The organism is Comamonas sp. JUb58, from assembly GCF_004364775.1.
Lineage (GTDB): Bacteria > Pseudomonadota > Gammaproteobacteria > Burkholderiales > Burkholderiaceae_C > Comamonas.
Genome location: NZ_SOAL01000013.1, coordinates 1 through 183,450 on the forward strand (window position 1 = coordinate 1; position 183,450 = coordinate 183,450).

Below are 183,450 nucleotides of genomic sequence, written 5' to 3' on the forward strand. Positions count from 1 at the left end.
CAGCCCATCAATACCATGCGCTTGGTAGCTATTTGTCCACTGACGCAGGAGTGAAGCATGCAAGCCTGCCTGCTCGGCCAAGGCCCTGTTGCTTACCCCTCCTTCCAGATACTTCTGGACCATCTTGAGCTTAAAGCTCTCATCGTATTTCGCCATGAAAAACACCCCATTGGTTGGACTGGTGTCCAACTTTTGGGGTGCAGTTCACAACCGGCGCTTTTCTTATGGGGAGTGCTGTGAACAGCGGCTTAGAGCTGCGTCACTGCATCCACCACTTCCTTGACGCTCAGCACCTCGGACAGGATCTGCGGCGCCTTGCCCGGTGCATACAGCACATAGACCGGCACGCCGCTGCGGCCCAGCTGGTTCAGCGCCTGGGTGATCGCAGGGTCCTGGCGGGTCCAGTCGGCGCGCAGCAGGTTCACCTGCTTGTTCTCAAAGGCGGCCAGCACCTGGCTGTCGCTCAAGGTGGTGCGCTTGTTGTACTGGCAGGTGACGCACCAGGCTGCGGTGAAATCCACAAACACCGGCTTGCCAGTGGCATTGATCTCGCTGACCTTCTGCGCCGACCAGGGCTGCCACAGCGCGCCGCTGGCCTGTTGGCCGGGCGCGGGGGCGGGCGTGGTCAGGTTGTGGCCCATCGCAGTGGCCAGGTAGAGGCCACCGGCCAGCGACAGCACGGCAAAGCCCCAGCGCGCACGGCCTTGCAAGCCGAGCGCCCAGACCAGGGCCGCCAGCAGCACCAGCAAGGCCAGCAGCGTAGCCGCGCCATCGATGCCGCTTTGCTGGCCCAGCACCCAGACCAGCCAGACCACGGTGGCGAACATCGGGAAGGCCATCGCGCGGCGGAAGGTGTCCATCCAGGCGCCTGGGCGTGGCAGCCAGCGCACCACGGCGGGGATCCAGCTGGCCAGCAGATAGGGTGCGGCCATGCCCAGGCCCAGCGCGGCAAACACCAGCAAGGCCTCGGCAGCCGGCATGCTGACGGCCAGGCCCATTGATGCACCCATGAACGGTGCCGTGCAGGGCGAGGCAATGGCCACGGCCAGCACACCGCTCAGGAAGGCATTGGTAACAGGGCTCTTGGCCTGCTTGCCTGCCAGGCTGCTGGGCACAAAACTGCCAAACTCAAACATGCCCGCCAGGTTGAGGCCAATCACGGTAAACAGCGCTGCCAGCGCGGCAATGACCAGCGGCGACTGCAACTGGAAGCCCCAGCCCAGCTGCTGGCCGGCAGAGCGCAGCGCCAGCAACAGCGCGCCCAGCGCCAGGAAGGACAGCACCACGCCCGCCGTGTAGGCCAGGCCGGCTTGGCGCTGGTCGCGCAACTGGCTGCCGTGGGCGGTAAAGCCCAGCACCTTGAGCGCCAGTATCGGGAACACGCAGGGCATCAGGTTCAGGATCAGGCCGCCGATGAGGGCGCCCAGCAGTGCCAGCCAGAGGCTGCCTGAGGAGACCGGTGCCGCTGCAGCAGCGGACTGTGCATTGTTGGCCAGCGCGGCCGCCAGCTCGGGCGAGACCTGGGCCACGGCTGCGGCCTTCCATTGGCCGCTGATGGGTGCCACGGTGCGCCAGCCAATGGCACCATCGATAGCACTGTGCTTATCGGTGGTCAGCACCAGTGGAATGTCCTCCGGCGTCTGGCCCCGGTTGGCCGACAGCGGCACCACGGCCGTCCAGTCCGCGCCCTCCCATTGTTGGTGGAAGTCCTGGCCGTCCTGCATTGCATGGTGCAAGGTGTCGGGGCTCTCGCTCAGCACCTGCAGGCTTTGGCCCTGCAGCGCAGCGGGCAGGCCGGAGACGCGCAGCTTCAGCGTCTCACCATCGACGCTGGCCTGGCTGCTGCCTTGCAGCGCGACGGGCGCCTGGGCATGGGCCTTGGCAAAGCGGTCGGCCAGCAGCGCAGTGCTGCTCTTGGTGGGGATGGTCAGGCTGAACTGGCCTTCTTCCGGAATACATTCGACGCGGCAGATCAGCCAGTTCGCATGCAGCCGCACCGTCACATCGCGGGCATCGGCCGAGAAATTGCTGGGGATCTGTACCGTGACGGGCAGCAGCACCTGGCCTTCGTAGCCATAGTTCACCAGGCTGCCAATGCGTATCGGGTGGGGCGTGGGCCAGGCGATCTCGCCAGCATCCCAGCCGGGTGGCAACTGCCACTGCAGCTGGGTGGGCAGGCCGGAGTCGCCGGGGTTGGTCCAGTAGGTATGCCACTCGGGCTGGTGGTCCAGCAGCAGGCCCAGTTCAATGCTTTTGCCGGGCTCAATGCCTTGGGGCGCCAAGGCCACCAGCTCGGCCCGCACGCGCGGTGTGGTCACCACATTGCTGGAGGAGGCGCTGGAGGCTGTGTCCATCCCGGGGGCGCTGGCGCCGCTGCCAATATTGAGCTTGATCTGGGCTTGCGCGTGGCCAGCGGTGGCGCACAGCACGAGCAGCATCAGCGTAAAAAAAAGCGCTTCGATCGAGCGGCGCAGGGAAACATGGGGCATATCGCGTGGTACCTGAAAGTCTGGCGGTGAGAGCACAGGATACGGAGAGAGGTTCCCGGATGATAGAACCTGTTGCAAGTCAGCGCACGCGATGGTGGTGCGTTGTGAGTGCCCGATCCATAGCCGGGTCCAGACGCAAAAAGGCCGCTGCGGGGCAGCGGCCTGTGCCGGTGGAGCGGGGAGTGTGTGCGCCGCTCCAGGGTCAAGGTGCCGGCACGTCAAGCGCCAGCGAGCGGAGGCCTTATTCGCCTTCCAGGATCGAACCGTTGGCCAGCGCTTGGCGAGCGGCCTGGGTCACTTCAGCACGGCTCAGTTGGCCCTTGCCTTGTTCGTAGGCGTTCACAGTCGACTGGTTGCCTTGGGCAATCATCGTGTTGGTCTTGCGGGCTTCAGCCAGCTGGGCTTGCACATCGGCGCGGCTCACGGCGCTGGTGGCAGAAGCTTGAGGGGCGATGGAACGATCGCCTTCAAAAGGGTTGGCTTGGGCAACGGTAGCACCCAGGGCCAGGGTTGCGGCGATAGCGAGAATACGTGCGTTCATTTTTCTTTCCTTTGGTATTGCGTTCGGCCTGGTGGTCGACTCGCGTCGTTTTTTGCTGCATCTGCAACCCGATGTGGCTTGCGCTGCAGCTTTTGTTTAACGATGGAATGAAGTTTATATTGGTATCTATCTTCGATAAATAGCCAAAAATCAAACGGATTGTTCCGAAATCTGGGTGAATTAGCTTGGAACTTTTACAAATATGTGACAGCTAACCCTGGTATTAACCCTAGATTAGGGTATTTGCCTGGGGTATAAATTGCCTATGTTTATTTGATATTAAGTAGAAGGAAACTATTAAATAAATAGTGTCATCCGCCTCGCTGCGATCCGCTTGCCATCCGCTGCCTTGGTGGTGCCAGGATCCAGGCACGGTCTCAGCCATTTGGCGTCCGTAGATGGCGCGCCATGCTGCCATGAACGGGATTGGGCAGCCATCTGCAGCAGCTTGCAGTCTTGCCCGAACACCCTCTCCAAGACGCCTGCGAGACAAATGGCCGCTGCTGCTGAACAGCAGCGGTCCCACCCTGTGCAACCATCAGGTCATAGCGGCTGCGAATGGTGGGATTGCTGGCAAATATTAGACAGCCCTCGCAGCCCTGCCCACAATGGGCTGACAACAACCGGACAGACACAGGAGACATTGCATGGACATGACCCAGCGCCGCCATTTCCTCACCACCCTCGCCGCCGCAGCGGGCGCCGCCAGCGTGCCGCAATGGGCGCAGGCGCAAACGGCCTACCCCAACAAGGCGGTGCGCGTGATCGTGCCCTTTGCCGCAGGCGGCACCACCGATGTGGTGGCCCGGCTGGTGATGCAGAAAATGGGCGAGCTGATGAAGGGCACCTTTGTCATCGACAACCGGGGCGGCGCCAACGGCATGATCGGCACCGGCGAAGTGGCCCGCGCACAGGCCGATGGCTACACCCTGCTGTTCAATACCGCCGGTGCCCAGACCCTGAGCCCGGTGATCTACAAGGCGCCCTATGAGGCCGCTGCCAGCTTTGCGCCGGTGGCCAAGGTCTGCTCGGTGGGCTTCATCATCATCGCCCGCAAGGACCTGCCCGCCAATTCGCTGCAGGAGCTGATTGCGCTGGCGCAGAACAAGGACAAGCCGCTGACGGCCTCGTCGGGCAGCGCCATCATCAACCTGATCACCGAGCAGTTCAAGCATGTGATCAAGGCGCCGCAGATCATCAACGCGCAGTACAAGGGCACCAGCCCGCAGATGCAGGCCGTGGTGTCCGGCGAGGTGGATTTCTCCTTCGACTCCTTTGCGGCTGTGGAGATGATCAAGGCCGGCAAGGTCAAGGCGCTGGCCGTGGTGCTGCCCCAGCGTGCCGCGTCCTTCCCCGATGTGCCGACCCTGGTCGAGCTGGGTGTCAAGGACATGGAGTTCAGCTCCTGGGCCGGCTTGCTCGCGCCCAAGGGCACACCCAAGGAAATCGTCGCCGCCCTGTCGCAGAACATCGACAAGGTCATGCAGATGCCCGATGTGCTGGCCAAGCTCAAGCAGTACGACTACATCCCCGTGAAGACCACGCCCGAGAGCTTTGCGCAGGAGATCCAGGCCGAGACCGACCGCTGGAAGCAGGTGGTCAAGTCGACGGGCTTCAAGATCGAATAAGGGCGGCAGCCTGCTGCGCTGCAGGCAGGCGAGGCCTGAAGCAGCGGCCATAAAAAAGCCACCGGCTTCAACCGGTGGCTTTGTCGTTGAGGCCTGCAGCGCTTACTGCTTGCGTGCAGCAATCGCCTTCTCGGCGGCGGTCACCAGGTCGGCGCCCACTTGCTGCTTCCACTTGTCATACACCGGGCGGGTGGCCTTCACAAAGGCCTCGCGCTCGGCAGCGCTCAGCTCGGTCACGGTGACGCCATTGGCGCTCAGTTCCTTGACCAGGGGCTTGTCCGCCTCGATCATGCCTTTGCGCGCAATGGCGATTTCTTCCTGGCCGGCTTCGATGGCGGCCTGGCGCACGATGTCCTGGTCGGCCTTGCTCCAGCTGGCCCAGATGTCCTTGTTCACGACAAAGATCAGCGGGTCATTGATGTAGCCCCAGAGGGTCATGTACTTCTGGCCCACGGTGTTGAGCTTGGCCGCCTGGTAGACGGCTACCGGGTTCTCCTGGCCGTCCACGGCGCCGCTGGCCATCGCAGGCTGGGCATCGGCCCAGCTCATCTGCGTGGGGTTGGCGCCCAGCGCACTGAAGGTGTCCACAAACAGCGGCGAGCCGACCACGCGGATCTTGAGGCCCTTCATGTCGGCAGGGGTCTTGATCGCATGCTTGGAGTTGGAGATTTCGCGGTAGCCGTTCTCACCCCAGGCCAGGGGCACCACGCCGGCTTTTTCCAGGCGGGCAAACAGGCGCTTGCCGGGCTCGCCCTGGGTCAGCGCATCGGCTGCGGCATAGTCGGGCATTAGAAACGGCAGCGCAAACAGGTTCAGCTCTTTGATTTGCGGCGACCAGTTCAGGGTGGAGCCGACCGCCATGTCGATCACGCCCTGGCGCAGTGCCGAGAACTCCCGCGTCTGGTCGCCCTGCACCAGCGACACGCCGGGGTAGAGCTTGATGTTGATGCGGCCCTGCGTGCGCTCGCGCACCTTGTTGGCCCAGATCTCGCCGCCCTTGCCCCAGGGGAAGGCCGTGCCCAGCACCAGCGACATGCGGTACTCGCTTTTGTAGTTGCCCTGGGCCTGCACGGCGGGGGCGGCAAAGCTCAGCGCCGCAGCGGCGGCCAAGGCGGTGGCGAGGAATTGACGGGTTTTCATGGTGTTGTCTCCGGGTGGTTCAAGGGGAAATTGTGCAAATCCAGGGGCTGGGTCGCGGCGTTGGCGCCTGTACCCAGCCCGGGCTCCAATCAGTAGCCCAGCTTGGCGGGCAGCCACAGGGCCAGTTGCGGGAAGGCGATGACCAGCACCATCACGCAGAACATCGCAAACAGCATCCAGCCGACCCAGCGCACGGTCGATTCCATGCGCACGCCGGCAATGCGGCAGCTGACCATCAGGTTCACCGCCAGCGGCGGGGTGAACTGGCCCAGCGCCACCTTCAGGGTCAGGATCACGCCAAACCAGACGGGGTCCCAGTGGTAGTGCTGCATGATGGGCATCAACAGCGGCACAAAGATCAGGAAGATGGAGATGCCGTCGAGGAACATGCCCACGGTGATCAGCATCAGGATCAGCAGCGCCATCACACCCCATTCGCCCAGGCCCGAGTTGACGATGGCCGTGGTGATCGGGTCGATCACGCCCAAGGTCGACAGCGAGAACGCGAAGATGCCGGCCAGCGAGACGACGATCAGGATCACCGCCGACAGTTCGCCAGCCTCGCGCAGGATGGGGAACAGATCGCGCACACCAATCGTGCGGTGCACGACCATGCCGACGAAGAGGCCGTAGAACACCGCGACCACGGCCGCTTCGGTTGGCGTGAACCAGCCCATGCGCATGCCTCCCAGGATCAGCACCGGCGCGGCCAGGCCCCAGGCCGCTTCGCGCAGGCTCTTCCAGAACTCGGGGCGGGGCAGGCTGGCTTCCAGTGCGCCCATCTTGTGCTTGCGCGACATCCAGACCGCCGGGACGATCAGCGCCAGGCCTGCCAGAATGCCGGGGATCATGCCGGCCGCAAACAGCGCCGGGACCGAGGCACCCGGCACCAGCACCGAGTAGATGATGAAGGCCACCGAAGGTGGAATTAGGATATCGGTGGCCGCAGCGGCACCGACCACGCTGGCCGAGAAGCTGCCGGGGTAGCCGGCGCGGCGCATCGCCGCAATCATCACGCCGCCCACCGCCGCCGCATTGGCGGGGCCGGAGCCCGAGATACCGCCCAGGAACATGGCCACGGCAATGGCCACCAGCGGCAGCATGCCCGGGCCGCGCCCGACGATGGCCACGGCAAAGTTGACCAGCCGCAGCGCCACGCCGGAGCGGTCAAAGATCGAGCCCACCAGCACAAACATCGGGATGGCCAGCAGCGGGTACTTGCCCAGGCCGGCGTAGAAGTTCTGCGGAATGGCCAGCAGGCCAAACCATTGCGCATCGGCATTGGCCAGCGCAATGGCCACGGCGCCCGCCAGGCCCAGCGCGGCGCCAATGGGCACGCCCAGCAGCATCAGCGCGATAAAGCCGATAAAGAGCAGGGTGGCAATCATGCGTGCTCCTTATTGGCAGCATCGCTGCCTTCGGAGAACACATGGGCAAAGCTGGCCCGGCCCTGGCGCACATACAGGCCCAGCGCGCGCAGGGTGATCAGCGCAGAGAACACCGGCAGCCAGATGGAGTACCACCACTGCGGCACGCCAATGCCGGGCGAGGTTTCCTCGTAGCGGTAGTCGTCATACACGACGCGGATGCTGAGCACGCAGATCAGCGCAAACAGCAGGGCCACCGTCAAGGCGCCAAAGCGGGCAAAGGCCTTGCGCCGGCGCGCGTCGCCACGCTCGGCAAAGTATTCGATGCGGATATGCAGGTTGCGCGCCACCGCTGCCGAGCCGGCCACCATGGCCAGCAGGATCATCAGGAACACCGAGATCTCCTCGGTCCAGGCAAAGGAGCCATCGGTGAAATAGCGCACGATGACATTGCCAAAGGTGATGAGCGCCAGCAGCGCCATGATCACGACCGTGAGCCAGTCTTCCAGCCACAGCCCTTTGGCTGGGGCGGGCTCGCTGGGGAGGGAGGAGGAAGGGTCAGCGCTGCTGCCGCCCGAAGCATGAGGGGAGGGTGATGCCATAACAACCGGTCGCGAGAGGGCTTGGCAGAGCCAAGGGTGAATGCGGAAAACACAAACCGCCTTGTGGGCGGACCATCGGTATCGGATAGATCGGTATCTGCGGCAGCGCCGCGCCTGGCAGGTGGGCCAGTGGGGCCCGATTATGGCCTCGAACGGAGGGCTTGCAAGCCATCCTTTTCCCGGGGATGGGCTGCCGCAGTCGCGCTTGTTGCGGGCGCTGGCCATCCATCTGGCCCGCCAACTTGCAGCAGACGCCCATTGGCGTGTGGATAATGCGCGGATGGAAACCAAGTGGCTTGAAGATTTTGTGAGTCTGGCGGAAACGCGCAGTTTCAGCCGGTCGGCGCAGTTGCGCCATGTCACCCAGCCGGCATTCTCTCGGCGGATTCAGGCGCTGGAGTCCTGGGCAGGGGCCGATCTGGTGGACCGCAGCTCCTACCCGACGCGGCTGACGCCGGCGGGCAAGACGCTGTACAACCAGGCCATCGAGATCCTGCAGGCGGTGCAAAGCACGCGCGCCATGCTGCGGGTGCACTCGTCCTCGGGCAAGGACATCATCGACTTTGCCGTGCCCCACACCCTGGCCTTCACCTTCTTCCCCACCTGGGTCTCGGGCCTGCGCAATGACTTTGGGCTGTTCAAGAGCCGCTTGATCGCCCTCAATGTGCACGATGCGGTGATGCGCCTGGTCGAAGGCGGCTGTGACCTGCTGATTGCCTACCACCACGAATCCCAGCCCATCCAGCTGGACCCGCAGCGCTATGAAATGGTGAGCCTGGGCCGCGAGGTGATGGCGCCGTATTGCAAGCCGGGGCTCGATGGCCTGCCGCTGTTCCTGCTGCCCGGCGCGGCCGAGGTGCCTTTGCCCTTCCTGGGCTATGCGCCCGGCGCCTACCTGAGCCGGGTGACCGACCTAGCCCTCAAGCAGGCGCCTGAGCCCGCCTATCTGGACCGGGTCTACGAGACCGACATGGCCGAAGGCTTGAAAGCCATGGCGATGGAAGGGCATGGCCTGGCCTTCCTGCCGCAAAGCGCGGCCAAGAAGGAGCTCAAGGCCAAGAAGTTGGTGCGTGCCGACTACCCCAGCTCGGCCCAGTGGGAGGTGGCGATGGATGTGCGCGCCTACCGCGAAAAGCCCCAGTCCAGCGACGCGGTCAAAACCGGCGCGCAGGCGCTCTGGGACTACCTCGTCTCCCGCAACACTGCCAGTAATCCATGACATCAATAAGAATATTGATATGTTGGATTTGCAGGGTAATTTCTAATATGCGGCTTAAATTTTCTGTGCAATGCTTGCGGATTGCTCGTGTTGCAGTTGGTTAGATGTACGCGATTTGTTCGAAAAAGGCTATGAATTGTTATCAGTTCATTGGCATTTTTCCGGATAATTGCAGCGCTCAGTCTGCTGGCATTATCTGGACGGACTGCACAATACGTGGCGTGTCAGTTGTCGCTTTGGCGTCTTCCGAGGCCAATAGTTGTCAACTTTATTGATTTATCTGGAGGTCTGATGATGAAGAAACATTTGCTGGCTTTTGCGGTCGCAGCGGTTGCTGCAGGTAGCGCGTTTGCGCAAGCGGGCGATACGCTGGCCAAGATCAAGTCGTCTGGCAGCATCACCCTGGGTGTGCGCGAGTCTTCGGGCCTGGGCTACACGCTGGGTAACGGCAAGTATGTTGGCTTCCACACCGAGATGGCTGAGCACGTTGTGAGCGACCTGCAAAAGCAACTGGGCCTGGCCAAGCTGGAGATCAAGTACCAGCCCGTGACCTCGCAAAACCGCGTGCCTCTGGTGCAAAACGGTACCGTGGATCTGGAGTGCGGCTCCACCACCAACAACCAGTCGCGCCAAAAGGATGCTTCTTTCGCCTTCACCACCTATGTGGAAGAAGTGCGTATCGCTGTGAAGGCCAACTCCGGCATCACCGGCATCAAGGACCTGAACGGCAAGACCATCGTGACCACGACCGGTACCACGTCGGTGCAGACCCTGCGCAAGAACAAGCGCGCTGATGGCCTGACCTTCAAGGAAGTCATGGGCAAGGACCACGCTGACAGCTTCCTGATGCTGGAGTCCGGCCGTGCCGACGCCTTCATCATGGACGGCTCCATCCTGGCCGCCAACATCTCCAAGTCCAAGGCACCAGCTGACTACAAGGTCGTCGGCGAAGTGCTGTCGGTCGAGCCTATCGCCTGCATGCTGCGCAAGGACGACACCGCCTTCAAGAAGGCTGTGGACGACTCCATCGTGCGCCAGATCAAGGATGGCTCGCTCGAGAAGCTGTACGACAAGTGGTTCATGCAACCTATTCCTCCAAACAACGTGAAGGTGGGCCTGCCGCTGTCGGCTGCAACCAAGGATGCTTGGGCTAACCCGAACGACAAGCCCATGGAAGCCTACGAAGTCAAGTAAGCACACCATTTAGGTACCGCCCTTCCAGCCTGGGGTTTGGGGGGGCGTTTTTGTTGGTACTGGTTTCTGTCAGTTGCGACCAGGCACCAAACATTGCTACAAAGACAAAAAAAGAGGTAGTCCTATGAATTGGGATTGGCAAGTATTTTGTGAAGACACGATTGAGCGCCAGGTCGTGCAGGGCTGTTTCGGTAAAAACGGCGATGTCACGTATCTGGACTGGTTGTTGTCTGCGTGGGGATGGACTATCTCCGTTTCCTTGTGTGCGCTGGTGATCGCGCTGGTGGTGGGCTCCATCATCGGTACCCTGCGTACCCTGCCTGACCGGCCCTGGACGGTGCGTCTGGGCAATGCCTGGGTGGAGTTGTTCCGCAACATCCCCCTGCTGGTACAAATTTTTCTGTGGTACCACGTCGTGCCCGCCATCTTCCCCGCACTCAAGCAAGTGCCTGGGTTCCTGCTGGTGGTGCTGGCGCTGGGCTTTTTCACCTCGGCGCGTATTGCCGAGCAGCTGCGTGCCGGTATCCTGGCGCTGCCCCGTGGCCAGCGTTATGCGGGTATGGCTCTGGGTTTCACGACCTTCCAGTACTACCGCTATGTGCTGCTGCCGATGGCGTACCGCATCATCATTCCGCCGCTCACCAGCGAGTCGATGAACATCTTCAAGAACTCGTCCGTGGCCTTTGCCGTGTCGGTGGCCGAGCTGACCTTGTTCGCGATGCAGGCGCAAGAGGAAACCTCTCGCGGCATCGAGGTCTACCTGGCGGTGACCGCGCTGTACATGATCTCGGCATTCGTGATCAACCGCATCATGGCCTTCATTGAAAAGAAGAGCCGTATCCCGGGCTTCATTGCCGCTGGCGGCTCCGGAGGTCACTGAGATGAATTTGAATCTTGATTTTTCGTTCTACAACTGGGACCTGATCCAGAACTTCATCATCAAGGGTCTGGTGTTCAGCGTGATGCTGACCATAGTCGCTACCCTGGGTGGTATCTTCTTTGGCACCTTGCTGGCACTGATGCGCCTGTCGGGCAAGAAGATCCTGGTGGTGCCTGCCACCATCTACGTCAACGGCATGCGTTCCGTGCCGCTGGTGATGGTGATTCTGTGGTTCTTCCTGCTGGTGCCCTTGCTGATCGGCAAGCCCATTGGGGCGGAGATGTCAGCGGTCATCACCTTCGTGGCGTTCGAGGCAGCGTACTTCTCCGAGATCATGCGCGCCGGTATCCAGTCCATTCCGCGTGGCCAGGTGTATGCCGGTCAGGCCGTGGGCATGACCTATGGCCAGAACATGCGTCTGGTGGTGCTGCCCCAGGCCTTCCGCAACATGCTGCCGGTGCTGCTGACGCAGACCATCATCTTGTTCCAGGACACCTCGCTGGTCTATGCCATTGGCGCCTACGACATGCTCAAGGGCTTTGAAGTGGCCGGCAAGAATTTCGGCCGTCCGGTCGAGGCCTATCTGGCTGCTGCCGTGCTTTACTTCATCATCTGCTTTACGCTGTCGTGGTTCGTCAAGCGTTTGCACAAGAAGATCGCCATCATCCGTTGATGCTGCAATACAAAGGATATCCAAATGATTGAAATGAAGAATGTCTCCAAGTGGTATGGCAGCTTCCAGGTGCTCAACGACTGCTCCACCAGCATCTCCAAGGGTGAGGTGGTGGTGGTCTGCGGTCCTTCGGGTTCGGGCAAGTCGACCTTGATCAAGACGATCAATGCGCTGGAGCCCATCCAGAAGGGTGAGATCTGGGTCAATGGCACGGCCATCCACGATCCCAAGACTGACCTGCCCAAGCTGCGCAGCACCGTGGGCATGGTGTTCCAGCATTTCGAGCTGTTCCCCCACCTGTCGGTGACCGAGAACCTGACCATCGCCCAGATCAAGGTGCTGGGCCGCAGCGCTGACGATGCCAAGGCACGTGGCCTGAAGATGCTCGACCGCGTGGGCCTGATGGCGCACAAGGACAAGTTCCCCGGCCAGCTGTCCGGCGGTCAGCAGCAGCGCGTGGCGATCGCCCGTGCGCTGTCGATGGACCCGAGCGTGATGCTGTTCGACGAACCCACCTCGGCACTCGACCCTGAAATGGTCGGCGAAGTGCTGGACGTGATGATCGGCCTGGCCCACGAAGGCATGACCATGATGTGCGTGACGCACGAAATGGGCTTTGCCAAGAAGGTGGCCAGCCGCGTGATCTTCATGGACGTGGGCGGAAAGATCCTGGAAGACTGCTCCAAGGAAGACTTCTTCGGCAACCCCGACGCGCGCCAGCCCCGTACCAAGGACTTCCTGGGCAAGATCCTGCAACACTGATTGCAGCCTATCTCGCACACGACCATGGCCGCTTATGCGGCCATTTTTTATGGGCGAATTGCTTTGGGGGTGGGGGCTGGCCTGCCGTGGACAGGCGGTTCCCCCGGGGCTGGACGACGCGCGCTGCGGATTAGCGCGGTGTGAGGAAGCTGGGGCCGCAGAACGCGGCCCAGGAAGCATCAGTTGTCGAACTTGTCGCTGGGGAAGCGCAGCATGTCGGTGAGCAGGTAGGACATCGGCACGTTCAGCGCAAAAGTCTTGCCTGGCAGCGGCGATTCAAACCACTTCTTGTACAGGCGCGTGATCTCGAAGTTCTGCGACAGCACGCGCATCTCGGCGTCGAAGACCTTCTTCATGCGCACATCGGTGTCGCGCATCATCAGCGACAGCGGCTCGATCGACATCAGCTTGCCGATCAGCTTGACCTGCTCGGGCTTTTCCGACTGCGCGCGGTGGGCAGCCAGCAGGATATCGTCCATCAGCCAGACATCGGCGGTGCCCGCTTGCACGGCCTTGAAGCAGGCGTCATGGGTGAGGCACTCGCTGTGCTGGATCTTGAGGCCGTTGACCGCCACGCGGCGCTCCAGCACCTGCAGCGAGGTGGTGCCCTTGGTGGTGATCACGCGCTTGCCCGAGAGGTCATCCACATCGTTGATGCCGCTGTCGGACTTGACCAGCATGCGCACGCCGGCAATGTAGTAGGGCAGGCTGAAGGACACATGCTTGCTCTCGCGCCGGTCCTTGGTGTTGGTGGTGTTGCTGCAATCGACATCAATGGCGCCGCTGGCCAGATCGGTAAAGCGGGTCTGGCCGTTGATGGCGCGGTACTGGATATCGAGCTTGGCCAGGCCCATGCTCTGCTGGAGCTTGGCGATCAGCGCCTGGCAGATGTCGATGGCGTAGCCGACCGGTTTCTTGGCTTCTCCCATCTCGTAGGCAAAAGGCAGTCCGTCCGGGCGGTAGCCCACGGTGATGCGCTGCGACTCCTTGATCTTGTCCCAGCTGTCGGGCAAAGGGGTCTGAGCCAGGCTGCTGCTGGCAATGCACAGCAGCACAGCGCCGCGAAAAATATGGTTTAGCCACATGTTGCACAGTCCTTGATTAAGAATTCCTACAAATACCTATGATACGCATAGAGGCTGTGTACTCTATGGGCACCTACCCTTAACATTGAGTTACTTTTACCCAATGCTCGGTCACAGCGATGACGCCCGCATGACCGGTGCGACAATGGAGGGATGAGCACCGCACCCTCCTCCATCAGCATCATCCGACCCGACGATTGGCACATCCATCTGCGCGATGACGCCGCCCTGGCCACCACGGTGGCCCATGCCGCGCGGCAATTTGCCCGTGCCATCGTCATGCCCAACCTCAAGCCCCCGGTCACAACCGCCGAGCTGGCGCTGGCCTACAAGGCGCGCATCGAGGCGGCGATCCCCCAGGGTTTGACGTTTGAGCCGCTGATGACCTTGTACCTGACGGACAAGCTCGCCCCCGAGGAGATCGTGCGCGCCAAGGCCGCCGGTGTCGTGGCCTGCAAGCTCTACCCCGCTGGTGCCACCACCAACAGCGACCATGGGGTGACCGATATCCGCAAGATCTACCCCACTCTGGAGGCGATGCAGCGCGAAGGCATGCTGCTGCTGGTGCACGGTGAGGTGACCGGCAGCGAGGTGGACCTGTTCGACCGCGAGGCGGCCTTTATCGACCAGCACATGGTGCCGCTGCGCCGCGATTTCCCCGAGTTGAAGATCGTGTTCGAGCACATCACCACGCGCGAAGCGGCCCAGTACGTGACCGAGACCGACCGCTTTGTTGGCGCCACCATCACGCCCCAGCATCTGCTGTTCAACCGCAACGCCATCTTTACCGGCGGTATCCGCCCGCATTACTACTGCCTGCCTGTGCTCAAGCGCGAGGAGCACCGCCTGGCCCTGGTGCAGGCCGCCACCAGCGGCAACCCCAAGTTCTTCCTGGGCACCGACAGCGCCCCGCATGCTGCCCAGCTCAAGGAACACGCCACGGGCTGCGCCGGCTGCTACAGCGCCCATGCCGCCATCGAGATGTATGCCGAGGCCTTCGACAAGGTCGGCGCGCTGGACAAGCTCGAAGGCTTTGCCAGCCTGCACGGTGCGGACTTCTACGGCCTGCCGCGCAATACCGACCGCATCACCTTGGTGCGCGAATCCTGGACCCCACCCGAGTCCTATCCCTTCGGCCAGGCCGACTTGAAGCCGCTGCGCTCGGGCGAAGCGCTGCCTTGGAAGCTGGCTGACTGAGCGTTTTGATCATTTGATGCGTGGATAAGCGCCAGGCCATTGCACCCGACGGGCCCCAGCCCGGCTGGTCGTCGCTGGATTGGCAGGCGCCCTGGCTGCAGCCCTACCGGGAGCTTGGCATGCGAATCAGTGCGCTGGACCGGCAAGGCCTGGCGATGCCCCATCTGCTCAACCACCTGGGTGACTGCGGCCGATGCTTTGTGCCGCAGTCCGCCCTGCCAGAGGGCGAGGCCTACGAAAGCTTTATCGCCCGCAGCGGCTGCGTGCCCACCCGCGAGCATCTACACGACGGGCTCAATGGCCTGGTCTGGCAGCGCTTTGCGCGTACCAAGGCAAGGCTCAATGCCTTGCAGGCCCAGGCCATTGCGCAAGCGGGCGGCATCGGGGCCAGCCGGGGCCCCTTGCGCGATGCGCTGACCCTGTTCGACGAAAACGGCGCTGTGCTGCTGGCGCCCGAAGCGCTGTGGCAGGCGCTGCTGCAGCGCCAATGGCAGCGGCTCTTTGTCGAGCTACGGCCGCTGTGGCAGCAGGCGCAGCTCATCGTCATCGGCCATGCGCTGCTGGAAAAGCTCATCAGCCCCAGAAAACCAATCACCGCGCATGTTTTTTGCCCCCCGCAGCCCTGGCGGATCGTGGACAATATCGACGAGGTCATCGCCGATTCTCTGGACGCTGCGCACCTGGCTGGCAAGCCCTTCACCCCCTTGCCGGTGCTGGGCGTTCCGGGATGGTGGCAGGCAAACGAGCAGGCTTCCTTCTACGATGACCCAGACGTATTTCGCTCGGCCCGACGGCCACAAATATCATAAGCACCCGCCGTCGCCATAAAGTGGAGGTAAGGTCTTGAATTAGCAAGACATTGCCCCCAGCTATCGAGCACTGTGTTCCCCTCCTTGGAGAATCAACCCCATGAAACGAATGTTCCTTTTTCTGGCGACCAACATCGCCGTCGTTGTGGTGCTCGGCATTGTCGCCAGCCTGCTCGGTGTCAACCGCTTTTTGACTGCCAATGGCCTGAACCTCGGGGCCCTGCTGGGCTTTGCCTTCATCATGGGTTTCGGCGGCGCCATCATCTCCCTGCTGATGAGCAAGCCCATCGCCAAGATGAGCATGGGCGTCAAGATCATCAACCAGCCCCAAAGCGCTGACGAAGCCTGGATTGTCGAGACCGTGCGTCGCTTCTCCGACCAGGCCGGTATCAAGATGCCCGATGTCGGTATCTACGAGGGCGAGGCCAACGCCTTTGCGACCGGCGCCTTCAAGAACTCGGCCCTGGTGGCCGTTTCCACCGGTTTGCTGCAAGGCATGACCCGTGAAGAGGTCGAGGCCGTCATCGGCCACGAGGTGGCCCACGTGGCCAATGGCGACATGGTCACGATGGCGCTAATCCAGGGCGTGATGAACACCTTTGTGGTCTTTCTCTCGCGCGTCATCGGCTATGCGGTCGATTCCTTCCTGCGCCGCAATGACGAGCAGAACTCGGGCCCCGGCATTGGCTACATGATCACCACCATCGTGCTCGATATCGTCTTTGGCTTCCTGGCCGCCATCATCGTGGCCTGGTTCTCGCGCCAGCGCGAGTTCCGCGCCGACGCCGGTGCCGCCCGCCTGATGGGCCGCAAGCAGCCGATGATCAATGCCTTGCACCGCCTCGGTGGCATGCATCCCGGCACCCTGCCGCAAAGCATGCAGGCCATGGGTATCACCGGCAGCCTGGGCAAGCTGTTCAGCTCGCACCCGCCGATCGAAGAGCGTGTGGCTGCACTGCAAAACAACCAGGTGCAATAAGCCTCGGCTTGCCGCCCTTCTCAAAAAGCACTGCCTCGGCAGTGCTTTTTTTGTGGGCGCTAGGCAAGCGGATCGGCGCGCTGTCGGCCGGGCCGCCCCGGCTTTTACCGGCGATTTACTCGCCGCTCACCGGGCGTTAAGCTGGCGCGCCTTCAATGGAGTTCTTGCAATGACTGGAGATACACCATGTCGCATACTCCCAACTCCAGGGACCCTCTGCAAAACTCCCTGCCGTGGTCTGAACGCGGACTCGGGCGATCCGCTGCGTTGTCTTCCTTGTCAATAGCTACGGCTATTGACTGCAAAAGACGCCTTGCGTCTCATCCCGATCCGCGTCCATCCCGCTTGGCGAGGGTCTTGCAGAGCATCCCTAGGCGTTCGGCCGCTTTGTGTGCCGGCGCCCTGGCGGTCGCTACCCTGGTGACCGGCTGCGTTGTCGCGCCGGCCGATTCCTATGCCTATGGCAACACAGGCGCGGTGGTGGTCTCGCCCCAGGAACCCCCAGCCCTGCAGTACGAGCCAGCCCCCGTGGCAGTAGCTCCGATCTCAACCCAAATCTGGATTGGCGGCTTTTGGGATTGGTACGGTGGCCGCTATGTATGGCGCCAGGGCCATTGGGCATCGCCTCCCCACCGTGGTGACCACTGGGTGCCCCGTGAATGGGTGCGCAGCCCACATGGCTGGCAAGCTCGTGGCGGCCATTGGGAACGTCGTTAAGACGCAGGGGCAGCATCGCCGCCCCTTAGCACTCCCTCAACCCACCGTTTGCCGCCTGGGTCCCGCACAGGGCTCGGGCTGCAGCGCGCTTCAGCGTATCGTGTAGTTCAGCTGAAACATCAGTGCGGACTTGCCCAGTACATTGAGCTGGCCGCCCCAGTGTTGGTTGTAGTTCCAGCCCACAGCGGGGATGGCGGTGACGCCCCAGCCGTTGCGGTTGTTGAGCGGGATCTTGCGGTGGTAGGGGTACTTGTAGCCGTGGATGACGCCACCGGTCAGCTTGAAAAACAGCTCTGGCGTGCTGGACAGCGGCTGGAACTGCCAGCCGTAATAGGCGTACTGGCTGGGCTGGCCAAAGGAATTGCTGAAATAGGCAAAGCCGACCAGCTGGTGGGCATCGAGCTTTTTCTCGGCATTGACCAGCCACACATATTTGTGCCGCTCGTCATCGGGCTCGAAGTCGCGCTCTTTCTTCGCGTTGGAGTAGTGGTAGGTATAGGGCGAATAGCCAAAGCTCCAGCCCGACAGCACCGAGCTGTCGCTGCCATCCGGGTCGTCAACGTTCGCTGTCCAGACGGAACCGGACAGCGCACACAGCAAACCCGCGCTCAGGCCTGCTGCGCCCAGGCGCAATGTAAGGGTGTGGGAAGTCGATCCGGACATGGGCAACCTTCAGCAGCATCAGAACAATCCAAAATTCTAGGATGGGCTGGCAGTGCTGGGGTCGCGGCTGTGGTGCCTCGGCCTCAAAGGTGTAAGCGGCCGTTTTTAAGGCTTTTTTAACAAATGATCCGGTAGATTGCAGGAGCCCGTTGGCGCGTGGCTGCCGACCAGGCGCAGGGTTCGGCCAGCCTCTTTCAGCAGCATCCCATCCCGCCATCTGGCGCCACAGCGCGCCATGGCGAGAGGGCATGCCCGCAAGACTTACAAAGCGCCGCCCGAGCCGCGCGAGCCCGACGAAGGCACCGCCAACCCCAGAATGGCGCAGGCCACCGCCTCACCCACCTTGATACCATCGACACCCGCCGACAGAATGCCGCCCGCATAGCTGGCGCCTTCACCTGCAGGGTACAAGCCCCGCGTGTTGTCGCTCTGAAAATCAGCGCCCCGGCCAATCTTGACGGGCGACGAGGTGCGGGTCTCCACACCGGTCAGGATGGCATCGCGCATGTCATAGCCACGGATCTTCTTGCCAAAGGCGGGCAGGGCCTCGCGCATGGCCTCGATCGCATAGCCAGGCAGGGCCTGGTGCAGGTCGCCCAGCGCAATGCCGGGCTTGTACGAGGGCTCCACGTTGCCAAAGGCGGTCGATGGCGTACCGGCGACAAAATCGCCCACCAGCTGGCCGGGCGCGCTGTAGTTCTGGCCGCCCAGCAGATAGGCTTTGGACTCCAGCTGGCGCTGCAGCACGATGCCCGACAGCGGGTGGAAGGCGCCGGGCGCCTGCGCCTCCACGCCATAGGTCTTGCCGCCAAAGGCCCAGGCAAAGCTCTCGGCGTCCTGCGGGTAGTCTTCGGGGCTGATCGCGCAGACCATGCCGGCATTGGCATTGCGCTCGGCGCGGGAGTACTGGCTCATGCCATTGGTGACCACGCGCTCGGGCTCGCTGGTGGCCGCCACCACGGTGCCGCCCGGGCACATGCAAAAGCTGTAGACGGCGCGGCCGTTCTTGGCATGGTGCACCAGCTTGTAGTCGGCTGCGCCCAGCAGCGGGTGGCCGGCATCCTTGCCCCAGCGTGCGCGGTCGATGACGCTTTGCGGGTGCTCGATGCGAAAGCCCACCGAGAAGGGCTTGGCCTCCATGGCCACGCCCCGCTCGTAGAACATCGCAAAGGTGTCGCGCGAACTGTGGCCCAGCGCCATCACCGCATGCTGGGTGGGCAGGGTGTAGCTCTCGCCACTGCTCTGGTCCAGCACCTGCAGGCCCACCAACTGGCGCGCATCGCCTTCGACCAGCACATCGGCGACCTTTTGCTCGAAGCGGATCTCACCGCCCAGGCGCACGATCTCCTCGCGGATGCCCTCGACCACCTTGACCAGCTTGAAAGTGCCGATGTGCGGGTGGGCGGTGAACAGGATCTCCGGCGGCGCGCCGTAGGTGACGAACTCCTGCATCACCTTGCGGCCCATGTGGCGCGGGTCCTTGATCTGGCTGTAGAGCTTGCCGTCCGAGAAGGTGCCTGCGCCGCCTTCGCCAAACTGCACATTCGATTCCGGCGTCAACCGGCGCTTGCGCCACAGGCCCCAGGTGTCCTTGGTGCGCTGGCGCACCGTCTTACCTCGCTCCAGCACGATGGGCTTGAAGCCCATCTGCGCCAGCACCAGCGCCGCAAAAATGCCGCAGGGCCCAAAGCCCACCACCACCGGGCGATCCTGCATATCGGCAGGCGCCTGGCCCACCGGGTGCCAGGACATATCGGGCGTCGGGTTCACATGCGAGTCGGCCGTGAAATGCTGCAGCAAGGCCGCTTCCTGCGCGGGATCTGCCAAGCGCACATCGACGATGTAGACCGCTAGCAGCTCGGACTTGCGGGCATCAAAGCTGCGCTTGTGCACCTGCAGCTGGGCAATGGCCGCCGGCTGCAGGCCCAGGCGCTGGGCAGCCAGCTGGCTGAGCGCCTCCTGGGGCGCGTATTCGGTGTGGTTTTCGGGGTGGTAAGGCACCGCCGAGAGGGGGAGTTTGAGTTCTGCGATCCGGATCATGGCTTGTACCTATCAAGCAAGGGCATGGATGGTAGCCGATATGGCCGCAGCAGGGCGGCCAGGCGGGGCGCATCCACATGGCGCATTAAGGTAAGCACCTTGATCAACCTGCCGTTGTTCAGCTTTGTAACTCTAAGCGGGAGTATCCAATTCCCGCCCCCTTCTCCACCCGGATCTGCGCCGGGATGCGCTCCTTGAGCGCCTCCACATGGCTGATGATGCCGATCATCTTGCCGCTGGCGTTCAGTGTGTCCAGCGCCGTCAGCGCGATCTCCAGGGTGTCGCCATCCAGGGTGCCAAAGCCTTCGTCCAGGAACAGCGAGTCGATCGAGGTCTTGCTGCTGACCAGGTCGGACAAGGCCAGCGCCAGTGCCAGGCTGACCAAAAAGGCCTCGCCCCCCGACAAGGTGCGCGTGTCGCGGGCGACATCGCCTTGCCAGCTGTCAACGATGTCGAGCTCCAGCTCGCCGCTGCTCTTGCGCTGCAGCAGGTAGCGGCCATGCAGCCGCGCCAGATGGCCGTTGGCCAAGGCCAGCAAATGGTCCAGGGTGAGGCCCTGGGCAAACTTGCGGAACTTGTCGCCCTTGGCCGAGCCGATCAGGCCATCGAGCCGCTGCCAGAGCTCGCTGTCGCGCTCCTGCGCCGCAATCTGCGCCAGCAAGGCCTGCTGGCCGCTGCGGCGCTGGTCGTCATCGGCCAGGCGTGCGCGCTGGGCGCCCATGCGCTCGGCCGTCTGGTTGCGCTCGTCCTCCAGTGCCTTTACCTGCTCATCCAGCGCTTCGGGAGCCTCCTCCGTCAAGGCCTGGGCCTGCAACTGCTGGTGCTGTTGCGCGGCTTCCTCGGCCACCGTGCCAGCGCGCTGCAGCGCCAGCTGCAAGGCATCGCGCTGCTGGCTGAGCCGCTCCAGCTCGCCCGCTGGCAGCAGTGCTTGTGCAAAGGCCTGTGCATCGGCAAAGGGGCTGGCCTGCAAGCCCTGGGTCCAGGCGGCCTGGGCCTGCGTCTCGGCCAACTGCCGCTCGGCCAGTTGCTGGCCCGCTTGCTGGGCCTGGCCGTCCAGGCTGGCCAGCGTTTGGCGGGTCTGTTCCAGCAGCGCTGCGCAATCCGCCAGCGTGGCGGGCAGCGCGATGGTCGCGGCACCGGCCAGCGCGGGCGCGGTGGCATGCGCCAGGCGCTGCTGCCATTGCTGGGCCTCTTGCGCACACTGGCTGGCCTGGAGCTGCTGCAACCCCAGTTGCTGGGCGACGCTTTGCAACTGCGTGCTGTGCTGTTGCCACTGCTGCCATTCCTGCTGGCGGGCCTGCAACCAGGCATCGTCGCCGTTGGCGGGTGGCATCGCCAGGCCCAGCGGGGCCAGGCTGGCTTGCAAAGCGGCCTCGGCCGTGTGGGCCAGCGCTTGCACCTGCTGTACCGTCTGGGCCAGGCGTTGCTGCTGGCTGTGGTTGTCTTGCTGGCTCTGCTGCAGGCGCGCTTGCGCATGCTGCGCCTCTTGCAGGGCTTGCGCGGCTGCATGTGCGGTGTCTTTGGCGCTTTGCAGCGCTTGCTCGGCGGCCTCGGCCGCTGCCAAAGCCTGCTGCAAATGGGCGGTTTGCGCGGCGCTGGCTTGCTGGGCCTCGGCCAGGGCTTGCGGCTGCTGCCAGGCGGCCTCGGCGATGGGCTGGGCCATGCGCGTGCTCAACGCCAGCCATTGCTGTTGCCAAACGTCCAGCCGCTGCTCGGCCGCTGTGAGCTGGGCTTGCAGACTGGTCTGCTGGGTCTGGGCAGCGGCATGCGCGGCACTGAGCTGCTCACCCTGCTGCTGCAGCGCTTCCAGCTCGGCCTGGGCCGCATGCAGCGCGGCTTCGGTGGCGGTCACATCGAGCGCCGCATAGGCTGCTATGGCGGGGTGCTCATGGGCGCCGCAGAGTGGACAGGCCTCTCCAGGCTGCAGGGCCTGGCGGTGGGCTTCCAGGCTTTGGATGCGCTGCTCCTGGGCCAGCAGTTGTTGCTTGTCGCCCACCCGTTCCTTCTGGGCCTTGTACTGGCTGCGCAAGGCCGCCAATGCCTGTTGCTGTTGCAGCAGGGGTGCGGCACCGGTCTGCAGCGCATCGCCCAATTGCTGGGCATCCTGCGCCAGCGGTGGGCGCTGCTGAGCGTGTTGCAGTAGCTGCTGCCAGGCTTGCTGATGTTGTTCGGCTGTTTGCCAGTGGGCGCGCAACTGGCCCAGGCTGCCGCCATGCGGCGCCAGTCGGTTTTGTTGCGCGGTCTGTGCTTTCTGCGCCGCTGCGTCAGCTTGCTGCTGCGCGGCTTGGGCTTGCTGCAGTTGGCTGGCTTGTGCCGCCATCTGCTGCTGCAGCGACTGGCCTTGCTCCCGGGTTTGTTGCAAGCTGGCTTGCTCTTGCGCCAACTGGCGCTGTTGCTGCTGGCGCTGCGCCAGCTGCTCGCGCCAGCCACTGAGCTGGTCGCCCAGCGCGGCATGGGCGGGGTGCTGCTGCAGCCAGTGCTGCAGATCGCTCTGCTGGGTTTGCAACTGCTGCAGAGCCTGCTCGGCCCGCTGCTGGGCCTGCTGCACCAAGGTGCTGGCATGCTGCTGCAGCTGCCATTGCTGGTGCTGGGCATCGGCCAGGCGGCTCTGCAATTGGGCCTGCTGGGCCTGGCCCGCTGCGGTGGCGGCTTGTGCCTGCTGCCAGGCCGCATTAAGCGGGGCAATCGCTTGTGCCGGGCCATGGGCCTGCAGGCGCTGCAGATCGGAGGCGGCCGCCTGCAGCGCTTGCTGGGCGTGCTGCAGGCGCTCTTGCGCCAGCTGCTGCGCCTGCGCGGCTTGGGCGGTTTGCTGCTGCCAGCGCTGCAGGCTTTGCAGCGCGGCATGGCGCGTCTGCAAGCGGGAGAGGCTGTCTTGCAGTTGCTGGGCTTCGGTTTGCAGCTGCGCGCGCTCGGCCTCGGGCAGCAGCTGCATGCCGCCCGCCTGGGCCTTGTCGCGCTCCAGTGCCTGGCGGGCATCGCGGGCGCGCTCAAACACGGTTTGCGATATCTGGCTGTAGATGTCGGTGCCGGTCAGCTCTTCGAGCAGTTCGGCGCGCTCATTGGCATTGGCTTGCAGAAACGCAGCAAACCCGCCCTGGGCCAGCAGCATCGATTTGGTAAAGCGCTGAAAGTCCAGACCGGTGATCTCGGCCATCTGGCGCAGTTTGTCGCTGCTGTGGGTGCTGAGGATTTCTCCATCGGCCACGCGCGCCAGTTCCACCTTGGGCCCTTGCAGCGCACCGCTGGCCTTGTCGCGGGCGCGGCGCTGGCTCCAGAAGGCACGGTAGACAGTGCCCTTGACCTCGAACTCCACCTCGGCCAGGCAGTCGGCCGTGTGGCGCGTCATCAGGTCATTGCTGCCGGCGCTGATGGTGGCCAGCCGGGGCGTCTGGTGGTAGAGCGCCAGGCAAATCGCATCGAGCAAGGTGGATTTGCCCGCACCCGTCGGGCCGGTGATCGCAAACAGGCTGTTGTCGGCAAAGGGCGCGGCGGTGAAATCGATGCGCCACTCGCCTTTGAGCGAGTTCAGGTTTTTGAGCCGCAGGCTGCGTATCTTCATAGTGGCTCCCCGCTGGGGTTGGCCAGCGACTGCAGCACGCTCTGGTAGCGCGCGGTCAGTGCCTGCTGCAGCTCGGCGTCCATGGTCTCCAGCGCTAAGCGGCGCTCAAACACCTGCGCCGGTGTCAATGCATCCAGCGCCTCGTCGGCGGGGCCATTCCACTGTGCCGCTGCTTTTCCGCGTTGTCGTTTGACCCGCAGCAGCTGCAAGGGCAAACCTTCGGCCAGCGCCTGCACGCGCAGGGGCAGGTCGGCCAGGTAGTCGTCTTCCTCGATCGTGATGTCCAGCCATACCTTTTTGTCCGCCTGGGCCTGCGTGCTGGCCTGCTGCAGTGCGGCCGGCAAGGCGGCCAGGTTGCAGCGCAGCGCCACCATGGGCTGGAGCACCGGCACGGGCAGGGCGCTGACCGCCTGCAAGCCCGGCTCTCCCAGCTCAACCAGCAGCAGCTGTTTGGTCTGGCGCGCCTCGTCAAAACCCAGTGCGATGGGTGAGCCGCAGTAGCGGATGTGCTCCAGCCCACCCACTTTTTGCGGCTGGTGGATATGGCCCAGCGCGATGTAATCCACAGGGGGAAAGGCCTGGGTCGGAAAGGCCTCCAGCGCGCCGACATAGATCTCGCGCACCGATTCACTGCTGCTGGCGCCCACGGTGGTGAGGTGGCCGGTGGCGATGATGGGCAGCTGCCGCCCCAGGCTGGCCTGCAGCGCAGCCTGCTGCTGCAGTGCCGCCTCATACACCTGCTGGTAGGTCGCCTGGATGGCCTGCTGCAAGGCCAGCTGCTTGTCTTGCGCGCTTTGCTCGGCCTGGCTTTGCAGCACATCGCGGGGGCGGATAAAGGGCAGCGCGCAGACGATGCAGCCGGGTGTGCCATCGCGGCGCGGCAGGATGCGCACATGCTGCGCGGGCGCGCCGGTGGCGGCAATCACCTGGGTGCCCAGGTGCTGCAGCAGGCCACTGCTTTCTTCCAGCACCGCGACCGAATCATGGTTGCCTCCCAGCACCAGCAGCGCGACACCGGCCTGGTGCAGGCGGGCGATCAGGCGGTTGTAGAGCGCGCGGGCATAGCTGGGGGGCGCGCCGGTGTCAAAAATATCGCCTGCGATCAGCACCGCATCGGCAGCTTGCGCCGCCACCTGTTCCAGCAGCCAGTCGATCAGCGCACTGTGCTCGGCCTGGCGGCTTTGGCCCATGAAATGCTGGCCCAGGTGCCAGTCCGAGGTGTGAATGATGCGCATGTGTGGGAGAGGGGGTGGAGAGATCGCAGAGACCCTGTCGATGGTAGTCGCTGGGCGCTGCAGCGGTCAAAGAAAAAGACCTCGCCTGGGTCTGAACCCGGGCGAGGTCTGGTGGCGGGTGAGGCGGTACTTAGTGCTGGGCGCCCAGCGCCTTGTGCGCTGCAGCGCGGTTGTAGGCAAAGCCAAACACCACGAGGGCCAGCACGATGGCCTGGGCCAGCAGCGTCTCTACCGTGGGGAACATGCCCAGCAGCTCGATGCGTGGCGCGGCCAGCAGCGGCGTGGCACTGACCCAGCCGGCTTCTTGCAGTGACGAGACCCCCTTGCCTACCAGCACCACGGCCAGCACGGCCACGAGGATCGAGGTGGCCGAGAAAAAGCGGCCGATGGGCATGCGGGCGCTGGTGCGCAGCAGCACCCAGGCAATGGCTGCCAGAATCGCCACGGCAGCCAGGCCGCCGCCCAGCAGCGCGCCGTGGTGGCCGTCCGAGGCCAGGGCCGAGAAGAACAGCACGGTCTCGAACACCTCGCGGTAGACGGAGACAAAGGCCAGCGCAAACAGCCCCCACATGGAGCCCTGGCCCATGCTGGCCGAGAGCTTTTCGCTCAAATAGGCTTGCCAGCGGCCAGCGCTGCTCTTGCTGTGCATCCACAAGCCCACGCTCAGCAGCACCAGGGCGGCCAGCACGGAGCCCAGGCCCTCGGTCACCTCGCGGCTGGCGCCGCTGATCTCGACCAGGTAGGTGGCCACGGCCCAGGTCAGGCCGCCTGCCACCAGGGCCGAGCTCCAGCCCGCATGCACATAGCGCAGCGCATCCTGGCGGCCGGCCTTGCGCAGCAGCGCCACCATGCCGATGACGATCAGCAAGGCCTCCAGCCCTTCGCGCAGCAAGATGGTGAGTGCGCCAACAAAGGTGGCGGTGGCGTCGGAGGCGCCGGCGTTCAGCTCGGCCTCGACCTGGCCAAACATGGTCTGCAGCTGCTGTGCGGCGGCCTCGGCCTCTGGCAAGCTGCCGCTGGCCACCGTAGCGCGGTACTGCACCATGGCCGATTCGACCTGGGTCATCAAGGCCTTGTTGCGCGCAGCAATCGTCGGCTCCAGCGGCTCAAAGCCGTCCAGGTAGGCAGACAGGGCCAGCTTCATCGCCTGGTTGCGGTCGCCCGCCTTGAGTGCCAGCAGGCTTTGCGCCAGGCGCTGGCGCGACAGGGCCACGCCAGTGGCCTTGCCTTCGCTGATGACCTCGGGGTTGGCGCGCAGATAGGCAAGCACCGCGCGGGCCTGTTCGATCGGCATGGCCGGGGTCAGGCTTTGCGCGGTGGTGGTGCTGAGGGCGGCCAGGTCGCCAAAGCGTGCGCGCAGGCCCGCATCGCTCTGCCACAGCGCCTTGCCGGTGGCGCGCAGTTCGTCGTTGTACGACAGGCCACCGACAAAATAGGCCAGCGCCCAGCGGTCGTCCTCGGGCAACGCGCCAAAGGACACCATCGAGGTGCCTTCCACGCCTTGCGAGGTCACCTGGTACAAGGCCATCAGGCTGCGGGCATTGGCACGCTGGGCATCGCTGAAGGCAATCGGCTGCGGATCCAGTCCTTGTGCCGCCGGGCCATCGCCACCGCCGCTTGCGCCATGGCAGCTCGCACAGATTTGTTGAAAGAGTTGAGAGCCTTTTGTTATATCGGGAGCCTTGGCCGGTGCCACTGGCATCGGGTAGGCCGCCACCAGCAACTGGGCCGCCTGGTGGGCCAGCTGGGCTACGTCATCGGCCGCTGCCTTGGCTTGCACCGCCGCGCGCAACTGCCCAGCCAGTGCCACAACCCGGGCCTTGTCGGCATGGGCAGGCAGCGCCTGGGCCTGCTGCAAGGCATTGGCGCTGAAGTCCAGCATCTCGGCATATTCGCCTTCGCTGGCGATCTGGCCGTTCTCGACCGCGCCGCCGTAGTCGACGGCGACATAGTCCAGCAGCTGCCAGAGCTGGCGGGCATCGGTGGCTTGGGCTTGGGGGGCAGCGGTAGTGGCTGCAGGCGCCGCAGCGGGCGTTTGGGCAAAGGCAGGGCCGCTGAGCAAACCGGCCAGCAGGGCCAGGGTCCAGCTGAAAGTGGAGCGCATGGGAAGTTATGAATAAGAATTATTCGCGGTATTTTAAGCTTGTTTACATTCTTTACTACTGCAGTCGCCCAGCCCGCTGAGTGGGCGGAAGCGCATGTGTTGCCATGTTTTGCGGACCCGATGGAACTGGGTTGGGAACGCAATTGGTAACCATTTCTACGTCTTAGATCGATACACTGCGGCCACGCGCTTGTGCTCATAGGGAGGGCAAGGCGTAGCACGCTGCATGCCGATGCCGTGCCGCAACGAGGAGAGAAAAAATGGAAAAACTAACAGGAATCGCAGTAGCCGCCGTGGTCGTCTGTGCCGGTTTGATGGGTTGCAGCAAGAAGGAAGAAACCCCCAGCAGCCCACCGGCTGCCGCCGCCCCGGCCCCAGCGCCTGCAGCAGCACCGGCACCGGCCCCCGCGCCAGCGCCAGCGCCCGCCGCTGCCGCACAAAAGGTGCAGCCCGGCAAGTGGCAGGCCACCACCGAGATGAGCGGCCCCATGGGCCAGCAGGCCCTGACCGGTGTGGAGCAGGCCCTCAAGACCATGTCGCCTGAGCAAAAGAAGGCCGCCAACCTGGACAACGCGAAGATCGAAGGCGGCAAGCTGGTGCAAGAGATGTGCATCACTCCAGAAATGGCTGGCAAGACCCTGCAATCGCTGGCCGATTCGCAACTCAAGAGCATGCCAGGCTGCAGCCCCGCCGACGTGAAGACCGATGGCAACAAGGAATCGATGCACTTCAGCTGCGGCGACGGCAAGATGAGCATGGACCTCGAAGCCGTCTACGTCTCGCCCACCGAGAACACCGTCACCAGCAAGATGGACATGGCCGGCCAGGGCATGACCACCACGGTGACCAGCAAGCGCGTGGGCGACTGCTGATAGAGAAGCTCGCACGCCGCTGCTTGGGCGGGGGCGTGTGGCGCTTTGAATGTGAAAACGCAGCCTGGGTGGCTGCGTTTTTTTTTGGGCGCCTAGGTATGGGGGCCATCCATCCAAGCAGGGTTACTGCTCGACCCGTATCACCTTAGCCAAATCGATACCCAAAGTCTGCGCTTTCTCCAGTAGGGCTTGCCGCTGAGTCTCCGGAATGTTCTTGCTGCGAGACAGAATCCACATGTAGTCCAGGCTGCTGCCGATGACCAAGGCGGTGTGGTACTGGTCATCAAGGCTGACCACGTTGTAGCCGCCGTAGAAGGGACCGAAGAACGAGACTTTCAACGCAGCCTTATCGGCCTGTCCGAGGAAGTGTGCCTTGCCTTCCGACTCGCGCCACTTCTGCTTGGCAGCGTCATAGCCACGGTTCAGCACGGTCACGCTGCCATCGCTATTCAGGCTGTAGGTAGCGGTCACCTGGGTCAGGCCTTTTTCAAAACGGTGGTCAATGCGTGCCAGCTCATACCAGGTACCCATGTACTTGCTGGCGTCAAAGTTGCTGACCGGCTGAACACCGTGGGGGACGGAAACGGCGCAACCGGGCAGCGCGACTGCGGAGCCAGTGATGAGCAGCGCCATGGCCGTGGCGCGGATGAGAGCACTTGTGGAGAAAGGCATCGTAGATTTCCTTTTGTGTCTAGGGCAGGGCCAAACGGGAGAAGTGGATGAACAAGCCTGGGGTCAGACTGGCCCACTGTTGGGCCTCCGGCAATGGGCGCGCATTACGTGCCGGTGTCATCCCGGACCCCGCATCAAGCCTTGGTAATCCGCCGCACGCTGGCAAAGTACCAGCGGTCGGGCAGGCAGCGCAGCAGGCGCATCCAGCGGGTAAAGCGGCGGGGGAAGTTCATCTCGAACTGTCCGCGCGCCCAGCCTTGCAACATGTGCTGTGCGGCTTCGGCGGGGCTGATCAGTGCGGGCATGCGGAAGCTGTTCTGGGCAGTCAAGGGGGTCTCGACAAAGCCGGGGTTGATGATGGACACGCCCAGCCCTCTGGGGTGCAGATCCAGGTAGAGGTTTTCTGCCAGGTTGTTGAGTGCGGCCTTGGTGGGGCCATAGGCGAGCGACATCGGCAGCCCCCGGTAGCCGGCGACGCTGCCGACCAGCGCGATATGGCCTCGGCCCGCTTGCAGCAGCATCGGGAGGATGGCGTCCAGCACCTGCAGTACACCGACATAGTTGACGGCCAGGTGTTTCTGCATCTCGGGCAGGTCAAAGGCGGTGGCGCGCAGCGGCCGGTAGTGGCCTGCGCAGTACAGCACCAGGTCGGGCGCAGCACCCAGGGCGGTGTGTACCGCTTGCGCGGCAGCGGCCACGGTGTCGGGCTGGCTCACATCCAGCGCTAGTGCCAGGCAGCCTGGGCGGCCGCTGGCAAAGTCCTGCAGCGCAGCAACATCCCGGGCCGATACGATGACGCGTGCGCCCCGGGCTTGCAGTGCCTCAGCGGTGGCCCGGCCAATGCCGGTGGAGGCGCCGATGATCCACACCGACTGGCCTTGCCAATCGGCCATCGGCGGATTGAGCTGGGCTTGCAGCAGCGACATTACTCCGACCCCTTGGTGAAGGAGATGGTCAGATCGCCCAGGTGGATGCCGAACTTGCTCATCGCTGTGCGGTTGAGCATGGTGCGCCCGTCCATCAGGTACATCCAGTCGTCCATTCGCACATTCCAGACCCGGCCGTTCACCGGCAAGGCCAGCACATAGTTCCAGTGCAGCGCGTTGCCGGCGGCCTGGCCCGTGGCAGGGCCGACGACATCCCCCGCCTGGCCGCTGTAGCGGCCCTCACCCAGGTACTGGATGTGCCAGGTGCGTTCCTGCGTCGTGCCATCGCTGTAGACAAAGTGCTCTTCCAGCACGCCCTCATTGCCGGTCCACTTGCCGGTCATCTGCACGGTAAAGCGCTTGACCACCTTGCCCTGGCGGTCGGTGAACATCCCATGCGCCGTGAGCGGGCCGTTGAAATACTGGCGCAGGTCCAGCGCCGGGCGCTCCTGGGCATAGTCCTCGACCGAGGGGCTGGCGCAGGCGCTGAGCAGCGCCAGCGTGCCGACCAGGGCCAGGCCGATTCCGGCGCGCCGCAGGGTGATGAAGCGGTGGGTGCTTGGCGTGGATGTCATCGTTACCTCCAGGAGGGTTGCAGGCGCTCAGCGCGCCAGAGAGAAGCCAGGGCCAATAGCTTGAGCAGGCAGGGCAGGCCGCCATAGGCCCAGGCCAGCGCCTGCAGACCGGCGGTGTCGGTGCTGCCGCTGTGGTAGCCGGCAACGGCGAGCAGCGGCAGGCAGAGCCCGGCGGCAAGGGCCAGGTTGAGCTTGGTGGCACAGGCCCACCAGCCCAGGTAGCGCCCGTCGCCGGATCCCCCATGGCCCGATTCGTGGATCACACCGGTAAGCAGCGCGCCGGGCACCGCCAGGTCGGCGCCCAGCGCCAGGCCGCTGGCGATGCAGATGGCCGCAAAGGCCCAGGCATCCCCCGCGCCCAGCAAGGATGCGGAGAAAAAGGCGATGACGCTAGCCAGCATGCCGGCGCGCCAGCTGGGCGCCAGGCCCCAGCGGGCCACCGCTTTGACCCACAGCGGCAGGCCAAGTGCCGCAGCGGCGAAGTAGCACAGCAAGAACAGCGGCAGCAGCTCGGGCGCCTGGAGCCGGTCTACGACAAAGAAGGGCAAGAGCGTGGCCGGTATTGCCGCGGCAATGCCGTTGAGCATGAAGACCGACAGCAGCCGGCGAAACGCGGCATCGCGCCAGGGCGCGGCCTGGGGCAGGGCATCACGCTGCGTGGCCAGTACGCCGGCATGCGCAGCGTCAGCGAGCGGATCGCGCAGCCGGTACAAGCCCAGCAAACCCAGGCCCAGCGCGGCCAGCAGCACGGCACTGGTCGCATCCATGCCCAGCAGGCTGGGCAGCACACTGGCAACGAGCACGCCCAGCAAGGTGGCGCCCTCGCGCCAGGCCGTCACCTGCGTGCGCCAGGCAGCCTGGCCACCCCAGCGGGTGCCCCAGGTCTGGTGCAGGATGGCGACCGCGCTGTAGGCCACCGTGCTCAGCAGCAGGCAGGCGGCGAGCCAGCCCAGCATCTGGAACGGGTTGCTGGTGGGCGGGTGCCAGAGCGCAAAAAACCCCAAGGCCATGGCCAGACTGCCCAGCGCCGCCACCAGCCAGGCAGCATGCCGCCCGCGCTGCAGCAGGCGGTCCGCCAGGCGGCCCAGCGCCGGGTCCAGCAGCGCATCAAAGGCCCGGGTGGCGAGCAGCACAGCGCCCAGGCCGGCCAGCGGCGCGCCGGCCACGGCCGCATAGTAGTGGGGCAGGGTCACGTATAGAGGCAGCGATACAAAGGCCAGCGGTGCCGCCAGCGCGCCATAGGCCAGCCCTGTGCGCCAAGAAAGCGCTTGCTGAACCGGGATGGCGTTCATGGCGGACCGTCCTCAGCCCTGGCCCAGCAGCGCGGCGCGCAGCGCCGGTGCGCTGGTTTGCTCCGACAGCCAGATGCCAAAGAACAGGCGCGCATACAGCGCATCGTCAATGGTGGCGGTCTCGCGCCCGTTGTACAGAAAAACGACCTTGCCTGTGCCGTCGTTCAGGCCCAGCAGGCGGTCCTGCGCCACCACATCGGGAAAGGCCTGCTTCATCATGCGCAGCCACTGGCGGCCCTGCTCCTCGGAGAAGGGCGCAACGCGGCGCATCTCGGCGATGGAGCGCTCCGCAATGGCCTCGCCCTCCAGCTTGCGGTCATAGACCAGCTCCAGCGCAAAGGGCTGGCGTGCGTAGTCCAGCGGGTTGAAGCCGGCAGCGGCCCACAGGCGCGCCTCATACACCCGCAGCCCAAAGAACCGCAGCACACCGGTGCCGACCAGGCGCGCGCCCGGCAAGGTGCTGCCCAGCTCGGCAGGGATGGCAGGAGTGGCGGCGAGGAGGTCGTGGGTCATGGCAGTCATGGAAAGAGCAAGAAGGCTGGCGCCCCAGCCCAGGGCTTGGCGTCGGCGGAGGTCAGGCATGGTCGGGCCTGCGCAACGTGAACTGGACCACATCGGTGTTGCCCATGTCGAACGAGGCCTCGCAGTAGGCAAGGTAGAAGCGCCAGATGCGCAAAAAGCGTTCATCAAAGCCCTGCGCGCGGATGGCATCGATCTGCTGCTCAAAGGCCTGGCGCCAGCGCCGCAGCGTTTCGGCATAGTCGCTGCCAAAGTGCAGCTTCTTCTCCACCGTCAAGCCGGCGCGGCGCGCTTCGCGCTCAAAGGCCGGGACGCTGGGCAGCAAGCCGCCGGGGAAGATGTACTGCTGGATGAAATCGGTGGAGCGCAGGTAGCGCGCAAACAGGTCATCGCGCAAGGTGATGGATTGCACGCAGGCATAGCCACCGGGCTTGAGGCACTGGCGCAGCGACTGGAAATAGCTCTGCCAGTACTCCTGGCCCACCGCTTCAAACATCTCGATGGACACGATGGCATCAAAGGGCTGCGACTGGTGCTGGGCCGCCAGATCGCGGTAGTCCTGGTAGCGCAGATCGACCTGGGCTTGCAGCCCCGCTTGCGCAATGCGCTCCAGGCCCCATTGGCGCTGTTCGCGCGACAAGGTCACCCCGGTCACCTGGGCGCCAAACTCGGTGGCGGCGGTCTGGGCCAGAGCGCCCCAGCCGCAGCCAATCTCCAGCAGGCGCTGGCCGGGCTGCAGCCCGGTCTCTTGCAAGGCCCGGCGCATCTTGGCCTGCTGGGCCTGCCGCAGATCGGCCTGTGCCAGCGCAGTGCCGCTGCGCCCCTCGAACCAGGCCGCGCTGTAGTTCATGCTCGGGTCTAGGAACAGGCGGTAGAAATCATTGCCCAGGTCATAGTGGGCATGGATGTTGCGGGCACTTCCCGAGCGGGTGTTGCGGTTGAGCAGGTGGCGCAGGCGGAAGCCCAGCCGGCCCCACCAGTGGCCATACACGAGGCTCTCCATGTGGTCTCGGTTGGCGATGCACAGGCGCAGCAGCGCGGTCAGATCGTGGCTGTCCCACTGGCCGTCGATATAGCCTTCGGCCAGGCCGATATCGCCCGAGCGCTGCACGCGCTCCAGCGCCTCCCAATCCTGGATGGCACAGCGTGCATCGGCCTGCGCTGCGGGCTGTTGGCTGAAGTGCCGCAGTTTCCCATCGGGCAGTTGCAGGTCCAGCTGGCCGCAGGGCAGTTGTTCCAGCAGCTGCAGCACCTGGCGCGCGCTGCGGGGGATGGAGCGTCCAGCTTGGGCGGACGGGCTCGGCAGGGATGCAGTGGTGGAGTTCATCGTGTGACGAAGCGCTTGGGCTCGGTGGGTTTGCGGTGGAAAGGCAGGCGTTTGAACCAGAGGCGCAGCGCCTGCCAGTGGATGCGGAGCACGACGCCCCAGGTCATCAAGGGGATGCCCCAGAATGCGCGCCGCACGCTGGCAGGGGTCAAGGGCTGGAGCGTGCCTGCGACGCCGGTGCGCAGCAGTGGGCCGGCCTCGTCATGCAGATCGACCTGCACGAGGTTGCGGTTGTCGCTGCGCACAAAGCGGAAGCGGTACTCACCCTGGACCGTACAAAACGGCGATACATGGAAGCACTTGGCCGCCACCTGCTCCGTGCCCCAGGCCAGATCGGGCCCGGCCAGCAGGTAGGCATGGCGTTCGCCAAAGGTGTTGTTGACCTCGGCCAACACCGCTGCCAGCGAACCATCGGCGCGGTGCGCATACCAGAAGCTGACCGGCTTGAAGGCATAGCCCAGCACGCGGGGGAAGGTGTGCAGCCAGACCTCGCCGACCGCATCCTTGATGCCTTCTTGCTGCAGCAGCTGGTCAAACCAGGCCAGGCAGTCCGCGCTGCCGTCGCCGTGGTCGCGGTCATAAAAGCTGATCGCGGCGCGCCGGTTGCGGCGCAGCAGCGCATCGGGCTGGTCACGCAAGCTGCGCAAAGGCAGCAGCAGGAAATACCCGGGGTAGCGGAAGGCATGCACCACCGGGCGCAAGCGCTGGTGCCAGATGTGGCCAAAGCCGATCAGCGAGCGGTTGCTCATGCGGCCTCCTCGAGCGCAGGCGCTTGCAGGGCTGGCGCTGTGCCGGCCAGCGACTGGCACAGGCTCTCAGCAGCAGCCAGGCCGGAGCGCAGCCCGTCCTCATGGAAGCCGTAGCCGCACCAGGCGCCGCAGTACCAGGTGCTCAGCTGGCCCTGCAGTTGGGGCAGCTGGCGCTGGGCCAAGATGGCCGCCTGGTCAAACACCGGGTGGCTGTACTGGATGCGGGAATGCACCTGGTCTGCGGCAATCGGCCGCGCCGGGTTGAGCGACACCAGCACCGGCTGCTGCCAGGGCAGGGGCTGGAGCTGGTTGATCAGGTAGTGCAGGCAGACGCCCGCTTGCTCGGTGCTGGATGCGGCGGCGCGCTCGTAGTTCCATGCGGCCCAGGCCGCCTGGCGCTGGGGCAGCACGCTGCTGTCGGTGTGCAGGACCGCCTCGTTGGGCTGGTAGCGGATGCTGCCGAGCACCGCGCGCTCTGCGGCCGTCGCACCATCGCCCAGCAGCTGCAAGGCCTGGTCGCTGTGGCAGGCCAGAACCACCGCGTCAAACCATTCGGCGCCCTGCGCCATCTGCACCATCACGCCCTGCGGATGGCGCTGCAGGCCGAGCACCGGCGTGTTCAGGCGCGCTTCGTGGCGGCCATCCTGCGTTAAGCGGGCCAGCAGGCGGCGCACATACTGGCGTGAGCCGCCGCGCACGCTGTACCACTGCGGCCGGTCGCGCACCTGGATCAGGCCGTGGTTGTGGCAGAAGCGAATCATCGTGGCGATGGGGAAGTGCAGCATCTGGTCTGTGGGGCAAGACCAGATGCAGCCCAGCATCGGCAGCAGGTAGTCGCTGCGGAACGCGGCAGAGAAGCGGTGCTGATCCAAGAATGCAGCGATCGAGGCCGTCATCTCCGCCTCGGCCTGGCGCTCGGCGATCTCGGTGGTCAGCTGGTTGAAGCGGGCGATGTCGCGCAGCATGCCCCAGAAGCGCGGGCGCAGCAGGTTGCGTTTTTGGGCAAACACGCTGCCCAGGGAGCGGCCACTCCATTCCAGCGCAGATGCCCCGTTGGCAGCGGGCACCTGGACGGAGAACGACATCTCGGAGGCCACCGTATCGACCTGCAGGTCTTGGAAGAGCTGGGTCAGCAAGGGGTAGGTGCGGTGGTTGAACACCAGAAAGCCGGTGTCCACGCCATGCGTGATGCCATCCAGACTCAGGTCCACCGTGTTGGCATGGCCGCCGAAATGGCTGCCGCCCTCCAACAGGCAGACCCGGTGCGAAGTCTGCGAGCCGGCCAGGTGGGTAGCAGCGGCCAGCCCAGAAATCCCCGATCCGATGACAGCGATGCGTTGCATGAAAGGACCCCCTGTAGATGCAACAGCCAAACGTTTGAACCTTTAAGATCAATTGTTGAACTGATGAGTTCACACTATAAACCACGAATGTCAAAAATGCACCATTTAGTTTTTTTATGACCTGCGACGTCATAAAATGGCGGCATGAATGCTCGGTCTGCCATCAAGGAACAAATACAGCGTGTGCGTGAAGAGGCCATCGTGACGGCGGTAAACCGCCTGCTCGCGACCAAGGGCTACGACGCCATGACCGTCGACGAGGTGGCGGCGGAGGCGGGCATGGCCAAGGCCAGCCTCTACAAGCTGTTCACGTCGAAGGAAGAATTGGCCGGCGCCGCCATGGTCGGGGTGCTGGACCGCGCCCTGGCCTTTGTCGATGGCTTGCGCAACGCTGCCGATGAGGCGGCCGAAGCCGGCCAGCCCATCGCGGCACTGGCGCAGTTGAAGGCGGTGGTGGGCTGGGCCATGCGCACCCAGCTGGAAGGGCAGATGCCCTCGCTGCCGGCGCAAAACTCCAACCTCAGCGCCTCGCTGCAGTCCAACGATGCCTATATGGACCGGCTGATTGCGCTGAGCAACCGGCTGAGCACCTGGATCACCCAGGCCCAGACCAGCGACCAGCTGCCAGCGGCCTTGCCGGCCGAGCTGGTGCTCTACACCTTGTTTGCACGTGCCTGCGACCCGGTGCTGGGCCTGCTCAAGGAATCGGGCCAGTACACCGATGACCAGATCATCGACTGGGTGACGGGCACCACCTTTAATGGCCTGGTCGGCCCTGCGGCAGCTATCGCTTGACCGAGGCGTTGCGCCGCAGCCAGCGCATCAAGACGCCAATCGCCGGTAATTTCTCGTACAGCTCTTCTGCCGCGTCCCAGTCGTCGCGGTGATGGGCCCTCGTCCTTGGGTATCGATGCGCAGCAACGAGGTGTCGTAGATACACTGGGGCGCTTGCGCGTGCTAGCGCTTGACCGAGGCGTTGCGCCGCAGCCAGCGCATCAAGACGCCAATTGCCGGTAATTTTTCGTACAGCTCTTCTGCCGCATCCCAGTAGTCGCGGTGATGGGCCACGCGACCGACGGCATCGATGTGCAGCAACGAGGCGCCGTAGATGCACTGGGGCGCTTGCGCGTTCCAGCGCTGAAAGCGAAAGCGAAACTCCCACTCCAGCGCCGCGCGATCGCCCTGCACCAGCTGCTGGGTGACGATGAAACGGGGCTCATGCAAGGCTGTGAACATGTGTTCAAAGATGGCGCGGATGTCCGCGATGCCGCGCACCTCGTTGAAGGGATCCTTGAAAAAGGCGTCTGCAGCGTAATAGTCGCCCAGCTGCGCGAGGTTCTCGGGCGCGAGCGACTCATAGAAGCCCACCAGCCGCTGCACCGCGGCGGCGCTGACATCGGAATCGGAAGGCATCGCAAACATCGTGGTGCTCCTGGAGGGGACTAGCCCCGTGATTCTCGCTTGCCGCTGGCCTTGTTCCAATAGCCAAACTCGTCCTCATGGACCTCATAGTCCAGCTCCTGCAGGCGCTCATGCAGGCGGGCCTGGGCATCGGCCACGCCCTGGTTGTAAAGGCTGGGGCCGATTTCCTTCAAAAAGAAGTCCAGCAGCGCGGCGGCCGTCATATTGCCGATGCGCTCGCCCTGGGTCTGCTCAAAGTAGCGTTCGATGGATTGGACGGCACGCTCGTGCACGTCCTTTTTCAGTTCAATGGCCATATGCAGATTTACAGAGGTCCATCCACTGGCTCGGCAAGGAAGCCGCCGCTCTGGTGGGCCCAGAGTTTGGCGTAGATGCCACCTTGCGCCAGCAGTTGCTGGTGCGAGCCTTGCTCGATGATCTGGCCCTTGTCCATGACGATCAAGCGGTCCATCGCAGCGATGGTGGACAGGCGGTGCGCGATGGCGATCACGGTCTTGCCATGCATGAGGCTGTCCAGGCTTTCCTGGATGGCCGCTTCGACCTCGCTGTCCAGCGCGCTGGTGGCTTCGTCGAGCAGCAGGATGGGCGCATCCTTGAGCATCACGCGGGCAATGGCCACGCGCTGGCGCTGGCCGCCCGAGAGCTTGACGCCGCGCTCGCCCACCTGGGCGTCGTAGCCGGTGCGGCCAAAACGGTCGCTCAAGGTGGCGATGAAGTCCGAGGCCTCGGCGCGCTCGGTGGCGCGGCGCATGTCTTCCTCGCTCGCGTCGGGGCGGCCGTAGAGGATGTTGTCGCGCATCGAGCGGTGCAGCAAGGAGGTATCTTGCGTCACCATGCCGATGTTGCTGCGCAGGCTGTCCTGCGTGACCTGGGAGATGTCCTGGCCATCGATACGGATCTGGCCACCGGCCAGGTCATGGAAGCGCAGCAGCAGGTTGACCAGGGTCGACTTGCCGGCGCCCGAGCGGCCAATCAGGCCAATGCGTTCGCCGGGGTTGATGGTCAGGTTGAGCTGGTCGATGACCGGGCGGCCGGCATCCTTGTAGGCAAAGCTGACGTTGTCGAACTCGATACGGCCTTGCTGCACCACCAGGGGCTTGGCACCGCTGGCATCGACGATGCTGCGCGGCTTGGTCAAGGTGTTGATGCCGTCCTGGATGGTGCCGACGTTTTCAAACAGGCCTGTCATCTGCCACATCACCCAGTGCGAATAGCCCATCAGGCGCAGGGCCATGGCGATCACAGCCGCCACCACGCCGGCGCTGGCCTGGCCATTCATCCACAGGTAAAGCGCGGTGCCCGATGCGCCCAGCAACAGCATCGTGATCATCAGGTGGTTGGTGATCTCGAACAGGCTCACCAGGCGCATCTGCGCATGGCCGGTCTGCTTGAAGGCCTCCATCGCGCTGCGGGCGTATTCGGCCTCGCGCTTGGTGTGGGCAAACAGCTTGACGGTGGCGATATTGGTATAGGCGTCGGTCACGCGGCCGGTCATCATCGAGCGCGCATCGGCCTGGGCCTTGCCGATCTTGCCCAGGCGCGGCACAAAGAAGAAGCAGGCGCCGATATAGGCCAGCAGCCACAGCAGGAAAGGGATCATCAGCCGCCACTCAAAGCTGGCCGCCAGGATCAGGATACCGATCATGTAGACGCTCACGCCCACCAGCACATCGACGATCATGAACACTACTTCACGCACGGACAGCGCCGTCTGCATGATCTTGGTGGTAATGCGGCCGGCAAACTCGTCGGCGTAGAAGGACATGCTCTGGCCCAGCATCAGCCGGTGGAAGACCCAGCGCAGGCGCATCGGAAAGTTGATGGCCAGCACCTGGTGCATCACCTGGGTGTGCAGGCCCAGCAGCAGCACGCTGCCCAGCAGCACGCCGACGATGCCCAGCACGGTGCTGCCTTGCTCGGCCCAGAAGTTGTTGGGCGACATGGTTGCCAGCCAGTCAACCACATGGCCCATCACCGCAAACAGCATGGCCTCATAGACGGCGAGCAGCGCCGAGGTGGCCGTGAGCAGGCCAATCCAGCCACGCATACCCTGCGTACAGGCCCACATGAAAGCAAAAAACCCCTTGGGCGGAACCTGGGGCTCGGCATGGGGGTAGGGCGGCACCCGCCGCTCGAAAAACGAAAACATGCACTGATCTCCTGCAATGGGGCGGGGGGCGCTGGGTCGGCGCTTTCTTGGTGCTGCATGGTAAGCAGCTGTTGATATTAACAGTGGTAACAACCCCGATCCGGCAAGTCTAGCGGGCTCGGTCACCCCCTTGGCGGCCGGCCCACATAGCCCTGAATATGTATGTGTCTTTGTGTCGGCGGATCGTCACCTGGGCGTCAATCTTGCAGCCTATGGGCTTGCAAAAAACCATAGGTGTGTTCACCAATGCGCGGCTCGCACACAGTTTCTAAGATAGCGGCTTTTGACACGAGGTGCTACTGATGCCAAACAAATCGACAACAATCCTGCCGGTGTCCCAAGCGGCCCGCTGGAGGCTTCCCGCACTGAGCGCCGTGACCCTGGCGGTCACCCTGAGCCTGGGCGCTTGCGCCAGCGGCCCCCAAAAGACCCAAGCCTCAGCCGCGGCCCCCGCCGTAGCCGCCGCACCTGCAGCAGCCCCAGCGGCTGCGCCCCAGGTGGCGCAGCAAGGCATGCGCAATGTGGTCGTGCTGGCCACTGGCGGCACGATTGCCGGCGCCGGTGCATCGGCGATGAACAGCGCCACCTACAGCGCCGCCAAGGTGCCGGTGGACAAGCTGCTGGCAGGCCTGCCTGAGCTGTCCAAGGTGGCCCAGGTGCGCGGTGAGCAGGTCTTCCAGATTGCATCCGAGAGCTTCACCAATGACATCCTGCTGGTGCTGGCCAAGCGCGTCTCCGCGCTGGTCAAGCAGCCGGATGTGGATGGCGTGGTCATCACCCACGGCACCGACACCCTGGCCGAGACGGCCTACTTCCTGAGCCTGACGGTGCACACCAACAAGCCCATCGTGGTGGTGGGCTCGATGCGCCCAGGCACCGCGCTGTCGGCCGATGGCGCTTTGAACCTGGTCAATGCCGTGAGCGTCGCCGCCTCCAAGGATGCCGAAGGCAAGGGCGTGGTCGTGACGATGAACGACGAGATCCAGACCGCACGTGATGTGAACAAGGATGTGAACATCAAGACCAATGCCTTCCAAAGCCAGTGGGGACCGCTGGGCATGGTGGTGGAAGGCAAGAACTACTGGTTCCGTGCACCGATCAAGCGCCACACGATGCAGTCGGAGTTCAACATCGACACCATCTCCAGCCTGCCTGCGGTGGAAGTGGTCTACAGCTACGGCAATGTGCCGCGCACCGCGATTGATGCCTTCGTCGGCACCGGCGCGAAGGCGATCGTGCATGCCGGCACCGGCAATGGCTCGGTGGCAGACCGCATCGTTCCCGCACTGCAGGAAGCGCGCAGCAAGGGCGTGCAGGTGATCCGCTCGGCACGCGTGCCTTATGGCTTTGTGCTGCGCAATGCAGAGCAGCCGGATGACAAGTACGACTGGGTGGTCGCGCATGACCTGCGTCCGGAGAAAGCCCGCCTGCTGGCAGCTTTGGCACTGACCAAGACCAACGACCCCAAGGAAATCCAGCGCATTTTCTGGGAATATTGATAGCCAGCGTGCCCGGCTGCGGCTGGGCACTGGCTTCAATATGGCATCTACCAAGGACAGCTACGGCTGTCCTTTTTGCTGTCCGCTGTATCGCTCGCCAGCGGCAGCCAGGGCTGCTGCCAATGTCACAATGGCTGCATTCAGAGGAGCAAAAAAGATGGCGCATGCGTGGACCCGAATCAGCTACGAAGGCTTTCCGGCCTGGTGTGCCCAGTGGGCCGATGGCTCGTCGGCTGTGGTGGCGGAGCAGGGCGCGCAGCTGCTGTCCTGGAAGACCGCTGATGGCCGCGAGCACCTCTACCTGAGCCCCGCCAGCCAGCGCGATGGCCAGGCTGCCATTCGCGGCGGCGTGCCGGTCTGCTTTCCGCAGTTCAATGTGCGCGGGCCTTTGCCCAAGCATGGCATTGCGCGCAACCTGCCCTGGCAGATGCTGGAGGCCGATGAGGGCGGTATCGTCATGCAGCTGAGGGACAGCGAGGCCACGCGGGCCTTCTGGCCCCATGCCTTCGATGCCCGGCTGCATATTGCCGTGCAGGCGGGCAGCCTGTCGATTCGCCTCGATGTACAGAACACCGACCAGGTACCTTGGTCGATGACCTGCGCGCTGCACAGCTACCTGCAGGTGGACGATGTGGCGCAAACCCGCTTGTCCGGCCTCCAGGGCCTGGCCTGCTGGGATGCACTGGCCGATACCCGCTTTGTGCAACCGCCCGGCGATGTGGGCTTTGCCGCGACCACCGAGCCGGGCTTTGACCGGGTGTTCTCCACACCGGGTGCAGCGGGCAAGGTGCTGCAGCTTGAGCAGCCCGATCTGCCAGATGGTCGTCGGATGGAGATTGTCCACAGCAGTACGGCCAGCGAGATCGTGGTCTGGAACCCGGGCCTGCAGCTGAGCCACAGCTTGGCCGATATGCCCGATGACGGCTGGCGCCAGATGCTCTGCGTGGAGGCTGCGAGCATCGACGCGCCGGTGCAGCTGGCGCCGGGCCAGCAATGGTCGATCAGCCAGACCTTGACCCTGACCTGAGACTTGGCCAGCTAGCTGGAAACACAAGCCCTGTTGCGGAATTGTGGGCGGCCACGACCGCAGGCCAGGGGAAAACCCGATAATGGCGGCCTTGTCATTGTCGGCATGGCGCTTGCGGCCATGCTTTTTTGTTTATGCCGGGTTCTGGGTCTCCATCTTCTTCCGCGCCAGTCAATGAACTGCGCCGTGATCTCAAGGCACGCCATTTGTCGATGATCGCCATTGGTGGCTCCATCGGCACGGGGCTGTTTGTGGCATCGGGTGCCACCATTGCACAGGCGGGCCCCGGCGGCGCGCTGCTGGCCTATGGCGTCATCGGCCTGATGGTCTACTTTCTGATGACCAGCCTGGGCGAGCTGGCGGCCTTCATGCCGGTGTCGGGCTCGTTCGCCACCTATGGCGCGCGCTATGTGGACGAGGGCTTTGGCTTCGCGCTGGGCTGGAACTACTGGTACAACTGGGCGATCACGATTGCGGTCGACCTGGTGGCCTCGCAGCTGGTGATGGCCTACTGGTTCCCCGATGTGCCGGGCTACTGGTGGAGCGCGCTGTTCCTGCTGCTGATGGTGGCCCTCAATGCCATCTCGGTGCGCGGCTTTGGCGAGGCCGAGTACTGGTTTGCCGCGATCAAGGTGACGACGGTGCTGGTCTTCATTGCGCTGGGTGTGTCGATGATTTTTGGCATCCTGAAGGGCGGGCCCACTGACGGTGTCTGGGGTGCCATCGCCAACTGGCAGGTGGCCGATGCGCCCTTTGCCGGTGGCTTTGCGGCCTTGATCGGTGTGGCGATGATCGTGGGCTTTTCCTTCCAGGGCACCGAGCTGATCGGCATTGCGGCAGCTGAATCCGAGAACCCCGCGAAGAACATTCCGCGCGCGGTGCGCCAGGTGTTCTGGCGCATCCTGCTGTTCTATGTGCTGGCGATTGCGGTGATCGGCTCGCTGGTCAGCTACACCGACCCGCACCTGCTGCGCAATGACATCGGCGATATCAGCGTGAGCCCCTTCACCCTGGTGTTCCAGAAGGCGGGCCTGCTGTCGGCCGCCGTCATCATGAATGCCGTGGTGCTGACCTCGGTGCTGTCGGCCGGTAACTCGGGCATGTATGCCTCCACTCGCATGCTCTACACCCTGGCCTGCCAGGGCATGGCACCGCGCATTTTTGGCCGCCTCTCGCGCCATGGCGTGCCGGTGATGGCCTTGCTGGCGACCACGGTGATGGCCGGGCTGTGCTTTTTCAGCTTTTTGTTCAGCCCGCAGACGGTCTACCTCTGGCTGCTCAACCTCTCGGGCATGACGGGTTTCATTGCCTGGCTGGGCATTGCCATCAGCCACTACCGCTTCCGCAAGGGCTTTGTGGCACAGGGCCATGATGTGTCGCAGCTGCCCTATGTCTCGCCCTGGTTCCCCTTCGGCCCCATCTTTGCGTTTGTGCTCTGCCTGGTCATCACCCTGGGCCAGAACTACGAGGCCTTCCTGAAGGACCACATCGACTGGGGCGGCGTGGTTGCCACCTATATCGGCCTGCCGGTGTTCCTGCTGATCTGGTGGGGCTACCGTTTGGCCAAAGGCAGCCGCACCGTGGCCTACGCCGATATGCGCTTTGACGGCCAGGTGCTGGGCGACAAATAAGTGGGGTGCGGGTTGCGATGGCAGCCTCCTGCAGCAAAAAAGCGAGTCCTGGGACTCGCTTTTTTTATGGCTGACCCGCAAGCGCCTTATTCGCTGCGCGGCACCGGCTGACGGCCGATGGACACATAGCCCAGGCCATGACCGGCGACCAAGGCCGGGTCATAGAGGTTGCGGCCATCAAAAATCATGCGGTCGCGCAGGCTCTGGGCCAGCTGGCCAAAATCGGGCGCGCGGAAGATCTGCCACTCGGTGACGATGGCCAGGCAGTCGGCGCCCTGCAAGGTGGCCTCGGGGTCGGCGGCCAGCACCAGATCGCTGCGCTCGCCATAGATGCGTTGGGCTTCCTGCATCGCGACGGGGTCATAGGCCTGCACGCGGGCGCCTGCGGCCCACAGCGATTCCAGCAGGTTGCGGCTGGGCGCCTCGCGCATGTCATCGGTGTTGGGCTTGAAGGCCAGGCCCCAGAGCGCAATCGTCTTGCCCTGCAGCTGGCCGCCATAGAAGGCGCTGATGCGCTCGAACAGCACGTTGCGCTGGGCTTCATTGCGGGCTTCGACGGCATTGAGCAGCAAGGGGTCGAAGCCGATTTCCTCGGCGGTGCGCACCAGGGCCTTCACATCCTTGGGAAAGCAGCTGCCGCCATAGCCCACACCGGGGTAGATGAAGTGGTAGCCAATGCGCGGATCGCTGCCAATGCCGCGGCGCACCGCTTCCACATTGGCGCCCAGGCGCTCGGCCAGGTTGGCGATCTCGTTCATGAAGCTGATCTTGGTGGCCAGCATGGCGTTGGCGGCGTACTTGGTCAGCTCGGCGCTGCGCACATCCATCACCACGATCTTGTCGTGGTTGCGGTTGAAGGGCGCATACAGCTCGCGCAGCCGCGCCTCTGACGTGGGGTTGCTGGTGCCGATGATGATGCGGTCGGGTCGCTGGCAGTCTGCCACGGCCGCGCCTTCCTTGAGGAATTCCGGGTTGGAGACCACATCGAAGCCATAGCTGGCGCCGCGTGCGGCCAGGCCCTCGGCGATCACCGCGCGCACCTTGTCGGCCGTGCCCACCGGCACGGTGGATTTGTTGATGACGATGCGCGGGCCATTCATGTGCTGGGCAATGGTGCGGGCCACGGCCAGCACGTACTGCAGGTCGGCGCTGCCGTCCTCATCGGGGGGCGTGCCCACGGCCAGGAAGATCACCTCGCTGTAGCTGACGCCCAGCGCTGCATCGGTGGTAAAGCGCAGCCGGCCATTGGCATGGTTGCTGGTGACGAGCTTGTCCAGGCCCGGTTCATGGATGGGGATCTGGCCGGCCTGCAGTGCAGCGACCTTGGCCGCATCCACATCGACACAGAGCACCTGGTGGCCGACATCGGCCAGCACGGCACCTTGAACAAGACCGACATAGCCGGTTCCAAAAACAGTGACTTTCATACGCGGTAGAACGAGCGGTACCAGTCGACAAAGCGCTGGATTCCGTCTGTGACAGTGAAAGAAGGGGCGAACTGCACCCAGGCCTGCAAGGCCCGGGTGTCGGCCGAGGTGCTGTGCATGTCGCCCGGCTGGATGGGCAGCATGCGCTTATGGGCCTGCATGCCCAGCGCGGATTCCAGCGCGGCGATGTAGTCCATCAGCACGGTGGGCTGGCGGTTGCCGATGTTGAAGATGCGGTAGGGCGCGGTGCTGGTGCCCGGGTTGGGCTGCAGAGGGTCATAGCTGGCATCGGGCGTGGCGGGTTTGTCCAGCACACGCAGAATGCCTTCGACGATGTCGTCGATGAAGGTGAAATCGCGCACCAGCTGGCCGTTGCCGTAGACGTCGATGGTTTCGCCCGCCAGGATGGCCTTGGTGAACTTGAACAAGGCCATGTCCGGCCGGCCCCAGGGCCCGTAGACCGTGAAAAAGCGCAGTCCGGTGGTGGGCATCTGGTAGAGGTGCGAGTAGGTGTGCGCCATCAGCTCGTTGGCCTTCTTGGTGGCTGCGTAGTAGCTGATCGGGTGGTCGACGGCATCGCTCTCGGCATAAGGCATCTTGGCATTGCCGCCGTAGACGCTGGAGCTGCTGGCATAGACCAGGTGCGCGACCTGGTGCTTGCGGCAGCCCTGCAACACATGGCCAAAGCCCAGCAGGTTCGAATCCGTGTAGTCGTCGGGCTGGTCGATGGAGTAGCGCACCCCGGCCTGGGCGGCCAGGTGCAGCACGCGCTGGGGTTGCACCTCATCAAACAGTGCGGCCATGCCGGCGCGGTCGGCCAGATCGAGCTGGATGAAGCGGAAGTGGGGATGGCTTTGCAGCTGCGCGAGCCGGGCCTGCTTGAGCGCGACATCGTAGTAGCTGTTGAGGTTGTCGATGCCGACAACGGGCAGGCCACGCTCCAACAGGCGCAAGGCGCAGTGCATGCCGATAAAGCCGGCAGCGCCGGTGACGAGAACAGGTTTCATGGTGAGATGGGTGCGGGCAGCCACACAAACTGGTAGTGCATGGGCGGTGTGCTGGCACGCATATGGGAAAACGGAAGGGTCAGATCTTGGATGGCAGTGCTGGGCGCCGTGGCCAGCACCGCCTCCCACCAGGCGGGCGTGGCCTTGTCCATGCGGGCAATGTACAGCAGGCCGCTGCCGCTTTGCGCGGCCTTGGCGCGGGCCTGAGCGAGGCAGTCGGCCATGCGGCCAAACTCGGCCGTGCAGGCCGTGGCATAGGCCTGGGGATTGCGCGAGCGCAGCATGGCGGCGACCATGTTGTCCGAGCCGACGATGACGCCTTTGCCGTCATAGCCCGCAGCCGCCAGCGCGGCGCTCAGCTGCGCGACGGGGTGGTTGAGTTCGTCGGGATCCTTGCGCAGGTTGGACTGCCAGGGGCGTACCGTCGCCAGGGTCAGGAAAATCAGCGCAAACACCAGCACCGTGGTGGTGTAGCCCCGGCCCACGCCATCGGCCAGCAGGCGCGGGCGCCAGACATACAGCGCCAGCGGCGCCACGGCCGTCAGCGGCAGCACCCAGCGCTGCTTGAAGCTGCTGACATCGCCCACCAGCACCATGCCCACCAGGATCGCAAACACCAGCGCCAGGTAGCGCCACAGCAGCGGCCAGGCCCAGATGCGCCATTCCGGCAGGGCTGCATCTGCGGCAGGGGATGGTGCCGCATCGGCTTTCCACAAACGGCTGCGGTAGCTGGCCAGGCTGACCAGCAGCCACAGCCCCAGGGTGGAGAACACGGCATTGGCCAGCGCGCCCAGGCCCTTGAGGTGGGAGACCTGGGTGGAGATGTCCATCTTGTTGATGGTCTCGGTGGTGGCCTCACGCCAGTGGTGCAGCAGCCAGTAGCCGTGTGGCGCAAAGATCAGCAGGCCAATCAGCGGCGCCAGCCACCAGCCCCGGCCCAGCAGCGCCCGGCGCACCTGGGGCACGCTGAAGGCGGCCACGGCAAACACGCCGATCAGCATCGCAAAGCTGTACTTGGCCAGCATGCCCACGCCGCAGAAGATGCCCAGGCCGACAAAGTTGATCAGCGCTGGCGCGCGCACCTGGCGCAAGGCCATCCACCAGGCGCCAAAGGTCATCGCGGTGACGAGGATGGTGTGGGTCTGGTCGCGCACGCTGTCCCAGCCAAAGGGCAGCATCAGCAGCAGGCCACCGGCGACCCAGAAGGCGCCCTTGGCCGGCAGCAGCGCGCGGCCGGTTTGCCAGGCCAGCACATAGGAGAGCACGATCAGGCTGTGCTTGACCAGCGACAGCGACAGCACCGTGGGCCCCAGCAGCTGGCCCACCAGCCATTGCAACCAGCTATAGGCGGGCGGCTGGGCGCCGTAGCCCAGCAGGAACTGCTGGGACCAGAGGATTTGTTCGGACTCGTCCCATTTCATGCCGTCCGAGATGGCCACCCGCGAGATGACATGCGCACAGGCCAGCAGCAGCACCCAGGCCAGAGGGTGGCGGTAGAGCTGGGACTGCCAATCTTTGGCGGTGGAGGGGGACGCAGAGGTCATGGCAGAAACACGAAATGCTGGTGCATACAGGGCCCGCAGCCCCAAGGCGCGGCACCAGCCTGTCGCATCAGCAGCAGAGGAAAGAGCGGATCAGGTAGTATAGGCGACCGCTGTTTTACCAATGCCAGAAGAGTCGCCCACCCCGGTTGGGCTGCGCCGCATACCGTTTTCGGTCCCGGTTCAGCCATCCCTTGGAGCGGCTTTTTGCAATGTGCCCCTTATGTCCCCTGCTGTTTCCATCGTCGTCCCCATCTACAACGAGTTCGACAATCTGATCGCCCTGGTCGACCGGATTGACGCGGCCATGCGCTCGCAGCCGCTGAGCTATGAGCTGATTGCCGTCGACGATGGCTCCAAGGACGACAGCGCCAAACGCCTGCTGGAGCTGGCTGCCACGCGCCCCTGGCTGCGCCCGGTGATCTTGGCGCGCAACTATGGCCAGTCCAGCGCGCTGCAGGCCGGTTTTGACCGGGTGCAGGGCCGCTATGTGGTGACCCTGGATGCCGACCTGCAAAACGAGCCCGACGACATTCCCCTGCTGCTCAACCGCCTGGAGACCGACCCGAGCGTCGATATGGTTTCCGGCTGGCGCAAGGACCGCCAGGATGCTGCGATCTCGCGCAAGCTGCCGTCCAAGATTGCCAACCGTTTGATCTCCAACGCCACCGGCGTGCAACTGCACGACTATGGCTGCGCGCTCAAGGCCTACCGCCGCCACATCATCGACCGCGTGCACCTCTATGGCGAGCTGCACCGCTTCATCCCGTCGCTGGCGCGCGATGCCGGTGCCCGCATCACCGAAGTGCCGGTGCGCCACCACGCCCGCACGGCGGGTGTCTCCAAGTACGGCATTGACCGCACCTTCCGCGTGATTCTGGATTTGATCCTGATGGTCTTCCTGATGCGCTACCGCCAGCGCCCGCTGCATGCCTTTGGCGGCCTGGGCCTGTGGCTGGCCACACCGGGCTTTCTGATCCTGGCCTATCTGTTCATCGTCAAGCTGATGGGCGAGAGCATTGGCGGCCGACCCTTGCTGATCATTGGCGTGATGCTGGTGCTGATGGGCATGACCTTTGTCGCCGCCGGCCTGATCGGTGAGCTGCTGACCCGCATCTACTATGAGTCGGGCGGTGGCCGCCAGTACTATGCGGACGACTATGTGATTGACGAGACCGGCGAGGCCCCCCGCATGGTGCGCCTGGACACCTATGCCTATGCCGCGCGCGCGCAAGCTGTTCAGTCCGCTGCCGCCCCCAGTCTTTAAGCGCCCCCTGGTGTGAACCGTACACAAAAAGCCTGCATCAAGGCCTTGTGTGGCGCCGCTTTGCTGGGCGCCGTCGCGTATTTTGCCGACCCTGCGGCCCTTTGGGACCGGCTGCGTGCGGCCGATGGGCGCTGGCTGTTGGCGGGGCTGGCAGCCGCCATCGCGTCGAACGTGGTGTCTGCCTGGCGCTGGCGGGCGCTCGCGCAGTGGCTGGGCGCGCCGATGCGCTGGCTCGATGCGCTGCGCTGGTATTTCCAGGCCATTGGCCTGAATGCCTTGCTGCCCGGCGCCGTGGTGGGCGGCGATGTCTACCGCGCCGTGGTGCTGCAGCGCAGCGGCCAGGGCAAGGCCGCTGCCTCGCTGTCGGTGCTGCTGGACCGCTTCAGCGGCCTGTGGATGCTCTGCGCCATTGGCGCCATCGGCGCGGCGCTGTCCGCCAGCGCCTTGGCGCCTGTGTTGCGTATTTCTCCAGGTGCACTGCAGGTTTTGATGCTGCTGGGCACCATCGTCTGGATCGCTTTGCCCTGGCTGCTGCTGTGGTGGTTGGGCCAGCGACAGGCGGCCAGCCTGCCGGGCTGGTTGCAGCCCTTGCTGCAGGCCGCTGCGCGGCCGGACTTCAACCGCCAGATGCTTATACAAGCGGTTTCTTCTGCACTGGTGCAGCTGCTGTCCGCCGCAGCGCTGGCGCTGGGTGGGCTGGCGCTGGGTATCCATCTGGACCTGGCCGCCTGGGCGTTTGCGATGGCCCCCATTTTTCTGATGGCGGCCTTGCCGGTCAGCGTGGGCGGCTGGGGCACGCGTGAAGCGGCCAGTGCCGCGGCCTTGGCGCCCTTTGGTGTGCCAGCGGCCTTGGCGGTGGGCGTGGGGCTGATTTATGGCGTGTATGCGCTGGTGCAGGGGGCGCTGGGTGCCATTGCCTTTGGCCTGCCCAGCCGGCGCGAGCGCGAGGCGGATGCAGCCTCCTGAATCTGGCGCGGCCTGATGGTAGTGCCCAAGAAAAAAGCAAGTCCGCAGACTTGCTTTTTTTGTGTCCAAGGCCTGCGCACAGGCCCTTGGGCAGTTTTTACACGGCGGTGATCGACACTGCCTTGGAGTTCAGGTAAGCCTCCATGGCTTCCGGGCCGCCTTCGCTGCCGTAGCCGGAGTCCTTCACGCCGCCGAAGGGGAACTCGGCCGTTGGCGTGGCCGCCTGGTTGATCCAGACCATGCCCGCTTCGATCTGGTTCGACAGCAGCTGCACGTTCTTGTACGAACGGGTGTAGGCGTAAGCAGCCAGGCCGAAAGGCAGGCGGTTGGCTTCGGTGATCGCGTCTTCGAGCTTTTCGAAGGTGCGGATCGCGGCGATCGGGCCAAAGGGCTCGTCGTTGAACACCGAGGCGTTCATCGGCACATCGGCCAGGATGGTGGGTGCGAAGAAGTTGCCTTCGCTGCCCACGCGTGCGCCACCGGTGGCAACCTTGGCGCCCTTGGCAGCGGCGTCTTCGACGACCTGGGCCATGGCGGTCAGGCGGCGGGCATTGGCCAGCGGGCCCAGGGTGGTGCCGTCCGTCAGGCCATCACCCAGCTTCAGGCTTTCTGCGTGCTTGACGAAGGCGCTGACAAAGGCGTCCTTCACATCGCGGTGCACCAGGAAACGGGTGGGCGAGATGCAGACCTGGCCGGCATTGCGGAACTTGGCAGCAGCCGTGGCCTTGACGGCCAGTTCCACATCGGCGTCTTCCGCGACGATCACCGGGGCGTGGCCGCCCAGCTCCATCGTCACGCGCTTCATGTGGGCGCCAGCCAGCGCGGCCAGCTGCTTGCCCACCACGGTCGAGCCGGTGAAGGTGACCTTGCGGATGATCGGGTGGGGGATCAGGTACTCGGAGATCTCGGAAGGCGAGCCGAACAGCAGACCCAGCACGCCCTTGGGCAGGCCGGCATCGACAAAGCACTGCAGCAGCGCGGCAGGCGATGCGGGGGTTTCTTCTGGGGCCTTCACCAGGAAGGAGCAGCCGGTGCCCAGCGCCGCACCCAGCTTGCGCACCACCTGGTTGACGGGGAAGTTCCAGGGCGTGAACGCGGCGATGGGGCCAACCGGCTCCTTGATCACCAGCTGCTGCACGTTGGGCACGCGGGCGGGCACGATGCGGCCATAGACGCGCAGGCCCTCATCGGCAAACCATTCGATGATGCCGGCACCGGCCAGCACTTCACCCTTGGCTTCAACAAAGGGCTTGCCTTGTTCCTGGGTCAGCAGGCGGCCGATCTGCTCGGCACGCTCACGCAGCAGGCCAGCGGCACGGCGCATGATGTTGGCGCGCTCGATCGCAGGGGTTGCACGCCAGACCAGGAAACCAGCCTGGGCCGCCTCCAATGCACGGTCCATGTCTTTCTTGGTGGCGTGGGCCACCTTGCCGATGGGCTTGCCCGTGGCGGGGTTCACCACATCGATGGTCTTGCCGTCGGAGGCATCGCACCATTCGTTGTTGATCAGCAGTCGGGTATCCGGATATGCAGTGGTCATTGCCGTTTTTCCTTGAGTGTCTTGGAGGTATCCAGTGATCGGGCCGTCGCGGGCAGCCGGTGCACGGCTGCGGGCGAACAGCTGTAAATCCTAACCGCTAGTGCCAATGCGCGTAGTCACGCACGGCAATTTCGACATGCTGGGGCGGGCATGTACCCGATTTCTCCACATTAGAGCCGCAGGCCCGTGGTAAAACATGGGGTTTGCTGCGCGGGCACTGTTGTTGCGCCGCGCCCTGTGCACGCCAGGTTGGCCTGGGCCGCACCACCATGAGACTTTTGGAAGCTTCAGACCATGCCATTGATCCGTACCAGTTCTGCCGTTGTCACCGTTCTTGCCGCACTGCTGGCAGGCTGCGCCACCAACGAGCCGGCTCCCACGCCTGATGCTGGCGCTGCTGCGACCACGGCCCCAGCCGCCAATGCGGCCCCCGCTGCCGCCGGCTGCGCCGGCAATGCCTGCGACACGGCGCCCCAGCTGCTGACCGGTGCATCGCCCCGTTTCCCTTACCCCGCAGGTGCCCAGCCCCAACCGGCCAGCGTGCGCGTGCAGTTCGTCGTCAACACCGATGGTGCCGTCAGCGATGTGAAGACCCTGACCACCACCTCCCGCGACATGGCCACCGAGGTGGAGCGCGCGGTGCGCCTGTGGAAGTACCGCCCCGCGATGAAGAACAACCAGCCGATGAAGGTCATCCTGCAGCAGCAGTTCGACTTCAAGCCCTGATTCAGACCGCGCTTTCGCGCGTTCTACACGACAAAACGCCCGCTGCACCTCAGGTGCCGCGGGCGTTTTTGCGATGCAGAGGGCGACCGGTTCGTCGCCCCGGCGCTTACTTCAGCGCGCAGATGCGCTCGGCCAGCTCGATAAAGCCGGCGCCGCGCTCGCCGCGCGTCACATAACGCGGCAGGTGCTGCAGCTGGGGCACAAAGCGCTCGATATTGGCCACGCCAAAACTGTTTTCGAAGTGCTGGAACATCAGCTGGTCATTGGTGGAGTCGCCGATATAGCACCACTGGCCGATTTCGGCATCTAGATCACGCCCGAACAAGGTCTTGACGATCCAGCGCGCGCCCTCCAGCTTGTTGTGCCCGCCAAACCAGCCATTGATGTGGATGGAGCTGACGGTGGCGTTCATGCCGGCCGCCTGCATCAGCGCCACACAGCGGTCGATATCGGCCTGTGGCATCTGCGTGAACTCGCTGTGGTCCACGGCGATATCGCATTCGCGCCCGGCCGAATCGGTGGCGCGCTGCGCGCCCGGCACCGTCTGCTCGATCTGCGTCAGCACCGCCTGCATCTTGGCAAAGTTGGCGATGCGCGTGGCCTCGTCCTGCTGGTAGAGCTTGTCCAGCCCGCCGCTGGCATTGCGGCGCAGCGCCACGGCGCCGTTTTCGGCCACGATGGCATCCACCGGCCAGGCAGCAGCAAAGGGCTCGCTCCAACCCACTGGGCGGCCGGTGATGGGGATAACGGCCAGACCCTTGGCCTTCAGGGCAGCGATGGCATGCACCACGGTGTCAGGGACGGCGCCCTCTGTTGTCAGGGTGTCGTCGATATCGGTCAGCAGGCCGACGATGGGGGGGGTCGGCTGCCATTGGTTCAGAGCAAGCATAGAGAGGGGAACAGCGAGAGATCAGCGTAAAAAACGTTTGAGGCGCAGGGTGGGTGCCTCTACCAACTGCCAGGACAGCCAGCCGGCCAGCAAGGTCAGCATGGCTACCAGTGCCAGACTGCTGGCAAAACCCCAGTCGGGCCAGAGATGGCGAACCGTCTGCTGGATCGGGAAGGCGTACAGATAAACCCCGTACGATACATCACCCCAGCCGCCTGCCTGGCGAAGCACTGGCCAAGACAGGGTGCCCACTCCCACCAGAACGGCGGGCAGAAACAGCAGCAACGCCGAATAGCTAAAGCCGCAGGCCCACAGCAGCCCGCCGGCCACACAGGCCGCAGCGCAGCAGGCCAGGCGGTAGCGCAGAAACCCGTCGTTGAGCGTAGCGATCAGCGACCCAAAGGCAAAATAGGCAGGAAACTCCAACCAGTGCGTCATGACGCCCCGCAGGTCCATGGTCATCTGGGTGAGAAACCACAGCAGGTAGCCCAGGCAGCAGCAGGCCCATACCCATCGCCAGCGCAACAAGCCCAAAACCCCGGCTGCAGCCAGTACGGCATAGCAGCTCACCTCCATGGGAATGGTCCACAACGATCCGTTGACCGTATGGGGCAAGGCATTGTTCTCAAAAACCCCTGGCAGGCTCCAGCGAATCTGCAGCAGCAGGTTGTGCAGATAGTCCCAGGTCATGGGGTGGTGGAAATAATCGCGCAGAGGCAGCGTCGTCAGGCTCGGGCCCAGCAGGAATATGGCCAGCAGCACGACCACCGCCAAGGCTGGCCAGATGCGCAGCGCGCGCTTGGCACAAAACACCCAGAGGCGTGGCTGCGAAAACCAGCTGATCGTCACCAGGTAGCCGCTGATGACAAAGAAAGCCATGACGGCCACGCCGCCCACCATGGCCACGTTCATCCAGCTAGGCGGCAAGGTGCCTGTGACAGGGTACTGGTGGCTGAACAGCACCGCCAGGGCCGCTGTCAGGCGCAAGGCGTCAAAATTGTTGGCCTGGTGCAGGCGTTGCGGTTCCATGCGGTTCATATTCTCTAAGTTTTACTTGTCTCACAGCAAGCACGCCGCATGTATTGGTGCGTGGCGCGGACCGTGGGCTCAGTGTTCTGGCTGCTGGCGATATAGCAGGCGGCTCATGCCCAGGTAATTCACAGACATCGCGGTCAAGGTCCCTGCTGCAACATAAAGCATCAGCCACAGTGGACCCTGTGGAAAGGTCCAGGCCAGCAAGGAGTACACCGCAAAGTTGATGGCACCACCTCCCAGCATCAGCCCCAAATAGCGCAGATACTCAGCAAGAAGACTGCCAGTGGCGCTGCGTCCCGCAAAGGAGATGTTGCGGTTGATCAGCCAGGTGGTGGTCGCGGCCAGCCAGAAGGATACCGCCCGGGCTGCATACACACCGAGGGCATCACGCAGCAAGGTCAAAGCCAGGACGTCCACGACAAAAGCGACGGCGCCTGCCATCAAAAACCACAGGAGCGAGCGCTGGAGTTTGAACCCCATTACTTGCTCGGTGTATTGGCCACGGATGCCAGATAGGCAAACTGCTTGATTTCGCGCCGTGTCAGCGTAATCGCTTGCAGGATCAGGCCAGTGACAAAGGAGACCCCCCCGCAGACCACCATGGCGGAAGCCAGCCCCAAGGTTGGAAAGCGCCGCACCATGCCGGTATGGCTGTATTCCATCACGATGGGAACGGCCAGTGCAATGGCGACCAGCGCCAGCGCAGCGCCCAGCCAGCCAAAGAACTGCAGAGGCTTCTCGCTGACCACCAGGCGGCCGATGGTCTTGAGGATGCGCCAGCCGTCGCGGTAGGTGGACAGCTTGCTGGCCGAGCCCTCGGGCCGGGCGCCATAAGGCGTATCCACCTCGGTACAAGGCATGCGCAGCTCCAGCGCATGGACATTCAGCTCGGTCTCGATCTCGAAGCCTTGCGAATGTGCAGGGAAGGATTTGACATAGCGCCGCGAAAACACCCGGTAGCCCGAGAGCATGTCACGGAAGCTGCCGCCAAAGATCTGCTGAACCGTGCCCGTCAACAGCTTGTTGCCCCAGCGATGGCCGGGGCGGTAGGTGATACCTGTGTCGCCGGGTGCGGGTTCGGCCTCCACGCGCGCGCCCACCACCATGTCCAGCTGTTGGTCAATCAGCATGTCGATAAGCTTGCGTGCTGATGGTGCGTGGTAGGTCGCGTCGCCATCGGCCATCACATAGATGTCGGCATCCACATCGGCAAACATGCGGCGCACGACATTGCCTTTGCCCTTCAGATGGACGTTGCGCAGATGCGCGCCTACTTCAACAGCGATCTCGGCGGTGCGGTCCGTCGAGAGGTTGTTGAAGATGTAGATCTCCGCCTCAGGCAGGGCTTGGCGAAAGCCTTCCACCACCGGGCGCACGGTCAGCTCTTCGTTGTGGCAGGGGAGGATGACGGCGATGCGTTGGTTGCGGTAGAGATTGGCCGGTTGTTGTGCTGTCATTTTTCAGTATTCTTCTCAATCATTCAGGCAGTTGCCGCATTGTGCCTGCTGTTTCTGCGGTCCTTGAGATGCCGGGCCATGCACCAGGCCACGACGACCGGGAATGCGAGGGACAGTGGCACGGCAGGGTACAGGTAGAGGATGTAGTTGCTGGGGATGGACGTCGCTTCCAGAAAGCCGAGCAGGGCCACGCGGGTGACCAGTGCTGCTGCCAGGCTGGTTGCGAGCATCCAGGCCATATCAGGCATACGCCTTTTGGCCAGCAGCGCTACAGACCATAGGAACCAGAAAGCGAATGCCAGGGGCAGAGCCACTGCCGATGCCTTGCTCATGGCCGTTGCGATTGCCTGTGCCAGCTTGAGCCGTAATTTGTCGCGTGGCGATGTCAGGTCCACCGCGAGTGTTTCAGGATCGGCCGTGGGCGCAATCGGGCCGTTGGTCACGACTTCGAACAGCCTGAGATGCAGGGGCTCGCCAACGCTGTGGTACGTCTTCAGCTTGGCATGGTCCAGCGTAGCAAGCGTCCAGAAGACCTGACCGGATGCCTTGAGGGCATCGAGCGCGTAGCCCTCGTGCCATGGTGGCACCATCGTGGCGCGGGCTGGGAGGCAGTCTCCAGGGTGCTGGCGGCAGCCGGCATCGATTTCCGAGGCGAGTCTGCGGTAGAAAGCCTTTGCATCTTTTGCATTGTCATAGTACCCATTGGTGGCAACGGCACGGCGCAGGGCCCACATGAACCAGCCAGACAAAATCTCCGGGCAGGGCGAGGTCTGGGTTTGCGCGCAGCCTCCCTGGCGCCAGAACTCGCCCCCCTCGCCCTCGAAATAGGGCTTCAGCTCACGCGCGGCATCACTCATGGCATAGGCGCGCTCGCGGGCATCCTTGGGAAACGGGACATAGCGCTGCCAATGGTCATGGCGAATACGCGTGAGTGCGCCATAGCCCGCGAGAAAGTCGCTCGAGCGGAAATCGTTGTTGCGAAAAACCCCATACACGGCGTAATTGGTGGTATTGACCGCCGTGACCATGACCGTGGCCACCGCAATGGGCAGCGCAGCAAACGCCAATGCCGGCTTCCAATGGCGCAGCAGTGCCGAGCGCTGCATCCATAGCCAATAGGCCAGCAGCAGTGAGAGGGCGGGCAGCAACCATACGCCTTCTTCCCGCGTCAGCCAGAACCAGCCCCCAACCAGGCCCATGGCCAGCAGAGGGCGCCATTGCATGCGCAGTTGCTCGGCGGGCAAGGCCTTTGCAGCTGCAGCGACCCAGCAGCGCAGGCCCAAGGTCAGCAGCAACAGGGTTTGCGAGACATAGATACCTTCGCGCATCACCCGACCGCCCGACTGTTCCAACCAGGCGGCGGGCTGAAAGGCCATCACTGTGAACAGCAGCAAGCTCAGCCAGCGCGAGCGGGTCATCTGCCCCATGGTGTGCGCAAAGAAGGCGGCGGACCCCAGGTACAGCGCGTGCTCGCTGAACTTCAAAGGCAGCGCCGTCGCATGGTTGAGCAGCAGGAAGAGCGGGTAGCCGACACCTTTGGCATGGGTCAGCTCGTTGTATTTGCCCAGCCAGTTGCCCATCCCGATTTCTGCAGCAAGACGCACGAACAACAGGTCATCATGCGCAGCCCAGCCCACGGCCAATATCGGAAAAGCCATACGCAGCCAGAGGGACAGGGCGCTGACGACGGCGATCCATCCCCAGTAAGAGAGGGGTGAGTGCCACCCCAATTTTTCAGCAGATGAGGTCGTAGAGGAATGTGGAGGTTCAACAGTTCGCATGGGCTCGGCGCTATTCATAAAATCACGGGGGCATAGCACTGGGCTCAGGAGAGCTTTCGGCCAATGGCAATGAATTTCTTCTCAATCAATTCGTAAACCACATTGGAAACAATGAATATTGTCAAGTATCCCAAAGCAATGGAGATGTTTCCCAAGGATCCGCTGAATTTTTGTGCGAAAAAGATGATGATGGGAAAATGAACGAGGTAGATCGAGTAAGAGATTTTTCCGATGCGCGGCAGGATTTTGTCCTTGGTGGGCGGGGCTCTCAATACCTTAATCATCAAGGCGCCAAGGCCAATGCCCGTCAGGAAAATGGGGGAGGGCAGCTTTCCTTGATAAACACCAATCAAAAGCAGCAGCGCAATGATGGTCGCATTGATGACAGTTTCATTGATGCGAAAGAAAAAATCTTTGTAGAAATAAATGCAGCCGCCAAATATGAAAAAGAACATTTGTGCAGGAAATGCATTATTGATGATGATCCCCACCTGGCCTGGATCTGCCGGGTTTTGCAGCGATGCGAAGCCATCGGCGAACCATGCATTGAAATAGCCTTGTGCCGCAAAAAAACTCCAGCATGTTGATATCACTAGGCTAGCCGCCAGCCACCACAAAGCCCAACGTGCTTTGCCAAGAATGAACAGAGGCGCAATGAAGTACCAGATCAATTCGACCGTTAACGTCCAAGTGACATGCAGGACATCGTAGGCAATCAAGGCTTTGGGGGAGAGCTGCTGGAGATTGACTAGGTTCAGAAAGAACGCCCACCAGTCTTGATCGGCTTTCAGAAAAATACCGGCTGGTATGCCAAGCAATAAATAGGTGAACCAGTAAGCAGGGAAAATTCTGAAAAGGCGATGGATGACATATTTCCTGAGGTTGCTTCTGCAGGCACTCTCGGTGATCAGGAACCCGCTGATGATGAAAAATAGCTCAACGCCCAAAAGGCCACCGTAGTCGCCAATAAATGGAATGCTGAATCCCGTCACCGCTTTGGTGTGATGCGCGACCACCCCAATGACGGCGATGGCACGTAGTGCATCCATGTTGACCAAGTGTGTCTCTTTGTTGTTCTTTATTTCTTGCATTAATAATTCAATTTTAAAAATCCATGGCATGCTGCTACTGAAATCAGGGATTCTCTTGCTGTTGGCAAGGCAGAATCAGACCGATCATCATTATGAGTGATTGACCTTGGTTGATTTCCATACGCTGATCGCTCCCCAGAGCGTCACTGGCAGCATGGCCAGCGAAAGAGGCACCAGCGGGAACAGATAGAGCATGTTGTTGCTGGGGATGGACGTGGCATCCAGGAAACCCAGGAGCAGGACACGGGTGGTCACGGCCATGGCGATTGCCGTCGTGACCCACCATGCGGGGTCGGGGATGCGCTTTTGCCGCACGCTCTTGTACAAAGCGGCGATAGACCAGAGCAGCCATACGCAGAAGGCGAGCGGCAGGCCATAACTGGATAGTTGGTTGACACCGGTTGAAATGCTGCTGGCGAGTTGCATGCGCAGTGCATCGCGTGGCGATTTCAGCGCATGCCCATCCCAGGCTGGGGCTGCATCCTGCAAAGGTGCCAGCGGGCCATTGGTCACCACTTCATACAGTGCGAGGTATTTGGCGCCACCTTCACTGACCGATACATAAGGGGGCATGTCGCCCAAGGTGGCCAAGGTATGGAATACCTTCCAGGAGGCCAGGAGGGTATCAGTCGCGTAACCCTGGTGCCATGGGGGAACCATGGTCGCGCGGGCGGGAAGGCAATCATCCGGACGCAGGCGGCAGCCTTCATTGATCTCCTTGGCCAATCGCCGGTAAAAGTGCTTGGCCTCCCCTGCATTGACATAGTGACCCGCACCCGAAGCAGCATCGCGCACTGCCCACATGAGCCAACCGGATTGGATTTCGTCACAAGGCAAAGCCATGGGCTGACTGCAGGTGATACTCAGCCACATCTGCCCCCCCGGGCCCTCAAAAAATGGCTTCAACTCACGTGCGGCAGCACTCATCTCATAGGCTTTTTCACGTGCATCCTTCGGAAAGGGCACATATTTCCGCCAATGCTCATGCTTGATGCGAGACAGGGCGCCGTAACCCGCCTGGAAGTCACTGGAGCGAAAATCGTTATTGCGAAAAACGCCATAGAACGCAAAATTGATGGTGTTGATAATGCCAATGACCAAAAGCAAGGCGACTATGGGGACTGCCAAAAAAGCCCCGATGGCGCGAAAGTTCTCACGCCATGCACGTTGGCGAAATAACCAGTAAGCGACCAGCACGGTCATCGCTGGTGCAAGCCATACCCCTTCTTCCCGAGTGATCCAGAACCAACCCCCTAACAAACCAAGCAAGACCAGGGATAACCAATGCTCTCGCAGCTGCTTTGCCGGGCTGGATGCCTCATACAGAACAAAACACCGGATCCCCAGGGTCAGTAACATCAGTGACTGAGAGATATACAGCCCTTCGCGTACGACACGACCAGCCGCACCCCCTACCCAGGCGGTCGGAAAGAAGGCCAGCAAGACAAATGTAAGCAGCGTGGCCGCACGAGAGCGGTACAACTGCCCGATGGTGAAGGCAAAAAATCCAGCGGTGGCCAGGTAGAGTGTGTGCTCTGTGAATTTGAGTGGCAGCCCTGTGGCGTGGTTGAGCAGCAGGAATAGAGAGTAACCAACACCTTTGGCGTGGGTGAGGTTGTTGTATTCGCCCAGCCAGTTTCCCATTCCGATTTCTGCTGCCCAGCGCACGAAAAGCAGGTCATCATGGATCGCCGAGCCGGCGGCCACAATCGGGAAGGCCATGCGCAGCCACAAGGACAAGGCTGCGAAGGCGGTAATCAGAATCCAGAAGTAGCGCGAATGGCTTAATCGAGGTGTCATTTTCTTCTGGCGGGTCAATAGGAGGACGGCATCCGCGCCGGCCATCACCTGCCATCGTCGATTTATAGAGGGTTCAGAAAGAGGTCACTGGTTGGCGTCCGTTGCATATGGGGTATCCGGGGTGCGGAGCACAATTCTCGGCATCGCTGCAGATATTTATGGCGCGGTGGTACCCGTCCTCAAGCGCTCGGGAAGGCGCATCGTACAACGTATCGTCGAGAGCGACTTGGAAAAAGCTTGATTCCAGATACTCTTCCGAGCTGCACCGGAGGCGCTTTGTAGCCTCCATGAGACGGGTGAGAAGGCGTGCCGGGTGGCTCCACCGCCCTGGTGGCCGCAAAAGCCAGGGTCTGGTATCTGGGCCTAGCGCAGAGTTCGCGAGGGAAGATTGGGGATGGATGCGATCTCAGGCTGCTGTTATCGTGCCTGCAGCACCCTGAAATGCGCAAATGCACCAGCAGGCTTGCATCCTGCGCAGTACCCGGGCCTTGGACGGACCTGTCCGCGGCCTGCCGTAGTGAGCGAGCCCTGAGCAGCCAGGCTTGGGTACGCGCAATGGCTTGGACACACGGTGGCGAGTTCGCTCCAACCCGGTGGCCTGTCTATCAGGAGGTCTGCAATTCCAGGCCCGCATGCTCGCGCAGCGGATGGAAGTGGATCTTCGGAAAACGCTCCTGCGCCAGGCGCACGTCATAGGGGCTGGTGCACAGATACGCCAGGGTGTTGGCGGCGTCATGGGCCAGGCGCAGCGGGTAGGCGTGTTCAAACTCGCGCAGTTCGGCGGGGGTGTCGGCGGTGATCCAGCGGGCGCCCGTGTACTGGCAGCCTTCCAGGCGCACTTCGCAGTCGTACTCGGTCTTCAGGCGGTGCTGCACCACTTCAAACTGCAGCTGGCCCACGGCGCCCAGCAGCATATTGCCGCCGGCATCGGGCTTGAAGACCTGAATAGCGCCTTCTTCGCCCAGCTGCATCAGGCCTTGCTGCAGCTGCTTGGTGCGCAGCGGGTTCTTCAGCACCACGGTCATGAACATTTCCGGTGCGAAGAACGGCAGACCGGTGAACTGCAGGTTGGGCCCATCGGTGATGGTGTCGCCCAGCTGCACCCCGCCGTGCGTGGTAAAGCCGATGATGTCGCCGGCATAGGCTTCGTCCACCGCCTCGCGGCGCTGGCTCATAAAGGTCACCACGCTGGTGGGGCGCAATTCCTTGGCGGTGCGCTGCACCTTCATCTTCATGCCGGGGGTGTACTTGCCCGAGGCCACACGCACAAAGGCGATGCGGTCGCGGTGGTTGCTGTCCATATTGGCCTGCACCTTGAACACCACGCCCGAGAAGCTGCTGTCTTCCGGATGGATGGTTTTCTCTTCGCGGTTGCGGTTGACCTCGGTATAGGCGATGCGGGGGCCGGGCGGTGGCGACATGTCCACCACCGCGTCGAGCACTTCCATCACACCGAAGTTGTTCACACCGGAGCCGAAGAACACCGGCGTCAGCTTGCCGGCCAGGAAGTCAGCATGGTTCCATTCGGCAGAGGCGCCCTGGGCCAGCTCCATCGAATCGAGCGCATCGTCAAAGGCCTGGCCAAAGCGGCTGCGCAGCTTGTCGCTCTCGCTCAGCGGAATGACTTCAAAATCCTTGGGGCCGCGGTCGCTGCCTGGCGCGAACACGGTCATGCTCTTGGTCAGCAGGTTGATGATGCCGCCAAAGCTCTTGCCCTGACCCACAGGCCAGGTGATGGGGCAGCAGGGCATGCCCAGCTCGCGCTCCACCTCGTCCATGATGTCCAGCGGATCACGCACTTCGCGGTCCATCTTGTTGACGAAGGTGATGATGGGCGTATCGCGCTGGCGGCAGACCTCGATCAGGCGGCGGGTCTGGGATTCCACACCGTTGGCCGCATCAATCACCATCAGCGCCGAGTCCACGGCCGTCAGCACCCGGTAGGTGTCTTCCGAGAAGTCCTTGTGGCCGGGGGTGTCGAGCAGGTTGATGACATGGTCACGGTAGCTCATCTGCATCACCGACGAGGCCACCGAAATACCACGCTGCTTTTCAATCTCCATCCAGTCCGAGGTGGCGTGGCGCGAGGCCTTGCGGCCCTTCACGGCGCCCGCGATCTGGATCGCACCGGAGAACAGCAGCAGCTTTTCGGTCAGGGTGGTCTTACCCGCGTCCGGGTGGGAGATGATCGCAAAGGTGCGGCGGCGTTGGGTTTCGGGAGCGTAGGACACAGTACGGAACAGCAAAGAGCGCAGACCCGGGACTGGGCTGCCAAAAAACAAAGCCAGCAGGTGCTGGCTGGGACTGCTGGCATTTTAACGGAAAGCGTTTTACCCGGGCTTGGGCGGGCAGGGCGCCAGCGCCTTTGCCCAGGCCGCCGCAGCGGCACAGCCGCGTCACCCGGGCTTGCTTCCTGGGCCGCCACCCCTCGTCTCGGCCATCTTGATGCCATCTTGATATCCCCCGCGCATTCTCAGCGCCTGCTTGATGCGCGCAAACCTACATTGGCTCCACTGCAGGCGTTTTGCCTGTGCAACACCACGCCGCGCGGGGCCGCATTGGGCGGCCTGGCTGCGGTGTATGAGGAGAAAACCATGTGGATCCATGGAGTGGAGGTGCTGGCCGCGCTGGTCAGTGCTGCGTTGTTTGTCTATCTGGGTTACGCGCTGCTGCGGCCCGAAAAATTCTGAAAAAACAAGGAAGAGGGCCATGTACATGCTGCAAGACCTGGTATTCGTCGCACTCACGCTGGCCTGTTTTGTCGGCCTGCTGGGCTTTGTTCGCGCCTTGGTGCGCATCTGAGCGGGGGCTGACATGGGTTTAGTCTGGATCGAATATGCCGCCTTTGTGGCGGTGCTGGTGCTGCTCACCATCCCCATGGGATGGTGGCTGGCACGCTGCTTTACCAGCCCGCACGACAGCCGGCTGGAGCGCTGGACCTACGCCGCCATGGGCGTGGATCCGAAAGAGCGCATGGGCTGGCAGCGCTATGGCGCGGTGCTGGTGCTGAGCAATGGCCTGCTGATGCTGCTGGGCTACCTGCTGCTGCGGCTGCAGGGCTTGCTGCCGCTCAACCCGCTGCAAAATGCGGCGCAGACGCCGGATCTGGCGTTCAACACCGCCGCGTCCTTCATCACCAACACCAACTGGCAGGCCTATGCGGGCGAAAGCAGCCTGAGCAATGCCACGCAGATGGTTGTGATCACCGGCCTGATGTTTGCAGGCTCGGCCGCAGGCCTGGCGGCGGCGGCCGGCTTTGTGCGTGGGCTGGCCCGTGCGGGCAGCCAGGACATTGGCAACTACTGGGTGGACTTTGTGCGCATGCTCTGGCGCGTGCTGCTGCCGCTGTCGCTGCTGCTGGCGCTGGTGTATGTCTGGCAGGGCGTGCCCCAAACCCTGGGCACCGAGGTGATGGCCCACAGCATCGATGGCGGCCGCACCCAACAGCTGCTGATGGGGCCGGTCGCCAGTCTGGAGAGCATCAAGCACCTGGGCACGAATGGCGGCGGCTTTTTCAGCATGAATGCGGCCCATCCTTTTGAGAACCCCACGCCGCTGACCAATATGCTGCACATCCTGGCGATGCTGCTGATCCCTGCCGGCATGACCTATGCGCTGGGCGCCATGCTGCTCAAGCGCCGCCAGGGCTGGGTGTTCTTTGGGGCGAGCCTGGTCATCTTCCTGGGCTTTCTGGCCCTGGTCTGGACGGGCGAGCAAAACGGCAGCAGCCTGCTGGCCCGTGCCGGTGCCGACCAGCAATGGAGCGCCATCCAGTCGGGCGGCAATATGGAAGGCAAGGAGCTGCGCTTTGGCATCACCGATACCGCTCTGTTTGTGACGGCCACCACGGCGGCCACCACCGGCTCGGTCAATGCCATGCATGACTCGCTCACGCCGCTGGGCAGCATCACGCCCCTGGCGCTGATGATGCTCAACTGCGTGTTTGGCGGCGATGGCGTGGGCCTCATCAACCTGCTGCAGTACGCCATCCTGACGGTGTTCCTGGCCGGGATGATGATCGGGCGCACGCCTGAGTTCCTGGGCAAGAAGATCGAGGTGCGTGAGATCAAGCTGGTGATGCTCTCCGTGCTGGCCCACCCGGCCTGCATTCTGGGCTGGACGGCGCTGGCCATGCTCTGGCCGGGCGCTGCCGACAGCCTGAACAACCGCGGCCCGCATGGCTTCTCCGAAATCTTGTACGCCTATGCCTCGGCCACCGCCAACAACGGCTCGGCCTTTGCGGGCCTGAATGCCAACACGCCCTTCTTCAACACCACCATCGGCCTGGCGATGCTGATGGGACGCTACCTGACCCTGCTGCCGCTGCTGGCTGTGGCCGGCAGCATGGCCAGCAAGGCCAGCGTGCCCGCCGGTGCCGGCACCTTCCCTACCGCTACGCCGCTGTTCACCGGATTGCTGGTGTTTGTGGTGCTGGTCGTCGGTGGCCTCACCTTTCTGCCAGCGCTGGCACTGGGGCCGGTCGTCGAGCACCTGCAGATGTTGGCGGGGCAGCTCTACCCATGAGCCCCCACCTTTTGAACCGAACGTGCAACTGATGTGAAGCGAACCGGGGCACGGCCAGGCCGTGCCCGCAGGAGAAAAACATGACAAGCCTTGATTCCGATAAACGCCTGCCAGCGCTGCATGCGCAGCAGGCCGCCGCCCCCGCCGCCGCAGGCTGGAGCCGCACCTTGGGCAGCAGTGCCCGCGCCGCCGTGCTGGTGCTGCTGCTCTGCGGCGTGGCCTACCCGCTGGCAACCACGGGCGTCGCCCAGGCGCTGCTGCCCCATGCCGCCAATGGCTCGCTGGTGCTGCGCGATGGCCAGATCGTGGGCTCGGCCCTGATCGGCCAATCCTTTGACAGCGCCCGCTACTTCCATGGCCGGCCCAGCGCCACCACGGCACCTGACCCCAAACAGGACGGGGCCAGCATCGCTGCGCCCTACAACGCCGGCCTGTCCGGCGCCAGCAACCAGGGCGTCAGCAGCCAGGGGCTGGCCGATAGCGTGGCCGAACGTGTGGCGCAGTACCGCAGCACCAATGGCCTGGCGGTCGATGCCGCCGTGCCGGTTGATGCGGTCACCGCATCGGCATCGGGCCTGGATCCGCATATCTCGGTTGCCAATGCCCAGCTGCAATTGGCACGCGTGGCGCGCGAGCGGCAATTGCCGCCCGCCCAGGTGCAGCAGTTGCTGGACCAGGCCACGCAGCAGCGCACTGGCTACCTGCTCGGTGAGCCGCGCGTGAACGTGCTGGCGCTCAATATGGCGCTGGATGCACTGCCAACCCGGAGCCAACCATGAACACCAAAAAACTGACGGCATCCGCCGGCCTGGGCGATCTGGCACTGCTGCAGGCTGCTGCCTGGGATGCACTGCGCAAACTCTCGCCCCGCCTGCAATGGACCAACCCGGTCATGTTTGTGGTCTACCTGGGCGCCTGGCTCACCAGCCTGCTGTGGCTGCAAGCGCTGTTCATGGGCCAGGCCAACAGCGGCTTTACCTTGGCCATTGCCGGTTGGCTGTGGTTCACCGTGCTGTTTGCCAACTTTGCCGAGGCGCTGGCCGAAGGGCGCAGCCGCGCGCAGGCCGCCAGCCTGCGCGGCATGAAGCGCGACACGGTGGCCAAGGTACTGCAGCAAGCGCAGCATGGCGCCGCCTGGACGGCCCAGCCCGCCAGCAGCCTGAGCAAGGGCACATTCCTGCTGGTGGAAGCCGGCGATGTGATCGCGCTCGACGGCACCGTGGTGGAAGGCGTGGCCTCGGTCGATGAGAGCGCCATCACCGGCGAATCGGCCCCCGTGGTGCGCGAGGCCGGTGGCGATTTCTCGTCGGTGACCGGTGGCACGCGCGTGCTGTCCGACTGGCTGGTGGTCGAGGTCACGGTGAACCCGGGCGAGTCGTTTCTGGACCGCATGATCTCCATGGTCGAATCGGCCAAGCGCCAGAAGACCCCCAACGAGCTGGCGCTGGGCATCCTGCTGGTGGGGCTCACCCTCGTGTTTCTGATGGTCATCGTCACGCTCTGGCCGTTCTCGGTCTTTGCGGTGGCGCAATCGGGCAGCGGCAGTGCCGTTGGCATCGCCGTGCTGGTGGCCCTGCTGGTCTGCCTGATCCCGACCACCATCGGCGGGCTGCTGTCGGCCATTGGCGTGGCCGGCATGGGCCGCATGATGCAGGCCAATGTGATCGCCACCTCGGGCCGCGCGGTCGAGGCGGCGGGCGATGTGGATGTGCTGCTGCTGGACAAGACCGGCACCATCACCCTGGGCAACCGCCAGGCCAGCGAATTCTTGCCAGCGCCTGGCGTGAGCGCAGCGCTGCTGGCCGAGGCCGCACTGCTGTCGTCGATGGCCGATGACACCCCCGAAGGCCGCAGCGTGGTGGCCCTGGCCCATGAGCGCCATGGCCTGACCCTCGCTGCGCTCGACCCCGCCCAGGCCCAGCCGGTGCCCTTTACCGCCCAGACCCGCATGAGCGGCCTGGACCTGGCGGGCCCCAGCGGCCAGCGCAGCCTGCGCAAAGGCGCGGCTGATGCGCTGCGCCGCCATGTCGAGTCGCTGGGCGGGCATTTTCCGCAGGCGGTGCAGCTGGCGGTGGAGAGCGTCTCGCGCAAAGGCAGTACGCCGCTGGTCGTTGCCGAAGGCGCCCAGGTGCTGGGCGTCATCGAGCTCAAGGATGTGGTCAAACCCGGCATGCGCGAGCGCTTTGCGCAGCTGCGCCGCATGGGCATCCAGACAGTGATGGTCACCGGCGACAACCCCTTGACTGCTGCCGCCATTGCCGCCGAGGCCGGTGTGGACGACTACCTGGCCGAGGCCCGGCCCGAGGACAAGCTCCAGCTGATCCGCAGCCACCAGGCCGCGGGCCGCCTGGTGGCCATGACGGGCGATGGCACCAATGATGCCCCCGCACTGGCCCAGGCCGATGTGGCCGTCGCGATGAACAGCGGCACGCAGGCCGCCAAGGAAGCCGCCAATATGGTGGACCTGGACAGCAACCCCACCAAGCTCATCGAGGTGGTGGAGACCGGCAAGCAGATGCTGATGACGCGCGGCGCGCTCACCACCTTCAGCATTGCCAACGATGTGGCCAAGTACTTTGCCATCATCCCGGCCGCCTTTGTCGCCACCTACCCGCAGCTGGCATCGCTCAACATCATGGGCTTGCACAGTGCCGATTCCGCCATTCTGAGCGCCGTTATCTTCAATGCGCTGATCATCATCGCGCTGGTGCCGCTGGCCTTGCGCGGTGTGCGCTACCGGGCCGTGGGAGCTGCTGCTTTGCTGCGCCGCAATCTGCTGATCTACGGTCTGGGCGGTTTGCTGGTGCCGTTTGTCGGCATCAAGCTGATCGACATGCTGCTGACAGCCACTGGCTTGGTCTAAGGGCTTGGCCCACAATAGCGCCACCATGCCCAACCCCAGCAACACCCCCAGCGCAGTCGCCACACGGCCCGACCCGGACGCGCTGGTCGCCCAGCTCAAGGCCGACCAGCAGCAGGCCGCGCGTGGCAAGCTGCGCATCTACTTTGGCTCCAATGCCGGGGTAGGCAAGACCTATGCGATGCTGGCGGCTGCGCAGCGCGAGCGCCAGGCTGGCCGCCAGGTGCTGGTGGGCCTGGTGGAGACCCATGACCGGGCCGAGACCGTGCAGCAGCTGCATGGCCTGGAGCTATTGCCCCGCCGCATGCTGGCCCACCAGGGCCGCCAGCGCGAGGCCTTTGACCTGGATGCCGCGCTGGCACGCCACCCGCAGGTGCTGCTGCTGGACGAGCTGGCCCACAGCAATGCACCCGGCTCGCGCCATCCCAAGCGCTGGCAGGATGTGCAGGAGCTGCTCGATGCCGGCATTGATGTCTGGACCACGCTGAATGTCCAACACCTGGAGAGCCTCAACGATGTGGTGGGCGGCATTGTCGGCATCCAGGTGCATGAGACCGTGCCCGACCATATCTTTGACGATGCCAGCGAAGTCATCGTGGTTGACCTGCCGCCCGAGGAACTGCTCAAGCGCCTCAAGGCCGGCAAGATCTACCCGCTGGAGCAGGCTGAGCGGGCCTCGCACCATTTCTTCCGCCTGGGCAACCTGCTGGCCCTGCGCGAGCTGGCCTTGCGCCGCACGGCCGACCGGGTCGATGAGGACATGCGCGACTACCGGCGCGAGCGCGCCATCGGCGATGTCTGGCCCACGCGGGAACGCTTGCTGGTAGCAGTAGGCGGCCAGGCCGGCGACGATGCCTTGGTGCGCCAGGTGGCCCGTCTGGCACGGCGCCTGGAGGCCGACTGGATGGTCGTCTATGTGGATGCGCCGGCGCGCCAGCACCGCTCTGCGCAGTCGCAGCAGGCCGTGCTCAAAACCCTGGCGCTGGCCGCGCGCCTGGGGGCCGATACCGCGACGATCCCCGGTGCGCAGGTGGCAGCTGCGCTGGTCGACTTTGCGCGCGAGCGCAATGCCAGCCACCTGGTGCTGGCCCGTGTGCCGCCAACGGCCATGCGCTGGTGGCACTGGGCCGCATCGCGCCTGCCCGAGCAGATTGCCCGGCTGGACCCGGGCCTGGATGTGCTGCTGCTGTCCGTGCCCCGGCCGCGCAACCGGCCCGAGCCCGCGCCGGTGCGTGAGACGCCCTGGCCCTGGCGCGGCTACCTGGGCGCCAGCCTGGCCTGCGGCGCTGCCGCGCTGCTGGCGCAGGCCCTGCTGCAGGTGTTTGACCCCGCCAATGTGGTGATGCTGTTTTTGCTGGTGGTCGTGTTGTCGGCCCTGCGCTGGGGCCGGGGTCCGGGCGCCTGGGCGGCGCTGTTGTCGGTGCTGCTGTTTGATTTTTGCTTTGTGCCGCCGCGCAACTCCTTTGGCGTGAACGACACGCAGTACATCTTCACCTTCTGCCTGATGCTGGGCGTGGCCCTGGTCTGCGGCCAGCTGATGGCGCGGCTGCGCCATGAGGCCCGGGTGGCCGCCGAGCGCGAGCGCCGCGCCGGCGCGCTGGCACGCCTGGCCCGCGATCTGTCCGGCGCACTGACGCAGGAGCAGGTGGTGCAGACGGCGCTGACCACGATGGCCGGCGTGCTCGATGCCCGCACCGGCCTGCTGCTGCCCGATGCGCAGGAGCAGCTGCATGCCGCACCCGGCAGCGAGGCCAAGATGGACAGCAGCGTGGGCCGCTGGAGCATGGAGCACAGCCAGATGGCCGGCCGGGGCACAGACACCCTGGCGGCATCCGATGCGCTCTATGTGCCGCTGATGGCGCCGGTGCGCGCGCGCGGCGTGCTGGTGCTGCAGCTGCGCACGCCCGATCGCCTCAAGGTGCCCGAAGAGCGCCGCCTGCTGGACGCCTGTGCCAGCCAGATTGCGCTGGCGCTGGAGCGCGTGCATTTTGTCGAAGTGGCCCAGCAGACCCAGGTGGCGATGGAGGGCGAGCGCATGCGCAACACCTTGCTGTCGTCGGTATCGCATGACCTGCGCACGCCCCTCACCAGCATCCTGGGTGCCGCCCAGGCGGGGCTGCCCCATGCGCCGCCCGGCCCCGCGCAGGACATGCTGGCGCAGATCCGTAACCAGGCCCAGGCCTTGCAGCAGCTGATGGACAACCTGCTGGCCATGGCCCGGCTGCAGCAGGATGGCGTGCACCTGCAGAGCGCCTGGATCCCCGTCGATGAGCTGGTCGGCAGCGCCTTGCGCCAGCTGGGCGGGCGCCTGGCCGAGCACCCGGTGCAGCTGCAGTTGCCGGCCGATTTGCCGCTGCTGTGGATAGATGCCGCGATGATGGAGCGGGTGCTGGTCAACCTGCTGGACAACGCCAGCAAGTACACGCCCGTGGGCACCGCCGTGCGGGTGACGGCGCAAGTGGAGCGCGATCAGCTGCTGCTGCGGGTGCAGGACAGCGGGCCGGGCCTGCCGGCGCACCTGGCGCCCGAGCAGCTGTTTGCGCCCTTCAGCCGGGGCCATGCCGAGTCCAGCATCTCCGGCATTGGGCTGGGGCTGGCGCTGGCCCAGCGCATTGTGCAGGCCCACGGCGGCAGCTTGCATGCCGCTGCGGCCGAGCCAGGGCCAGGGGCCGTGTTCAGCCTGGTGCTGCCGGTGCTGCCTCAGCCGGCGCTGGATTGAGTGGCGGTTGCTGCACCGGGCAGGCGGCGCAGCAGGTAGATATCCATGATCCAGCCATGCTGGGCGCGCGCAGCGGCGCGGGTGGCCACAATGCGCCCGGCCGCCTCGGCCAGTGGGCCGTGCTCCAGGCATTGCTGGGCCATGCCCAGGTAGGCGCCCCACCAGATGTAGACACCACGGGCCTGCGCGGCCGGCAGGCTGTTGAAGCTGCACTGGCCATCCAGCATCACCACCAGCGTGTCCACCCCGGCCGGCCAGCCTTGCTCGCGCAGCTGGCGGCCGGTGGTGACGGTAAAGGGCTGGCCAATGTCATTGACGGCAATCGCATGCGCGGCGGTGAGCGCCTGCATCGAGGTGATGCCGGCGATGACCGTGACCTGCAGCGGCGCGGGCTGCATGCGTGCGGCAATGCGCAGGGTGCTGTCGTAGAGCGATGGATCGCCCCAGACCAGCAGTGCCACCTGCAGCACGCCGTTATCCGCACGCGGCACCAGGCCGCTCTCCAGCGCCTGCGCAATCGCGGCCTGCCAGCGCAGGGTGATGGCCGCATGCCATTCATCGACCTGGTTCAGGTAGTCATCGCCTTGGCTGCGGCGCTCGGGCATGTCAAAGCCGGCGATCTGCGGCGCGGGCTGCTGCAGCACGGCATCGCAGAGCGACTGGCGCAGCGCTGCCAGCTCAGCCTTGTCCTCGCCCTTGTGGGGCAGCAGCAGCAGGTCGGCCGCATTCATTGCGGCAATGGCCTGGCGGGTCAGGTGGTCGGGGTTGCCGGTGCCAATGCCGATCAGGCTCAGGGCGACCGGCGGCAAGCTGCTGCTCATGCCTGGCCTTCGCTCTTCGCTGGGTTGGCAGCCAGCGGCCGGTCGGTGGCGGTATCCACCGCCGCCTGTGGCGCCGGAAAGCGCGGCTGGGTGCCCTGGGGCCGGTAGCGGCGGTCGTAGTCGGTGGCGTAGAGGCGGCTTTCGCCAAAGTCCTCGGCGCTGATACTGCGGCCCACCAGGATGATGGCGGTGCGCTCCATGCTGGTGGCGACGGCCTGGGCCAGTTGGCCCACGCTGGTGCGCACAACGGTTTCATCGGGCCAGCTGGCGCGCCAGACGATGGCAGCCGGGCAGTCGGCGCCGTAGTGGGGCAGCAGCTCGCTTTGCACCTTCTCGGCCACATGGATGGACAGGTGGATCGCCAGCACCGCGCCGGTGGCGGCAAAGGCGGCCAGCTGCTCGCCCTCGGGCATGGCGGTGGCGCGGCCCGAGGTGCGCGTCAGCACCACCGATTGGCACAGGCCGGGCAGGGTCAGCTCGGCCCCCAGGGTGGCGGCAGCCGCGGCAAACGAGGGCACGCCTGGCGTCACGCTGTAGGCAATGCCCAGCGCGCGCAGGCGGCGCAGCTGCTCGCCCATGGCCGACCAGACCGACAGATCGCCCGAATGCAGGCGCGCCACATCCTGGCCCTGCGCATCGGCGGCGCGGATCTCCTCGATGATCTCGTCCAGGCTCATCGATGCGGTGTTGACGATGCGCGCGCCGGGCGGGCAGTGGGCCAGCAGCTCGCGCGGGATCAGTGAGCCCGCATAGAGGCAGACGGGACAGCTGGCCATCAGGTCGCGGCCACGCACGGTGATCAGGTCGGCAGCGCCGGGGCCGGCGCCGATGAAATGCACGGTCATGCCGTAACTCCTTGGGTTTGTGGATCAGCCGGGCGCAGGCCCGCTGCCATACAACAATAGGGGGTGGCGCCGCGCTCGCGCAGCGCGGCGGCCAGGGTGGCGCTGCCGTCGCCCGCCACCAGGCGGGCCAGCAGCAAGCGGGGCGCAGGTGCAGCCGCAGACAGGGCCACGGCCTCGGCCACGCTGCCGGTGCCATAGCGCGCCAGCAGGCGCGGCGACTGTGTGACTACGGCTTGGGCGGGCAGGGCCTGCTCGGCCACCGCCACAATCGCCACCGCAAAGGGCAGCTGCGCGGCCCACTGCTGCAGCGCCGGCCGCTGCTCCTTGCCTTGCAGCACGGCTACCGCGCAAAACTCGGCCAGCGCGGGCTGGTCCTGCCGGGCCTGCAGCCACAGTGCCTGCAGATCAGCGGCCCGGGCCTGGGCACGCAAACCCATGCCCAGCACCACGCAGCGGTGCGGCGCTGCCGCTGTCATGCCTGCCAGCTCCACTGCACCAGCGGGCGCGCGGCCTTCCAGCTGCGCATGCGGCCCAGCGCTGCCGCGCTGGACAGCTCCAGCTGCAGCAGCTGGCCGCCCAGCTCGCCATGCAGCTGTACCAAGAGCGCCTGGGTTTCCAGGGTCACGGCATTCACCACCAGGCGGCAGCCGGGCGGCATAGGGGCGCGCAGCGCGGCAAACAGCGCGGTGTCAAAACCACCGCCAACAAAGATGGCCTGGGGTGCGGCCAGGTCTTGCAAGGCCTCCGGCGCCAAGCCGTGCACCACCTGCATGCGGGCCTGCAGGCCAAAGCGCTCGGCATTGCGGCGGATATTGGCCACGCGCGCGGCATGCTGCTCAATGCTGATGGCCAGGCCACCGGCCAGGCACCATTCCACGGCGACCGAGCCGGAGCCGCCGCCAATGTCCCAAAGCCGCTCGCCTGGCCTGGGGGCCAAGGTGGCCAGGGTCAGCGCACGCGCCGGTGCCTTGGTGATCTGGCCATCGTGGGCATACCAGTCGTCCGGCCTGCCGGGCACGGCCGGCAAGGCCGGGCCGCCCTGGGCGATAAAGGCCACGGTCACCGGTGCCTGCGCCGGGTCGATCTGCAGTGCAGCGGCGGCCTCATCGGCGCGCAGCATGCGGCAGCGCTCGCGCGGGCCGCCTACGGCTTCCATCACCCACAAGGGGCTTTGGCCCCAGCCTTCCTGGCTGAGCCAATCGGCCAGCTGCGGCACTGCAGCGCCATCGCGCAGCAGGGTGATCAGCTGGCGGCCAGGCGCCAGGCGGGGCAGCAGCTGCGCGATGGGGCTGGCATGCAAGCCCAGGCAGTCGCAGGCTTCCAGCCGCCAGCCCAGGCGGGCGGCAACCAGCGAAAAAGTTGAGGGCTGGGCATGGCAGCGCCATTCACCAGGCTGCAGGTGCGCGGCCAGGCTGCCGCCCACGCCATGCCAGAAGGGGTCGCCCGAGGCCAGCACCACCACCCGGCGGCCGCGCGCGGCCAGCACCGGGGCCACATCAAAAGGCTGGGGCCAGGGGCGGCCACGCGCATCGATGGCGGCCAGCTGCAGATGGCGGGGGCCGCCAAATACCAGTTCGGCCTGGTCCAATGCCAGCAGGGCCGCAGCGCTGAGGCCTGACAATCCATCCTCGTTCAAACCTATCAACGTCAACCAGGGATCAGTCATGACGCATGTTCTCCTGCTGGGCGGCACCAGCGGCGCCAGCGAGTTGGCCCAGGCCCTGCACCAGGCGGGTGTAAGGGCCTGTTTCTCGTATGCCGGGGTCACCCAGCAACCACTGGCCCAGCCACTGCCCACGCGCAGCGGCGGCTTTGGCGGGGCCCAGGGCCTGGCGGACTTTATCCGCGCCCAGCGCATCAGCCATGTGCTGGATGCCACCCATCCCTTTGCCGCGCAGATGAGCCGCAATGCCTGCGCAGCCTGCGAAGCCACCGGCACGCCCTTGCTGGCGCTGGAGCGCGCGCCTTGGCAGGCGCAGCCCGGCGACCGCTGGACCGATGTGGCCAGCATGGCCGATGCCGCCAGTGCGTTGCCCCAGGCGCCCAGCCGGGTGTTTCTGGCCGTGGGGCGCAAACAGCTCGATGCCTTTGCCGCCTATCCGCAGCACCATTACCTGCTGCGCCTGGTCGATGAACCACAGGACGGCAGCTTGCCGCTGCCCCGGCATACCGTGGTGCTGGGCCGGGGCCCTTTCAGCATGGCGGACGACCTGGCCTTGCTGCAGCAGCACCAGATCGCCTGGCTGGTGGCCAAGAATGCCGGTGGCTCGGCCACGCGCGGCAAGATCGATGCCGCCCGTGCGCTGGGTTTGCCGGTCCTGATGGTGCAGCGCCCGGCACTGCCGCTGCGGCCGCGCACCGACAGCGTGGCGGCGGTCATGCATTGGCTCCGTCATGGCGCCTTGCCGTCCACAGTGCCGTAGTAGCGTGGCGTATAGGTGTAGCGCCCCACGCGGCGGGTGAGGCGATTGCCCACCAGCACGACGGTGCGCATATCGGCCATCTCGGGCTGGGCCTCGGCCAGGCTGCAGACCTGCAGCGATTCCTCCGGCGTGGAGACGGCGCGGGCAAACACCAGCAGGCGCTCGGGCTCGCAATGCGCGCGCAGCAAGGCCAACAGGCGGTTGAAGCCTCCGGGCCGGCTGTGCGAGCGCGGGTTGTAGAAGGCCATCGCAAAATCGGCCTCGGCCGCCAGTTCCACGCGGCGGGCAATCACCGGCCAGGGCTTGAGGTTGTCCGACAGATTGATGCAGCAAAAATCATGGCCCAGCGGCGCGCCTGCGCGGGCGGCGGCCGCCAGCATGGCGGTGACGCCGGGCAGCACCTGCACATCCAGCGCCAGCCAGCGTTCGGCCTGCGCGCCTTGTGCGCGTTCCAGCGCTTCAAACACCGCCGATGCCATCGCGAACACGCCCGGATCACCGGACGAAACCACGACCACCTGCCGGCCCTGGGCTGCCAGCTCCAGCGCCTGCTGGGCACGCTCCAGCTCCACCCGGTTGTCCGAGGCCAGCCATTGCGGCTGGCGGCTGCTAGCAGGCGCGCTCTGCGCCAGCAAGGCCTGCGCACGCGCCACATAGGGGAAGTAGCCCACAACCGCGTCGGCCGCCAGCAAGGCCTGCAGCACGGCGGGCGTGATCTGGTCCAGGTCACCGGGGCCCAGGCCGGCAATCGTCAGCTGGCCAATGCTTACCATGCGGCCTCCGGGCGGCGACCCTGGCCATGCACCAGCACGATGGCAAAGTAGGGGCAGACCTCGTCGCCCACCTCGCTCAGGCGCGCCACCTGCTGCTGGTCGGTGGTGCCGTTCTGCACCAGCCAGGCGGCATCGGCGCGGCCTGCGCGGGCCAGCGCGCGGCGGATGCGGGGCAGGTTGCGGCCCACCTTCATCACCACCAGCGCATCGGCCGTGTCCATGCGGCGCACCAGCTCGTCTTCAGAGAGGGTGCCGGTCATCACGCTCAGCACATCGTCGCCCCAGGTGATGGGCTCACCGGTGGCATGCCAGCAGCCCACCATGCCGGGGATGCCAGGCACCACCTGCAGGTCCACATCGCCGCGCGCACGCAGCCGGGTGTAGAGGTGCATGAAGGAGCCGTAGAGAAAGGGATCACCCTCGCAGAGCACGACGACCTGCTCCTGCTTGGCCAGCGCGGCCAGGCGCAGGCACCAGTCGTCATAGAACTGGGCGAGCTGCTGCACATAGGCGGGGCTGTCGACCGGGATTTCGGTGGTCACCGGGTACTCCATTGGGTACTCGGTAGCCTCGCTGCTGAGCATGCCTTCGACCAGTTGGCGGGCCTTGCCGGGCCGGCCTTTTTTGCGGAAAAAGGCCACATGGAGGGCGCCACGCACCAGGCGGTCGGCCTTGATGCTCATCAGCTCCGGGTCGCCCGGGCCCAGGCCCACGCAGATGAGGCCCGGGGCGGCCAGGCTGCTCTTATTCAACATGGCTGGCCATGGCATTGACGGCGGCGACGGTCATCGCCGAGCCGCCCAGGCGGCCGCGCACGATCATCGCGGGCACGGGCAGGTCCTGCATCAGCGCCTGCTTGGATTCGGCCGCGCCAATAAAGCCCACCGGGCAGCCGATGATGGCCGCTGGGCGGGGGCAGCTCGGGTCTTGCAGCATATTGAGCAGGTGGAAGAGGGCGGTCGGCGCATTGCCAATCGCCACCACGGCGCCAGCCAGGTGCGGGCGCCACAGCTCCAGTGCCGCAGCGCTGCGGGTGTTGTTCATCTTCTGCGCCAGCTCGGCCACACCGGGCTCGTGCAGGGTGCAGATCACCGGATTGCCGGCAGGCAGACGCGAGCGGGTAATGCCTTCGCTGACCATGCGCACATCGCAGAGCACGGGGGCGCCAGCCTCCAGCGCGCGCTGGCCGGCGGCCACGACACCGGCGGAGAACTGCACATGCGCGGCCAGCTCCACCATGCCGGCGGCATGGATCATGCGTACCGTTACGCGCTCCTCACCGGGGGTGAAGCGCTGCAGATCGGCCTCGCGGCGGATGGTGGCGAAAGACTGCCGATAGATCTCGGCGCCATTGGTTTCGTAGGTATGAACCATTAGATTTCTTCAAACAACAGCCCGGGATTGTCGCGCAGACTGCGCGCGCTCAAGCGGGAATCGGTGACGGCCCGGGCCAGCGCATGGCGGGCGCGGCCAAACACGGGCTCCTGCTCGCCCGCTTGCGCCACCAAGGTCACGGTGGACGGCAACTGGCGTGCACAGCCCTTGGCGCAGCCCGAGACATGCAGGTGCGCGCCATCGGGCACATGGGGGGCCAGCGCCAAGGCCAGATCCTGCGTGGGCGCCAGCGCCTGGCGGCAGCCGGGCGCGCCGCTGCAGGCCGAGACGCGCAGCCGCGCATCTTGCGGATCGCGGATCCAGTGATCGGAATGCCCCAGGCCTGCCTCCTCCAGCACTGCGCTGTCGGAAGGCGCCAGGCCTTCGACCAGCAGCATGCGCCAGGGCGTCAGCCGCAGGCTGCGGATGCCGCTGCGGGCCAGGCGCGCCAGTGCGTCCGCTGTGACCCGGCCCAGCGGCGCGGCCACCAGGAGGCCCAGGCCGCTCTGCCAGCCAGGGTTTGGGCTGCCATCGGCAGGCAGATAAGGGGGGACTTCGCGCAGGTCGGCGGGCAGGGCCAGTGGTGGCAACACGCCAGTTTGGCGCAGCATTTGGGGCAAGCGGCCCGGGTGCTCGCCCGCCGCACGCCGTGCGCGGGCCTGGGCGGCGCAGCAGCGGGCCAAGGCCAGCGCGGCTTGCACGGTGAGTGAGGGGTTGTCGGCCTGCCAGGCGATGGGCTGGCCGGGCACTTGCAGCCGCCAGCCTTGGGTGCCATCGCGCACGATCTGCACATCGGCCGCCACCTCAGCCAGCCCGCCATGGCGGCCGCTGGCCAGTGAGAAACCAAATTTGGCGGGCAGGCCATCCAGCGCGGTATCAGCCACCAGTGCCTGCTGCAAGGCCTCGGCCAGTGCCAGCACACCGTCAGCGGGCTGGTACAGCGGGTCGATGACCAGATTGCGCAGCTGCTCCTGGCGCGCGTCCGGGTCCAGCAGGCCTTGGGCGGCCAGCGCATCGAGCAGGGCGCCGTGCTGGTCGGGCGCCACGCCGCGCAGCTGGATATTGGCGCGGCTGGTGAGCTCCAGCAGGCCGGCGCCATGCTGCGCTGCCAGCTCGGCCAAACGCAGCGCCTGCGCGGCCGACAGCCGGCCCAGTGGCGGGCGCACCCGCACCACCAGCCCATCGCCAGAGGCCATGGGCTGCCAGGCGCCAGGGCACCAGCCTTGGGTCTGTGGAGGGGGGGAGGGTGGGGTGGCAAACATGGGGCAGGCGGCAGTGCAGCGGCAGTGCCAGGGTGCTGAAGTGTAGCGAAGTGCTCGCTTCCTCTCGGTACGCAGGCGCAAACCACCCTGGTTTTTTGTCACAATCGGGCGCATGACGCTAGCAGCCCCCCGCATCCTCCTGGTGGACGACGATCCCAATATCCGCCGCTTTGTGCGTCTGGCCATGGAGGACGAAGGCTGGCAGGTCTTTGAAGCCGACAGCGCCCGGCGCGGCCTGATCGAAGCGGCCAGCCGCCAGCCCGATGCGCTGGTGCTGGACCTGGGCCTGCCCGATGCCGATGGCAAGACGTTGATCACCGAGCTGCGCGGCTGGAGCGGCCTGCCGGTGCTGGTGCTCTCGGCCCGCGACCAGGAAGCGGAAAAGGTGGCCGCACTGGACGCCGGTGCCGACGACTACCTGAGCAAGCCCTTTGGCGTGCCCGAGCTGCTGGCGCGGCTGCGCGTGATGCTGCGCCGGGGCCAGCGCAGCGGGGGCGACAAGCCAGGCAGCACGGCGCGCTTTGGCGATGTGGAGGTGGACCTGGCCACGCATGAGGTGCGCCAGGCGGGCGACGCCGTGCACCTGACCCCTATCGAATTCCGGCTGCTGGCGGCCTTGATCGCCGGCCAGGGCCGGGTGCTGACGCACCGCCAGCTGCTGCTGCAGGTCTGGGGGCCGGAGTACCTGGACCGGTCGCACTACCTGCGCGTACACATGGCCAACCTGCGCCAGAAGATCGAGACCGAGCCGGCCCAGCCCCGGCATCTGCTCACAGAGCTGCAAGTGGGCTACCGCCTGGTGGGGTTACAGGGCTGATGCCCTTATAATCGCAGTCCATCCGAGGAGCGTTGCAGCGTTTCCCAGTCTGGCCAGGCGCCAGACCACCACGGGGCGTGAGGCTCGGATTTCATCTCGCAACGACGCTCACCCACGCTTTCTGTGCGGTGAGATGGTCTTTCCCCTTCTTCCGCGGAACGTGGTTTTTCATTCAATTTTTGGAGAAAACCATGAACGCTGCTGTTCGCTTCAATCCCGCTGACTCTGCGATTACCGACATTTCCCTGGCCGCTTGGGGCCGCAAGGAAATCAAGATCGCCGAAACCGAAATGCCTGGCCTGATGGCCGTGCGTGAAGAGTTCGCTGCTGCCCAGCCCCTGAAGGGCGCGCGAATCACCGGCTCGCTGCACATGACCATCCAGACCGCCGTGCTGATCGAGACGCTGACGGCCCTGGGCGCCCAAGTGCGCTGGGCATCGTGCAACATCTTCTCGACCCAGGACCACGCCGCTGCCGCCATCGCCGAAACCGGCGTGCCCGTGTACGCGATCAAGGGCGAGTCGCTGAAGGACTACTGGGACTACACCCACGCGATCTTTGAATTCGGCGCCAAGGACACCGAAGGCGAAGGCCCGAACATGATCCTGGACGACGGCGGCGATGCCACCATGCTGATGCACCTGGGCAAGAAGGCCGAGAAGGACATCTCCGTGCTGGCCAACCCCGGCAGCGAAGAAGAAAAGATCGTGTTTGCCGCGATCAAGGCCAAGCTGGCGGTGGATGCCACCTGGTACAGCCGCAAGTCGGCCCAGATCATGGGTGTGACCGAAGAGACCACCACCGGCGTGCACCGCCTGAACGAAATGTCGGCCAACGGCTCGCTGCTGTTCCGCGCGATCAACGTGAACGACTCGGTGACCAAGTCCAAGTTCGACAACCTCTACGGCTGCCGCGAATCGCTGGTGGACGGCATCAAGCGCGCCACCGATGTGATGATCGCCGGCAAGGTGGCCGTGGTGGCTGGCTACGGTGACGTGGGCAAGGGCTGCGCCCAGGCGCTGACCGCCCTGCGTGCGCAAGTCTGGGTGACCGAAATCGACCCAATCAACGCCCTGCAAGCCGCAATGGAAGGCTACAAGGTCGTGACCATGGAGTACGCCGCTGACAAGTGCGACATCTTCGTGACCACCACCGGCAACAAGGACATCATCCGCCACGAGCACATGGTCGCGATGAAGGACGAGGCCATCGTCTGCAACATCGGTCACTTCGACAACGAAATCGATGTCGCATCGATCGAGAAGTACGAGTGGGAAGAGATCAAGCCGCAAGTCGACCACATCACCTTCCCCGATGGCAAGAAGATCATCCTGCTGGCCAAGGGCCGCCTGGTGAACCTGGGTTGCGCCACCGGCCACCCCAGCTTTGTGATGTCCAACTCCTTTGCCAACCAGACCCTGGCGCAGATCGAGCTGTTCACCCGCCCCGACGCCTACGAAGTGGGCAAGGTCTATGTGCTGCCCAAGGTGCTGGACGAGAAGGTCGCACGCCTGCACCTGAAGAAGGTGGGCGCCCAGCTGACTGAACTGACCCAGGCGCAAGCGGACTACATCGGCGTGAAGAAGGAAGGCCCTTACAAGCCTGAAACCTACCGCTACTAACTCGAGCGGTAATCCCAGTGCCTGGTGACATCTTTGGGTGAATCCAGGCGCTGCAGCCCTGTTGGGCATTTGTTGTGAAGACTGGCTGCTCCGCCTGGCGGGCCAGCCGGTCGTTTTGATTGAAGGAACGCGCATGCGCGCAGATGTGTTTTTGGTGGAAACGGGCCTGGCGTCGACCCGCTCGCAGGCGCAGCGCCTGATTGCTGCGGGTGTGCAATGGCGCACCACCTCGCTGGCCCCCTGGATCAAGGTGGCCAAGAACGGTGACGAGATTCCAGCAGGCGCCGATGTGGAGCTGCTCGATGACTCGGAAGCCAAGTACATCTCGCGCGGCGGCCTCAAGCTGGAAGGCGCGCTGGCGGCGACCGGCTTGGTGGTCAAGGACCTGCGCTGTCTGGACGTGGGCCAGAGCACCGGTGGCTTTACCGACTGCCTGCTGCAGGCGGGCGCCCAGCAGGTGATTGGTGTCGATGTGGGCACGGGCCAACTGCATGAGCGCCTGCGCGCCGATGAGCGCGTGGTCTGTGTCGAGGGCTTCAATGCCCGCGCGTTGACGCCTGAATCGCTGGAAGCGGCCTGCGATCTGGCCTTGACCGAGATCGTGCTGGAAGAAGAGGACAACGACACCCAGCCGGTAGCCCCTTATGCCTGGATGCGCAATGGCGGCCAGGTCAGTGACGAATACGACGACAGCGAGGACGCCAAAGAGCAGGAGATCGAGGACTTCAAGGCCGAGCGCAGCGCCAAGCAGCGCGCCAAGGCGGAGGGCACGGCCCCCGTCGAGCGCCGCCGCCGCGCCGGCACCGAGAACATCGATATCCGCCCCGAGTTTGACTTTGTCACCGGCGACCTGTCCTTTATCTCGCTGACCCTGGTGCTGCCAGCGGTGGTGAGCGTGCTCAAGCCCGGCGGCCAGCTGCTGATGCTGGTCAAGCCCCAGTTCGAACTGCAGCCCGGCCAGATTGGCAAGGGCGGCATTGTGCGCGACAAGGCCTTGTACGCCGAGGTGGAACAGCGCATCCGCGCCTGCCTCGCCGAGCTGGGCCTGGAGGTCAAGCAATGGATGGATTCGGCCATTGATGGCGGTGACGGCAACCATGAGTTCTTTGTGCATGCCCAGCAAGGCACCGTGGTGAAGCTGCCTGCGCCTGCAGCAGCCGATGCCAATGCGGACGCCCCAGCAGCCGCGCCTGCGAAGAAGGCCGCTGCCAAGCGCCCATCGCGTGCCGATATGCGTGCCAAGCGCGATCTGCAGGAGCTGTATGTGGATCCGGAAGCGGCCAGTTTTGGCCAGCCGGGGCCTGCGCGCTCCAAACAGAAAAAGCGCAACGAACGATAAGTGTTGAGGACCTGGAGACGCTGATGTCTTTTCCGATCAGTTTTGAATTTTTCCCGCCCAAGACGCCCGAAGGCGCTGAGAAGCTGCGTGTGGTGCGCCAGGCGCTGTATGCGCGCAAGCCCCAGTTCTGCTCGGTGACCTACGGCGCCGGCGGCTCCACGCAAGAGGGCACCTTTGGCGTGGTCAAGGCCATCCTCGACGAGGGTGTGGATGCGGCATCGCACTTCTCTTGTGTGGGTGCCACCAAGCAGACGGTGCGTGCGCAGCTGCAGCAGCTCAAGGACATGGGCGTCAAGCGCCTGGTGGCTTTGCGCGGCGACCTGCCCAGCGGCTATGGCCTGGGTGGTGAGTTCCACTACGCCAGCGATTTGGTGACGTTTATCCGCGACGAATTCGGCCAGGATTTCCACATCGAAGTGGCCGCCTATCCGGAGATGCATCCGCAAGCACGCAGCCCGGAAGCGGACCTGCAGGCCTTTCTGGCCAAGGTGAAAGCCGGCGCTGATTCGGCCATCACGCAGTACTTCTTCAACGCCGATGCCTTTTGCAGATTTCAAGAAGATTTACAAAAACGCGGTGTGGACCTGCCGGTCATCCCGGGTATTATGCCGATCACCGGATCGACGCAGCTGATGCGCTTTTCGGATGCCTGCGGTGCCGAGATCCCGCGCTGGATTCGTCTGCGACTGCAAGGCTATGGAGATGATGTTGCCAGCATCCGTGCCTTTGGCCTGGATGTGGTGACCCAGATGTGCGAGGACCTGCGCCGCCGTGGTGCCGTCGGTCTGCACTTCTACACCATGAACCAAAGCGCAGCCACACTGGCGATCTGCGACCGGCTGGGGCTGTAACCAACAGCGCTGTGGTCTTGCAGCGCGGTGGCCCCGAATGTGCCGAACGCGGAAAGACCAGGAGTTGCTGTTGCCCTCATCCACACTATCGCGATGCCGAGGCTGGCTGGCCGCTGTCAGCCTGGCCGCGCTCGCGGGAGGCTGCGTGCATGTGCCCAGCGATGTGGAGGGCACGGAGACGGTGCCAACCAGCGGTGAGAACCAGCCCTTGGCGGAGCTCAAAGCACCTCCAGCACCTCCAGCGCCACCAGAACGCTCAGCGGCAGAGGCGGCGATTACGTCGACGGCACCAGAAGAGCTGGCCGCACTGGCGGGCGAGCGCCGTGGCCTGGGCCTGGTGCTGCCGCCGTCGGCGCCGCTCAGCAGCATCGATGGCCTGTCCCGCCCCTGGGATGTGCCCGATATCCCCTCTGAACTCAAGCAAGACCCATATCGCTCAGCCGACCAGCAGGGCATGGCTTCCTGGTATGGCGGCCAGTTCCATGGCCGCAAGACGGCCAATGGCGAGCGTTTTGACAAAGGCGGCCTGACAGCAGCACACAAGACGCTGCCTTTTGGCACCCAGGTCTGTGTGCGCAGCATGGTCACCGGCAAGGCGGTGGTGGTGCGCATCAATGACCGTGGCCCCTATGCCGGCGACCGCATCATCGACCTGAGCCAGGGCGCCGCCCAGGAGCTGGGCATGCTGGGCCTGGGCATCAAGCCGGTGGAGCTCTGGACCCTGGATGACGATGACGACGACTGTCCATCGTTTGTGCTGGCCGGGCGGCGCGGCAGCGGTGCGCTGGCCGGTGATGGCGCGCGTAGCCAGCCAGCAGCCAAGGCAGCGGTGCAGCACCGTGGCCGTGCGCGGGCCGTGGTGCCGGCCAACAAGGCCCGGGCCAAGCCTGCCAAGGCAGCGCCTGCACGGCGCAAAAAGTAAAACCTCAGAACACACAAACAAAAAACGCAGGCCCATCCGATGGATGGCCTGCGTTTTTCTATGGGGGCGGACCGGCTGGGCGCTGCTTACTTGCCGCCGCTCTCCAGCACATAGCCGGCATTGCTGTCCTGCTGCAGCAGCTCGGCCATCTGGGGCAGGGCGGTCTTGAGCTGGTCCTTCAGGGTGAAGGGCGGGTTGATCAGGAACATGCCGCTGGCGGGCAGGCCGGGGCGCTTTTCCTCACCCTGGCGCATGGCGGTGGTGATCTTGCTGTTCTTGACCGTCAGCTCGGCATTGAGCCAGCTCTTGCCAAACTTGTTGGCCAGGGTCTTGAGGCGGCGCGGCAGGTCATGGGCTTCCTGGCGCGGAATGATCGGGTACCAGACCGCATAGGTGCCGGTGGGGAAGCGCTGCATGCTGTCGGCCACCATGTCGAGCACACGGCCGTAGTCGGTCTTCATCTCGTAGCTCGGGTCGCAGAGCAAAAAGGCGCGGCGCGATGGCGGGGGCAGGAACTTCTTCACGCCCTCAAAACCGTCTTCCAGCAGCACCTGGACCTGGCGGCCGGCCTTCAGCTGCGCGATGTTGCCGCTCAGCGAGCGGCAGTCGGTGGGGTGCAGCTCAAACAGCTTGAGCTTGTCGCGGTCGCCCAGCAGGCGCTGCGCGATAAAGGGCGAGCCCGGGTAGACCTTGTAGGTGTTGCTGGTGTTGAAGGCTTTGACCATGTCCACATAGTCCTGCAGCATGGGGCACAGGTCCTTGACACCTTCAAGGCGGCGAATGCCCTCGTCGGCCTCGGCGCTGGTGGTGGCGTAGTCGCCGTCCAGGCGGTACAGGCCCGCCCCGGCATGGGTGTCCAGTGCAACCAATGCCGCCTCTTTTTGCGTCATGTATTGCAGGGAGGCAATCAGGATGGAGTGCTTGAGCACATCGGCGTGATTGCCGGCATGGAAGGCGTGGCGGTAACTGAACATAGGGCGCCAATGGTAGCGATATGCGCCGCGCTACGGCGCCAAAGGGGCATGCAGCAGCTGCTAAAGGCCCCAAAAACATGGAAAAAATGCCCGAACCGAGCCGGTTTGCGGGATGTAAGGGGGCACTTTACGTCTTGCCGAAAAACTTTTATAATGGAGAGCTTCGCAGCGATTTTTATGAATCCCGCGGCGAAGACTTTGCTTGCAGTGCCCAGGTGCTGCACGTGAGGGAGTACCGCCTAAGAGGCTTCCTGCGTGACGAGAGTTGCGTCTAGAAGAAGCACCGACCGCGGAAAAGGATTCGCCAAACCCTCTATTGAAAGAGAAAACTCATGTCTACATTCAGCGCAAAACCCGCTGAGGTGCAACACGAGTGGTTTGTGATTGACGCCACCGATAAGGTGCTCGGACGTGTCGCCAGCGAAGTGGCACTCCGTCTGCGCGGCAAACACAAAGCCATTTACACACCTCACGTTGACACCGGTGACTACATCGTCATCATCAACGCCTCCAAGATTAAGGTCACTGGTACCAAGAACACGGACAAGGTGTACTACCGTCATTCGGGCTTCCCAGGCGGCATCACTGCCACCAACTTCCGCGACATGCAAGTGAAGTTCCCTGGCCGTGCTCTCGAAAAGGCTGTCAAGGGCATGCTGCCCAAGGGTCCTCTGGGCTACGCCATGATCAAGAAGCTGAAGGTCTACGGTGGTGATGAGCATCCTCACACCGCCCAACAGCCTAAAGTGCTGGAAATCTAAGGAGTCCCGAGATGATTGGTGATTGGAACAATGGCACCGGCCGTCGCAAATCCAGCGTCGCCCGTGTGTTTCTGAAGAAGGGCTCCGGCAAGATTGTTGTGAATGGCAAGGACATTCAACAATATTTCGGCCGCGAAACCTCGATCATGATTGCAAAGCAGCCCCTGGTGCTGACCGGCAATGTCGAAACCTTCGACATCCAGGTCAACGTGCACGGCGGCGGTGAATCCGGCCAAGCCGGTGCAACCCGCCACGGCATCACCCGCGCTCTGATCGATTACGACGCAGCACTGAAGTCGCAACTGAGCCAAGCTGGCTTCGTGACCCGTGACGCACGTGAAGTCGAGCGTAAGAAGGTCGGTCTGCACTCTGCACGCCGCGCAAAGCAGTTCTCCAAGCGTTAATTGCTGGCTACTTGCCAAGAACCGCCCCTCGGGGCGGTTTTTTTATGGGGCATTGGAATCAATGCGGGTATTCCCACACTGCAATTGGCGTCACCCAGCCGATGGGCTGCGAAAAAGATGCGATTGGAGTACCATTCTTTGCAGTACATCAAATAAGACAGGAGTCGTCTCCCATGAGCGAAGTTGCTGAAAACACCATGACGGAAATGCCCACCCCGATTGTCTTTACCGACAGCGCTGCGGCCAAGGTGGCCGATCTGATTGCCGAAGAAGGCAATCCGGATCTGAAGCTGCGCGTGTTCGTGCAAGGCGGCGGCTGCTCGGGCTTCCAGTATGGCTTTACCTTTGACGAGATTGCCAACGACGACGACACGACCATGACCAAGAATGGCGTGTCGCTGCTGATCGATGCGATGAGCTACCAGTACCTGCTGGGCGCCGAGATCGATTACAAGGAAGACCTGCAGGGTGCGCAGTTCGTGATCAAGAATCCGAACGCCTCCACCACCTGCGGTTGCGGATCGAGCTTCTCGGTATAAGCCGCGCAGCCCGTGATGGAAGGCATGGCTCCCTTGCTTGCCTTCTGCTCCACCCCCTTGCCACAAGCCGCTGTTGACCAGCGGCTTTTGTTTTGCCCATGTCCGCTGAACTGACCCCCCGCCCCGTCGCGCCCCACAAGGAGCGCCTGCTCTGGCTGGTGGCGATTGCCTTTTTTCTGCAGTCGCTCGATGCCACGATCCTGAACATCGCGCTGCCGGCCATGGCGCATTCGCTGGGCCAAAGTCCGCTGAAGATGCAGTCGGTCATCGTGGCCTACTCGCTCACCACGGCCATGCTGATCCCGGCGTCCGGCTGGATTGCCGACCGCTTTGGTACGCGCCGCGTCTTCATGTGGGCGATTGCACTGTTTGTGCTGGGCTCGGTGCTGTGCGCGCTCTCGCCCAGCCTGGGCTTTCTGATCGCCGCGCGCGTGGTGCAGGGCGTGGGCGGCGCAATGATGCTGCCGGTGGGGCGCCTGGCAGTGCTGCGCAGCCACCCCAAGGGCGATTTCATCCGTGCGATGAGCTTTATCGCCATCCCCGGCCAGATCGGCCCCTTGCTGGGCCCCACCCTGGGCGGCTGGCTGGTCGAGGTTGCGACCTGGAACTGGATCTTCTGGATCAATGTGCCCGTCGGCCTGTTCGGCGTCTGGGCGGCGCGCCGTTGGATGCCCGAGACCACCTGGTCGGTGCCGCGCAAGTTTGATGGCCTGGGCTATGCGCTGCTGTCATTCGGCATGGTGGCCATTTCGGTGGCCTTGGATGGCATGTCCGGCATGGGCCTGGGCATGGCGATGGTGGTGGTGCTGATGGTGTTTGGCCTGGCCAGCCTGGCCAGCTACTGGATGCATGCGCTGCGCGTGCCCGAGCCGCTGTTCCCTCCTATGCTGTTCCGCGTGCGTTCGCTGCGCGTGGGCCTGCTGGGCAATCTGTTTGCCCGCTTTGGCACGGGCGCTGCGCCGTTTCTGATCCCGCTGCTGCTGCAGGTGGGCCTGGGCATGGCGCCGATGAATGCCGGCATGATGATGCTGGCCACCGTCATGGGCAGCATGCTGGTCAAGCGTTTTGCGGTGCAGACGGTGCAGCACTTTGGCTACCGTCGCGTGCTGCAGGTCAACTCGGTGATGGTGGCCTTCATGCTCGCCAGCTTTGCGTTGACCAGCGCCAACCAGCCGCCCTGGTTGCTGCTGCTGCAGCTGTTTGTGTTTGGCGGCTTCAACTCCATGCAGTTCTCGGCGATGAACTCCGTCACCCTGAAGGACCTGGACGGCGAGTTTGCCAGCAGCGGCAACAGCCTTTTGTCGATGGTGCAGATGCTGGCCATGGGCATTGGTGTGGCCTTGGCTGGCGCGCTGCTGTCGGGCTATGCAGACCGCTGGATCACCGACCCGGACAAGTCGCTGCGCGCCATCCATGCGACCTTCCTGACCGTGGCCTTGATGACCTTGGCCGCCACCTTGGTGTTCAGCCAGCTCGACAAGGATGAGCCCGTCAAGCCAGCGCCCGATGGCGGGGATGCCTAAGGCCTAAGCCTGCATTCCTTACCCGCTCAACGCGGGTAGATTGCGCCCAGCACCCGGAGGCCGCGTGCCCCGGTCACCGCCGGCAGGTTGCCGGGCAGGCTCTGCCAGCACTGGCGGGCCAGCCAGGCAAAGGCGCTGGCCTCTACCTGCAGCGGTGGCAGGCCATGCGCGGCCGAGCTGTCCACCACCATGCCGGGCAGCAGATCGGCCAGGCGCTGCATCAGGTTCTGGTTGAGTGCACCGCCACCGCAGACGATCAAGGTCTGGCCCTCGGCAGCGCCATGGCGCTGCATGTCCTGCGCAATCGCCAGCGCGGTAAAGGCGGTCAGGCTGGCCTGCACATCGGCAGGCGCAGCGCCCGGCGCATGGCGCTCCAGCAAGGGGGCCAGCCAGGCCGGGTTGAACAGGTCGCGCCCGGTGCTCTTGGGCGGTGGCAGCTGGAAGAAGGGCTCCTCCATGAAGGCCGCCAGCAAATCTGGAATCACCTGGCCGCTGGCCGCCCAGCTGCCGCCATCGTCATAGGGATTGCCGGTGTTCAGCTGGCACCAGTGGTCCATCAGCGCATTGCCGGGGCCGCAGTCCCAGCCCCGGATGTCATCGCCTTCCAGACGGCTGATGTTGGAGATGCCGCCGATGTTGAGCACCCAGCGCAGCTTGCCCGCGCCGCCGAATACGCTGTGGTGGAAGGCGGGCACCAGCGGCGCACCCTGGCCACCGGCGGCCACATCGCGGCTGCGGAAATCGGCCACCACGGCAATGCCGCTCAGCTCCGCCAGCAGCGCCGGGTTGTTGAGCTGCAAGGTGTAGCCGGTGGCATCCCAAAGGCCTGGTTGGTGGCGCACGGTCTGGCCATGGGCGCCAATGGCGATGATATCGCCGGGCTGCAACTGGCTGCGCGCCAGCAGCCGATCGACCACCTGCGCATAGCTGCGTGCCAGCGCATTGCCTGCCAATGCGGCGCGGTGCAGCTCATGCTCGCCGGCGCTGTTCAGCGCCAGCAGCTCGGCGCGCAGCTCGGGGGCAAAGCCGGTGCTGGCGTACTGCAGCACCTCCATGCGGCCGTCCTGCCACTGGGCAATCACACCATCCACCCCATCCAGCGAGGTGCCGGACATCAGGCCAATAAAGCGTTCAGTCATCGTTGTTGAGCCTGCAAAAGCAAAGGCCCCAACAATACCAAGATTGTGGGGGCCTGGGGGCGGTGGCAGCGGCTGTTACGCGCTGCTTACTGGCTTACTGGTTGGTGCTGCTGGTCTCGAGCATCAGCATCTGGTCGTTCAAGGCCAGGCGCATGCTGTTGGCCAGGTTGTCAAACTTGGCGCGGGCCTGGCGGCTGATCGGCTTGCTGGTTTCGCTCTCGGCCACCATGGCCAGCGGGTCACGCTGCTCACCGGCAACGCGGAACTCAAAGTGCAGGTGCGGGCCGGTAGCCCAGCCGGTCTGGCCGACGGCACCGATCTCGTCGCCCTTGCCCACGCGTGCGCCTTGCTTGACGGCGATGCGGCTCAGGTGGGCGTAGACGGTTTCGTGCTTGTTGCCATGGTCGATGTAGATCACATTGCCATAGCCGTTTTGCACGCCGGCAAAGGTCACCAGGCCATCACCGACGGTGCGCACCGGCGTGCCTTGCGGGGCGGCCAGGTCGGTACCCTTGTGGGCGGACCAGGTCTTGTGGATGGGGTGTACGCGCATCGCAAAGGCGCTGGAGACGCGGGTGTACTTGACCGGCGAGCCGATGTAGCTACGCTCGCCGCTTTCGCCGGCAAAGTTGTAGTACGCGCCCTTGTCCTTGGGCGAGTCTTGGAACCACAGCGCCTCATGGGTCTTGCCGTTGTTGCGGAACTCGGCGCTCAGCAGGCGGCCGGTGCCCAGTACTTCGCCATCGGCTTCCAGGGTTTCGTAGACTAGCGAGAAGCGGTCACCGGCGCGCAGCGCGCGGCGGAAATCGATCTTGTCGGCAAACACCTCGACCATCTGGTTCGAGACATTGTCGGGCAGGCTGGCGGCATCGGTGGCCGCATACAGCGAGCTGCGGATGATGCCGCCCGACAGACGCGTGCCATGGGTCAGTGGCAGGAATTCGGTCAGGGTGTCGAACTTGCCATTGGCCTTGCGGATGCTGAAGCGCTGGAACACATCGCTGCTGTCACCCGCCCAGCGCACCGTCAGGGTGGTCAGCTCATGGCTTTGGGTGGTTTCAGCGGTGATCTGGCGGCCAGCCTTGCCAATGATGGCGCCGCGCGCCTTGGCATTGCTGCGGATGAAGGCCGCTGCAGCCGGGTCAGCCACGCCCAGGCGGCGCAGCAGGGACTCTGGCGTGTCGTTGCTGCGCACCTCGTCGGTGCGGTACAAAGAAAAACCTGGTCCGTCGACCAAGTCTGCGATCGAAATGTCCGAAGCCAGCGACTCGACGGGGTATTCCACGGTCTGCACAGGCATGTCGGACGGATTGGGGCCCAGCTCAGCGACCGCAAAAGCGGCGCCGCCACCGGTCATCAACATGACGGCCAGTGCTGCAGCGAGACGCTTGGGGTGTGCTTGGGCGGTATTGACCAACTGGCGAATGACGAGGCTGCCAGCGGTGATGAATCCGTTGTTCAATGTTCCATCCCGGTTATGGACTGCCAACTTGCCGGCTGCGTATGCGGAGCCAAAACAAACCGCGTCTCAGGGCGCGGTAGGGTGTTTTTAACAAGATGGCACAAAAAAAACTTCATGTGCAGCGTTCGCGGGCCTGGATAAAGTCCCCTTGGGACATCGTCTGACAGACGCGGCTAGAATAAAACGCTGCAACGCAAGGGACGGAGTATAACGCCCTCGGCTTTGCTGGCAACCTGAGAAACCCCATATGAATCAATCGACTGTTACAACTTACCCTGTTACCGACCGTGTGCAAGAGGCTTTGCAGGTAAGTCTGCGTGGGGTGGATGAGCTGCTGCCACAGGAGGAATGGGTCAAAAAATTGGCCAAATCCGAGGCCACGGGCGTGCCCCTGCGCATCAAGCTGGGCCTGGACCCAACGGCCCCGGATATCCACATCGGCCATACGGTGGTGCTCAACAAGATGCGCCAGCTGCAGGACCTGGGCCACACCGTGATCTTCCTGATCGGCGATTTCACCACCTTGATTGGCGACCCTTCGGGCCGCAACAGCACCCGGCCGCCGCTGACTGCTGCGCAGATCCAGGTGAATGCGGAGACCTATAAGGAGCAGGCCTACAAGGTGCTCGACCCGAGCAAGACCGAGCTGCGCTACAACAGCGAGTGGTGCGACAAGCTGGGCGCACGCGGCATGATCGAGCTGTCGGCCAAGTACACCGTTGCGCGCATGATGGAGCGCAACGATTTCCACACCCGCTTCAACGAAGGCAGCTCCATCAGCCTGCACGAGTTCCTGTACCCGCTGCTGCAAGGCTATGACTCGGTCGCGCTCAAGAGCGACCTGGAGCTGGGCGGCACCGACCAGAAGTTCAACCTGATGATGGGCCGCCATCTGCAGGCCGAATACGGCCAGGAATCGCAGTGCGTGCTGACCATGCCGCTGCTGGTGGGCCTGGACGGCGTGCACAAGATGTCCAAGTCCAAGAACAACTACATCGGCATCACCGAAGACGCCAACACCATGTTTGCCAAGGTGCTGTCGATCTCGGACGACCTGATGTGGGACTGGTTCACCTTGCTGTCCTTCATGAGCCTGCCGGAAATCGCCGCGCTCAAGCTGGAAATCGAAGGCGGCCGCAACCCCAAGGACGCCAAGGTGCTGTTGGCCAAGGAAATCACGGCGCGCTTCCACAGCGCTGCAGCGGCCGATGCGGCCGAGCAGGATTTCATCAACCGCAGCAAGGGCGGCATCCCCGATGACATCCCCGAAGTCGCACTGAGCGGTGCACCGCTGGGCATTGGCGCGCTGCTCAAGCAGGCCAACCTGGCCCCTTCCACCAGCGAAGCCAACCGTCTGATCGACGGCGGCGGTGTGCGGGTGGACGGCGTGGTGATCGAAGACAAGGGCCTGAAGCTGCCCGCCGGCACCTTTGTCGTGCAAGTGGGCAAGCGCAAGTTTGCCCGCGTTACGTTGGCCTAAAGCTGGGTTTGCCGGGCGGGTCTGGCCCGGCTGGCTGTTTGATCCAAGAGCCGCTTCCCTTTGTGGGGGAGCGGCTCTTTTTTCTGAGCGCTTCTTTTTGACGGCTGCTGGCATGCGCCAGTCAGCAGGGAGACCTACTGCAGCTCGATCTTGGCCTGGGTGGCAATGCGTTTCCACAGCGCAATCTCATCGGCCTGGAACTGGCGCATCTGCGCCGGGCCGCCGCTCATCGCCGTGGCGCCCAGGTTGGCATAAAACTGCTGGGTTTCGGGCTCGGCCGCAATCTGCATGAACCAGCCCGCCAGCTTGGCACTGGTGTCCGCGGGCGTCTTGCTGTTGACCATCGCACCCACCCAGGTGTAGGCCTCGATGCCGGGCAGGCCGGCTTCGCGGGCGGTGGGCACGTTGGGCAGCGCGGCCACGCGGCTGTCGGAGGCGACGGCCAGGCCCGTCAGCCGCCCGGCTTTGATCAGCTCCTGCACCGAGGTGGCCTCGGCAAAGGCGTAGTCCACCGTGTGGCCCGCCACAGCGGTGGCGACCTCGCCCGCGCCCTTGAAGGGCACATGCACGGTCTGCACCTTGGCCACATCGTTGAACAGCTCACCCATCAGCTGGTAGCCGGCCGAGCCCGCGCCAAAGTTGATCTTGCCAGGGTTGGACTGGGCCTTGGCCACCAGATCCTTGAGCTGCTTGGTATCGGCATCACCCGGCGCCACGACGATGGCCGGGGCACGCATCATCATCGTCAGTGGGGCAAAGTCCTTTTGCGGGTCATAGGGAAGCTCCTTGAACAGCGCCGTGTTCACCGCCAGGGTGGAGTTGCTGCCGATAAAGACGGTGTAGCCATCCGCCGGGGCCGACAAGGCCTGCTTGACCGCTATAAAGCCATTGCCGCCGGGCCGGTTCTCCACCACCACCGGCTGGCCACTGAGCTGCTGCAGCTTTTTGGCGTAGTAGCGCGCCGAGGTATCGGTACCGCTGCCCGGCCCAAAGGGCACGATGAATTTGATGGGCTTGCTGGGAAAGTCCTGGGCCTGCAGCGCCGGGCTGGCGGCGCCCGCGAGCAGCGCCGCACACAGCGCCAGCGCCCGCCGGCGGCCAAAGCGAGGGTTGAACATGGCTGTCTCCTTGTGTCGTTATAGGTGACTGCCTGCGGGTGTGGAACGCGCAGGCAGCCGCTTTGACTGTAGGGAGGGTGCTCCGCCTTGTCTAATAGTGAATTGGCCGGGGCTGAGAGCGTGGGCGTATCAGCGCGGGCACTGCACAGCCCAGATCAGCTGCCGGTGCTGTCACCAATCGCCGTGCGCGTAGCGGCGGCCTGCAACTGCAGCCAGGCGCAAAAGGCGGTGACTTCGGGGCGTTGCTGGCTGCGCGGGCCAATGATCAGCCAGTAGGCGAGGGGCGAATCCATGCGGAACTCGGGCAGCACCTCGACCAGATCGCCATTGGCCAGTGCATCGGCCACCAGCGGCATGCGTGCCAGCGCCAGGCCCTGGCCAGTCAGGGCGGCCTGTGCGATCTGGTGCGCGTAGTTGAGGTAGAGCCAGCGCTTGGGTTGCAGATTGCCGCAGCCATGCAGCTCCAGCCAGCGCTCCCAGGTCAGCCAGTCCAGGTGCTGCAGGCGGTGGGCGTCGCCTGCCTCGATCAAGGTATGGCGGGCCACATCGGCGGGCTGGCTGATGCGCGGGTGGCTTTGCAGCAGCCAGGGGCTGGCGACGACGGCCAGTTGCTCGCCAAACAGGCGCTGCGAGTTAGCGGTGGCGTGCTGGGGCAGGCTGTAGCGCAGCGCCAGGTCCACATCCGAGGTTTCCAGGTCGAGCACGTTGTCGGTGGCATCGATGCGGATGTCGATCTCGGGGTTGTCGCGCTGGAAGGCCTCCATGCGCGGGATCAGCCACATCGATGCAAAGCTGGCCCAGGTGGTGATGGCCACGCTCTTGCGGCCGCTGGTCTGGCGGATCAGACGCACGGCAGAGTCGATGCGCTCGATGGCAGGCGATACCGCGCGCTGCAGCTGGGCACCAGCGCTGGTCAGTTCCACCGCGCGGGTATGGCGCAGAAACAGCGCAATACCGACCTCATCCTCCAGCGCCTGGATCTGGCGGCTGACGGCGGACTGGGTCAGCGCCAGCTCCTCGGCCGCGGCGCGGAAGTTCAGGTAGCGAGCTACCGCCAGAAAAGCGCGCAGATGGCCCACGGCGATGGGCCGGGTGCGGAGCAGGGAAGGCGGCAGAGGCAGGTCTGGCATGGTGGAGGCACTGTAGCAAGAAGTACACACTGCACCAGGGTGTATCCCCGGGGCAGGTTGGCATCATGCTCCTGCTTCGATAGCTGCCGTTGGCTTGGCGTGGCCCCGGGGCTGCAGAAAGCCTAAAACCTAGGGTAAACCATTAATGCCGTTGCTGCATCGATCGGCCCTCTTTTATTCATTGGACGCAGGCGCTGCCAAGGCGCAAGATACGCATATCGGGTAAACCCTAGGGTCGCATTGACACCAGGGCCCTGTGAAGGAAATCACCATGGCAATGTCTGCATCTCATGTTCTGTCTGCTGGCTCCATCGCTGCGCGCCCTGCGCGTGCCAGCCGCGCTGCGTCGGCCGCTGCCGAGATGCGCATTCTGCCCACCGGCAAGGCCGTCAGCTTTGTGCCCCAGCGCGATGTTGTGCTGCGCATCTCCGAAGGCACCGCCTGGATCACCCTGGGCCTGGGTCTGAGCAACGAAGCCAGCCTGCAAGCCGGTGACCTGGTCCTGCATGCCGGCCACACGGTTGTGCTCAAGGCCGGCCAATCGGTGGTCATCGAGAGCAAGCGCCAGGATCCGCTGGTCTACCACTTCCCCAAGAACCAGGGCGGCCAGCCCAACTTGGACGAGCAGCCCGCACGCTGGTTCACCCGCTTCCAATGGGGTAAGACCGACGGCAGCATGCTCTACAACATCTAAACGCTACGCCTTCTCCAACAACAGCCTGCCCCGTGCAGGCTGTTTTTTTGCCCAAAGGCAGTGGCTGCGGCAGAAGCTGAAAGCCTGTAGAGCGCGCGATAATCGCATGGTTTTGTCTTTTAGAGGCGGTGCCCGGCGCCGCTTCGCTGATCCACCATGACCGCTCCACTCGACATCATCATCATGGCCGCTGGCAAGGGCACGCGCATGAAAAGCCGCCACCCCAAGGTTTTGCAGAAGCTGGCCGGGCGTGCGCTGCTGCAGCATGTGCTGGATACCGCCGCCCAGCTGCAGGCCCGCTCGGCGGTGGTGATCACCGGCCATGGCGCTGACCAGGTGGAGGCGGCGATGGGCCAGAACCGCGCCGGCATCCACCAGCTGGCCTTTGCGCGCCAGGAGCCGCAGCTGGGCACGGGCCACGCCGTGCAGCAGGCGGTGCCGCTGCTGGCCGACGATGGCATGGCGATTGTGCTGTCCGGCGATGTGCCGCTGACGCAGGCGGACACCTTGCAAGGCCTGCTCGATGCCGCAGGCAGCGACCGTGTGGCCCTGCTCACCGTCAACATGCCCGATCCCACAGGCTACGGCCGCATTGTGCGCAATGCCGAAGGCACGGTGCAGCGCATCGTCGAGCAAAAGGATGCGAATGCGCAGGAGCGCGCGATCACCGAAATCTACAGCGGCATCATGGCCGTGCCGGTGCGCCGGCTCAAGCCCTGGCTGGCCCAGCTGAACAACAACAACGCCCAGGGCGAGTACTACCTGACCGACATCGTGGCCATGGCCGTGGCCGATGGCGTGGCGGTGGAAGGCCATTGCATTGCCGATGTGCTGCAGGTGGCGGGCATCAACAGCCCCCAGCAGCTGGCTGAGCTGGAGCGTGCCCACCAGATGCGCCAGGCCCAGGCGCTGATGGCCCAGGGCGTGCGCATGGCCGACCCGGCGCGTTTTGACCTGCGCGACGATGCGCGCGGCGGCAAGGCGCAGCTGCTCTGCGGGCAGGATGTGGAGATCGATGTGGGCTGCATCTTTGGCGGCCAGGTGCGCATTGGCGATGGCGCGCGCATTGGCGCCTACTGCCATATCAGCAATGCCGAGATCGCGGCCGATGCGGTCATCCACCCCTTTACCCATATCGATGGCGAAGCTGCTGGCGCCCAGGTGGGCGAGGGCGCGCTGGTCGGGCCCTTTGCCCGCCTGCGCCCCGGTGCCCAGCTGGGCAAGCAGGTGCACATCGGCAACTTTGTCGAGGTCAAAAACTCGCGCCTGGCCGATGGCGCCAAGGCCAACCACCTGGCCTACCTGGGCGATGCCGAGCTGGGCGAGCGGGTCAACTACGGCGCGGGCAGCATCACCGCCAACTATGACGGCGCCAACAAACACCGCACCGTCATCGAAGCCGATGTTCATGTGGGCAGCAACTGCGTGCTGGTGGCCCCGGTGACCATTGGTGCCGGCGGCACCGTGGGCGGCGGCTCCACCATCACCAAGAACACGCCGCCGGGCGCCTTGAGCGTGGCGCGCGGCAAGCAGGTCAGTATTGCGAACTGGGACCGGCCGCAGAAGAAAAGCTAAGCCTGCCGAGCAGCCTTAGAAATCCACCGATGCCGACACGACAAAGGTGCGCGGCACCATCGGCGATACCGCGCCCCAGGATGTAACCCCTGCCCAGGCATTGCGGTCGGCCAGGTTCTGCACGGTGGCGCGCAAGGTGGTCTTGCGTTCGGCGATGCGCGTGGTGTAGCGCAGGCCCAGGTCGGCGCGGGTCCATGCCGGGATGCGCAACTGGTTGGCCTGGTCGGCATACTGGGCGCCGGTGTAGGCCAGGTCGGCGATCAGGCTCAGGCCTTGCAGCGCGGGCACATCCCATTCCACCCCCACATTGGCCAGCAGGCGCGAGGTGCCGATGGGCCGGTTGCCCACCAGCGCGGCCGTGGCAGCGCGGGTAATCTCCGGCTTCAGCACCGTGAGGCCGCCCAGCAGGCGCAGGCCCTTGGCGGCCTCGCCATAGGCGTACAGCTCCATGCCCAGGTTGCGCTGCTCGCCATTGCTTTGGTAGACGCCCTGGTTCAGCCCGCCGCTGGGTTTCTCGATGCTGAACAGCGAGGCCGTGGCCATGAAGCTGCCCAGGTCGTACTTGCTGCCGATCTCGTACTGGCGGCTCTTGTAGGGGCGCAGCACTTCGCCATAATTGCTGGCCGAGGGCGGCGCGATATCGCCCTTACTCAGCCCTTCGATGTAGTTGGCGTAGAGCGACCAGTTGGGCGCCTGGCGCCAGACCACGCCCAGCGCAGGCGTGGTGACTCTCTCGTCATAGACATTGGCAGTGGCGCCGGTCAGCGCATTGAAGTTGGTCGATTTGATCACCTGGTGGCGCAGGCCCAGGGACAGCTGCAGGCGGTCGTTCAGCAGCCCCACCGTGTCGACCAGCGCCAGGCTGGTGTTGCGGTTGTCATGGATGCGCGGAATATCGCTGGGCCGGGCAATGCTCTGCGGGCTGTTGGCGATGGGTGCATAGATGTTGGACTGGATCGTGCTGCCCGCTTGCAGCGCGCGGTGGAACTCCTCGCGGTAGCTGGCCAGCTGCAGGGTGACCGAGTGCTGCAGGCCAGCCAGCGCAAAGCGGGAGCGCAGGCCAGCATCGATGGTGCTGCGGTCCACATCGAACACCGCATAGGTGGGGGTGCTGCTGGTGGCGCCGGAGGCCGAGGTCAGGCGCGGTGCAGAGTCGTAGAGGCGGTCCACATCGGCGCGTGACTGGCCCACATTGGCAAACACGGTGAGCTGCTCGGTCACATCGAACTCGGTGCGCAGCAGCACGGCGCGCTCGCGGTTGTCCGACCATTCCCAGGCCTGCGAGGCATTGCGCTTGCCACTGGGGGCGGCCGGCAGCGCGCTGAGCCCGCTGGGCATGATGGGGCGGCCCACGCCGTCGATGCGCTCGTCCTGCGACAGGATATCGAGCGTGGCGCGGAACTGCGCCACTTCGTAATCCAGCGCCAGGGCCAGCACATTGCCATTGCTGCGCTGCTGGTCCACCACCGTATCGCCCTTGTACTTGCTGGCGTTGATGCGGATGCCGTACTGGCCCTCATCGCCAAAGCGCCGGCCCACATCGGCATGGGTGTTCCAGAGGCTGTCGGAGCTGTGGCCCAGGGTCAGCCTGGCGACCTCTTCATTGGCGCGCTTGGGGGCGATGTTGATCACGCCGCCGACCGAGCCATTGGGCGACATGCCAAACAGCAGCGCGCCCGGGCCCTTGATGACCTCTATGCGGTCCACATACTCGGTGCGCACCCGGTAGTTGGGCGCAATGCCGTAGATGCCGTCAAAGGCAATTTCGCCGGAGTTGCCTTCCCAGATCGGAAAGCCCCGGATGTAGAGGTTGTCCACATTGCCGCCGGGCAGCACGGTGTAGCGCACCGAGGGGTCGCGGTTCACCGCCTCGGCAATGGTGCTGGCCTGCTGGTCGCGCACCGCCTGGGCGGTGTAGCTGGTGGTGCTGAAGGGCGCATTCATATTGCTGGTATTGCCCAGCACGCCCAGCCGCACGCCCTTGGCCACCTGGCCACCGGCATAGGGCGCTGGCAGCAGGTTGACGTACTGGTCGCCGGCCGACACGGTGACCACGGGCAGGGTGTGGTCCTGCGCGGGCGCAGGGGCGGGGGCTGGTATGCGCTCCAGGGTCAAGGTGCCTCCGGCGATGCGGCCCTGCAGGCCACTGCCCTGCAGCAGCTGGGCCAGGCCTTGCTGCAGCTCATAGCGGCCGCTGATCGCCTGGGATTGCCGGCCTTGCACCAGCTCGGAGGCATAGGTCAGCTGCAGGCCGGCCTGGCGGGCAAACTGGCTCAGCGCAGCGGACAGGGGCTGGGCGGGTAGCTCCAGCGACAGGCTTTGGGCGGAAGCCAGTTGCAGCTGCAGCCCCAGGCTGAGTGCAGCGCAGGCGCGGGCCAGTGCAGAGTGGCGGCGCAGAGGAGAAGAGCGCGAGGAAATAACGGAAGGCGCAGAGGCAAGAGGCATAAAGGCTTTCAGCAAGAGCGAAGGGGAGGGCGTAAGACCGTGGCCCGGGGGCGTTACCGGTCTTCTGAAAGCAAATACGAGCGAGGCCGCAAAACCCTGAAAAAAAGATGCTCAGCCCTTGCGCCGGCTGATCTGCAGGCCACCATCGGCCTGGGCCTTGACCTGCACCGGTGCCAACTGCGGCAGGCTGCGCAGCCAGCGCTCGGCCTGCACGATGCGCACATGGCCGCTGATCGGCAGCTGCGCTGCGCCCTCATCGATCTGCAGCTTGCGCGTGCTGTAGCGGCCCAGGCGTTCAATCACCTGGCCCAGCGGCTGCTGGTCAAAGACCAGCTCGCCCTCGCGCCAGGCGGCAGGCCGGGGCTGGGTCTGTACCTGCCAGGCGGCTGCGCTCTCTGCCAGCGGTACTTGCAGCGATTGCTGGCCCTGCAGCAGGATCTGCTGCTGGCTGCCCAGCTGCTCCACCCGCACCTGGCCCGATTCGACCTGCACCAGCACGCTGTCGGGCTCCAGCTCCACGCCAAAGCGGGTGCCCAGCACGCTGATGCGCACGGTGCCGGCCTGCACCACAAAGGGCCGGCTGGTATCGCGCGCCACGCTGAAGAAGGCCGCGCCCGCCAGCAGCTGGGCCTCGCGGAGGCCGGCGCGGTAGCGCAGTTCCACATGGCTGGCGGCATCGATGCGCAGCTGGCTGCCATCGGGCAGATCCAGGCTGCGCTGCATGCCGGTGCCACTGGCCAGGCTGCCTTGCCACAGCAGGCGCTGCTGCCACAGCTGCCAGGCGGGCCAGCCGGCGCAGGCCAGGCCGGTAACTCCCAGCAAAGCGCCCAGTGCGCCCCGGCGGCGGCGCCGCGCTGCTGCCTGCTGCGTGCCCTGGGCATCGCCGCGCCAGCGCAGCAGGGCGGCTTCCAGGCAGGCATCGGCCTGCATCAGGTCGCGCTCCACGGTGTTCAGCGATACCTGCAGGGTCTGCGCAATCTGCGCATGGGTCTGGCCATGCAGGCGGTGCGCCAGCAGCGCCGACTGCATGCGCGCTGGCAGCTCGGCGATGACCTGGGCCACCAGATTCAGCGCCTGGCGGTACATGGCCTGGTCGGCCACATCGCTGGCGCTGGGGGGCTGCAACTGCTCCCAATCTTGCAGGCTGCGCTGCTGCACACCGCGCTGGCGCAAATGGTCCAGCGCCAGGTGCTTGGCTGTGGCAAACAGGTAGGCGCGGGCAGCCTCTTGGCTGGGGGAGCTGCCATCGGGCAACTGTGCCGGGGCGGCGGCCAGGCGTAGCCAGGTCTCTTGCACCAGGTCATGGGCCTCGTCGCGGCTGCCGGTCTTGCCGGTCAGGTAGGCCAGCAGCTGCGGTTGGTGGGCGCAGAAAAGCGCATGCCAGCGCTGGGCGCTCCAGGGTGCAAGAGAGGATGGCATGGCGGCGGCAAAGGTCTGAAAACGAGAATGACTATCATTCTAGTTTCAGCGCCCTAAGCCATGCCGATGCGGGGGCAGGCGTGGGTATCGCCTGATCAGGTCAGGCCGGATCAGGTGGCCGCTGCGGCCGGGCCAGGCATGCTGGCCAGTTCTGCCAGGTGGGCGGCGGAGATGGGTTCCAGCTCGGCATAGCTGCCGTAGCTGCGGGGGGCGCCTCGGGCCTGTTCCAGCGCGGCCTCGGCCTGGTGGATCCAGTCGTCCACCGACTGGTGGTACTTGGCCAGGCTGGCAATGCCGATGCTGACGCTGATCTGCACATCGGGCCAATCGCGCAGGCGGCGGTTGAGGGCCTGGCTGTGGATGCGGTCGGCAATCTGGTTGGCGATGTCCAGGTTCACGCCGGACAGCAGCACGGCGAAGGAATCACCGCCAAAGCGGCAGGTGGCATCGCCCGGGCGCACGCAGGTGCGCAAGGTGTTGGCCACCGCGATGATGACCTCGTCGCCAGCGGTATCGCCATGGCGGCTGTTGAGCTCGCGGAAGTTATCCACATCCACAACGATCAGGAAAGCGGGAATGTCTTTTTGCTTGGCATAGGCGAACAAACGGGTCGCCAGATCCTGCCAGTACATGCGGCCAAAAAAGCCGGTCATCGCATCGACACGGCGCATCACCATCAGCATCTGTTCTTTGTGCGCCAGGCTGCGCAGCAGGTGGCCGGTGGCAATGCCTTGCATGGCCAGATAGAGGGCGATGGCCAGCAGGCTGCCGACGATGGTGAAGGTGCTGGTGTGGTGTTGCACGCTGAATGAGGTGAGCAGGCCGGTGACGGCCAGGCCTGCAATGGCGCCGACGACGGCCAGCATCGCATGGCGCACGCTTTGCATCGCATAGGTGCAGTGGATCAGTACCATCAGCATGAGGGCGCTGGTGAGCAGGTGGAAGTGCACCAGCGCCACCCAGACGCCAATGACCAGGCCATCAACAAAGCACAGGATGACGTCGTTGACGTCCGATCCGCCGGTGCGGCGGGTGCGCCAGCGGGCCAGCAGCGGCCAGGCCACCAGCGGCAGAACGATGGCAAGCCATACTGGCCAGGATGCATTGCGCTGCCACAGCGCGCCTGCGGCGGCCAGCGCACAGGACGCCAGGAAAACAATGCGGCCCCAGTCACTGCGCTGCTGGGTGCTGTCCATTTTGATATGCACCATGAATAGCCTCTCTTACCCGATGAGTAACTCCTCACAGCCCAGGGAGACAACACTCCGCAATGTTACTGTTTGATACTCATGGCGCAAGTATGGGGCCGGACTTGTGCCGAGACAAGCGCCTCCGGGCTTGTTACATTTAGTGAATGTTTTCGTCCACAACGGTTTGCTGAGAGTGGTCACGCACATCGCTGCCATGCATGGCAGCTGTGTAAGCCACCCAGGCAAGGCTTTTGCACAAAGCCCGTTTTTACCAAGCGGGTAATCACAGGCTTCCAGAGGGCGCTGGCACCGCCAACTGCGCTTTAAAGCGTTAGAAGGCCTTAGCTGTGGTGCGACAGATGCGGTCCCTTGGGCAAGGGGATGCGGGTGATGAACTTGCTGCGCTTGGTAGCGAAGTAGGTTTTCACATTGCGCACATTGCTTTGTGAGGTGAACAGCTTTTGCGTCAGCGCCAGGTAGCCGGGCATGTCATGGGCATAGACCACCAGCACAAAATCCGGCCCCGGGCTGACCCGCCAGCATTGCTGCACCTGCTCGTTCTGCACCACGGCGGCTTCAAAGGCGTCCAGCTCTTCGGCACCCTGGCGGTCCAGGCTGACCTCGACCAGCGCAAACAGGCCAAAGCCCTGCACCTTGGCCAGCACGTCGTGCGAGAGCAGGGCAACCTCGGCGGCGATCAGGCCCATTTCGCGCAGGCGCTTGATGCGGCGCAGGCAGGTGGGGGGCGAGACATGCACCTTGTCGGCCAGCGCCTGGTTGCTGACCGAGGCATCCTTTTGCAAGGCGTCGAGCAGTTGCAGGTCGATGATATCCAGTGCGAAATCGTTCAAATCATCATTCATTTTGAAATTTTATTTCAATTGATATTTATTGAGAAATATTATTTCAAAAATCATTAAAAATAGAAAGAAAATAAAATACTGACCTGTCTACACTGCAGCCATTGTTGATCAAGGAGTGAAAGCTATGTGCGGCATTGTTGGTGCAGTTTCTACGCGCAATATCGTCCCGGTGCTGGTGCAAGGCCTGCAGCGGCTGGAGTACCGTGGCTATGACTCCTGCGGCGTTGCCGTGCATGAGTCCAGCCTGGATGGACGCCAGCCCGGCGGCCTGCGCCGCGCCCGCAGCACGGCCCGCGTGGCCGAGCTGGTGGAGCAGGTCGCCAGCGAGCAGGTGCAAGGCGCCACCGGCATCGCCCACACGCGCTGGGCCACGCATGGTGCGCCGGCCGTGCACAATGCCCACCCGCATTTCAGCGCAGGCCCCGGCGTGGCCGATGTGCAGGCCGTGGGCCGCGTGGCGCTGGTGCACAACGGCATCATCGAGAACCATGAAGCACTGCGCAGAGAACTGCAGGCCAAGGGCTACCAGTTCTTGAGCCAGACCGATACCGAAGTGATCGCCCACCTGGTGGACAGCCACTACGACGGCGACCTGTTCACAGCGCTGCAGCAGGCGATCAAGTCCCTGCGCGGCGCCTATGCGATTGCCGTGATGCACAAGGACGAACCCCACCGCGTGGTGGGTGCGCGTGCCGGCTCGCCGCTGATCCTGGGCGTGGGCAACAACGAGAACTTCCTGGCCAGTGACGCGATGGCCCTGGCCGGTGTGACCGACCAGATCGTCTACCTCGCCGAAGGCGACATGGTCGACCTGCAGATTGGCCGCTACTGGGTGGTGGACCACAACGGCAAGACGCTGGAGGCAGCAGACCGCCCGGTCAAGACCGTGCATGCGCACAGCGGCGCCGTGGAGCTGGGCCCATACCGCCACTACATGCAAAAAGAGATCTTCGAGCAGCCACGCGCGATTGCCGACACCCTGGAAGGTGTGCAAAGCGTGGTGCCCGAGCTGTTTGACGGCATCGAGGGCGATGCCGCCTGGCGCGTGTTCAAGGACATCGACGAGGTGCTGATCCTGGCCTGCGGCACCAGCTACTACAGCGGCTGTACCGCCAAGTACTGGATCGAAGGCCTGGCAGGCATCCGCTGCAATGTGGAAGTGGCCAGCGAATACCGCTATCGCAAGAGCGTGCCCAACCCCAAGGCCCTGGTCGTCACCATCAGCCAGTCGGGCGAGACGGCCGACACCTTGGCCGCGCTGCGCCATGCCCAAAGCCTGGGCATGACCAACACCCTGACCATCTGCAACGTGGCCACCAGCGCCATGGTGCGTGAGTGCAAGCTGAGCTACATCACCCGCGCCGGCATGGAAATCGGTGTGGCCTCCACCAAGGCCTTTACCACCCAGCTGGCGGGCCTGTTCCTGCTGACCCTGGCGCTGGGCCAGAGCAAGGGCCATATCACCGAAGCCCAGTCCGACGCCTACCTGGAAAAAATGCGCCACCTGCCGCTGGCCCTGCAAGCGGTGCTGGCGCTGGAACCCCAGGTGGTGAGCTGGGCAGAGGACTTTGCGCGCAAGGAAAACGCGCTCTTCCTGGGCCGTGGCATCCACTACCCGATCGCGCTGGAAGGCGCGCTCAAGCTCAAGGAGATCAGCTATATCCACGCCGAAGCCTACCCGGCCGGTGAGCTGAAACACGGCCCCTTGGCGCTGGTGGACAGCGAGATGCCCGTCGTCACCGTCGCCCCCAACGACGAGCTGCTGGAAAAGCTCAAGAGCAATGTGCAGGAAGTGCGCGCGCGCGGCGGTGTGCTCTATGTGCTGGCCGATGCCAACACCAATATCGAGAACGAAGAGGGCATGCACGTGATCCGCATGCCCGAACACTACGGCGTGCTCAGCCCCATCCTGCATGTGGTGCCGCTGCAGCTGCTGTCGTACCACACGGCCGTGGCACGCGGCACCGATGTGGACAAGCCGCGCAACCTGGCCAAGTCGGTCACGGTGGAGTAAGAACCACCGGCATCGTTGCCCCTGTGTTCTGGGTCACCCCAGTCGGGAAGCCGCATGAAACGCGCGTGCGGCTTTTCGTCATCTTGCTGCGCAGCAAAGGCGAGGGGTTGGATCTGAACTTGGGCTTGGTGAAGCCACTCCGGAGGACCGGTCCGCTTCCGAGCCGAGGCCCCACCGCAATAACGACTCAGGCCTCGTTCTTCGATCCCGCGAGCGCATTCCGCACGCGAAGAAAGCGCCGTTCGGTGGTCTCCACTCCCCAGCGCGTCACGGCCCGGGCAGAGACCAGCGCAAAGCCCTGAGAGCCGTAGAGCGCGGCCGTGGCGCTGGACTCGCCCAGGTCCGCCACATGGATCTCATCGAAATGGAGATCTGCATGGGCCAGTGCCTTAAGCAGAAGGCGCTTGCCAATGCCCAGGCCCCGCAGGCTGCTGTCCACCACGAACCAGCGCAGCCGCCCCACGCGGGTGAGCGGATTGCCCTCCAGCGCGATGCAGCCCAGCACGCGCGTGTCCTCACGGTACAGCCACACGCCATTTCCCTCGTCCAGCGGCGACTGAAGAAAGGCCGAGAGTTCCACCGCGGTCTGGCATTCGCAGGCCTTCGCATCCATGCCTTGCGCGGCGACATGGCGGGCCAGCATGGCAGACACATCACCCAGCATGCCCGGCGCATAGCCGGACGACAGCTGGCGCTCGATCTGCGCAGGCCTGTCCACATGCGCGTTGTCGCGTGACAGTGCAGAGGCGTACAGAGACAGGAGCCGGTTCAGTGCGTCGTGTTCATGCGGCTCCAGTTGTTGCAGCACGCGCGTGACCTGTTCAGTGCCAAAGTGGTCAATCTGCAGCTGCAAGTCCTGGCCTTCGTCGGTGAGAAACAAGCGGGAAGAGCGGGCGTCGTCGGCGGCCGATTCTCTGCGGACCAAACCCATGGTCTCCAACTTGGCCAGCTGCCGGCTGGTGTTGGATTTGTCCAGCCGCAGCAGCGCAGCCAGATCGCGCGCCTGGAGACCCGGCTGCGCGCCTATCTCAATGATGGCGTGTACCGCAGAGGGAGCTAACTCGCTGCCACCGAAGGGGGAGCGCAGATAGCCCAGCTCGCGCACCAACTGGCGAGAAAACCCGCGCAACTGGTGGACGACGTTGAGGGGGATGGACGGGGTGGGGCGGGAGCTTGTCATTGTTTTAGTTGCGTTTCGCAATTTGCTTGGGGCTAATATGGGGAGGGTCCGACGCAATCATTGACATTAAATTACAATAAAAGTTGCGCATCGCAACCAATGACAGAGCCATACACGATGAAGGCCTGCTGGGGTGCGCCATCCAGACCGGAGCATGGGGCTCGGGTCTGGTGCACATATCTTCGGAGATCTTCTGTATGTCAGCCAGTCAGCCCGCACGGGCTCCGCGCGCCGCCCGGGTTTTCGCGGCCATCTTGGGCGTCATCGCTATCGCGTTTGGCGCCTATCTTGCCTATGGTGGCCTTCAACTCTTGCAGCTTGGGGGCTCTTTTTATTATCTGCCGGTTGGACTGCTGGTTCTTGTGGCCGGTGTCTTTCTGGTCCGGGCGGACCTGCGTGGTGCCTGGCTCTATGCCGCCTGCTTCGCCATTACCGTCGTCTGGGCCTTGTGGGAGGCTGGATGGCATTTCTGGCCGCTCGCGGCACGCATCGGCCTGCCTGCCGTGCTCGGTATGCTGATCGCGCTGGTGATGCCTTACCTGCGTGGTAGCGAGCGTTGTGCCCATATCAAAGGTGCGTCTCGCGGTACGGCTGCCCTGCTTGCGCTGGGGGTTGTTGGCGCCTTCATCGCCGCCTTCCAGCCCATCTGGACAGTGAAGCCGGGCGCCGAGCCCGAGATCGCACAGGGCTACCAGCCCGGCGATGACCATGCCAACTGGACCAACTACGGCCGCACGCCTGACGGCACGCAATTTGCCACCGCTGACCAAATCACGCCCGGCAACGTCAAGGGCTTGCAAGTGGCATGGACCTTCCGCACCGGTGACTTCGCCTTTGGCGGCAAAGAGAACCAGAATACCCCGCTGCAAATCGGCAACGTGCTGTATGCCTGCACGCCATCCAACCAGGTCTTCGCGATCGAGGCGGACTCGGGCAAGCAGCTGTGGACCTTCGACCCCAAGGTGAATTCGGGCTTCAGCCCCACCTGGCAGCGCTGCCGCTCGCTGGCGTACTACGAATTGCCCAAGGCCGCTGAATCGGCCTCGGCGCCTAAGACCCCGGCTGCCTCGGCATCCGCAGCCCCATCCAGCGCTGCATGCCAGCGCCGCATCTACCTGACCACGGCCGATATGCGTCTGATCGCGCTGGATGCTGCCAATGGCCAGTTCTGCGGCGACTTTGGCAAGAACGGCCAGGTGTCCTTGGCCACCGGCATGGGCGAGCTCGTGCCCGGCTTCTACAACCCCACGGCGGGCCCTGTGCTTGCGGGCGACCGCCTGCTGGTGGGCGGCTGGGTGATGGACAACCAGGGGGTTGACGAGCCATCGGGTGCGGTGCGCGCATTCGACGCCGTGACCGGTGAACTGTCATGGGCATGGGATGTGGGCCGCCCCGGCGTGACCACGGCCCCTGGCCCTGGCGAGCACTACACCCGTGGCACGCCCAATACCTGGGCTGCCCCCACGTACGACGCCCAGCTGGGCCTGGTCTACCTGCCCACGGGCAATGGCACGCCCGACATGTATGGTGGCCACCGTACCCCGGAAACCGACCGTGTGAGCTCCTCTATCGTGGCATTGGATGCACGCACGGGCGCTGAACGCTGGGTGTTCCAGACCACGCACCACGACGTCTGGGATTACGACCTGCCTTCCAAGCCCGTGCTCTATGACGTGCCTGGCGACAACGGCGAGCGGATTCCCGCGCTGATTCAGACCACCAAGCGTGGCGAGATCTTTGTGATCGACCGCCGCTCTGGCAAGCCGATCGCTGAAGTGCAAGAAAAGCCCGTATCCACCGAAGGCCTGCCAGGCGAGAAGCTGGCTGCCACGCAACCCTACTCGGTGGGCATGCCGCAGATCCGCCAAGGCGTGCTGACCGAAGCGCAGATGTGGGGCGTTACGCCCATCGACCAGTTGGCTTGCCGCATTGCGTTCAAGCAGCTGGAATACAAAGGCGACTTCACGCCGCCAAGCACCAACTGGTATATCCCGCACCCGTCGCCGTTCGGCACGATGAACTGGGGCGGTATCTCCATCGACAAGGTCCACGACTACCTCATCGTGAACGACATGCGGATCATGATGAAGGCCCGTCTCCTGCCGCGCGCAGAAGCCGACAAGGCCATCATTGCCTCCGGCAAGACCACGCCGAGCGTGGCGGGTGTCGTGCCCATGGAAGGCACCCCTTACGGCGTGAACCGCGTGATGGTGACCTCGCAGATTGGCGTGCCTTGTACCGATCCGCCTTTCGGCATGATGACCGCCATCGACCTGAAGACACGCAAGATCGCCTGGCAGCGTTCGTTGGGCACCGTTGAACAGATGGGCCCCATGGGCATCAAGACCGGCCTGCCCATCCCCATCGGTATGCCCTCGCTGGGCGGCCCGGTGGCGACCGCATCCGGTCTGATTTTCTATACGGGCACGGCTGATTACTATCTGCGCGCCATGGATGTGAAGACCGGCGAAGAGATCTGGAAGTCGCCCCTGCCCGTGGGTGCCCAGTCCACACCGCTGGTGTTCAAGTCCCCCACTTCCGGCAAGCAGTATGTGGTGGTGACGGCAGGCGGTGGTCGCACGGCCCCCGATCGCGGTGACTACATCATTGCCTACGCGTTGCCAGACGCGAAGTGATCGACCTGCGTCCAGGTTGCAGCGGAGAATGACGCGTCGTCATCGAAGCTGCTAGTTGGGACGGTTGACCATGCCGGAGCCATCCGGCCCATGACGCCCGGTGCATTGCACCGGGCGTTTGCATTTCTAGCCGCTACACGGTTGCAGTCGATCTGCGTTGACTGCCCTGGCTGCGCTTGTATGCGTATCGGTGCTAGGCTTGTATTTACGACTTGATGGACCCGCAACACCATCCCACCCCAGGAGCCAAGAATTGACTGAACCGCTGAACTTGATCGTCACACTGCAACCCTTGCCCGGTCGTTTGCCGGACGTTGTCTCGACGCTTACCACCTTGGCGCAAGCCAGCCGGCAGGAGGCTGGCTGCCTGCGCTACGACCTTGCCGTGGGCAAGGAGCTGGTCTATCTCTTTGAGGTATGGACCGACCGCCAGGCCTTGGCGGCGCATGAGAAGGAGCCGCACTTTGTCACGGGCGTGGCTGCGCTGAACCGCTTGTGCGCATCCCAGAAAGTGGAATTTGTCGAATGGCAGGCGCAGGGCTAGCTCGCCCTGACGTCCATCACACTCGCTGCTGAACCGGCTGCGTTGGGCTGGTGCTAGCTGGGCAAGGTGCTGAGCCAGGCAAAACAGCTCATCACCGCGAACGCTGCCAGCGCAAACGGCAAGAGGAACAGGTAGACCGACCGCTCTTGCGACGCCCCATGGCTGAGCTTGGCCGCAATCGACATGCGCACCGGTGAGAAAAAGCCCAGCGCCAGCCCCGAGACATGCACCACCGCACCGGTAGCCAGCAGGCTGATGCCGGCCTGTGCAGCCAGAGTGGAGAGCGGTGGCAGCAGCAGGCTATTGCCGGCATTGCCGGTATTGGCAATGATGCCCAGTGCACCCGCCAGCGCTGGGGTGAGCACCATGGCATCGGGGCCCAAGGCGGCAAAGAGGCCCTGGGCCAGGCCTTGCGCAATGCCCGATTTATTCAGCATTTCCGCCATCATCGCAAACAGAAACACCGTCCATACCGCCTGCTTGCCGGTAGACCAGGAAGCCACGACCTCGGCCTTGAGCATGTGCGTACGCTTGCGGAAAGCAGCGGTCAACAGCGCAGCCACCAGGAACCACAGCCCGGAATGCATCAAAGGCAGCAAGGTCGGCAGATCGGGAAAGGGCCGGAAGAATACCAGCGTCGACAGCCATTCGCGCAGGCCTGCGATGAGCCGGGTGGCGGCCAGCCATCCAATGATCAAGCCATAGGGCAGGCAGGCGATGGCGCGTTGGCGCAGCGCCTGCCCATTGGGGCGCTCATCCACCAGGTAGCGAACGATGATGAGTGGGCTGAAGGCGGCGAGCAGTGCCGTCTCGGGACCCAGCAAGTAGGTGCAGGCAACCAGGCTGGCCAGGCTGGCGGCGACCCAGAGCAGCTCCCATCCGCACTCGGCGATGGAGATGTTCTCGTTAGCTTGGCGCAAGGTTGCCCAGAACAGCGTGAGCCAGAGCAGCATCAGGGTTGCGACGGGTATGGCCGAATAAAGGGCCAGGTCCGTGGGCGACACGCGCAGATAGGCAGCACCCAGCAGCGTGCCGCTGCTCATTGCACCCCAGGGAATAAAGGTCTGGCTGAGCAAGGCAAACACCATCAGATGGCGCGGCGCCAGGCCCAGGTGGCGCAGCATCATCACCGTGCCCACCATGCCGACGCCAAAACCGGTCGCGGACTCGGCAAAGGGGCCCACCAAAAAACAGGCAAAGAACAGTCTTCTGCGGCGGGCATGGGGATCGAGTTCGGCCGCCGTGGTATCAGCGCCATCGAGCGCATGCTTGCTGGACGCCACGCGCCAGAACAACAGGCCGCCCAGAATATAGGGCGCTATGGTCCCGCCAATCCAGGAGCCCCTCAGCAGCGACTCAGCGAGTTTGTCGAGAGAGAACGGAACAGGGCCGGTGAAAAACGCAATGGGCACCGTCAAGGCCAGGCCCAGCAGAGCTGCCCGGGTCGCATTCCACTTCAAAAAGGCGATGGCCAGCGCCACGACCAAGGTGGGCGTTGCCCACAGCAGGTAGCTATGCATCACAGCGCTTGGAATGGGAGCCCGCTGCTTGCAAACAAAGCGCTTTTGTCGTCATGCCTGGCATACACAAGAGGTGTCGTTATTTATGGCGACGATTCTCTGCCCTTCCAGCTGTTTGGCCAGTCACCTTGGCTGCTCTTGCCTGCGGCAGCGCGGCAGACGCGTAACTGTCCGCAGTGCTCCAAATGCCTTGCGCATTCGTCAGACCTTCGAATTTGTCGAACACCCCTCTGCGAACTAGCCATTCCGCCAACAGAAGTCCATCCCTAGCATAGGGATCACCGATGCAGCGAGGCGCTCGTGCCCGGGCGATCGCGGATGAGCGACCTGGACGCGGGACGACGAAAACTGGCCAGAAGTCCAGACGCAGAAGCCGCGAAGACAGTGCACGATAAAAAGGAGACAAACCCCATGAGACTGAAAGCAATCACTGCAGTGGCAGCGGCCGCATTGGCCTTGGCCAGCGGCGCCGCGCATGCGACCTGGCCCGCAGGCCCGGTGACCATCGTTGTGCCGTTTGCCGCAGGGCAGACGGGCGACATCGTTGCCCGGATGGTCAGCAAGGAGCTGCAGGCCAGGTTCAAACAGGCCTTCATTGTGGACAACCGCCCGGGCAGTGGCGGCCGCATTGGAACCACCTTTGTCGCCCGGGCCAAGCCGGATGGCAACACCTTGCTGCTGACAAGCTCTGGTCCCTATGCCATTGCGCCGGCCCTCTATCCCAAAGACACCAAGTACAACCCCTTGACCGATTTCAGCGGCATTGCCGAGACGGGCTCCACGCCACAGGTGATTGCGGTATCCAATGCCTCGGGCATCACCAGCTTTGCCGATCTGGTCAAGCAGGCCAAGGCCAAGGACATGTCCTATGGCTCCGCCGGCAACGGGTCGCTGCAGCACCTGACCATGGAGCTGCTGAAAAAGGAAATCGCGTTTCCGATGGTCCATGTTCCTTACAAGGGAAGCGCCGAGTCCAAGACCGCCGTCATCAGCAACACGCTCGAAGTGACCTCCGACTCCCTGCCGCCGCTCCTGACCAATATCGGCAGCCGGCAACTCAAGGCCATCGCCGTGGTGGATGACAACCGCTCGCCCTACATCCCCGAGGTGCCCACGCTCGGCGAGCTGGGTTACCCCAAGTTGAGCGCAGTGGCCTTCTTTGGCCTCGTTGCGCCCAAAGGCACGCCCCAAGACATCGTGGACGCCCTCAACCGCGAGGTCATTGCAATGTTCAAGACACCGGCTTTTCAAGAGCAGATGAAGGCGCAGGCGCTGACCCCGCCCGTCGAGCGCACGCCAGAACAGTTCAATGCCTACCTTGCCGGCGAGGTTGCGCGCTGGAAAAAGGTGGTCGAAGACGCCAAGGTCAGCGTGGAGTAACAGGACACCCATGATTCGAGAAATAGCCACAAGCCATATCACCGACACCGTCGCCCAGCTCTGCATCGACGCTTGCCACCTGCTGCCGGACAACCTCATCCAGGGCTTCCACAACGCGGCGGAGACGGAGGTGTCACCGCTGGGCAAGTCCGTCCTGCTCAAGCTCATCGACAACGACAGGATTGCCCGCGAGAACCAGGTGTCCTACTGCCATGACACGGGCTTGACCATTGTCTTTGTCGAGCTCGGCCAGGACGTGCACGTGCATGGCGGAGGCTTTGAAGAAGCCGTGCAGGCAGGCGTGCGCAAGGGCTATGCCGAGGGCTTTATGCGCAAGTCCGTGGTCTCCGACCCCTTGCTGCGCATCAACAGCAATGACAACACGCCAGCGGTGGTGCATACCGAAATTGTTCCGGGCGACCAGATCCATTTCACCGTGGTGCCCAAGGGGGGCGGCAGCGAGAACTGGAGCACGATGAAGTTCCTGCTGCCTGGTGAAGGGGCAGAAGGCGTGAAGAAGTTTGTGCTCGCTGCCATTGAAGCGGCGGGTGGCGCTGCCTGCCCACCGCTCACCGTGGGGGTGGGCATTGGTGGCAGCTTCGACAAAGTGACAGCCATCGCCAAAAAAGCCATCTTGCGGGATATCGGCGACCACCATCCCGAGCCGCATATCGCCCAGCTGGAAGCCGAGTTGCTGACGCTCATCAATCAGACCGGTATTGGCCCCCAGGGCTTTGGCGGCTCCACCACCGCGCTGTGGTGCGCGGTGGAAACCTATGCCTGCCACATCACCGCGCTGCCCGTGGCCGTGAACATTCAGTGCCACGCCAGCCGGCGCGCCACGGCCAGCATCTGACAGTGGAGGATTTGCACATGGCCATTCACCATCTTCAAACCCCGCTGGATGACGCGGCGGTTCTGCAGCTCCAGGTGGGCGACGAGGTCTACCTGTCCGGCGTCATCTACATGGCACGCGATGCGGCGCACAAGCGCTTTGTCGACACCCTGAGCGCCGCGCAGGCATTGCCGGTCGACCTGCGGGGACAAGTCGTTTTCTATGGCGGCCCCGGCCCGGCCAAGCCCGGCCATGCGATAGGGGTCGTGGCACCCACGTCGGCCTATCGCATGGACCCCTATGCCACGGTGCTCTTTGACTACGGCGTGCGCGGCGCCATCGGAAAAGGCCCGCGCGGGCCGGCCATTCGCAGCGCCTGCCAGCTCAACCGTGCCGTCTGCTTCTCGGCGATTGGCGGCGTCTCTGCGACGCTGTTTGCCTGCATCCGTTCGGCAGAAGTCATCGCCTATGAGGACCTCAAGACCGAAGCGGTCCAGCGGCTGGTCATCGAGAACTTTCCGCTGCTTGTGACCAACGATGCACACGGGCGCGATATGTACGCCGAAGAAGTCGAGAAGTACCGCGCGCTGCTCAAAAAGGCGTGACAGCCGCCGGCGCCCAGCCGGGAGATACTCATGCGGACCCACCTCCCCATGAGACCACCATGCTTCCCGATCTCGACTCTCTTGCGCTTTTTGTGAAGGCTGCCGAGCTGCACAGTCTGACGCGCGCTGCGGAGGCGCAGTCCATGGGCCTGGCCGCCGCGAGCCGGCGCATTTCTCTGTTGGAGCATCGTCTCAAATGCACGCTGTTTGACCGGTCACACAAGGGGGTAGCGCTGACGCCCGCTGGCAAAACCCTGCTCCACCATGCGACCCAGCTGCTCATCCAGCTCAACCAGATGCAGGTGGATCTGGAGGAGCATGAGCAGGGGCGCCGGCGTGCGGTGCGCATACAGGTGAATACCTCGGCCATGGCGCAGTACGTGCCCTCGGACCTCGCAAGCTTTACTGCAGCCCACCCCGACATTCGGCTGACGGTCAAAGAGCGCTGGAGCAAACAAATTGTGGAAGCCCTGTTGCTCGGCGAGACGGACGTGGGCGTCATCAACCCTGGCGGCTCCATTGAGGGCCTGGAGTGCCATCCCTACCGCTCGGACCACCTCACCGTGGTGCTGCCACCCCATCACCCTTTGGCCGAGTTTGATGAGCTTTGGTTTGAACAGGTGCTCGACTATCCACTGGTGGGCCTGGAGCACGCGGCCTCGTTGATGGACCTGCTTGCGGCGCAGGCGGGCCTGGCGCAAAAAGCACTCAAGCTCCGGGTCGAAATGCAGAGCTTCGAGGCTGTGTCTCGAATGATCGAAGCTGGTATGGGCATTGGCGTGCTTCCCAAGGTGGCTGCGCAGGCTTACCTGCACGGCATGAACCTGCAGACCCGCGCGCTCAAGGACGAGTGGGCGAAGCGGCAGATGATGGTGTGTACGGCGCGGGGCAGAGAGAAGTCCGAGCAGGTGGACCGGCTGATGCAGGCGCTGCTTCACGCGGCCCAGTGCAGCGGCGACCAAGCCGGCCCGTCCTGATGGGCCGCTGCCGCCCTCCACCATAGCTTGTTACGACTCCCACTGCCTGCGGCGCAGCTCCAGGGGGCGCTGTCTGTGCGCCTCAGCAGCACGCCGGTTGCGCGCGGCTTCTGGGACCTCGGCCTGGTCTAGGGAACCGCTGCAAAACTGCCTGCCGTGGTCTGAACGCGGGCTCGGGCGATCCACTGCGCTGTCTTTCTTTGAACAGGTTCTTCAAGCTGCGGCTCCACTGCAAAAGATGCTTTGCTTCTCATCCCGATCCGCCTCCATCCCGCTTGGCGAAGGTTTGGCAGAGGATTCCTTGCTCAGCGCATCGTCCAAGCTGTTTGGCAGTCAGCGCATATCCCTGGGGTGGCAATTTGCCGCATAGCCCACATTCATCCCCCCGGAATATCCATTGCCTATTCCTTGACGTAGATCAAATTCTCAAGATAGTCTGTATAAATTGTTGTAAATATGTCAATAAGTGCATGGTAAAAACTATGTTAACAATTAGATTGCGCCTAGCGCGGTAGAGAGCGGCTACACTCCGCCTCAGATTACATTTGGTAAGAATAAGAAGACATCAAGAATATGAATCCTTGAATGCTCCGCGCGCTTTGCAAGGCTGCAAATGATGGGCTGGTATCCCTGGGGAGGTGATCCGTTTATCTGCCATGCCTGAACCAAGCGCATTAGTAGCGGAGGCTGATGCCATAGGAGATGGCGAGGATAGATGGTTTTTTTCGGGGGAGGCGGCGCATGCGTCTTTAGGACGCGTTCAACCACTACAGAGAGAGATCAAAGCACGTTTGTCTTTGATTTAGAGGGGTTTTTTGCTTTTTTTGGACCGTGTTTGCAGGCTTGGTAAAAATAGCAAACCGACAATTTGGCAAATATCTTTGTATTAATTTCAATAATAGATCTCGGTCCATCATGCTTGAAAAAAATATCGGCCGCCCGCGCCCGGTGCGTGGTTTGGTTGGCAGGGGTGTTCGGTTTGTGTCGTATCCTTTCGTTACAAAAGGATGTGATTCTGTGTCGAAATGTATTATGCGCGGCTTCACCTTGATTGAGGTGATGATCGTGGTCGGGATTATTGCCATCCTGGCCGCCATTGCTATTCCCAGCTACCAAGAATATATAAAACGGGGCCAGATAGTGGATGGCCTGGTGCCCCTGGCCGATATGGGCGGCAAGCTGGAGCAGTATTTTCAGGATAACCGCACCTATGTCGGCGCCTGTGGGACCAGCGGTTTGGCGCCTAAGCCAGCGGCGACCGCTCGCTTCGAATACAGCGGTACTTTGGATGTCAAGACCTATACGGTGACCGCCACCGGTATTGGCAGCATGTCCGGCTTTGCGTTCACGCTCAACCAGCAGGGCCAACGCGCCACCACAGGCACTCCCTCAGGTTGGACAGCCGGTACCAATTGCTGGTCGGCCCGCAAGGACGGGAGCTGCTGATGCTGCATGTTGTGGTTAAACGCGCAGAGGGCTTCACCTTGCTGGAGCTGCTGGTGGGCATCGGCATCATCGCCTTTTTGCTGCTGATGGTGATGCCCAGCATCCGCGTGTATTTGCTGGACACCAAGATCCGTGCAGCGGCCCAGGCGTATTACGACGGCGCGCAGCAGGCGCGTGCCGAAGCGCTGCGACGCAATAGCGATGTGACCATCAGCCTCAGTGACTCCAACCGTGCCTGGTCGATTGTGACTGGCGGCACCACGATTGCGTCCAAGCCGGCAGAGTCCGCCGCTCTGCTCTCGATCACCGCCTCGGTAGCGGATGTGACCTTCAATGGCTTGGGCAATGCTTCGGCCGCAAACACCGTCCAGTTCATGCCCGGTGACACTGCGCAGTGCTTGGCCAGTGGCCCGCAGCGCTGTTTGAATATCCTGGTTTCGCAAGGTGGCCAGGTGCGCTTGTGCGATCCCACCGTCACCACTGATGGAGATAACCGCAAATGCTGAGCGCAGCCCATTGCACAGCGCCCAGGCGCATACCGGGCCGTCGCCCGCAACGCGGCGTCATGCTGATCGAAGCCATGGTCTCCATCCTGCTGCTGCTGTTGGGGATTTTGGGCATTGCGGGGCTGACCGCCAAATCCACCGCATTGAGCGGACAGGCGCAATACCGCACCGAAGCGGGCATGTACGCCGAGCAAGTGATCCAGCTGGTATCGCTGAGCGTAGACCGCAGCTCGCCCAGCGCGTTGGCGCAGTCGCTCAAAGCTTTTGAGCACCAACCGGATGGCACGGAGCGTTGCACCTACAGCGGCACCGAGCTCAGCGAAAGCTCGGACCTGGGCAAGGTGCTCAAAGCGGCGCGCGGTGACCCGGATAACCATGTGCTGGGGCTGCCTGGCGCTACGGAAAGTGGCCAGCAAGTGGTGGTGGAGACCGACAACCACCTCAACCGGGTGACCGTGCGGCTGTGCTGGCAAGGGCCCAGTGACGCCGCCAAGCGCATCTACGAAATACAGGCATTCGTGCATTAAAAAAACAGCCAGGGAGGGCCATTGTTATGACGGTGCAAGCACCACGAAGGCCGCCGCCGCATGGGCGTGTCAGCGGTTTCACGATCATTGAAATCATGATCGGTCTGGCCATTGGTCTGCTGACCTTGTTGGCCATCTACCAGCTGTTCGCCACCTCCGAGGGGCGGCGCCGCAGCACGGCCGCCGTCAGCCAGGCGCAGACGGCGGGGGCGCTGGCGCTGTTTGCCATTGAGCGCGACATCCGCTCGGCCGGCCTAGGCTTTGCGGGCCTGGAGTCTGCCTACCTGGGTTGCGCTGTGCAGGCCTACAAACGCAGCGACCGCAATCCTGCCTCCTACACCTTCCCCCTGGTGCCGGTCGAGATCATCGGCGGCAAGGAGTTGCGCGTGCTGACAGGCTCCTCGGCGAATATGTTCATCGGCGCACGCTACAGCGCCAGTGCCAGCGGTGTCTTCACGATGGAGCGCAGCAACGCCGGTTTTCAGGCCGGAGATGTGGTGGTGGGCACCAGCGATTCCGATGCCAGCAAATGCCTGTTGATGGAGATCACGGCGGGTGCGGGTTCGTCCATCACCGGGCCCGGCGGCGTAGCGGAAGACGATCCCAGCGTGCGCCATATGAGCAGCGCCTACACCAGCTTTTACACCGGCGCCTCCGTGACGCCTGAGCGCAATGGCGGCTCCAGCGTGGACATGCTCGATGGCGGCGCTACCAGCCTGGGCGAGGGCTGGCTCTTCAGCCTGGGCCACCAGCCCACCCGCAACGTTTGGCGGGTCAAGGACAACCAGTTGATGCGCTACAACTTTCTGGACGAGGCCGATACCAAGAGCGTGGCCGTGGCCGAGGACGTGCTGCAAATGGTAGCCGAGTACGGCTTTGACAAGGACGGCAGCGGCAAGATCGACAAGGACGACGAATGGACGTCCTCCGATGCGGCTTTGGTGGCACCCAACCTGGGCCGGTTGATGGCAGTGCGTGTCGCCATCCTGGTACGCAGCTCGCAGTATGAGCGCGAACCTGTGACGGCTGCTGCACCTCGCTGGGCCAATGGCAGCAAGTCATTCGACATGGGTTCGGAAGAGGACTGGAAACACTTCCGCTACCGCGTGTATGAAAGCGCCATTCCGCTGCGCAATACGATCTGGGGACAACAGCAATGAACAAGCACCTGCTCCGTGCAGCGCATGCGCTCGCCCCCATTCCAAGGCGCCAGCAGCAGGGGGTGACCTTGCTGATCGCTCTGGTGGTGTTGCTGGTGATGACGATCACCGGCTTAGCCCTGGTGCGCACCAGCACCTTGGGCGCCGGCGTGTCGGGCAGCCTGGCACTCAAGCAAGCGGCCACATCCGGGGCCGATCTGGGGCTGGAGACGGGGCTGGCCAAGCTCGAAGTTTTGGCCGCGAGCGGCTCCACCGCGCTGGACGCGAACAACAGCAGCTACGGCTACTACGCCAGCGTCGATCCCAAGCTGGCAGCCAAATCCCTGGATTGGGAGCATGCGGCCGTGGCCGCCACCAGCGATGCGCTGGGCAATGAGGTGCGCTACCTGATCCACCGGCTGTGCCGAAGTGCAGGGGCCATCAACGCCACCGGGCAAAGCTGTGTGATGCCGCAGGGCGAAGGTTGCTCAGGATCCAGCGAGTCGGTGGGCAGTGTCTCCAGCTGCACCCAGCGGCCCATGTACCGGATTACGGCGAAGGTGTCCGGCCCGCGTGACACCGAGAGTTATGTGCAGATGAGCACCTACTGAAGCGGGCCCGGGTTCTGTATCCGGGCATGGTTGCATGGGGCTGGACCGCCATGCATGTCAGATCAATAAGAGGAGTGCGAACAGATGAAAAATATAGCTTTCGCAGATAGAGAGAAACACCGGAACCCGGCGCGCGCCTGGAGCCCGAGGCTGCTGTGGTCGCTGGGCGTTGCGGCCCTGGTGGCTGCAGCGGTGGGGGGCGGCATGGCCATTGCCGACACCACCCATAACCCGGTCGATATCTCGGACGTGCCGGTCAACACCTTTGCCCAGCAGGACAAGCCCAATGTGATGCTGCTGATGGACACTTCGGATTCGATGAAGTGGACCCATATGCCCGACGACTGGGACCCCATCACCTATTCGGCGACTTTCTTCCCGGTGGGCTACAAGAGCGCGCTGTGCAACAGCCTGTACTACAACCCTGCCACCAAGTACGAGCTGCCCGCCCAGCCCGATGGCACGGTGTTCAGCCAGCCCAGCTTTACGGGTGCCTGGATCGATGGCTACGACACCAGCAAGGGCGTGGTGAACCTGGCAACCAGCTTCCAGGCCTACGACATCTCCACCCGCCTGCGCCAGGAATCCATCTACAACGACCCGGCACAAGCGGCCTATTATTTCGAATGGGTGCCGCGTGTGAGCGGCGGGGTGCAGCCCTCGTTTGAAGGCGCGGACGTGACGGCGGGCGCCTGCAACAAGGTGAGCAACAGCGCCATCAAGGTAGACAACGGCAGCTTGGCGGTCAACCAGGCCAGTGCCAATATCAACACCGGCAGCACCACGGCCCCCGATGGTTACTGGATTCGCCGGGGCATCACCACCGATGCCCAGCAAAAGAACTTCGCCATCTGGTACAGCTTCTACCGCACGCGTATCAACATGGCCAAGTCCTCCATCAGCTTGGCCTTCAACTCGCTGGACAACAACTTCCGGATCGGCTTTCTGACGGCTGCCAAGCCCGATACCACGACGTTCAAGTTCATGCCCGTCAAGGATTTTGAAAGCACGGACAAGTCCAACTGGTTCCAGACCATCCAGTCAGCCAAGACCGGTGGCAGCTCGCCTACGCGTGAGGCCCTGGCCCGCGTGGGCCGCTACTACGCCAACAAGAGCGACAGCATCAACACGGCGATGAATCCGTTTGACGACCCCGTCGTCTCTGCCTGCCAGCGCCACTATGCGATCGTGACCACCGATGGCTACTGGAACGTGGGCCAGGAAACCAAGGGCCCCATGCAACTGGACGGCACGACCCTGGTCGGCCAGCAAGACGGCCCCGACAGCGATCCGGCCTACAACCGGCCATTGACTGGCCCGGACGGCCTCACCCCGCGACCCATCTATGACGGCTCCACCAGCGGCTCCTTGCTGCGCCGGGATGCCTCGATTGGCTATGCCTGGAACGCCTGCGGTCTGGGCTGGCAGACCCTCGTTCCGGGCGGTGGCACCAAGACCGAGACGACCTACAAGAAGACCATCAAGAAAAGCGTGAAAACGCAAAAGGTGACCTATGGCACCGTGCTGGGCTTTTACAAGAGCACCTTGTGGACCGAGCAAAAGGCCGTCAAGACGTTGGGCTTTACCACCGCCATGCGCACTTACAAGACCGTGTTCGCCACCAAGAGGGTCTTGAAGCGCGTCTATAAGCACACGTACACCTGGAACGCCATCACCCAAAGCCAGTACCGCAATATTCTGACGACCAGCTGGGCGACCGAAAAGCAGGAGCCTTTTGGCAAGGCCGTGTACAAGCGGGTGCAGCAAAAGCGCTACTTCTACTCCTACATCAACCAGGCCATTGGCGAGATTCCGTTCAAGACCACGGACAAGAGCGTGTGTGCACCCTATGGCTGCAACCTCGTAGGCTCTGACCAGTGGCAGGTGGTCAATGCCAGCTGCACACCGGGCATGGACGGCGACTACAAGGTCGAGTGCCAGGTAAGCGAAGTGCCTATCAGCGCCTCGAACTGCAGCAACAATGGGCAGTTTGTGGCCGGCCAGGGCACCATCTACTGCGAAGGCAAGCCCGGTGTTGCGGCCATCAATGGGCCGGTGCCCGCCTGCGGCACGCTCCACCCCAGCTTGGTGGCCAGCGGCGTCACGGCCGGCATGGTGCTGTTCAGCGGCTGCAACAGCAGCTACAGCGAGACCAGCTATGTGACCGATGCGCAATGCGTCAATACCAGCCCGGTGGCGCCTGATTTCAAACGCTCCAACTGCGCAGCCAAGCAGACGTATGGTTCGTCCACCACTAACAACTACTGTGCGGCTGGTGTGGCGACTGGAAACGTGTACACCGTGTGCAGCGCCAAAAAGGCAACTACGCAGTTTGTCGATGCCTGTCCGGCCGATCTGTCCAACAATGCCACCAAGATGGACCAAGTCTGCGGTAATTCTGAGCTCTTTAGCACCACAGACGTAGTGGCAAGTAGCTGTGCGGCCTCCAGCTCTCCGCTCACCACCTGCGAAGAGCCTTACACGACCACCTTTGGCACGACGGCCGTCAACCCCGCCACCTGCACCGGCGACCGGGTCTGCGAGACGCGCTACTCCGACTGGGGCTATGCTGCCAGCTGCACGCCCCAAGCGCCTTCTTCCAGCAATGGCTGGACGGGTATTGAGTGCAATTCCGGCGGAGGCACTTGCACGCCAGCCACCGGGTCGCCGTCGACCATGGTCAATGGCGCCGTGAAAACCTGTACGGCCGCTGGCCCCTCATCGGCCAATGGCTGCTTCCTGGTGACCTGTGAGAACAAGACCACCGATCCGGTCGAAACCACCAGCTGCAGCACCACGCCCGGTCCCTCGGCGGGCAATGGCTGGGTGACTACCAAATGTGTGGTTAACAACCTGAACAACCAGCCGGTGCAAACCTGCCCCCAGAGTGGCGTGACGAACTGCAACCCCCAGACCACCACGACCGACATGGCCTATGGCGCCTGCGTGGAATCGGGTCCGACCAGCGAAAACGGCTGGACGACGACCACCTGTGAAAAGGTCGAGCAGCTGAGTTATCTGAGCAGTGCCGCCGACTATGCGGCCTGCACCAGCGGTACGGCGGCCAACGGCGTGGAAACCCTGTGTTCGCAAGAGGGCCCCACGACCATCACCGTGCCGCAAGGCCAGGCCTGTGCAGCGGGCTACGACCCGCTGACCCACAAGGTCACGGTTTGCAATGTGGACAGCAGCACGCCCGTGTTCAGTGCGGAAAAACCGGCTGACTGTGCCACCACCAACTGCACGCAAGTGCTGGGCCAGAAAAAGGTATTCTCCGGCTCGGCGACCACGCACCGCGTGAACCTGCTGGGCGCATCGGAAAGCACGCCGCAACTGATTTCTTCGGTGGACATTCCCGCCACCGATCTGGAATCGCCCGCGCAGTGCTACAGCACCACGGAAGCCGCCGGCATGACCCTGCCCAGCAATGGCCGCCCCCTGCCTGCCAATACGGTGGTGTGGAGTGCGCTGCCTGCAGGCCACCAGTCCTGCACCAAGCTGCCCTGCGATACGGTCGAGCAAAGCAACGTCACCGGCGGCAGCCGCAACTCGCTGGCGGACGTGGCGCAGTACTACTACGGCACCGATCTGCGCCCCGAGCTGGCCAATCTGGTCAAGCCTGCTGGTACCGGCGGCGAAGATGACAAGGCCACCTGGCAGCATATGGCGACCTATGTGATCGGCATGGGCGTCTCGGGCACCTTGAAGTTCGACAAGGACTACAAGAACGGCGCGGGAGATTTTGCCGGTATCCGCAACGGAACCAAGACCTGGCCGGTCTGGCCTGCCACCGGTGTCACCAACTACGAGCAGCCCCAGTCCATCGACGACTTCTGGCATACCGCCGTCAACGGCCGGGGGCTGTATTTCAGTGCCAATGATCCGCAGGCCATCAAGTCGGGCCTGGGCCAGGTGTTCTCCGATATTCGGGCGGCCGTGGGCTCCGGGGCCGGTGTCGCCGTGTCCTCTGCCTTGGTCGAGGCGGACAACAACTTCGCCTATGGCGCGGTGTACCGCAGCGGCCGCTGGTCCGGAGAGCTGCTGGCCTACGAGATCAACCTGAGCTCGTTGGTGCGCACGGTGATCGCCAACTGGTCCGCCAAGACCAAGCTGGATACACGCGATTTGGCGACCGATGACCGCCGCATCTACTTCATGGACGGTACCAGCTTGAAGAACTTCAGCTGGTCGGCGCTGGGCAGCTTGCAGAGCCACTTCAATGGCACGGCGGCCCAGGCGCTGCTGTCGCAGTACAGCGGCATGAGCGATACGCAAAAAACCGCCGCGCTGGGTGAGAACCTGGTGAAGTTCCTGCGTGGCGACCGCACCAAGGAGGGCTATGCCCAGGGCGACGACACCAAGCTCTACCGGAGCCGTGAAAGCCGCCTGGGCGACATCATTGGCTCGCAACCGCTGCATGTGGGCAAGCCGCTGCGCAAGTACCGCGATGCAGGCTATGCCGCTTTCCGCCTGGCGCAGAAAAACCGCCGCTCCATGGTGTATGTGGGTGGCAATGACGGCATGCTCCATGCCTTCTATGCCGAGGCCGATGTGACCAAGCAAGAGACCATTGGCGGCAAAAGCGTCTACCCCGCTGCGCGCGAAGCCTGGGCCTTTGTGCCCAAGGCCATGATGCCTGCCATGCCCGCACTTGCCAGCACCACCTACGACGGCAACCACCGTTACTTTGTCGATGGCTCGCCGGTGACGGCCGACATCTTCCACGATGGCGCCTGGAAAACCATCCTGGTGGGCGGATTCAACAAGGGCGGCAATGGCTACTATGCGCTGGACATCACCGACCCCGAGTCGCCCAAAGCGCTGTGGGAAGCCAGTGCCTCGACCATGGGCCAAAGCTATGGCAAGCCGCTGATCACCAAGATGCCTGACGGCACCTGGGTGGCGCTGGTCACCTCGGGCTACAACAATGCCGATGGCAAGGGCTATGTCTATGTGCTCAATGCCGGCACCGGTGCGGTGGTCCAGACCATCACCAACGCCGATGGCTCCGGCATGAAGGACCTGAACAACTTCATGAAGGACCCCAGCGGAAACAACACCAGCACCTTGTTCTACGGTGGCGACATCCAGGGCAATATCTGGCGCTACCAGTGGGTCAGCGGCAGCTACCAGGGCCAGAAGGTCGTGCAGCTCAAAGACAAGGACGGCAATGCGCAGCCCATCACTACCCGTCTGGAGCTGGTGCAAAGCCCCAATCTGAGTGCGTTGCCACGTATCCTGGTCGCCACCGGCAAGCTGATGGGCTTGGGGGATTTGAGCACCGCGGGCCAGCAGACCATCTATGGGATTGACGATGTGGCCGACGGCTACAGCAACAGCGGGGCTTCGTTCCTGGCGGGCCTGAAGCAGTCGGTGCTGACGAACGTCACCGCTGCGGATGGCAAGCTGACCCGCAAGCTCAAGTGTGCAACGGGCACCGAGGCGGCCGTGTGCAACGACGCCACCAAGAGTTGGTATGTGAACCTGCCCGACACTGGCGAGCGCGTCAATGTCGATCTGCGCCTGGCCAATACCACCTTGGTGGTCGCCAGCAATGTGCCGTCCAACGAGCCCTGCGTGGCCGGTGGCAAGGGCTGGATCAACTACCTGGACTTCCAGACGGGCCAGGCAGTCAACACCGAAACGGGAATGGCCGGCGAGGCGATTGACGGTCTGGTTGCGGGCATCGACCTGGTTGCGAACCAAAATGGCGATGTGAGTGGGGCGGTCTCGCCTAGCCTGGTGCCGGAAAACCCGATCGATGTCAAGATCCCGGTCGCGACGCCCAAACCACTGGGCAAGCGCATCAGCTGGCGCGAGCTGGTCAACAAGTAAGCGCGATGGCAGCCAGGGCGGAGGATGGACCTCCGCCCTGGCTGCCAGGCCGCTGCGGGTTCAGAGAATCTCCAGCACCTCATGCACAGGCTTGCGCGGCTTTTGCGGCAGCTGGTCTGCAGTGGGGTAGCCCACAGTCACCAGCAGCACCGGCACCTCATGCGGTGCCAGCCCAAACGCCTGGTGCAAAGCCAAGGCATCAAAGCCCACCATCGCACAAGACCCCAGCTGCTCGCCTTGCGCGGCCAGCATCAAGGTCATCGCGGCCAGCGATGCCGAGCGCAGCGCTTCATCGCGCTGTAATTGCACATCGCCCTCATGGGCCTGGATGGCCTGGGCCACCCAGGCATCTGCCGTGCGCTGGGACAGGGTGCCGGCCTCCACACTGGGCTGCAGGGCGGTGGCCAACTGGCGGTGCGCCGCCAACGTGCCGCAAACGATAAAGGCCACCGCCGCGTCCAGCACCTTTTGCTGGCCATAGGCCACAGCCTGCAGGCGGGCCTTGGCGTCCTGCGATCGCACCGCGATAAAACGCCAGTTCTGCATGTTGTAGGCCGATGGCGCGCGCGTGGCCTGTTCTACCAAGGCAAGGATGCGAGCATCATCCAACAGCGGGCCATCCACATAGCGGTGGGCAGAGATACGGTTTTCAATGGCTTGTTGTACAGGATTGGTCATGATGAAGTTGAGAGAGTGAGGGATTAAAAACGAAGGTGCTCGGCTTAGCGAGGCGGCGCTGCCGTCCACTGCACGGCCAGCACGCTGACCAGCACGACCACCAGGCCAGCCAGTGCCATGCCGCTCATAGCTTGGCCGAGAAGCGCCCAACCGAGCACGACGGCGGTGAGAGGGCTGAGCAAGCCCAGCGATGCCACTGCCACCGTGGGCAAGCGCGCAATGCCGCGGAACCACAGCGCATAGGCGAGCAACGCGCCGGCCAGACAGAGATAGGCATAGGCCAGCCACTGCAAGCTGCTGAGGGACGGCAGCGGTGCATCCAGCCACCAGGCCAGCGGTGCGAGCATCAGGCCGCCCAGCAACAGCTGCCAGCCGGTCAGCGCCATCACGGGCAGGTCCAGCTGCCAGCGGCGTGTGAGCCAGACCCCGCTGGCCATGCAGGCCGCTCCCAGAAAGGCAGCCGCTATGCCAATGGGCTCAAACACCGTCTGCGGCGATACCAGCAGCAGCGCCATGCCCAGCACCCCCGCCACTGCCGCAGCCAAGGTGCTGCGGGCGGGCGATTTGCCATCGGCCCACCAGGCCAGGGCCATCACCATCAGCGGCTGGATGGCGCCCAGTACAGCGGCCAGGCCACCCGGCAAGCGGTAGGCCGCTACAAACAGCAAGGCCTGGAAGGCGCCGATATTGAGCGCACTCAGGATCAGCAAGCGCAGCCAGTGCTGCTGCGCGGGCAGCCGGCGCATGGCCAGCACCAGCAGCAGGCCGGCGGGCAACACCCGGATCAGCGCGGCAGTGAAAGGTCGGTGCGGCGGCAGCAGCTCAGAAGTCACGATGTAGGTGGAGCCCCAGACCATGGGGGCCAGGGCGGTGAGGGCGATGTCTTGCCAGCGAGATGGCTGCGAAGGGGCTTGCATAGGGTTTATCTTCAATTCAAGATAAAATGAATGCTAACCCTTAAATATCTTGATATCAAGACAAATGACAAAAAAACCTTTGTCCCCTGCGGGTGATGCCGTGGACGCGATCCTGGCGCAATGGGCCCGCGAGCGGCCCGATCTGGATGCCAGCCCCATGGGTCCGATTGGCCGCATCAAGCGCTGCGCCGCGCTGATCGAGCAAAGCCTGGACGCCAACTTTGCGCAGTTCGGCCTGAGCTTTTGGGAGTTCGACATGCTGGCCGCGCTGCGGCGCTCGGGCGCGCCTTACCGGCTCAGCCCCACCGAGCTGTTCTCGACCCTGATGGTGACCTCGGGCACCATGACCCACCGGCTCAAGCGCCTGGAAGCCAGTGGCTGGATCGAGCGGGTGCCCAATGCGCTCGATGCACGCAGCATGCTGGTGCAGCTGACCAAGCGCGGTTTCAAGCTCATCGATGAAGCTGTGACAGCGCATGTGGAAAAAGAACGTGCGCTGCTGCAGCCCTTGCCTGGTGCGACCCTGGCGGCGCTGAATACGCATCTGTCTGCGTTGCTGGCGGTGTTGGAAGGTAGTGCAGGCAGCGCGGAGGAAGCGCAGGGCGGCTGATGCGCTGTTGAGGGCTCCCTGTCTAGAGCAACGGACTTTTAATCCGTTGGTCCAGGCGTGCTCCCTGGCATCTCAGGTCGCTGTGTTGTTGCTGGTATGGTCGCCCGCCAACCGCTCATACAAGGTATAGCTGCGGTAAGACTTGTGCGGCCCGCGCACCTGGTGCTCGATGACAAAGCCGCCGCTGCGCAGAAATTCGTAGCTGCTGTCATAGCGGTCCGCAATGCAGAGGTGCGAGCTGCTGGCCACCAGTTGTCCAGCGTGATCGACAGCAGGGTGCAGCTGGTGAAAAAGGCGCTGCTGCTCCGCATCAAAATAGATGCACAAGTCAGCACCCTGCTGGCTGAAAAAATAGCTGCCGCTGGCGCGAAACGTGCCGCCGTTGTGCAGCACCATCTGTCCATTCTCGACATAGTGGGCCGCGCTGGTGCCTTCCGGGGTGAAGCTCGCCAGGCCCTGCACGGTGCCAATGGGATTGCGGCTCACCAGGTCCTGCAAGGTACGGGAAAAACGCCATTCGCCGTGCAGCGCGGCAAGCAGGTGTTCTGCCACCCAGGGGGGCTGGCGCTCGGTAGTCATTGCGGTGTTTTCCATAAGCAGTGCATCTCCATCGCAGGCCTCTCAGTGCCTGGCGCTCGGGTGCGCAGATGCGGTGGGCAGTGGCAGATTTTGCCAGGGTTTCCTGGGCCGCCATGGCGCTGCAAGCGGCTTGGGCTGGGGCTTTGGCATGGTAGGTGAAATCTGACCATTTGTCCGTCTTGCCACCCACAGCCTTGGCGCTGGGGGCTGCTGATAATTCATTTACGCCATTGAGGCCAGCAACGCAGCCATTGTGGCGGTATTGCATGAATGACATGCCAGGCGACTATTTTTTGCGCTCCATTGATGGGTTCAAAAAATAGTCATCTCTTTCACCATAACGATCCAAGGAACAACACCATGAAGCTCCAACCTACCATCGCCGCCCTGTGTGCAGCCGCCTTCTTCTCCGGTGGCGTTTTCGCCATGACCTCTGCCGAGCAGAAGGTCGAGAAGGACCGCATCGAAGCCGAACACAAGGCCGCCAGCGACCAGTGCAAGCCCATGAAGGGCAATGCCAAGGATGTGTGCAAGAAGCAGGCCGATGGCCAAAAGAAGATCGCCATGGCGGATCTGAAGCACCGTGCCGAACCCTCTGAAGGCCACCGCCATGACCTGGCCAAGGCCAAGGCCGATGCTGAATACGACGTCGCCAAGGAAAAGTGCGATGACGCCACCGGCAACACCAAGGACGTCTGCCAGAAGGAAGCCAAGGCTGCCCACGTGAAGGCCCTGGAAGCCGCCAAGGTCGCCGAAGTCAGTGCCAAGCCATCGTCCAACCCGTCCGACGTGGCTGATGCCCGCAAGGATGCCGCAGACAAGAGCCGTGAAGCCGACTACAAGGCCGCCAAGGAGCGTTGCGACGCGATGGCCGGTGACACCAAGGACGCTTGTATCACCGATGCCAAGCGCAAGTTCGGCCAATAAGCCGGTTTGACATAGCGCTTTCAAAGGCGCTAACTGCTTGCCCCTGGTGTGCGGTGTTCAACGGCCACCAGGGGCAAGTCGCATCTGCTTAAAGCGAGTGCCTGCTACCGCTGCGAGGCTTATGGCAGAAAAAAGGTCTTTTTTGACGCATGCGCCCATCGGTGAGGAGTACATTGGATGTTTGTTGAAAGCGAAAGCCCAGCCATGCCGTCAAGTCTCCGATCCCTTCTCTACACCAGCAGGCTGGCGGCAGGCTACGGTCCCACAGAAGTGGGGCGCATCGTCAAACAGGCACGCGAGATGAATGCCATCCATGGCATCACCGGCGTGCTGGTGTTTGATGGCGACTGGTTTGCGCAGTATGTGGAAGGCGCACCCGAGGCCATGGCCGTGCTCGAAGAGCACTTGCGCGCAGACCCCCGGCACGCCGATTTCACGGTCATCGATGCTGGCATCTCCGGCCCCAAGCGCCGCTTTCCCAACTGGGTCATGGGCTATGCCGATGGCGATATCGAAAGCACAGGTTTGGACATTGCAGCCTTGTCCCAGACAGATGCCTACGAGGCACTGGAACGCTTTGGCGATGCGGTGAAGACGCTGGATATTTTTTAAAGGTGCTAAGGGCGCTGCCCGCTAGGCGCCCGACACCGCTCTCTCGCACATTCCCCCACCTTCTCAGCCAGCATCAACGCTGGTTGTCAGGCCGCTTGCGGATGCGCATGCAGGCTGACAGGCCTTGCGGCTCGCGGTTGCGCAGTTGCAGCGCACCGCCATGGGCCTGCGCAATGGCATCGACAATGCTCAGCCCCAGGCCATGGCCGCCAGTATTCTGGTTGCGCGATGTCTCACCCCGCTCAAAAGGCTGACGCATGCGCTCCAGCTGCGCGGGCGGAATGCCAGGGCCCCGGTCTTCCACGTAGACCTGGGCAAAGACATTGTCTTCATCCAGCACCAGGCTGGCACTGCCAGCATAGCGCAACGCGTTGTCGATCAGATTGTCCAGCGCGCGGCGCAGGTTCAAGGGCTGTCCCATCACGGGCGCGCGGATATGGCCACGGATATCGACAGGCTGGCCCAGCTCCTGCCGGTCCTGGCAGATGCTGCGGGCCAGCGCATCCAGGTCAATCTGCTGCAAGGGGCCCTGGTGCTCGCGCGCCTGGATAAAGGCCAGGGTGCTGTCGATCAGGCCTTCCATGCAGCTCAGGTCGCCGCGCAGCTTTTGCTTGCCGCTGTCCAGGTCGGCGCTGTCCATCAGCTCCAGACGCAGCCGCATGCGGGTGATGGGCGTGCGCAGATCGTGCGATACGGCGGCCAGAAAATGCGTGCGCTCTTTCAGATTGGCGGCAATGCGCTGCTGCATGCGGTTCAGCGCATGGGCGGCCTGGCGCACTTCGCGCGGGCCGTCTTCAGGCATGCGCGGGGCGGCGACCACATCGCGCTCCAGCGCCTGCGCGGCCTGGCCCATGCGCAGCAGCGGGGTTACCACCCAGCGCACTGCCAGCAACACCAGCAAAACCACCACCAAGATGCGGAACAGGTAGACGCGCAGCAGCACATCGGCCAGCACCTCCCAGCCGCTTTGCGCATGCCAGCCCGGGCTCAGCTGCGTGTCCAGCACCAGCCAGCGGCCGGGTGCCAGCGCGATCTGCAGGCCATAGTCCACCGTGAAAGGGTTGAGCCCGAAATAGCTGGATTGCGGCACCGCATGGCCCTGCGCATCCAGCAACTGCAGCCGCCGCAGCTGGGCCTGGCCCGCTTGGGGCAGCCGCGCATGCAGCACGCGGTTCACCAGCTCCTCGGCCTCCTGGTGCAGCTCGGCATCTTCTACCGGCAAGCGGGCTTGCGCCTGGTCCAGCACCTGGGCTTGCAGCCCCGGGCCAGTCAGGTAGGCCAGTGCCTGCGGGTCCTGGTCGTTCCGGGCTAGCACCTGCAGTGCATCTGCCAGGCGCTCTGCCGCTACGCGGGTGGGGGTTTCCAGGGTTTGGGTATGGCGCAGGTCCAGCCAGATGCTGCTGGTGAGGAACTGCGTGGCCAGCATGCCAACGGCCAGCACCAGCACCAGGCGGCCAAACAAGGTATCGGGCAGCCAGCGGGCCAGCAGCTTGCGCCGGGCGCTGGCCTGCAAAGGCGGGGCATCAGTCGCCATGCACAGGCGGCGGCACCAGCATATAGCCCTCATGCCGCACGGTGCGGATGATCTGGGGCTTGCGGCTGTCCAGCTCGATATGGCCACGCAGGCGGCTGATGCAGACATCGACGGCCCGGTCCGAGGCGGCACGTTCACGGCCAAAGGCCAGGTCCATCAGCTGGTCGCGGCTCACGGCCTGGTGCGGGTGGCGCAGCAGGTGCTCCAGAATGCGGAAGTCCGAGCTGGCCAGGCTGATCAGCACATTGCTGGGCGACAGCAGGTGGCGCTGGCTCAGGTCCAAGGTAAAGCTGCCAAAGCGCAGCAGCATGGGTGCGGGCGGCTCGGGCATGCCCGGCAAGGGCGGGGCCTGGGGCCGCGCGCGGCGCAGCACCGCGCGGATGCGGGCCAGCAGCTCCATGGGCTCAAAGGGCTTGTTCAGGTAGTCATCGGCGCCCAGCTCCAGACCCACCACGCGGTTGAGCACGCTGTCGCGCGCCGTCAGCATGATGATGGGGATCTGCGCGGTGGCCGGGTTGGCGCGCAGCTGCTGGCACAGCACCATGCCATCGGCGCCGGGCAGCATGATGTCGAGCAGGATCAGATCGGGCAGGCGCTCGGCCAGCGCGGCGGCCATCTGCTCGCCATCGCCCGCGCACTGGCTGTGCAGGCGCGATTTGGCCAGGTAGCTCACGATGAGCTCTCGCATGTCGGCGTCGTCTTCGACCACCAGGATCAGGGGCAGGTTTTCCATGGGTGTGCTTGGCCACGCCGGATAGCGCACCGCCGGCTATTGTAAACGGGACATGAGAATGAGAATACATTTCATTTCATTTCCATACACGGCGAATACATCGCGGGGTTCCATCGTTTTTACAGTGCCAGCTTTGCAAATAAAAAAGGCGGTTGGCATGTTGGTGAATCGAAAGCGCGCAGGGGTGGCAGGGGTGCCGGTTTGGCTGCGATTGAGCCCGGTGGTGTGTGCCACATTGGCGGTATGTTCCCAGGCGGCGTTGGCGCAAACCGCGCCGGCAGACACCACGGCTGCCAAGCGCACGGCAGAAACCACCCAGCTCGAAGAGGTGGTGGTCAGCGCCGAATCCACCAATGCCAGCGAGGCCACGCGCTCCTACGAGAACCCAGCTGTCTCCAGCGCCACCGGCCTGCTGCTGACGCGCCGCGAAACCCCGCAGTCGGTCAGCGTGGTTACCCGCCAGCAGATGGACGACGAGAACGTGCAGACCCTGGACGATGCCTTGCTCAACGCCACCGGCATCTCGGCCACCCAGCTCGACGTGGGCGGCCGCACCAGCTACCGCGCACGCGGCTTCGAGATCACCAACTTCCGCGTGGATGGTGCCTTGATGAACGGCCAGACCGGCTTCTCCGGCCAGGGCCTGGCGCTGAACATGGATCTGTATGACCGCGTGGAAATCCTGCGTGGCGCCAACGGCCTGCTGGGTGCCACCGGCGACCCGGCCGGCGTGGTGGACCTGGTACGCAAGGAGCCGCGCAAGACCCGTTTTGGCAGCGTGGGCGTGACCCTGGGCAGCCATGGCGGCCGCCACCTGACTGCCGATTTGAACCAGCCGCTCAATGCCGACGGCAGCGTGCGTTCGCGCTTTGTGTTCAGCGGCGATGATTCCAACACCTTCCGTGACCGCGAAAAGGACAAGTCCCTGGGTCTGCTGGCCAGCTTTGCCGCCGACATCACCCGCGACACCAAGGCGACCCTGGGCCTGCAGTACGAGCGCCGCCGCATCGATGGCGCCACCTGGGGCACCAATGTGCCGATCTGGTACGCCGATGGCACCGAGACCAACTTCAAGCGCAGCCTGAACTCTTCGGCCGATTGGAGCTACAGCGAGCGCGAGAGCAAGACCATTTTTGGCGCGCTGGAGCACCGCTTTGACAACAACTGGACGACCAAGCTCTCGGGCTCCTGGACGCGCGGCGATGTGGACAGCCACCTGGCAGTGGCTAAGGCCAACCGGGGCACGGTATCGGCCGGCTACTGGGCGCAGGATGGCAGCGGTGCCTACCTGAACACCTATTTGTCTGAAGCGCAAAGCACCACCAAGAACCTGCAGTGGTCGCTGAACGGCCCCTTCGAGGCGCTGGGCCGCCGCCACCAGTTCATGATGGGCGCGAACTACAACGACAACGAGTCGACCGCCTACGGCCTGGACTGCTTCAACAGCGCCGGCAAGTCCGTCGCCTGCATGAACCGCATCAGCAACGGTTTTGCGATTGGCGACTGGCGCGAGTTCATCCGCTCCGGTGAAGGCATTGGCGAGGTGACCACCGCCCGCAACGGCAAGGACACCGTCACCCGCATCAAGACCTATGGCACCTATGCGGCCACGCGTTTGAGCATCACCGATCCGCTGTCGGTGATCGTCGGTGCCCGCCTGAGCTGGCAGCGCAATTTCTCCAACGGTGTTGTCACCTCGGACTTCAGCCACCAGGTCACGCCTTACCTGGGCGCGGTCTATGACCTGAACCGCAACTACTCGCTTTACGCCAGCTACACCGATGTGTTCGAAGCCCAGTCGCAGCGCCGGGTGGATGGCACCTACCTCGACCCCAAGTCCGGCACCGCGATGGAAGTCGGCGTCAAGGGCGAATGGCTCGATGGCCAGTTCGATGGCTCGCTGGCGGTCTTCCGCAACAAGCAAAAGGATGTGGCGACCATTGCGCGTGACGCCAGCGGCGACCCACTCTACGTGACCGGCGACGAGGGCGTGACCGCCTATGTCAATGGCGCATCGGGCGTGACGACCAAGGGCTTTGAAGTGGACTTCTCCGGCCGCATCACCCCGAGCTGGAACGTCTATGGCGGCTACACCTACCTGTCGGTGAACAACCCCAACTCCACCGGTGCCGAAGATGACCCCAAGCACCTGCTGCGCCTGAACACCAGCTACCGCCTGCCCGGCAGCTGGAACAAGCTGACCCTGGGCACCGGCCTGACCGCGCAAAGCAAGATGCACCAGGTGGCGACCGGCACTAGCCACCCCACCGAAGGCGCCAATGTCAACATCGACCTGAAGGCCTACACCCTGTTCCATGCGATGGCGCGCTATGAGATCAACAAGGACCTGGTGGCGACCCTGAACATCTCCAACCTGTTCGACAAGACCTACTACCGCCAGTACGGCTTCTACTCGGGCGCCATCTACGGCGAGCCGCGTACCGTGCGTCTGAACCTGAAGGCCACGTTCTAAACAAAGCACCGCGTTCCTAAGGTGGGCCTTATCCGGCCCACCCCTGCTGCAGCCCACTCTGCAGCTCTGGACTTTGCAGTGCCAGCCTTGTGCTGGCGCTGCAGGGTCCTTTTTTGTGGCCCTCAGCTTGATCGGTGCTGGAGCTCGTCCGCGATGCGTTGGCACCACACCTGCGCCTCGGTCTGCAGGCCAAAGCTGCTCAGGTGCATCGCGCGCTCACCTTGCACGCGCAGGCGTAGCACGTAGTAAGGGCCATCTTCCGAGCTGCGCTCCAGCACCTTGGGCGGCTCGATATCGGCGTAGGGAATGGCACGTGGGCGCAGGGGCAGGCGCCCATGGCGCACCAGGCAACGCTGGCGCTGGTCAAAATGCAGCCGCAGGCAGCGCCCGCATGCCAGGCAAAGAAAGAACGCCCCCAGCAACACCGGCAGCGTGATGCAGACCGCCAGCAGCAACAACTGCCACCAGGGCAGGCCCCAGTGGCCATGCTGGATAAAAGGCACCGGGATCAGAAACATCGCCAGCCCAATCACGGCCACAAACAGCCGCATCGGCCAGCTGATGTGCTCCTCGTAGCGCAGGCCATCGGGGGAGTCGCGGAAGCCATGGGTCATGTCATGCCTTGTTGCGCTGATGTGTGGGTGCTCCCTGAATGTGTTGGCCAGGGAGCGAGCTTGGATCTGGATTCTACGAGGCGCTTATATATTCGGAACATGGCCACGATGCCCCATGCAAAAAGTCCCGGGCCTGCATGCCATTGCAGGCCCGGGACTCATCAGTCGCCGAAGGTGCTGGGGTAGGTCAAGCCTCAGGCAGCTGGTACACAAAACGGTAGGAATGCTGGCCGTTGTCGATGGTGATCTGCATGCTGCCGCGCAGGCCCTGCAGCGCATCGGTGGCGGAATCGGGCACGACCGTGATGCTTTGGGTGGACTGGCCCTGCGCCATGCTGGCGCTGTGTTGCAGCACAAAGCTGCCGCTGCGGCCATGCAGGCTGCCGTGTACCCGCTCCATGGCCACATAGCCGGCAGAGCCTTGGGTAGCGCTGCGGAACGACAGCATCTCGCCCTGGCTGGTCGCCTGCAGGTCGCCGCTGAATTGCTTGTCCAGCGAGAGCCGGCCCAGGCCGGTGGCCTCGGCCACGGGGCTGAGCCCTTCGGGTTGCAGCTTGATGTCAAAGCGTCCGGTGGCGATGTGGTCCATGGCAGAGTCCAGGCAAAAATGCCATTCTTGCACGATACTGTATTTATGTACAGTAATTGCTTATGTCTTAGCTGTCGGTAGGTTTAGCAGGTGGCGCTGGCGGGGTTTGGAGATGTTCGCCATAGCCCTTGAGCATGTCCTGCAGCGCCCGGTCATTGCGGGTAAAGGCACGGCAGCGGAAGCAGATCATGCGGTGCTGCCAGGCGGCAATCTGGGTAGCAGTGCCGGCGTCCTCCAGTTGCCCGGAGGTCAGTTGAAAAATATAGTCACGGCACTTCATGGCGCCCTTTCTTGCTCAAACCAGTTTTGGTGCAGGCACAGCTGCAGCTGCTTGCGGGCGCGGCTCATGCACTGCCAGTAATCGGCCTTGGTGATGCCCAAGGTGCTGCAAATCTCCTCTGCCTCACACTCCAGAAACTCCTTCATCGAGAACACCCGCGCCGGCTTGGCGGGCAGCTTGTTTACGCACAGGTCCACGATGCTGAAGAACTGGTCGTTCTGCAGCTGCTGCTGCGGGTTGACCCAGGTGGCCGGTGCCACACCATCGACCCAGTGACCCTTTGGGTCAAACATGATCTGGTCCAAGTCGTCCTCAAAGGCCTCGTCATAGCTCAGCGGTGCACGGTATTTTTGGCGCAACCGGTCGCTGATCTTGTTGCGCAAAATGCCAAACAAATAGCTCTTGGCCTGGCTGGCATCAAAACTGGCGGGGTCCAGCTGCAGCAAGGCGGTGAGGGTGTCTTGCACCGCGTCCTCAGCCTCTTCGCGCGAGGGCAGGTGCAGCAAAGCAAAGCGCAGCATGGCGCTGCGCCATTGGGTGGTGATGTCTGCTGCAATGCGGTGCATGGCGTCCCCCTAAAGTGAGTTGGCAACCTCCTCGCGCCGCGACGGTGAAAAGCGGTCGAGAGACCAGCGGCCCGGGCCTTGGCTGGCAATGGCCGCCAGCATGATGCCCAGCATCAGTGGCACCTTGAAGCCCAGGCCTGCATCGCTGTCGATCTGGTTCCAGCCGGCCCAGCCCAGGTCAAAGTGCACGCTGTACACCGCCACATAGGTAATGACTATAAGACTTAGCGCGGAGATACGCGATGCCAAACCCAATACAAGTGCAACGCCTAGTACCAGCTCTGCAACCGCTGCCACCCCCCAGTTGAGGTTGGCTGGCAGCCAGCTGACGGGAATGGGGAAATCCAGACCCGCAAACCAGGCCGGCGCCTCCCAGCCCGTCGATATTTTGCGAAAGCCTGCCAGCGCAAACTCCTGCCCCACCCACAGGCGCAGCAGCAGCAGGCCCAGGCCATCAACTTTCTCGCGTGCTTTCACGCTGAATGAATTCAAGGAATGCATCTTTCATGTCTCCGTAGTAGGGCGAGCTCCAGCGAGAATCGCGCACAAAGGCTGCGATCAGCTCGCGCCAGGCCGCGTCGCCCATTTGCTCGCGCAGTTCAGGGAAATGGGCCTCCACCATCTGGCTGGCGCCCAGGTAAACCAGGTGGCGGTAGGCCCGCATGCCGTTGTCGCTATAGCCCGGCGGCACCTGGTCGGTGCGGCCTCTCACATAGTCATAGAAGGGCGTAGACATACCAGCTCCTGGTTGATGACATCCATGCCAGGGACGTCGTTGTCCCACTCCAGCAGCACGGCGGTGCCGTGGCGCTCGGCCAGGCTGCGTGCCAGTTGCTGGGTGTGGGCTTCCACCGGCTGGCTGTGTGTGTCCATGAACAGGTCAAAGCGCGCGTCAAACTCATGGCCCGCCACATGCATATAGCTCACGCGAGTCATGTCCAGGCGCTGCACAAACTCACTGGGGGCCAGGCCGCCATGGTTCTTGTGGTTGACCGACAGGTTGTTCAGATCCAGCAGCAGATCGCAGTCCGCCAGGTCGAGAACCCTGGCCAAAAAGTCCGCTTCGGGCATTGCTCCGACATTGGTGTACCAAGTCGTGTTCTCGACCGCGATGCGCATGCCCAGTGCGTCCTGCACCGCACGGATGCGGTCGGCAACGCGCTGCGCATGCGCTTCCGTCAAGGGCACGGCGAACAGGTCATAGAGCTGGTGGCTGTCGCCGCTGGCCGACAGGTGGTCGGAATAGAGTGGGGCGCCCAGGTCCGTGATCAGCTGGCGCAGATCGCGCAGGAATGACTGGTCCAGCGGGGCCGTGCCGCCCAGGTTGAGCGCCACGCCATGCAACTGCACCGGGCGGCCCGAGTCGATCAGCGCCTGCAGCGGCGCCAAATCCCGGCGAACCCAGTTCTCGGGCGCGACTTCAAAGAAGTCGGCCTGCACGGCGGACATATCCCAGTCCAGCATCTCACGTCGAAAGCCAAGGCCGATCATGGTGTGTCCGTTTCGTGGGGCTGAGGGCTGCGCGCCGCTTACTCACCAAAACCATCGCCCTGGGGCAAGGTGCCGGCCATGCGGGCTTGGGAGGCTGCTTGGATCACTTCTGCACGGCTCAAGGCCATGCCTCGCTCGTGGCTGTTGGCCTGGAACTCATCGCCTTGCAGCAGCAGCATGCCGCTTTGGCGGGCCTGGATGAACTCGGCCTGCACTTGAGCGCGGGTCAGCGTGCTCTGGGGTTGTGCGTAAGCGGGGTAGTCCGAGCCGTTGCCGACGGGGTCCGTGGTGATGGCCTGGGCGCTGCCGGCCAGGGCCAGGCTGGTCGCCAGAATGAAACGTGCAGTAGAAGAAGTGTTGAACATGGAATGTATTGCTTTCTTGTAAGGAGGGAGTTGGGTGAGGAAGTGGAGCTCACCCGGGTCTTGTGATCTGTCTTGGCTGAGCGGTGTATCAGTGGGTGCCGGTGCTCTCTTTCTTGGAGCAGCCGCCGTCCTTTTTGGAGCAGCCTGCATCCTTCTTCGAGCAGCCACCGTCCTTCTTGGAGCAGCCCGCATCGTGGGTGCTGGAGCTTTCCTTCTTGCCACAGCTGCCGGCGCCGCATTTGCTGTCCTGGCTGCCAGCAGCCCATGCGGAGGTGGCGAGTACAGCGGCGGCCAAGGTGGTGAGGGTCTTGATGTTCATGGTGTATTTCCTGGTGATGAAAGGTTGAAAGTGCACAGCACAGCGCTGCCACGTGGGTGGAGTCGTTCGACCCCAGCCATTCCTGACATCTTTTTGGAAATATTTTTTGAACCCCAGAAAAACGGGATGGGCAGGGCGCGTTGAGCGCTTGGCTTGAAGCGGTGTGCCACTTGTGACGTGGCAGCGTGGCTGAGAGGTCTCAGCGCCGCTTCAGAGATCTGTCGCTATCAGGGCTTCAGCGCAGGATCAAGCTGCAGCTGCAGCAGCGCGCCGGCGATCAGCGCATGCATGCCCTGGGCCAGATCGCCTTCCATCTCGGCGGTCTCGGCTTCGAAGCTGGTCTGCACCACGGTCTCCTGGCGCGCGGCGGAGTAGACCGAATCGGCAGCGGCCAGGCCATGGAAGGCAATGGTGGCCAGCAGCTGGCGCGACTGGTCCTTCTCAATGCGGTAGGCCTGCGCCACTTCTTGCTGGTGCGCATCGATCTTCTCCAGCATGGCCGGAGTGGCGACCAGCCTGCGGATCACATAGGGCGTCACGCCCGGGTAGGTTTTGGCGAACTCACGCACCGAGTCGCTGAAGCGCACCAGGTAGTCCTGCAGGCCCTCATGCACCCCCACCTTGGGCAGAGAAAACTCCCAGCGCCGGAAGATCTCCTCGGCCACCATGTGCTTGAGCTCGGCCAGGCTCGGCACATGCTTGTACAGCGCCATATGCGTCACGCCCAGCGCGCTGGCCACGCCCACAAAGGTGATGTTGGGCAAGCCCATCTCAATGCCTGCATCGGCAATGCGCTCTTGCGTAATCAGGCGCGGTCGTCCACGCGGGGCTGCTTTCTTCTCTAAGTCCATGTTCACTCCGGATGCTCGCCAATTGTCAACCAAACCGCATTGGCGATAGCTGTAAAAGATGTACGGTAATTTATTAGTTTAGTATGATGCAACTAATTATTGTTCCTGTTGCGTTTCGCGTTGCCGTTGCCTGTTTTTTGGAAAACCGGTACATGGATCACGCAATGCCCGCGCCTTGATGGCAGCGGCGCATGCACGGGGCGTTGCTTTGTTTTTCTCTAGGTCTTGCTCCCATGCATGCTCATGACGCGGCGGCTGCCGCAGCCCCAGGGCCCGGTCCCATCCGCCGGGTGCTCCACCCGATTCGCGCGCGTTTGGCGCTGGCCGCGCTGCTGTCGGGCCTGGGGGCCATGCTCAGCCTGGTGCCGCTGGCGGCGATGGTGCGCATGGCCCAGCTCGCGTTGGCTGAGCCCGCAGATACCGCCGGCATCTGGGCCTTGTTGTGGCCAGCGCTGGGCAGCTTGTTTACTGCCGCGCTGCTGATGCTGGCAGGCGAGGTGCTGGCCCATATGGCAGACAACCATCTCACCCATGGCCTGCGCAAGGCTGCGGTGCAGCGCCTGGGCCAGGTGCCGCTGGGCTGGTTCAGCAGCCGCTCGTCGGGCGAGGTCAAGCAGGTGCTGCAAGACGACATCGCCACCTTGCACAGCCTGAGCGCGCATTTCTACACCTCGGTGGCACGCGCCGGCGGCGCGATTGTGGTGGCAGTGGCCTATCTGCTGCTGCAGGACTGGCGCATGGCCTTGATCGCCTTGCTGCCCTTCCCCTGCTATGTCTGGTTTCTGCGCCGCGCGCTGCAGTCCAGTGGCGCGCAGATGGGCGTGTTCGCCGGCCATATGGGCCGCATCCAATCGGCGGCCGTGGCCTTTGTCGCCGGCATGCCCGTCATCAAGGCCTTTGGCAACAGCGGCCAGGGCCAAGCCAGTTACCAGGGCGCGGTCGATGCGTTTGCGCAGGCTTTCAGAGATTTTGTGCGTCCCCTCGTTGGCGCCATGGCCCATGCCCATGGCATGGCCGCCCCGGTCACCGTGCTGGGCTTTGTGCTGGCGGGGGGTTGCCTGCTGGGCAGCCTGGGAGCGCTGGCGCCGCTGGATCTGCTGCCCTTTGTGCTGGTCGCCCCCGGCATCTGCGCACCGGTGCTGCTACTGCACACCTTGCTGCATGACCTGCAGGGCGCCACCGCTGCTGCGGAACGGGTATTGACATTGCTCGACACCCCCGTGCTGCCCCAACCCGCGCCTGACGAACAACAACGCCCACGGGGCTACCAGCTGTGCTTTGAACAGGTGGGCTATGCCTATGCGCCGGGCCAGCAGGTGCTAGCGGGCATCAGTTTCCAGCTGGCGCCGGGCACGGTCACCGCCATCGTTGGCCCCTCGGGCGCCGGCAAAACCACCATTGCGCGCTTGCTGCTGCGCTTTTTTGATCCGACCGAAGGCCGCATCACGCTGGGCGGCGCCGATCTGCGTGCCATCGGCAGCGCCGAGCTCTACCAGCGCATCGGCTTTGTGCTGCAGGATGTGCGCCTGATCCATGCCAGCCTGCGCGACAACATTGCGCTGGGCCGGCCCGGCGCGAGCCAGGCCGAGGTGGAAGCCGCCGCACGCGCCGCCGATGTGCATGACTGCATCACCGCGCTGCCACGCGGCTATGACGCGGTGCTGGGTGAGGATGCAGAGCTCTCCGGTGGCGAGCGCCAGCGCATCAGCATTGCCCGCGCCGTGCTGATGGATGCGCCCATCCTGGTGCTGGACGAGGCCACCGCCGCTGCCGATGCCGACAGCGAGGCCGCCATTCAGCACGCGCTGTCGCGCTTTGCGCAAGGCCGCAGCGTGCTGGTGATTGCCCACCGGCTGGACACCGTCATGCAGGCCGACCAGATCCTGGTGATCGACGAGGGGCGCCTGGTGGAGCAGGGGCGTCACGCCGATCTACTGGCCCAAGGCGGGCGCTACGCCCGTTTGTGGCGCGAAGGTGGCTATGCCGCTGCGCAGGAGACCGTCCCATGCTGAAAACCCTGAACCTGCTGCTGGGCGAGCAGGCCCCTTTGCTGCGCCGCTACGCCTGGATGGCGGCTTTGTATGGCGTGCTCTGCGGCCTTTGCACGGCCGTGCTGCTGCCGCTGATGGCGCAACTGTTGCAAGCCCAGTGGCGCGGCGCTGGCGCCTGGCTGCTGGCCTTGTTGGCCGCCGTGGTGCTGGCTTGGTGGTGGCGGGGCCGGGTGGAGCAGGCGGGGGTAGGGGTGGGCGTAGCGGTATTGCAAACCGGCCGCCACCGGCTGGGTGCCCATGTGGCGCGCTTGCCCATGGGCTGGTTCCACGCGCAGAACACCGCCAAGGTCAGCCACCTGGTCACCCAGGGGATGATGGCCGTGGCCCAGCTGCCCGCCCATGTGTTCACCCCCGTCATCAGCGGCGTGGTGGCGCCCCTGGTGGTGCTGGCGCTGCTGTTTGCGCAGGACTGGCGCCTGGGCCTGGTGGGGCTGCTGGCCTTGCCCTTGCTGCTGGGGGTGCTGCTGTTGACCGCCCGCATGGGCCGCTGGGCCGATGCCGCGTTTCAGCGCGACTTTGCCCAGACCGGCCAGCGCATAGTGGAATTTGCACAGGCCCAGTCGGTCCTGCGCGCTTTCCAGGGCGGTGGTCAGAGCCCCCGTTTTGTGGCGCAGGCGATCGACCAGCAGCGCCAGTCGGCGGGGCGTTTGATTGCGGTGTCGGCGTTGTCGTCGGTGCTCAATGTCTGGGCCGTGCAAGCGGTGTTTGCGGCCTTGCTGGTCGCCGTCGTGGTCGGCATCGATCAGCACAGCGCCCAGGCCTTGGCCCCCGGCCAGGTCATTGCGACCGTGCTGTCCATGCTGCTGATCAGCCGCTTTGTGGAGCCGCTGCTGGAGCTGGTCGGCTATGCCGAGGCGCTGCGCACCGCGCGCGGCCAGCTCGATGCGATTGATGCGCTGTTTGCGCAGCAACCCCTGCCGCAGGCGCAGCAGCCACAGTGGCCTCGCGATGCATCGATCAGCCTGCGCGATGTGCATTTCTCCTATGGCGCAGACCAGCCCGCCGTGCTGCGCGGCATCAACCTGCATGTGCCGCCCGGCAGCATGACGGCCCTGGTGGGGGCATCGGGCTCCGGCAAAAGCACCCTGGTGCGGTTGATTGCGCGCTTTTGGGATGTGGACCAGGGCGGGGTGTTGATTGGCGGCACCGATGTGCGGCAGATGGACGAGGCCCAACTGGCCGCGCAGATCAGCCAGATCTTTCAGGACAGCTATTTGTTTGCCGGCAGCATTGCCGACAACATCCGCATCGGCCGGCCCGGTGCCAGCGATGTGGAGCTGTGGGAGGCCGCGCGCCAGGCTGGGGTGGACAGCATCGCCCAGCGCCTGCCCGGCGGCATGGACAGCCCCGTGGGCGAGGGCGGCGCCCAGCTCTCAGGCGGCGAACGCCAGCGCATTGCGATTGCACGCGCCCTTATCAAGGATGCGCCCATCCTGCTGGTGGACGAGGCCACGGCCGCGCTCGATACCGAGAACCAGGCGCTGATTGCCCAGACCCTTGCTCGTTTGCGCGGCCAGCACACCGTCGTGGTGATTGCGCACCAGCTGTCGACCATTGCCATGGCCGACCAGGTGCTGGTGCTGGAGGGTGGCCAGGTGGTGGAGCAGGGCACACCAGCGCAGTTGGCGGCACAGCAAGGCCGCTATGCGCAGTGGCTGGGCCAGCGCGAGCAAGCCCAAGGCTGGCGCATGGCGGCGGGCGAGGAGCGGGTGTGATGCGGCTGCGCTGGTGTTTGGGGTTTGCGCTGCTGTGCCTGGCGTCCCTGTTGGTGGGGGCGCGCCAGATGGCCTGGTCGCAGCTCTGGGCCTTCTCGGGCGGTTCCGGCGATGCCTGGCTCACCTTGACGGCCAGCCGCCTGCCGCGCCTGGCCGCGCTGGTGCTGACCGGTGCAGGCCTGGCCGTCTGCGGCGTGATCCTGCAGCACATTGTGCGCAACAAATTTGTCGAGCCGGGCACCTCGGGCGGGCTTGATGCCGCCAAGCTCGGCATCCTGATCGCGATGACCCTGGTGCCGTCCGCCGGTGCGCCGGGCCGCATGGCGCTGGCGCTGCTGTTCTGCTTTTTGTCCAGCCTGCTCTATGTCGCCATCATCGCGCGCATCCGCTTCAAGAACACCGTCCTGGTGCCCGTGATCGGGCTGATGTACGGCAGCGTGCTCAGCGCCGTGGCCGAGTTCTATGCCTACCGCAACAACATCCTGCAAAGCATGCAGGGCTGGCTGCTGGGAGATTTTTCGCGCATCGTCCAAGGCCATTACGAGATGCTCTACATCATCCTGCCGGTGGTGGCGCTGGCCTATCTGTATGCGCAGCGCTTTACCGTACTGGGCATGGGGGAAGAGATGGCCACCAGCCTTGGCATGGGCTATGCCGCCACCGCCACCTTGGGGCTGGTGCTGGTGGCCGTCACCGTCTCGGCCACCGTCATTGCCGTCGGCGCCATCCCCTTTGTCGGTCTGGTCGTGCCGCAGCTGGTGGCCTTGTACAAGGGGGACCACCTGGCCCGCACCCTGCCGCTGGTGGCGCTGGGCGGTGCCAGCCTGCTGCTGGTCTGCGATATCGCCGGCCGCCTGCTGATCTATCCGTTTGAGGTGCCCATTGGCCTGACGGCAGGGGCTTTGGGCGGCGTGGTGTTCCTGGTACTGATTCTTCGGGGGCGGCGATGAAGCGACCGACCGCGATGAAGGCCGTGAGCACCAGCCATGCGCTGTGGCTGGGCATCGCCGTGCTGGCCCTGGGCTTTGTGCTGCTGGGCTCGGGCATGGATCTGGGCTATGTCATCCCCCGGCGTTTGCTGCGCCTGGCCGCCATTGCGCTGGGCGGCATCTGCGTGGCGGTGTCGGCCATCGTGTTCCAAACCCTGATGGGCAACCGCATCCTGACCCCCGCCATCATGGGCTATGAGGCAGTGTTCTTGCTGTGGCAGGCCCTGCTGCTGCTGGTGCTGGGCGCGCAAGGCATGGGCATGCTGGGCGAGAGGGGCAATTTCCTGGTGTCTGTGGTGCTGATGCTGGTGTATTCCTGGGGCCTGCAGCGCTGGCTGCTGCGCCGGGGGCAGGGCGATATCTATGTGCTGCTGCTCGTCGGCCTGGTGCTGACCATGGTGATCGGCACCTTCACGCAGTTTGTGCAGCTGCGCATCAGCCCGGGCGAGTTTGCCGTGTTTCAGGGCATGAGCTATGCGTCCTTCAACCGCGCCCGGCCCGATACCCTGGCCTATGCGGCGCTGGCCGTGGGTGCGGTATGCCTGGTGCTGCACAAAACCCTGCCCGTGCTGGATGTGATGGCGCTGGGCCGCGAGCAGGCCATCTCGCTGGGCGTGCCCCATGCCCGCTGCATGCGCCTCTACCTGGCCTTGGTGGCGGTGCTGGTGGCGGTGTCCACCAGCCTCATTGGGCCCACGGCCTTCATGGGCATCTTTGTGGCCAACATCGTCTATGCGCTGGCACCGCAATGGCGCCACCGCAGCAGCTTGCCGATGGGCTGCACAGTCGCCATCGCCATCTTCCTGGTAGCGCAGCTGCTGGTGGAGCATGTTTTCAACTACAAGACCACCGTCAGCATCCTGGTCAATTTGGTCTGCGGTGCTTACTTTCTGGCGCTGACGGTGCGCGGCCGAGCTCTCTCATGATCATTGTCAGCAACCTCCATAAATCCTATGGCAGCCGCGCCGTGCTGTCCGGCGTCAGCACCGCCTTCCCGGCCGGGCGCATCACCTCGTTGATCGGCCCCAATGGCGCCGGCAAATCTACTTTGCTGATGATGATTGCCCGCCTGCTGGCGCCCAGCAGTGGCGAGATCCAGCTCGATGGCCGCAGCATTGCCACCATCTCGGTGGCGCACTATGCGCTGCGCATCGCCACCCTGCGCCAATCGCCTGGTTTTCAGATGCGGCTGACGGTCGAAGAGCTGGTCGGCTTTGGCCGCTTTCCGCACCACCGGGGCACGTTGACGAGCAAAGACCAGCAGGCCGTCGATGAGGCCATCGCCTTCCTGTCGCTGGAGCCACTGCGCCATGCCTATATCGACGAGATCAGTGGCGGCCAGCGGCAGATGGCCTTTTTGGCGATGACCATTGCCCAGCAGACCGATGTGCTGCTGCTCGACGAGCCGCTGAACAACCTGGACATGAAGCATGCCGTGCAGATCATGCGCGCGCTGCGCAGGCTTTGCGACGAGGCCGGCCGCACGGTGATTCTGGTCATCCACGACATCAACTTTGCCGCCAATTACTCGGACCACATCGTCGCGCTCAAAGGCGGAATGCTGTGCTTTAGCGGGCCCAGCGATGACGTCATCTCCGAAGCCAATCTGTCGCAGCTGTTCGAGCTGCGGTTTGACATCAGCCGCACCGCGCAGGGATGTCTGTGCAACTACTTCAAGACCTAGGAAACCTTTGCCATGCAACGCAACCCCAACCGCACTCGCACCCTTTGGCGGCCCCTGTCTACGGCCATCGCCGCAGCCGCCGCTGTCACCATCGCCCTGGCCTTGAGCGGCTGCGACCGCGCATCCAGTTCGGCCGCTGATGCGCCATCGTCCAGCTCCGCCGCCAGCAGCCCGCCGGCCGCAGCGCCCATCACCGTGCAGCACCAGCTAGGCAGCACCGTCATCCCCCGAACCCCGCAGCGGGTGGCTGCGTTGGAGATGAACGAGGCTGATTTCCTCGACCAGCTCGGTGTGCCGATTGCCGGCATGGTCAAGGACTATGTGCCGCATTTTTTGGCCAAGTACAAAGCTGATGAGGCGGTGCAAGACCTGGGCGCCATCGTGCAGCCCAACCTGGAGCGCGTGCATGCGCTCAAGCCCGACCTGATCCTGATCACCCCCTTGCAGGCCAACCACTACCAGACGCTGAGCGAGATCGCGCCCACCATCCACCTGGATGTGGATTTCAAGGACAGCCATGCCCGGCACATCGCGGTCGTCAAAGAGCATCTGCTCACCCTGGGCCGCATCTTTGACAAAGAGGCGCAGGCCGCACAAAAGGTGGCCGCATTGGATGCCAAGCTGGCGCAGGCCCGCCAGCGCATCGAGGGCAGCACCGACAAGGCCTTGATCGTGCTGCACAACAACGGCGCCTTCAGCTCCTTCGGCCCGCAGTCGCGCTACGGCTTTGTGTTCAGCGATCTGGGCGTCAAGCCCGCCAGCACCGATGCCGAGGGCAGCCTGCATGGCCAGCCCATCTCCAGCGAGTTCATCCAGCAGGCCAACCCCGACATCCTCTATGTGGTGGACCGCACTGCCGTGATGGAGCGCCATGCGGTGATGACCGCCGACCAACTGGCCAACCCCTTGCTGCGCGAGACCAAGGCCTGGAAGAGCGGCCGTGTCGTCTTTGTCGATGCCGACGCCTGGTACACCACCGGCGCCAGTCCTACCTCGCTCAGCCTGCTGATTGACGACGTGCTGCGCGGCTACCCGGGCTGACCGCTAGCCAGCCGTCAGCCAGCCACCAGGCCCCGCTTCTCTTTTTCCCTCCCGTTGTAGCCAGGTTCCGACCCAGCCAAAAAACCTCCAGGCGCATTGCGCTGGGCACCGCCGTGCGCCAAGCACCGGCGCCCGCCTGCGCGCCGCTCTTGCTTTTCTGTAGTCATAACATCTAAGGAACAAGGCATGCCAGAACGCCTTCACCCCCAGCACCGTGCTGCCAGCGCCCTGCGCAGCGCACGGCCCGCCGCCCAGCACGCGGCCCCGTTTGCACTGCGCCGCAGCGCGCTCAACCCCCTCAGCCCGCAAGTGCTGCTGGGCCTGACCATTGGCGCCATGCTGGTCGCAGCGCCGCTGGCCAACGCGCAAACCAACAGCGCGGCAGAGCCGGCAGCAGCGGCAGACAACGCCGTCACCCTGGCGCCGATCACCGTGCAAGAAAAAGCCGCCCAGGTTGCAGCCCCCTACGCCGGCGGCCAGGTCACCACCGGCGGCCGCGTGGGGCTGCTGGGCGACAAGGATTTCATGGAGACGCCGTTCAGCACCATCGGCTACACCGAGAAGTACATCGAAGACCGCCAGGCGCAGAACATCACCGACGTGATTGCCGCGACCGACCCGACCGTGTTCAGCAACGGCGTATCGGGCGCCTGGGCCGAGAACTATTCGATCCGGGGCTTCTCGTCGAGCTCCACCGACATGACCTTTGGCGGCCTTTACGGCATGGCGCCGTACTACCGCACCTCGCCCGAGATGTTTGAGCGCATCGAAGTGCTCAAGGGCCCATCGGCGCTGCTCAACGGCATGCCGCCGGGCGGCTCGGTGGGCGGTGCCGTCAACCTAGTGCCCAAGCGCGCCGGCAACGATCCGCTGACCCGCTTTACCACCACCTACATGTCCGATTCGCAGTTTGGCGGCCACCTGGACATGGGCCGCCGCTTTGGCGATCGCCAGCAGCTCGGTGTGCGCTTCAACGGCGTCTACCGCGATGGCGATGGCTCCATCCAGGACCAGCAAAAAAAGGTGCAGCTCGCATCCTTGGCGCTGGATTGGCGTGGCGACCGCGCCCGCCTGTCGGCCGACTTCTATGCCAGCGACGACCGGGTCAACGGCGTCAACCGGGGCATCAGCCTGTCGCCCGGCTTGCCCATCCCCAAGGTGCCCAAGGGCGATACCTTGCTGAACCCGGATTGGTCCACCGTGCGCACCAAGGACAAAGCCGCCATCCTGCGCGGCGAGTATGACCTGAACGACCAGGTCATGGCCTATGCCGCCTTTGGCATGAGCAAGACCGACTACCAGTACAACGGCGCCATGTCGGCCCTGGTGCTGAACACCGCAGGCGACTTCCGCACCACGATGGGCCAGCTCGCCTTTGATGTCAAAAAGCAGTCGGGCGAAGTCGGCATCAAGGGCCGCACCCAGACCGGCGCCGTGGGCCACCAGTGGGCCATCAATGCCACGCACTACGCGCACAAGCAAGACGACTACGGCCGCCGCAGCGTGCCCGGCGCCGACTGGACCACCAACCTCTACAACCCGGTATGGGGCCCGGTGGCTGACATCGTGCGGCCCCACATCATGCACACCGAGGTGCGCCTGGCCAGCTATGGCATCGCCGATACCTTGTCGATGGCGCAAGACCGCGTGCAGCTGACCCTGGGCGTGCGCCGCCAGCAGGTCGTCAGCGACAGCTACGACATCAACACCGGTGCGCGCACCTCGCGCTATGACGAAAGTGCCACCTCGCCCGCCGCTGCGCTGCTGGTCAAGGCCACGGACAACCTCTCGCTCTACGCCAACTACATCGAAGGCCTGAGCCAGGGCGCCACCGCACCCATGACCGCCGCCAACGCCGGCGAAGTGTTTGCCCCCTACAAGAGCAAGCAAAAGGAAATGGGCCTCAAGCTCGATCTGGGCGACTTCGCCCACACCGTCAGCCTGTTTGAGATCACCCGGCCCAGCAGCTACACCGACCCCGTCACCAACGTCTACTCGTTCGGTGGCGAGCAGCGCAACCGTGGCATTGAGTGGAGCTTCTTCGGCAACGCCATACACGGCCTGCGCCTGATGGGCGGCGTGGCCTACACCGCGCCGAAGCTGACGCAAACCGCTGGCGGCGTCAACCAAGGCAAGCTCGCCACCGGCACCCCCAAGTGGCAGGGCAAGCTGGGTGCGGAGTGGGATGTCCCCGGCGTGCAAGGCCTGGCGCTCAACGCCAACGCCACCGCCGTATCCCGTCAATACATCAGCGCCGACAACAGCCTCTGGGCCGCCGGCCGCACCACCTACGACCTGGGCGCCCGCTACAGCACCAAGGTGGCCGACAAGCCTGTCACCTTGCGGGCGTCGGTCCTGAACGCCACCAACAAGTCGTACTGGGGCATGCCCCAGCTGTCCAGCCTGGCGCTGGGCGCGCCGCGTACGTTTGCGCTGTCGGCGTCGGTGGATTTTTAATTGAGTTAGTAGCTAGCCCGCTGCAGCGCTTGCCGCTGCGGTGGGCGTGGTAAGTAGCCCAGATTGCTGCTGCCGTTGGCAGGGGTGATCTGGGCGTTTTTTTTGGACCGGGGCGGTCTTGCGCGCAGATGCAGTCAACGCGATGCACTGTGCAGACGCAAAAAAACATGCCGTCGGCATGTGTGTAGATAGAGAGATCAGGGGAGGGTGGACTGAAAGCCTGGTGGTGTTTGCTTGCCAAACATTGGCAGGGCAGAGCAAAGGCGCTGGCAGAGACTGGATCGCTGCGCTGCAATGGCGCTATCGAAGCCGGTGTTCATCGCAAAAAAATGCGTGGCTAGTGTGAACCATTGGCTGGCAAAAACGACTTCCGGACAGTTCCGGTAAGTCGCCCCACGATGAACCTTGGAGTAGCCGCAATTGCTACGCCATGGGTGCAGTATACGCTCAATTGAGAATCATTCGCAAATAAGCTTTGGGGTTGTGGGGGATTGGATGTTGAAAGCCGTTGGATCGTAATTCGCAATTCCTAGGGTTCGTTGGTGGGGGAGACCTACCGGGACATTGACCGTACACAGAAGCAGGTATCGAGGTGTCAGTTGGCGGAGCTAGTTCATTGGTAGAGGTTTTAGGCTGAAAGCTGCCAGTCATTGCGACATCGCAACCTCAAAGTCAGGGCCGAAAACAGGCACTCGAATGCAATGCCGAGCCACGCAAGCCTTCTTGCATGGCGCCATGATGTAGATTGGGTACCAGTGTGCCGTAATCTCTCCAGCGTGACCTTCTCCTCGAATTGCAGTTATTGGACAACGTATTTTTGTTGCGTGCACTTCTTGCCGCACGGCAAGAGACGTACATCCAATTGGATACACTAGTTACTTACTCTGTGCGTCGCTGTGCCAATCGGTACTCCGTTATCGGCGTCAATGATTTTTAAGCGTTTTGAAGCAACATTGGCATGAGTGATCTCTCGGCAAACTCGAAAGTACCCAGCCTCCATTGGACCGAATTGCAATTGATGCAGTACCTCGCTCAGGCGTGGAGCATGGCCGACCCAGGCCATATCAGTGTCATCGGGCAATTGCGATTTGCCGAAACCGGGAGTTTCGGATTCCTCGAGAACTTGCACGACGCGACAACGGGCGTCAAGTTGCCTTCACTTGCTCCAGTTTCTCAGCTCCAACAAGGTGTATTTGTTCCAGGGCCAGAGTTGAATTCTTGGAGCTTTCAATGGGGACCGGGTGACTATGCCGTTGCTGTTTTGTCGCTTGCCCCACTACAACGTCGACAAGAGAGACGCGACCCCCTTGCCTGCATAGTGCGTCCTCACTCCATGACTCCCTTGAGCCGGGTGCCAAAGAGTTGGGGGGTGACCTCCCTTGAAGGAGAGAATTCATCACTGCTTTTGGATATGGCGCGCAGGGCCATCCAAGCTCAACTTGATCAAGACCATGCGGAATTGTTGCAACAACTGGAGAGAACACGTCAGGCTCATGCGCAGGAGTTAGATCAGCATGAAACTGCGCGCAACCAAATGATTGCACAGCAGCACGAACTATTAGCCTCAGTTCAGCAGGCCACGAATGAACTGGAAACAGCCCGCGCCAAGAATGATGCCCTTGAAGCCGACTTCAAACTGAGGAGAGAAATGTTGGAGAACAAGTTTCGTGATCTGGAAGCTCTGCTGCGAACGCGCGGCGAACGTTTGGTCGCGCTCGATCTGGTAGACCGTGGCGACCTATCTGCTCTGATCTCCCCACAAGTTCAACCAGAAACCCGCGAGGGAAATGATTACCAACAGGTGCTCGGGGGAGACTTTGCGCAACTGGCTTCCTACGTGCAAGCTAGGCTGATGAGGAAGAACATGCTGTTCTCGCAGGCCCAACTGCGCGACTACCTGGCATTGATGCGTACTAATGACCTTGTGATCCTGGCGGGTGATTCTGGCTCGGGAAAAACCAGCTTGGTTCGGGCGGTGGCTGAGTCAATTGGTGGTCGATGCACGGTGATCCCGGTCAAGCCCAATTGGACAGGCCCGGAGGATCTCCTCGGGTACTACAACCCGATCGAGCGCAGCTACCAGGCAACGCCATTCTTGCAGGCGTTGCAGGCCGCTGCTCGGGAGCCGAATGTTCCCCATTTCATTTGCCTGGATGAGATGAACCTTGCGCGGGTAGAGCATTACTTTGCAGACTTTTTGAGCCTGCTAGAGGAACGGGACACTAGCCCCGCGATCCCGCTTTACACCTCCGACGAGGAGCGTCATGTTGTGGTGGAAAACAGCCTTTTCCTTTCCCTCGAGGAAGAGGCCCGGCAACGCGCGGGCATGGATGACGGCGCGACCTTCATTGAAGTGCTGAAAAATCAGCAGGCCAATGCCCTTTTGCATCAACTGGGAGGATTCCAAGACGCTGAGTCAGTGCTGGTGCATCACGGGCGCCTTCGCCGATCCATGTCGGCCTTGTTGCGCACGCCTAACCGCATTCATTTCCCGGGCAATGTTCGCATCATTGGCGCCATCAACATTGACGAAACGACCCATTACTTGTCGCCGAAAGTGCTTGACCGAGCGCACGTACTGCGATTCCGTAATCCGGTGTTGATGGACTGGGATGCTGTCGCAGCCGAAGTGGAACACTTCGATGTCGATGTGGCGTTGCCGATGTTCATGAGCGCCAGTGACCTGGGTTTGCGGAGTCCATACCCCCCGTATGACAGGTCAAACTCACACGCTGCGCTGTTGACCGCGTGGGCGCGTGTGCATCTGGATCCGCTGGGTGTCGAGTTTGGGTTGCGCGCAATCCGCCAAGCACTGGGATACATGCAGGCAGCGCATCAAGCGGGCATTGGTGATGTTGAGGCGCTTGACAATGTGGTGCAGCACAAGATCCTGCCCAAGTTGATGCTCGATACAGGCCGCACGGGATCCAATGGCCGGAGCAAACGAGAAATCCTCATTGAGTTGCGTGACGCGCTGGAAGCTGCGTTGCAGGGTGGGCAACCGACGGCTGGAACGGAAACCAGTGTCGCGGCTCTGGACAGGCTGATCGACTCTGTGGACAGCAATAACGGCATAGCGAACTACTGGTTGCGCTGATGGTCATCTCGCTGCAGGCACATTACCTGGACATTGAGTGGCAGGAGCCAGGGCGCGCGCGGTCCGTTACAGTGGCGCCGGAGCCTATTGAGGTCGAGCAGCATCCCGACGGCTCATGGTTTGCTGAAACACAGGTATTTAACGGTTTGTGCCCCTGGGTTGGGCTGCATCTAGAGGGGGATTTGTCGCATGCGCACCCTACCTTCGAGGGGGGTGATGGCCGTCAGAAGCCCATGCTACAGATCCTTGACGGTCAGGCACGGCATTGGTGGGTACAAGAGCACGGCTGGGATGCCACGGGAAAGCGCCACCTGAGCGAACTCCATCGCAGCATTGGCCAGTTCACCATTTGGTTAGGCGAGCAACGTCTCCAACTCAATAACGTTGTCGATGAGCTTGACCGAACCTTGGTGGAGGACTATCTGAACGACTTCAAGCAGGACTTGATTTGGCTCGTGATGGGCTTTGGTGGCGCGACGGCGACAACGGGATCCGGCGCTACAGTGAACAAGGGCATTGTGGAGGCGCTGGAAGCATTCGCGACTGCGTCACATCGGGTCCTGGCCCATCCCGCGCAGCATGTGCGCGAGGTATTGATCGACAGCCGTCCGGCTCGTTTGCGGCCGAATGTGGCGACATTTCGTGAGTACCTGCGCAATCCGTCTGCTCAACGTTTGACCGGGCGAGGTGCTAAAGAGACACCGAACATTGCAGACAACCGGTACCTTCGTCACATGGTGCAAGTCTGCGAGAAGTTAGCCTCGCATGTCGCCAAGGCTGCTGAGTTCCATACAAGTGTGTTTGCGGATCGTGCCAGTGTGGAAGCGCAACGCAGTACCGAGTACGAGACTACTACACATCGACGAGTGGAACCAGAAGTCTTTGACCGTCAGATGAAGGATTTGGAAAAGAAGCTTGAACGAGTCTCGGAATTCAAAACAGACATTCCGGAGGATGGTGAGGCGTTTCGCACTTTTGAGTTTCGACCTGGAGAACTGTATGCGTCACGCGAAGATCAAATGTTTTACTACAGCACGGATAGAAGGCAAGCAAGTGATGCGGCACTTGATGTGAGTTTCAGCGTTGTTGAGGTGCCACCGCAGTTAGCGGAGGCGATCCAAGCCAGCCGAAGCTTTTGCGATTACTACGCTATTGAGGGTATTGCGTGCGCGACTCGAAGGACGACCAAGACGGGCAAAGGCTATCGCGAGGTTGTCTTTAGCAAGATCTACAGCGTTACGCCATTTACCTCAGCCATCGCCAACAAGTCCGCTCGGCGTCAGCAGTTAGAGCTCAATGACTGGCTGTATCCGTTGACGAGCACAGAACGCAAGGAACTTCAGCGGGAGGCCATAACGGCCCGAAAGCGTGAGCGTGTCTACCGAGATCAGAAGCAGAAGGTCGAGCAACTTGCGAAGTTGCTGAAGCAATGTCAGGCAGAACTCCGTGCACAAAACCTTGCTTGGCAGAAAATTGGCGTTGCGTCCAGCCCTCAAGTCCCAATGGGGGTTAGATTCAGCCAGAGTCCAAACTATACGGCGTGCCAAGTTTCCTATGCGAATGTGACCGCATTGGCCAAGAACCACGGCCTTGGCTTGGACGAAATGGAAGCAATCGAGCGGATCGGGGTGCTCCACGCTAGCGCCCTGTATGAGCGCTGGTGCCTCGTGAAAATCATTTCGATCCTCGTGGAGGACTACGAATTCAAACTGGAGATGGGTTGGCAGGAGTCGCTGATACGCGCCGTAACTGGCAAACCACAAAGTCTTACTTTGCGATTTCGTCGGGACGACCTCGGTTGGTGTGCTTTCCTTGAGGTGCAGCCTGAACTGCCAAATGGTCGCCGCCCAGACTTTAGGCTACGCTTCATGCAATACGAGCTGGGGCCCGAGAACTACACGGCCCAAACTCAAGACCGAGGTGGGCCATTCGAACCGGTTCGACATCACCACACGATGCCTGACGGACTGGTCATGGACGCAAAGTTCCGCACTAAGTGGCGCAGAGGCGAACTAGGTCGTACGCTGACCAGCCTGATCCAAGAAAAAGGATATGACCAAGAGGGCGATCGTGTCTTCATTCTGCATCCAGCGCCGAGATCTATGCTCCAACCTTCATCCCCTCTAATTTGGGGGAAGGATTGCGACTACGGGCAAGAGGTTGGAATTGCGCATCACAAAGGCGTGATTTACCTAGCCCCTGGCACTGGGGAGAGAAGCCCAGAGCATAACCTACGTCGCCTGATTGTGTTGGTGCTGCAAGCAAGTTTTCCCGCGCCCTATCGAGTCGAACACGAGGGTGTTGGACGGTGGGAGGAGCATGGTTTTTGTATCAGTTGCGGGCAAGCTCACCAGCCGGGAGACATCAAACTCCAACGCACACGCCGCAACAGAGAGTCCTGGACGCTGGGGTGTTCCGGTTGCGGAATGTATGTCAAAAGAACTCACTGCTACGCCTGCGACGATGGAATTCTTTTCAAGAATGGCTTACAACTGACCTATCACAGGACGGTTGCGGACCAGGTCACCAATATCGCCTGTCCTTGCTGCGGCAGTTACTTCGATGCCGATGTTCATGGCAACGAGGCAGGTTAACCAACTCTAGTTGCCGGACAGTCTGACGCATTTAACCGTGTCAGTGCCTCGAAGTGACTGTCCGTGATGACCATTCACAACAGCGAAGCTCCGGCTTTGATCTCATTTGAGCAAGCCGGCCTGTCTAATTCGCACTACACAACAGTCATTGACGGACCAAGCTCCAATGATGGGATTGGGTCGGTCGATAGCACTCAGCGGTGTCAACAGCGGGCTTCTCGCATCGAATCGGGGCTTAGACCCGTAGTCGGCTGAATAACTTCTCCGAGTAGCCATGACAAAGAGCAATAGCTGCCAAACAGCCGCCAACTCGCTGTATATCTGTGCAGAGCCCATGAGCATCTATGACATAGACGTCAGCCGCTACCCCCTCACCCCAGCGCCGTATCCAACACCATCATCAAAACAAACCCCACCATCAACCCCGTAGTCGCAAAAAACTCATGCCCCTTGCGGTGAGATTCCGGGATGATTTCGTGGCTGATGACGAAGAGCATGGCGCCGGCGGCGAAGCCCAGGCCCCAAGGGAGGAGCAGGGCGGAGCTGCCGATGATGGCGGCGCCGGCGACGGCGCCCAGGGGTTCGACCAGGCCGGAGGCGATGCCCAGCAGGACGGAGAAGCCTCGGCTGTAGCCAACGGCCAGCAGCGCGGCGGCTACGACAAAGCCTTCGGGGACATCCTGGATAGAGATGCCGATGGCGAGCGCATTGGCGCGCATGCCTTCATTGCCGGCGTAGCCCACGCCAATGGCCAGGCCTTCGGGCAGGTTGTGCAGGATGATGGCAAACACAAAGAGCCAGGTGCGGCGCAGTTGCTGGGCGCTGGCGCCTTCGCGGCCTTTGATGAAGTGTTCGTGGGGCAGCAGGCGGTCCATCACCAAGAGGGCCATGCCGCCCAGCAGGATGGAAGTGCCGACAACACCACCGGCAGCCCAGGCGCTGCCGCCAAAGATGTTCGAAGCGCGTGCGGCATCCAGTGCGGGGATGACCAGCGAGAACGCGCAGGCGGCCAGCATCACGCCGGCGCCAAATCCAAACAGGGTGTCCCGTGTGCGTTCAGACGGGCGCTGGGCCAGCAGCACGGGCAGGGTGCCCAGCGCAGTGGCCAGGGCGGCCATGCAGCCACCCAGTAAAGCACTGCGCACCGATGGCTCGTTTTTCAAGCCATCCCAAATGAGCGCGCCGAGCGCAAATACCCCCAGGCCACAGATCAACAGACCGATGCGGGTTCGCAGCTTGAGCGCCGTTTTGGGCGCAGGGCTGGCGGTGCTGCGCGATGCGTCATCGCGCGGATCGGGCTGGTTGTCCATTTCCATCGGTTGGTTGCCTGGGGTCATGTGCGTGCTCGCGTGCTCAGTGAGGGAATGGCTTACTTGCCCAGTGCTGCGGCGTACTTGCGGGCAACGACGCCCCAGTCCACCACATTGTAGAAAGCGGCAATGTATTCAGGGCGGCGGTTTTGGTACTTCAGGTAGTAAGCGTGCTCCCACACGTCCAGGCCCAGGATCGGGGTGTTGCCCGAGCCAATGCCCTTCATCAGTGGCGAGTCTTGGTTGGCGCTGCTTTCCACCGCCAGCTTGCCTGCAGGGGTCACGGTCAGCCAGGCCCAGCCGCTGCCAAAACGGCTCAGTGCGGCCTTGGTGAAGGCATCCTTGAAGGCGTCAAAACCACCTAGGTCGGCATCGATGGCCTTGGCCACATCGCCTTGGGGCAGGCCGCCGCCGCTGGGCGACATCACTTCCCAGAACAGGCTGTGGTTGGCATGGCCGCCGCCGTTGTTGCGCACGGGCAGGCGCAGCTTCTCGGGCAGCGATTCCACCTGGGCCACCAGCGCTTCGATCGACAGGTTGGCGAACTCCGTGCCTTCAACCGCCGCATTGAGGTTGTTCACATAGGTCTGGTGGTGCTTGCTGTAGTGGATCTCCATCGTCTGGGCGTCAATATTGGGCTCCAGGGCATCGTAGGCATAGGCCAGCTTGGGCAGGGTATAGGACATATCGTGTGTTAGTCGTTGAGTGGAGAACAGTGGGTCAATGCCGGTGCGGCGGCTGTCAGTGCAGCAGCGTGCCCGGCGGCGGGTTGCCCGAAGGCATGGGAACGCTGTGGGCCTGCCGCTCCATCGCATCCTCGCGCTCGCGGGCGGCGCAGCGGTTGTGGTGCTCGGTCAATGCGGCAAAGGTGTGGTGCAGGTGCTTGCAGGCGGCCGATCGCAGATCGGCGCTGGCATGGTCATCGCGCGTCAAGGCCAGCAGCTGGTGGTGGGCGCAGTTGATGCACTCGCCGGCCGATATCGGCTGGCTCAAGGTGTTGAAGCAGTCGGCCAGGTTCAGGTGCGCGACCACAAAGGCGGCCAGGCGGTCATCGGCGCAGACGCCGGCCGGGGCATCGTGGAACAGCTGGTGCGCCACGCGCAGCGCATGCTCATGCCAGGCCAGCGCTTGCTCGGGGCGGTTGTCGCGGCTGGCTTCCACGCCGGTCTGGGTCAGGCGTTCCCATTCGCGCAGCAGCAGCGGGCCCGAAACGGAGGACGGAAAACGCGAGCTCATGGCAGCTCCTTGGCGGGCACGCTGGCCGCCGTCATCACCCAGGCGTGCGAGGCCTTGGCGGTTTCTGTGGGGACAAAGGCCTTGGGGTCTTCCAGCAAACAGGTGGTGCCCAGGCGCTTGCACTGGTCGTGGTCGCGCCAGTAACCGCCGTGGCTGATGCAGCCGGTCTGGCAGATCACCAGGTTGGTGGCATGCTGGCCCAGCTCTTGCAGATAGGCATCGGGTGGGGGCTGGGGCACGGCGGCCACTTCCATCGTCGCGGCCGGGTCCACACAGCGGCGCACGGCCGTGACGGCGGCGCGGTTGGCGATGGTGGATAGGTGCACCAGGCGGTCCTCGCGCTCCCAAATGAGGGCGCTGTCGCGCATGATGACCTGGGCCCGCAACTGGGTGACCTGGGCGCGCAGCGCCTCGACTTCCGCACGCAGAGCATCGACTTGGGCCGTGCAGCGCGCTTGCAGAGCAGCATAGTGGCGCAGCATCACACCGTGCTCCTGCACCAACGGATGGATGTCACTGTCTGGGTTTGGCACGGTTGGCTCGCCTCCACGGGATAAACGGAAAACACTTTGCTCGGCATCAAGGCAGCGTCAAATAAAAACATAATAAATGAGAATCGTTTCTATTCGCAAACTCATTTGTATATGGCCAGCCAGTTAGCAGTGGAATAGCGCTATCAGTTGAGCGAGCCATACAGCCAGAAGGGGACATGGCTGCAAAGTTAAAATAGCTGTATAAAAATACAGATAAGCTATCACTCACACTCACCGCATTCATCCCCATGCTGGCCCCCCATCGCTACTACTACCTGCACAACTTCGAGCGCGCACTGCAGTGGTTGGGGCAGCGCTATGGCGATGTGCTGGATGCGCAGGAGCAGCAGTTTTTGGCGGACTTTGCGCAGGCCCCTATGCAGTCGCAGGCGCTGATGGTGCGCATGCTGATGCGGCGCGGGCCCTGGTTCCGCGCCGACAAGCTGGTCTACGACGAGATCCCCGATGTGCATGCCGCCGCGCAGCCCTTGCTGGCATTGGGCTGGATTGATGCCGATGCCGACATGGCCCTGGCCGAGCTATTTGCGCTGCACACCAAGCCCGAGCTGCTGCAGATATTTGCCAATGCCGGTTTGGCGCGCTCGCTGCGCAAGGCGGACATGCTGGCCCAGCTTGCGCAACTGGCTCAGCAGTCTGATCCAGGTGCCGAGCAAGACACCGAAGAGCAGCTGCAGCCTTACCTCCGCTGGCATCCGCAGGCCGAGCATGCCGCCTGGCGCGTGACGGTCGGCGAGCTGGCCGAAGGCCTGCGCCTGATGTTCTTTGGCAATCTGCACCAGGATTGGTCGGAGTTTGTGCTGGCCGACCTGGGCATCTTCAAATACGAGACGGTGGCCTTTGATGCGCAGTCGCGCGCCTTCCAGACCCGAGCCGATGTGCAGGGCTACCGCCAGCTGCAGCAGTGGCGCCAGGCAGTGGATGAGGACGAAGACCGCCAGGCCTTGATGGACGCGCTGGCCGCCTGGCGCAGCGCCAACCCCTGGCTGCAGCAGCGCCATGCCAAGGTGCTGCTGCGCCTGGGCCAGGCCTGCGAGCGCAGCCAAAGCTGGGCGCTGGCCGAGCAGGCCTATGCCGCCAGCCCCTACCCGGGCGCGCGCCACCGCCGCATGCGCGTGCTGGAGCGCATGGAGCGCTTTGACGAGGCCCTGGCCCTGGCCAGCGCCGCCGCGCAGCAGCCCGAGAGCGATGAAGAAAGCCAGCGCCTGGCCCGCATGCTGCCGCGCCTGCGCCGCCACCTGGGCCAGCGCAGCGCCAGCCGCCGCGCGCTCAAACCCGAGGTGGCGCAGCTGCGCGAGGATGTGGCGTTGGACCGCGTGCTGCGCATGCCACGCATGGCGCCCGATCTGGCGGCGATGGATGCGCTGAGCGATGCGGCTGCGCTGGAGGCCGCCTTGCGCGCTGGCGATGCGATGAACAGCGCCGAGGCCCCCGAGGGCCTGCGCCTGATGCCGGTGGAATACGCCTTGCGCGACCACTGGCACCGCGAGGATGCGCCGGTGTTTTATGTCGAGAACGCGCTGGTCAATTCGCTGTTTGGCCTGCTGTGCTGGCCGGCGATTTTTGCGCCACTGCCGGGGGCGTTTTTTCATCCGTTCCAGGCGGGGCCGGCCGATGTGTATGCGCCCGATTTTGTCGCGCGGCGTGCGGCGCTGTTTGGCGCTTGCCTGGCCATGCTCGATGACGGCAGCTACGCCGAAGTGATCCGCCAGCGCTTTGCCGACAAGGCCGGCCTGCAGTCGCCCTTTGTGTTTTGGGGCACGTTGACTGATGCGCTGCTGGAGCATGCGCTGGCCTGCATACCGGCGGCCCACCTCAAGCTGCTGTTCCAGCGCCTGCTGGGCAATCTGCAAGCCAACCGCACGGGCTTCCCCGACCTGGTGCGCTTCTGGCCGCAGGAGCGGCGCTACCAGCTGGTGGAGGTCAAAGGCCCGGGCGACAAGCTGCAGGACAACCAGATCCGCTGGCTGGAATACTGCGCCGCCCATGGCATCCCCGTGGGCGTCTGCCATGTGCAGTGGCGCGAGGCCGGCGCATGAGCTACACCGTGGCGGTGCGCGCCTTGTGCGAGTTCACCGCCCGCGCGGGGGATCTGGATTTGCGCTTTACGCCGGCGCCATCGGCACTGGAAGGCATCGAAGGCCATGGCCTGGTGCGTGCCCGCCGGGGCGCCGGTTATGAGGCGGAACTGCGCCTGGCTGGCAGCTTTGAAGACCTGCAGGTGCGCGGCCGCGCCGATGGCTTTGACCCGGGCCTGGGGCAGCTCGAAGAAATCAAAACCTACCGGGGCCAGATCGACAGCGTGCGCGACAACCACCGCGCCTTGCACTGGGCGCAGGCCAAGGTCTACGGCCATCTGCTGTGCCTGGAGCGGGGCCTGCCGAGCTTGAAGGTGGCGCTGGTCTACTTCAACGTCGGCACGCAGCAAGAGACCGTGCTGGCCGAGCCCTACAGCGCCGCCGAGTTGCAGGCGTTTTTTGTGCAGCAGTGCCGCTTGTTTTTGGACTGGGCGCGCAGCGAGGCCGCGCACCGCAGCGCGCGGGATGCGGCTCTCACGGCGCTGCGCTTTCCGTTTGCGCAGTTCCGCACCGGGCAGCGGGCGCTGTCGGTGGCGGTGTACCGCACCGCGCAGGCGGGCTTGCAGGCGGGTGGCGGCAGTTGCCTGATGGCGCAGGCGCCCACCGGCATTGGCAAGACCGTGGCCACGATTTTTCCGATGCTCAAAGCCAGTGCAGAGCAGGGGCTGGACAAGCTGTTTTTTCTGACCGCCAAGACCACCGGCCACCGCCTGGCCTTGCATGCGCTGGGCCTGTTGCAGACAGCGCTGCAGGGCCAGACGGGCGCAGTGCCGCTGCGCGTAGTTGATCTGCAGGCGCGCGACAAAAGCTGCGAGCACCCGGACAAGGCCTGCCATGGCGAATCCTGCCCGCTGGCCCAAGGCTTTTACGACCGCCTGCCTGCCGCCCGCGCCCAGGCGCTGACGCAGGAGCCAATGCTGACGCCCGACAAGGTGCGCAGTCTGGCGCTGCAGCACCAGGTCTGCCCCTATTACCTGACCCAGGAGCTGGCGCGCTGGAGCGATGTGGTTGTGGGCGACTACCACTACTTTTACGACAGCGCTGCCATGTTGTATGCGCTGACCCAGGCCCACCAGTGGAAGGTGGGCGTGCTGGTGGACGAGGCCCACAACCTGCTTGAACGCGCGCGCCGCATGTACACGGCTGAGCTGCCGCAGCACACCCTGGCAGCGGCTCGCAAGGCGGCGACCGGCCCGGTCAAGAAATCGCTGGATGCCTTGAACCGCCAATGGACGGCCCTGAACAAGGCCCAGCAAGAAGGCGGGCAGGACTACCAGGTCTACCCCGAGCTGCCGCCAGGCCTGCTGGGCAGCGTGCAGCGCGCCGTGGCCGCCATTGCCCAGGCCCAGGGCGACAGCCCCATGCTGCCTGGCGATGCGGTGCTTGGCTTTTATCTGGAGGCCCTGTCCTGGCTGAACCTGGCCGAGCAGCTGGGGCCGCATGCGCTGTTTGATACCAGTTTGTGGAGCAGCGCAGCGTCCGGCCGCCGGGGGCCCATGTCCACGCTCTGCATCCGCAATGTGGTGCCCGCGCCGCACCTGGCCGCGCGCCATACCGCCGCCTGCGCCACCGTGCTGTTCTCCGGCACCCTGGGGCCGCAGGCCTTCTACCAGGATCTGCTGGGCCTGCCGCCCGCCACGCAATGGATGGATGTGCCATCACCCTTTCAGGCTGCGCAGCTGCAGGTGCAGATTGCGGGCCATATCTCCACCCGCTACCAGGACCGGGCGCAGTCGCTGGTGCCGATTGCCGAGCTGGTGGCCGCGCAGTTTGTCCGCCAGCCGGGCAACTACCTCTGCTTTTTCAGCAGCTTTGATTATTTGCAGCGCGCGGCCGAATGCATGCAGCGCCTGCATCCGCAGCTGCCGCTGTTCTGCCAGACCTCCGCCATGGACGATGCCGGGCGCGCCGCCTTTTTGGCGCGCTTTGATGAGGCCGGGCAGGGCATTGGCCTGGCGGTGCTGGGCGGGGCGTTTTCAGAAGGGGTGGATTTGCCGGGTAACCGGCTGATTGGCGCCTTTATTGCCACCCTGGGTCTGCCGCAGGTCAACCCCATCAACACACACATGCAGCAGGCCATGGCCCAGCGCTTTGGCGCTGCCAAGGCCTATGACTACACCTACCTCTACCCGGGGCTGCGCAAGGTGGTGCAGGCTGCCGGGCGGGTGATTCGCAGTGAGGAGGACCGGGGCGTGGTGGTGCTGATCGACGACCGCTTTCATCGCGCCCAGGTGCGCGCGCTGCTGCCAAGTTGGTGGGAGCCGCAAAAACTGTAGCGCAGCGTTTGTCTCAGAGGCTGTTAGGGGTTTCTGTACCAAATTTCCCATCACTTGAGGCGCTGTAAGAAAATACGGGCCTCTATGCCGATCCAAGCCTTTTCTTTCTCGCCCCTGCGCCCTGTGGCCGGGGCCGCTGCGCTGCTCTGCGCCCTGTCCGCCGCTGCGCAAACTGCACCAGCAACACCTTCCACCCCTGAAGCCACGCAGGCCCCCGCTGCCGAAGCCACCTTGCCCACCGTGTCGGTGCGCTCGGCCGTCGGCACAGCCGATTTGTTGCGCCTGCCGGCCTCGGCCAATGTGGTGGAAGGCCGCGAGCTGCAGGATCGGCAGATGCAGGTCAACCTGTCCGAAGCGCTGGGCAGCGTGCCCGGCCTGACCCTGAACAACCGCAACAACTATGCCCAGGATCTGCAGCTGAGCGTGCGCGGCTATGGCGCGCGCTCCACCTTTGGTGTGCGCGGCGTGCGCCTGTATGTCGATGGCATACCGGCCACCATGCCCGATGGCCAGGGCCAGACCTCGAATGTCGATATCTCCAGCCTGGAGCGGGTGGAGGTGCTGCGCGGCCCGTATTCGGCGCTGTATGGCAATGCCTCGGGCGGTGTGCTGAGCTTTTACACCGAAGACCCGCAAGGCCCCCTGAAGCTGGAGACTGGCGTGAGCGTGGGCAGCGATGGCCAGCAGCGCTACAGCCTGAAAGCCAGTGGCCAGACCGATGGCGGCATGGGCTATGTGCTGAGCACCAGCCGCTTCATGACCGATGGCTACCGCGAGCACAGCGCCGCCGACCGCAACCTGCTCAACGCCAAGCTGGTGATTCCGCTGGCGCATGACGACAAGCTGACCCTGGTGGCCAACCACACGCGCGGCGATGCGCAGGACCCGCAGGGCCTGACCATGGCGCAGTGGCAGGCCGATCCGCGCCAGGCCAGCAGCGTGGCCGACCAGTACAACACGCGCAAATCGCTGGAGCAGCAGCAGCTGGGCGCCACCTATGACCTGCGCATCAACGCCCAGCAAAGCCTGAGCCTGTCGGCCTACTACGGCCACCGCAGCATGCTGCAGTACCAGTCCATTCCCAAGGCGCCGCAGCTGGCGCCGGGCCATGCCGGCGGCGTGATCGACATGGCGCGCGACTATGCCGGTGCCCGCCTGGTCTGGGTGGGTGAGTTCGACACCATCGTGCCGCTGCAGCTGAGCGCGGGGCTGGATCTGCAGCAGATGACCGAGAACCGCCAGGGCTACGAGAACTTTGTCGGCGACACCTATGGGCTGCGCGGCCAGCTGCGCCGGGATGAGAAAAACAAGGTCAGCAGCACCGATCCCTTTGTGCAGGCGCGCTGGCAACTGGCCCCTCGCTGGAGCCTGGACACCGGCCTGCGCTACAGCCGCGTGCGCTTCAGCTCGGACGACTACTACATCACCCCCGGCAACGGCGACGACAGCGGCAGCAGCCGCCACAGCAAGCTGCTGCCGGTGGCCTCGCTCTCCTACCAGCTCAGCCCGCAACAAACTGTCTACGCCAGCGTGGGACGTGGCTTTGAGACACCGAGCATCACCGAGATGTCCTACCGCAATAGCGGCTCGGGCCTGAACACCGATCTGCGGCCCACCAGCAGCACGCAGTGGGAGCTGGGCTACCGCCAGCAGCTGCGCGGCGATGCGCTGCGCGGGCTCTGGAGCGCGGCACTGTTCCAGTCGCACAGCAGTGACGAGATCGTGACCGACCAAAGCGCTGGCGGCCGCACCACCTACCGCAATGCTGGCAAGACCCGGCGCCAGGGCCTGGAGCTGTCGGCCCAACTGGACCTCATGCGCGACTGGCAGCTGCGCGCCGCCTACACCTGGCTGGATGCGCGCTTCCGCGAGGATTCGGGCAGTGGCATGGCCGGCCAGCGCCTGCCCGGCCTGGCCCGCCACAACGCCTACCTGGGTGCCGACTGGCACTTTGCGCCGGCCTGGACGGTCGGCATGGGTGTGCAGGCCAGCTCCAATGTGCAGGCCAACGATGCCAACACCCAGGCTGCCCCGGGCTATGCCACCACCGCCCTCAGCCTGGGCTACCGCGCACAGATCGCCCCGCGCTGGACCCTGGCCGCGTTTGCACGGGTCAACAATGTGTTCGACAAGAACTACATCGGCTCGGTCATCGTCAACGACGGCAACCAGCGCTATTTTGAAAGCGCGATGGGACGCAACTGGGCCAGTGGCGTCAACGTGACCTACCAGTTCTAAGCCGTTCCCTTCGCTATCGCCCCTCGGGATGCTTATCCACAGCTTGCTGGTGCATAGCGCGGGGGCATAGGGCCAGCCGGTAAAATCCCCGGTTTTGCGGGCTGGCCGCCTGCTATAGAGTCCTGGCCCAGCGCTTGCCGCAAGCCCCGTTTTTAAAACCACCCGCCTGCGCTGCGCAGCTGCCCCGGCCCTGACCGCGCAGCGCCACAGCGCCCTGGCGGGTGTCTGTTGGTGCCTCCATGAACAACACCCCCCCATCTTTTTTCAGCCGCATCGCCATTGCGATCGGCAGCTTTTTCGCCATTCTGGGCAATGGCCGCCTGGCCGCCGATGTGCAGCGCGTGCGTGGCGGTGAGCGCCTGGCGGCCGATGTGCCACCCCAGGAAGTGCGTGTCGAAGTCCCGGTCGAGAAGATCGTCGAAGTCCGCATCGAAGTGCCGGTCGAGAAAATCGTTGAGAAGACCGTAGAAAAGCGGGTTGAAGTACCGGTGGAGAAGCTGGTCGAGAAGCTCGTTGAAAAGACCGTGCAGCTGCCCACCGAGACCGCTGCGCTGCAGCTGCTGGGCCTGCTCCAGCGCGAAGCCCGCTTTGTCGACTTTATCCAGGAAGACGTGGCGCCCTACACCGATGCCGAGATTGGCGCCGCCGCCCGCGTGGTGCATGAAGGCTGCCGCAAGGTGCTGCGCGAGCACTTTGCGCTGGCCCCTGTGCGTGCCGAGGCCGAAGGCAGCCGCATCACCCTGCAAGCCGGCTTTGATGCCGCTGCCGTGCGCCTGACCGGAAACGTAGTGGGCCAGGCCCCGTTCACCGGTACCCTGGGCCACCGAGGCTGGCAGGTGACCGAGGTCAAGCTGCCCCAGCTCACCGACACCGCCGCCGCCAAGGTGCTGGCCCAGGCCGAAGTGGAGCTCTAAGCCATGACAGCACCTGCCCAATTCAGCATCGGTATCGACCTGGGGACCACGCACTGCGCGCTGTCCTATGTGGACAAGAGCGCCAGCGATGGCGACAACCTGGTCCAGCATGTGCTGGCCATCCCCCAGCTCACGGCGCCCGCCAGCATCGAAACGCGCCCGCTGCTGCCGTCTTTTCTGTACCTGCCCCATGAGAGCGAGCTGAGCGCTGCCGACATGGCACTGCCCTGGGGCGCGCAGCAGGATTTTGTCGTGGGTGAGTTTGCCCGTTCGCGCGGCGCGGCCACGCCGATCCGCCTGGTCTCCAGCGCCAAGAGCTGGCTCTGCCACCCCGGTGTGGACCGCCGCAGCCCGCTGCTGCCGGCCGATGCCCCGGCCGAGGTGCACCGCGTATCGCCGCTGACGGCCTCCATCCGCTACCTGTCGCACCTGCGCTGGGCCTGGGAGCAGGCCCATCCCGAGGCGCCGTTTGATGCGCAGGACATCACCGTCACCATCCCCGCATCCTTTGACCCGGCCGCACGCGAGCTGACGGCCGAGGCCTGCAAGGCCGCCGGCTTCCAAAAGCTGAGCCTGCTGGAAGAGCCGCAAGCCGCGCTCTACAGCTGGATCCAGGCCAGCGGTGGCGACTGGCGTAAGCAAGTGCAAAGCGGCGATGTGATCCTCGTCGTGGACGTGGGCGGTGGCACCACCGACCTGTCGCTGATCGCCGTGCTGGAGCGCGATGGCAACCTGGCCTTGCAGCGCGTGGCCGTGGGCGAGCACATTCTGCTGGGTGGCGACAACATGGACCTGGCGCTGGCCTATGCCGTGGCGCGCAAGCTGGCGCAAGAGGGCAAGCAGCTCGATGCTTGGCAAACCCGCGCACTGGCCCATGGCTGCCGCGCCGCCAAAGAGCAGCTGCTGTCCGATGAAGCCCTGCAGTCGGTACCCGTGGTGGTGCCCAGCCGGGGCAGCAAGCTGATCGGCGGCAGCATCCGCACCGAGGTGACCCGCAGCGAAGTGCTGGCCACCCTGGTCGAAGGCTTCTTCCCCCAAGTGGCGGTGAGCGACAAGCCCATCAGCCGTGCGCGTGGCGCGCTGACCCAGCTGGGTCTGCCCTATGCGCAAGATGCTGCGGTGACCCGCCACCTGGCCGCCTTCCTGTCGCGCCAGGCCGGTGTGACCGAGCAGATCGACGGCCTGCAGGGCACCCAGCCCGAAGGTGCCAGCTTTCTGCACCCCACCGCGATCCTGTTCAACGGCGGCGTGCTCAAGGCGCCGCAGATCGAGCAGCGCATCACCCAGGTGCTGAACAGCTGGCTGGCCGCCGAAGGCGCCACTCCCGCACGCCTGCTGGACGGCGCCAACCTGGACCTGGCTGTGGCCCGTGGCGCTGCCTACTACGGCCATGTGCGCGAAGGCCGGGGTGTGCGCATCCGTGGCGGCACCGCGCAGTCCTACTACGTCGGCGTCGAGTCCAACATGCCTGCGATCCCAGGCATGGAGCCCCCCATGTCCGCGCTGTGCCTGGCACCGTTTGGCATGGAAGAGGGCAGCGAGGCAGCACTCGACACGCAGGAGTTCGGCCTGGTCGTGGGCGAGCCGGTGCGCATGCGTTTCTTCGGCTCCAGCGTGCGCCGCAGCGATAGCGTTGGCACCATGCTCGACTTCTGGGGCCCCGAGGAGCTGCTGGAGCTGCAGGAGATCGAGCTGAACCTGCCCGCCGAAGGCCGCGCCAATGGCGAGGTCGTTCCCGTCACCCTGCATGCCCGCGTGACTGATATCGGCACCCTGGAGCTCAATGCCGTGCCCGTGGGCGGTAATGAGCGCTGGAAGGTGGAGTTTGATGTGCGGGCGCAGACGGCGGCTGAGCACTAAGCTGCGGGCAGCTGCGATGCAGCGGCCATTTCGTCCATAAAAAATGGCCCCTCAGTGTTGCGCTGACGGGCCATTTTCGTTGGGCAGGATCAGCGCTGGCGCCTGCGGAGCTGGCCCATGCCGAACATGGCCGCCATCGACGACAGCAGCAACAGCGCCCAGCTACCGAGGGTAGGAACGGCCTTGAGGGCAGTGGACGCATCCGATGCGGGCGGCGTAGCGGCCTTGGCCTGCAAATACCAGTTGCCGCCCACCTGCACCAGCTGGTAGCGGAAGCCACCCTGGTCGATATAGCCAGGCGCTGGCAGTGCAAAGGCGTTGGCGGCCGACGTGCCGCTTACCTGCACGACAAGGATGCCGTCGCCGCTGGTGACAGCGCCTGCACCGGCGAGGTTGCTGATAGCCAAGGTGGTAGGCACCGCAGCGGTATTGCCTTGCACCACCAGGCGGTCAGCGGCCGAGCTGCTGTCGCCCAAAACAACATCCAGCGCCAAGGTACCGCTGCCGGCATAGTCGCCGCTGACGGTCAGCACATCGCCGGCCTGGCCGTTGTTCAAGGCCAGCTGGCCGAGGTTGCCCAGATCGCCGTTGACGCTGAAGGCGGCCTCTTGCATGCGCAGGGTACTGCCCGCATCAACCACCAGGCCCATGGCCTCGCCCGCCACGGCACCGCCGCCGGTGGCCAGCGCGCTGCCGGTCCAGGTCAGGTCGCTGTTGCCGGTCAGGAGGATGCGTTCCCAGTTCAAAAACTTGGCCGCAGGCTGGGGGCCATTGATCGCAGACAGGGTCAGGCGGTCGATATCGCCATCGGCGGTGGAGGCGTCATCGCCGCCATCGACAAGGGCCACATTGCTTAGGTCGGTACCGTTGATCCTGAGGCTGTCCGAGCCGGCGCCCAGCATAATGCTGCCGCTGATCGCGGCGGCGATCTCCAAGGTGACGCTGGTGTTGCCATTGCCGGGGCCGTCATAGATGGCCCGGCCCGCATTGGCGCTCAGCGTGCCTGTCTGGATATGGATCTCATTGGCCGCTGCCGGGGCGTTGACCGCAATCGCGTCCCCTGTGTTGGCGATCACGCTGCCGCCTTGCATTTGCACCGTGTTGCCCGCTGCGGCACTGGCGAGGATGCCATTGGCGCCTTGCACCGTGACGGCCTGCGTGCCAATCGTCATCAGGCTGCTGCCCGCTGCGGGCGTGGCCGATGTGAGCGCGCTGTTGCCCAGCGCCACCTGCCCACCGCTGGCAATGATGGCCGTACCGCTGCCGCTGGTGATGGTTGCCGGCACAGGCATATCAACCGTTCCGGCCGAGATATTGATCGCGGTGCCGCCGGTGCTGTTGATGTTGGCGGCGGAGCCTTGTACCTGTACCAAGCCGGCGGCGTTGACGATGCCGGTGGCTGCGGAATAAATGGTCAGCCCATTGCGGAAGAAGTTGCTCCCCGAGGTGCCTAAGTTGCGAATGCCGTCCACCGGTGCGGGTGCCGGGGTCGAGTCATCAGCACCAATGCGTGTGCTGCCCACGATCTCGATCACGCCGCCGGAGTTCTGAACCACCGCACCGCCGATTCTGCCCGCGCGCATCGCCACCAGGTTTCCATCGACCTGCACCTTGTTGAGCACATTGGCCGCATTGGCACCGGCATAGATAAAGAGAGCACGGCTGTTGTCGCCCCGCGAGGTGAGGCTGAGGTCCCCCAGCGCATGCACCAAAGAGGCAGGCTCCGATGCAACGCCACCGCTGTTCAAGCCGCCTGAACTCAAGGTGTAGGTGCTGCCGCTGCTGGTGACAAGGCTGGTGCCTGCCAGCAGGTTCAGGACCGATCCATTGCCAGTGGCACCCGCGACATTGTTGCCCCCGTAGCCTGTGCGGCTGGCATTGCAGGTGCTGCCTTCGGTAGCGGTCAGCGCCGGGTTGCCGGATGCGGCATCACTGCAGACGGCCCAACTGCCGGAGGCAAAGCTGCTCAGCAAGGCAGCAAACAAAACGCGGTGCGTGGTGGACGGAATACGGGAAGGGCTTCTGCAGATCATGGGGTTCCTGGGAAATCTTTCACTGACCTGCGCGACTGTAATTGATTTAGTTAAACATGCCACATTTTGTAAATTTGTTTGCAAAAATTAACCATATTCGCAACACCCACCGCAACACCCATCGTCACATCCGGTCAAAAAACCCGCCCTTCCTCCAAATGCGTCCGCGTGCCATTGAGCACATAGTCCCCCACCACCCGGGTCTTATGCAGCAGCGGGTTGTGGCTAAAGATGGTGCGCAGGTTGCGCCAGTGGCGGTCCAGGTTCAGCTGGCGCGAGGTGGCGGAGGCGCCGCCCACTTCAAACAGGCGCTCGCCGGCATTCAGCGCCAGGCGGCTGACGACCAGCTGGGTCTGGGCGGTGGCCAGCGCGCCTTGCAGGACCACATCGTCTGCGCTTTGCGGCGCATGCACGATGGCATAGGCGCCCTGGTCCAGCTGGCGGGCGTTGGCGGTGATCAAGGCATCTATCGCATAGCTGGCGGCGGCCAGCTCGCCGACGACGGCCTGCACGAAGTGGTCGTCGCGTGAGCGCTCTGCCGGGCTGTGCATCGCGGGCCTGCCCAGCTGCAGCACATAGTGGCGCGCATCGGCCAGGATATTGCGCACAATGCCGGCGGCAGTCGCCACCAGGATCAGCTGGCGCAACGCAGACGCATGGCGGCCCGCCAGGTTGTCGCGTGCGCCGGGGCTGATTTCGTCGTCATAGACCAGCACATGGTTCAGCTCCAGGCTGCCGCTGGCGGTCAGCCGCTGGCCCATGCCATCCCAGTCGTCAAGCACCCGCACCCCTTCGCGCTGCAGGGGGATCACGGCATTGACGCCCTGGCCCTCGTCGTTGACGGCAAAGACATTGAAGTAATCCGCATAGGCCGTGCCGGTGGCGTAGTACTTCTTGCCATTCAAGCGGTGATGGGCGCCATCGCGCAGCAAGGTGGAAGTGCTGATGCCGGCGCGGGCCGTGCCCAGCTCGGTAAAGGCGCCACCAAACAGCTTGCCCTGCAAGGCCCAGGCGTTCTGGCGCTGGGCCAGGGGCGAGGGCTTGGTATCCAGCCGCAGCAGCTCGGTGGTATTGAAGTGGGTGCGCAGCGCATGGGCTACGTTGGAATCGGCCGCGGCCAGGGTGCTGACCACCTCGACCACATCGGCCACCGATCCGCCCGGCCCGCCCTGTTCTCGCCCAATGCGCAGGCCCCCCAGGCCCGATGCGCGCAGCAGGTCAAACGCCGCCCAGGGCGGCTCGCGCAGCAGCTCGCGCTGTGCAGCGCCTTGGCCAATATCGGCAGCCAGCTGGGGCAGGCGGGCCAGCAGGTCATCGCGGCTGGGGTGGCTGGTGCGCAGAGGGGGAACAGAGGCATTCATGGCGGTGGACCTGGTGGGTTTAAGCGGCCGTTGATGTAGGGGCTACATAGGGCACACGGCCTTCGACCGGGTGGCCGGGGTCGGTAAAGCCCAGGGTGGAGGGGTGGCCGGCAGCCACCAGGCGGCTGACCAGGGCCTCGTCATCGGCGGTGAACTGGTAATCCAGCGCACGGATATAGCCATCCCATTGCTCGGGCGTGCGCGGGCCGGCGATGGCGGCGGTCACCAGGCGGTTGTTCAGCACCCAGGCCAGTGCAAAGTCCACCGGGCTGATGCCGCGCTCGTCGGTGTGCTTCTTGATCTCGGCGGCAATGTCGATGGACTCGGGGCGCCACTCGGTCTCCAGCATGCGCTTGTCCAGCCGTGCGGCGCGCGAACCGGGCTCGGCCGCTTCCACATTCGGGTACTTGGCGGTCAGCACGCCCCGGGCCAGCGGGCTGTACGAGACCACGCCCAGGCCGTAGGCGGCAGCAGCGGGCAGTTGCTCGGCCTCGGCCGTGCGGTTGACGATGTTGTACAGCGGCTGGCTGGCGATGGGGCGGTCAATGCCTTCGGCATCAGCCAGGTGGGCCACTTCGGCAATGCGCCAACCGCGAAAGTTGGACAGCCCGAAATAGCGCAGCTTGCCCGCGCGCACCAGGTCGCCAATCGCGCGCACGGCCTCACCCAGTGGCGCATCAAAATCGGCGCGGTGAAAGTAGAGCAGGTCGATGTAGTCGGTGCCCAGGCGGCGCAGGCTGTTGTCGACCGACTCGATGATCCATTTGCGCGAGGTGCCGCGCCGGTTCGGGCCCTCACCCAGCGGGTTGCCGAACTTGGTGGCCAGCACCCAGTCATGGCGGTCCTGGGCCAGAGCCCGGCCCACGACTTGCTCGGTCAGGCCCTTTTGGTAGACATCGGCCGTGTCGATGAAGTTGATGCCCTGGGATTTCGCCTTGGCGATGATGGCGTGCGCGGTCTGCTCATCGGTGGGGCCGCCAAACATCATGGTGCCCAGGGCGAGGCGGGAGACTTTGAGGCCGCTGCGGCCGAGATAACGGTAGGTCATGTGAACAAAGACGAAGGGTTAGTGGACGAAAGAAATGACGGAGGTCTGCGTGCCAGCGGTCTGTTGCAGCTGCGGATGGTGGCAAGCCACCAGATGGCCATTGCCGCTGTCGCTGAGCAGCGGTTCCTGTTCGGTGCACAGCGCCGTCGCACGCGGGCACCGCGGATGAAAGCGGCAGCCGCTGGGCAGGTTCTGGGGGCTGGGCAGGTCACCGCCCAAGGGGGCGGCCTGGCGGTGGCGGCTGGGGTCGGGCACGGCATCGAGCAGCGCCTGGGTGTAGGGGTGGCGCGGGCTGCTCCACAGGCTGCGGCGGTCGGCGCTCTCCACGATGCGGCCCAGGTACATCACCAGCACCCGGTCAGCAAAGTACTGCACGACGGACAGGTCATGCGAGATGAACAAATAGGACAGGCCGAACTCGCGTTTCATTTCGACCAGCAGGTTCAGGATCTGCGCCTGGATCGATAAATCGAGCGCCGAGACCGGCTCGTCGCATACCACCAGATCGGGCTGCAGCATCAGCGCGCGGGCAATGCCCAGACGCTGGCGCTGGCCGCCGGAGAACTCATGCGGGTAGCGGCCCAGCGCGCTGCGCGGCAGGCCCACGCGGTCGAGCAGGCGCTCCACCTGGCGGCGGCGCTGGGCGCGGTCGCCCAGACCATGCACCTGCAGGGGCGTCTCCAGAATGCTGCCGATGCTGTGGCGCGGGTTGAGCGAGGCAAACGGGTCCTGGAAGATCATCTGCATGCGCTTGCGCAGGCTGCGCAGCCGCGCGCCTTGCAAGGGCAGAATGTCTTCGCCGTCCAGCGCCACCTGGCCGGCCGTGGGCGTCTCCAGCCGCAGCAGGCTGCGGCCGAGGGTGGATTTGCCGCAGCCCGATTCGCCGACCAGGCCGACAGTCTCGCCCTTGGCAATGCTGAAGGACACGCCATCGACGGCGCGCAGCACGCCCTTGGGCAGTTTGAAATGGGTCTGAAGATCGCTGACAGTCAGCAGGCTCATGGCAGTCCTAGGCAAGGTGGGCGCTGCGTGCAGACGCAGGCAGGGTGATGGGGCAGGCGCTGAGGCGTTGTGGGCCTGCTACTTGCAAGGGCGGCACAACGCTGTGGCAATAGGCCTGGGCGCGCGGGCAGCGGGGTGCAAAGGCGCAGCCGGCCTGGCCGATGGCCGAGGTGATGCTGCCGCGAATCTCGGTCAGCGGGCCATCGAGGTAGTGCGCGCCGGGCTGCAGCCGGGGGGAGGCCGCCAGCAGGCCCTGGGTGTAGGGGTGCAGGGGCTCGTCAAACAGCGGGCCGGGGCGGGCCTGCTCCACTTCGCGGCCGGCATACATCACCACCACGCGGTCGGCCCATTGCGACACCACGCCCAGGTCGTGGGTGATCAGGATCAGGCCCATCGACAGCTCCTTGCGCAGCCGGTCAAGCAGGTCCAGCACCTGGGCCTGGATGGTCACATCCAGCGCGGTGGTGGGCTCGTCGGCGATCAGCAGGCGTGGGCGGCAGGCAATGGCCATCGCAATCATCACGCGCTGGCGCATGCCGCCCGAGAGCTGGTGCGGAAAATCATCGACCCGGCGCTGCGGATCGGGGATGCGCACGGTATCGAGCAGCTCGATGGCGCGCAGTCGTGCGGCCTTGGCGCTCAGGCCCTCGTGCTGGCGCAGCACCTCGGCAATCTGCCAGCCGATGGTGTAGACCGGGTTCAGCGAGGTCATCGGCTCCTGGAAGATCATGCCGATCTCGCGCCCGCGCAGCTGGCGCATTGCGCGCTCATCGAGCGCCAGCAGGTCCTGGCCGTTGAAGCGGATCTCACCCTGCGCAATGCGGGCCGCGCGCGGCAGCAGGCGCATCAGTGCGAGGGCGGTGAGCGATTTGCCCGAGCCCGATTCGCCGACGATGGCCAAGGTCTCGCCCGCCTGCACGCTGAAGCTCAGCCCACGCACGGGATCGAGTTGCGGAAAACGGATGCTCAGCCCGCGCACATCCAACAAAGAGGTTTCGGACATTCAGCGCTCCTGCGACAGACGGGGGTTGAGGGCATCGTTCAAGCCATCGCCAATCAGGTTGAAGGCCAGCACGGCAAACACGATGGCGAGGCCCGGTGCGGCAGTCAAATACCAGGCGGTGCGCAGCAGGTCACGGCCCATGCCGATCATGCTGCCCCAGCTGACCACGTTCGGGTCGCCCATGCCCATGAAGGACAGCGCCGATTCCAGCAGGATGGCCGAGGCCACCATCACCGACGAGGTGACGATGATGGGCGGCAGCGCATTGGGCAGCATCTCGCGCAGGATGATGCGGCTGTGCGAGTAGCCCAGCGCGCGGGCGGCCAGCACAAACTCCTTGTGGCGCAGCGCGCGGAACTCGGCCCGCACCAGGCGCGCCACCGTGGGCCAGGTCACCAGGCCAATCGCCACGACGATGGTGCTGATCGCCGGCTGGGCAATCGCCACCAGCACCACCAGCAAGATAAAGCTGGGAATGGTTTGGAACAGCACCACCACGCGCTGCAGCAGGTCATCGACCCAGCCGCCAAAGTAGCCGCTGACGGCACCAATGCCAATGCCCAGGCTCAGCCCGATCAAGGTGGCGGACACACCCACCAGCAGCGACACCCGCGCGCCATGGGCAATGCCGGCCGCCACATCGCGGCCCATCGAATCGGTACCCAGCAAATAGGCGGCATCCTGGCCAGGCCAGAGAAAGGGCTGGGCCACCATGTCCAGCGGATCACCGGGAAAGAGCCAGGGCGCCGTGACCGCCAGCAGCAGCACGGCCAGCAAAAAGCCGCAGCCCAGCATGGCCGTGGGGTTGCGCAGAAAGACGCGCAGCGCGCGGTAGCCCTGGCTGCCACTGCCGGCGTTGGCGGCACTGGTGCTGGTGCGCACCGCATCGGGCGCATGCAGATTGGGCCAGGGCGCGGCATCGGGCTCGGCGCTGCTGGTGCTGCTGTGCGCCGCTTGCGCGGCAGCCAGTGGGTGGGCGGCGGCCGGGGGGATCGGCAGCGCCTGGGTAGAAGAAGACAAAGACATCAGCGCACCTCGATTCGGGGATCCAGCCAGGCATGCAGCAGATCGACCAGCACATTGGCGGCGATAACCAGCAAGGAAGAGAGAAAGAGCACGCCCATCAGCACGCTGAAATCGCGGCTCAGCACGGCCTCAAAGGCCAGGCGCCCCAGGCCGGGCCAGCTGTAGACGGTCTCGACCACCACCGCGCCGCCGAGCATGCCGCCCAGGTGCATGCCGGCCATCGTGGTGACCGGCAGCAGCGCATTGCGCAGCACATGGCGCAGGGTGATGCGCCAGGGCGAGAGGCCTTTGGCGGCGGCGGTGCGCACAAAATCCTGCGACTGCACCTCCAGCATGGCCGCGCGGGTGAGGCGGGCATAGATCGCCACATAGAAGAGCGCGAGCGAGGTGGCCGGCAGCACCATGTAGCGCAGCTGGTCGAGCACGGCGGCCAGGCCGGTCAGCTGCGAGCCAATGCTGGCCGAGCCACCGCTGGGCAGCCAGCCGAGCTTGACCGAGAACAGCACGATCAGCATCAGCCCGGTCCAAAAGCCCGGCACCGAATAGAACAGCAGCGACAGCACGGACAGCAGGCGGTCTGGCAAGCGGCCGGCAAAGTAGGCCATCGCCGTGCCCAGCGCAATGCCCAAGGTCAGCGCAATCGCCAGCGCCAGGCCCATCAGCAGCAAGGTGCTGGGCAGGCGCTGGCCGATCAGCTCCATCACCGGCATGTTGTAGCGGGGCGAGAAGCCCAGGCTGAAATGCGCCAGGTTGCCCAGGTAGGCCTGCAGCTGCTCCAGCACACTCAGGTCCAGCCCAAAGCGCGAGCGCAGCGCCGCCAGGGTTTCGGCGGTGGCCGCGCCGGATTCGCCGGCCATCACATCGGCCGCATCACCGGGGGTGAGCTGCAGCAGCAGAAAGTTCAGAATCGCTACGCCCAGCACCGTGGGCACTGCATATTTGGCATTGAACCAGAGCGATCGCAATAAACGTGGGGTGGTATTCATGCGCATTATTGATAGCGGGTAACCCTGTGCATGATAGGAGCGTTCCTGCCTTATCGCCCTTATTTGCAGCATGCCATTTCATATATCAAAAGGCGCAAACTAAATAACAAATATCGGTATCTGATTTTTATCGGTTGGTGCCTGCTCGCCAAAGTTTTTTGAGTTAGTGTACACCTGAAACCGCATATTTTGTTTGCTTGGCAGCACATGCCTGCAAGCTATAAGCGCTTGGGCTGTGCTGGCGTTGGGATTGGCATGCCAGAACTTATGGCTGATTTTTAAATATGCAAATGCAAAATCGGCGCAAGAGCAGGGTGGTGATTCATGGGATTATTCAAGCCAATGCGGATGGTGAATGTCTGGTTTATCTATAGGCCAGTACGCCATCCTTTGTATTGAAAACCCTTGGCCGCTCCATGAACTCTGCAATACCCCTGGCTACGCTCGCTGATCGAGAGACATTCGCCTCGCCGCTGGCATTTCCGGACAGCCCCTTGTCGCAGGCTTTTGCGCAGCCGATTCTGCTGGGCCTGTTTCTGCCGATCCAGGCGGGAGGCTGGAGTGCCTCGACCCTGCCGCGCAGCACCGACTGGCGGTTTGACTACAACAAGGACTTGGTGCTGAAGGCCGAGAGCCTCGGGTTCGACCTGGTGTTTGCGCTGTCGCAGTGGCTGCCCAAGGGCGGCTATGGCGGGGTGTTCAATGGCGATGCGCTGGACTCCTTTGCCACCACGGCGGCGCTGACCTCGGTCACCCAACGCATCATGCTGATCTCGACCATCCATGTGCTCTACGGCCCTTTGCACCCGCTGCACCTGGCCAAGTGGGGCGCCACCCTGGACCATATCTCGGGCGGGCGCTGGGGCATCAATATCGTCACCGGCCACCGCGAGGTGGAGCACCAAATGTTTGGCTGGGACCAGATCGAGCATGACCAGCGCTATGACCTGGCCTCGGAGTTCATCGAGGTGGTGCAGCGCCTGTGGTCCTATGACGAGAACTACTCCTTCGAAGGCATCTCGCCCTGGAAGCTGGGCGGCGGCTTTGTCAGCCCCAAGCCGCGCTTTGGCCGGCCCGCGCTGGTCAATGCCACCGGCTCGGATGCCGGCATTGCCTTTGCGGCCCGGCATTCGGACCTGGTGTTTATCACCAGCCCCGGTGCATCGGACTTTGCCCGCGCCATCGAGGTGCTGCCCGCCCATGCGGCCCGCGTCAAGCAAGAGGCGCGCAATGCCGGTCGCACCGTGCGCACCTTGCTCAACCCGATGGTCATCAGCCGCGATACCGAGGCCGAGACCTGGGCTTACCACGATGCCATCGTCGCCCACCAGGACCAGCGCACGCCCGAGGGCTTCAGCAGCTTGAAGAGCGATGCCCATGCCTGGCGCGGCCGCACCGCCCTCGATGCCCCCAAGCGCCGTGCCATCGGCGGCAATATCGAAGTGATCGGTACGCCCGAGCAGGTGGTGGAGCAGTTTGTGCAGCTCAAGCGCGCCGGCATCGACGGGCTGCAACTGAGCTTCTTCGACTTCAAGCCCGACCTGGAATTTTTTGGCGACCGCATTTTGCCGCTGATGAAGCAGGCGGGGCTGCGTTTCTAGCCGCAGCAGCTGCGTTGCACTGCACTGCGCGCAGTAGTTATCCACAGACTTTCTCCGTCCCTCCCGTTTTTCTTGCGCTTTTTGCGTGCTATCGGCGCCTTGTCTGCGCCTTCTCTCCTGGACCATTGCCCATGCGAACTCTCTACAAAAACCTGGCCTGGGGCCTGCTGGCTGCCAGCAGCTTTGGGGCTGCTTACGCCCAGGCACCGGCCACACCCGTCAAGGGCGGCACGGTCACATCCGTCGTCGCGCAAGAGCCGACCTCGCTGGTGTCCTTTCTCGACACCAAGACCGACAACCGCGATGTCAGCGCCAAGATCACCGAAGGCCTGCTGCGCTATGACGCCAAGTTCCAGCCCCAGCCGCTGCTGGCCACGTCCTGGACGGTCAGCCCCGATGGCCTGCAGTACCGCTTCAAGCTGCGCGAGGGCGTCAAGTTCCATGATGGGCGCGACTTCAGCTCGGCCGATGTGCGCTATTCCTTCCTGACCCAGAAGAAGCAGGGCCCGCGCGGCCGCATCACCTTGCAGAACCTGGAACGGGTCGATACGCCCGATGCGCACACGGCGGTGCTGGTGCTGTCCAAGCCCGCGCCGTTTTTGCTCAAGTCGCTGTCGTCGGCGGAGCTGCCCATCGTGCCGGCGCACCGCTATGGCGATGGCGACCCGCTGGGCAGCCCCAACGTCAATGCGCCAGTGGGCACGGGCCCCTTTATCTTTGAGCAGTGGGTGCGCGGCAGCCATGTGATCCTCAAGCGCAACCCCAACTACTGGCGCCCGGGTGTGCCGCATGTGGACCGGGTGGTGATCCGCTTTGTGCGTGATCCGGCTGCCATCTCGGCCGCCATCGAGACGGGCGAGGCCGATGTGGCGCAGAACCTGGCCCTGGCCGACCTGGGCCGCTTGCTGCAAAAGCCCAACCTCAAGCTCGACGCCAGCTATGACGCGTTCCTGAACAATGCCTCCTTCCTGGAGTTCAACGTGGAGAACCCGGTGCTGTCCAAGCCCGAGGTGCGCCATGCGATTGCCCATGCGGTGGACCGCAATTTCATCGTCAACAACGTCTACTACAAGCAGGCTGAGCTGGTGAACTCGCCCATCCCCAAGGTGCTGGGCGCCTACTACGACGACAGCCAGTTCAACTACGGCTTTGATGTGGCCCGCGCCAACCAGCTGCTCGACAGCGCCGGCTACCCGCGCCAGGCCAATGGCCAGCGCTTTGCGCTCAAGCTGACCTATATTCCCGGCGCGCAGTTCAAGCAGACGGCCGAGTACCTGCGCTCGGCGCTGAACCGCGTGGGCATCAAGGTGGACATTCTGGACGGCGACCTGCCCACCTTCCTCAAGCGTGCCTACACCGCGCGTGAGTTTGACCTGAACCTCAACGGCCTGGGCCGCTTGTTTGATCCATCGGTGGGCGTGCAGCGCATCTACTGGTCCGACGGCATCAAGAACCCGCTGATCTGGATCAATGCCTCGCACTACAACAACCCGCAGGTCGACAACCTGTTCCGCCAGGCCGCTGTCGAGGTGGACGAGGCCAAGCGTGCTGCGCAGTTCCGCGAAATCCAGCAGATCGTGGGCCGTGATCTGCCGGTCTACCCGATCGCCACCGTGCCCTCTGCGCTGCGGGTACACAGCACGCGGGTGCATGGGCTCAACAACAGCATTGACCTGACGTCTGGAGACTTTTCTGACCTGTGGCTGGAGGCTAGCAAATGACGACCAATATCGACTTTCCCGACGAAACCACCTTGAATGAGAGCGCGGTGGCGGCGCCCAACATTGCCGCCAGCCTGGCCTTTGCCAGCGCCCGTGCGCAGCTGCAAGCGCTGGCCGATGGCCGCGTCAGCGCGGTGGAGCTGCTGGAGCAGGCGCTGGCCCGCATCGAGCGCCATGATGGCGAGCTCAACGCGATCCCGGTGCGGGCGATTGAGCAAGCCCGGCGCGATGCCCAGGCAGCCGATGCCGCCTTGCAGCGGGGCGAGCGCAAGCCACTGCTGGGCCTGCCGATCACCGTGAAGGAAAACTTTGACGTGGCCGGCCTGCCGACCACCGTGGGCAACCCGGACTACCGCAGCAATATCGCCCGGCAGGATGCGCCTGCGGTGGCCGCCTTGCGCGCGGCCGGTGCGGTGCTGATTGGCAAGAGCAACGTGCCGCTGGCGCTGAGCGATCTGCAAAGCTACAACGCGGTGTACGGCAGCAGCAACAACCCCTGGGATCTGCAGCGCACGCCGGGTGGCTCATCCGGCGGCAGTGCAGCCGCCGTGGCGGCGGGCTTTGTGGCGCTGGAGCTGGGCACCGACATTGGTGGCTCGGTGCGCATCCCCGCGCACTTCAACGGCGTGTTTGGCCACAAGACCAGCTATGGGCTGATATCGATGCGCGGCACCGGCGCACCACAAGGGCGCTTCAGCGCGCGGGATCTGTCGGTGGCCGGGCCGCTGGCGCGCAGCGCGCTGGACCTGGAGCTGGCGCTGGAGCAGCTGCTCAACCTCGATCCGCTGCAGGCCAAGGGCTGGCAGGTGAGCCTGCCAGCGCCGCGCCAGCAGCGGCTGCAGGATTTTCGCGTGCTGGTGCTGGATGCCTGGCCGGGCCAGGAGGCGAGCCTGTCCGAGCAACTGGTGATTGCAAGGGTCGTCAGCGCCTTGCAGGCCCAGGGGGTGAAGACCACGCAGTGGCGCGATCTGCCGCCTGCGCAGCGCCCCGATCTGAGCGAGCAGCACCGCACCTACCGCAGCCTGCTGGGCTCGTCCGTCGCCAATGGGGCGCCGCTGACCGAGGCCCAGCAGCAGCGCCTGGCCGAGCTGGAACCGGACGACCGCAGCGCCGAGGCCGCCTTGCTGCGCGCGCCCAGCCTGCCCCATGCCACCTGGCTGCAGGACAACGAGCACCGCCATGCGCTGAGCCACCAGTGGGAGCAGCTGTTCAAGGACTATGACGTGGTGCTGACCCCGGTCGCACCGACGCCCGCTTTTGCGCACCAGCAGCAGGGCCACAAGGAGGAGCGCCGCTTTCCGGTGGCCTATGCCGATGGGGTGCGCCATATCGGCTTTCGCGAGCTGTTTTACTGGGCTGGCTTGCCGGTGCTGCCAGGCCTGCCTGCGACCAGCTTCCCGGTCGGGCTGGACGATGACGGCCTGCCAATCAGCGCCCAGGTGGTGGGCCCTTATCTGGAAGACCGCACCACGATTGCCTTTGCCCATGCCTGGGAGCAGGCCCAGGGCGGCTATGTGGTGCCGCCCCGCTATGCGCAGGGGGATGCATGAGTGCCGTGCTGCAAGTACTGCAGCCGCCAGTAAATAGGGCCAGCCCAGGCCCGGCCTTGGACGAGGCCAGCTTGCTGGCCCGCGCCCAGGCGCTGATCGGCGAGCTGGCGGCACTGGCGGAGGCACATGACGCCAGTGGCGCCGCGCCCGCGCCGCAGTTTGCACTGCTACACCAGGCCGATCTGCTGCGGCTGACCATTGCCCGCGAGGCCGGTGGCCATGGCGCCGGCCTGGCCAGCGCGCGTGCGGTGGTGGGTGCCATTGCCCAGGGCGACCCGACGGTGGCCTTGATTTTGGCGATGCACTACAGCAACCATGCAGCGATTGCCCGCTCGCAGCGCGCAGCGCAGGGCGAGTGGCCGGCAGCGCTGGCGGACGAGCTGATAGCAGCCAGCCTGCAAGGCCCCGCCTTGCTGAACGCTGCCCAGGTGGAGCCGGAGCTGGGCTCGCCATCGCACGGCGGCCTGCCGGCGGCGCGGGCCAGGCGCGTGGCCGGTGGCTGGCAGCTGAGTGGCCACAAGGTCTATGTGACCGGCGGGCCGCTGCTGGCCTGGATCAGCGTGCTGGCGGTAACTGACGAGCCCGAGCCGCGCCTGGGCAGCTTTGTGCTGCCCCGAGGCACGCCAGGTGCCCGCCTGCTGGACACCTGGAACCCCATGGGCATGCGCGCCACCGTCAGCCAGGACCTGGTGCTCGACGGCGCCTGGGTGCCCGACCACCATGCGGTGGGCCTGCGCCCGGCCAGCCTGGGCCTGCAGCGCGAGGCCCATGGCATTGCCTGGTACTTCAGCCTGGTGGCAACCGTGTATGACGGTGCGGCGCGCTCGGCGCGTGATTGGCTGGGCGCGTTTTTGAACCAGCGCCGACCCAGCGCACTGGGCGGTGCCAACCTGGCATCGCTCGCCACCGTGCAGGAAAAGTTTGGCGAGATCGAGCTGCTGCTGCAGACCAGTGACTGGCTGCTGGACAGCCATGCCCGCGCCTACGACAGCGGCAGCGCCCCCGATGGCTTGGTGGCCGTGGCCAAGCATGTGGCGGTGGACAACGCACTGCGCGTGGCGCAACTGGCGCTGGAGCTGGCCGGCAACCACGGCCTGGCGCGCCGCAATCCGCTGGAGCGCCATCTGCGCAATGTGCTCTGCAGCCAGATCCATTCACCCTCCAACAGCCTGATCCGCAGCAACAGCGGCCGTGCGGCCCTGCAAAAGCGCCAGGCCGAGGCCGCTGCCTGAGCGCCGCCCTGTTTTTACCCTTGGTACCTCGCATGTCTATTGATTCCGATTTCTCGCTCGCCACGCGCCGCCACTTCATGCTGGCCGCTGCTGCCTCCGGCATCGGCACGGCCGTCCCCAGCCTGGCCTGGGCGCAGGACAAGCCGCAAAAGGGCGGCACCTTGAACCTGCTGCTCTTTCCCGAGCCACCGACCCTGACGACGATTGCGCACACCGCCGGCTCGTCGGTGACGATATCGGGCAAGGTCACCGAGGGGCTGCTGACCTATGACTTCAACCTCAACCCGCAGCCGCAGTTGGCCGTGGCCTGGTCCATCAGCCCCGATGGCCTGGTCTACCGCTTCCAGCTGCGCCGGGGCGTCAAATGGCACGACGGCAAGCCGTTTACCTCGGCCGATGTGGTGCACTCGATTGCGCTGCTCAAGGAGTTCCACCCCCGGGGCCGCGCCACCTTTGCCGGTGTGGCCGAGGTGCAGGCCCCCGATGCCCACACCGTGGTGCTGCAGCTGAGCCGCCCCATCCCCTACCTGATCACGGCGCTGGCGGCCTCGGAGTCGCCCATCGTGCCCAAGCACCTGTATTCCAGCGGCCGGGCCGATACCAACCCGGCCAACAATGCGCCGGTGGGCACGGGCCCCTTTGTGTTCAAGGAATGGGTGCGCGGCAGCCATGTGATTTACGAGCGCAACCCAAATTATTGGGATGGCGACAAGCCCTATATCGACCGGCTGGTGGTGCGCTTTATCCCTGATGCCGCTGCGCGCACGGCAGCCATCGAAAGCGGCCAGGTGCAGATTGCGCCCAGCTCGCCAGTGCCCTTTGCCGAGGTGGAGCGCCTGCGCGCCAAGCCGGGCCTGCAGTTCGAAACCCGGGGCTATGAATACATCAACAGCGTTTACCGGCTGGAGTTCAACCTGGAGAGCGAGCTGCTCAAAGACCTGCGCGTGCGCCAGGCCATTGCCCATGCGCTGCAGCGCGAGAACCTGCTCAAGGTCGCCTGGTACGGCCAGGGCAAGCTGACCACCGGGCCGGTGCACCCGGCGCTGAAGAAGTTCTATGTGCCCGATCTGCCGGTGCTGCCCTATGACCTGAAGCGCGCCGAAAAGCTGCTGGATGAGGCTGGCCTGACGCGCGGCAAGGCCGGCGGCCAGTGGCGTGCCCGGCTGAACCTGACGCCCATCCCCAACGAAGGTGGCCAGCGCACTGGCGATTTCCTCAAGCAGGCGCTGGGCCGCATCGGCATTGATGTGCAGATCAACAGCCAGGACTTTGCCACCTACATCAAGCGCATCTACACCGACCGCGCCTTTGACCTGCATGTGAGCGCGATGAGCAACACCTTTGACCCGACGGTGGGCATCCAGCGCCTGTACTGGTCCAAGAGCTTTCAGCGCGGGCTGCCGTTCTCCAACGGCGCGCATTACGCCAGCCCCGAGGTGGACCGCCTGCTGGAGTCTGCCGCCGTCGAGATGAACGAGGCCCAGCGCATCCGCGAGGTGGCCGAGTTCCAGAAGCACATCGCCACCGACCTGCCCGACATCACCCTGGTCGCCCCCGACATCTACACCATCGCCGACAAGCGCGTGCGCAACCACACCGTGGGTGCGGATGGCGTGGCCGGCAACCTGGCCGGCGTCTGGCTGGCCGCGTCCTGATCCCTTTGCCTAGGAGAAACCGATGACAAGCCCTTCCGAAACATCGAACGTACCAGGTCAACAACCCAGCTCCCTCTGGTACACCCGCTGCCCGGTGCCGTCGCCACTGGGCATTGCCGCGCAGCAAGGCTGGCTGCAAGAGGCCTTTGCGGCGCTGGGCATTGGCGTGGAGTCCATCTTTGACTCCAAGGACCGCAAGGTGCGCGAGAGCCATTTCGACCACAGCCTGCCCTGGTCCTTCCGCCAGGGCGGCAATATTCCGCCGATCTGGGCGCGGGCCAAGGGCCGCGATACGCGCCTGGTCGCCATCACCTGGACCGACGAGTTCCAGGCGCTGGTGACCCTGCCGGGCCGGGGCATCGACAAGCCCGAGGACCTGGCCGGCAAGCGCTTTGGCGTGCCCAGCCGGGTCAATGACCTGATCGACTTCCACCGCGCGACTGCCCTCAAGGGCTTGGTCTCGGGCCTGTCCTTGGTGGGGCTGCAGCACAGCGATGTGCAGCTGGTCGATCTGGTGATCGAGGAATCGGTGATCCAGCAGCATGGCACGCCCAGCCTGTTCGGGCTGCGCCGCCGCCACCCGTATTTCCGCGAGGCCGAGGCCCTGGTGCGCGGCGAGGTCGATGCGATCTTTGTCAAAGGCGCCGAGGGCCTCTTGGTGGCCAACCTGATTGGCGCGCAGCTGGTCAGCGAGTTTGGCCGCCACCCTGACCCGCGCGTGCGCATCAACAATGGAACGCCCCGCACCCTGACGGTAGATGCTGCATTGGCTGAGCAGCGCCCGGACCTGGTGCTGGAGCTGCTGCGCGTAGTGCAGCGCGCCGGCCGCTGGGCCCAGGCCCATCCCGACGAGACCCTGCGCTTTGTGGCCCGCGAGATCGCCACCAGCGAAGAGGCCATCCTGGCCTCCAACGGCGCAGACCTGCACCATCACCTGGGCATCAGCCTGGATCCGGAGCTGGTCGATGCGATCGGCTACTTCAAGGACTTCTTGCTGGAGTGGGGCTTTCTGCCGGCTGATTTCTCGGTCGTCGATTGGGTGGATGCGCGGCCGCTGAACCGCCTGCTGGCCGAGAATGCAGCTCCGCAAACCGCTGCCGAGCCTGAGGCGCTGCGGGCATGAGTGCGAACCAGCATCCCCGCGTGCTGGTCTGCGGCGCCAGTGGACGCCTGGGCCAGCTGCTGGTGCCGCGCCTGCTCGCCCGGCAGGCACGGCCAAGGGTGTTCGTGCGCCAGGCCGCAACCGCGCAGGCGCTGTGGGGCGATACCGTCGAGGTAGCGCAGGGCAGTTTTGAGGACGCTGCCGCGTTGGGCCAGGCCCTCGTCGGCATAGACCGGTTGTTCTTGCTCTCTCCGATCAGCCCGACGCTTGCCGAGCAGCAGCTGCGCGTGGTCGAAGCCGCGCGTGCTGCCGGTGTGCAGCACATCGTCAAGCTGTCAGGCTCGGACTGGACCATTGACCCACCTGGCCATTCGCTGTCCGGCGATGCCCATGGCCGCATCGAGGAAGGGCTGCAGGCCAGCGGCATCTCCCATATCGTGCTGCGCCCCAACGCCTGGATGCAGGTGGGCCTGTCGCGCATTGCGGCTGATCTGCGCAACGGCGATGTGCTCCGCTCCCAGCACCTGGGCGCTGGCGTCTCCTACATCGATGCCCGCGATATTGCCGATGTTGCTGTAGAGGCGTTGCTGAACCCTGAAGCTGCCCAGCAACGCCTGGGCGCATCCGGCCCCTGGGTGCTGACCGGCAGCCAGGCACTGCGCCCACAAAAACTGGCCGAGATCGCATCGCGCCTGCTGGGCCGGCCCATTACCGCTGCTGCGCCTGTGGCCGCCGCCGCCGACCCGTTTATCGCGCAAGTGCATGGCGAATTTTTTGGTTCATCGAGGAATACCGGGGAACGCGGCGCGGATCTTGAGAAAGAAGTAGTCCTCATCTCGATATCCGTAGGCGCGGCGCTTGATGA

At 64.1% G+C, this 183,450-nt stretch carries 152 protein-coding genes, 2 pseudogenes and 1 riboswitch; of the genes and pseudogenes, 74 read left to right on the forward strand and 80 right to left on the reverse strand.

The genetic code is table 11. The annotated features are described in order from the left end of the window. Positions 1–248 precede the first annotated feature (248 nt). A complete protein-coding gene (locus EDF71_RS14925) occupies positions 249–2,489 on the reverse strand; it encodes a thioredoxin family protein (protein WP_133857376.1) in 2,241 nt (746 codons plus the stop codon). Between the two features lie 241 nt (positions 2,490–2,730). Beyond that, positions 2,731–3,030 (reverse strand): DUF4148 domain-containing protein, encoded by a 300-nt coding sequence (locus EDF71_RS14930; RefSeq protein ID WP_133857377.1) that lies wholly within the window; start codon positions 3,028–3,030, stop codon positions 2,731–2,733. Between the two features lie 647 nt (positions 3,031–3,677). Between EDF71_RS14930 and EDF71_RS14935 the strand changes: the two genes are divergently transcribed. Next, positions 3,678–4,658 (forward strand): tripartite tricarboxylate transporter substrate binding protein, encoded by a 981-nt coding sequence (locus EDF71_RS14935; protein WP_133857378.1) that lies wholly within the window; start codon positions 3,678–3,680, stop codon positions 4,656–4,658. 102 nt (positions 4,659–4,760) lie between these two features. Here EDF71_RS14935 and EDF71_RS14940 read toward each other — a convergent pair whose 3' ends face one another. From EDF71_RS14940 to EDF71_RS14950, 3 genes are all read right to left on the reverse strand, one after another. Next, entirely contained in the window at positions 4,761–5,798 is a 1,038-nt protein-coding gene (locus EDF71_RS14940; RefSeq protein WP_133857379.1) for a DctP family TRAP transporter solute-binding subunit, read from the reverse strand. Positions 5,799–5,887: 89 nt separating this feature from the next. Next, complete coding sequence (locus EDF71_RS14945; protein ID WP_133857380.1) at positions 5,888–7,186, reverse strand: TRAP transporter large permease; 1,299 nt, start codon at positions 7,184–7,186, stop codon at positions 5,888–5,890. Continuing rightward, positions 7,183–7,767, reverse strand: coding sequence for a TRAP transporter small permease (locus tag EDF71_RS14950; protein ID WP_133857381.1), 585 nt, complete (start codon positions 7,765–7,767; stop codon positions 7,183–7,185). Before EDF71_RS14950 ends, EDF71_RS14945 begins: the two co-directional genes overlap by 4 nt. 280 nt (positions 7,768–8,047) lie before the next feature. On the opposite strand from EDF71_RS14950, the gene EDF71_RS14955 reads away from it, so the two are divergent. From EDF71_RS14955 to EDF71_RS14975, 5 genes are all read left to right on the forward strand, one after another. Continuing rightward, positions 8,048–8,986: a LysR substrate-binding domain-containing protein gene (locus EDF71_RS14955; protein WP_133857382.1), complete on the forward strand. Its 939-nt coding sequence runs from the start codon at positions 8,048–8,050 to the stop codon at positions 8,984–8,986. 294 nt (positions 8,987–9,280) lie between these two features. Further along, positions 9,281–10,180 (forward strand): amino acid ABC transporter substrate-binding protein, encoded by a 900-nt coding sequence (locus EDF71_RS14960; protein ID WP_133857383.1) that lies wholly within the window; start codon positions 9,281–9,283, stop codon positions 10,178–10,180. A 124-nt stretch (positions 10,181–10,304) separates the two neighbouring features. Next, positions 10,305–11,060: an amino acid ABC transporter permease gene (locus EDF71_RS14965; RefSeq protein ID WP_021026658.1), complete on the forward strand. Its 756-nt coding sequence runs from the start codon at positions 10,305–10,307 to the stop codon at positions 11,058–11,060. A gap of 1 nt (position 11,061) precedes the next feature. Next, positions 11,062–11,733 (forward strand): amino acid ABC transporter permease, encoded by a 672-nt coding sequence (locus EDF71_RS14970; RefSeq protein ID WP_021026657.1) that lies wholly within the window; start codon positions 11,062–11,064, stop codon positions 11,731–11,733. A gap of 24 nt (positions 11,734–11,757) precedes the next feature. Then, positions 11,758–12,495, forward strand: a complete 738-nt coding sequence (locus EDF71_RS14975; protein WP_021026656.1) for an amino acid ABC transporter ATP-binding protein — start codon at positions 11,758–11,760, stop codon at positions 12,493–12,495. A 179-nt stretch (positions 12,496–12,674) separates the two neighbouring features. Here the strand turns inward: EDF71_RS14975 and EDF71_RS14980 are convergent, their stop codons facing one another. Beyond that, positions 12,675–13,580: an amino acid ABC transporter substrate-binding protein gene (locus tag EDF71_RS14980; RefSeq protein WP_133857384.1), complete on the reverse strand. Its 906-nt coding sequence runs from the start codon at positions 13,578–13,580 to the stop codon at positions 12,675–12,677. Positions 13,581–13,733: 153 nt separating this feature from the next. Here EDF71_RS14980 and pyrC point away from each other — a divergent pair, with 153 nt between their 5' ends. From pyrC to EDF71_RS15000, 4 genes are all read left to right on the forward strand, one after another. Next, positions 13,734–14,777, forward strand: a complete 1,044-nt coding sequence (pyrC, locus tag EDF71_RS14985; protein WP_133857385.1) for a dihydroorotase — start codon at positions 13,734–13,736, stop codon at positions 14,775–14,777. 20 nt (positions 14,778–14,797) lie between these two features. Next, complete coding sequence (locus EDF71_RS14990) at positions 14,798–15,586, forward strand: DUF3025 domain-containing protein (RefSeq protein ID WP_243854322.1); 789 nt, start codon at positions 14,798–14,800, stop codon at positions 15,584–15,586. Between the two features lie 100 nt (positions 15,587–15,686). Beyond that, positions 15,687–16,565, forward strand: coding sequence for a protease HtpX (gene htpX, locus EDF71_RS14995; RefSeq protein WP_133857386.1), 879 nt, complete (start codon positions 15,687–15,689; stop codon positions 16,563–16,565). A 357-nt stretch (positions 16,566–16,922) separates the two neighbouring features. Next, positions 16,923–17,282, forward strand: coding sequence for a YXWGXW repeat-containing protein (locus EDF71_RS15000; protein ID WP_133857387.1), 360 nt, complete (start codon positions 16,923–16,925; stop codon positions 17,280–17,282). A 90-nt stretch (positions 17,283–17,372) separates the two neighbouring features. Here the strand turns inward: EDF71_RS15000 and EDF71_RS15005 are convergent, their stop codons facing one another. From EDF71_RS15005 to EDF71_RS15025, 5 genes are all read right to left on the reverse strand, one after another. Further along, positions 17,373–17,945, reverse strand: a complete 573-nt coding sequence (locus EDF71_RS15005; protein WP_133857388.1) for a hypothetical protein — start codon at positions 17,943–17,945, stop codon at positions 17,373–17,375. 261 nt (positions 17,946–18,206) lie between these two features. Then, a complete protein-coding gene (locus tag EDF71_RS15010) occupies positions 18,207–19,985 on the reverse strand; it encodes an FAD-dependent protein (protein WP_133857389.1) in 1,779 nt (592 codons plus the stop codon). A 118-nt stretch (positions 19,986–20,103) separates the two neighbouring features. Then, positions 20,104–23,544, reverse strand: coding sequence for an AAA family ATPase (locus EDF71_RS15015; protein ID WP_133857390.1), 3,441 nt, complete (start codon positions 23,542–23,544; stop codon positions 20,104–20,106). Beyond that, the gene (gene sbcD / locus EDF71_RS15020) at positions 23,541–24,779 is read right to left on the reverse strand and encodes an exonuclease subunit SbcD (protein WP_133857391.1); all 1,239 of its coding nucleotides are present in this window, start codon (positions 24,777–24,779) and stop codon (positions 23,541–23,543) included. Before sbcD ends, EDF71_RS15015 begins: the two co-directional genes overlap by 4 nt. 130 nt (positions 24,780–24,909) lie before the next feature. After that, positions 24,910–26,883 (reverse strand): cytochrome c/FTR1 family iron permease, encoded by a 1,974-nt coding sequence (locus EDF71_RS15025; protein WP_133857392.1) that lies wholly within the window; start codon positions 26,881–26,883, stop codon positions 24,910–24,912. Between the two features lie 260 nt (positions 26,884–27,143). Between EDF71_RS15025 and EDF71_RS15030 the strand changes: the two genes are divergently transcribed. Beyond that, positions 27,144–27,755, forward strand: a complete 612-nt coding sequence (locus EDF71_RS15030; RefSeq protein ID WP_133857393.1) for a DUF3617 family protein — start codon at positions 27,144–27,146, stop codon at positions 27,753–27,755. A 123-nt stretch (positions 27,756–27,878) separates the two neighbouring features. On the opposite strand, the gene EDF71_RS15035 is transcribed toward EDF71_RS15030, so the two are convergent. The 8 genes from EDF71_RS15035 to EDF71_RS15070 all read right to left on the reverse strand — a co-directional run bounded on the left by EDF71_RS15035 (position 27,879) and on the right by EDF71_RS15070 (position 35,158). Then, positions 27,879–28,427 carry a lipocalin family protein gene (locus tag EDF71_RS15035; protein ID WP_208301066.1) on the reverse strand — a complete coding sequence of 183 codons (549 nt, stop codon included), beginning with the start codon at positions 28,425–28,427 and terminating at the stop codon, positions 27,879–27,881. 134 nt (positions 28,428–28,561) lie between these two features. Further along, positions 28,562–29,353: an SDR family NAD(P)-dependent oxidoreductase gene (locus tag EDF71_RS15040; RefSeq protein ID WP_133857394.1), complete on the reverse strand. Its 792-nt coding sequence runs from the start codon at positions 29,351–29,353 to the stop codon at positions 28,562–28,564. Continuing rightward, on the reverse strand, positions 29,353–29,928 hold the full coding sequence (locus EDF71_RS15045; RefSeq protein ID WP_133857395.1) for a DUF3833 domain-containing protein: 576 nt from the start codon (positions 29,926–29,928) through the stop codon (positions 29,353–29,355). The genes EDF71_RS15040 and EDF71_RS15045 overlap by 1 nt, the downstream gene beginning before the upstream one ends. A 2-nt stretch (positions 29,929–29,930) precedes the next feature. Beyond that, complete coding sequence (locus EDF71_RS15050) at positions 29,931–31,220, reverse strand: MFS transporter (RefSeq protein WP_133857396.1); 1,290 nt, start codon at positions 31,218–31,220, stop codon at positions 29,931–29,933. Between the two features lie 12 nt (positions 31,221–31,232). Then, positions 31,233–31,802, reverse strand: a complete 570-nt coding sequence (locus EDF71_RS15055) for a chalcone isomerase family protein (RefSeq protein ID WP_133857397.1) — start codon at positions 31,800–31,802, stop codon at positions 31,233–31,235. Then, complete coding sequence (locus EDF71_RS15060; RefSeq protein WP_133857398.1) at positions 31,795–33,066, reverse strand: cyclopropane-fatty-acyl-phospholipid synthase family protein; 1,272 nt, start codon at positions 33,064–33,066, stop codon at positions 31,795–31,797. The genes EDF71_RS15055 and EDF71_RS15060 overlap by 8 nt, the downstream gene beginning before the upstream one ends. Then, positions 33,063–33,815 (reverse strand): DUF1365 domain-containing protein, encoded by a 753-nt coding sequence (locus EDF71_RS15065; RefSeq protein ID WP_133857399.1) that lies wholly within the window; start codon positions 33,813–33,815, stop codon positions 33,063–33,065. The genes EDF71_RS15060 and EDF71_RS15065 overlap by 4 nt, the downstream gene beginning before the upstream one ends. Beyond that, positions 33,812–35,158 (reverse strand): FAD-dependent oxidoreductase, encoded by a 1,347-nt coding sequence (locus EDF71_RS15070; RefSeq protein ID WP_133857400.1) that lies wholly within the window; start codon positions 35,156–35,158, stop codon positions 33,812–33,814. The genes EDF71_RS15065 and EDF71_RS15070 overlap by 4 nt, the downstream gene beginning before the upstream one ends. A 144-nt stretch (positions 35,159–35,302) precedes the next feature. On the opposite strand from EDF71_RS15070, the gene EDF71_RS15075 reads away from it, so the two are divergent. After that, positions 35,303–35,953, forward strand: coding sequence for a helix-turn-helix domain-containing protein (locus tag EDF71_RS15075; RefSeq protein ID WP_133857401.1), 651 nt, complete (start codon positions 35,303–35,305; stop codon positions 35,951–35,953). Here the strand turns inward: EDF71_RS15075 and EDF71_RS25445 are convergent. The 4 genes and pseudogenes from EDF71_RS25445 to EDF71_RS15095 form a co-directional block, all read right to left on the reverse strand. Beyond that, positions 35,943–36,067: pseudogene (locus tag EDF71_RS25445) on the reverse strand (nuclear transport factor 2 family protein); the annotation flags it as partial. The gene EDF71_RS15075 and the pseudogene EDF71_RS25445 sit on opposite strands and share 11 nt — an antisense overlap. A 48-nt stretch (positions 36,068–36,115) precedes the next feature. After that, the gene (locus EDF71_RS15085; RefSeq protein ID WP_133857402.1) at positions 36,116–36,580 is read right to left on the reverse strand and encodes a nuclear transport factor 2 family protein; all 465 of its coding nucleotides are present in this window, start codon (positions 36,578–36,580) and stop codon (positions 36,116–36,118) included. A 20-nt stretch (positions 36,581–36,600) separates the two neighbouring features. Then, a complete protein-coding gene (locus EDF71_RS15090) occupies positions 36,601–36,876 on the reverse strand; it encodes a DUF2164 domain-containing protein (protein ID WP_133857403.1) in 276 nt (91 codons plus the stop codon). Positions 36,877–36,884: 8 nt separating this feature from the next. Next, positions 36,885–38,729, reverse strand: coding sequence for an ABC transporter ATP-binding protein (locus EDF71_RS15095; RefSeq protein WP_133857404.1), 1,845 nt, complete (start codon positions 38,727–38,729; stop codon positions 36,885–36,887). 302 nt (positions 38,730–39,031) lie between these two features. Here EDF71_RS15095 and EDF71_RS15100 point away from each other — a divergent pair, with 302 nt between their 5' ends. From EDF71_RS15100 to EDF71_RS15110, 3 genes are all read left to right on the forward strand, one after another. Then, positions 39,032–40,228 (forward strand): type II asparaginase, encoded by a 1,197-nt coding sequence (locus EDF71_RS15100; RefSeq protein ID WP_133857405.1) that lies wholly within the window; start codon positions 39,032–39,034, stop codon positions 40,226–40,228. 157 nt (positions 40,229–40,385) lie between these two features. Then, complete coding sequence (locus tag EDF71_RS15105; RefSeq protein ID WP_133857406.1) at positions 40,386–41,255, forward strand: D-hexose-6-phosphate mutarotase; 870 nt, start codon at positions 40,386–40,388, stop codon at positions 41,253–41,255. A gap of 134 nt (positions 41,256–41,389) precedes the next feature. Next, positions 41,390–42,886, forward strand: a complete 1,497-nt coding sequence (locus EDF71_RS15110) for an amino acid permease (protein WP_133857407.1) — start codon at positions 41,390–41,392, stop codon at positions 42,884–42,886. 86 nt (positions 42,887–42,972) lie between these two features. Here the strand turns inward: EDF71_RS15110 and EDF71_RS15115 are convergent, their stop codons facing one another. The 3 genes from EDF71_RS15115 to EDF71_RS15125 are packed head-to-tail and all read right to left on the reverse strand — an operon-like array spanning position 42,973 to position 46,864. Then, positions 42,973–44,313 (reverse strand): UDP-glucose/GDP-mannose dehydrogenase family protein, encoded by a 1,341-nt coding sequence (locus EDF71_RS15115; protein WP_133857408.1) that lies wholly within the window; start codon positions 44,311–44,313, stop codon positions 42,973–42,975. Next, positions 44,310–45,320 (reverse strand): NAD-dependent epimerase, encoded by a 1,011-nt coding sequence (locus tag EDF71_RS15120; protein WP_133857409.1) that lies wholly within the window; start codon positions 45,318–45,320, stop codon positions 44,310–44,312. Before EDF71_RS15120 ends, EDF71_RS15115 begins: the two co-directional genes overlap by 4 nt. After that, positions 45,317–46,864, reverse strand: a complete 1,548-nt coding sequence (locus tag EDF71_RS15125) for a glycosyltransferase family 39 protein (protein ID WP_243854323.1) — start codon at positions 46,862–46,864, stop codon at positions 45,317–45,319. Before EDF71_RS15125 ends, EDF71_RS15120 begins: the two co-directional genes overlap by 4 nt. A gap of 220 nt (positions 46,865–47,084) precedes the next feature. Between EDF71_RS15125 and EDF71_RS15130 the strand changes: the two genes are divergently transcribed. Continuing rightward, positions 47,085–48,128 (forward strand): glycosyltransferase family 2 protein, encoded by a 1,044-nt coding sequence (locus EDF71_RS15130; RefSeq protein ID WP_133857410.1) that lies wholly within the window; start codon positions 47,085–47,087, stop codon positions 48,126–48,128. Positions 48,129–48,140: 12 nt separating this feature from the next. Beyond that, entirely contained in the window at positions 48,141–49,094 is a 954-nt protein-coding gene (locus EDF71_RS15135; RefSeq protein ID WP_133857411.1) for a lysylphosphatidylglycerol synthase transmembrane domain-containing protein, read from the forward strand. A 97-nt stretch (positions 49,095–49,191) separates the two neighbouring features. On the opposite strand, the gene EDF71_RS15140 is transcribed toward EDF71_RS15135, so the two are convergent. Continuing rightward, on the reverse strand, positions 49,192–50,634 hold the full coding sequence (locus EDF71_RS15140; RefSeq protein WP_133857412.1) for an NAD-dependent succinate-semialdehyde dehydrogenase: 1,443 nt from the start codon (positions 50,632–50,634) through the stop codon (positions 49,192–49,194). A gap of 294 nt (positions 50,635–50,928) precedes the next feature. Here EDF71_RS15140 and EDF71_RS15145 point away from each other — a divergent pair, with 294 nt between their 5' ends. Next, positions 50,929–51,360 carry a TonB family protein gene (locus EDF71_RS15145; protein WP_133857413.1) on the forward strand — a complete coding sequence of 144 codons (432 nt, stop codon included), beginning with the start codon at positions 50,929–50,931 and terminating at the stop codon, positions 51,358–51,360. 106 nt (positions 51,361–51,466) lie between these two features. On the opposite strand, the gene EDF71_RS15150 is transcribed toward EDF71_RS15145, so the two are convergent. The 8 genes from EDF71_RS15150 to EDF71_RS15185 all read right to left on the reverse strand — a co-directional run bounded on the left by EDF71_RS15150 (position 51,467) and on the right by EDF71_RS15185 (position 61,644). Next, complete coding sequence (locus EDF71_RS15150; protein WP_133857414.1) at positions 51,467–52,249, reverse strand: HAD-IIB family hydrolase; 783 nt, start codon at positions 52,247–52,249, stop codon at positions 51,467–51,469. Positions 52,250–52,270: 21 nt separating this feature from the next. Continuing rightward, a complete protein-coding gene (locus EDF71_RS15155; protein WP_133857415.1) occupies positions 52,271–53,278 on the reverse strand; it encodes an acyltransferase in 1,008 nt (335 codons plus the stop codon). Positions 53,279–53,356: 78 nt separating this feature from the next. Beyond that, on the reverse strand, positions 53,357–53,764 hold the full coding sequence (locus EDF71_RS15160; protein WP_133857416.1) for a GtrA family protein: 408 nt from the start codon (positions 53,762–53,764) through the stop codon (positions 53,357–53,359). Next, entirely contained in the window at positions 53,764–54,741 is a 978-nt protein-coding gene (locus EDF71_RS15165; protein ID WP_133857417.1) for a glycosyltransferase family 2 protein, read from the reverse strand. The genes EDF71_RS15160 and EDF71_RS15165 overlap by 1 nt, the downstream gene beginning before the upstream one ends. Before the next feature lie 23 nt (positions 54,742–54,764). After that, on the reverse strand, positions 54,765–56,540 hold the full coding sequence (locus tag EDF71_RS15170) for a hypothetical protein (protein ID WP_133857418.1): 1,776 nt from the start codon (positions 56,538–56,540) through the stop codon (positions 54,765–54,767). A gap of 26 nt (positions 56,541–56,566) precedes the next feature. Continuing rightward, positions 56,567–57,571, reverse strand: coding sequence for an acyltransferase (locus EDF71_RS15175; protein ID WP_166656550.1), 1,005 nt, complete (start codon positions 57,569–57,571; stop codon positions 56,567–56,569). A gap of 132 nt (positions 57,572–57,703) precedes the next feature. Beyond that, positions 57,704–59,458 carry a hypothetical protein gene (locus tag EDF71_RS15180; RefSeq protein WP_133857420.1) on the reverse strand — a complete coding sequence of 585 codons (1,755 nt, stop codon included), beginning with the start codon at positions 59,456–59,458 and terminating at the stop codon, positions 57,704–57,706. Between the two features lie 560 nt (positions 59,459–60,018). After that, complete coding sequence (locus EDF71_RS15185) at positions 60,019–61,644, reverse strand: peptide chain release factor 3 (protein ID WP_133857421.1); 1,626 nt, start codon at positions 61,642–61,644, stop codon at positions 60,019–60,021. Positions 61,645–62,007: 363 nt separating this feature from the next. Here EDF71_RS15185 and kdpF point away from each other — a divergent pair, with 363 nt between their 5' ends. The 5 genes from kdpF (at position 62,008) to EDF71_RS15210 (ending at position 69,516) form a co-directional block, all read left to right on the forward strand. Further along, positions 62,008–62,103 carry a K(+)-transporting ATPase subunit F gene (kdpF, locus tag EDF71_RS15190; RefSeq protein WP_027010947.1) on the forward strand — a complete coding sequence of 32 codons (96 nt, stop codon included), beginning with the start codon at positions 62,008–62,010 and terminating at the stop codon, positions 62,101–62,103. 124 nt (positions 62,104–62,227) lie between these two features. Continuing rightward, positions 62,228–63,937: a potassium-transporting ATPase subunit KdpA gene (gene kdpA, locus EDF71_RS15195; protein ID WP_133857422.1), complete on the forward strand. Its 1,710-nt coding sequence runs from the start codon at positions 62,228–62,230 to the stop codon at positions 63,935–63,937. 80 nt (positions 63,938–64,017) lie between these two features. Beyond that, a complete protein-coding gene (gene kdpC / locus EDF71_RS15200) occupies positions 64,018–64,716 on the forward strand; it encodes a potassium-transporting ATPase subunit KdpC (protein WP_133857423.1) in 699 nt (232 codons plus the stop codon). Beyond that, complete coding sequence (gene kdpB / locus EDF71_RS15205) at positions 64,713–66,800, forward strand: potassium-transporting ATPase subunit KdpB (RefSeq protein WP_133857424.1); 2,088 nt, start codon at positions 64,713–64,715, stop codon at positions 66,798–66,800. Before kdpC ends, kdpB begins: the two co-directional genes overlap by 4 nt. A gap of 25 nt (positions 66,801–66,825) precedes the next feature. Continuing rightward, positions 66,826–69,516 carry a sensor histidine kinase KdpD gene (locus EDF71_RS15210; RefSeq protein ID WP_133857425.1) on the forward strand — a complete coding sequence of 897 codons (2,691 nt, stop codon included), beginning with the start codon at positions 66,826–66,828 and terminating at the stop codon, positions 69,514–69,516. On the opposite strand, the gene cobF is transcribed toward EDF71_RS15210, so the two are convergent. The 4 genes from cobF to cbiE are packed head-to-tail and all read right to left on the reverse strand — an operon-like array spanning position 69,498 to position 72,848. Continuing rightward, positions 69,498–70,337, reverse strand: a complete 840-nt coding sequence (cobF, locus tag EDF71_RS15215; RefSeq protein WP_133857426.1) for a precorrin-6A synthase (deacetylating) — start codon at positions 70,335–70,337, stop codon at positions 69,498–69,500. The genes EDF71_RS15210 and cobF overlap by 19 nt on opposite strands. Then, positions 70,334–71,182 carry a precorrin-4 C(11)-methyltransferase gene (cobM, locus tag EDF71_RS15220; RefSeq protein ID WP_133857427.1) on the reverse strand — a complete coding sequence of 283 codons (849 nt, stop codon included), beginning with the start codon at positions 71,180–71,182 and terminating at the stop codon, positions 70,334–70,336. Before cobM ends, cobF begins: the two co-directional genes overlap by 4 nt. Continuing rightward, positions 71,179–71,658 carry a cobalamin biosynthesis protein gene (locus tag EDF71_RS15225; protein WP_133857428.1) on the reverse strand — a complete coding sequence of 160 codons (480 nt, stop codon included), beginning with the start codon at positions 71,656–71,658 and terminating at the stop codon, positions 71,179–71,181. The genes cobM and EDF71_RS15225 overlap by 4 nt, the downstream gene beginning before the upstream one ends. Then, positions 71,655–72,848 (reverse strand): precorrin-6y C5,15-methyltransferase (decarboxylating) subunit CbiE, encoded by a 1,194-nt coding sequence (gene cbiE / locus EDF71_RS15230; RefSeq protein ID WP_166656551.1) that lies wholly within the window; start codon positions 72,846–72,848, stop codon positions 71,655–71,657. The genes EDF71_RS15225 and cbiE overlap by 4 nt, the downstream gene beginning before the upstream one ends. On the opposite strand from cbiE, the gene EDF71_RS15235 reads away from it, so the two are divergent. Next, positions 72,847–73,605, forward strand: a complete 759-nt coding sequence (locus EDF71_RS15235) for a cobalt-precorrin-6A reductase (protein ID WP_133857429.1) — start codon at positions 72,847–72,849, stop codon at positions 73,603–73,605. The two genes, cbiE and EDF71_RS15235, sit on opposite strands and share 2 nt — an antisense overlap. Here EDF71_RS15235 and cobJ read toward each other — a convergent pair. Genes cobJ through cobG form a run of 4 tightly spaced genes read right to left on the reverse strand, consistent with a single transcriptional unit; the run spans position 73,575 to position 77,014 of the window. Beyond that, positions 73,575–74,378 (reverse strand): precorrin-3B C(17)-methyltransferase, encoded by an 804-nt coding sequence (gene cobJ / locus EDF71_RS15240; protein WP_133857430.1) that lies wholly within the window; start codon positions 74,376–74,378, stop codon positions 73,575–73,577. The two genes, EDF71_RS15235 and cobJ, sit on opposite strands and share 31 nt — an antisense overlap. Continuing rightward, positions 74,372–75,133 (reverse strand): precorrin-2 C(20)-methyltransferase, encoded by a 762-nt coding sequence (cobI, locus tag EDF71_RS15245; protein ID WP_133857431.1) that lies wholly within the window; start codon positions 75,131–75,133, stop codon positions 74,372–74,374. Before cobI ends, cobJ begins: the two co-directional genes overlap by 7 nt. Then, the gene (locus EDF71_RS15250) at positions 75,123–75,752 is read right to left on the reverse strand and encodes a precorrin-8X methylmutase (RefSeq protein ID WP_133857432.1); all 630 of its coding nucleotides are present in this window, start codon (positions 75,750–75,752) and stop codon (positions 75,123–75,125) included. Before EDF71_RS15250 ends, cobI begins: the two co-directional genes overlap by 11 nt. Next, complete coding sequence (gene cobG, locus EDF71_RS15255; protein ID WP_166656552.1) at positions 75,752–77,014, reverse strand: precorrin-3B synthase; 1,263 nt, start codon at positions 77,012–77,014, stop codon at positions 75,752–75,754. The genes EDF71_RS15250 and cobG overlap by 1 nt, the downstream gene beginning before the upstream one ends. Positions 77,015–77,126: 112 nt before the next feature. Between cobG and EDF71_RS15260 the strand changes: the two genes are divergently transcribed. From EDF71_RS15260 to EDF71_RS15280, 5 genes are all read left to right on the forward strand, one after another. Then, on the forward strand, positions 77,127–77,831 hold the full coding sequence (locus EDF71_RS15260) for a response regulator (RefSeq protein WP_133857434.1): 705 nt from the start codon (positions 77,127–77,129) through the stop codon (positions 77,829–77,831). A gap of 18 nt (positions 77,832–77,849) precedes the next feature. Further along, positions 77,850–77,948, forward strand: a riboswitch (S-adenosyl-L-homocysteine riboswitch). A gap of 74 nt (positions 77,949–78,022) precedes the next feature. Further along, positions 78,023–79,453: an adenosylhomocysteinase gene (ahcY, locus tag EDF71_RS15265; RefSeq protein ID WP_021026906.1), complete on the forward strand. Its 1,431-nt coding sequence runs from the start codon at positions 78,023–78,025 to the stop codon at positions 79,451–79,453. A 133-nt stretch (positions 79,454–79,586) separates the two neighbouring features. After that, a complete protein-coding gene (locus tag EDF71_RS15270) occupies positions 79,587–80,792 on the forward strand; it encodes a TlyA family RNA methyltransferase (RefSeq protein ID WP_133857435.1) in 1,206 nt (401 codons plus the stop codon). Between the two features lie 23 nt (positions 80,793–80,815). Beyond that, on the forward strand, positions 80,816–81,643 hold the full coding sequence (gene metF, locus EDF71_RS15275; RefSeq protein WP_133857436.1) for a methylenetetrahydrofolate reductase [NAD(P)H]: 828 nt from the start codon (positions 80,816–80,818) through the stop codon (positions 81,641–81,643). A 70-nt stretch (positions 81,644–81,713) separates the two neighbouring features. Then, positions 81,714–82,565 carry a septal ring lytic transglycosylase RlpA family protein gene (locus tag EDF71_RS15280; RefSeq protein WP_243854324.1) on the forward strand — a complete coding sequence of 284 codons (852 nt, stop codon included), beginning with the start codon at positions 81,714–81,716 and terminating at the stop codon, positions 82,563–82,565. Between the two features lie 86 nt (positions 82,566–82,651). Here the strand turns inward: EDF71_RS15280 and rlmJ are convergent, their stop codons facing one another. Continuing rightward, positions 82,652–83,539: a 23S rRNA (adenine(2030)-N(6))-methyltransferase RlmJ gene (rlmJ, locus tag EDF71_RS15285; protein WP_133857438.1), complete on the reverse strand. Its 888-nt coding sequence runs from the start codon at positions 83,537–83,539 to the stop codon at positions 82,652–82,654. 332 nt (positions 83,540–83,871) lie between these two features. Between rlmJ and rplM the strand changes: the two genes are divergently transcribed. The 4 genes from rplM to mdtD all read left to right on the forward strand — a co-directional run bounded on the left by rplM (position 83,872) and on the right by mdtD (position 86,766). Beyond that, positions 83,872–84,300 carry a 50S ribosomal protein L13 gene (gene rplM / locus EDF71_RS15290; RefSeq protein WP_021026901.1) on the forward strand — a complete coding sequence of 143 codons (429 nt, stop codon included), beginning with the start codon at positions 83,872–83,874 and terminating at the stop codon, positions 84,298–84,300. An 11-nt stretch (positions 84,301–84,311) separates the two neighbouring features. Next, a complete protein-coding gene (gene rpsI / locus EDF71_RS15295; protein ID WP_021026900.1) occupies positions 84,312–84,704 on the forward strand; it encodes a 30S ribosomal protein S9 in 393 nt (130 codons plus the stop codon). A gap of 173 nt (positions 84,705–84,877) precedes the next feature. Beyond that, positions 84,878–85,243, forward strand: a complete 366-nt coding sequence (gene erpA / locus EDF71_RS15300) for an iron-sulfur cluster insertion protein ErpA (RefSeq protein WP_133857439.1) — start codon at positions 84,878–84,880, stop codon at positions 85,241–85,243. A 98-nt stretch (positions 85,244–85,341) separates the two neighbouring features. Continuing rightward, the gene (gene mdtD, locus EDF71_RS15305) at positions 85,342–86,766 is read left to right on the forward strand and encodes a multidrug transporter subunit MdtD (RefSeq protein WP_133857440.1); all 1,425 of its coding nucleotides are present in this window, start codon (positions 85,342–85,344) and stop codon (positions 86,764–86,766) included. A gap of 26 nt (positions 86,767–86,792) precedes the next feature. Here mdtD and EDF71_RS15310 read toward each other — a convergent pair whose 3' ends face one another. Continuing rightward, positions 86,793–87,905 carry an anhydro-N-acetylmuramic acid kinase gene (locus tag EDF71_RS15310; RefSeq protein WP_133857441.1) on the reverse strand — a complete coding sequence of 371 codons (1,113 nt, stop codon included), beginning with the start codon at positions 87,903–87,905 and terminating at the stop codon, positions 86,793–86,795. A 94-nt stretch (positions 87,906–87,999) separates the two neighbouring features. Beyond that, on the reverse strand, positions 88,000–89,367 hold the full coding sequence (locus tag EDF71_RS15315) for a M23 family metallopeptidase (RefSeq protein WP_133857442.1): 1,368 nt from the start codon (positions 89,365–89,367) through the stop codon (positions 88,000–88,002). Between the two features lie 247 nt (positions 89,368–89,614). On the opposite strand from EDF71_RS15315, the gene tyrS reads away from it, so the two are divergent. Next, the gene (gene tyrS / locus EDF71_RS15320; protein WP_133857443.1) at positions 89,615–90,847 is read left to right on the forward strand and encodes a tyrosine--tRNA ligase; all 1,233 of its coding nucleotides are present in this window, start codon (positions 89,615–89,617) and stop codon (positions 90,845–90,847) included. Between the two features lie 134 nt (positions 90,848–90,981). On the opposite strand, the gene EDF71_RS15325 is transcribed toward tyrS, so the two are convergent. Together EDF71_RS15325 and EDF71_RS15330 are read right to left on the reverse strand one after the other, a co-directional pair. Next, the gene (locus EDF71_RS15325; protein WP_133857444.1) at positions 90,982–91,965 is read right to left on the reverse strand and encodes a tripartite tricarboxylate transporter substrate binding protein; all 984 of its coding nucleotides are present in this window, start codon (positions 91,963–91,965) and stop codon (positions 90,982–90,984) included. 155 nt (positions 91,966–92,120) lie between these two features. After that, positions 92,121–93,095 carry a LysR substrate-binding domain-containing protein gene (locus EDF71_RS15330; RefSeq protein ID WP_133857445.1) on the reverse strand — a complete coding sequence of 325 codons (975 nt, stop codon included), beginning with the start codon at positions 93,093–93,095 and terminating at the stop codon, positions 92,121–92,123. A 271-nt stretch (positions 93,096–93,366) separates the two neighbouring features. Here EDF71_RS15330 and EDF71_RS15335 point away from each other — a divergent pair, with 271 nt between their 5' ends. Both EDF71_RS15335 and glmU read left to right on the forward strand, forming a co-directional pair. Beyond that, entirely contained in the window at positions 93,367–93,789 is a 423-nt protein-coding gene (locus EDF71_RS15335) for a DUF2917 domain-containing protein (protein WP_133857446.1), read from the forward strand. Positions 93,790–93,945: 156 nt separating this feature from the next. Next, entirely contained in the window at positions 93,946–95,364 is a 1,419-nt protein-coding gene (gene glmU / locus EDF71_RS15340) for a bifunctional UDP-N-acetylglucosamine diphosphorylase/glucosamine-1-phosphate N-acetyltransferase GlmU (protein WP_133857447.1), read from the forward strand. A 15-nt stretch (positions 95,365–95,379) separates the two neighbouring features. On the opposite strand, the gene EDF71_RS15345 is transcribed toward glmU, so the two are convergent. The 4 genes from EDF71_RS15345 to EDF71_RS15360 form a co-directional block, all read right to left on the reverse strand. Then, entirely contained in the window at positions 95,380–97,809 is a 2,430-nt protein-coding gene (locus EDF71_RS15345; protein ID WP_133857448.1) for a TonB-dependent siderophore receptor, read from the reverse strand. Between the two features lie 111 nt (positions 97,810–97,920). After that, positions 97,921–99,228 carry a sigma-70 family RNA polymerase sigma factor gene (locus EDF71_RS15350; protein WP_133857449.1) on the reverse strand — a complete coding sequence of 436 codons (1,308 nt, stop codon included), beginning with the start codon at positions 99,226–99,228 and terminating at the stop codon, positions 97,921–97,923. A 110-nt stretch (positions 99,229–99,338) separates the two neighbouring features. Continuing rightward, on the reverse strand, positions 99,339–100,439 hold the full coding sequence (locus EDF71_RS15355; protein WP_133857450.1) for a GGDEF domain-containing protein: 1,101 nt from the start codon (positions 100,437–100,439) through the stop codon (positions 99,339–99,341). A gap of 320 nt (positions 100,440–100,759) precedes the next feature. Continuing rightward, on the reverse strand, positions 100,760–101,281 hold the full coding sequence (locus tag EDF71_RS15360) for an Lrp/AsnC family transcriptional regulator (protein ID WP_133857451.1): 522 nt from the start codon (positions 101,279–101,281) through the stop codon (positions 100,760–100,762). Between the two features lie 124 nt (positions 101,282–101,405). On the opposite strand from EDF71_RS15360, the gene glmS reads away from it, so the two are divergent. Continuing rightward, the gene (gene glmS / locus EDF71_RS15365) at positions 101,406–103,295 is read left to right on the forward strand and encodes a glutamine--fructose-6-phosphate transaminase (isomerizing) (protein ID WP_133857452.1); all 1,890 of its coding nucleotides are present in this window, start codon (positions 101,406–101,408) and stop codon (positions 103,293–103,295) included. A gap of 187 nt (positions 103,296–103,482) precedes the next feature. Here glmS and EDF71_RS15370 read toward each other — a convergent pair whose 3' ends face one another. Then, positions 103,483–104,475 carry a bifunctional helix-turn-helix transcriptional regulator/GNAT family N-acetyltransferase gene (locus EDF71_RS15370; RefSeq protein ID WP_133857453.1) on the reverse strand — a complete coding sequence of 331 codons (993 nt, stop codon included), beginning with the start codon at positions 104,473–104,475 and terminating at the stop codon, positions 103,483–103,485. Positions 104,476–104,672: 197 nt separating this feature from the next. Here EDF71_RS15370 and EDF71_RS15375 point away from each other — a divergent pair, with 197 nt between their 5' ends. Continuing rightward, complete coding sequence (locus tag EDF71_RS15375; protein WP_133857454.1) at positions 104,673–107,111, forward strand: membrane-bound PQQ-dependent dehydrogenase, glucose/quinate/shikimate family; 2,439 nt, start codon at positions 104,673–104,675, stop codon at positions 107,109–107,111. Between the two features lie 253 nt (positions 107,112–107,364). Beyond that, positions 107,365–107,655, forward strand: coding sequence for a putative quinol monooxygenase (locus EDF71_RS15380; protein WP_166656553.1), 291 nt, complete (start codon positions 107,365–107,367; stop codon positions 107,653–107,655). A 53-nt stretch (positions 107,656–107,708) separates the two neighbouring features. Here the strand turns inward: EDF71_RS15380 and EDF71_RS15385 are convergent, their stop codons facing one another. After that, complete coding sequence (locus EDF71_RS15385; RefSeq protein WP_133857456.1) at positions 107,709–109,175, reverse strand: L-lactate permease; 1,467 nt, start codon at positions 109,173–109,175, stop codon at positions 107,709–107,711. A 411-nt stretch (positions 109,176–109,586) separates the two neighbouring features. Here EDF71_RS15385 and EDF71_RS15390 point away from each other — a divergent pair, with 411 nt between their 5' ends. From EDF71_RS15390 to EDF71_RS15435, 10 genes are all read left to right on the forward strand, one after another. After that, entirely contained in the window at positions 109,587–110,555 is a 969-nt protein-coding gene (locus tag EDF71_RS15390) for a tripartite tricarboxylate transporter substrate binding protein (RefSeq protein WP_133857457.1), read from the forward strand. A gap of 10 nt (positions 110,556–110,565) precedes the next feature. Beyond that, complete coding sequence (locus tag EDF71_RS15395; protein ID WP_243854325.1) at positions 110,566–111,411, forward strand: fumarate hydratase; 846 nt, start codon at positions 110,566–110,568, stop codon at positions 111,409–111,411. A 17-nt stretch (positions 111,412–111,428) separates the two neighbouring features. Next, the gene (locus tag EDF71_RS15400; protein ID WP_133857458.1) at positions 111,429–111,995 is read left to right on the forward strand and encodes a fumarate hydratase C-terminal domain-containing protein; all 567 of its coding nucleotides are present in this window, start codon (positions 111,429–111,431) and stop codon (positions 111,993–111,995) included. Between the two features lie 59 nt (positions 111,996–112,054). Continuing rightward, complete coding sequence (locus tag EDF71_RS15405) at positions 112,055–112,972, forward strand: LysR family transcriptional regulator (protein WP_133857459.1); 918 nt, start codon at positions 112,055–112,057, stop codon at positions 112,970–112,972. A 915-nt stretch (positions 112,973–113,887) separates the two neighbouring features. Continuing rightward, positions 113,888–114,418, forward strand: coding sequence for a type IV pilin protein (locus EDF71_RS25570; RefSeq protein ID WP_166656554.1), 531 nt, complete (start codon positions 113,888–113,890; stop codon positions 114,416–114,418). Then, positions 114,418–114,924, forward strand: a complete 507-nt coding sequence (locus EDF71_RS15415) for a GspH/FimT family pseudopilin (protein ID WP_133857516.1) — start codon at positions 114,418–114,420, stop codon at positions 114,922–114,924. The genes EDF71_RS25570 and EDF71_RS15415 overlap by 1 nt, the downstream gene beginning before the upstream one ends. 59 nt (positions 114,925–114,983) lie before the next feature. Further along, positions 114,984–115,451, forward strand: coding sequence for a hypothetical protein (locus tag EDF71_RS15420; RefSeq protein ID WP_166656555.1), 468 nt, complete (start codon positions 114,984–114,986; stop codon positions 115,449–115,451). Between the two features lie 26 nt (positions 115,452–115,477). After that, entirely contained in the window at positions 115,478–116,611 is a 1,134-nt protein-coding gene (locus tag EDF71_RS15425; protein WP_133857461.1) for a PilW family protein, read from the forward strand. Next, positions 116,608–117,201 (forward strand): hypothetical protein, encoded by a 594-nt coding sequence (locus EDF71_RS15430; RefSeq protein WP_133857462.1) that lies wholly within the window; start codon positions 116,608–116,610, stop codon positions 117,199–117,201. Before EDF71_RS15425 ends, EDF71_RS15430 begins: the two co-directional genes overlap by 4 nt. Positions 117,202–117,285: 84 nt before the next feature. Next, positions 117,286–123,036, forward strand: coding sequence for a PilC/PilY family type IV pilus protein (locus EDF71_RS15435; protein WP_133857463.1), 5,751 nt, complete (start codon positions 117,286–117,288; stop codon positions 123,034–123,036). Between the two features lie 60 nt (positions 123,037–123,096). Here the strand turns inward: EDF71_RS15435 and EDF71_RS15440 are convergent, their stop codons facing one another. Both EDF71_RS15440 and EDF71_RS15445 read right to left on the reverse strand, forming a co-directional pair. Beyond that, complete coding sequence (locus EDF71_RS15440) at positions 123,097–123,714, reverse strand: nitroreductase family protein (RefSeq protein ID WP_133857464.1); 618 nt, start codon at positions 123,712–123,714, stop codon at positions 123,097–123,099. A gap of 44 nt (positions 123,715–123,758) precedes the next feature. Next, a complete protein-coding gene (locus EDF71_RS15445) occupies positions 123,759–124,631 on the reverse strand; it encodes an EamA family transporter (protein ID WP_133857465.1) in 873 nt (290 codons plus the stop codon). A gap of 64 nt (positions 124,632–124,695) precedes the next feature. Here EDF71_RS15445 and EDF71_RS15450 point away from each other — a divergent pair, with 64 nt between their 5' ends. Continuing rightward, positions 124,696–125,241: a MarR family transcriptional regulator gene (locus EDF71_RS15450; RefSeq protein ID WP_133857466.1), complete on the forward strand. Its 546-nt coding sequence runs from the start codon at positions 124,696–124,698 to the stop codon at positions 125,239–125,241. 72 nt (positions 125,242–125,313) lie between these two features. On the opposite strand, the gene EDF71_RS15455 is transcribed toward EDF71_RS15450, so the two are convergent. Then, positions 125,314–125,835: a DUF6314 family protein gene (locus EDF71_RS15455; protein WP_133857467.1), complete on the reverse strand. Its 522-nt coding sequence runs from the start codon at positions 125,833–125,835 to the stop codon at positions 125,314–125,316. A gap of 345 nt (positions 125,836–126,180) precedes the next feature. Here EDF71_RS15455 and EDF71_RS15460 point away from each other — a divergent pair, with 345 nt between their 5' ends. Continuing rightward, positions 126,181–126,747 carry a hypothetical protein gene (locus EDF71_RS15460; protein ID WP_133857468.1) on the forward strand — a complete coding sequence of 189 codons (567 nt, stop codon included), beginning with the start codon at positions 126,181–126,183 and terminating at the stop codon, positions 126,745–126,747. Between the two features lie 204 nt (positions 126,748–126,951). Beyond that, positions 126,952–127,359 carry a BLUF domain-containing protein gene (locus EDF71_RS15465; RefSeq protein WP_133857469.1) on the forward strand — a complete coding sequence of 136 codons (408 nt, stop codon included), beginning with the start codon at positions 126,952–126,954 and terminating at the stop codon, positions 127,357–127,359. Between the two features lie 73 nt (positions 127,360–127,432). On the opposite strand, the gene EDF71_RS25575 is transcribed toward EDF71_RS15465, so the two are convergent. Both EDF71_RS25575 and EDF71_RS15475 read right to left on the reverse strand, forming a co-directional pair. Next, complete coding sequence (locus EDF71_RS25575; protein WP_166656556.1) at positions 127,433–128,893, reverse strand: ATP-binding protein; 1,461 nt, start codon at positions 128,891–128,893, stop codon at positions 127,433–127,435. Continuing rightward, complete coding sequence (locus tag EDF71_RS15475) at positions 128,883–129,626, reverse strand: response regulator transcription factor (protein ID WP_133857471.1); 744 nt, start codon at positions 129,624–129,626, stop codon at positions 128,883–128,885. The genes EDF71_RS25575 and EDF71_RS15475 overlap by 11 nt, the downstream gene beginning before the upstream one ends. A 157-nt stretch (positions 129,627–129,783) precedes the next feature. On the opposite strand from EDF71_RS15475, the gene EDF71_RS15480 reads away from it, so the two are divergent. Then, positions 129,784–132,099, forward strand: a complete 2,316-nt coding sequence (locus tag EDF71_RS15480; RefSeq protein ID WP_166656557.1) for a TonB-dependent siderophore receptor — start codon at positions 129,784–129,786, stop codon at positions 132,097–132,099. A 122-nt stretch (positions 132,100–132,221) separates the two neighbouring features. Here the strand turns inward: EDF71_RS15480 and EDF71_RS15485 are convergent, their stop codons facing one another. The 10 genes from EDF71_RS15485 to EDF71_RS15525 form a co-directional block, all read right to left on the reverse strand. Further along, positions 132,222–132,713, reverse strand: coding sequence for a hypothetical protein (locus EDF71_RS15485; protein ID WP_133857473.1), 492 nt, complete (start codon positions 132,711–132,713; stop codon positions 132,222–132,224). Positions 132,714–132,900: 187 nt separating this feature from the next. Beyond that, positions 132,901–133,302 carry a DUF3224 domain-containing protein gene (locus EDF71_RS15490; protein WP_133857474.1) on the reverse strand — a complete coding sequence of 134 codons (402 nt, stop codon included), beginning with the start codon at positions 133,300–133,302 and terminating at the stop codon, positions 132,901–132,903. Positions 133,303–133,369: 67 nt separating this feature from the next. After that, a complete protein-coding gene (locus EDF71_RS15495) occupies positions 133,370–133,582 on the reverse strand; it encodes a hypothetical protein (RefSeq protein WP_133857475.1) in 213 nt (70 codons plus the stop codon). Continuing rightward, entirely contained in the window at positions 133,579–134,148 is a 570-nt protein-coding gene (locus EDF71_RS15500; protein WP_133857476.1) for a sigma-70 family RNA polymerase sigma factor, read from the reverse strand. Before EDF71_RS15500 ends, EDF71_RS15495 begins: the two co-directional genes overlap by 4 nt. 9 nt (positions 134,149–134,157) lie before the next feature. Beyond that, positions 134,158–134,640, reverse strand: a complete 483-nt coding sequence (locus EDF71_RS15505) for a DoxX family protein (protein ID WP_243854326.1) — start codon at positions 134,638–134,640, stop codon at positions 134,158–134,160. After that, a complete protein-coding gene (locus EDF71_RS15510; protein WP_133857478.1) occupies positions 134,603–134,884 on the reverse strand; it encodes a DNA-binding domain-containing protein in 282 nt (93 codons plus the stop codon). The genes EDF71_RS15505 and EDF71_RS15510 overlap by 38 nt, the downstream gene beginning before the upstream one ends. Beyond that, entirely contained in the window at positions 134,857–135,639 is a 783-nt protein-coding gene (locus tag EDF71_RS15515; protein ID WP_133857479.1) for a DUF692 family multinuclear iron-containing protein, read from the reverse strand. Before EDF71_RS15515 ends, EDF71_RS15510 begins: the two co-directional genes overlap by 28 nt. A gap of 38 nt (positions 135,640–135,677) precedes the next feature. After that, positions 135,678–136,004: a DUF4148 domain-containing protein gene (locus EDF71_RS25060; protein WP_166656558.1), complete on the reverse strand. Its 327-nt coding sequence runs from the start codon at positions 136,002–136,004 to the stop codon at positions 135,678–135,680. A gap of 88 nt (positions 136,005–136,092) precedes the next feature. Continuing rightward, positions 136,093–136,323 carry a hypothetical protein gene (locus tag EDF71_RS25065; protein ID WP_166656559.1) on the reverse strand — a complete coding sequence of 77 codons (231 nt, stop codon included), beginning with the start codon at positions 136,321–136,323 and terminating at the stop codon, positions 136,093–136,095. A gap of 227 nt (positions 136,324–136,550) precedes the next feature. Beyond that, the gene (locus EDF71_RS15525) at positions 136,551–137,174 is read right to left on the reverse strand and encodes a TetR/AcrR family transcriptional regulator (RefSeq protein WP_133857481.1); all 624 of its coding nucleotides are present in this window, start codon (positions 137,172–137,174) and stop codon (positions 136,551–136,553) included. 233 nt (positions 137,175–137,407) lie between these two features. Here EDF71_RS15525 and EDF71_RS15530 point away from each other — a divergent pair, with 233 nt between their 5' ends. The 9 genes from EDF71_RS15530 to EDF71_RS15570 all read left to right on the forward strand — a co-directional run bounded on the left by EDF71_RS15530 (position 137,408) and on the right by EDF71_RS15570 (position 152,802). Further along, the gene (locus EDF71_RS15530; protein WP_133857482.1) at positions 137,408–139,186 is read left to right on the forward strand and encodes an ABC transporter ATP-binding protein; all 1,779 of its coding nucleotides are present in this window, start codon (positions 137,408–137,410) and stop codon (positions 139,184–139,186) included. After that, positions 139,180–140,940, forward strand: a complete 1,761-nt coding sequence (locus EDF71_RS15535) for an ABC transporter ATP-binding protein (protein ID WP_133857483.1) — start codon at positions 139,180–139,182, stop codon at positions 140,938–140,940. Before EDF71_RS15530 ends, EDF71_RS15535 begins: the two co-directional genes overlap by 7 nt. Then, a complete protein-coding gene (locus tag EDF71_RS15540) occupies positions 140,940–141,890 on the forward strand; it encodes an iron chelate uptake ABC transporter family permease subunit (RefSeq protein WP_133857484.1) in 951 nt (316 codons plus the stop codon). The genes EDF71_RS15535 and EDF71_RS15540 overlap by 1 nt, the downstream gene beginning before the upstream one ends. Further along, positions 141,887–142,855, forward strand: a complete 969-nt coding sequence (locus tag EDF71_RS15545; RefSeq protein ID WP_279586292.1) for an iron chelate uptake ABC transporter family permease subunit — start codon at positions 141,887–141,889, stop codon at positions 142,853–142,855. The genes EDF71_RS15540 and EDF71_RS15545 overlap by 4 nt, the downstream gene beginning before the upstream one ends. Next, positions 142,852–143,613, forward strand: coding sequence for an ATP-binding cassette domain-containing protein (locus EDF71_RS15550; protein ID WP_133857485.1), 762 nt, complete (start codon positions 142,852–142,854; stop codon positions 143,611–143,613). The genes EDF71_RS15545 and EDF71_RS15550 overlap by 4 nt, the downstream gene beginning before the upstream one ends. A 12-nt stretch (positions 143,614–143,625) precedes the next feature. Continuing rightward, complete coding sequence (locus EDF71_RS15555; RefSeq protein ID WP_133857486.1) at positions 143,626–144,654, forward strand: siderophore ABC transporter substrate-binding protein; 1,029 nt, start codon at positions 143,626–143,628, stop codon at positions 144,652–144,654. Between the two features lie 186 nt (positions 144,655–144,840). Beyond that, positions 144,841–147,111, forward strand: a complete 2,271-nt coding sequence (locus EDF71_RS15560; protein WP_133857487.1) for a TonB-dependent siderophore receptor — start codon at positions 144,841–144,843, stop codon at positions 147,109–147,111. 958 nt (positions 147,112–148,069) lie between these two features. Continuing rightward, on the forward strand, positions 148,070–150,208 hold the full coding sequence (locus tag EDF71_RS15565; protein WP_208301067.1) for an AAA family ATPase: 2,139 nt from the start codon (positions 148,070–148,072) through the stop codon (positions 150,206–150,208). Further along, on the forward strand, positions 150,208–152,802 hold the full coding sequence (locus EDF71_RS15570; RefSeq protein WP_133857488.1) for a hypothetical protein: 2,595 nt from the start codon (positions 150,208–150,210) through the stop codon (positions 152,800–152,802). The genes EDF71_RS15565 and EDF71_RS15570 overlap by 1 nt, the downstream gene beginning before the upstream one ends. A gap of 371 nt (positions 152,803–153,173) precedes the next feature. On the opposite strand, the gene EDF71_RS15575 is transcribed toward EDF71_RS15570, so the two are convergent. From EDF71_RS15575 to EDF71_RS15590, 4 genes are read right to left on the reverse strand one after another with little or no spacing between them, the layout of a single operon-like run. Beyond that, positions 153,174–154,112, reverse strand: coding sequence for a ZIP family metal transporter (locus EDF71_RS15575; RefSeq protein WP_133857519.1), 939 nt, complete (start codon positions 154,110–154,112; stop codon positions 153,174–153,176). A 59-nt stretch (positions 154,113–154,171) separates the two neighbouring features. After that, positions 154,172–154,798, reverse strand: coding sequence for a superoxide dismutase (locus tag EDF71_RS15580; protein WP_133857489.1), 627 nt, complete (start codon positions 154,796–154,798; stop codon positions 154,172–154,174). A 55-nt stretch (positions 154,799–154,853) separates the two neighbouring features. Next, positions 154,854–155,348: a hypothetical protein gene (locus EDF71_RS15585; RefSeq protein WP_021028932.1), complete on the reverse strand. Its 495-nt coding sequence runs from the start codon at positions 155,346–155,348 to the stop codon at positions 154,854–154,856. Next, positions 155,345–155,881, reverse strand: coding sequence for a hypothetical protein (locus tag EDF71_RS15590; protein ID WP_133857490.1), 537 nt, complete (start codon positions 155,879–155,881; stop codon positions 155,345–155,347). The genes EDF71_RS15585 and EDF71_RS15590 overlap by 4 nt, the downstream gene beginning before the upstream one ends. Positions 155,882–156,129: 248 nt before the next feature. Between EDF71_RS15590 and EDF71_RS15595 the strand changes: the two genes are divergently transcribed. The 5 genes from EDF71_RS15595 to EDF71_RS15615 all read left to right on the forward strand — a co-directional run bounded on the left by EDF71_RS15595 (position 156,130) and on the right by EDF71_RS15615 (position 165,265). Beyond that, the gene (locus tag EDF71_RS15595; RefSeq protein WP_133857491.1) at positions 156,130–157,938 is read left to right on the forward strand and encodes a VRR-NUC domain-containing protein; all 1,809 of its coding nucleotides are present in this window, start codon (positions 156,130–156,132) and stop codon (positions 157,936–157,938) included. Then, positions 157,935–160,253, forward strand: coding sequence for an ATP-dependent DNA helicase (locus EDF71_RS15600; protein ID WP_133857492.1), 2,319 nt, complete (start codon positions 157,935–157,937; stop codon positions 160,251–160,253). Before EDF71_RS15595 ends, EDF71_RS15600 begins: the two co-directional genes overlap by 4 nt. Before the next feature lie 84 nt (positions 160,254–160,337). Further along, the gene (locus tag EDF71_RS15605; RefSeq protein ID WP_133857493.1) at positions 160,338–162,491 is read left to right on the forward strand and encodes a TonB-dependent receptor; all 2,154 of its coding nucleotides are present in this window, start codon (positions 160,338–160,340) and stop codon (positions 162,489–162,491) included. Positions 162,492–162,730: 239 nt separating this feature from the next. Next, positions 162,731–163,405, forward strand: a complete 675-nt coding sequence (locus tag EDF71_RS15610; protein ID WP_133857494.1) for a DUF2760 domain-containing protein — start codon at positions 162,731–162,733, stop codon at positions 163,403–163,405. A gap of 3 nt (positions 163,406–163,408) precedes the next feature. Continuing rightward, a complete protein-coding gene (locus tag EDF71_RS15615) occupies positions 163,409–165,265 on the forward strand; it encodes an Hsp70 family protein (protein WP_133857495.1) in 1,857 nt (618 codons plus the stop codon). Between the two features lie 89 nt (positions 165,266–165,354). On the opposite strand, the gene EDF71_RS15620 is transcribed toward EDF71_RS15615, so the two are convergent. The 7 genes from EDF71_RS15620 to EDF71_RS15650 all read right to left on the reverse strand — a co-directional run bounded on the left by EDF71_RS15620 (position 165,355) and on the right by EDF71_RS15650 (position 173,724). Then, positions 165,355–167,298 carry an IPTL-CTERM sorting domain-containing protein gene (locus EDF71_RS15620; RefSeq protein ID WP_133857496.1) on the reverse strand — a complete coding sequence of 648 codons (1,944 nt, stop codon included), beginning with the start codon at positions 167,296–167,298 and terminating at the stop codon, positions 165,355–165,357. Positions 167,299–167,432: 134 nt separating this feature from the next. Next, entirely contained in the window at positions 167,433–168,659 is a 1,227-nt protein-coding gene (locus tag EDF71_RS15625; protein ID WP_133857497.1) for an acyl-CoA dehydrogenase family protein, read from the reverse strand. 19 nt (positions 168,660–168,678) lie between these two features. Then, positions 168,679–169,707: an aldo/keto reductase gene (locus tag EDF71_RS15630; RefSeq protein WP_133857498.1), complete on the reverse strand. Its 1,029-nt coding sequence runs from the start codon at positions 169,705–169,707 to the stop codon at positions 168,679–168,681. 18 nt (positions 169,708–169,725) lie between these two features. Continuing rightward, on the reverse strand, positions 169,726–170,709 hold the full coding sequence (locus EDF71_RS15635) for an oligopeptide/dipeptide ABC transporter ATP-binding protein (protein WP_133857499.1): 984 nt from the start codon (positions 170,707–170,709) through the stop codon (positions 169,726–169,728). 7 nt (positions 170,710–170,716) lie between these two features. Further along, on the reverse strand, positions 170,717–171,712 hold the full coding sequence (locus tag EDF71_RS15640) for an ABC transporter ATP-binding protein (RefSeq protein ID WP_133857500.1): 996 nt from the start codon (positions 171,710–171,712) through the stop codon (positions 170,717–170,719). Further along, entirely contained in the window at positions 171,713–172,738 is a 1,026-nt protein-coding gene (locus EDF71_RS15645) for an ABC transporter permease (protein WP_133857501.1), read from the reverse strand. Continuing rightward, the gene (locus EDF71_RS15650) at positions 172,738–173,724 is read right to left on the reverse strand and encodes an ABC transporter permease (RefSeq protein ID WP_133857502.1); all 987 of its coding nucleotides are present in this window, start codon (positions 173,722–173,724) and stop codon (positions 172,738–172,740) included. Before EDF71_RS15650 ends, EDF71_RS15645 begins: the two co-directional genes overlap by 1 nt. A gap of 416 nt (positions 173,725–174,140) precedes the next feature. Here EDF71_RS15650 and EDF71_RS15655 point away from each other — a divergent pair, with 416 nt between their 5' ends. From EDF71_RS15655 to EDF71_RS25295, 7 genes and pseudogenes are all read left to right on the forward strand, one after another. Further along, complete coding sequence (locus tag EDF71_RS15655; RefSeq protein ID WP_133857503.1) at positions 174,141–175,325, forward strand: LLM class flavin-dependent oxidoreductase; 1,185 nt, start codon at positions 174,141–174,143, stop codon at positions 175,323–175,325. 131 nt (positions 175,326–175,456) lie between these two features. Next, positions 175,457–177,046: an ABC transporter substrate-binding protein gene (locus tag EDF71_RS15660; RefSeq protein WP_133857504.1), complete on the forward strand. Its 1,590-nt coding sequence runs from the start codon at positions 175,457–175,459 to the stop codon at positions 177,044–177,046. Next, positions 177,043–178,596 carry an amidase gene (locus EDF71_RS15665; RefSeq protein ID WP_133857505.1) on the forward strand — a complete coding sequence of 518 codons (1,554 nt, stop codon included), beginning with the start codon at positions 177,043–177,045 and terminating at the stop codon, positions 178,594–178,596. Before EDF71_RS15660 ends, EDF71_RS15665 begins: the two co-directional genes overlap by 4 nt. Next, entirely contained in the window at positions 178,593–179,828 is a 1,236-nt protein-coding gene (locus EDF71_RS15670; RefSeq protein ID WP_133857506.1) for an acyl-CoA dehydrogenase family protein, read from the forward strand. The genes EDF71_RS15665 and EDF71_RS15670 overlap by 4 nt, the downstream gene beginning before the upstream one ends. Positions 179,829–179,860: 32 nt before the next feature. Further along, a complete protein-coding gene (locus tag EDF71_RS15675) occupies positions 179,861–181,483 on the forward strand; it encodes an ABC transporter substrate-binding protein (protein WP_133857507.1) in 1,623 nt (540 codons plus the stop codon). 22 nt (positions 181,484–181,505) lie between these two features. Then, a complete protein-coding gene (locus EDF71_RS15680) occupies positions 181,506–182,606 on the forward strand; it encodes an ABC transporter substrate-binding protein (RefSeq protein WP_133857508.1) in 1,101 nt (366 codons plus the stop codon). Next, positions 182,603–183,235: pseudogene (locus EDF71_RS25295) on the forward strand (NAD(P)H-binding protein); the annotation flags it as partial. The gene EDF71_RS15680 and the pseudogene EDF71_RS25295, both read left to right, overlap by 4 nt. Positions 183,236–183,450 lie beyond the last annotated feature (215 nt).

What these genes read in the sequence shown, in the direction of transcription:
- glmS (WP_133857452.1), top strand. Translation starts at nt 101,406, where the DNA reads ATGTGCGGCATTGTTGGTGCAGTTTCTACGCGCAATATCGTCCCGGTG.
- EDF71_RS15385 (WP_133857456.1), bottom strand. Translation starts at nt 109,175, where the DNA reads ATGCATAGCTACCTGCTGTGGGCAACGCCCACCTTGGTCGTGGCGCTG.
- EDF71_RS15620 (WP_133857496.1), bottom strand. Translation starts at nt 167,298, where the DNA reads ATGATCTGCAGAAGCCCTTCCCGTATTCCGTCCACCACGCACCGCGTT.
- EDF71_RS15085 (WP_133857402.1), bottom strand. Translation starts at nt 36,580, where the DNA reads ATGTTTGCGATGCCTTCCGATTCCGATGTCAGCGCCGCCGCGGTGCAG.
- EDF71_RS15025 (WP_133857392.1), bottom strand. Translation starts at nt 26,883, where the DNA reads ATGCGCTCCACTTTCAGCTGGACCCTGGCCCTGCTGGCCGGTTTGCTC.
- EDF71_RS15405 (WP_133857459.1), top strand. Translation starts at nt 112,055, where the DNA reads ATGCTTCCCGATCTCGACTCTCTTGCGCTTTTTGTGAAGGCTGCCGAG.
- EDF71_RS15310 (WP_133857441.1), bottom strand. Translation starts at nt 87,905, where the DNA reads ATGACTGAACGCTTTATTGGCCTGATGTCCGGCACCTCGCTGGATGGG.
- EDF71_RS15065 (WP_133857399.1), bottom strand. Translation starts at nt 33,815, where the DNA reads ATGAGCAACCGCTCGCTGATCGGCTTTGGCCACATCTGGCACCAGCGC.
- EDF71_RS15650 (WP_133857502.1), bottom strand. Translation starts at nt 173,724, where the DNA reads ATGAATACCACCCCACGTTTATTGCGATCGCTCTGGTTCAATGCCAAA.
- EDF71_RS15045 (WP_133857395.1), bottom strand. Translation starts at nt 29,928, where the DNA reads ATGACATCCACGCCAAGCACCCACCGCTTCATCACCCTGCGGCGCGCC.
- EDF71_RS15150 (WP_133857414.1), bottom strand. Translation starts at nt 52,249, where the DNA reads ATGCTTGCTCTGAACCAATGGCAGCCGACCCCCCCCATCGTCGGCCTG.
- EDF71_RS14930 (WP_133857377.1), bottom strand. Translation starts at nt 3,030, where the DNA reads ATGAACGCACGTATTCTCGCTATCGCCGCAACCCTGGCCCTGGGTGCT.
- EDF71_RS15035 (WP_208301066.1), bottom strand. Translation starts at nt 28,427, where the DNA reads ATGCCTTTCTCCACAAGTGCTCTCATCCGCGCCACGGCCATGGCGCTG.
- EDF71_RS15235 (WP_133857429.1), top strand. Translation starts at nt 72,847, where the DNA reads ATGACGCATGTTCTCCTGCTGGGCGGCACCAGCGGCGCCAGCGAGTTG.
- EDF71_RS15680 (WP_133857508.1), top strand. Translation starts at nt 181,506, where the DNA reads ATGACAAGCCCTTCCGAAACATCGAACGTACCAGGTCAACAACCCAGC.
- EDF71_RS15525 (WP_133857481.1), bottom strand. Translation starts at nt 137,174, where the DNA reads ATGGACTTAGAGAAGAAAGCAGCCCCGCGTGGACGACCGCGCCTGATT.
- EDF71_RS15660 (WP_133857504.1), top strand. Translation starts at nt 175,457, where the DNA reads ATGCGAACTCTCTACAAAAACCTGGCCTGGGGCCTGCTGGCTGCCAGC.
- EDF71_RS14935 (WP_133857378.1), top strand. Translation starts at nt 3,678, where the DNA reads ATGGACATGACCCAGCGCCGCCATTTCCTCACCACCCTCGCCGCCGCA.
- rlmJ (WP_133857438.1), bottom strand. Translation starts at nt 83,539, where the DNA reads ATGTTCAGTTACCGCCACGCCTTCCATGCCGGCAATCACGCCGATGTG.
- EDF71_RS15225 (WP_133857428.1), bottom strand. Translation starts at nt 71,658, where the DNA reads ATGACAGCGGCAGCGCCGCACCGCTGCGTGGTGCTGGGCATGGGTTTG.
- kdpF (WP_027010947.1), top strand. Translation starts at nt 62,008, where the DNA reads ATGTGGATCCATGGAGTGGAGGTGCTGGCCGCGCTGGTCAGTGCTGCG.
- EDF71_RS15330 (WP_133857445.1), bottom strand. Translation starts at nt 93,095, where the DNA reads ATGCCAGACCTGCCTCTGCCGCCTTCCCTGCTCCGCACCCGGCCCATC.
- EDF71_RS15465 (WP_133857469.1), top strand. Translation starts at nt 126,952, where the DNA reads ATGCCGTCAAGTCTCCGATCCCTTCTCTACACCAGCAGGCTGGCGGCA.
- EDF71_RS15550 (WP_133857485.1), top strand. Translation starts at nt 142,852, where the DNA reads ATGATCATTGTCAGCAACCTCCATAAATCCTATGGCAGCCGCGCCGTG.
- EDF71_RS15140 (WP_133857412.1), bottom strand. Translation starts at nt 50,634, where the DNA reads ATGACCACTGCATATCCGGATACCCGACTGCTGATCAACAACGAATGG.
- EDF71_RS15210 (WP_133857425.1), top strand. Translation starts at nt 66,826, where the DNA reads ATGCCCAACCCCAGCAACACCCCCAGCGCAGTCGCCACACGGCCCGAC.
- EDF71_RS14965 (WP_021026658.1), top strand. Translation starts at nt 10,305, where the DNA reads ATGAATTGGGATTGGCAAGTATTTTGTGAAGACACGATTGAGCGCCAG.
- EDF71_RS15130 (WP_133857410.1), top strand. Translation starts at nt 47,085, where the DNA reads ATGTCCCCTGCTGTTTCCATCGTCGTCCCCATCTACAACGAGTTCGAC.
- EDF71_RS15670 (WP_133857506.1), top strand. Translation starts at nt 178,593, where the DNA reads ATGAGTGCCGTGCTGCAAGTACTGCAGCCGCCAGTAAATAGGGCCAGC.
- EDF71_RS14975 (WP_021026656.1), top strand. Translation starts at nt 11,758, where the DNA reads ATGATTGAAATGAAGAATGTCTCCAAGTGGTATGGCAGCTTCCAGGTG.
- EDF71_RS15335 (WP_133857446.1), top strand. Translation starts at nt 93,367, where the DNA reads ATGGCAATGTCTGCATCTCATGTTCTGTCTGCTGGCTCCATCGCTGCG.
- EDF71_RS15450 (WP_133857466.1), top strand. Translation starts at nt 124,696, where the DNA reads ATGACAAAAAAACCTTTGTCCCCTGCGGGTGATGCCGTGGACGCGATC.
- cobM (WP_133857427.1), bottom strand. Translation starts at nt 71,182, where the DNA reads ATGACCGTGCATTTCATCGGCGCCGGCCCCGGCGCTGCCGACCTGATC.
- htpX (WP_133857386.1), top strand. Translation starts at nt 15,687, where the DNA reads ATGAAACGAATGTTCCTTTTTCTGGCGACCAACATCGCCGTCGTTGTG.
- kdpC (WP_133857423.1), top strand. Translation starts at nt 64,018, where the DNA reads ATGACAAGCCTTGATTCCGATAAACGCCTGCCAGCGCTGCATGCGCAG.
- EDF71_RS15070 (WP_133857400.1), bottom strand. Translation starts at nt 35,158, where the DNA reads ATGCAACGCATCGCTGTCATCGGATCGGGGATTTCTGGGCTGGCCGCT.
- EDF71_RS15355 (WP_133857450.1), bottom strand. Translation starts at nt 100,439, where the DNA reads ATGGTGCATATCAAAATGGACAGCACCCAGCAGCGCAGTGACTGGGGC.
- EDF71_RS15055 (WP_133857397.1), bottom strand. Translation starts at nt 31,802, where the DNA reads ATGCCTGACCTCCGCCGACGCCAAGCCCTGGGCTGGGGCGCCAGCCTT.
- EDF71_RS15610 (WP_133857494.1), top strand. Translation starts at nt 162,731, where the DNA reads ATGAACAACACCCCCCCATCTTTTTTCAGCCGCATCGCCATTGCGATC.
- EDF71_RS15530 (WP_133857482.1), top strand. Translation starts at nt 137,408, where the DNA reads ATGCATGCTCATGACGCGGCGGCTGCCGCAGCCCCAGGGCCCGGTCCC.
- EDF71_RS15395 (WP_243854325.1), top strand. Translation starts at nt 110,566, where the DNA reads ATGATTCGAGAAATAGCCACAAGCCATATCACCGACACCGTCGCCCAG.
- EDF71_RS15600 (WP_133857492.1), top strand. Translation starts at nt 157,935, where the DNA reads ATGAGCTACACCGTGGCGGTGCGCGCCTTGTGCGAGTTCACCGCCCGC.
- EDF71_RS15390 (WP_133857457.1), top strand. Translation starts at nt 109,587, where the DNA reads ATGAGACTGAAAGCAATCACTGCAGTGGCAGCGGCCGCATTGGCCTTG.
- kdpA (WP_133857422.1), top strand. Translation starts at nt 62,228, where the DNA reads ATGGGTTTAGTCTGGATCGAATATGCCGCCTTTGTGGCGGTGCTGGTG.
- EDF71_RS25570 (WP_166656554.1), top strand. Translation starts at nt 113,888, where the DNA reads ATGCTTGAAAAAAATATCGGCCGCCCGCGCCCGGTGCGTGGTTTGGTT.
- EDF71_RS15575 (WP_133857519.1), bottom strand. Translation starts at nt 154,112, where the DNA reads ATGGACAACCAGCCCGATCCGCGCGATGACGCATCGCGCAGCACCGCC.
- EDF71_RS25575 (WP_166656556.1), bottom strand. Translation starts at nt 128,893, where the DNA reads ATGGCGACTGATGCCCCGCCTTTGCAGGCCAGCGCCCGGCGCAAGCTG.
- EDF71_RS15500 (WP_133857476.1), bottom strand. Translation starts at nt 134,148, where the DNA reads ATGCACCGCATTGCAGCAGACATCACCACCCAATGGCGCAGCGCCATG.
- EDF71_RS15345 (WP_133857448.1), bottom strand. Translation starts at nt 97,809, where the DNA reads ATGCCTCTTGCCTCTGCGCCTTCCGTTATTTCCTCGCGCTCTTCTCCT.
- EDF71_RS15160 (WP_133857416.1), bottom strand. Translation starts at nt 53,764, where the DNA reads ATGGGGTTCAAACTCCAGCGCTCGCTCCTGTGGTTTTTGATGGCAGGC.
- EDF71_RS15360 (WP_133857451.1), bottom strand. Translation starts at nt 101,281, where the DNA reads ATGAATGATGATTTGAACGATTTCGCACTGGATATCATCGACCTGCAA.
- EDF71_RS14925 (WP_133857376.1), bottom strand. Translation starts at nt 2,489, where the DNA reads ATGCCCCATGTTTCCCTGCGCCGCTCGATCGAAGCGCTTTTTTTTACG.
- EDF71_RS15145 (WP_133857413.1), top strand. Translation starts at nt 50,929, where the DNA reads ATGCCATTGATCCGTACCAGTTCTGCCGTTGTCACCGTTCTTGCCGCA.
- metF (WP_133857436.1), top strand. Translation starts at nt 80,816, where the DNA reads ATGTCTTTTCCGATCAGTTTTGAATTTTTCCCGCCCAAGACGCCCGAA.
- cobF (WP_133857426.1), bottom strand. Translation starts at nt 70,337, where the DNA reads ATGAGCAGCAGCTTGCCGCCGGTCGCCCTGAGCCTGATCGGCATTGGC.
- EDF71_RS15400 (WP_133857458.1), top strand. Translation starts at nt 111,429, where the DNA reads ATGGCCATTCACCATCTTCAAACCCCGCTGGATGACGCGGCGGTTCTG.
- cbiE (WP_166656551.1), bottom strand. Translation starts at nt 72,848, where the DNA reads ATGACTGATCCCTGGTTGACGTTGATAGGTTTGAACGAGGATGGATTG.
- EDF71_RS14970 (WP_021026657.1), top strand. Translation starts at nt 11,062, where the DNA reads ATGAATTTGAATCTTGATTTTTCGTTCTACAACTGGGACCTGATCCAG.
- EDF71_RS15560 (WP_133857487.1), top strand. Translation starts at nt 144,841, where the DNA reads ATGCCAGAACGCCTTCACCCCCAGCACCGTGCTGCCAGCGCCCTGCGC.
- EDF71_RS15420 (WP_166656555.1), top strand. Translation starts at nt 114,984, where the DNA reads ATGCTGATCGAAGCCATGGTCTCCATCCTGCTGCTGCTGTTGGGGATT.
- EDF71_RS15480 (WP_166656557.1), top strand. Translation starts at nt 129,784, where the DNA reads ATGTTGGTGAATCGAAAGCGCGCAGGGGTGGCAGGGGTGCCGGTTTGG.
- EDF71_RS15180 (WP_133857420.1), bottom strand. Translation starts at nt 59,458, where the DNA reads ATGGCCGGCGCGGATGCCGTCCTCCTATTGACCCGCCAGAAGAAAATG.
- EDF71_RS14955 (WP_133857382.1), top strand. Translation starts at nt 8,048, where the DNA reads ATGGAAACCAAGTGGCTTGAAGATTTTGTGAGTCTGGCGGAAACGCGC.
- EDF71_RS15040 (WP_133857394.1), bottom strand. Translation starts at nt 29,353, where the DNA reads ATGTCGCTGCTGCAAGCCCAGCTCAATCCGCCGATGGCCGATTGGCAA.
- EDF71_RS15430 (WP_133857462.1), top strand. Translation starts at nt 116,608, where the DNA reads ATGAACAAGCACCTGCTCCGTGCAGCGCATGCGCTCGCCCCCATTCCA.
- mdtD (WP_133857440.1), top strand. Translation starts at nt 85,342, where the DNA reads ATGTCCGCTGAACTGACCCCCCGCCCCGTCGCGCCCCACAAGGAGCGC.
- EDF71_RS15495 (WP_133857475.1), bottom strand. Translation starts at nt 133,582, where the DNA reads ATGAAGTGCCGTGACTATATTTTTCAACTGACCTCCGGGCAACTGGAG.
- EDF71_RS15585 (WP_021028932.1), bottom strand. Translation starts at nt 155,348, where the DNA reads ATGAGCTCGCGTTTTCCGTCCTCCGTTTCGGGCCCGCTGCTGCTGCGC.
- kdpB (WP_133857424.1), top strand. Translation starts at nt 64,713, where the DNA reads ATGAACACCAAAAAACTGACGGCATCCGCCGGCCTGGGCGATCTGGCA.
- EDF71_RS15250 (WP_133857432.1), bottom strand. Translation starts at nt 75,752, where the DNA reads ATGGTTCATACCTACGAAACCAATGGCGCCGAGATCTATCGGCAGTCT.
- EDF71_RS15510 (WP_133857478.1), bottom strand. Translation starts at nt 134,884, where the DNA reads ATGTCTACGCCCTTCTATGACTATGTGAGAGGCCGCACCGACCAGGTG.
- EDF71_RS15350 (WP_133857449.1), bottom strand. Translation starts at nt 99,228, where the DNA reads ATGCCATCCTCTCTTGCACCCTGGAGCGCCCAGCGCTGGCATGCGCTT.
- EDF71_RS14980 (WP_133857384.1), bottom strand. Translation starts at nt 13,580, where the DNA reads ATGTGGCTAAACCATATTTTTCGCGGCGCTGTGCTGCTGTGCATTGCC.
- EDF71_RS15580 (WP_133857489.1), bottom strand. Translation starts at nt 154,798, where the DNA reads ATGTCCTATACCCTGCCCAAGCTGGCCTATGCCTACGATGCCCTGGAG.
- EDF71_RS15630 (WP_133857498.1), bottom strand. Translation starts at nt 169,707, where the DNA reads ATGACCTACCGTTATCTCGGCCGCAGCGGCCTCAAAGTCTCCCGCCTC.
- ahcY (WP_021026906.1), top strand. Translation starts at nt 78,023, where the DNA reads ATGAACGCTGCTGTTCGCTTCAATCCCGCTGACTCTGCGATTACCGAC.
- EDF71_RS15655 (WP_133857503.1), top strand. Translation starts at nt 174,141, where the DNA reads ATGAACTCTGCAATACCCCTGGCTACGCTCGCTGATCGAGAGACATTC.
- EDF71_RS15675 (WP_133857507.1), top strand. Translation starts at nt 179,861, where the DNA reads ATGTCTATTGATTCCGATTTCTCGCTCGCCACGCGCCGCCACTTCATG.
- EDF71_RS15445 (WP_133857465.1), bottom strand. Translation starts at nt 124,631, where the DNA reads ATGCAAGCCCCTTCGCAGCCATCTCGCTGGCAAGACATCGCCCTCACC.
- EDF71_RS15015 (WP_133857390.1), bottom strand. Translation starts at nt 23,544, where the DNA reads ATGAAGATACGCAGCCTGCGGCTCAAAAACCTGAACTCGCTCAAAGGC.
- EDF71_RS15635 (WP_133857499.1), bottom strand. Translation starts at nt 170,709, where the DNA reads ATGAGCCTGCTGACTGTCAGCGATCTTCAGACCCATTTCAAACTGCCC.
- EDF71_RS15260 (WP_133857434.1), top strand. Translation starts at nt 77,127, where the DNA reads ATGACGCTAGCAGCCCCCCGCATCCTCCTGGTGGACGACGATCCCAAT.
- EDF71_RS15270 (WP_133857435.1), top strand. Translation starts at nt 79,587, where the DNA reads ATGCGCGCAGATGTGTTTTTGGTGGAAACGGGCCTGGCGTCGACCCGC.
- EDF71_RS15105 (WP_133857406.1), top strand. Translation starts at nt 40,386, where the DNA reads ATGGCGCATGCGTGGACCCGAATCAGCTACGAAGGCTTTCCGGCCTGG.
- EDF71_RS15625 (WP_133857497.1), bottom strand. Translation starts at nt 168,659, where the DNA reads ATGAATGCCTCTGTTCCCCCTCTGCGCACCAGCCACCCCAGCCGCGAT.
- cobI (WP_133857431.1), bottom strand. Translation starts at nt 75,133, where the DNA reads ATGTTGAATAAGAGCAGCCTGGCCGCCCCGGGCCTCATCTGCGTGGGC.
- EDF71_RS15440 (WP_133857464.1), bottom strand. Translation starts at nt 123,714, where the DNA reads ATGACCAATCCTGTACAACAAGCCATTGAAAACCGTATCTCTGCCCAC.
- EDF71_RS15640 (WP_133857500.1), bottom strand. Translation starts at nt 171,712, where the DNA reads ATGTCCGAAACCTCTTTGTTGGATGTGCGCGGGCTGAGCATCCGTTTT.
- EDF71_RS15540 (WP_133857484.1), top strand. Translation starts at nt 140,940, where the DNA reads ATGCGGCTGCGCTGGTGTTTGGGGTTTGCGCTGCTGTGCCTGGCGTCC.
- cobG (WP_166656552.1), bottom strand. Translation starts at nt 77,014, where the DNA reads ATGTTTGCCACCCCACCCTCCCCCCCTCCACAGACCCAAGGCTGGTGC.
- EDF71_RS15665 (WP_133857505.1), top strand. Translation starts at nt 177,043, where the DNA reads ATGACGACCAATATCGACTTTCCCGACGAAACCACCTTGAATGAGAGC.
- pyrC (WP_133857385.1), top strand. Translation starts at nt 13,734, where the DNA reads ATGAGCACCGCACCCTCCTCCATCAGCATCATCCGACCCGACGATTGG.
- EDF71_RS15565 (WP_208301067.1), top strand. Translation starts at nt 148,070, where the DNA reads ATGAGTGATCTCTCGGCAAACTCGAAAGTACCCAGCCTCCATTGGACC.
- EDF71_RS15415 (WP_133857516.1), top strand. Translation starts at nt 114,418, where the DNA reads ATGCTGCATGTTGTGGTTAAACGCGCAGAGGGCTTCACCTTGCTGGAG.
- EDF71_RS15515 (WP_133857479.1), bottom strand. Translation starts at nt 135,639, where the DNA reads ATGATCGGCCTTGGCTTTCGACGTGAGATGCTGGACTGGGATATGTCC.
- EDF71_RS15095 (WP_133857404.1), bottom strand. Translation starts at nt 38,729, where the DNA reads ATGTTTTCGTTTTTCGAGCGGCGGGTGCCGCCCTACCCCCATGCCGAG.
- EDF71_RS15605 (WP_133857493.1), top strand. Translation starts at nt 160,338, where the DNA reads ATGCCGATCCAAGCCTTTTCTTTCTCGCCCCTGCGCCCTGTGGCCGGG.
- rplM (WP_021026901.1), top strand. Translation starts at nt 83,872, where the DNA reads ATGTCTACATTCAGCGCAAAACCCGCTGAGGTGCAACACGAGTGGTTT.
- erpA (WP_133857439.1), top strand. Translation starts at nt 84,878, where the DNA reads ATGAGCGAAGTTGCTGAAAACACCATGACGGAAATGCCCACCCCGATT.
- EDF71_RS15425 (WP_133857461.1), top strand. Translation starts at nt 115,478, where the DNA reads ATGACGGTGCAAGCACCACGAAGGCCGCCGCCGCATGGGCGTGTCAGC.
- EDF71_RS15615 (WP_133857495.1), top strand. Translation starts at nt 163,409, where the DNA reads ATGACAGCACCTGCCCAATTCAGCATCGGTATCGACCTGGGGACCACG.
- EDF71_RS15125 (WP_243854323.1), bottom strand. Translation starts at nt 46,864, where the DNA reads ATGACCTCTGCGTCCCCCTCCACCGCCAAAGATTGGCAGTCCCAGCTC.
- EDF71_RS15570 (WP_133857488.1), top strand. Translation starts at nt 150,208, where the DNA reads ATGGTCATCTCGCTGCAGGCACATTACCTGGACATTGAGTGGCAGGAG.
- rpsI (WP_021026900.1), top strand. Translation starts at nt 84,312, where the DNA reads ATGATTGGTGATTGGAACAATGGCACCGGCCGTCGCAAATCCAGCGTC.
- EDF71_RS15005 (WP_133857388.1), bottom strand. Translation starts at nt 17,945, where the DNA reads ATGTCCGGATCGACTTCCCACACCCTTACATTGCGCCTGGGCGCAGCA.
- EDF71_RS14945 (WP_133857380.1), bottom strand. Translation starts at nt 7,186, where the DNA reads ATGATTGCCACCCTGCTCTTTATCGGCTTTATCGCGCTGATGCTGCTG.
- EDF71_RS15435 (WP_133857463.1), top strand. Translation starts at nt 117,286, where the DNA reads ATGAAAAATATAGCTTTCGCAGATAGAGAGAAACACCGGAACCCGGCG.
- glmU (WP_133857447.1), top strand. Translation starts at nt 93,946, where the DNA reads ATGACCGCTCCACTCGACATCATCATCATGGCCGCTGGCAAGGGCACG.
- EDF71_RS15325 (WP_133857444.1), bottom strand. Translation starts at nt 91,965, where the DNA reads ATGTTCAACCCTCGCTTTGGCCGCCGGCGGGCGCTGGCGCTGTGTGCG.
- EDF71_RS14950 (WP_133857381.1), bottom strand. Translation starts at nt 7,767, where the DNA reads ATGGCATCACCCTCCCCTCATGCTTCGGGCGGCAGCAGCGCTGACCCT.
- EDF71_RS14960 (WP_133857383.1), top strand. Translation starts at nt 9,281, where the DNA reads ATGAAGAAACATTTGCTGGCTTTTGCGGTCGCAGCGGTTGCTGCAGGT.
- EDF71_RS15485 (WP_133857473.1), bottom strand. Translation starts at nt 132,713, where the DNA reads ATGACCCATGGCTTCCGCGACTCCCCCGATGGCCTGCGCTACGAGGAG.
- EDF71_RS15545 (WP_279586292.1), top strand. Translation starts at nt 141,887, where the DNA reads ATGAAGCGACCGACCGCGATGAAGGCCGTGAGCACCAGCCATGCGCTG.
- EDF71_RS15555 (WP_133857486.1), top strand. Translation starts at nt 143,626, where the DNA reads ATGCAACGCAACCCCAACCGCACTCGCACCCTTTGGCGGCCCCTGTCT.
- EDF71_RS15490 (WP_133857474.1), bottom strand. Translation starts at nt 133,302, where the DNA reads ATGGACCACATCGCCACCGGACGCTTTGACATCAAGCTGCAACCCGAA.
- EDF71_RS15645 (WP_133857501.1), bottom strand. Translation starts at nt 172,738, where the DNA reads ATGTCTTTGTCTTCTTCTACCCAGGCGCTGCCGATCCCCCCGGCCGCC.
- EDF71_RS15475 (WP_133857471.1), bottom strand. Translation starts at nt 129,626, where the DNA reads ATGGAAAACCTGCCCCTGATCCTGGTGGTCGAAGACGACGCCGACATG.
- EDF71_RS25060 (WP_166656558.1), bottom strand. Translation starts at nt 136,004, where the DNA reads ATGTTCAACACTTCTTCTACTGCACGTTTCATTCTGGCGACCAGCCTG.
- EDF71_RS15090 (WP_133857403.1), bottom strand. Translation starts at nt 36,876, where the DNA reads ATGGCCATTGAACTGAAAAAGGACGTGCACGAGCGTGCCGTCCAATCC.
- EDF71_RS25065 (WP_166656559.1), bottom strand. Translation starts at nt 136,323, where the DNA reads ATGAACATCAAGACCCTCACCACCTTGGCCGCCGCTGTACTCGCCACC.
- EDF71_RS15460 (WP_133857468.1), top strand. Translation starts at nt 126,181, where the DNA reads ATGAAGCTCCAACCTACCATCGCCGCCCTGTGTGCAGCCGCCTTCTTC.
- EDF71_RS15075 (WP_133857401.1), top strand. Translation starts at nt 35,303, where the DNA reads ATGAATGCTCGGTCTGCCATCAAGGAACAAATACAGCGTGTGCGTGAA.
- cobJ (WP_133857430.1), bottom strand. Translation starts at nt 74,378, where the DNA reads ATGGTAAGCATTGGCCAGCTGACGATTGCCGGCCTGGGCCCCGGTGAC.
- EDF71_RS15595 (WP_133857491.1), top strand. Translation starts at nt 156,130, where the DNA reads ATGCTGGCCCCCCATCGCTACTACTACCTGCACAACTTCGAGCGCGCA.
- sbcD (WP_133857391.1), bottom strand. Translation starts at nt 24,779, where the DNA reads ATGCGCATCATTCACACCTCGGACTGGCACCTGGGCCAGCATTTCATG.
- EDF71_RS15060 (WP_133857398.1), bottom strand. Translation starts at nt 33,066, where the DNA reads ATGAACTCCACCACTGCATCCCTGCCGAGCCCGTCCGCCCAAGCTGGA.
- EDF71_RS15165 (WP_133857417.1), bottom strand. Translation starts at nt 54,741, where the DNA reads ATGACAGCACAACAACCGGCCAATCTCTACCGCAACCAACGCATCGCC.
- EDF71_RS15170 (WP_133857418.1), bottom strand. Translation starts at nt 56,540, where the DNA reads ATGAATAGCGCCGAGCCCATGCGAACTGTTGAACCTCCACATTCCTCT.
- EDF71_RS15120 (WP_133857409.1), bottom strand. Translation starts at nt 45,320, where the DNA reads ATGAAACCTGTTCTCGTCACCGGCGCTGCCGGCTTTATCGGCATGCAC.
- EDF71_RS15370 (WP_133857453.1), bottom strand. Translation starts at nt 104,475, where the DNA reads ATGACAAGCTCCCGCCCCACCCCGTCCATCCCCCTCAACGTCGTCCAC.
- EDF71_RS15455 (WP_133857467.1), bottom strand. Translation starts at nt 125,835, where the DNA reads ATGGAAAACACCGCAATGACTACCGAGCGCCAGCCCCCCTGGGTGGCA.
- EDF71_RS15030 (WP_133857393.1), top strand. Translation starts at nt 27,144, where the DNA reads ATGGAAAAACTAACAGGAATCGCAGTAGCCGCCGTGGTCGTCTGTGCC.
- EDF71_RS15115 (WP_133857408.1), bottom strand. Translation starts at nt 44,313, where the DNA reads ATGAAAGTCACTGTTTTTGGAACCGGCTATGTCGGTCTTGTTCAAGGT.
- EDF71_RS15110 (WP_133857407.1), top strand. Translation starts at nt 41,390, where the DNA reads ATGCCGGGTTCTGGGTCTCCATCTTCTTCCGCGCCAGTCAATGAACTG.
- EDF71_RS15535 (WP_133857483.1), top strand. Translation starts at nt 139,180, where the DNA reads ATGCTGAAAACCCTGAACCTGCTGCTGGGCGAGCAGGCCCCTTTGCTG.
- tyrS (WP_133857443.1), top strand. Translation starts at nt 89,615, where the DNA reads ATGAATCAATCGACTGTTACAACTTACCCTGTTACCGACCGTGTGCAA.
- EDF71_RS15010 (WP_133857389.1), bottom strand. Translation starts at nt 19,985, where the DNA reads ATGATCCGGATCGCAGAACTCAAACTCCCCCTCTCGGCGGTGCCTTAC.
- EDF71_RS15155 (WP_133857415.1), bottom strand. Translation starts at nt 53,278, where the DNA reads ATGGAACCGCAACGCCTGCACCAGGCCAACAATTTTGACGCCTTGCGC.
- EDF71_RS14940 (WP_133857379.1), bottom strand. Translation starts at nt 5,798, where the DNA reads ATGAAAACCCGTCAATTCCTCGCCACCGCCTTGGCCGCCGCTGCGGCG.
- EDF71_RS15175 (WP_166656550.1), bottom strand. Translation starts at nt 57,571, where the DNA reads ATGGATGCACTACGTGCCATCGCCGTCATTGGGGTGGTCGCGCATCAC.
- EDF71_RS15375 (WP_133857454.1), top strand. Translation starts at nt 104,673, where the DNA reads ATGTCAGCCAGTCAGCCCGCACGGGCTCCGCGCGCCGCCCGGGTTTTC.
- EDF71_RS15050 (WP_133857396.1), bottom strand. Translation starts at nt 31,220, where the DNA reads ATGAACGCCATCCCGGTTCAGCAAGCGCTTTCTTGGCGCACAGGGCTG.
- EDF71_RS15100 (WP_133857405.1), top strand. Translation starts at nt 39,032, where the DNA reads ATGCCAAACAAATCGACAACAATCCTGCCGGTGTCCCAAGCGGCCCGC.